Source organism: Dyadobacter sp. 3J3, assembly GCF_009801115.1.
Classification (GTDB): domain Bacteria; phylum Bacteroidota; class Bacteroidia; order Cytophagales; family Spirosomataceae; genus Dyadobacter.
Genome location: NZ_VTOL01000003.1, coordinates 115,344 through 346,029, shown reverse-complemented (window position 1 = coordinate 346,029; position 230,686 = coordinate 115,344). Strand labels below are relative to the sequence as shown.

General features: G+C 39.4%; 213 protein-coding genes, 1 other RNA gene and 1 pseudogene (2 of these 215 only partly in view). 118 read left to right on the top strand and 97 right to left on the bottom strand.

From position 1 onward, the window contains the following. The 4 genes from FZF08_RS08450 to FZF08_RS08435 all read left to right on the top strand — a co-directional run. Window positions 1–322, top strand: partial view of a hypothetical protein gene (locus FZF08_RS08450; RefSeq protein ID WP_159468198.1) — the 3' end only. It extends 428 nt beyond the left edge of the window; 322 of the gene's 750 nt are visible here — the last part of the coding sequence; the start codon falls outside the window, past its left edge; its stop codon occupies window positions 320–322. 5 nt (window positions 323–327) lie between these two features. Beyond that, window positions 328–750 (top strand): hypothetical protein, encoded by a 423-nt coding sequence (locus FZF08_RS08445; RefSeq protein ID WP_159468197.1) that lies wholly within the window; start codon window positions 328–330, stop codon window positions 748–750. Window positions 751–1,290: 540 nt separating this feature from the next. Then, on the top strand, window positions 1,291–2,181 hold the full coding sequence (locus FZF08_RS08440; protein WP_159468196.1) for a glycosyltransferase: 891 nt from the start codon (window positions 1,291–1,293) through the stop codon (window positions 2,179–2,181). Between the two features lie 68 nt (window positions 2,182–2,249). Further along, window positions 2,250–3,065 carry a M23 family metallopeptidase gene (locus FZF08_RS08435; protein WP_159468195.1) on the top strand — a complete coding sequence of 272 codons (816 nt, stop codon included), beginning with the start codon at window positions 2,250–2,252 and terminating at the stop codon, window positions 3,063–3,065. 54 nt (window positions 3,066–3,119) lie between these two features. Here FZF08_RS08435 and FZF08_RS08430 read toward each other — a convergent pair whose 3' ends face one another. Then, window positions 3,120–4,478, bottom strand: coding sequence for a vanadium-dependent haloperoxidase (locus FZF08_RS08430; RefSeq protein WP_159468194.1), 1,359 nt, complete (start codon window positions 4,476–4,478; stop codon window positions 3,120–3,122). A 620-nt stretch (window positions 4,479–5,098) separates the two neighbouring features. On the opposite strand from FZF08_RS08430, the gene FZF08_RS08425 reads away from it, so the two are divergent. From FZF08_RS08425 to FZF08_RS08410, 4 genes are all read left to right on the top strand, one after another. Next, the gene (locus tag FZF08_RS08425) at window positions 5,099–8,350 is read left to right on the top strand and encodes a TonB-dependent receptor (RefSeq protein ID WP_159468193.1); all 3,252 of its coding nucleotides are present in this window, start codon (window positions 5,099–5,101) and stop codon (window positions 8,348–8,350) included. A gap of 13 nt (window positions 8,351–8,363) precedes the next feature. Continuing rightward, window positions 8,364–10,250 (top strand): RagB/SusD family nutrient uptake outer membrane protein, encoded by a 1,887-nt coding sequence (locus FZF08_RS08420; protein WP_159468192.1) that lies wholly within the window; start codon window positions 8,364–8,366, stop codon window positions 10,248–10,250. A 136-nt stretch (window positions 10,251–10,386) separates the two neighbouring features. Then, a complete protein-coding gene (locus FZF08_RS08415) occupies window positions 10,387–13,779 on the top strand; it encodes a VCBS repeat-containing protein (RefSeq protein WP_159468191.1) in 3,393 nt (1,130 codons plus the stop codon). Further along, complete coding sequence (locus tag FZF08_RS08410) at window positions 13,776–15,113, top strand: vanadium-dependent haloperoxidase (RefSeq protein ID WP_159468190.1); 1,338 nt, start codon at window positions 13,776–13,778, stop codon at window positions 15,111–15,113. The genes FZF08_RS08415 and FZF08_RS08410 overlap by 4 nt, the downstream gene beginning before the upstream one ends. A gap of 26 nt (window positions 15,114–15,139) precedes the next feature. Here the strand turns inward: FZF08_RS08410 and FZF08_RS08405 are convergent, their stop codons facing one another. Both FZF08_RS08405 and FZF08_RS08400 read right to left on the bottom strand, forming a co-directional pair. Then, window positions 15,140–16,303: an ATP-binding protein gene (locus FZF08_RS08405; protein ID WP_159468189.1), complete on the bottom strand. Its 1,164-nt coding sequence runs from the start codon at window positions 16,301–16,303 to the stop codon at window positions 15,140–15,142. An 80-nt stretch (window positions 16,304–16,383) separates the two neighbouring features. Next, window positions 16,384–17,142 (bottom strand): patatin-like phospholipase family protein, encoded by a 759-nt coding sequence (locus FZF08_RS08400; protein ID WP_159468188.1) that lies wholly within the window; start codon window positions 17,140–17,142, stop codon window positions 16,384–16,386. Between the two features lie 272 nt (window positions 17,143–17,414). Here FZF08_RS08400 and FZF08_RS08390 point away from each other — a divergent pair, with 272 nt between their 5' ends. Continuing rightward, on the top strand, window positions 17,415–17,627 hold the full coding sequence (locus tag FZF08_RS08390) for a type II toxin-antitoxin system HicB family antitoxin (protein WP_159468187.1): 213 nt from the start codon (window positions 17,415–17,417) through the stop codon (window positions 17,625–17,627). 3 nt (window positions 17,628–17,630) lie between these two features. Here FZF08_RS08390 and FZF08_RS08385 read toward each other — a convergent pair whose 3' ends face one another. Further along, window positions 17,631–18,473 (bottom strand): MBL fold metallo-hydrolase, encoded by an 843-nt coding sequence (locus FZF08_RS08385; RefSeq protein WP_159468186.1) that lies wholly within the window; start codon window positions 18,471–18,473, stop codon window positions 17,631–17,633. A gap of 136 nt (window positions 18,474–18,609) precedes the next feature. Between FZF08_RS08385 and FZF08_RS08380 the strand changes: the two genes are divergently transcribed. After that, window positions 18,610–20,934 carry a GH92 family glycosyl hydrolase gene (locus FZF08_RS08380; RefSeq protein WP_159468185.1) on the top strand — a complete coding sequence of 775 codons (2,325 nt, stop codon included), beginning with the start codon at window positions 18,610–18,612 and terminating at the stop codon, window positions 20,932–20,934. 166 nt (window positions 20,935–21,100) lie between these two features. After that, entirely contained in the window at window positions 21,101–22,249 is a 1,149-nt protein-coding gene (locus FZF08_RS08375) for an FAD-dependent oxidoreductase (protein WP_159468184.1), read from the top strand. A 62-nt stretch (window positions 22,250–22,311) separates the two neighbouring features. Here FZF08_RS08375 and FZF08_RS08370 read toward each other — a convergent pair whose 3' ends face one another. From FZF08_RS08370 to FZF08_RS08360, 3 genes are all read right to left on the bottom strand, one after another. Continuing rightward, entirely contained in the window at window positions 22,312–23,655 is a 1,344-nt protein-coding gene (locus FZF08_RS08370) for a hypothetical protein (RefSeq protein ID WP_159468183.1), read from the bottom strand. A 179-nt stretch (window positions 23,656–23,834) separates the two neighbouring features. Beyond that, window positions 23,835–24,287, bottom strand: a complete 453-nt coding sequence (locus tag FZF08_RS08365; RefSeq protein WP_159468182.1) for a YMGG-like glycine zipper-containing protein — start codon at window positions 24,285–24,287, stop codon at window positions 23,835–23,837. Between the two features lie 120 nt (window positions 24,288–24,407). After that, window positions 24,408–25,148 (bottom strand): class I SAM-dependent methyltransferase, encoded by a 741-nt coding sequence (locus FZF08_RS08360; RefSeq protein WP_159468181.1) that lies wholly within the window; start codon window positions 25,146–25,148, stop codon window positions 24,408–24,410. A 415-nt stretch (window positions 25,149–25,563) separates the two neighbouring features. Here FZF08_RS08360 and FZF08_RS08355 point away from each other — a divergent pair, with 415 nt between their 5' ends. Further along, window positions 25,564–26,376, top strand: a complete 813-nt coding sequence (locus tag FZF08_RS08355) for a polysaccharide deacetylase family protein (RefSeq protein WP_159468180.1) — start codon at window positions 25,564–25,566, stop codon at window positions 26,374–26,376. A gap of 197 nt (window positions 26,377–26,573) precedes the next feature. Beyond that, entirely contained in the window at window positions 26,574–27,587 is a 1,014-nt protein-coding gene (locus FZF08_RS08350; protein ID WP_159468179.1) for a low specificity L-threonine aldolase, read from the top strand. Window positions 27,588–27,741: 154 nt separating this feature from the next. Here FZF08_RS08350 and FZF08_RS08345 read toward each other — a convergent pair whose 3' ends face one another. After that, window positions 27,742–28,173, bottom strand: coding sequence for a DUF2809 domain-containing protein (locus tag FZF08_RS08345; RefSeq protein WP_200837052.1), 432 nt, complete (start codon window positions 28,171–28,173; stop codon window positions 27,742–27,744). 42 nt (window positions 28,174–28,215) lie between these two features. Between FZF08_RS08345 and FZF08_RS08340 the strand changes: the two genes are divergently transcribed. Then, on the top strand, window positions 28,216–28,797 hold the full coding sequence (locus tag FZF08_RS08340; RefSeq protein WP_159468178.1) for a hypothetical protein: 582 nt from the start codon (window positions 28,216–28,218) through the stop codon (window positions 28,795–28,797). Between the two features lie 79 nt (window positions 28,798–28,876). Here the strand turns inward: FZF08_RS08340 and FZF08_RS08335 are convergent, their stop codons facing one another. The 9 genes from FZF08_RS08335 to FZF08_RS08295 form a co-directional block, all read right to left on the bottom strand. Then, window positions 28,877–29,629: a hypothetical protein gene (locus FZF08_RS08335; RefSeq protein ID WP_159468177.1), complete on the bottom strand. Its 753-nt coding sequence runs from the start codon at window positions 29,627–29,629 to the stop codon at window positions 28,877–28,879. A gap of 488 nt (window positions 29,630–30,117) precedes the next feature. Further along, entirely contained in the window at window positions 30,118–30,678 is a 561-nt protein-coding gene (locus tag FZF08_RS08330) for a TetR/AcrR family transcriptional regulator (protein WP_159468176.1), read from the bottom strand. Window positions 30,679–30,767: 89 nt separating this feature from the next. Beyond that, on the bottom strand, window positions 30,768–31,724 hold the full coding sequence (locus tag FZF08_RS08325; protein ID WP_159468175.1) for a DUF4249 domain-containing protein: 957 nt from the start codon (window positions 31,722–31,724) through the stop codon (window positions 30,768–30,770). Window positions 31,725–31,730: 6 nt separating this feature from the next. Then, entirely contained in the window at window positions 31,731–34,130 is a 2,400-nt protein-coding gene (locus tag FZF08_RS08320; RefSeq protein WP_159468174.1) for a TonB-dependent receptor, read from the bottom strand. Window positions 34,131–34,302: 172 nt separating this feature from the next. Further along, window positions 34,303–36,381: a M3 family metallopeptidase gene (locus FZF08_RS08315; RefSeq protein ID WP_159468173.1), complete on the bottom strand. Its 2,079-nt coding sequence runs from the start codon at window positions 36,379–36,381 to the stop codon at window positions 34,303–34,305. 43 nt (window positions 36,382–36,424) lie between these two features. Then, window positions 36,425–37,345 (bottom strand): SMP-30/gluconolactonase/LRE family protein, encoded by a 921-nt coding sequence (locus tag FZF08_RS08310; protein WP_229216459.1) that lies wholly within the window; start codon window positions 37,343–37,345, stop codon window positions 36,425–36,427. A 413-nt stretch (window positions 37,346–37,758) separates the two neighbouring features. After that, window positions 37,759–38,727 (bottom strand): 23S rRNA (adenine(1618)-N(6))-methyltransferase RlmF, encoded by a 969-nt coding sequence (gene rlmF / locus FZF08_RS08305; RefSeq protein WP_200837051.1) that lies wholly within the window; start codon window positions 38,725–38,727, stop codon window positions 37,759–37,761. Window positions 38,728–38,744: 17 nt separating this feature from the next. Then, entirely contained in the window at window positions 38,745–39,533 is a 789-nt protein-coding gene (locus tag FZF08_RS08300) for a DUF3050 domain-containing protein (RefSeq protein WP_159468172.1), read from the bottom strand. Between the two features lie 165 nt (window positions 39,534–39,698). Further along, complete coding sequence (locus FZF08_RS08295) at window positions 39,699–40,817, bottom strand: Gfo/Idh/MocA family protein (RefSeq protein WP_159468171.1); 1,119 nt, start codon at window positions 40,815–40,817, stop codon at window positions 39,699–39,701. Between the two features lie 278 nt (window positions 40,818–41,095). Here FZF08_RS08295 and FZF08_RS08290 point away from each other — a divergent pair, with 278 nt between their 5' ends. Next, the gene (locus FZF08_RS08290) at window positions 41,096–42,040 is read left to right on the top strand and encodes a ring-cleaving dioxygenase (protein ID WP_159468170.1); all 945 of its coding nucleotides are present in this window, start codon (window positions 41,096–41,098) and stop codon (window positions 42,038–42,040) included. A 110-nt stretch (window positions 42,041–42,150) separates the two neighbouring features. Here FZF08_RS08290 and FZF08_RS08285 read toward each other — a convergent pair whose 3' ends face one another. From FZF08_RS08285 to FZF08_RS08230, 12 genes are all read right to left on the bottom strand, one after another. Then, window positions 42,151–42,534, bottom strand: a complete 384-nt coding sequence (locus tag FZF08_RS08285; protein WP_159468169.1) for a hypothetical protein — start codon at window positions 42,532–42,534, stop codon at window positions 42,151–42,153. Window positions 42,535–42,773: 239 nt separating this feature from the next. Continuing rightward, window positions 42,774–43,157, bottom strand: coding sequence for a hypothetical protein (locus tag FZF08_RS08280; RefSeq protein WP_159468168.1), 384 nt, complete (start codon window positions 43,155–43,157; stop codon window positions 42,774–42,776). Between the two features lie 67 nt (window positions 43,158–43,224). Beyond that, entirely contained in the window at window positions 43,225–43,608 is a 384-nt protein-coding gene (locus FZF08_RS08275) for a DUF3244 domain-containing protein (RefSeq protein WP_159468167.1), read from the bottom strand. Between the two features lie 871 nt (window positions 43,609–44,479). Then, on the bottom strand, window positions 44,480–44,863 hold the full coding sequence (locus FZF08_RS08270; RefSeq protein ID WP_159468166.1) for a DUF3244 domain-containing protein: 384 nt from the start codon (window positions 44,861–44,863) through the stop codon (window positions 44,480–44,482). Between the two features lie 67 nt (window positions 44,864–44,930). Next, complete coding sequence (locus tag FZF08_RS08265) at window positions 44,931–45,314, bottom strand: DUF3244 domain-containing protein (protein WP_159468165.1); 384 nt, start codon at window positions 45,312–45,314, stop codon at window positions 44,931–44,933. A gap of 507 nt (window positions 45,315–45,821) precedes the next feature. Further along, complete coding sequence (locus FZF08_RS08260) at window positions 45,822–47,063, bottom strand: MFS transporter (protein WP_159468164.1); 1,242 nt, start codon at window positions 47,061–47,063, stop codon at window positions 45,822–45,824. Window positions 47,064–47,204: 141 nt separating this feature from the next. Beyond that, window positions 47,205–47,975 (bottom strand): 3-ketoacyl-ACP reductase, encoded by a 771-nt coding sequence (locus FZF08_RS08255; protein WP_159468163.1) that lies wholly within the window; start codon window positions 47,973–47,975, stop codon window positions 47,205–47,207. Window positions 47,976–48,005: 30 nt separating this feature from the next. After that, on the bottom strand, window positions 48,006–49,151 hold the full coding sequence (locus FZF08_RS08250) for a Gfo/Idh/MocA family protein (protein ID WP_200837050.1): 1,146 nt from the start codon (window positions 49,149–49,151) through the stop codon (window positions 48,006–48,008). Window positions 49,152–49,223: 72 nt separating this feature from the next. Beyond that, complete coding sequence (locus tag FZF08_RS08245) at window positions 49,224–50,042, bottom strand: sugar phosphate isomerase/epimerase (protein WP_159468162.1); 819 nt, start codon at window positions 50,040–50,042, stop codon at window positions 49,224–49,226. Window positions 50,043–50,220: 178 nt separating this feature from the next. Next, entirely contained in the window at window positions 50,221–51,603 is a 1,383-nt protein-coding gene (locus FZF08_RS08240; protein WP_159468161.1) for a glycosyl hydrolase, read from the bottom strand. Between the two features lie 93 nt (window positions 51,604–51,696). After that, complete coding sequence (locus FZF08_RS08235; RefSeq protein WP_229216458.1) at window positions 51,697–52,611, bottom strand: AraC family transcriptional regulator; 915 nt, start codon at window positions 52,609–52,611, stop codon at window positions 51,697–51,699. 5 nt (window positions 52,612–52,616) lie between these two features. After that, a complete protein-coding gene (locus tag FZF08_RS08230; RefSeq protein WP_159468160.1) occupies window positions 52,617–53,174 on the bottom strand; it encodes a DUF4126 domain-containing protein in 558 nt (185 codons plus the stop codon). 161 nt (window positions 53,175–53,335) lie between these two features. Between FZF08_RS08230 and FZF08_RS08225 the strand changes: the two genes are divergently transcribed. The 12 genes from FZF08_RS08225 to FZF08_RS08170 all read left to right on the top strand — a co-directional run bounded on the left by FZF08_RS08225 (window position 53,336) and on the right by FZF08_RS08170 (window position 63,238). Further along, window positions 53,336–55,105, top strand: coding sequence for an ABC transporter ATP-binding protein (locus FZF08_RS08225; RefSeq protein WP_159468159.1), 1,770 nt, complete (start codon window positions 53,336–53,338; stop codon window positions 55,103–55,105). Between the two features lie 198 nt (window positions 55,106–55,303). After that, entirely contained in the window at window positions 55,304–55,666 is a 363-nt protein-coding gene (locus FZF08_RS08220; protein ID WP_159468158.1) for a helix-turn-helix transcriptional regulator, read from the top strand. A 67-nt stretch (window positions 55,667–55,733) separates the two neighbouring features. Continuing rightward, complete coding sequence (locus FZF08_RS08215; protein ID WP_159468157.1) at window positions 55,734–55,919, top strand: hypothetical protein; 186 nt, start codon at window positions 55,734–55,736, stop codon at window positions 55,917–55,919. A gap of 60 nt (window positions 55,920–55,979) precedes the next feature. Next, entirely contained in the window at window positions 55,980–56,282 is a 303-nt protein-coding gene (locus tag FZF08_RS08210; protein WP_159468156.1) for a hypothetical protein, read from the top strand. Window positions 56,283–56,418: 136 nt separating this feature from the next. Further along, window positions 56,419–57,900: a DUF5687 family protein gene (locus FZF08_RS08205; RefSeq protein WP_159468155.1), complete on the top strand. Its 1,482-nt coding sequence runs from the start codon at window positions 56,419–56,421 to the stop codon at window positions 57,898–57,900. Between the two features lie 15 nt (window positions 57,901–57,915). Further along, the gene (locus FZF08_RS08200; protein WP_159468154.1) at window positions 57,916–58,650 is read left to right on the top strand and encodes an ABC transporter ATP-binding protein; all 735 of its coding nucleotides are present in this window, start codon (window positions 57,916–57,918) and stop codon (window positions 58,648–58,650) included. A 28-nt stretch (window positions 58,651–58,678) separates the two neighbouring features. Further along, window positions 58,679–59,305 carry a hypothetical protein gene (locus FZF08_RS08195; RefSeq protein ID WP_159468153.1) on the top strand — a complete coding sequence of 209 codons (627 nt, stop codon included), beginning with the start codon at window positions 58,679–58,681 and terminating at the stop codon, window positions 59,303–59,305. Between the two features lie 18 nt (window positions 59,306–59,323). Next, complete coding sequence (locus tag FZF08_RS08190) at window positions 59,324–59,845, top strand: peroxiredoxin (protein WP_159468152.1); 522 nt, start codon at window positions 59,324–59,326, stop codon at window positions 59,843–59,845. A 44-nt stretch (window positions 59,846–59,889) separates the two neighbouring features. Continuing rightward, on the top strand, window positions 59,890–62,115 hold the full coding sequence (locus FZF08_RS08185; RefSeq protein ID WP_159468151.1) for a peptidase domain-containing ABC transporter: 2,226 nt from the start codon (window positions 59,890–59,892) through the stop codon (window positions 62,113–62,115). Window positions 62,116–62,304: 189 nt separating this feature from the next. Further along, complete coding sequence (locus FZF08_RS08180; protein WP_159468150.1) at window positions 62,305–62,529, top strand: hypothetical protein; 225 nt, start codon at window positions 62,305–62,307, stop codon at window positions 62,527–62,529. Between the two features lie 133 nt (window positions 62,530–62,662). Continuing rightward, window positions 62,663–62,884, top strand: a complete 222-nt coding sequence (locus FZF08_RS08175) for a hypothetical protein (RefSeq protein WP_159468149.1) — start codon at window positions 62,663–62,665, stop codon at window positions 62,882–62,884. A 123-nt stretch (window positions 62,885–63,007) separates the two neighbouring features. Next, complete coding sequence (locus FZF08_RS08170) at window positions 63,008–63,238, top strand: hypothetical protein (RefSeq protein WP_159468148.1); 231 nt, start codon at window positions 63,008–63,010, stop codon at window positions 63,236–63,238. A gap of 71 nt (window positions 63,239–63,309) precedes the next feature. Here the strand turns inward: FZF08_RS08170 and FZF08_RS08165 are convergent, their stop codons facing one another. The 3 genes from FZF08_RS08165 to FZF08_RS08155 all read right to left on the bottom strand — a co-directional run bounded on the left by FZF08_RS08165 (window position 63,310) and on the right by FZF08_RS08155 (window position 67,979). Continuing rightward, window positions 63,310–65,832, bottom strand: coding sequence for a penicillin-binding protein 1A (locus FZF08_RS08165; protein WP_229216457.1), 2,523 nt, complete (start codon window positions 65,830–65,832; stop codon window positions 63,310–63,312). 121 nt (window positions 65,833–65,953) lie between these two features. Then, window positions 65,954–66,349 (bottom strand): peptide-methionine (R)-S-oxide reductase MsrB, encoded by a 396-nt coding sequence (gene msrB / locus FZF08_RS08160; protein ID WP_159468146.1) that lies wholly within the window; start codon window positions 66,347–66,349, stop codon window positions 65,954–65,956. A gap of 82 nt (window positions 66,350–66,431) precedes the next feature. Further along, complete coding sequence (locus FZF08_RS08155) at window positions 66,432–67,979, bottom strand: DUF5723 family protein (RefSeq protein WP_159468145.1); 1,548 nt, start codon at window positions 67,977–67,979, stop codon at window positions 66,432–66,434. A 354-nt stretch (window positions 67,980–68,333) separates the two neighbouring features. Here FZF08_RS08155 and FZF08_RS08150 point away from each other — a divergent pair, with 354 nt between their 5' ends. Both FZF08_RS08150 and FZF08_RS08145 read left to right on the top strand, forming a co-directional pair. Continuing rightward, window positions 68,334–69,764: a circularly permuted type 2 ATP-grasp protein gene (locus tag FZF08_RS08150; RefSeq protein WP_159468144.1), complete on the top strand. Its 1,431-nt coding sequence runs from the start codon at window positions 68,334–68,336 to the stop codon at window positions 69,762–69,764. A 148-nt stretch (window positions 69,765–69,912) separates the two neighbouring features. Then, a complete protein-coding gene (locus tag FZF08_RS08145; RefSeq protein WP_159468143.1) occupies window positions 69,913–70,644 on the top strand; it encodes an esterase family protein in 732 nt (243 codons plus the stop codon). Between the two features lie 99 nt (window positions 70,645–70,743). On the opposite strand, the gene pheS is transcribed toward FZF08_RS08145, so the two are convergent. Next, the gene (pheS, locus tag FZF08_RS08140) at window positions 70,744–71,784 is read right to left on the bottom strand and encodes a phenylalanine--tRNA ligase subunit alpha (RefSeq protein ID WP_159468142.1); all 1,041 of its coding nucleotides are present in this window, start codon (window positions 71,782–71,784) and stop codon (window positions 70,744–70,746) included. Between the two features lie 396 nt (window positions 71,785–72,180). Here pheS and FZF08_RS08135 point away from each other — a divergent pair, with 396 nt between their 5' ends. After that, entirely contained in the window at window positions 72,181–72,579 is a 399-nt protein-coding gene (locus FZF08_RS08135) for a LytTR family DNA-binding domain-containing protein (protein WP_229216456.1), read from the top strand. Between the two features lie 198 nt (window positions 72,580–72,777). On the opposite strand, the gene FZF08_RS08130 is transcribed toward FZF08_RS08135, so the two are convergent. Beyond that, window positions 72,778–73,491, bottom strand: a complete 714-nt coding sequence (locus FZF08_RS08130) for a porin family protein (RefSeq protein WP_159468141.1) — start codon at window positions 73,489–73,491, stop codon at window positions 72,778–72,780. A gap of 167 nt (window positions 73,492–73,658) precedes the next feature. Here FZF08_RS08130 and radA point away from each other — a divergent pair, with 167 nt between their 5' ends. After that, window positions 73,659–75,032 carry a DNA repair protein RadA gene (gene radA / locus FZF08_RS08125; RefSeq protein WP_159468140.1) on the top strand — a complete coding sequence of 458 codons (1,374 nt, stop codon included), beginning with the start codon at window positions 73,659–73,661 and terminating at the stop codon, window positions 75,030–75,032. Between the two features lie 747 nt (window positions 75,033–75,779). Here the strand turns inward: radA and FZF08_RS08120 are convergent. Genes FZF08_RS08120 through FZF08_RS08110 form a run of 3 tightly spaced genes read right to left on the bottom strand, consistent with a single transcriptional unit; the run spans window position 75,780 to window position 78,348 of the window. Continuing rightward, window positions 75,780–76,925, bottom strand: a complete 1,146-nt coding sequence (locus FZF08_RS08120) for a hypothetical protein (protein WP_159468139.1) — start codon at window positions 76,923–76,925, stop codon at window positions 75,780–75,782. A gap of 41 nt (window positions 76,926–76,966) precedes the next feature. After that, the gene (locus FZF08_RS08115) at window positions 76,967–77,881 is read right to left on the bottom strand and encodes a DUF58 domain-containing protein (protein WP_159468138.1); all 915 of its coding nucleotides are present in this window, start codon (window positions 77,879–77,881) and stop codon (window positions 76,967–76,969) included. Window positions 77,882–77,898: 17 nt separating this feature from the next. Next, window positions 77,899–78,348: a septal ring lytic transglycosylase RlpA family protein gene (locus FZF08_RS08110; RefSeq protein WP_159468137.1), complete on the bottom strand. Its 450-nt coding sequence runs from the start codon at window positions 78,346–78,348 to the stop codon at window positions 77,899–77,901. Window positions 78,349–78,617: 269 nt separating this feature from the next. Here FZF08_RS08110 and FZF08_RS08105 point away from each other — a divergent pair, with 269 nt between their 5' ends. Together FZF08_RS08105 and ychF are read left to right on the top strand one after the other, a co-directional pair. After that, window positions 78,618–78,938: a DUF3276 family protein gene (locus tag FZF08_RS08105; protein WP_159468136.1), complete on the top strand. Its 321-nt coding sequence runs from the start codon at window positions 78,618–78,620 to the stop codon at window positions 78,936–78,938. Between the two features lie 186 nt (window positions 78,939–79,124). Then, window positions 79,125–80,228, top strand: coding sequence for a redox-regulated ATPase YchF (ychF, locus tag FZF08_RS08100; protein ID WP_159468135.1), 1,104 nt, complete (start codon window positions 79,125–79,127; stop codon window positions 80,226–80,228). Window positions 80,229–80,324: 96 nt separating this feature from the next. On the opposite strand, the gene FZF08_RS08095 is transcribed toward ychF, so the two are convergent. Both FZF08_RS08095 and FZF08_RS08090 read right to left on the bottom strand, forming a co-directional pair. After that, window positions 80,325–80,720 (bottom strand): hypothetical protein, encoded by a 396-nt coding sequence (locus FZF08_RS08095; RefSeq protein ID WP_159468134.1) that lies wholly within the window; start codon window positions 80,718–80,720, stop codon window positions 80,325–80,327. An 85-nt stretch (window positions 80,721–80,805) separates the two neighbouring features. Further along, the gene (locus FZF08_RS08090; RefSeq protein ID WP_159468133.1) at window positions 80,806–82,086 is read right to left on the bottom strand and encodes a DUF5103 domain-containing protein; all 1,281 of its coding nucleotides are present in this window, start codon (window positions 82,084–82,086) and stop codon (window positions 80,806–80,808) included. 104 nt (window positions 82,087–82,190) lie between these two features. Between FZF08_RS08090 and FZF08_RS08085 the strand changes: the two genes are divergently transcribed. Further along, window positions 82,191–82,778, top strand: a complete 588-nt coding sequence (locus tag FZF08_RS08085) for a Uma2 family endonuclease (protein ID WP_159468132.1) — start codon at window positions 82,191–82,193, stop codon at window positions 82,776–82,778. Between the two features lie 64 nt (window positions 82,779–82,842). Here FZF08_RS08085 and FZF08_RS08080 read toward each other — a convergent pair whose 3' ends face one another. After that, window positions 82,843–84,792 carry an ABC-F family ATP-binding cassette domain-containing protein gene (locus tag FZF08_RS08080; RefSeq protein ID WP_159468131.1) on the bottom strand — a complete coding sequence of 650 codons (1,950 nt, stop codon included), beginning with the start codon at window positions 84,790–84,792 and terminating at the stop codon, window positions 82,843–82,845. Window positions 84,793–85,039: 247 nt separating this feature from the next. On the opposite strand from FZF08_RS08080, the gene FZF08_RS08075 reads away from it, so the two are divergent. After that, window positions 85,040–85,627 (top strand): bifunctional precorrin-2 dehydrogenase/sirohydrochlorin ferrochelatase, encoded by a 588-nt coding sequence (locus FZF08_RS08075; protein ID WP_159468130.1) that lies wholly within the window; start codon window positions 85,040–85,042, stop codon window positions 85,625–85,627. A gap of 89 nt (window positions 85,628–85,716) precedes the next feature. Here FZF08_RS08075 and FZF08_RS08070 read toward each other — a convergent pair whose 3' ends face one another. From FZF08_RS08070 to cobA, 6 genes are all read right to left on the bottom strand, one after another. Continuing rightward, window positions 85,717–86,190: a nitrate reductase associated protein gene (locus FZF08_RS08070; protein ID WP_159468129.1), complete on the bottom strand. Its 474-nt coding sequence runs from the start codon at window positions 86,188–86,190 to the stop codon at window positions 85,717–85,719. 11 nt (window positions 86,191–86,201) lie between these two features. After that, entirely contained in the window at window positions 86,202–87,662 is a 1,461-nt protein-coding gene (locus tag FZF08_RS08065) for a rubredoxin (protein ID WP_159468128.1), read from the bottom strand. 266 nt (window positions 87,663–87,928) lie between these two features. Further along, window positions 87,929–91,471, bottom strand: a complete 3,543-nt coding sequence (locus FZF08_RS08060) for a nitrate reductase (protein WP_159468127.1) — start codon at window positions 91,469–91,471, stop codon at window positions 87,929–87,931. Between the two features lie 23 nt (window positions 91,472–91,494). Then, window positions 91,495–92,808: an MFS transporter gene (locus FZF08_RS08055; protein ID WP_159468126.1), complete on the bottom strand. Its 1,314-nt coding sequence runs from the start codon at window positions 92,806–92,808 to the stop codon at window positions 91,495–91,497. A gap of 65 nt (window positions 92,809–92,873) precedes the next feature. Further along, complete coding sequence (locus FZF08_RS08050; protein ID WP_159468125.1) at window positions 92,874–94,232, bottom strand: alginate export family protein; 1,359 nt, start codon at window positions 94,230–94,232, stop codon at window positions 92,874–92,876. Window positions 94,233–94,464: 232 nt separating this feature from the next. Next, window positions 94,465–95,223, bottom strand: coding sequence for a uroporphyrinogen-III C-methyltransferase (gene cobA / locus FZF08_RS08045; protein ID WP_159468124.1), 759 nt, complete (start codon window positions 95,221–95,223; stop codon window positions 94,465–94,467). A 279-nt stretch (window positions 95,224–95,502) separates the two neighbouring features. Between cobA and nirB the strand changes: the two genes are divergently transcribed. From nirB to FZF08_RS07990, 11 genes are all read left to right on the top strand, one after another. Further along, entirely contained in the window at window positions 95,503–98,019 is a 2,517-nt protein-coding gene (gene nirB, locus FZF08_RS08040; RefSeq protein WP_159468123.1) for a nitrite reductase large subunit NirB, read from the top strand. A 196-nt stretch (window positions 98,020–98,215) separates the two neighbouring features. Then, window positions 98,216–98,569, top strand: a complete 354-nt coding sequence (gene nirD, locus FZF08_RS08035; protein ID WP_159468122.1) for a nitrite reductase small subunit NirD — start codon at window positions 98,216–98,218, stop codon at window positions 98,567–98,569. Window positions 98,570–98,574: 5 nt separating this feature from the next. Beyond that, window positions 98,575–100,002 (top strand): histidine kinase, encoded by a 1,428-nt coding sequence (locus tag FZF08_RS08030; protein ID WP_159468121.1) that lies wholly within the window; start codon window positions 98,575–98,577, stop codon window positions 100,000–100,002. 17 nt (window positions 100,003–100,019) lie between these two features. Beyond that, a complete protein-coding gene (locus FZF08_RS08025) occupies window positions 100,020–100,691 on the top strand; it encodes a response regulator transcription factor (protein WP_159468120.1) in 672 nt (223 codons plus the stop codon). Between the two features lie 322 nt (window positions 100,692–101,013). Next, the gene (locus tag FZF08_RS08020; RefSeq protein ID WP_229216475.1) at window positions 101,014–104,343 is read left to right on the top strand and encodes a SusC/RagA family TonB-linked outer membrane protein; all 3,330 of its coding nucleotides are present in this window, start codon (window positions 101,014–101,016) and stop codon (window positions 104,341–104,343) included. Between the two features lie 14 nt (window positions 104,344–104,357). After that, entirely contained in the window at window positions 104,358–105,839 is a 1,482-nt protein-coding gene (locus FZF08_RS08015) for a RagB/SusD family nutrient uptake outer membrane protein (RefSeq protein ID WP_159468393.1), read from the top strand. Between the two features lie 48 nt (window positions 105,840–105,887). After that, complete coding sequence (locus tag FZF08_RS08010) at window positions 105,888–106,811, top strand: substrate import-associated zinc metallohydrolase lipoprotein (RefSeq protein ID WP_159468118.1); 924 nt, start codon at window positions 105,888–105,890, stop codon at window positions 106,809–106,811. A gap of 27 nt (window positions 106,812–106,838) precedes the next feature. Then, window positions 106,839–108,155 (top strand): DUF4302 domain-containing protein, encoded by a 1,317-nt coding sequence (locus FZF08_RS08005; RefSeq protein WP_159468117.1) that lies wholly within the window; start codon window positions 106,839–106,841, stop codon window positions 108,153–108,155. Between the two features lie 118 nt (window positions 108,156–108,273). Then, a complete protein-coding gene (locus FZF08_RS08000) occupies window positions 108,274–108,531 on the top strand; it encodes a hypothetical protein (protein WP_159468116.1) in 258 nt (85 codons plus the stop codon). A 12-nt stretch (window positions 108,532–108,543) separates the two neighbouring features. Continuing rightward, window positions 108,544–108,729: a hypothetical protein gene (locus FZF08_RS07995; protein WP_159468115.1), complete on the top strand. Its 186-nt coding sequence runs from the start codon at window positions 108,544–108,546 to the stop codon at window positions 108,727–108,729. Window positions 108,730–108,749: 20 nt separating this feature from the next. Beyond that, complete coding sequence (locus tag FZF08_RS07990) at window positions 108,750–109,145, top strand: hypothetical protein (RefSeq protein ID WP_159468114.1); 396 nt, start codon at window positions 108,750–108,752, stop codon at window positions 109,143–109,145. 95 nt (window positions 109,146–109,240) lie between these two features. Here the strand turns inward: FZF08_RS07990 and FZF08_RS07985 are convergent, their stop codons facing one another. The 3 genes from FZF08_RS07985 to FZF08_RS07975 all read right to left on the bottom strand — a co-directional run bounded on the left by FZF08_RS07985 (window position 109,241) and on the right by FZF08_RS07975 (window position 113,450). Then, window positions 109,241–110,704, bottom strand: a complete 1,464-nt coding sequence (locus tag FZF08_RS07985; protein ID WP_159468113.1) for an alpha-L-fucosidase — start codon at window positions 110,702–110,704, stop codon at window positions 109,241–109,243. Window positions 110,705–110,884: 180 nt separating this feature from the next. Then, window positions 110,885–112,303, bottom strand: a complete 1,419-nt coding sequence (locus FZF08_RS07980; RefSeq protein ID WP_159468112.1) for an alpha-L-fucosidase — start codon at window positions 112,301–112,303, stop codon at window positions 110,885–110,887. A gap of 112 nt (window positions 112,304–112,415) precedes the next feature. Continuing rightward, window positions 112,416–113,450: an isoaspartyl peptidase/L-asparaginase family protein gene (locus tag FZF08_RS07975; protein ID WP_159468111.1), complete on the bottom strand. Its 1,035-nt coding sequence runs from the start codon at window positions 113,448–113,450 to the stop codon at window positions 112,416–112,418. 260 nt (window positions 113,451–113,710) lie between these two features. Here FZF08_RS07975 and FZF08_RS07970 point away from each other — a divergent pair, with 260 nt between their 5' ends. Further along, window positions 113,711–114,349, top strand: a complete 639-nt coding sequence (locus FZF08_RS07970) for an ATP-binding cassette domain-containing protein (protein ID WP_159468392.1) — start codon at window positions 113,711–113,713, stop codon at window positions 114,347–114,349. Beyond that, window positions 114,346–115,428 (top strand): hypothetical protein, encoded by a 1,083-nt coding sequence (locus FZF08_RS07965; protein WP_159468110.1) that lies wholly within the window; start codon window positions 114,346–114,348, stop codon window positions 115,426–115,428. Before FZF08_RS07970 ends, FZF08_RS07965 begins: the two co-directional genes overlap by 4 nt. A 46-nt stretch (window positions 115,429–115,474) precedes the next feature. On the opposite strand, the gene FZF08_RS07960 is transcribed toward FZF08_RS07965, so the two are convergent. Both FZF08_RS07960 and FZF08_RS07955 read right to left on the bottom strand, forming a co-directional pair. Continuing rightward, window positions 115,475–116,188: an SDR family oxidoreductase gene (locus FZF08_RS07960; RefSeq protein WP_159468109.1), complete on the bottom strand. Its 714-nt coding sequence runs from the start codon at window positions 116,186–116,188 to the stop codon at window positions 115,475–115,477. A gap of 101 nt (window positions 116,189–116,289) precedes the next feature. Then, entirely contained in the window at window positions 116,290–116,547 is a 258-nt protein-coding gene (locus FZF08_RS07955) for a hypothetical protein (RefSeq protein WP_159468108.1), read from the bottom strand. Window positions 116,548–116,780: 233 nt separating this feature from the next. Between FZF08_RS07955 and fabG the strand changes: the two genes are divergently transcribed. The 10 genes from fabG to trmD all read left to right on the top strand — a co-directional run bounded on the left by fabG (window position 116,781) and on the right by trmD (window position 127,609). Then, the gene (gene fabG / locus FZF08_RS07950) at window positions 116,781–117,527 is read left to right on the top strand and encodes a 3-oxoacyl-[acyl-carrier-protein] reductase (protein WP_159468107.1); all 747 of its coding nucleotides are present in this window, start codon (window positions 116,781–116,783) and stop codon (window positions 117,525–117,527) included. A gap of 333 nt (window positions 117,528–117,860) precedes the next feature. Next, window positions 117,861–119,942 (top strand): VWA domain-containing protein, encoded by a 2,082-nt coding sequence (locus tag FZF08_RS07945; protein WP_159468106.1) that lies wholly within the window; start codon window positions 117,861–117,863, stop codon window positions 119,940–119,942. 171 nt (window positions 119,943–120,113) lie between these two features. Next, window positions 120,114–120,962 (top strand): DUF2279 domain-containing protein, encoded by an 849-nt coding sequence (locus FZF08_RS07940; RefSeq protein WP_229216455.1) that lies wholly within the window; start codon window positions 120,114–120,116, stop codon window positions 120,960–120,962. 92 nt (window positions 120,963–121,054) lie between these two features. Further along, window positions 121,055–122,038, top strand: coding sequence for a DUF2027 domain-containing protein (locus FZF08_RS07935; protein WP_159468104.1), 984 nt, complete (start codon window positions 121,055–121,057; stop codon window positions 122,036–122,038). Window positions 122,039–122,132: 94 nt separating this feature from the next. Beyond that, the gene (locus tag FZF08_RS07930; RefSeq protein WP_159468103.1) at window positions 122,133–123,476 is read left to right on the top strand and encodes a DUF4403 family protein; all 1,344 of its coding nucleotides are present in this window, start codon (window positions 122,133–122,135) and stop codon (window positions 123,474–123,476) included. A 103-nt stretch (window positions 123,477–123,579) separates the two neighbouring features. Further along, window positions 123,580–123,975, top strand: an RNA gene (gene rnpB, locus FZF08_RS07925) — RNase P RNA component class A. Between the two features lie 55 nt (window positions 123,976–124,030). Beyond that, complete coding sequence (locus tag FZF08_RS07920) at window positions 124,031–125,569, top strand: OmpA family protein (RefSeq protein WP_159468102.1); 1,539 nt, start codon at window positions 124,031–124,033, stop codon at window positions 125,567–125,569. A gap of 143 nt (window positions 125,570–125,712) precedes the next feature. After that, window positions 125,713–126,288, top strand: coding sequence for a 30S ribosomal protein S16 (locus FZF08_RS07915; protein WP_159468101.1), 576 nt, complete (start codon window positions 125,713–125,715; stop codon window positions 126,286–126,288). Window positions 126,289–126,378: 90 nt separating this feature from the next. Continuing rightward, a complete protein-coding gene (rimM, locus tag FZF08_RS07910; protein ID WP_159468100.1) occupies window positions 126,379–126,945 on the top strand; it encodes a ribosome maturation factor RimM in 567 nt (188 codons plus the stop codon). Beyond that, a complete protein-coding gene (gene trmD / locus FZF08_RS07905) occupies window positions 126,935–127,609 on the top strand; it encodes a tRNA (guanosine(37)-N1)-methyltransferase TrmD (RefSeq protein WP_159468391.1) in 675 nt (224 codons plus the stop codon). The genes rimM and trmD overlap by 11 nt, the downstream gene beginning before the upstream one ends. A 44-nt stretch (window positions 127,610–127,653) precedes the next feature. On the opposite strand, the gene FZF08_RS07900 is transcribed toward trmD, so the two are convergent. Further along, window positions 127,654–128,097: a GNAT family N-acetyltransferase gene (locus FZF08_RS07900; RefSeq protein WP_159468099.1), complete on the bottom strand. Its 444-nt coding sequence runs from the start codon at window positions 128,095–128,097 to the stop codon at window positions 127,654–127,656. 52 nt (window positions 128,098–128,149) lie between these two features. After that, window positions 128,150–129,181, bottom strand: coding sequence for an RluA family pseudouridine synthase (locus tag FZF08_RS07895; RefSeq protein WP_159468098.1), 1,032 nt, complete (start codon window positions 129,179–129,181; stop codon window positions 128,150–128,152). Between the two features lie 112 nt (window positions 129,182–129,293). Here FZF08_RS07895 and FZF08_RS07890 point away from each other — a divergent pair, with 112 nt between their 5' ends. Further along, window positions 129,294–130,196 (top strand): 1-aminocyclopropane-1-carboxylate deaminase/D-cysteine desulfhydrase, encoded by a 903-nt coding sequence (locus FZF08_RS07890; RefSeq protein ID WP_159468097.1) that lies wholly within the window; start codon window positions 129,294–129,296, stop codon window positions 130,194–130,196. Window positions 130,197–130,210: 14 nt separating this feature from the next. On the opposite strand, the gene FZF08_RS32280 is transcribed toward FZF08_RS07890, so the two are convergent. The 5 genes from FZF08_RS32280 to rfaD all read right to left on the bottom strand — a co-directional run bounded on the left by FZF08_RS32280 (window position 130,211) and on the right by rfaD (window position 135,821). After that, window positions 130,211–130,387 carry a PIN domain-containing protein gene (locus FZF08_RS32280; protein WP_200837049.1) on the bottom strand — a complete coding sequence of 59 codons (177 nt, stop codon included), beginning with the start codon at window positions 130,385–130,387 and terminating at the stop codon, window positions 130,211–130,213. A 184-nt stretch (window positions 130,388–130,571) separates the two neighbouring features. Further along, a complete protein-coding gene (locus FZF08_RS07880) occupies window positions 130,572–130,787 on the bottom strand; it encodes a hypothetical protein (RefSeq protein ID WP_159468096.1) in 216 nt (71 codons plus the stop codon). A 105-nt stretch (window positions 130,788–130,892) separates the two neighbouring features. Next, window positions 130,893–133,139, bottom strand: a complete 2,247-nt coding sequence (locus FZF08_RS07875; RefSeq protein ID WP_159468095.1) for a cation:proton antiporter — start codon at window positions 133,137–133,139, stop codon at window positions 130,893–130,895. A 108-nt stretch (window positions 133,140–133,247) separates the two neighbouring features. After that, window positions 133,248–134,699 (bottom strand): Fe-S cluster assembly protein SufB, encoded by a 1,452-nt coding sequence (gene sufB / locus FZF08_RS07870; RefSeq protein WP_159468094.1) that lies wholly within the window; start codon window positions 134,697–134,699, stop codon window positions 133,248–133,250. 156 nt (window positions 134,700–134,855) lie between these two features. Further along, window positions 134,856–135,821 (bottom strand): ADP-glyceromanno-heptose 6-epimerase, encoded by a 966-nt coding sequence (gene rfaD / locus FZF08_RS07865; protein ID WP_159468093.1) that lies wholly within the window; start codon window positions 135,819–135,821, stop codon window positions 134,856–134,858. 188 nt (window positions 135,822–136,009) lie between these two features. On the opposite strand from rfaD, the gene FZF08_RS07860 reads away from it, so the two are divergent. From FZF08_RS07860 to FZF08_RS07850, 3 genes are all read left to right on the top strand, one after another. Further along, window positions 136,010–136,429 (top strand): 6-carboxytetrahydropterin synthase, encoded by a 420-nt coding sequence (locus FZF08_RS07860; protein WP_159468092.1) that lies wholly within the window; start codon window positions 136,010–136,012, stop codon window positions 136,427–136,429. Between the two features lie 2 nt (window positions 136,430–136,431). Then, window positions 136,432–137,544, top strand: a complete 1,113-nt coding sequence (lpxB, locus tag FZF08_RS07855; protein WP_159468091.1) for a lipid-A-disaccharide synthase — start codon at window positions 136,432–136,434, stop codon at window positions 137,542–137,544. Window positions 137,545–137,695: 151 nt separating this feature from the next. Then, on the top strand, window positions 137,696–138,337 hold the full coding sequence (locus FZF08_RS07850; RefSeq protein ID WP_159468090.1) for a response regulator transcription factor: 642 nt from the start codon (window positions 137,696–137,698) through the stop codon (window positions 138,335–138,337). Here the strand turns inward: FZF08_RS07850 and FZF08_RS07845 are convergent. The 10 genes from FZF08_RS07845 to FZF08_RS07800 all read right to left on the bottom strand — a co-directional run bounded on the left by FZF08_RS07845 (window position 138,334) and on the right by FZF08_RS07800 (window position 151,069). Then, window positions 138,334–139,398 carry a response regulator gene (locus FZF08_RS07845; protein ID WP_159468089.1) on the bottom strand — a complete coding sequence of 355 codons (1,065 nt, stop codon included), beginning with the start codon at window positions 139,396–139,398 and terminating at the stop codon, window positions 138,334–138,336. The genes FZF08_RS07850 and FZF08_RS07845 overlap by 4 nt on opposite strands. Before the next feature lie 15 nt (window positions 139,399–139,413). Continuing rightward, complete coding sequence (locus tag FZF08_RS07840; RefSeq protein WP_229216454.1) at window positions 139,414–140,634, bottom strand: PAS domain-containing sensor histidine kinase; 1,221 nt, start codon at window positions 140,632–140,634, stop codon at window positions 139,414–139,416. A gap of 138 nt (window positions 140,635–140,772) precedes the next feature. Then, window positions 140,773–142,137: an oxygen-independent coproporphyrinogen III oxidase gene (hemN, locus tag FZF08_RS07835; protein ID WP_159468087.1), complete on the bottom strand. Its 1,365-nt coding sequence runs from the start codon at window positions 142,135–142,137 to the stop codon at window positions 140,773–140,775. A gap of 130 nt (window positions 142,138–142,267) precedes the next feature. Continuing rightward, window positions 142,268–142,975 (bottom strand): sulfite exporter TauE/SafE family protein, encoded by a 708-nt coding sequence (locus FZF08_RS07830; protein ID WP_229216453.1) that lies wholly within the window; start codon window positions 142,973–142,975, stop codon window positions 142,268–142,270. After that, window positions 142,975–143,427: a FixH family protein gene (locus FZF08_RS07825; protein ID WP_159468086.1), complete on the bottom strand. Its 453-nt coding sequence runs from the start codon at window positions 143,425–143,427 to the stop codon at window positions 142,975–142,977. The genes FZF08_RS07830 and FZF08_RS07825 overlap by 1 nt, the downstream gene beginning before the upstream one ends. Before the next feature lie 52 nt (window positions 143,428–143,479). Further along, entirely contained in the window at window positions 143,480–144,901 is a 1,422-nt protein-coding gene (ccoG, locus tag FZF08_RS07820; protein WP_159468085.1) for a cytochrome c oxidase accessory protein CcoG, read from the bottom strand. Window positions 144,902–145,009: 108 nt separating this feature from the next. Then, entirely contained in the window at window positions 145,010–146,041 is a 1,032-nt protein-coding gene (locus FZF08_RS07815) for a c-type cytochrome (RefSeq protein ID WP_159468084.1), read from the bottom strand. Between the two features lie 48 nt (window positions 146,042–146,089). Beyond that, complete coding sequence (ccoN, locus tag FZF08_RS07810) at window positions 146,090–148,240, bottom strand: cytochrome-c oxidase, cbb3-type subunit I (RefSeq protein WP_159468083.1); 2,151 nt, start codon at window positions 148,238–148,240, stop codon at window positions 146,090–146,092. A 71-nt stretch (window positions 148,241–148,311) separates the two neighbouring features. After that, window positions 148,312–148,485 carry a cbb3-type cytochrome oxidase assembly protein CcoS gene (gene ccoS / locus FZF08_RS07805; protein WP_159468082.1) on the bottom strand — a complete coding sequence of 58 codons (174 nt, stop codon included), beginning with the start codon at window positions 148,483–148,485 and terminating at the stop codon, window positions 148,312–148,314. Window positions 148,486–148,618: 133 nt separating this feature from the next. Beyond that, the gene (locus tag FZF08_RS07800) at window positions 148,619–151,069 is read right to left on the bottom strand and encodes a heavy metal translocating P-type ATPase metal-binding domain-containing protein (RefSeq protein ID WP_159468081.1); all 2,451 of its coding nucleotides are present in this window, start codon (window positions 151,067–151,069) and stop codon (window positions 148,619–148,621) included. A gap of 192 nt (window positions 151,070–151,261) precedes the next feature. Here FZF08_RS07800 and FZF08_RS07795 point away from each other — a divergent pair, with 192 nt between their 5' ends. Beyond that, window positions 151,262–152,185, top strand: a complete 924-nt coding sequence (locus FZF08_RS07795) for a hypothetical protein (RefSeq protein ID WP_159468080.1) — start codon at window positions 151,262–151,264, stop codon at window positions 152,183–152,185. 104 nt (window positions 152,186–152,289) lie between these two features. Here the strand turns inward: FZF08_RS07795 and FZF08_RS07790 are convergent, their stop codons facing one another. From FZF08_RS07790 to FZF08_RS07775, 4 genes are all read right to left on the bottom strand, one after another. Continuing rightward, complete coding sequence (locus FZF08_RS07790; RefSeq protein ID WP_159468079.1) at window positions 152,290–152,940, bottom strand: class I SAM-dependent methyltransferase; 651 nt, start codon at window positions 152,938–152,940, stop codon at window positions 152,290–152,292. Between the two features lie 11 nt (window positions 152,941–152,951). Next, on the bottom strand, window positions 152,952–153,863 hold the full coding sequence (locus tag FZF08_RS07785) for a hypothetical protein (protein ID WP_159468078.1): 912 nt from the start codon (window positions 153,861–153,863) through the stop codon (window positions 152,952–152,954). 110 nt (window positions 153,864–153,973) lie between these two features. Next, on the bottom strand, window positions 153,974–155,230 hold the full coding sequence (locus FZF08_RS07780; RefSeq protein ID WP_159468077.1) for an asparagine synthetase B: 1,257 nt from the start codon (window positions 155,228–155,230) through the stop codon (window positions 153,974–153,976). Between the two features lie 156 nt (window positions 155,231–155,386). Next, window positions 155,387–155,896, bottom strand: coding sequence for a lipocalin family protein (locus FZF08_RS07775; protein ID WP_159468076.1), 510 nt, complete (start codon window positions 155,894–155,896; stop codon window positions 155,387–155,389). Between the two features lie 156 nt (window positions 155,897–156,052). Here FZF08_RS07775 and FZF08_RS07770 point away from each other — a divergent pair, with 156 nt between their 5' ends. Then, on the top strand, window positions 156,053–157,537 hold the full coding sequence (locus FZF08_RS07770; RefSeq protein WP_159468075.1) for a PLP-dependent aminotransferase family protein: 1,485 nt from the start codon (window positions 156,053–156,055) through the stop codon (window positions 157,535–157,537). Window positions 157,538–157,696: 159 nt separating this feature from the next. Here FZF08_RS07770 and FZF08_RS07765 read toward each other — a convergent pair whose 3' ends face one another. After that, complete coding sequence (locus tag FZF08_RS07765) at window positions 157,697–157,876, bottom strand: hypothetical protein (RefSeq protein ID WP_159468074.1); 180 nt, start codon at window positions 157,874–157,876, stop codon at window positions 157,697–157,699. A gap of 409 nt (window positions 157,877–158,285) precedes the next feature. Here FZF08_RS07765 and FZF08_RS07760 point away from each other — a divergent pair, with 409 nt between their 5' ends. Together FZF08_RS07760 and FZF08_RS07755 are read left to right on the top strand one after the other, a co-directional pair. Beyond that, entirely contained in the window at window positions 158,286–158,789 is a 504-nt protein-coding gene (locus tag FZF08_RS07760) for a hypothetical protein (RefSeq protein WP_159468073.1), read from the top strand. 864 nt (window positions 158,790–159,653) lie between these two features. Then, a complete protein-coding gene (locus FZF08_RS07755; protein ID WP_159468072.1) occupies window positions 159,654–161,144 on the top strand; it encodes an IMP dehydrogenase in 1,491 nt (496 codons plus the stop codon). A 139-nt stretch (window positions 161,145–161,283) separates the two neighbouring features. On the opposite strand, the gene FZF08_RS07750 is transcribed toward FZF08_RS07755, so the two are convergent. Then, complete coding sequence (locus FZF08_RS07750; protein ID WP_159468071.1) at window positions 161,284–161,658, bottom strand: hypothetical protein; 375 nt, start codon at window positions 161,656–161,658, stop codon at window positions 161,284–161,286. A 493-nt stretch (window positions 161,659–162,151) separates the two neighbouring features. Between FZF08_RS07750 and FZF08_RS07745 the strand changes: the two genes are divergently transcribed. Continuing rightward, window positions 162,152–162,649, top strand: coding sequence for a hypothetical protein (locus FZF08_RS07745; RefSeq protein WP_159468070.1), 498 nt, complete (start codon window positions 162,152–162,154; stop codon window positions 162,647–162,649). A gap of 261 nt (window positions 162,650–162,910) precedes the next feature. Here FZF08_RS07745 and FZF08_RS07740 read toward each other — a convergent pair whose 3' ends face one another. Continuing rightward, a complete protein-coding gene (locus tag FZF08_RS07740; RefSeq protein ID WP_159468069.1) occupies window positions 162,911–163,726 on the bottom strand; it encodes an alpha/beta fold hydrolase in 816 nt (271 codons plus the stop codon). Window positions 163,727–163,968: 242 nt separating this feature from the next. On the opposite strand from FZF08_RS07740, the gene FZF08_RS07735 reads away from it, so the two are divergent. The 6 genes from FZF08_RS07735 (at window position 163,969) to FZF08_RS07710 (ending at window position 168,888) form a co-directional block, all read left to right on the top strand. Beyond that, on the top strand, window positions 163,969–164,562 hold the full coding sequence (locus FZF08_RS07735; RefSeq protein WP_159468068.1) for a Crp/Fnr family transcriptional regulator: 594 nt from the start codon (window positions 163,969–163,971) through the stop codon (window positions 164,560–164,562). A gap of 137 nt (window positions 164,563–164,699) precedes the next feature. Next, window positions 164,700–165,071, top strand: coding sequence for a DUF983 domain-containing protein (locus FZF08_RS07730; protein WP_159468067.1), 372 nt, complete (start codon window positions 164,700–164,702; stop codon window positions 165,069–165,071). Window positions 165,072–165,297: 226 nt separating this feature from the next. After that, entirely contained in the window at window positions 165,298–166,401 is a 1,104-nt protein-coding gene (locus tag FZF08_RS07725; protein WP_159468066.1) for a Fic family protein, read from the top strand. A 187-nt stretch (window positions 166,402–166,588) separates the two neighbouring features. Continuing rightward, window positions 166,589–167,698: a Fic family protein gene (locus tag FZF08_RS07720; protein WP_159468065.1), complete on the top strand. Its 1,110-nt coding sequence runs from the start codon at window positions 166,589–166,591 to the stop codon at window positions 167,696–167,698. 14 nt (window positions 167,699–167,712) lie between these two features. After that, a complete protein-coding gene (locus FZF08_RS07715) occupies window positions 167,713–167,889 on the top strand; it encodes a hypothetical protein (protein ID WP_159468064.1) in 177 nt (58 codons plus the stop codon). A gap of 57 nt (window positions 167,890–167,946) precedes the next feature. Further along, on the top strand, window positions 167,947–168,888 hold the full coding sequence (locus FZF08_RS07710; protein WP_159468063.1) for a hypothetical protein: 942 nt from the start codon (window positions 167,947–167,949) through the stop codon (window positions 168,886–168,888). A gap of 82 nt (window positions 168,889–168,970) precedes the next feature. Here FZF08_RS07710 and FZF08_RS07705 read toward each other — a convergent pair whose 3' ends face one another. From FZF08_RS07705 to FZF08_RS07695, 3 genes are all read right to left on the bottom strand, one after another. Beyond that, window positions 168,971–169,717 carry a GDSL-type esterase/lipase family protein gene (locus FZF08_RS07705; RefSeq protein ID WP_159468062.1) on the bottom strand — a complete coding sequence of 249 codons (747 nt, stop codon included), beginning with the start codon at window positions 169,715–169,717 and terminating at the stop codon, window positions 168,971–168,973. Between the two features lie 101 nt (window positions 169,718–169,818). Further along, window positions 169,819–172,113: a DUF2357 domain-containing protein gene (locus tag FZF08_RS07700; RefSeq protein WP_159468061.1), complete on the bottom strand. Its 2,295-nt coding sequence runs from the start codon at window positions 172,111–172,113 to the stop codon at window positions 169,819–169,821. Continuing rightward, window positions 172,113–173,702 (bottom strand): MrcB family domain-containing protein, encoded by a 1,590-nt coding sequence (locus FZF08_RS07695; protein WP_159468060.1) that lies wholly within the window; start codon window positions 173,700–173,702, stop codon window positions 172,113–172,115. The genes FZF08_RS07700 and FZF08_RS07695 overlap by 1 nt, the downstream gene beginning before the upstream one ends. Before the next feature lie 126 nt (window positions 173,703–173,828). Between FZF08_RS07695 and FZF08_RS07690 the strand changes: the two genes are divergently transcribed. After that, a complete protein-coding gene (locus FZF08_RS07690; protein WP_159468059.1) occupies window positions 173,829–174,122 on the top strand; it encodes a YciI family protein in 294 nt (97 codons plus the stop codon). Between the two features lie 92 nt (window positions 174,123–174,214). On the opposite strand, the gene FZF08_RS07685 is transcribed toward FZF08_RS07690, so the two are convergent. Next, a complete protein-coding gene (locus FZF08_RS07685) occupies window positions 174,215–174,739 on the bottom strand; it encodes a DinB family protein (protein WP_159468058.1) in 525 nt (174 codons plus the stop codon). A gap of 297 nt (window positions 174,740–175,036) precedes the next feature. Between FZF08_RS07685 and FZF08_RS07680 the strand changes: the two genes are divergently transcribed. The 6 genes from FZF08_RS07680 to FZF08_RS07655 all read left to right on the top strand — a co-directional run bounded on the left by FZF08_RS07680 (window position 175,037) and on the right by FZF08_RS07655 (window position 178,009). Next, complete coding sequence (locus FZF08_RS07680; RefSeq protein ID WP_159468057.1) at window positions 175,037–175,453, top strand: VOC family protein; 417 nt, start codon at window positions 175,037–175,039, stop codon at window positions 175,451–175,453. 106 nt (window positions 175,454–175,559) lie between these two features. Next, window positions 175,560–176,090, top strand: a complete 531-nt coding sequence (locus FZF08_RS07675) for an SRPBCC family protein (RefSeq protein ID WP_159468056.1) — start codon at window positions 175,560–175,562, stop codon at window positions 176,088–176,090. A 66-nt stretch (window positions 176,091–176,156) separates the two neighbouring features. After that, the gene (locus FZF08_RS07670) at window positions 176,157–176,561 is read left to right on the top strand and encodes a VOC family protein (RefSeq protein ID WP_159468055.1); all 405 of its coding nucleotides are present in this window, start codon (window positions 176,157–176,159) and stop codon (window positions 176,559–176,561) included. A gap of 87 nt (window positions 176,562–176,648) precedes the next feature. Then, window positions 176,649–177,026, top strand: coding sequence for a DoxX family membrane protein (locus FZF08_RS07665; protein WP_159468054.1), 378 nt, complete (start codon window positions 176,649–176,651; stop codon window positions 177,024–177,026). Window positions 177,027–177,142: 116 nt separating this feature from the next. Next, a complete protein-coding gene (locus tag FZF08_RS07660; protein ID WP_159468053.1) occupies window positions 177,143–177,736 on the top strand; it encodes a 2'-5' RNA ligase family protein in 594 nt (197 codons plus the stop codon). 18 nt (window positions 177,737–177,754) lie between these two features. Further along, a complete protein-coding gene (locus tag FZF08_RS07655; protein WP_159468052.1) occupies window positions 177,755–178,009 on the top strand; it encodes a hypothetical protein in 255 nt (84 codons plus the stop codon). A 9-nt stretch (window positions 178,010–178,018) separates the two neighbouring features. Here the strand turns inward: FZF08_RS07655 and FZF08_RS07650 are convergent, their stop codons facing one another. Then, entirely contained in the window at window positions 178,019–179,002 is a 984-nt protein-coding gene (locus tag FZF08_RS07650) for a GlxA family transcriptional regulator (protein ID WP_159468051.1), read from the bottom strand. A gap of 212 nt (window positions 179,003–179,214) precedes the next feature. On the opposite strand from FZF08_RS07650, the gene FZF08_RS07645 reads away from it, so the two are divergent. Beyond that, window positions 179,215–179,673 carry an SRPBCC domain-containing protein gene (locus FZF08_RS07645; protein WP_159468050.1) on the top strand — a complete coding sequence of 153 codons (459 nt, stop codon included), beginning with the start codon at window positions 179,215–179,217 and terminating at the stop codon, window positions 179,671–179,673. An 86-nt stretch (window positions 179,674–179,759) separates the two neighbouring features. Here the strand turns inward: FZF08_RS07645 and FZF08_RS07640 are convergent, their stop codons facing one another. The 5 genes from FZF08_RS07640 to FZF08_RS07620 all read right to left on the bottom strand — a co-directional run bounded on the left by FZF08_RS07640 (window position 179,760) and on the right by FZF08_RS07620 (window position 188,357). After that, window positions 179,760–181,109: a sugar porter family MFS transporter gene (locus FZF08_RS07640; RefSeq protein ID WP_159468049.1), complete on the bottom strand. Its 1,350-nt coding sequence runs from the start codon at window positions 181,107–181,109 to the stop codon at window positions 179,760–179,762. 2 nt (window positions 181,110–181,111) lie between these two features. After that, window positions 181,112–182,893 carry a class I mannose-6-phosphate isomerase gene (locus tag FZF08_RS07635; protein ID WP_229216452.1) on the bottom strand — a complete coding sequence of 594 codons (1,782 nt, stop codon included), beginning with the start codon at window positions 182,891–182,893 and terminating at the stop codon, window positions 181,112–181,114. 17 nt (window positions 182,894–182,910) lie between these two features. Beyond that, entirely contained in the window at window positions 182,911–183,849 is a 939-nt protein-coding gene (locus FZF08_RS07630; RefSeq protein ID WP_159468048.1) for an ROK family protein, read from the bottom strand. A 1-nt stretch (window position 183,850) separates the two neighbouring features. Beyond that, window positions 183,851–185,146, bottom strand: coding sequence for an amylo-alpha-1,6-glucosidase (locus FZF08_RS07625; protein ID WP_159468047.1), 1,296 nt, complete (start codon window positions 185,144–185,146; stop codon window positions 183,851–183,853). Between the two features lie 67 nt (window positions 185,147–185,213). Next, window positions 185,214–188,357 carry a GH92 family glycosyl hydrolase gene (locus FZF08_RS07620; protein ID WP_200837048.1) on the bottom strand — a complete coding sequence of 1,048 codons (3,144 nt, stop codon included), beginning with the start codon at window positions 188,355–188,357 and terminating at the stop codon, window positions 185,214–185,216. A 542-nt stretch (window positions 188,358–188,899) separates the two neighbouring features. Here FZF08_RS07620 and FZF08_RS07615 point away from each other — a divergent pair. The 3 genes from FZF08_RS07615 to FZF08_RS07605 all read left to right on the top strand — a co-directional run bounded on the left by FZF08_RS07615 (window position 188,900) and on the right by FZF08_RS07605 (window position 194,601). Continuing rightward, window positions 188,900–189,700 carry a GntR family transcriptional regulator gene (locus FZF08_RS07615; RefSeq protein WP_159468046.1) on the top strand — a complete coding sequence of 267 codons (801 nt, stop codon included), beginning with the start codon at window positions 188,900–188,902 and terminating at the stop codon, window positions 189,698–189,700. 246 nt (window positions 189,701–189,946) lie between these two features. After that, complete coding sequence (locus FZF08_RS07610) at window positions 189,947–193,075, top strand: TonB-dependent receptor (protein ID WP_159468045.1); 3,129 nt, start codon at window positions 189,947–189,949, stop codon at window positions 193,073–193,075. A gap of 17 nt (window positions 193,076–193,092) precedes the next feature. Beyond that, entirely contained in the window at window positions 193,093–194,601 is a 1,509-nt protein-coding gene (locus FZF08_RS07605) for a RagB/SusD family nutrient uptake outer membrane protein (RefSeq protein ID WP_159468044.1), read from the top strand. Window positions 194,602–194,696: 95 nt separating this feature from the next. On the opposite strand, the gene FZF08_RS07600 is transcribed toward FZF08_RS07605, so the two are convergent. Then, window positions 194,697–194,921 carry a hypothetical protein gene (locus FZF08_RS07600; RefSeq protein ID WP_159468043.1) on the bottom strand — a complete coding sequence of 75 codons (225 nt, stop codon included), beginning with the start codon at window positions 194,919–194,921 and terminating at the stop codon, window positions 194,697–194,699. 11 nt (window positions 194,922–194,932) lie between these two features. Then, on the bottom strand, window positions 194,933–195,850 hold the full coding sequence (locus FZF08_RS07595; protein ID WP_159468042.1) for a hypothetical protein: 918 nt from the start codon (window positions 195,848–195,850) through the stop codon (window positions 194,933–194,935). 162 nt (window positions 195,851–196,012) lie between these two features. Between FZF08_RS07595 and FZF08_RS07590 the strand changes: the two genes are divergently transcribed. Together FZF08_RS07590 and FZF08_RS07585 are read left to right on the top strand one after the other, a co-directional pair. After that, window positions 196,013–196,906: an AraC family transcriptional regulator gene (locus FZF08_RS07590; RefSeq protein ID WP_159468041.1), complete on the top strand. Its 894-nt coding sequence runs from the start codon at window positions 196,013–196,015 to the stop codon at window positions 196,904–196,906. A gap of 213 nt (window positions 196,907–197,119) precedes the next feature. Continuing rightward, on the top strand, window positions 197,120–198,121 hold the full coding sequence (locus FZF08_RS07585) for an aldo/keto reductase (RefSeq protein WP_310590586.1): 1,002 nt from the start codon (window positions 197,120–197,122) through the stop codon (window positions 198,119–198,121). Window positions 198,122–198,226: 105 nt separating this feature from the next. Here FZF08_RS07585 and FZF08_RS07580 read toward each other — a convergent pair whose 3' ends face one another. Both FZF08_RS07580 and FZF08_RS07575 read right to left on the bottom strand, forming a co-directional pair. Further along, window positions 198,227–198,640, bottom strand: coding sequence for a ribonuclease inhibitor (locus FZF08_RS07580; protein WP_159468039.1), 414 nt, complete (start codon window positions 198,638–198,640; stop codon window positions 198,227–198,229). Further along, a complete protein-coding gene (locus FZF08_RS07575; protein WP_159468038.1) occupies window positions 198,637–199,089 on the bottom strand; it encodes a helix-hairpin-helix domain-containing protein in 453 nt (150 codons plus the stop codon). Before FZF08_RS07575 ends, FZF08_RS07580 begins: the two co-directional genes overlap by 4 nt. A 295-nt stretch (window positions 199,090–199,384) precedes the next feature. Between FZF08_RS07575 and FZF08_RS07570 the strand changes: the two genes are divergently transcribed. Further along, window positions 199,385–200,407, top strand: coding sequence for an SGNH/GDSL hydrolase family protein (locus FZF08_RS07570; RefSeq protein WP_229216451.1), 1,023 nt, complete (start codon window positions 199,385–199,387; stop codon window positions 200,405–200,407). Between the two features lie 174 nt (window positions 200,408–200,581). Here FZF08_RS07570 and FZF08_RS07565 read toward each other — a convergent pair whose 3' ends face one another. From FZF08_RS07565 to FZF08_RS07555, 3 genes are all read right to left on the bottom strand, one after another. After that, window positions 200,582–200,764 (bottom strand): hypothetical protein, encoded by a 183-nt coding sequence (locus FZF08_RS07565; RefSeq protein ID WP_159468037.1) that lies wholly within the window; start codon window positions 200,762–200,764, stop codon window positions 200,582–200,584. A 138-nt stretch (window positions 200,765–200,902) separates the two neighbouring features. After that, window positions 200,903–202,510: a MutS-related protein gene (locus tag FZF08_RS07560; protein WP_159468036.1), complete on the bottom strand. Its 1,608-nt coding sequence runs from the start codon at window positions 202,508–202,510 to the stop codon at window positions 200,903–200,905. A 77-nt stretch (window positions 202,511–202,587) separates the two neighbouring features. Continuing rightward, window positions 202,588–202,782 carry a hypothetical protein gene (locus FZF08_RS07555; protein ID WP_159468035.1) on the bottom strand — a complete coding sequence of 65 codons (195 nt, stop codon included), beginning with the start codon at window positions 202,780–202,782 and terminating at the stop codon, window positions 202,588–202,590. A gap of 231 nt (window positions 202,783–203,013) precedes the next feature. On the opposite strand from FZF08_RS07555, the gene FZF08_RS07550 reads away from it, so the two are divergent. The 10 genes from FZF08_RS07550 (at window position 203,014) to FZF08_RS07505 (ending at window position 213,936) form a co-directional block, all read left to right on the top strand. After that, window positions 203,014–203,646: a hydrolase gene (locus tag FZF08_RS07550; RefSeq protein WP_159468034.1), complete on the top strand. Its 633-nt coding sequence runs from the start codon at window positions 203,014–203,016 to the stop codon at window positions 203,644–203,646. A 45-nt stretch (window positions 203,647–203,691) separates the two neighbouring features. After that, window positions 203,692–205,086, top strand: coding sequence for an alginate export family protein (locus FZF08_RS07545; RefSeq protein WP_229216450.1), 1,395 nt, complete (start codon window positions 203,692–203,694; stop codon window positions 205,084–205,086). 46 nt (window positions 205,087–205,132) lie between these two features. Then, on the top strand, window positions 205,133–205,858 hold the full coding sequence (locus FZF08_RS07540; RefSeq protein WP_159468033.1) for a M17 family peptidase N-terminal domain-containing protein: 726 nt from the start codon (window positions 205,133–205,135) through the stop codon (window positions 205,856–205,858). Window positions 205,859–205,868: 10 nt separating this feature from the next. Further along, window positions 205,869–207,764 carry an amidohydrolase gene (locus tag FZF08_RS07535; protein WP_159468032.1) on the top strand — a complete coding sequence of 632 codons (1,896 nt, stop codon included), beginning with the start codon at window positions 205,869–205,871 and terminating at the stop codon, window positions 207,762–207,764. A 7-nt stretch (window positions 207,765–207,771) separates the two neighbouring features. Further along, window positions 207,772–208,203 (top strand): DoxX family protein, encoded by a 432-nt coding sequence (locus FZF08_RS07530; protein ID WP_159468031.1) that lies wholly within the window; start codon window positions 207,772–207,774, stop codon window positions 208,201–208,203. Window positions 208,204–208,216: 13 nt separating this feature from the next. Beyond that, the gene (locus tag FZF08_RS07525; protein WP_159468030.1) at window positions 208,217–208,690 is read left to right on the top strand and encodes a Dps family protein; all 474 of its coding nucleotides are present in this window, start codon (window positions 208,217–208,219) and stop codon (window positions 208,688–208,690) included. A 134-nt stretch (window positions 208,691–208,824) separates the two neighbouring features. Then, a complete protein-coding gene (locus tag FZF08_RS07520) occupies window positions 208,825–209,502 on the top strand; it encodes a YoaK family protein (protein ID WP_159468029.1) in 678 nt (225 codons plus the stop codon). Window positions 209,503–209,504: 2 nt separating this feature from the next. Further along, entirely contained in the window at window positions 209,505–211,763 is a 2,259-nt protein-coding gene (locus FZF08_RS07515; RefSeq protein WP_159468028.1) for a tetratricopeptide repeat protein, read from the top strand. Between the two features lie 38 nt (window positions 211,764–211,801). Further along, window positions 211,802–213,175, top strand: a complete 1,374-nt coding sequence (locus tag FZF08_RS07510) for a sigma-54 dependent transcriptional regulator (protein WP_159468027.1) — start codon at window positions 211,802–211,804, stop codon at window positions 213,173–213,175. Window positions 213,176–213,294: 119 nt separating this feature from the next. Next, window positions 213,295–213,936 (top strand): TMEM175 family protein, encoded by a 642-nt coding sequence (locus FZF08_RS07505; protein WP_159468026.1) that lies wholly within the window; start codon window positions 213,295–213,297, stop codon window positions 213,934–213,936. A 25-nt stretch (window positions 213,937–213,961) separates the two neighbouring features. On the opposite strand, the gene FZF08_RS31725 is transcribed toward FZF08_RS07505, so the two are convergent. Beyond that, window positions 213,962–216,118: a sigma 54-interacting transcriptional regulator gene (locus FZF08_RS31725; protein WP_229216449.1), complete on the bottom strand. Its 2,157-nt coding sequence runs from the start codon at window positions 216,116–216,118 to the stop codon at window positions 213,962–213,964. Between the two features lie 298 nt (window positions 216,119–216,416). Here FZF08_RS31725 and FZF08_RS07495 point away from each other — a divergent pair, with 298 nt between their 5' ends. The 7 genes and pseudogenes from FZF08_RS07495 to FZF08_RS07470 all read left to right on the top strand — a co-directional run bounded on the left by FZF08_RS07495 (window position 216,417) and on the right by FZF08_RS07470 (window position 222,671). Next, on the top strand, window positions 216,417–217,412 hold the full coding sequence (locus tag FZF08_RS07495) for an alpha/beta hydrolase (protein WP_159468025.1): 996 nt from the start codon (window positions 216,417–216,419) through the stop codon (window positions 217,410–217,412). A gap of 39 nt (window positions 217,413–217,451) precedes the next feature. Beyond that, window positions 217,452–218,138: an alpha/beta hydrolase gene (locus FZF08_RS07490; protein ID WP_159468024.1), complete on the top strand. Its 687-nt coding sequence runs from the start codon at window positions 217,452–217,454 to the stop codon at window positions 218,136–218,138. 98 nt (window positions 218,139–218,236) lie between these two features. After that, complete coding sequence (locus FZF08_RS07485) at window positions 218,237–219,187, top strand: alpha/beta fold hydrolase (protein ID WP_159468023.1); 951 nt, start codon at window positions 218,237–218,239, stop codon at window positions 219,185–219,187. Between the two features lie 198 nt (window positions 219,188–219,385). Then, window positions 219,386–219,904: an alpha/beta hydrolase gene (locus tag FZF08_RS07480; protein WP_200837047.1), complete on the top strand. Its 519-nt coding sequence runs from the start codon at window positions 219,386–219,388 to the stop codon at window positions 219,902–219,904. Between the two features lie 33 nt (window positions 219,905–219,937). Next, window positions 219,938–220,063, top strand: a complete 126-nt coding sequence (locus FZF08_RS32040) for a hypothetical protein (RefSeq protein WP_255463440.1) — start codon at window positions 219,938–219,940, stop codon at window positions 220,061–220,063. A gap of 536 nt (window positions 220,064–220,599) precedes the next feature. Beyond that, a pseudogene (locus tag FZF08_RS07475) lies at window positions 220,600–221,091 on the top strand (aldo/keto reductase). A gap of 314 nt (window positions 221,092–221,405) precedes the next feature. Beyond that, window positions 221,406–222,671 carry a site-specific integrase gene (locus tag FZF08_RS07470; RefSeq protein WP_159468022.1) on the top strand — a complete coding sequence of 422 codons (1,266 nt, stop codon included), beginning with the start codon at window positions 221,406–221,408 and terminating at the stop codon, window positions 222,669–222,671. 51 nt (window positions 222,672–222,722) lie between these two features. On the opposite strand, the gene FZF08_RS07465 is transcribed toward FZF08_RS07470, so the two are convergent. After that, on the bottom strand, window positions 222,723–223,124 hold the full coding sequence (locus tag FZF08_RS07465; RefSeq protein WP_159468021.1) for a hypothetical protein: 402 nt from the start codon (window positions 223,122–223,124) through the stop codon (window positions 222,723–222,725). A gap of 57 nt (window positions 223,125–223,181) precedes the next feature. Between FZF08_RS07465 and FZF08_RS07460 the strand changes: the two genes are divergently transcribed. Continuing rightward, a complete protein-coding gene (locus tag FZF08_RS07460) occupies window positions 223,182–223,496 on the top strand; it encodes a hypothetical protein (RefSeq protein ID WP_159468020.1) in 315 nt (104 codons plus the stop codon). A gap of 212 nt (window positions 223,497–223,708) precedes the next feature. Here FZF08_RS07460 and FZF08_RS07455 read toward each other — a convergent pair whose 3' ends face one another. The 3 genes from FZF08_RS07455 to FZF08_RS07445 all read right to left on the bottom strand — a co-directional run bounded on the left by FZF08_RS07455 (window position 223,709) and on the right by FZF08_RS07445 (window position 225,823). Continuing rightward, entirely contained in the window at window positions 223,709–224,128 is a 420-nt protein-coding gene (locus FZF08_RS07455) for a hypothetical protein (RefSeq protein ID WP_159468019.1), read from the bottom strand. A 235-nt stretch (window positions 224,129–224,363) separates the two neighbouring features. Continuing rightward, entirely contained in the window at window positions 224,364–225,116 is a 753-nt protein-coding gene (locus tag FZF08_RS07450; RefSeq protein ID WP_159468018.1) for an Ig-like domain-containing protein, read from the bottom strand. Window positions 225,117–225,151: 35 nt separating this feature from the next. Continuing rightward, a complete protein-coding gene (locus FZF08_RS07445) occupies window positions 225,152–225,823 on the bottom strand; it encodes a S24 family peptidase (protein ID WP_159468017.1) in 672 nt (223 codons plus the stop codon). A 97-nt stretch (window positions 225,824–225,920) separates the two neighbouring features. On the opposite strand from FZF08_RS07445, the gene FZF08_RS07440 reads away from it, so the two are divergent. The 13 genes in view from FZF08_RS07440 to FZF08_RS07380 are tightly spaced (at most 49 nt apart) and all read left to right on the top strand, a layout consistent with a single transcriptional unit that may run on beyond the window. Further along, entirely contained in the window at window positions 225,921–226,139 is a 219-nt protein-coding gene (locus tag FZF08_RS07440; protein ID WP_159468016.1) for a hypothetical protein, read from the top strand. A gap of 49 nt (window positions 226,140–226,188) precedes the next feature. Next, window positions 226,189–226,371 (top strand): hypothetical protein, encoded by a 183-nt coding sequence (locus FZF08_RS07435; protein WP_159468015.1) that lies wholly within the window; start codon window positions 226,189–226,191, stop codon window positions 226,369–226,371. 18 nt (window positions 226,372–226,389) lie between these two features. After that, entirely contained in the window at window positions 226,390–227,259 is an 870-nt protein-coding gene (locus FZF08_RS07430) for a Rha family transcriptional regulator (protein WP_159468014.1), read from the top strand. Continuing rightward, a complete protein-coding gene (locus FZF08_RS07425) occupies window positions 227,256–227,702 on the top strand; it encodes a hypothetical protein (protein ID WP_159468013.1) in 447 nt (148 codons plus the stop codon). Before FZF08_RS07430 ends, FZF08_RS07425 begins: the two co-directional genes overlap by 4 nt. 37 nt (window positions 227,703–227,739) lie before the next feature. Continuing rightward, on the top strand, window positions 227,740–228,090 hold the full coding sequence (locus FZF08_RS07420) for a helix-turn-helix domain-containing protein (protein WP_159468012.1): 351 nt from the start codon (window positions 227,740–227,742) through the stop codon (window positions 228,088–228,090). Between the two features lie 5 nt (window positions 228,091–228,095). Beyond that, entirely contained in the window at window positions 228,096–228,323 is a 228-nt protein-coding gene (locus FZF08_RS07415) for a hypothetical protein (protein ID WP_159468011.1), read from the top strand. Between the two features lie 4 nt (window positions 228,324–228,327). Continuing rightward, entirely contained in the window at window positions 228,328–228,609 is a 282-nt protein-coding gene (locus FZF08_RS07410; protein ID WP_159468010.1) for an AlpA family transcriptional regulator, read from the top strand. After that, window positions 228,606–228,767 carry a hypothetical protein gene (locus tag FZF08_RS07405; protein WP_159468009.1) on the top strand — a complete coding sequence of 54 codons (162 nt, stop codon included), beginning with the start codon at window positions 228,606–228,608 and terminating at the stop codon, window positions 228,765–228,767. The genes FZF08_RS07410 and FZF08_RS07405 overlap by 4 nt, the downstream gene beginning before the upstream one ends. Beyond that, window positions 228,752–228,940, top strand: coding sequence for a hypothetical protein (locus FZF08_RS07400; RefSeq protein ID WP_159468008.1), 189 nt, complete (start codon window positions 228,752–228,754; stop codon window positions 228,938–228,940). Before FZF08_RS07405 ends, FZF08_RS07400 begins: the two co-directional genes overlap by 16 nt. Beyond that, the gene (locus FZF08_RS07395; protein WP_159468007.1) at window positions 228,937–229,098 is read left to right on the top strand and encodes a hypothetical protein; all 162 of its coding nucleotides are present in this window, start codon (window positions 228,937–228,939) and stop codon (window positions 229,096–229,098) included. Before FZF08_RS07400 ends, FZF08_RS07395 begins: the two co-directional genes overlap by 4 nt. A 28-nt stretch (window positions 229,099–229,126) precedes the next feature. Continuing rightward, on the top strand, window positions 229,127–229,411 hold the full coding sequence (locus tag FZF08_RS07390; protein ID WP_159468006.1) for a hypothetical protein: 285 nt from the start codon (window positions 229,127–229,129) through the stop codon (window positions 229,409–229,411). A gap of 47 nt (window positions 229,412–229,458) precedes the next feature. Continuing rightward, a complete protein-coding gene (locus FZF08_RS07385) occupies window positions 229,459–230,376 on the top strand; it encodes an ATP-binding protein (RefSeq protein ID WP_159468005.1) in 918 nt (305 codons plus the stop codon). After that, a protein-coding gene (locus tag FZF08_RS07380; protein WP_159468004.1) for a hypothetical protein crosses the window boundary here: on the top strand, window positions 230,351–230,686 show its 5' portion. It continues 294 nt past the right edge of the window; 336 of the gene's 630 nt are visible here — the first part of the coding sequence; its start codon is at window positions 230,351–230,353; its stop codon lies beyond the right edge, outside the window. Before FZF08_RS07385 ends, FZF08_RS07380 begins: the two co-directional genes overlap by 26 nt.

The window sequence follows — 230,686 nt, the reverse complement described above, 5'->3', positions numbered from 1 at the left end:
AATTAAACCAAATCAATATACTGCTAATGATGTTGTGGGTCTGGTTCTTCAGTCATTTGGTATGGCTTCTGATCATGCAGCCACAGCAGCAGCAGTTTTAAAGTTAGAGGCAAAAGGTTTTGAGCTAGCAAGTAGATCATTTGGGCTTGTAAGCGTACTAAGTAATCTAAATGACGCTATTCAAGAAAGAAGTTTGGAAGATTTGGGCCAAGCAACTCTCGGAGCCGCCCTTTTTATACCGGGATTAAATGGCGGGGTAGTAGTCATAGGCGGTACAGTTCTTTTTGCCTGGGAAATGTATGAATTTATCCAGGAACATTAATCCAAATGTTAAAATTTCTTTATATCTATTATTACACTTTCTTTACAATGCACCATAAATACAATATGGATGGCACAGTAAAAAGCCCTGCGTGGTATACTGCTCTTCTTCAGGTAAGTATGGGGATTGGGGGGATATTCTATATACTGGTGATAGTTTTAGAAGAAATAGCAAATAGACGATCAGGCTTAGGAAATTCTAATAAATACATAGTGAGTTTGACCTTAGCAGTGACTTTGTGTTCAGTCGTTTATTACCTGCTTTTTAAAGTTTACAAAGTATCCAAAGAAACAGGTCTAACAGAAAATTATCATTTTGTTGTAACGCAAAAAATAAAAATATTTTTCTGGATATTCTGGATCCTTTCTATTTTCGGAACTTTTATTTTTGGATATGTAGTCAGAGATTTAGGGCTTTTTAACAGGTGAATGTAATAGAAGTGCTAACTGGTTCACTAAGAGTAGATTATGCTTGGTAAATTATATTACGTTATTCTAAATCATTACTCTCTTAAAACCGAACATAAAATAGACACCCCTGTGATAACGGTTTTTTTTATCTTTTCATTGGTTTTATGCTGTTTTACCTTGCTTGTCATAACTGTTTTGACTGTCTTAAAAAATCCGGAGAGTAGGAATCTTGGTATTTCAAAAACAGATGGGTACCTGATGCTTTCTATATCTTGTTGTATATTTTATTTCTTTTTCATTCGAAATAAAAGGTATTTAAAAATATACTCGAGGTATAGAAGTGATATGTTCTTAAATAGTGAAAACGGACGTTTGCTTTATTGGTGTATATTGATTTTCCTAATTTTGTCTCCTTTTATTTTTATGGTACTTAGAAATCGATTGGTTTTTGGTCACTGGATCTAATGAGGTATAAAGTTTATCAATGTTAATCGGTAATTGTAATTATTTAAGAGTCCCGATGGCAGCACCGGGACTTTTTTGTCTCTTTAATTAAATATGCCAGAAACGACCGTTTTAATTCCCTCATACAACGGAGCGAAATATATCCAATCAGCCCTGTTAAGTGTGCTCTCCCAAAAATATTCAGATTATGAAGTTCTTATTATTGACGACGGAAGTACCGATAATACAGAAGAGCTGATCAAGAAACTGAGCGATAAACGTATACGGTATTATAAAAATGAAAGTAATATGGGTATTGTTGCCAGTTTGAACCGTGGTTTGGATCTGGCAGAGGGAAAGTACATTGCGCGTATGGATGCAGACGATCTTATGCTGGCTGACAGATTACAAACCCAGATTGATTTTTTGGAGAAGAATAAGAATTACGGAATGGTCGGTTGCTGGTATCATACGATTGATGAAAAAGGTAAGATAATCCATACCCGTAAAACATTGACCGATAGTGACACTTTGCGGATGAGTTTGATATTTCGTAATCAATTTGCGCATTCTTCGGTTACGATGCGTACGGAAATTGCCCGGAAATTACGATATGACCCGGAATTTCAATATTGCGAAGATCATGATTTATGGATTCGCTTTTCAGAAATAAGTAAGGTTACAAATCTGCCTTTATTGGGACTTTCATACCGCTGGTATTCTGATAATAGTTGTAACAGGCACCAAAAGGATTTGAAAGTACGAGTACTTTCTTTATTGTCCAGAGAACTTGATAAACTGGAAATAAGTCATTCCGTTGAAGAGTTAAAATTACATGCAGCAATTTGTTTCGGTTTGGCGGGTCCTTTTTTATCAGAAACTAGTAAAAAGCAAGAATTGGATCAATGGATTCGTAAAATTTTGAATTCCACGGTTCTCAACAAAAGATATGATAGGAAATGGTTAAATGATTTCCACCAAAAAATCAATGATTTATTCTTTTAAAAGTATTGGAGTTAGCCAATTGAATTGCTCTGGTACAACTACTTCTTTTCAGTACTGACACATACTTTATGAAATTATTTTTTATCCTCATTTGTAATCTGTTATATTTTTCCGCTTGTGCCCAGCAAGAGCTTCGCGTCTTTGTTGAAAGGAAGAAAAATGGCTACATACTTTATGCAGACAATAACGCCTTTTGTCCTGTTTCAATGGCGCTGGATTTGAATTTGGTAAATTTACGCTTCTCAAAAGGAAGAAAGAAAATATTTGTAATACCGGAAAAAACCGAAAAATTTATGTTGGGAGAATTAGATGCTATATATCCGTCAATGCCTGATAAATTTTCCTACAATTTTTATTCCAGTTTGGGGAATATCAATAATATCAGATACGATGAGGAATACGAATATGGTCTGCCTTTTCTAAAAAACAAGGAATATTATCTTGTTCAGGGATACCAAGGGAGCTTCTCGCACCAAAATGATAATGCGCTGGATTTTATAATGGCAGAGGGAACAGAAATTACGGCTGTCAGGGAAGGGGTTGTAATAAAAGTTGTACAGAGCAATACCGGGTCATGCCTGAGAGAGGAGTGTAAGAAAATGCATAATTATATACTCATTTACCATTCAGATGGCACAATCGCCAACTATTCACATCTGATTCAAAATGGATCAAAAGTGTCAGCCGGCGACATCGTCAAAAAAGGTGAGGTAATAGGACTAAGCGGAAACACGGGTTTCAGCAGCGGCCCCCATCTTCATTTTTCCTGCTCGGTTATACTTGGTGTCGAAAAATATCAGACTATCAGAACAAAATTCAGGATTGATGGTGGTAATAAATCTGAATACTTGCAGGAAAAAAATAGGTATATAAAGACATACTAGCAGCAATATTTGCCAGTATGCAGTAATAGTTACTTTCCTGATAAAATTCTTTTTCTATTTGACCATTGCTGATTCCTTTCCTGATTTCCTTGTTATCACCCGATTCAACACATGCTGGCCAATTTTCTCACCCAGATGCGTTCCTTCCTCCACGCCGTCACGGTAGTGAATTCCGCCATAAACGCGGCTGATGGAAGCATCCCAATAGGCATCTTTAAATGATTTGAAAGATTTTACACCATGTCCGTATTTTTTCTCGGTAGTATCAGTAAAAGCGACATTTTCTCCAACTAATTTTGTTAAAACTACGCCGCAGGCGGCTGAAATTGTACTATGCCCGCTTACATATTCCGGGAAAGCCGGTGTTTCCAGAAATGGCCGCCAGTTCGGATCCCAGTTGTTGTTAATTACAGTTTCGGGACGGATTCGCACACTCTTGTATTTTTCGTCCCAGCAAGAAACAAAACCATCAAAAAGCGCTAACGCACCTAAGGTATACGCCTCATTAACTTCCATGAGATTCAGCTTTTTCTCAGTTGTAACATTTTTAATGATTGCCAGCCAGTGTCCCGCGGGTGTCATTTTTTTGTTGGCAAACATGGCATGGCCGACCACATTGGTAACAAAAGCATTATCGTCCCAGAAGTATGCTGTGGCTTTTTGCTCCTCAGTTAAATTTTTTGCGATATTATAAACCTCCATAGTCAGTTTCATAAACGGACTATTTTTGTTCAAATCATATTTCGCTGGTGGCGGGCAGCGGAATTGTGTTACAGAATCCAGCGAGAAAGTCCTCACGGTATTCCACATAGGTTCGCATGCATCCGCATAAGCGGGGGGCGTAGGCACCCATGTGCCTGGCTCATTGGTTACGGTGTAACGGAAGCCGCGTATTTCTTTGTAATGATCTTTTGAAGCATAAGCCAAAACGTGCTTTGCAACGGTGTCACCATAAGCAATGGACCGTTCATATACATCTTCCGGAATGCCCATGTCTTCATACTTCTTAAAAAGATTTTTTTCATAATCATCCCACAGGTTACCTGAAAAGGTAAGTGTCCGGCCAACAACCGTAAATGCTTTTATACTTGCCAGCGGAAAGCAGTATGCTGCACCAGATTCTGGTTTTGGCGGTGCTGCGAATTTATTGATCTGTCCTGCCAAGGACTGGTAATCAGAATAGCCGGGAAGAAGTGCTTCGTAAGCCGCTAGAAATGAATAGCTGTAAATACGGCTGGCAACAGGCGGTTTGAATATATCGTGGATAATTACATCCGTAAGTTGGGTAGTCGTTTCGTGGAAAAGTTTAGGGTCAGATGCTTTTGCGTTGTATTCTTCAGGTGTAGAAGATTTTTTGCATGAGTAGGTGAAAAAAGTAACTAAAACCAGTAGGCTAATGCTTGTAAATTTCATTGTATAAGTAAAAAAATTACGAATGGTCGGGTAACAAATATACCGAAGCAACCTGCGAAGATAATCAAGAAAGATCAATAGGCGGATAATTATTTTTAAGAGGAAAATTAATATAAAAAAATGAAATTATCTAGTTGGTAAATGACTTCTTACATCGATTTTTTAATTGGTGTGAAATTTAATCAAAAAAATGAAGTGGTATTTTTTTTGCAGTTATCCCTTGTATTTTGATCAGGAGCTAAACTGTTTAGTTAATTATTGTTGTTATTTTCTTATAAAACATATTCATAAACAAAGAGTGCTTTTATTTGTAATAAATTTAATATCTTTTTGTACATCCGAATGAGTAAAATATACATTTGAGTACTTAATTAAGATAATAGTGTAGGATAATTATTTGTGATTAGAATAGCATTAGAAGTAGATTGTATGAGCGTTAATGAATTATTTTTTTTGTCACATTTTAACTCTATTGAATGATAAAAATTTACTTTTTTTTTACTACTAATTGTGTGATTTCGACACTAGGTTTCGTGGCTGATTGTTCGCATTGACAGGCCCGTTTAAGGATATAGGTCTAAAAATTTTACCAACTATTTTATTATTTTATCAATTAATCTATGGGAATTAATACTCAAAGTAGATATCGTTTCAAGGGACGATATATTCTTTCTCTCTTTCTTGCCTTTGGTGTGGCACTTGGAGCTTTTGCTCAGTCCACTGTAAAAGGTAGAGTGAAAGATGATCAGGGCCAAGGACTGCCGGGTGTAAGCGTTGTTGTGAAAGGAACCACAGCAGGATCCGTTTCGGATATTGAAGGTAATTATACTGTTAGTACTACCAATGGAAATGCCGTATTGGTATTTTCTTTTATCGGCTACCTGACACAAGAAATTCCCCTTAACAACAAATCTGTTTTAGATGTTACGCTCGCAACCGACATAAAATCTCTGAATGAAGTGATTGTTGTTGGTTATGGTACCGCTAAAAAAGCAACGTTGACAGGGTCGGTAGTTGCAGTTAAGGGTTCTGAGCTTGAAAAAGCACCCGCTGCTAACCTTTCCAATACATTGAGCGGCCGCCTTCCGGGCGTCTCTGCTGTTCAGTCAAGTGGAGAGCCAGGTTTTGATGGATCGGCAATCCGTATCCGTGGTACCAACTCATTGGGTAACAGTGATGCCCTCATCGTTGTGGATGGTGTTCCTAACCGTAGTGGTGGTTTGGATCGTATCAACCCTGCTGATATTGAAAGTGTTTCTGTTTTGAAGGATGCTGCTGCCGCAATTTACGGATCACGTGCGGGTAACGGGGTTATACTGATCACGACAAAACGTGGTAAATCTGGTAAGCCTCAGTTGTCATATGATTATAACTTCGGTTTGGCTCGTCCAACACGTACTCCAAAAATGTCGGATGCTGGTGAATATGCCACGATCCGTAACGAACTGCAAATTTATGACAACATTCCAACAGGAGAGTGGAATGGTGCATTGACTGGTTTCAACACAAACGGAACATACAAAACAACAAAAGGTGATGTAGTGAATGCTGTATTTACTCCCACAGATATTCAGAAATTTAAAGATGGTTCGGATCCTTTGATTCATCCAAATACTGACTGGTACAAAGAGGTTATCAAACCATGGTCACCGCAACAACGCCACAATCTTCAATTGATGGGTGGTAGTGAAAATGTTAAATATCTTACTTCGTTAGGATATTTAAACCAGGATGGTATTTACAAAAATTCTGCAACAGGTTACAAGCAGTATAGTCTTCGTCTAAATCTTGATGCAAAAATAAACAAATATGTAACTGCAAAACTGGGTATTGCTGCACGTGAAGAATACCGTTTCTCTCCAAATGGTGGTGATGCAGGCGCTATCTTCCGTATGTTGATGCGTGGAAAACCAACTGAAATCGCTATCTGGCCAAACGGATTACCAGGACCGGATATTGAAAACGGACAAAATCCAGCGTTAATTACTACCAATTCAACAGGTTACATCCGTGATAAAAGAGATTACGTTCAAACCAACGGTTCGGTTGAAGTACTTATTCCTGGTATTACAGGTTTGAAAGTAACAGGATCGGCAGCAATTGATAAAAAATTCGGCCGCAATAAGAACTTTGCCCAGCCATGGAAACTTTACTATTGGGATAAAAAATCCTATGAAGCGGACGGAGTTTCTCCTTTGCTGACGGGTTCGGTTCGTTCAACTTTCAATGATGCACGTCTAACTGAAACTTCTTCTCAGGAATTGTCAGTTTTGTTAACAGGCCAGGTGAACTACGACAAAACTTTTGGAGCGCATGCATTTAACGTAATGGCTGGTGTTCAGCATGAGAAAGTAGATGCAGATGGTTTCTTTGCTTACCGTCGTTATTTCATCTCACCGGTTGCTGATCAACTTTATGCAGGTGGTAACCTGGAACAGAATATCGGTAACTCTGGATCTGTAAATGTAAATGGTACTACTTATAACAACACTGATCTTTACCAACGCGCACGTTTGAGCTATTTCGGACGTTTGGGTTACAATTACAAAGAGAAATATCTTGCTGAATTTTTGTGGAGAGCGGATGCTTCTTATATTTTTCCAAAACAAGGTCGTTGGGGTTTCTTTCCGGGTGTATCTGCTGGATGGAGAATGTCAGAAGAGGGTTTCTGGAAAGAAAACATCAAGTTTCTTGATAACGTGAAATTGAGAGCATCATGGGGACAAATGGGAGCTGAAGCTTATTTGCCAAACAGTTCTACATTGGCTGAATACCAGTATTTGTCTACAATGTCATTCAACTCGTACATTCTGGACAACCAGGTTGTTAAGTCATTATACGAAGCACGCGTTGCTAATAAAAACTTTACGTGGGAAGTTGCAAACAACTCAAACGTAGGTTTTGAAGGTTCGTTGCTTAAAGGAAAAATCAACTTCGAATTTGATTATTTCTATAATGTTCGTTCTAAAATTCTTATTCAGCAGACAGGTTCTACACCTTCCTCAGCAGGTATCGATGGAAAACTTCCTCCTGTGAATTTGGGTAAAATGAAAAATAAAGGATATGAATTCAAAGTTAGCTACGATGGAAACGCGGGTGATTTTAATTACTCGTTCGGTGTAAATGGTGGTTATGCTAAAAACAAAATCACTTTCTGGGATGAAACTCCTGGTATACCTTCTTACCAGACCACTACCGGAAGACAATATCAGGCATTTCTTGCTTATCAGTATGATGGTGTTTTCAAAGATCAGGCTGCGGTGGATGGAAACAAACTTGATTATAGTCCAATTACAGGAACAATTCGTCCCGGTGATATGAAGTTCAAGGATGTGAATGGTGATGGCAAAATCAATGCGGATGATAGAGTTCGTTCGGATAAAACACAACGTCCTACTTTCACAGGTGGTGCTACAATCAATGCCAGCTACAAAGCTTTTGATATCGCTATTTTGTTCCAGGGAGCAACAGGTGGTTTACAATATATTGGACAAACAGAGTCAGGTGATATTGGTAACTATTTGAAATATGCTTACGACCACCGTTGGACGATTGATCACCCAAGTGAAGTTGATCCTCGTTTGGCAAACCGTAACAATACGTATTACACAAATACTGGTAACGCCGGTGCAAATACTTATTACCTAAAAAGTAATAACTATCTGCGTTTGAAAAATATAGAAATTGGCTGGAACCTGCCATCTGATCTTGGTAAGAAAATTGGTGTAGGAAGTTTCCGTGTTTATGCAAATGCACTAAACATCCTGACATGGGATAAAATTAAAATCTGGGATCCTGAATCCACCAACACGAGCGGACAATACTATCCTCAGTCGAAAATTATTAACATGGGTGTTCGCGTATCATTCTAACGAATATTAAATTATGAAATTCAATTACAAGAATATAATACTTTTTGGATTACTCGGTACCGTAGGTTTGGTATCCTGTGATACTGATTTCCTCGACACGACCCCGCAAACTGAAATCAGTTCGGATCTTGTCTGGAAAGATGGTGCATTGTCTGAAGCTTTTGTTACTGAAATTTACAACGGTTTACAGCAAGGCGGATTCGCTGAGCAAATGCTTGCTTCCCTTACGGACGAGGCAGTGTTTACGCATACAGGAAGAAACATCAATACAATCAATGAAGGAAGTTTAAGCCCTTCCAACCTTGGCTGGGAAGATGATACTTACAGATGGAGCCCTATGTACACCCGTATCCGTGCCTGTAATATTGCTCTTCAAAATCTATATTCTACAACGTCCTTCGAGGATAAAGTTTTGAAAGACCGCTTAAAAGGTGAAACCCACTTTTTGCGTGCTTATTACTATCAGCAATTGGTACGTTACTACGGTTCGGTTCCACTGGTTTCAAAAGTTTACGGTCTTGGCGAAGACTATACTGTGGCTAGAAATACGTATGATGAATGTATCAAATTCATTGTTAAGGATGCCGATAGTGCAGCGGTTTATCTTGATGGTAAAACTTTACAATCAGGACGCGCAACTAAATTGGCGGCTCTTGCTTTGAAATCACGTGTTTTGCTTTATGCAGCAAGTGATTTGCATGATATCCCAACAGCAAAAACGAAATCGACTACAATCTCTGGTTATGCAAATCCGGAATTCCTGGGTTATGTAAGTGGTGACCGTAAAGCGCGTTGGACGGCTGCGCTTGCAGCTGCAAAGGCGGTTGTTGATGCTACATCAGGTTATAAATTAAATCTTACAGCTCCGGCTTCGGCGGAAGAAGGAAGATTGAACTACATTTCTTTGGCAATGGGAGGCGGAAGCGCAGATAAAACACTGGATGCTTCGGCAGCAGTTGATTTGATCCTTGCCCGTCAGTTTACGCCTGGTAAATCAGAAGGTGCACGTCAGACAGGTTTGAACAACGGACCTAACGGATACCATAACTGGGCAGGTAATACACCAATCGGCTTAATTGTTGATGATTATCAAATGATGGATGGTACAACCTTTCATTGGACTAACCCTGTACATGCAGCAGCTCCTTACGTAAATCGTGATCCACGTTTTTATGCAAGTATCATGTACGATGGTGCGCCTTGGAAACCTCGTGATAAAATCTCAGGAAACGTGGATCCGGCGAACCAGATCCAGACTGGTACTTATGACCTGGCTGATAGCAAAGGGGCAATAACTAACAGAAAAGGATTAGATACGCGCAGCAGCTCTATTGAAGATTGGAATGGTAGCCGTACAGGTTATTACATGCGTAAGTTTATCGATCCAAACCCTAATCTGGTTGATAATACAGACCGTCAGAATATCCCGTGGCCTTTCTTCCGTTATACAGAAGCTGTTTTCAACTTTATTGAAGCTTCCATTGAAACAGGTAATGAGGCAGACGCTTTATTATGGTTAAATAAAATTCGTTTTCGTGCAGGTATGCCTGCAATCAAAGCAAGCGGAGCTGATCTTACAGCAGCTTACCGTCAGGAAAAAAGAATTGAAATGGCTTACGAAGAGCAACGTTACCATGATACAAGACGTTGGATGATCGCGCCCACAACCTTAGGTAGAAAACTTACATTTATCAGTGTAACCGGTAAATTTAAAGCTGGTAAAACGATGACCGAGCCTTACAAATTTGATACATCGGTTTATAATTATACTTATACACCAGTTGAAGATGTACAGCACGAAAACCGTCAGTGGCTGGATAAAATGTACTTCCGTCCGTTTGGTCGTGATGAAAGCAACCGTAATAAATTATTACTTCAAAATCCTGGCTACGATAAATAATTCAGTGATCTTGATTTTAAATAATGAAACAGTATAATTTAATTTATCATACTGTTTAAATTTACCGGAAACTATGTCTGCCTTGTGCAGGCATAGTTTCTTTTTTCTATAACATCATCTATTTTCTGTTTCGATCATGAAACTAAAAAATGGCTTTTCAAGAGCCGCCTTCCTGTTCGTTATAATTGCTATTGCTGGTTGCAACAAATCAGAAAAATCAGGAGAAAATAAATCCGAAGTTTCCGGAACTCCCCTTTTTACTTTACTGCATGCTGAAAAAACAAAAGTGGATTTTGTCAATACATTAACCGAAGGCTTAAACACCAACGTGCTGATGTATGAATATTTTTATAACGGTGGTGGAGTAGCTGTTGGCGATGTAAATGGTGACGGGCTGGATGATATTTATTTTACCGGAAATATGGTTTCAAATAAACTATATCTCAATAAAGGTAATATGCAGTTTGAAGACATTACTGCTGCGTCAAACGTTGCTGGCCGTGAAAGTCCGTGGAAAACCGGGGTAACAATGGCCGATGTAAATGGGGATGGCTTACTTGATATTTATGTCTGTTATTCAGGAACGGTTTCTCCGGATAAATTAAAAAACCAGTTATTTATAAACAAAGGCCCAAATACTGCCGGTATTCCGCAGTTTGAAGAAAAAGCGGAAAAATATGGCTTGGCCAATACAAGCACTAGCACACAAGCAGCATTTTTTGATTATGACCGGGACGGTGATCTGGATATGTTTTTGTTGAACCATAATCCAAAAGCGCTCCCAATTTTAGATGAATCATCAACAGCTGAAATTCTCAAAAAAGAAGACCCTTCGGCCGGAGCAAGGTTGTTTCGTAATACTATGAAAAATGGTTCAGAACCGTTTTTTGAAGATGTAACCAAAAAAGCAGGGATACAAAGTTCTGAGCTAAGTTATGGATTAGGGATAGGCATTGCAGATGTCAACATGGACGGTTGGCCGGATATGTACATTTCCAATGATTATTCTGTACCCGATTTCTTATATATTAATAACAAAAACGGCACTTTTACCGATGTTATCGATTCGGGAATAGGACATACTTCCCATTCGTCTATGGGAAATGAAATTGCAGATTTTAACAATGACGGTTTGCCGGATGTTTTCACGCTGGATATGTTGCCTGAAGACAATCGCCGACAAAAGCTTCTGGTTGGGCTCGACAATTATGAATTGTTTGATTTCAACGTAAAAATGGGTTTTCATCATCAGTACATGCGCAATATGCTGCAACTGAATGAAGGTGTGGTAGGGAAACAAGGTAAAATTGCAACACCTTTGTTTTCAGAAATCGGGCAATTATCTGGTGTTTCCAATACCGACTGGAGCTGGGCTCCACTGTTTGCGGATTATGACAATGATGGCTGGAAAGATCTTTTTATAACGAATGGTTATTTGAGAGACTACACCAATATGGATTTCCTGAAATACATGGGCGATCATTTAAAAAGAAAAGAGGGGCAGGTTAGAAGGGAGGATATATTGGAATTGGTTGGTCAAATACCATCTTCGAACATTAAAAATTATTTATTCCAGAATAATAAGGATTTAACGTTCAAAAATGTAGCGGCCGATTGGGGCTTGGGGCAGGTTTCAAATAGTGGCGGAGCGGCATATGCGGATCTTGACAATGACGGAGATCTGGACCTGGTCGTTAATAATATCAATATCCCTGCTTTTATTTATCAAAATGAAGGTAGCAAACAATTGAAAAATCACTACCTGAAATTGAAACTGGAAGGTGAACAAAAAAATACACTGGGTACAGGAGCGAAAGTTTCAATTTATCAAAATGGCCAGCAGCAATATCTGGAACAAATGCCAACACGTGGATATCAGTCGAGCGTATCACCGGTTTTACATTTTGGACTTGGAAATTCAGCTACCATTGATTCTCTGAAAATAACGTGGCTAAGCGGCAAACAGGAAAAACTGGTAAATCCGAAAGCAGATCAATTACTTACTTTATCTGAAAAAAATGCGAAAGCAGAAACGATAATTCAAGCTACTGAAACCCCGCTTTTTAGTCCGGTTCCTTCCCCGATAGCATATAAAAATCCGGCAAACAAAATCAATGATTTCAAGCGCCAACCTCTTATGGTGAATGCGATTTCCTTTTCAAATCCTAATTTAACAAAAGGTGATGTAAATGGTGATAAGCTGGAAGATGTATATGTAGGAGGAGGATATGGTGAAGCAGGCAAATTATTTCTACAACAAAAAAACGGATCTTTTGTAAGCAAACCGGTTTCCGCTTTTGAAGCGGATAAACAAAGCGAAGATACGGATGCAGCGTTTTTTGATGCAAACGGTGACGGATTTGTTGATTTGTATGTAACCAGCGGTGGTTATGCCAATTTTATGCCTGAAGATGTTTTGCTGCAAGACCGGCTTTATATCAATGACGGTAAAGGAAATTTTACAAAGAAAACAGATGCTTTGCCACAAATGCTTTTTAGCAAAAGCTGTGTCAGGGTTACTGATTTTAATGGAGATGGAAAACAGGATTTGTTTGTTGGCGGAAGAGTAATTCCTGGCAGATATCCTGAAGCGCCAAGAAGTTATATTTTGATCAACAATGGCAAGGGCCAGTTTATAGATCAAACGGCCCAAATTGCTCCGGAACTGGAAAGAATTGGTATGGTGACGGATGCTGTCTGGACGGATATGAACGGAGATAAAAAGCCGGATCTGGTTTTGGTAGGAGAGTGGATGCCGATCACGGTACTGGTGAATGCGGGAGGGAAATTGACCAATAAAACGCTGGATTATTTTGAAAAAGCTTACAGCGGCTGGTGGAATAAAATCCTGGTTGACGATATAAATGGTGACGGGAAACCTGATTTTGTTGCCGGAAATATTGGATTGAATACGCAGTGCAAAGCAAGTGATGCCGAGCCTGTGGAAATGGTTTACAAGGATTTTGATGACAATGGGTCTGTTGATCCCATTATGTCATTTTACATCCAGGGGAAAAGTTACCCTTATGTAACGCGGGATGAAATGCTGGATCAGATGAGCATTATGAGAACGCGTTTCCAGGATTATAAAAGCTACGCAGATGCATCCGTAACCGATATTTTCACGCCGGAAGAATTAAAAGATGCTTCTCATTTAACATCAAATTTTTTAAAAACGGCGTATTTTGAAAGTAATGCGTCGGGGAAATTAAAAGAAAAATCATTGCCGCTGGAAGTTCAGTCTTCACCAATTTATACGATTACTTCCCTTGATTTTGATCAGGATGGTAAAAAGGATTTGCTCTTCTGTGGCAACAGCAGCAGAGCCCGTTTGCGTTTTGGGAAATACGACGCCAATTACGGGATTTTAGTAAAAGGAGACGGCAAAGGGAATTTTAAATACATACCTCAGGATAAATCAGGTTTTGCGCTGAAAGGTGATGTGCGCAGTGTACTTCCAATTGGAAATACACTTTTGTTCGGGATTAATCAGCAGGAAATAAAAGCATACAAAATTGTTAAAAAATGAAAATTCAGTTCCTCCTGCCACTTTTGTTCATCGTTTTTTTGACAAGGTGTAATACAAAAGATAGAAAATTACCAGCACTTGACGGTGCTATCATTGGCCAGGTTACCAGCCAAATGACGGACGTGATGGTTCATGATGTTACCAATCCGCCACTTGGCGCCCGCTTTTATTCTTATGCCTGTCTGGCCGGTTACGAAGTGGTAGCTCAAAATGATTCAGCATATAAAACAATGCATGGCGTTTTGAATGATTTTCCTGAAATTAAAAAACCGGAGGGATTAACGGAATACTCTTATCAGCTTAGTGCAGTTTTGGCTATGTTGGAAACCGCAAAAAAAATGCAGCCTTCCGGCGGCTTGATGCTGCAAAAATATCAGGATCATTTGCTTGATTCCTGCAAAACAATTGGTTTCAGTGAAGAGATTATTGCCGGATCTAAGGAATACGCAGTGGAAATCAGCAAGCAGATATTGAAGTACGCCAAGGCTGACAAATATAATCGGATAAGTAATTTTCCGCGTTATGCACCGATTGAAACAAAAGGAAGCTGGTATCCGACACCTCCTGGTTATTTCCCTCCAGTTGAGCCCTATTTCAAAACGGTTCGTCCTTTTACCTTGGATTCTTCTTCGCAATTCAAACCAGCTCCCCCAGTTCTATTTTCAGAAAGCAAAAATTCTGATTTTTTTAAAATAATGATCGCCGTTTACGAGGTGAAAGCAGAAGGTGATGCAAAAATTACCGCTGCGTTTTGGGATTGTAATCCTTTTGCTTTGGAAAATAAAGGGCATTTGTTGGTTGGGATGAAGAAAATTTCTCCCGGCGCGCATTGGATTGGTATAACAGATATTGCCTGTAAACAAGCTAAAACGGATTTTTCAAAAACACTGTTGGTTACTACTTCTGTGGCAATCGGCTTGATGGATGGATTTATGGCTTGTTGGGATGAAAAATACAGAAGTAATAGAATCCGCCCGGAAACTGTGATCCGTAAATATATTGATCCAAACTGGAAACCATTTCTACAAACTCCTCCATTTCCTGAATATCTGAGCGGGCATTCGGTAGTATCTTCGGCCGCCGCGGTTATTTTGACACATTATTTTGGAGATGATTTTGCTTATACCGATACCGTGGAAGAGCGTTTTGGGTTGAAAGCAAGAAAATTCAAATCATTCAATGATGCAGCAAAAGAATCCGGTTTATCAAGATTTTATGGCGGAATTCATTTTATGGATGCAGTTGAAAATGGCTGGATACAGGGGGATAAGGTTGGGAATTGGGTGATTCAAAAACTTGGAAAGGGTAACGAGCCAATTGCGAAACTGAATTAGTTTTATTCGTAAAAAATGGGATTTAATTACAATTTTGCCAAATATTTTTCCAAAAAGTATTTAAGATTAGTAATAGTTACACCATGACTTGTCGTGTAATCATCGCTTTCAGGCGTTATGATATATTTAAATTTTGGATTTAAGTCTTCTGAGGAATTGATAAAACCTTTTGAAACAACAGGAGAGTTGCTAAGTTTTATTTCGATGCAAGCAATTACTTCTATTCCCCGGACGAGAACAAGATCACATTCTGCGCCAGCCTGGGTTCTGTAAAAGAACAGATCCAAATTATTTCTTACCATTTGGGAAACCTGTTCAATAACGTAACCTTCCCAGGAGGCACCAACAGCTGGATGTCCAAAAAGATCGTCCGGACGCGTAATATTTAATAAACTATGAAGAATTCCTGTATCCCTGACATATATTTTGGGAGACTTGACTATGCGTTTTTTTGCATTTACAAACCACGGTTGAAGGCGTTTAATCATGTAACCGCCTTCTAAAAAACCAAGATATCGTAAAACTGTGGGTGCTGTTACACCGAGAGAACGAGCAAAAACTTCGGCGTTCCATATATTACCGTTGGAATGGGCCAGCATAATCCAGAAATTCCTAAGCAAAGTCGGAGCTAATTCTACGCCAAACAAATGCGCGAGATCCCGCTCAATGTAACTTCTTGTGAAATCTTGAACCCATTCCCGTGATGTCGCCAATTCTTGTGCTAATAGCGCATTTGGAAAACCACCCAAAAACCAATGTTGATAAAAATTAAAGTTTTCCGGCAGTTCTGTAAATCCAATAGGCGTAAGTTCTAAATATGAAATACGGCCAGCCAGCGATTCTGATACACCTTTTACCAGTCTTGGTGAAGCTGATCCAAGTAAAATAAATCGTCCTGGTCTTCGGTTATTATCAATAAGAGGTCTGAGCAAAGAAAATAGCTCAGGCATCAGCTGTACTTCATCAAGTACAATACACAAATCCTGACGATTATTTAGATAGGTGTAGGCATCACTTAGTTTTACCAAGTCACGGGGATTTTCAATATCAAGATATAAATAGCTGTTTTCATCCCTTACAATGAGCTTGGCCAGAGTTGTTTTGCCAACTTGTCTTGGTCCAAGAATACAAACCGCAGGAGAACTTTTTAATCTATTTTCAAGGTCTCTTTGTAAATTTCTCTTTATCATTCTCAAATATAAATAATTTATCCTGGTAAATCCAAAGTTTAACTTTGGATTTACCAGGATAAATTATAATAGCAATGATCCTAAAAAGCAATTTTCTTTTCAACAAGTAGCTCCTTCGTATACTTATACCCAATATCAAACAACTTCTGCGCTTTCGTGAAATCGAAGGTATTAAAAGTACTTAGTTCAGGCGCTTCAATAAGAAGATCACACCGATCCAGGCTGGCTTTGGCTTTATGCCGCATCGCCATTCGAATACTGCGCACGGTAATTTGATGCATGTGTGCAAAAGGTTTGTCAAAAAGAAGCGGGTTGCAGTGAATTCCAATAATGTAATCCGCTTCTTTTTCTATGGGCGCAACCGGCAGATTATTGAAAATGGCTCCATCAATCAAATCGCGGCCTTCCAGATTGTAAGGTTTGAAAACTCCCGGAAGACAACAAGATGCTAAAATAACTTTTCCCAAATTCCCGCTTCTAAATGTGACCTCCTGTCCGGCATTAAGGTCAGTAGCGGTGACGACAAGAGGGATTTTTAAAGCTTCAAAAGTATTTTCGGGGATGTATTTTTTGATTATTTCTTCAACACGATCAATTTTTAAAAGTCCTCCGAAACTAAATCCAAGTCTCAAAAAAGAACTAAAACGGGTTTTAAGGATTATCTCAAAAATCTCGTCGGCTGTATATCCGTAGGCGATAAGTGCGCCTACGAAAGAACCTGCACTGGTTCCGCTGATGATATGTGGTTTCAATCCATGTTCTTCAAGCGCTTTGATCGCACCAATATGGGATATTCCACGAGCTCCCCCTCCTGATAAAACTAATCCGATTTTTTTCATATTTTGTTTAAACAAGAAGACTCCGGCAATAAAGCAATTTAATCTAACCAGGCAGTAAGTTTTATTTTTCTATTCAATATTATCCACATAAAGGGCAACATTTGCTAAATTGTAATCCTCAATGGAATAAAAATGACGGCTGTAAGTCATCGGATTTTTCACAAAGAAGGCATATATGAAATTATAAATATTCAGCCAATTGGGAATAAAGCAAAGCCATATCAGATTAAACAAGTAAGAAATTTAATTTTGAAACATAAACTTGTAAAGCTATGAATACCAAATACGAATTAATTATGTACTGGAGTGAAGAAGATAGTACTTTCATAGTAGAAGTTCCGGAATTAGCAGGATGTATGGCTGATGGACAGACACAAAATGAGGCTTTGGCCAATATTCAAATTTTGATAGATCAATGGATTGAAACAGCAAAAGAATTAGGACGAGATATTCCTGAGGCCAAAGGCAAACTCATATACGCTTAATCATTAAAGAAATATCTCCAAATCCCCTCTTTCCAAAATCTTGATTCCCTTTTCTGTTTGTTCTACAATAGCTGCTTCATAAATCGGATCATGCTCAAACATTAAAATACATTTTTCATCCACAGCTTTTTTTAGAACTGTTTCTTTTTCAACCATAGTCATTAATGGCCTTACATCGTAACTCATTACCCAGGGAAGCGGCAAATGGTAGGAAGACGGAATTAAGTCGGCGGCATAAATGATCTTCTGGTTTTTGTAAGAAATAACGGGCAGCATCATTTGTTCTGTGTGTCCGTCTACATGGATAAAATTTATATTAGAAAATGGAGATATACCTTTTTCAATAAATTTAAGCTGTCCCGATTCTTTAATTGGTAAAATATTTTCCTTCAAAAATGAAGCTTTTTCCCTTGGATTCGGATTGGTTGCCCACTGCCAGTGCGCTTCGTTTGACCAGTAAGTTGCTTTTGGAAACGTGGGCAGCAAAAGCGATTTATCCGTATTGTACTTTACAGCTCCTCCTACATGGTCAAAATGTAAATGAGTTAACACAACATCGGTAACATCTTCTGCTGAAAAACCTGCTTTTTTTATTGAATCCAGTAAAGAAGCATCTCCGCTTAAATCATAAAACCCAAAGAACTTTTCATCCTGTTTATCGCCAAGCCCCGTATCAATAAGGATTAATTTATCACCGTCTTCAATCAACAGACAACGCATAGCCCAGTTGCAGAGGTTTTTTTCATCGGCCGGATTATGCCGGTTCCACAGGGTTTTAGGTACCACGCCAAACATTGCACCGCCATCCAGCTTGAAATAACCTGTATCTATACTATGTAAATTCATAAGGGCAGAAATATATTTAATCGTCTTAGCAGTAGCTTTGCGTGTAAAGTTAGTTATTAATAGAGAAGATAATAAGTCAAGCTTCCAACTTGATAGCGCTAAGCCGTCTTTTAATTTTCAATTTTTACCGTTTTATATGTTTTTTTATTCTCGTTTGCGCAGATTTTCAGGGTTTTTTAGTTTTGGATTATTACTAATCTGTCAGATTTCCTATGCGCAAAAATTACCAATTCAATATGTTGAAACACGCATTGGTACGGCACCGGCTGCCACGGAAAGTTCAAAAAAACATAGTGAGGCCGGAAGCGAATTAAAAGGGCAAACGATGCCTGCGGTAGGAACTCCCTACGGAATGACGCAATGGACGCCGCAGACAAAATCAACTGAAACAAAATGTATTGCACCTTATTATTATGCTGATACAAAGTTCCAGGGATTTCGGGGAACACACTGGCTGAATGGTTCCTGTGTTCAGGATTATGGAACGCTTACGGTTATGCCAATATCAGGAGAACTGGCCGTAAATCCTGAACAACGTGCTTCCGGATTTCGCCATGAAACGGAAATCGCAACGCCTGCTTATTATAGTGTCAAGCTTGACGATTATAACATTACGGCTGAGGCAACTTCGCTGGCGCGTTCGGCAATGCTTCGTTTTACTTATGCAGAAGGAAAAGAAAATTTCATTGTAATTGAGCCCAATAGTGACGAAGGCGAAGGTTTTGTTGAAGTTTTTCCTGAAAGAGGAGAGGTAGTTGGGTACAATCCCGTTCACAGAATTTATCAGGGGTCCGGCCAGTCAGCCGGATTTAGTGGTTATTTTATATTGAAATTTGACACGCCTTTCACTCAATATGGTGTTTGGGAGGATGATATGATTGTTCCGAGGGGGAGGACAAAAATGGGGAAGGGGAAGCGTGAAAAGTTAGGCGCTTATGTGGGTTTTGGTTCAAAACAAAAATCAGTTATCGTTCAAATAGGGACATCTTTTACAAGTATAGAAGGTGCCCGGAATAATTTGAAAAAAGAACAATCGGGCAAAAGTTTTGATGCCGTACGCAAAGCAACTGAAAATGAATGGAATGAAGCGCTTGGTAAAATGAAAGTAAAAGGAAGTGAAAATGATAAAACACTTTTTTACAGCGCACTTTACAGATCAAAACTTTCTCCACGTTTGTACTCTGATGCTGATGGCCAGTATCCGTCTTTTGCCGGTGGAACACCTTTGCAAAAAGCGGATGGTTTCGATTATTATTGTGATTACAGTATGTGGGATACTTTCCGTGCGGCTATGCCTTTACATGCACTTCTGGAACCAAAAAAATCAGGAGATATGATGCAATCATTGGTGAAAAAAGGAGAACAGGGAGGCTGGATGCCTATTTTTCCCATCTGGAATAGTTACACCGCAGCCATGATTGGTGACCATGTCATGTCGGTGATGGCTGATGCTTATGTGAAAAATGTCAGGAATTTCGATGTAGAATCGGGTTATAAATTGTTGCGAAAAAATGCTTTTGATACCAATGCTGATCCTAAAAGTTATGAAGCGGGAAAGGGCCGGAGGGCGCTGACTTCCTATTTGAAATATAATTACGTACCGTTGGAAGATAGTGTCTGGCAGGCTTTTCACAAACGAGAACAGGTTTCCCGGACCCTGGAATATGCTTACGATGATTTTTGCCTGTTTGTTTTAGCAGAAGAATTGGGACACGCTGAAGACGCAGTTTTACTCCGAAAAAGAGCTTTGAACTATCAGAATGTGATCGATCCGGCAACGGGTTATGCGCGGGGAAGATATGCCGATGGAAGCTGGGTGAAAAATTTCGATCCTTTTTCTAAAAGGTCAAGTTTTATTACGGAAGGTTCTCCTGCTCAATATACCTGGTTTGCCCCACAGGACATTGCGGGACTGAAAAAAGCGGTTGGTGGTGAAAAGTCATTTATCAATAAACTGGATACCTTATTTGATCAGGGTTATTATTGGCACGGAAATGAACCGAATCATCAGATTCCATATCTGTATGCTTATGTTGGACAATCCTGGAAAACTCAAAAACGTGTTAAAACGATTATCAGGGAAGAATATGATATAACACCTGGCGGATTGAGCGGTAACGAGGATGGCGGACAAATGTCGGCGTGGCTCGTATTTAGTATGGCCGGATTATATCCCGTAACTCCCGGAACACCTTTTTACGTTTTGGGAACACCTGTTTTTGAAGAAACATCTTTTGAACTGTCTCATGGTAAGAAATTTAAAATCAAAGCAAATGGCGTCTCGGACAATGCCATTTATATTCAATCTGCTAAATTAAACGGTAAGCCTTATACCAAAACTTATTTGTCACACGATGACCTGACAAATGGCGGCAGTCTGGTTTTGGAAATGGGTGTTAAACCGAATGAAAACTGGGGCAATTCAGCTTTGGATGCTCCGCCTTCTTTATCCAAGGAATAAGTATGAAGGGTATTTTTTTAATTGGCATTATGCATATTTAAAATTGTATCAATTTATTTATTTGTAAAATATAGTTTTGAATAATTTAATTGTTGCCATATTAAATTTGTAATAGAGTGATGTGTTGACTAATTTTCGTTTGAATACGTCCATTACTCCCTTTCAAATGAATCGTAGAAATTTTTTTCAAAAAGCAGTTCCTGCAAGTTTTGCATTAGGCGCAGTTGCCGCTTCCTGCGCGCCTAAAACACAAATTCAGTATCCCGACAAACATTATCATATCAGCAAAGGTTATCACCAGATTCCCAAGCTGCGTTTATCAATGGACCGGATTGTGAAAGAAACCGTTGGTTTGCGGCCTTTCCGGGCATCGGGTCCTCGTATTGAAACGGAGCAACTGGGCAACAAAACCATTGTTCACAATTATGGACATGGTGGAAGTGGCTGGTCGCTTTCGTGGGGCACAGGGAATATTGCTAGAAAGCTGGTTTTGGCTACAAATGAGAAGAAAATTGCCTTATTGGGATGTGGAGCAGTAGGAATTGCTACGGCGCGTTTGTTACAGGAAAGTGGCTGTGAGGTAACGATTTATACGAAAGATGTACCACCGAATATTACGAGTAATCTGGCCACCGGGACATGGTCGCCCGCTTCAAGAGTTTGTGATGTAAATGTGGCTAAACCGGAATTTAAAGCTGTTTGGGAAGATGCAACCCGTTTTTCATTCCGTCGTTTTCAGTTTCTTTTAGGAATGGATGATATTGCCTGCTGGGCCGAGGAATATAGTGTTTTCGACAAAGAGCCGGTGTATGCGCCGGGTGCGGGCGGAGAAGAATTTGAAATTCATGGACTTTTGCCCGAACGCGTAAGATTAACCTCAAAAGAGCATCCGTTCAAGGCAGATTTTGTATCAAGGAGATCAAATTTAATGTTTAATATTCCGTCGTATTTAAGACATCATCTCAATGATTTTCTGATGTTTGGCGGAAAAGTTAAAATCCTGGAAATTAAAAAACTGGAAGATATTGATGCGTTACCAGAACGCGTAGTGGTCAACTGCATGGGATTAGGTGCAAAACCAGTTTTTAATGATCAGGAATTAACCCCAATTTCCGGACAGCTTTCCTGCCTTATTCCGCAAAGCGACGTCAATTATAAACTCTATACCCAAGGTGCAAGTTTCATTTCCAGAAAAGACGGAATTTACATTGGGGGCAACGGAATCGTAGGAAACTGGGATACAACCCCTAGCCGGGAACAAACCGAAAAAACCGTAGGAATCCTCCAAAAACTAATGGAAGAAATGCGCGGCTAAAAGCCCTGAAAGGGCGCCAAACATCAGCCCGGGGCATTGCCCTGGGACGCTGATTTTATAATTCAATTTCCCACCGTAATAATTTGCCCAAATTTTTCCGATGAAATAATAGCATTTCCATCAATTTTATGTCCTACAGTCGAGGTAACTGAATAAGTCCCGTCCGGCATCGCATCAGGAATTTTAAACCGGGTTACAAATTGAAAGCTGCACATAACCGTGGAGCTTGGCTCCAAATTATCAAGATCAAATGATATACCTGTTTTTGTATTTGTAAGCCGCAAAATAATTGTAGAATTTCCCCATTCCTTTGGATAGACAACATTTACAACAAGCTCTTCGCTTCTTTTTATCAGTAAAACAGGGGTGTAATAGTTACATACGCCAGAATGAAAACTTGATGGCTGCGAAATGAAACCAATCACCGGTTGTTCGATAGATCGTTTATAAAAGAAATTTGTATAGGGAGGTGTAACAATTGGTTGTAAACTTTCATATGCCTTTCCATTCACCAAAATTGTTGATTTGTAATTTCCAAAATCAAGATCAGAAGGAATTTCGGCCTGAAGCGCGTTGTAGTTTTTTCTTAAAAGTTTTATTTTACGGGGCTCAGTGAAATCATTTTCGATCAGCATTTCATAGGAATTTTCAGGATATATATTGATACCTTTAATAATAAATCCCGGATCATTTTTCGTGGCATACCAGCCAAAAGTATCAAGTGCTAATTTTCCATATTTTACGGTGAGCGGGGCGTTAATAACAGTTTTGCGACTTCTCCAGGATACGGTAGCCTCGTAATTTCCAGCTTCCAGCGTCACTGGAAAGTTAATTTTAACCCGGTTTTTACCAAGAGAATCAGAGATTATATAGCCAGTAGAGGAAGTATTTATTTTACCCGTTGATTTTTCTTTCAGAGTAATAATTGGTTGTTCGGCTACAAGTCCACTATCACTAAGTGTATTGATCGTCCCTAGTTTACGCACAGGAATGGCAATTGAGGCATATTCCTGAATTGTAATATTATAAAAAGGAGATTCTGGTTCCAGAATGAGCGGCTCGGAAGGAACTACATAAATGTTACATGTAAAAATGCCAAATACTTTACTTTCTGCTGTAATACTGATATTTGTTCCTTCAAAAGTAAGACCATTATCTAAATTCGTTAAAAGTTGAAATCCATCGTTTAATTTGATGTTCGGCTTTATCAAATCACCATTCTGGTAGTTGGCGGGCAGTTTGATAATGACACTTCGGTCAGAGATTTCAATATTGTCATTACTTACTCCTGGTATAGAGAATTCCTTAATTATAAATGAAGCAGAACCGATAATAGAAGCGGGAGTGAATTTTTCCTGGCAGCCAAAACACAAAAAAATAAGAGAGAAAAGTAGTAATCTTTTCATAGCTATGTAACCGTTTGAGTAAACATAAATCTAAGTAGTATTTTGCATAAATCAAAGTTTAAATAAAACATAACCAGTTCAATACCAAACAGCCTCCAGACTTTATAGTCAGGAGGCTGTTTGGTATTGAAATAATATATTTTCTTTAAGCTGATCAAATTACTTAAAATTCCAAAGAATTAATTCCCTCTATTTTTCTTCTTTTTAACACCATCGGCCACAAGTCCTGTTCCAACTCCAACGCCACCACCAACAATACTTCCAACCAAAGCACCTTTGGCCCGGTCATGTTTACCGATAAGAGCACCTGCAATGGCACCACTTCCTGCACCAATCACAGCTCCTTTTGCTGCATTATTCCATTTTTTCTTTCTTGGCGCCGCTTGTGGAGATTCTTGAACAACATTGCTGTTTGCAACAGCCTGTTTGTTGTTGTCTTCTTCGATTTTATTTTTCTCTTCTTTCTCAGCAGCTACGTTACGCATGGAATCAATTACCGCCTGTTTTGTAATGATCGCCTGCATGGAGTCCACTGTTCTCTGTTTTTCTTTTAATGCGGCATCATTATTTGAACTGCTATTACAAGAAGACAATATAAAGACACCAAATAATACCGAAAGGATCGTTTTCATAACTTAGATTTTAGGTTTAACACTTATACGTATAGCTATGTCTAAAACCATGCCAACCCGGAAAAGTATAAAAAATAGTTTTAAATATTGAGATCAGAGGAGATTTGTGTTACTTTTCTTCTATTTCAATTTGCCTATTCTTAAAAGTGTTGGAAATATCACCTCTTTTTGTTTCTCTTTACCCCAGATATTCTCAAATTCCTTTTTAACTTCATCTACCGGATTTATTCCGTTTGCTTTAATAAAATGTTGTACAGCCGACCAGGTATTTAAATAACCGATCAGCTCCTCTAAATTCCATTTTACCTTTTGTGAAAATGAAGGAGTCTGAAGTTCCTGAAATGGGAAAGGAATGGTCTTGTATTGCTCATCCAGATATTTTCGTTCCTTGTCCCAATACTTATCGCCTAAAATGGTGGAATATAAATGACGAATAATTTTGTCAGACTCTTCGTCGATCTTCATCAGATTATATCCTATAATGGCAATGATTCCGTTGGGCTTTAATGTGAGGTAAACTTTTTCATAAAACTTCTCAAAATCAAACCAGTGAATTGCCTGGGCAACTGTAATAAGGTCGAAGAAATTTTGTTCAAAAATTACATTTTCGGCAGCCACTACCTTGTAAGAGATGTTATCTTTTTTCACAGCATTAGTAATCTGATTTTCACTGATATCGGTGGCATAAATGTGCTGAAAAAAGGGAGAAAGTTTAGCTGCCAGTTGTCCGTTGCCAGTCCCGCAGTCCCAAACATTGGTTTTATTATTGACCAGATTTAAAATAAATTCAATGGCTTCGTCTGGATAAGTAGGACGGAAAACAGAATATTGTTTTGAATGGTTTGAAAAGTTGTCTTTCATAAAAATCGATTTTTGTTTTGTTGCGCTTACTTTTTGTCTTTATAATGACGCCTCTTTGCGGCTATGCGTGTAAGATCATTATCAAACCAGGAATTAATATTTATCAATTAATTTTTTAAAAGCTAACTATTAAAACGTCGTCCTGTAATTTTCAAAATTTCCAGTTTCATGATTACTAACCGTTCGAATATTTTTTGCCACACATACAGTCAATTATTATTAAGTAGAAATCTTCCACCGGATGTTTTACAAACAAAAACAAATACTTTTGTCCCTTTCGAAAAGGGCTATCCAAATAATCAAAAATAAGGAGTTCTTTCCGCTAAATTTAGATCTGGTTTTTTAGTAAATACAGCATGGAAATTTTGTCAATAAAAACTGATAACGTGTTCAGGTTTTTAACGATCGGTAAGTTATGAGCAAGAGTTTTGTTATGCTGACTTTTGATCTTGAAGAGTTTGATATCGCTGAGGAATACGGTCAAAAAGTATCGCATTCGGATCAGATGACTGTTACCAAAACCGGAACGGAACGATTGATCTCTTTGCTCGATAAACAGGGTATCTGCGCTACTTTTTTCACAACCGGAAATTATGCGCAGCTCAATCCTGAATTAATTAAATCAATTTCATTAAAACATGAAATTGCTTCACACGCTTTGTACCACTCGCCATTCCATGAATTCAGGGAAACAGATATTCTGGAATCCAAAAATATTCTTGAAAGCATTACGGGCGAAAAAGTTACAGGATTTAGAATGCCTCGTTTGAAACCATTCGACCACAAAGTTTTGGCCGGTTGGGGTTTTGTATATGATTCATCGATAAATCCGACTTATCTTCCGGGACGATATAATTTATTGCATAAAAGTCCGCTTCCTTACCGTGAAAACGGGTTGCTGGAATTACCTTGTTCCACAACACCTACATTTCGTTTTCCACTATTTTGGCTTGCATTCAAAAATTTGCCGATTAGTTTGTATGCAGCTTTATGCCAGCGCACTTTACGAAAGAGAAAAAATCTGATGCTCTATTTTCATCCCTGGGAATTTGCAGAGATTGGAGATTATAAAATGCCAGGTTATGTAAAAAGTCCTGACGGGCAAGAATTGGTTGATAAACTTGATAAATTAATTCAAAATCTGAAAAAGCAAAACGCAGCATTTGTCACCTGCCAGGAATTTTGTGAGATTTTGGAAAAAGCTGATGAACCTATAAAGTCAGTATGATACGCTTGATAATAGGCTGAATTTTAGAATTAATATTCCAAAGGAAAGAATAAAATTTCCGGTTGAAAATTTGCTCTAAATCTCGCTAAAACTGAAATTATTTACGGAATTGATTTCCTATATTCAGCAAATTCATTTAAATCAGATCCTTATCAAAGGATCGATTTTTTTTACTTTCTAGTTTTTCGAAATATAAAATGACCATAGATCTTCGCAGCGATACCGTTACCCGTCCTACCAAAGAAATGCAGGAAGCCATGTGGTCGGCTCCGGTTGGAGATGATGTAATGGGCGATGACCCCACTGTTAATGCATTACAGGATAAAGCTGCGACTCTTTTTGGTATGGAAGCGGCATTGTTTTGTGCGTCGGGAACGATGACAAATCAATTGGCAATCCGGGTACATACGCAGCCGGGAAGCGATGTGATCTGTGACAAACTTTCCCATATTTATCTGTATGAAGGTGGCGGAATTATGCTGAATTCTTTTTCTTCCGTAAAGTTGCTTGACGGTGAGAGAGGAAGAATAAACGCATCGCAGGTTACCGACGCAATAAGTCCTGAAGGAGATATTCATGCAACGGTAAGCCGGATGGTTTCTCTGGAAAACACGATGAATAAAGGCGGAGGGAGTTACTATGATTTTAAAGAAATCGAAGCTATTCGCAAGGTTTGTAACAAACATAGACTGGCTTTTCACCTGGATGGTGCCAGACTTTTTAATGCTTTAATTGAAACTGGTGAAAGTCCGAAACAGTATGGACAAGTTTTTGACAGTATCAGTATTTGTCTTTCCAAAGGTCTTGGTTGTCCTGTGGGATCACTGTTGCTGGGATCAAAAGAGGTTATTACAAAAGCCAAACGTTTTCGCAAGGTAATGGGTGGCGGCTGGCGGCAGGCTGGATTTTTGGCTGCGGCTGGTATTTATGCGCTCGACAATAACGTAGATCGCTTGAATGAAGACCATATCCGCGCACGATCTATCCGTGATATTTTCGTTCATAAATCCGAAGTGGAAGAAATTTATCCGGTTGACACCAATATTGTTATTATCCGTTTGGCAGCCAATATTTCAGCGCCTGATTATGTACGTGAACTCGCGAAATCAGGAATTTTGGCAGTGACGTTTGGTAAAAACCTGGTTCGTTTTGTTACACATCTTGATTTTACAGATGCTCATCTGGAAGAAATGAGGAAACGTTTGTTATAGTGCCTTCGGCACGACCGATATGATAGCCGCGGAATTTATTCCGTGGAATGATCGGCACGACCGATATAATAGCCGCGGAATTTATTCCGTGGAATGATCGGCACGACCGATATAATAGCCGTGGAATTTGTTCCGTGGATTAATTTTCCATCAGCTAACGCTTCAAAATCATTTTTTCAAATATTGCCCCAAAGCCTACACCAATAGTGTAGGCCAGAATATCGCTCCATAAAAAACCATAACCAATAACAAGTCCGCCGAGTGTTGTATGCCTGATGTTATTAATCCAGTCTGCATGGTATAACTGGCTTAATTCAATAAGATAACAAAAAGAAATGGCGATCACCGCTGCGTGAAACGTTGAGATTTTGTTGAAAAGAAAGCCCGTCATCAGGAAAACCATCAACGCCCAAAGCGAGTCGCCTAGATATAAATTTATCTGCTCAGGCAGTTGGTACGCTATTTTTCTTGAAAGAAGTCCAAAAGAAATCACTAGCATTGTCAGAAGAAAATAATGGATCCGGTTTCTTGGATTGACTTTCAAATCTGGATCCATTTTATTTTTGGTATCGCGTGTCTTTTTCAATTTTATTACGTCACAAGTTCATCACGTAAATAAACACAAGTTATGAAGAATTACATTTTATCATTAGTTACTTTATTTTTAGCAGTTACCGCATCTTTTGCGCAAACATTATCAGCCGAAGCACAGTTGGATAGTGCTGTCGCACTTTCGGCAAAAGGAGATACAGCAGCAACTGTAAAGGCTTTAACAGCCGGAACAACAGCTTTGGAAACAGAAGCGAAAAGTTCGACCGGAGATTTAAAAGGCAAACTTTTGAGCAAAGTAGGAGATTTGAAATCGCTGATCCCTTTGGCTTCGGGCGGAAAATTACAGAGCGGCATATTAGGAAAGGCCGTTAGCGCAGTGAAAATGCTTCTTGGTGCCAACAGAATAAGCAGTTTGCTAGGAAAGGGGGAATCCGGTTTATTGGGAAATGCATCCAGTCTTACCAGCAGCCTTGGCCTGGTGAAAGCGGGATCTTCTGTATTAGGTTCCGGAACACAAAGTCAGTTGAGCGGTGTCTTGGGAGAAGCAACAAAAGCAGTTAGCGGTTTGGATAAAAAAGGAATAGCAGGAAAATTGGCGGCGAAAGCTTCCAGTAATTCTTTGGGAAGCATCGTAAAACTTGTAGGTTCTTCTTTTTAAGTATAAGGTTCGAATAAAAAAACAGAAAAAGCCACTTCATAACGAGGTGGCTTTTCTGTTTTAGATTCATTTCGGCTTTTTATTTTCTCAAATCAAAAGCCAGTTCTTTAATAGCTCTTTCTCCCTTGATGTCTTTTACGGGGCCTTCAATCTGGTAAATACTTAGCTTTTTTCTGGTTTTATCCGTTTTGAAAGCATAAGTAAATACTTCCTTTTTATCGTTACTAAAAGTAATACTGTTAGAAATCGGATAGATTTCGCCTACACAATCTCCGCTGTAACACAAATTATAACGTTTAAAATTTTCCAATCCGGTTACAGAACCATCTACGTTTAAATCTACTTTTTGTTCAGATTGTTTCTCGCCTTTAAACAGAAAATATTCTCCCGCAATCATCTGTTGATTTAGGTGATTTTCGAAATCCCATTTCTGTTGTGTTACAAGGGTTGACTCTTTAAAAGTAGAATTATGTGTCACTCCATTCCAGGCGCTGTCAACCAGCGTGATCGTTTTATCTGCGTTTACAGTAAAAGACATATCCTTTTCCTGAAGTGCGTGAACGAGTAAATATTTCTTGCCATCCTTTTTATATGCAAGCCTGGATTGCTCAAAACCATATAAAATATCGACGCTGTCTTTACTGGAGAAATTAAGTTCGTAACAATAGACTGGAATCAGGCCTGGGATAGAATCGGCTGCTTGTTTGAGGAAAGTTTCGTTTACAAATTTGCCGCTTAAACCGGTGTAACTGCTTTCATTTTCCTTGGTACACGAAGTAAAAAATACGAAGGACAGAAGAATTCCAGAGATTGTAAATTGTGTAGATTTCATGAGGGGTTAAATTTTTTTGTTTCATAACATTGCGAATGATCGCTGATAACTTAAAGCACAGAGCATGTGAAAACTATGCATTTTTGCCTAACTTATATACTTTGTTACCAATATTTTACAAAAAAAGGATGTTGTTAACCATTTCTGGTATAACAACATCCACGTTTATTTGATGATGAAGTGTAGTCCTGTAGTGATTTGTATTTTTAAGAATTATTATTCCTTTTGTAATTAAAAGAGTCAAAAAACTATGCCGTGAAATTTATAACGGATTGTAGACTTTAAAATCTACCATCTTTCAGCAGGTGAATTATGGCAAAAAAACATATTTGATTTATCAAGGGATTGATATACAGATTTTTCGAAGATTAAAATATTCATAATAGTTTAATCTTGGGAATGAAGCAGTTGGTTTAATAAAAAAAACAAAATGAGGTACTTTGACCTCAAAAAGGAAGATTTTGTAGAACGCAAAAGAGATAAAATCATCACTTAAAATATTTAAGCTTATATAAATCAGAAACAATTTTCTTAGCTCTTTCAACAGGCCACTGGCTTTTGAATAATTGACTTTCCTGCATAGCACCTTCAAACAGAAGATAAACGGTATCACTTAAATCATCCTTTGGATTTTCCATGATCTCAGCAAAAAATATCCTGAGCTGCTGCTTATATTCCTGAATAACAGCAAGTAATACTGATTCATCCGACTGGATTTCTGATAACATATTCAGGAAACTGCACCCGCGAAAATTTTCTTTTTCGTTGATATGAATCAGGAAATCGAAAGAGGCCAGGACTTTCTTTTTTTCTTTTTTTGATTCGTCGGTAAATGCTAAAAGCTGTTCAAACCAGATTTGTTGACGGGCTTTTAAATATTCCACTCCTAAATCTTCCTTGGATTTGTAATGAAGATACAAACTGGCTTTTGCTACGCCTGCTTCGCTGATAATCTGATTGATGCCGGTGGTGTTATATCCCTGCTCATGAAACAGCCTCAGTGCTGTATCCAAAATACGTTCCTTCGGTAAGACCGGATGATGTTTCATAATCGGTTTTTTGGTTATAAATAAACAGACTGGTCTATTTGATCATTAAATCTAATCAAAATTAAAAAGCTTACTAATTATCTATTACTTTATTTGGGCCGGTAAATAATCTGTTTATTATTGTAAGCAGCAAAACAACCCAATCCACCATTGATATTATTATAAACCAGGGAAGGCTCAGAAAAAGGATTATCTGACTGATCTGCAAGTTTTAGCGATTTGTGATAATCGTAATATGATTTTTCTGTGTTGTTCACTTCTATCACCACGGATACTAATCTGGGTTTTTGTTTTGCATAATATTTTGTGCCGTCAGCGGAGGTGTATAAAAGAGTGGTGGGCAGAAAACTTCTTCCGAGCGGTGAAGTAAAGGAAGTCCCATCCAGGTTTACATCACTTTGAAAGTCGCTGCGGCCGCTGTCATCATTCCAGTTGAAACTGAATCGGTTTCTGACGCGTTTTTCCTGGAAATTGTCCGGACTGGTTCCTTCAAGGATCGAATACTCCACATCCATATTGGCACGAACTCTATAAAAATTAGCCTCTCCGGCAATATCCTGCCATACAGTATTAACCGTCAATGCGGTGTCAGGACGTCCATTTCTTCTGGTAATATAAGCTGTATCGATAACGTATGATTTTATCGTAACCTGATTTGCCGGCACCGTACAGGTTGCATCCACAAAACGGGTAGGATCTGAAACAGACAGCTTGTATGTTTGGGACGCTACAATTGGAAAACTGGCTTTTTCGATACTGTATAGCTGACTGGTAGAATCATATGGTAAAATAATTTCCTTTCCGCCACCTGAAAGTTTAACGATTGCATTTTTAATAACAGAATTTTCGGAGTTAGATTCCCCGAATAGCGGAATGGATTCTGTAACCACAACATAGATCCTGGCCGCTTGCGGAGAAATAAAAGATTGCACGACGAGCTTGGAACCAATACCCGGAACATCATCAGGAGAAACGTCAGTAACCAGTGTATCACAGGAAAAAAGTGCTGTGATGGCAATCAGTATGATAAAAAAGTTGATCTTCATGTTGACTTAAAACTTAAAGTTATAACTGATCGAAGGCAGTACTGGGAATAACGAATACCGCTTTAAGGACGTTTTCTTATTACCATTGGCCAGCGTTTCTTCGGAAATATCATAGAAAAAAGGATTTCTTCTGTTGTAAGCGTTATACAGTCCAAACTCCCAGGTACGCTCATGCGTTTTCTTTTTCTTATGGAACTGTATAGCCAGATCGAGCCTGTGGAAAGCTTCCGCACGGAAACCGTTTTTTGCTCCATATTCATTTACCTGATCGCCGCTCCAGGTAACAGCTGGCTTACCGGTAGTTACATTGCGGCTAAAAATATTATCTGTCACACCGGTATAGCTGGCAAGCGGCAACGTCAGCGCATTTCCTGTGCCATATACCCAGGTTGCAGACATGGTGATACGTTTGTTCAATTCATAAATCCCGACTACCGATAAGTCGTGACGACGGTCGTAACGGGGGTAAAATGTTTTTCCGAAATTCAATTCAGGGAACTGCCATTTGGTCCAGGAAAGTGTGTAACCAACCCAGCCTGAAAATCTACCGGCCTTTTTATGGACCAAAAACTCAGCTCCGTAAGACCATCCTTTTCCAGCCGTTACATTATCTTCCCAGCTTAATTCATTCGCATTTTCACCGCTTACACTAAGGAAAGATGCACCTTCTTTGTAATTAAGAATGTGATTCATTTTTTTGTAATACCCTTCCAGTGTTAAAGTCAAAGCGGGTTTTTCCAAATCTTTTGCCAAACCAATAGCTACCTGTTTTGATTGCTGCGGTGCAACACGATCAGTCGTTGGAACCCATAAATCGGTTGGTAATCCCAAACCGGTATTGGAAAGTAAATGAACATACTGGTTCATTTGTGCATAAGATGCTTTCAATGAAAAATCCTGTGCTAACCTTAATGCGCCAGAAAAACGAGGTTCGGGCCTGATGTAGGTTTTAGATTCTGTCTGAAATGAACTCATTCGAAAACCTGCATTCATCTTCAAAGCGTCCGTTGCCTGCCAGGTATCTTCAACATAAATTCCCGCTTCCAGTGTGTTGACCGGCGTTACAGAACGTTCCAGAGATGCATCAATAAGTGAGCCCGAAATAGCCAGTGCAGAAGGAACAAACCGGTGGAACGTTGCCTGAGCTCCAAATTTTACTGAATGTTTTGGAGAAGGATAAAAGTCAAGATCGGTTTTAACACCCAAGTCCCGAATTTGCGACGTGTATTTCAAACTATATTCATCGCGAACACTTCCGTCGGTATTAATATTTTTATCGTAATTGGTAACACCGAATTCGAAATTGCTGTAAATGAATGAAGTATTGACAAACAGTTTTTGATTCAAAAGATGATTCCAGCGTAAAGTTGCCGTTCTGTTTCCCCAATCAAGCCCGGCCCTGGATTCGTTATTAGGGTCAGTTTGATTGGCGTAAAACTTGTCGTGACCAAAATATCCACTCAGATAAACTTTGTCTTTTGCCCCCAGATCATAATTGATTTTGGCATTAAGATCATAAAAATAGTAACCCGGTTTTACTTGCTCGCTTTCTCCTCGCTGGCTGCGGGCAATGAGTGGTTTTGCCAGAAAATCAATGTATGTCCTTCTTCCGGAAATCAAAAAGGAGGATTTCCCTTTTGAAATAGGCCCTTCCAGCGTAAGGCGCGAGGAAATAACGCCAATTCCTCCTTCTCCATGTAAGGCTTCTTTATTCCCTTCCTTCATATTCATTTCCAATACAGAAGAAAGTCTTCCACCATAACGGGCAGGAAAACCGCCTTTTGTAAGTTCTACGCTTTTTAACGCATCACTATTGAAAATGGAAAAAAAGCCGAAAAGGTGATTGGCATTATAAACAACCGCATCATCCAGAATGATCAGGTTTTGATCCGGACCACCGCCCCGGACATACAAGCCCGTTTGTCCTTCCGTCCCTTTTTGAACACCCGGCATCAGCTGTAAAACTTTTAAAACATCCTTTTCACCAAAAAAAGCAGGTATTTTTTTTATCTGGGAAATCGGTATTTCTATCTGGCTCATTTGAGCAGAATGGCTGATATAGTCTTCTTCCCGCCGCGCTGAAACAACAACTTCTTCAAGCTGATTTACTGTTTCAAGTAAAATATTAATCTCAATATTTTTATTCAGAAAGACCTTTTTCTCAACATTTTCATATCCGACAAACGAATAAATAATCCGGGCGGAATCCATCGTGGGGATGGTAAGAGAATAAAAACCATATGTGTTTGTAACAGCACCAAAAGGAGTATCCGGAATATAAACATTAACACCCGGCAACGATTCCTGACTTCCTTTTTCTTTCACAAAACCACTAATGGTTATACGTTCCTGTGCGTTAACGATGAAAGAAATCAGCAAAAATAATAAAGTATAAGTTATACGCATAGGTTGAGTTATGATTCCTTTGGTAACGTCCTATTGATGAATATAGTATAATTTAAAAAATGGCGGAAATGATATTTTGAAAGTCGAACGGATCTACGATTGAATAAAAAAACCAATAAAAAAGGTGCAGAATTTCAAGTCTGCACCCTGATCATTATTTTATTATTATAATTTATGAAGGCTTGTTCAGTCCCCGGTTTTCCAGTAAATATTTCACTTCCGGCTCTCTTCCCCGGAATGCTTTGTACAAAGTCATAGGTTCTTGTGTGTCACCTTTTGACAGAATATTTTTCCGGAATGAAGTTGCCGTTTCCTGGTCAAATATATCTCCCTTTTCTTTGAAAGCGGCAAAAGCATCACTATCCAAAACCTCAGACCAGATATAACTGTAATAACCTGCCGAATATCCTCCCGAGAAAATATGCTGGAAATAGGTACTACGGTATCTTGGAGCAATTTGTTTAATCAAACCCAGGTCATTCATTTTTTCTTTTTCAAAAGAAGCAACATCCACTTTTTCTCCTGACGAAAGTGTATGGTAGCTCAGATCCAGAAATGACGCAGCCAGATATTCAACCGTTCCAAAACCCTGATTAAATTTCGAAGCTTTTTCCATTCTTTCAATCAGTTCGGTCGGAATGACTTCCCCGGTTTGGTAATGTTTAGCATAGAAGTTCAATACCTCCGGCTCAAAAGCCCAATGCTCCATGATTTGAGAAGGCAATTCAACAAAATCACGTGGAACGGATGTGCCTGACAACGTTTCATATTTAACCTGAGATAACAAACCGTGCAGCGCATGGCCAAATTCATGAAAAAATGTTTCCACTTCATCAGGAGTTAGAAGTACGGGCTCACTTCCTGTTGGTTTTGGAAAATTACAAACGTTGGCTACAATCGGAGAAACAGGAACCGTCAGCGCTGATTGTTTGCGATAGGAAGTCATCCAGGCACCGCCTCTTTTTGAATTTCTGGAATAAAAATCCATGTAAAATATACCAACATGTGTTCCATCAGCTTCTTTTACTTCGTAAACAATGACGTCCGGATGATATTTTGGAATGTCCTGAATCTCAGTGAAAGTGAGTCCGTAAAGTTTTTGACAAACTGTAAAAATACCATCCCGAACATTTTCCAGCTGAAAATAAGGGCGAAGTTCTTCGGCGTTGTAATTGTATTTTTCCTTGCGCACCTTATCCGCATAATAGGCCCAGTCCCAGGCTTCCAGTTCACCGCCATTTCCTTCGTTATTCATGACTTTCTGCATTTCGAGAACCTCATTTTTGGCAACAGGCAAAGCAGATTTCCAAAGTCCGTCCAGTAATTCATAAACCTGATCCGGAGTTTTTGCCATACTTTCTTCCAATACAAAATCGGCGTGTGTTTTGTAGCCAAGCAATTGTGCACGTTCTGCCCGCAATGATGAAATGTTGGCAACAATTTCCTTATTATCCAGCTCGTCGTCATGATTACAGCGATTGACGTACGCATTGTACATTATTTCGCGAAGCTGACGGTTTTCGGCATATTGTAAAAATGGCATAACACTCGGATTATGAAGCGTAAATTTCCACTTGCCTTCATGGCCGGACTCCAAAGCAGCATGTGCAGCTGACGCGATAAGCGAAGCCGGTAACCCTGCAAGATCGATTTCATTATCAACCAGCAGTTCAAATTTATTAGTTTCGGTTAACAGGTTTTGTCCAAACTGCACGGTTGAAATCGAAAGTTGTTTATTGATCTCCCGCATTCTGATTTGTTGTTTTGCATCCAGATTTGCCCCGCTTCTGACAAATGCTTTATATGTTTTTTCCAATAAACGCTTTTGCTCCTGAGTCAGGTTGAGGCTGCCTTGCTGATCATATAAGGTTTTTACCCTTTTGAATAAATCCGCATTCAGGAAAATGTCATCGCTGTGCTGAGATAATCTTGGTGCAATAACCTGAGATATTGTCTCTATTTCAGGAGAAGTATTTGCGGAAGCCAGATTGAAAAATACACTACCGATTTTCGATAACCGTTCATCGCTTGTTTCCAGTTTTTCAATTGTATTTTCAAAAGTTGGAGCATCTTCCTGTGTTGTTATTTCAAAAATGCTTTTTTCATTTTCTTTCATTCCCTCTTCAAAAGCCGGCATAAAATGCTCCGGTTTTACCTTATCGAATGGCGGGACTTCGAAAGGGGTGTTATATGCTGTTAATAATGGATTTGTTTCGGTCACAATATCAATGTTGTTATTGTCAATAGTCATTTCTGTTGTGTGGGTTATGGTCAATTTTTCGTTTTCCGGTATCTTATTTTACTCCTTTTACGCTCATTTTTATTCCGTAAACGGCTGTTTCAGCAGTTATAAATAGTAAATCGCGATTTTTTCCACCAAAACATAAGTTGGCTGTCCAGCCTTTGTGAACAGGAAAATGAGCGATTTCTTCTCCTTTCTTATTGAAAACTGTTACGCCATTTCCGGTAATGTATAAATTTCCTTCGTTGTCAAGAATCATCCCGTCAGATCCCTTTGATATAAACAAGGTTTTGTTTGATAACGATCCATCTTTATTGATGTCGTATAAATAGGTTTTGCTGGCGCCAATATCTGCAACATATAATTTCTTTCCATCGGCAGTTCCAATAATTCCGTTTGGTTTTTTGAGCTGATCATCCACACGAACCAATTTTTTGCCATCTGGACTTAGGTAATAAACGTGTTCTCCGTCCTGCTGCATTTTTGGATCACGTTTCCAGTAATCTCTCGGATAAAGCGGATCGGTAAGATACATGCCTCCTTTTGGATCGATCCAAAGATCATTTGGGCCGTTCAAAAGTTTTCCGTCATAATCCTTGACAAGCACCGTTGCTTTTCCTTTTTTATCAAAAGACCAAACCTGGTTATCTTCATCAGAGCATGCTACGAGATTTCCTTTTTTGTCAAAATACATACCGTTTGCACGACCAGAATTTTCTGAAAAGGTACTAAATGTGCCAGTTTCGGCATCCCAACGAATGATTTTATTATTAGGCTGATCAGTAAAGAAAACATTTCCCTGCGCATCCGCAACGGGACCTTCAGTGAATTTGTAACCGTCGCCTAATTTTTCAACCTGGGCCCCGGGGGCGATAATCGATTTTTTATCCATGATTTGGGCAGAAAGTGAATGCGGTGTGAAAAAAGATAATGCCAAAGTTAGTGCTGAGGCGAAAATGCTGAATTTTTTCATGGGGACGGATTAAATGAATATTTTAATACCAAAATGATGGCAGTAAAGACATAAGGAAAATTTTCAGGAAATTTAATGTTGATAACGTGCAGGGAAGGAAATATTTATGTCGCCCTTTCAGGGTTTTGGTAAATTGATGGTATCGAATTTCTATAATAATGTCATCCCTTCGGGATTTTATGTTAAGCAAAACCAGGAATGTAAATCAGTTTACTGAATTTAAAATAAGATCAAATCAATTATTGATTTTTAGACAAAACGTAATTTGTAATAATTGAATTTTCAAACCTTAACTAATCCCGAAGGGATGACATTATTATAGCAAGGGTATGATTTATGCTGGAAAAACCCTGAAAGGGTGGCATATCCTATTTCGTGACGATGTTTATTTTAAAAATATACTAACCGAAATACTACTTTTTAAATCGCTCTTTTGCCCATTTCTTCTGCATATCGTTATCCAGAAATGTCCATGCCACAAACCTGCTTACTTTTTGCCCTTGTGCCATTTCAACCGTTTTTACATTTAATGCATTTACTTTTTTCAGTTCAGAATAAACTCCTGGTAAAGTTGTCCTTTTTGAAATTAGCGACGTAAACCACAAACATTGTGAAGGAATTTCGGCGCTTTCCCGAATCATTTGTTTTACAAAGACTTCTTCACCGCCTTCAACCCATAACTCAGCATTTTGCCCGCCAAAATTGAGAACAGCTTTCGGGCCTTTTGCCAATCCTAGATTAATTAGTTTTCGCTTTGTACCCGCCTGTGCTTCTGCCATGGATGCATGGAATGGCGGATTGCAAATCGTAACGTCAAAAAATTCTTCGGGGTGAATAATACCTTTGAAAATATTTTTGGGAGAGGTTTGTAAACGAATATCTATCGCACCTTCGAGCGAAGGTTTTTTGTCAATAATTTGTCTTGCAGAATCGACAGAAACAGGATCAATATCAGAGCCGGTAAAACTCCATCCATATTCCCGGTGGCCTACAATAGGGTATACACAATTAGCACCTACGCCAATATCAAGAACTTTAACATTTTTCCCGACAGGGAATTTGCCACCATTTACAGAAGCAAGTAAATCAGCAATGTAATGAATATAATCTGCCCGCCCCGGAATGGGCGGGCAGAGATAACCGTCGGGGATATCCCAGTACGATATCCCGTAGAAATATTTCAACAAGGCTTTGTTAAGTGCTTTTACAGCATCTGGATTAGCGAAATCTATGGATTTATCCCCAAAAGGATTGACAAAAACGAACTTTGATAATTCCTGGTAACTGTTAATTAATTCTATAAAATCATACCTTTCCCTATGCAGGTTTCGCTCATGCAGACTGGTCTTTTCGGTATGTATTTTTTTTAATTTTTGAGCCAATGAAAACGGAGATCAGATTAATTAAATATGGTTTTTTTACTCTCAATCTGCTCGTAAACGGCATCCCAAAGATCGATTCTTTTTTGAAGAGACAGAATTGTTGCCTGTTCAGCTTCTTTCCAAAAAGTCTCATTATCGCCGCAAAGATTTGAAGTCATTTGTAACGCCAGATTACTATGATGATCGCCATCCACTTCGATATGTCTTTCCAGGTAATATTTGAAAATTGAAACTTCTTCCGGGAAAGTTTTGCTGATATCGCTTACGATGGAATGGAACATATTCGGGATCAGATCTTCCCTGCCAAAAGTGAAGGTCGCAGCTTGCAAATAATCCTTTTTGCTATTAATAATCTTAAAAGTGAAATTGACAAAATCCTGTGCAGCCTGCGGCGCGTCTGATACTTCAAAAGACGAACTTAAATTATTGCTGATCTTTAATTCGGAAATGAATTTTTCAATTTGAGAAGTGTCTGCGCCACTTTGCTGCATCGCTTCAAGATACAGTTCATAATGACTTTTCAACTCACCATTTTGATCAATATCTGATTCTTCACCTGCAACAATTTCATTGATTAAATGCCTTGTTACGGCCGAACCAACCGGAAACCAGGGCACAGAAGTGCAAGTAAGGTTATTTTGAAGTGCCTTTAAAAGTGACATGAAATCCCAAACCGCGAAAACGTGGTACTGCATGAATATTCTTAAATCGTCAAGCTCGGTAATTGCCGGGTAAACTTTATGATTAATAATTTGCTGCCTGAGCGGCTCAATAGCGATTTGTAATTTTTTAATATGGTCTGACATAACAATTGGAATGAAATACGAACTCGAATGTTGAATGAATCCGCAAAGGTAACGCATCTCATTTCCTGATCCTTATTATTCAGGCCTTTTTCCGGTTAAGAAAAAATTAAATTCCGGGTTATATAAAAGTAAAAATGCCCGGCTTGATTGGCCGGGCATTTGAAATTATGCTTTATTGATTAATATTTTTTGTCCTCCTTTTCGGATTGATTCGTAAACGGCGTCCACAACAATCATGTCTTTCAATCCCTCTTGCCCCGTAATATGTGGATCCGGTTTGTTGTTAAGAATAATATCGGCCAGTCCATCCATTTGTAAAGTCTGGTGTGGAATGTGAGCGGGCATATCCATTGGACCTGCATTTGTTCGCCCTTTTATCGGACCATAACCAAACGCGGGAGACAGCTCAACAAATCCTTTTTCACCTATTACATAAAGTCTTTCGAAATTATTGAAGTTGTACGTTGTCCCGCAATTTGCGATTACACCACTTGGGAATCCTAACTGAAAAGTGATGGTTTCATCAACTTCTTTAAATTTTATAGGGTCCGTTTTGGTTTCTTGAGCCGTTACCCAGATCGGCTCCTCGCCTGTACAATAACGTGCTCCATTTAATGCATACACGCCTACATCCATCATCGCGCCGCCGCCTGCTAATGCTTTTTTCAAACGCCACTGTGTAGGATCCCCACTTTTGAAACCCATGTAATTGTTGACATGCATGATTTTTCCTAGTTCCCCCGATTCGCGCATACGGATAAGTTCGCGCGTGTGGGGCTCAAAATGAAGGCGATATCCGATGTAAAATTTAACACCGGCTTTTTCACAGGCTGCGATCATTTCGCGGGTTTGTTTGGCGTTGTCTGCCACCGGTTTTTCACAAAGAACATGTTTTCCGGTCGCTGCAATTTGCAGTACATGTTTATGATGAAGGGAATTCGGCGTTGTTACATAAACAATATCAATATCCGGATTGTTTTTTAATTCGCTGACAGTCTCATAGTTGTAGATGTTTTTGTCAGGAATGTTATATTTCTTTTTCCATGTTTCAACTTTGGAAGGAGTTCCGGAAACTACGCCCACCAACGTGGCCATGGTGCATTTCTGCATAGCCTCGGCCACTATATTGGCATAACCACCCAGCCCCATGATGGCAACCCGGAGCTGCTTTTCAGCACGAACTAAGGGGACCGACGGGGTCGCGGCTGATACCGGCAAACCCGCAAGTGCCGTTACACCAATACCAAGAGAAACCTTTTGAAGGAAATCACGACGAGAATTCATGTGCGAACCAGATTTTAGAAATAGTTTGAATGCCAGATGTTACCGACATTTTTAAAAGAAAAAGATTTCTCCTATCTCCTTATTATCAGTCAGGAATATGGCGTTTGCTCGATTATTATTTTTCAGTATTTAATTCTAAATCGATAATCCGTACAACAGGTTCTAGCTTCTGTCAATCGATCAAAATAGCTTTTCACCATTATTTTGGCAGATTATTGAACTAAGTTTTGATAATACATGTATATACATTAAATGTAACAACATATAAATTTTAAAACATGGAAAATCTTATCAATGGCTTGCATCATATCACTGCATTGGCAAGTGACGCACAGAGAAATGTTGACTTTTATGTAGGAATTCTTGGTTTGAAGATGGTGAAAAAAACGGTCAATTTTGATGCACCAGATGTCTACCATTTATATTACGGAGATGAAACAGGCTCACCGGGCTCCATTGTTACATTTTTTCCATATGCGGGTTTGGTTCGTGGCCGGAAGGGTGGCGGACAATTAACTTTTTCAGCTTTTTCAATTCCAACAGCTTCATTAAGTTTCTGGATGGACAGGCTGGTGCATTTCGGCATTCCTTATGCAGGACCTTACAGGCGATTTAATGAAACTTATCTCCGTTTCGAAGATTACGATGGAATGGGTGTGGAGCTTGTTGCCAATGATGTTGACAAACGTCCGGGATGGGACAACGGGAAAATTCCAGCCGAATATTCGATCCGTGGTGCGTACACAGTTTCGCTAAATGAATATAAAATTGATAAAACAGTTTCTTTGCTGACCGATGTGATGCAGCATCGCCTGGTTGGAGAAGAAAATGGGGTTTATAGATTTGAAGCGGGTGCTGGCGGCCCTGGTTCTTATGTAGATGTACTGGAATCGCCAAAAGATATTCGTGCTTTGCAGGGTGCAGGCTCAGTTCATCACGTAGCTTTTGCAACGGATAGTGACGAAACACAGCTGGAAATTCGGGAGAAATTGTTGTCGGGAAGTTATAATCCAACCGAAGTTTTAGACCGTAATTATTTCCATAGTATTTATTACCGCGAACCGGGTGGGATCCTATTTGAAATTGCCACAAATCCTCCGGGATTTTCGGTAGATGAAAGTGTTGCGGAATTAGGTACTGCCTTAAAATTACCGGAATGGTACGAGCCAAGAAGAGAGAAAATCGAGGCGGAACTGCCGGTGATTGTGGCCGAAAGTAGATAATATTAAGAATAGCATAAATAAAAAAACGGCTTCCGGTAATCTGGAAGCCGTTTTACGTGAACATGGCTAATAAAGAGCTTGGGGAAGTGGATGCGTAATGGCAGAAAATGTTATTCAATTTTTAGAGAACGTTGTATTTTTTGTTCGGTCAAAAAGACAGATTTTGAAAGAATTTCATTGCCAATCATTATTTTGAGCGTATAATGCCCGTCTTCAAGCTGATCAACGTTTAGTGCGCGACCGAACTTCGCATAGTTATTTCGGATAATTTCCCGGTATAAAACTTGTCCTCCATCGTCACTCAACAAAATAATGGCCGGCGCAGATTTATTAACACGGTCAACATAGATATTGATTTTTCCATCAATAGAACGGTAAATCCCTGTTCTGAAACCGGTTGGTTTTTTGGCTTCCTTTTCATCTGCAAAAGCAGAAATGCAGGTAATTACAACAAGTACGATGGTACCGATGATTGTTTTGGTTGTCTTTTTCATAGCTAATGTGATTATGATGGATTAAATGTTTGTGCTTGAATTTTCCCAGGCTCATTGGACATTTTCATCATCTTAGTCGCAGCAAATGCATTGGCAGACAACAAAGGATATGGACTTAAATCCACTAATGATTGAACGGCGGTTTTTGGAGAATATAAAAAAGAAAAAGCGGTTTCCGTTGTTTGGAGACCGCTTTTATTAACGCTGGCTAATAGATTTGACTGCTTGATTAATCCGAGTTAATTGATTGTCAAAACACGTTCAGTTTTTTGTTCTGTCAATTGAAGCGATTTTGATTGAGTTTCTCCATTGCTGGTCACCTGGATTTCATATTTTCCTGCTTCCAGTTCATTTAAATTTAAAGAGCGTCCGAATTTTTGGCTTCCTTTTTCAATTACTTCACGATAAACAATGTCTCCCAAGTTATTTTTTAACACTAAAATGGTTGGTGAATCCTGATTCACTTTGTCAACCAGAACATTGATTTTCCCACCTTTGGTAGTATAAATTCCGGTACCGAAACCTGTTGATTTTTTGGTTGCTTTATCATCTGCATGTGCAGAGAAAGCGAATGAGGCAACAAATGCGAAGGCAACAGCGATATTTTTGATGTAAGTTTTCATGGCTTTGATTTTTTAAGTATGGCTAATATTTTCTTTATGAATGGCTAATAATTATTTCAGAAACTGCTTATTTGATAGTCAAAACACGTTCTGTTTTTTGATCTGATAATTGGAATGCTTTGGTTTGGGTTTCGTTTTTGCTTGTTACATCGATTTCATATTTTCCGGCTTCAAGATCCGTAACGTTCAACTGGCGACCGAATTTTTGATTTCCTTTTGCAATAATTTCGCGGTAAACCACGTCTCCGTTTTCATTTTTAACAAGAATGGTTGTTGAAGCATTGTCATCTGCTTTATCAACTAATACGTTGATTTTTCCACCTTTATTGATGTAAACCCCAGTTCCAAAAGCGGAAGCTTTTTTAGTTTCTTTGTTTTCGGCGTTAGCAGCGAAAGCGAAAGAAGTAACAAATGCGAAAGCAACAGCGATATTTTTGATTGAATTGTTCATGGCTAATTTATATTTTAATGTTTATGATTTGTTTCCCTTATTGATGAATCAAAGATAGGGTGATGGCAGGTACTATGTATAACAAAGTACATGAATGGATGGTTTTTGGTGATAAGTGGTTTTGGGAATAAATGAGTAATTAAGCGGTGGAAATGTGTTGTTGCATTTTTGTAAATGCAATGATCTGGATGATGTGTAATCGTAAAAATTAATTTTGGACAAAGCTGGTCATGTGAATTAAAATAGGCCATGCCTACGGCATTTTTTGAACGCTAGGATCACCACGGATCCAGGGATTAAAATCCCTGGCTACAATGTCGTTCGTGCCTACGGCATTTTTTGTACGCTAGGATCGCCACGGATCCAGGGATTAAAATTCCTGGCTACAATGTCGGCCATGCCTACGGCATTTTGTGAACGCTAGGATCACCACGGATCCAGGGATTAAAATCCCTGGCTACAATGTCGTTCGTGCCTACGGCATTTTTTGAACGCTAGGATCGCCACGGATCCAGGGATTAAAATCCCTGGCTACAATGTCGTTCATGCCTACGGCATTTTTTGAACGCTAGGATCGCCACGGATCCAGGGATTAAAATCCCTGGCTACAATGTCGTTCATGCCTACGGCATTTAGTAATGGCACAAATTGTTACTTATCAAAGATGGAAATCTATAAATATCATTATGGCTCATGTCTATGGCATTTTTTTCAATGCTGTAAGCACGGCTACGCACCCCGGACCGATATTGTTAACCAGGGGATTTATCCCTGGGGAATGAATTTGGCTATATTTTATATTAGCACAGACAAAAAATGGCTCCCGTTTTTCACGAAAGCCATTTTCAAAAAGTAAAATATCAGAATGTTTTTATTTAATAGTCACAACACGCTCAACAACCGGTTCTGACAATTGAAATGATTTAGTTTGTGAATCATTTTTACTGCTTACTTTAATTTCATATTTACCGGCGGTAAGCTCGTCAACATTTAAAATACGTCCGAATTTTTGAAGATCTTTTTCAACTACTTCCCGGTAAACAACATCTCCGGCTGAATTTTTAACAACGATTGTCGTGTTGGAATTGCTGTTAAGTTTATCGACAAAAACGTTAATTTTTCCATTTTTGTTGATGTAAACGCCAGTGTTAAGGACAGAGGCTTTTTTAGTGGCTTTATCATCTGCATGAGCAGAGAAAGCGAATGAGGCAACAAATGCGAAAGCAACAGCGATATTTTTGATGTAAGTTTTCATGGCTTTGATTTTTTAAGTATGGCTAATATTTTCTTTATGAATGGCTAATAATTATTTCAAAAACTGCTTATTTGATTGTCAAAACACGTTCTGTTTTTTGATCTGATAATTGGAATGCTTTGGTTTGGGTTTCGTTTTTGCTTGTTACATCGATTTCATATTTTCCGGCTTCAAGATCCGTAACGTTTAACTGGCGACCGAATTTTTGATTTCCTTTTGCAACAATTTCGCGGTAAACCACGTCTCCGTTTTCATTTTTCACAAGAATAGTTGTTGAAGCATTGTCATCTGCTTTATCAACTAATACGTTGATTTTTCCACCTTTATTGATGTAAACCCCAGTTCCAAAAGCGGAAGCTTTTTTAGTTTCTTTGTTTTCAGCGTTAGCAGCGAAAGCGAAAGAAGTAACAAATGCGAAAGCAACAGCGATATTTTTGATTGAATTGTTCATGGCTAATTATATTTAATGTTTTGTTATAATTGTTTCCCTTATTGATGAATCAAAGATAGGGTGATGGCAGGTACTATGTATAACAAAGTACACGAGTGGATGCTTTTCGGTGATAAGTGGTTTGGGGAATAAATGAGTAATTGAGCGGTGGAAATGTGTTGTTGCATTTTTGTAAAAGCAATGATCTGGATGATGTGTAATCGTAAAAATTAATTTTGGACAAAGCTGGTCATGTGAATTAAAATCGGTCATGCCTACGGCATTTTGTGAACGCTAGGATCACCACGGATCCAGGGATTAAAATCCCTGGCTACAATGTCGGTCATGCCTACGGCATTTTGTAATAATAAATTTTAGGTAGCTTATTTTGTAAATTAAATCTCTGAATATTATACCATTAGTTCAAAGCCATGATCCAGTGCCGTAGGCACGGCCGACATTGTAGCCAGGGAATTTATTCCCTGGAAATGGAAAATATTTTTTTTAGTTTCCGTAAAGGATCCGTTTTCAATCCTTTTCCACAAAATTCATATCCTTCGTAAATGTCTCTTCCAGGAAATACAATGCGATCAAAGCAATGATGCTGGTTATAATGCCCAGAGTAAGTCCGCTGTTGATTACACCAAGATTAGGTTTGAACTGTACAAACAATGCAGCTAACGGAATGGTAGCACCGCGGACAAAATTAGGAACTGTTGTAGCTACCGTTGCACGTAAATTTGTTCCGAAAAGTTCGGCAGCGATGGTAATGAATAATGTCCAATAGCCATTGCAAAATCCTAAGAATGCACACACAACATAGAAGGAAAAAGCATCCTCTAAAGGAATCAGGAGATAAGTTATCATCATACAGAGTGAAAGTGTGATGAATAAGCCGATTACCTTCTTCCGGCTTTGTAAGTATTGACTTAGTAATCCGCTGGCGATATCACCAAAAACCTGTCCTGAAAAAGCCAGCATAACTGCTTTACCCGCGTTCACACCAACAATTCCTTTGGCATGACCAAATTCCGGTGAAAAGGTGATCAGGATACCAACAACAAACCAGATGGGAAGTCCAACCAGAATGGCCATCAAATATTTACTGAACCGTTTACGATTTCCGATGATCATCAGAATGTTTCCCTGGTCAACACTTTTCTCTTTTATTTTTTGAAACATACTTGACTCAAAAACATTGAATCTTAGTATCAAAAGTATCAATCCCATTCCGCCACCGACGAAATATGAGATTCTCCACGCGAATAAATCGGCCACAAAATAGGCCAGAATGGCTCCCATAACACCGAGCGTTGCAACCAGCGTTGTTCCGTATCCCCGGACTTCTTTCGGTAAAACTTCGGTAACCAGTGTAATTCCGGCACCAAGTTCTCCTGCCAAACCGACACCGGCAACAAATCTTAAAATCGCATACTGATCAACTGACGTTACAAATCCATTACTGATGTTGGCTAAAGAATACATGATGATGGATCCGAAAAGTACGGAAAGTCGTCCTTTCTTGTCAGCAAGAATTCCCCATAAAACACCACCAATTAACATACCGGCCATTTGGTAATTCAGCAATTTTATTCCTTCCGTCAAAAGCTGATCATCTGCGACATTAAGTGCTTTTAAACTGGGAACACGGACGACACTAAACAAGAATAAATCATACATATCCACCAGATAACCAAGCGCAGCAACGATAACCGGCACCTGCATAAGCTGCGATAACAAAGACGGACGGGATTGTGGAATGGCTGACATGGGTTTTAGGCGTTAGCTTTTAGCGTTTAGGCGTTATTTGGGATCATTAGAATATGTTGTCTTAAACAATACTTTGAAGAGCAAATGATGTATCGACGAGCTAAAAAAGCTAATAGCTTACTGCTAAAAGCCAGCAGCTACTCAAAGTCTGTCGATCAGCATTCCACCATCAACACCAATTACCTGACCTGTGGAATAGGGGAAATCGCCTCGGGTGAGTGATGCAACTGCTTTTCCAACATCTTCCGGTGTGCCCCAACGTGGTTGCAGTGCCATACCGTTTTCAAAAAGTCCATTGTATTTTTCCTGAACTTTGGCAGTCATATCGGTAGCAATAACGCCGGGCCTAATTTCAAAAACCGGGATATTATACTCTGCCATTCGCACCGCAAAAAGGGCGCTTGTCATCGCTAATCCGGCTTTTGAAACACAATATTCTCCACGGTTTGTAGAAACCACCGTTGCTGAAATTGAAGTGACAAAAATGATCGTTGCTTCAAAAGCATGATTATTTTGCTTAGTATGAGCCATTTTTTTTGCTACACTTTGGGTGAAAAAAAATGGCCCTTCCAGATTGGTCATTAACACTTCCTGATAATTTTCAGGTGTCGTTTCGAGTAAATCCATTCTTACCCGTGGCGCAATGCCTGCATTGTTGACCAGCAAATTAATTTGTCCAAAAAAATCGTAAGCTTTGGTCATAATCTTCTCACGATCTTCCGCAATAGCAATGCTTCCCTGGCAATAAAGTACATCAGCTCCAAGCTTCCGAAGTTCTTGCAATGCTTCCAGGGCATTTTCTTCATCCCGAACGCCATTAATTGCCAGATTAAATCCTTCTTTTGCCAGTGCTTTTGCAATTCCAAAACCAATTCCCCGGCTTCCTCCGGTTATGAGTGCAGTCTTTTTCATAAAATAGTAAGTTGATTTATGGAAAGACTTTTATAATTCGTCGATCGTTACCCATTGCCGTTTTTCCCAGCTTTCTATTCCTTTTTCTGCCAGTTGAACACCACGCGCTCCGGCTTTCAGATCCCATGGAAATGGCGTGTCTTTTACCACATGTTTTAGAAATAATTCCCACTGCGCTTTAAATGCATTGTCAAAATTTTCCTGCTCCGGTACTTTTGCCCAGCCATCGAAAAATGGTATAGGCTGAGCAATATCCGGGTTCCATACCGGTTTTGGCGTATTTCCATAATGTTGGGTATAACATTCCCGCAAACCGGCCACGGCCGAACCTTTTGTTCCATCCACCTGCAAAGTCAGTAAATCATCCCGACGAACGCGGACCGTCCAGGATGAATTGAACTGGGCAATGACATCACCTTCCAGTTCAAAAGTCGCGTAACATGCGTCATCCGCTGTGCAGTGATAGGGCTTCCCATTTTCATCGATTCTTTCCGGAATATGTGTGGCACCAAGACAGGAAACTGCCTTGACTTTTCCAAAAAGATTATCCAGCACATAACGCCAGTGACAAAGCATGTCAACGATAATTCCACCATCGTCTTCTTTTCTGTAATTCCAGGATGGACGTTGTGCGGGAATGGAATGGCCTTCAAAAACCCAGTAACCGAATTCTCCGCGAACAGAAAGTATCTTTCCGAAGAAACCGCTTTCCATCAAACGTTTCAGTTTCAACATACCCGGAAGCCAGAGTTTGTCCTGAACCACACCGTTTTTAAGTCCGACTGCCGTGGCTAGTTCGTATAGTTCCAGTGCTTCTTCGGTGGTAGTTCCGGTTGGTTTTTCACAATAAATATGTTTTCCGGCCAAAATCGCTTTTTTTACAGCCGGTGCTCTGCGGCCGGTAACCTGTGCATCAAAATAAATCTGAAAATGCGGATCACCTAAAACAGAATCCAGGTCGGTTGTGAATTTTGAAATACCGGATTGTTTTCCCAAAGCTTCCAGTTTTGCTTTATTTCTTCCAACTAGAATTGGGTCAGGCATAATGATCTCGTCTGCCGAAATTTTAACGCCTCCTTGTTCGATTATAGCAACGATAGAGCGTAATAAATGCTGGTTGGTTCCCATGCGGCCCGTAACGCCGTTCATGATAATGCCAATAGTATGAGTAATCATCTTTTTAGGTTTTAGCGTTTAGTTATTGGCTGTTAGCTTTAGATACTTGAAGATTTAAGCTTGTAATAATTTTTAAACATGTTGAATAAAAGCTTCTGTAACCTCTTTCAGGAAAATATCCTGATCCTTTGCCCAGTGTGTATTTGAAAATATTTCCACCTCACAGAATCCTTTAAAACCTGCGGCTTCGACCCAACTGCGTATTTTTTTTAGGTCAATACAGCCTTCACCCATTAAACCACGGTCGTTCAGAAGATCAATGGTATTTACTTTCCAATCGCAGACGTGGTATGCGAAAAGATTTCCATTGGCTCCGCAGCGGGCGATTTCTTTTTCCAGTTCAGAATCCCACCATAAGTGATACACATCGACAGCAACACCAACATAATCAGACTTGAAAAATTCAGCCATATCATTGGCCTGAGCCAGTGTATTAATAGCAGAGCGATCAGCGGCGTACATTGGGTGAAGTGGTTCGATAGCCAGTTTTACATTGAGCTTTTCTGCCAGGGGCAATATTGCTTGGATACCTTCACGGATCTGATTTCTGGAAATATCAAGTGACTGATCTGGCGATGCGCCGCAAACCAAAACGATCATAGGAGCGCCCAACGCTGCGGCCTCTTCTAGTAATTTTTTATTATGATCAATCGCCTGAGCACGTCCTGCGCTGCTTGTGTGAGGGAAAAATCCACCCCGGACATATGAAACAATTTCAAGTCCGGCCGCTCGAATTAGTTCCCCGGAACGTCTTGGCCCAATACCTTCGGTAGCATTTTGCCAGACACTAATTCCTTTAACACCCGCCGCCGCATATTTTTCAACAGCCTCCGGAAGTGCCCAGGGCTTGGTAGTAATGGTATGAATGCAACAGCGATCGAGAGAAGCCATATTAATGGTTAATGGTTAAGGGTTAAGGGTTAATGTTTTAGTTGGTTGAATTTTGACTATTTATTAGTGTTGGAGTTAGTGTAGAGCAATATTCAATAGTGTTGTTTTTAGTCCGAGAACTTCAAACGCCACCATTAACCATTAATCGCACCGGCGACCCGGCCTTAACAATTAACCATTATTTCACCGCGCCCAGATATGAGTAGTATGGTAAGTTTTTGTTGATGCGATGTAAGTATAATGCTACCTCTCTCGCATGGTAATCGCCCCACATGCTGGATTCGCCGTTTGGTACTTTTTGACCATCCGGAATATTGTCCCAGCCATTTGGTCGATGATAAACGGAATGAAGGATCAATCCCTGATGTTTCGGGTCTGTTGATAAATAAGGTTCATCGAAAAACGTGTTTAAGGTTGTCAGGCCAGCTTGCCAGTATTTATTTCCTTCTTCTGATTGATTTTTGTCATTCAAATATTTTCCTAACCTTAACAATCCTTGTGCTCCAATGGCCGCAGCGGAGCTGTCGATTGGTTCAAAATCATTGTACGGATCAGATTTTCTGCTGCTGTAATCTCCTAATTTGTAAAGCTGAGGAGCTCCCGTATCCCAGTATGGAATTCCGTCGGAAGCGGTATGTTTTATGTAGAAATCGCAGGTAGCTTTTGCTGCTTTTAGGTAGATGGTTTCAATATTTTCCCGTCCTCCGATTTGTACTAATTCATCATCTGAGAAATAAGAAAGTGATTCTAGTTGCTCCGCAAAACCTGTCATAGCCCAGGCTAATCCCCGTGTCCAGGTTGTGAAGCCGGAAAATCCTTGCTGGGAATTCGGGCAGCGGAAATTGCCGTCATTGGTATTGAACACGCTCTCATGCGCCGTTCTGCCCCACAGATCGTAGCTGTCACGGCCTTCACCGTAGTAGACAGAATATTTTGCAGTAGCCAGAGAATGGAAAGTACCCCTTTCCAATAAACTCGTTTTTACATCATTTTCACCCATCAGACTATGCCCTAATAAATGAGAAACCATAAGGGCTCTTACTGAGCGAATGGTGTCAACAAATAGCGAATGCGGACCGTTGAAAGAATGAATATATCCCTGGCCATCCTTTGTATTTGTCCAGCGTTTTGCCTGAACGGCCCCGGAAATTTTCAACGCAAGTTCATAAAAATCACGTTCCCACTTATTTTCTTCGATCCGGCCTTCATTCATCAGCCGAAGTAAATTTCCATACGTACTTACATTGTTAAATCCATGATCGTGCACACCAAAATGCCCGACATGCGACGCCATATGGTCAACCGTATTTTTTCTGGCTTTTTCTAGAAATGATTCGTCGCCTGTAACATCAAATTGTAAAACTTCGGCACCGTATTGAAAACCTTGCGTCCATTCGGTCCAGCCACGGGTTGTGTATTTTCCGTTTACTGTAAAAACCGGTGAACCTTTGGAAGTATCGTATTCTTTTGAAATAAGATTAATTTTTTCTGCTGAAAGTTGCCACAACCGGTCAATTTTTGGTTGAAGCGAAGCTGCGGACAGGTCGTTACGAATCTCCATGTGTTAATATCAAAAGTATTATTTAGCCTTTTTATTTTAGGATAATACAAAGATATATTTTCAACGAAGTGTTGGCAAGGTACATTTTTGCTATTAAATGGTACTTTTCCGAACTGAATCCCGGTATTCGTTTGGTGTCAACCCAGATTTACGTTTAAAGATCCTCCCAAAATAGGAGGGGTCCTCAATGTGAATGTGATAGGCAATCTCTTTGCTGCTAAGGTTTGTGAAAACCAGCAATCTTTTGGCTTCAAGAAGCAGCTTGTTCAGGATATATTCCTGTGTTTGAATGCCCAGGAATCGTTTTACGGTTTTGCTTAAATAATCAGGAGAAACTTCCAGGATTGTGGCATACTGCTGGACTTCATGCATTTCCCTGAAATTCTTTTCAACCAGTTCCTGAAAACGGCCGACGATTTCCGGAACCGAAGAAGCCGAAGTCTGATACGACGTTACTTCTTTTTGGCTGATGATGGCACATTTTTGAAGAAAGAGTCCCAAATACTGACCCAGCATATTTTGGTCAGTCTCATTCCCAAGATGATCTTCCACCATATTTTCAAGAATGTTATGAAAATAATGCCTTTCAATATCGGATAATCGTAAAATGGGCTGTCTTTTGGAAGTCTGAAAAAATGGGAATTTAGAAAGTGAAGTAGCAGATGGATTATAAAAAGTGTAAAAGTCTTCTGAAAAAGCAACGATAAATCCCTGGCAAGGTGCCGAAAAAGTCAAAAGATGGACCTGGCCCGGTGTCAGGAAATGAATTCCTGTTCCTTGTACTGAATAAGAATGGAAATCTATTTCATGAAATCCCTGTCCTTCTTCAATAAAGAGTATTTCGTAGTAGCTGTGCCGGTGCGGCGTGTCAGTTGGTAAAGGCGTAATTGGTAAATTTTCCGGCGTTTCTGTCGATTTTCCTTGGCTGTTCTTAAACCTGTAAATTCTCAGTGCGGGCACAGCACTAAGCGATTTTGGTAACGAATGAACAGGTATGGTGTCAAACATAAGTATTATTTAGATTTTCTTAGCTTTCCTATTCTCCTGAAAAGCCAAAGTACCAGCAGAACTACCAGTACCAACGCTACAATTGGCAGAAAAACTGCTAATCCTGACAAACTGAATGAAGCAATATTTTCGGCCGTCGATACAACCGGGTTACCAAAGCCTGCTGTTGTTTTGGACGATAATAAACGCAAAAGACCCGTACCGGCCTGCACCAACCCGGCAGTTCCTCCACCTACAATTAATCCCAGTCCCCAATGCAAAACCGGATTATCGATCTGAATAAATGATGTTGAAAGCAGAGTCCCCGCTACGACGGCGGCCGGCGTGGCAATAGTATCCAGTAAATTATCGATGAAAGGAATATAATACCCACTGATTTCGGCGATGGTTGCCGTTAGCAAAACAAAAAATGCCGTCCAGGTAGCCATCCATGCAAAACCTTCACCGGGTGTGATCCATCCGCTTAATGTAGCGATATTGGCCACCAGCATAGGGAGAAAAACCCGGAATCCACTGCTGGCACTCAGGCCAAGTCCAAGACAAATACTTAGAAAAATTTCCATGACCTGATTGTTTGGATTGACGAGTTTGAAAAAACGGCAGGTAAGAAAGTTAGACAAAAAAATGAAATCTTCGTTTCTTTGGTGACGAATTTTACTTTTTCATTGTTGAGCATAAGATATAGGATAGTGAACAAGAAATAAAAACCAACAACCACCAGTCTGTGAATCAGGAAACCAAAAGCGGCCAGATATTTGATCTGCCAACTCTTAAACGTTTATACACATTCGTTAGGCCATACCAAAAGCAGTTTTATTTGCTGATCGCGATCATTATGGTCAACGCGGTATTAGCTCCTTTGACGCCTCTTTTGATAAAATATACGATTGACAAACCGATTGCGGAAGGAAATTATAATCAGCTGGCGCTTATGCTGGGGATAATGGTCCTTGTGTTAATCGTACAGGGATTTGTTCAATTCTGGAACACGTACATGTCGGGATGGTTGGGACAATACATTATTCGTGATATCCGTGTGCAGCTGTATGAAAAAATCATTGGACTTCGATTGAAGTTTTTTGACAATACACCGATTGGTCGATTAGTAACGCGTACAATCTCTGACGTAGAAACGCTTTCTAACGTATTCAGTGACGGTATGGCAGCAATAGCAGGAGATATTTTACAACTGACGTTGATTATTGCTGTGATGTTCTATACCGACTGGAAATTGTCGGTCATCAGTCTTTCCATGATTCCGTTAATGCTTTTTTGCACCTATGTTTTCAAGGAAAAAATAAAAGATGCTTTTAACGAGGTACGTGCTGCGGTTTCTAATTTGAATTCTTTTGTTCAGGAACATATTACGGGTATGAGCATCGTCCAGATTTTCAGCAGTGAAGATATTGAATATGAAAAATTTCAGGAAATAAATAAGGTTCACCGGGATGCTAATATCAAGTCAATCCTCTATTATTCAATCTATTATCCCGTTGCGGATGTGATTTCTGCTGCTGGTACCGGGCTTGTAGTCTGGTATGGATCGAAGCAGATTTTGAATGCAGAAGTTACTTTTGGTACCGTGACAGCATTTGTCATGTTCATCAACCTGTTTTTCCGTCCGATCCGCCAATTGGCCGATCGTTTCAATACTTTGCAAATGGGAATTGTAAGCACGGACAGGATTTTAAAATTGCTTGATAGTGATGAATATACCTCAAATGAAGGCACCTATGTTCCTGAAGTTATCAAAGGTGAAGTTGAGTTTAAAGATGTCTGGTTTGCTTATAATGACGAAGATTACGTGCTGAAAAATATCAATTTCAAAGTACATGAAGGAGAAACGATTGCTTTTGTGGGAGCTACTGGCGCGGGTAAATCGTCCATAATCAACTTGTTAAGCCGTTTTTATGATATTAACAAAGGACAGATTTTTGTTGATGGCGTGGAAGTACATGAATATGAGCTGAATGCTTTACGGAAAAATATCGGTGTTGTTTTGCAGGATGTTTTTCTTTTCTCTGATACCATAGAAAACAATATCCGTTTAGGAGATTCTACAATTACGCACGAAAAGATCGTAGAGGCTGCGAAACTTGTCGGCGTTCACGATTTTATTGAAAGACTTCCGGGGGGTTATACCTATAACGTAATGGAACGCGGGGCAACTTTATCCGTTGGTCAGCGCCAGTTGATTTCTTTTGTACGTGCGATGGTTCATAATCCTAAAATAATTGTCCTGGATGAAGCCACGTCTTCCGTAGATAGTGAAACCGAGGAGCTAATCCAGAAAGCGATCGAGAAACTGATGGTTGGCCGCACAGCCATTGTTATTGCCCACAGACTGTCGACAATTCAGGAAGCGGACAAAATTATCGTGGTGGATAAAGGTGAAATCATGGAAGAAGGTACACACGAGCAATTGCTTGAAAAAGAGGCATTTTACGCGAATTTGTATCGGATGCAGTATAAAGAGGTTTTGAAGATTGGATAGAAATTCTTTTTTGATATGTATATATCAGCAGACCAACTTATTCTCCTTGTAGAATAAGTTGGTTTTTTGTTTCCAAACTATTTTAATCAAAGTTTGAATAAAGTTTGCACGATCGGATTTTGTGTGTAAAATTGCTTCTAAATATCAACGTTGTGAAGTGCTATGGATAATTTGTGTATCTAAAACTTTACATCAACCATGGAAAAAGTATTACCCCGATCCCTGTCGGTTAACCCGACTATCCATTTTCTTTCAAAAAAAGAGCGGGAAGTGCTCGTGTTTGTCGCCATGGGAATGACATCGAAAGAGATTTCCATTAAACTGGACGTACTTCCCAAAAGTATTGACAATTACAAAAACCGGATTACTAAAAAACTCGGTGTAAACGGATATGGCGCACTAGGCCATTTTGCTTCCCAGAACAAGGCTCAACTTCTTGAATTGAGTATTTTTCTCTTTCCACAGCCAGAAACCGATATTTTAAAAATCAGGAACCTGCCGTTGACAGAAATGGAAAACATTTCGGGCGTCAGTAAATGTGTCGTGAAATACCGTTTCTGATAGCGGATATCATATTGCAATTCTGTTTTTGTACATCAAACAAATCTTCAATCTCTTTGTGATAACCATGAAAAAGTTGCCAAAAGACAAAATGACTAAAATAAAAGGTGGTGCCTGCAAAGGTGCTTTCATGCAATTGGGAAGGGCCTTTATATTAACCGGAATGTTTCCTGGATGGATTGCACAGGTCTTTTTTGTGCCTTTTAATTTCTGTCATTTCAGGTCTGAAAAAGAAATTTCACCTCAATTTTAGAGGTGAAATTTCTTTTGTTTTTCAAGAAAAATTTGTAATATATTTGTTTCGTCATGACAGATGTTACGTAGCACAGGCGGAAACCCAAACCGCGTGGGAAGTGATTTGGGGCGAGTTTCTATCATTAACATTATTGAAATGAAAAAGCTAGATATTTCTCAAATGGAAAGTGTATTTGGAAGCAAAGATCCAACTGTTGGTTGCGCCTTGATGGGTGTAGCAGCTATGTGGGCCTCTATTGGACTGGGTCCGGGTGCGCTTGGCGTTGGTACTCTAACTTATGCCGGGTGCCTAATTCTGGAAAGTGGATATACAGTTGTAAATGGCGTCCGCGTTCAAAAATTACAGAGGGGCGATTTTTAGTCTTATAATTTAGATAGCCTTAACACTTGAAATATAGTGTTAAGGCTTCTTGAAAGAAAATTATGAAAACTGCATTTCTTGTTGTTATCATCATTATTGTTGCCGGGATATCTAAGAATTACAAACGAGATAGATTGTGACTAATTACGTAGTAAAATTTTGTTTGATCATTTTTCTTGAAACAATTGGTTTCTGGCGGCAAAGATATTCGCTCCTCGGGAAGATTTTCTTTATCCTAGAAGTTATTTATAAACTTTATTTCTGCATCTTAATCGTTTTTTTTGGTCAATCGCTGGATGCAATTTTTGATTTTGTTTTTCCCAAAGCCAATTCCCTTGATTTAATAAATAGGTACTTTTTTGATTATTTATTTCTAGACTTTACCGTCAGAGTGTTTTTTCAAGGGACGAATTTTCAGAATGTCTCCGGATATTTGATTCTTCCTATTCAAAAAGGTGTTATTTTAACCTATGTATTGATAAATCAAATCGTAAGTTTATTAAACTTCTTCTCATTAGTTTTATTTACCTCAATATCAATTTACTTCATCATACCCAGGGATGGTGTGTTTACTGGAATTTTATGGATATTAGGAAGCTGGGCATTGATTCTGACTAATGACTTAGTTTTGAGACAAATTAAAGAAGACTTGTCTCTCAAATTGATAAAGACTGTTCTGGTTTTTATTGGGATTTTGTTAATCATTAAAAATATCACGTCTTGGATTCCCTATGAGCCGCAATTTGTATTCTACCCATATTTCAGTGCACTTTGTTTTTTAACTTACTGTCTTTTATTTTACTACTATATTCCGTTTATAAGGCAGCGATTGTACGGGGAATATTCTCCGAGTTCTGCTAAAGAAGGTTTTATTGCATCAGATTCTTTGAATATACTAAGTCGGTTTGGCTTAGTAGGAGAGTTGTTAATTCTAGAATGGAGGTTAACTACTCGTAACAGACGTCCCAAAGACCTGATGGCAATATCAGTCGTATTGATCATATATTTAATGTTTATTGCGTTCAAAGTTTCTATTAAAGCATCCTCGGAATCTTATTTATTATACATGTTTAGTATATCTATTTTTTCCTGTTTATCAATTATGGTAAATTATGGTCAATTTATATACGGTTGGGAGGGGAGCTATTTTGATTCCATACTCACTAACAAAATACCTTTCAAGGAATATATTAGAGCAAAAAGAATATGGCTTTCTGCATGTTGTTTAATAGGTTTTTTGATTACACTCCCTTTTGCTTTTTTTAGTCCGGAATTATTAAAATATCTTATTCCAAGCTTTTTTATTGGTCTTGGGATTACTTTACCACTTATGATATTTTTTGCTAATTATAATAGAAAGTCAATTGATGTAAGCAAGGGAATAATGTTCAATTATGAAGGAATAAATACTTTTCAATACCTTAACATGGCAGTTAACTTCGTTTTGCTAGGTATTGTATTGTTGCCTTTTTGGCATTATGACTCTACGATTTTTGGGATTTGGATTTTAGGCGGAATTGGTATGATAAGCTCATTCTTTGGGGCCAGGTGGGATAGGTTTCAGGAAAGATTGTTTTATAAATACAAATATGAGCTTACACAGAGTTTAAGAAAATGAATTTATCGCGTTGCTATGAAAGTTATAGAAATAAGCAATCTTTTAAAATTCTATTCTGGGAAAAAGGTTCTTGATCTTCCAAACCTTAGTTTGAATCAAGGCAGTTTTGTCGCCCTAACCGGAAATAATGGGGCGGGGAAGACAACCCTTTTTCGTTCAATTTTGGATTTGATTTTACCAGATGAGGGACAGGTAAAAATCAATGGACAAAATGTACGTGATGATGATACATGGAAAGAAAATGTTGCTGCATACCTGGATGAAAGTTTCCTTATAGGTTATTTAAGAGTGGAGGAATATTTTCATTTTATTGGCGGATTGAAAATGCTTTCAAGGATGGAAATTGATGAAAGAATAAACGGTTTTTCCATTTTTTTTAACAACGAAATTTTGGGTCAGAAAAAGTATATTCGAGACTTTTCAAAGGGGAATAAAATGAAAATAGGAATTGTGTCATGCTTATTACAAGAACCAAGTATTTTAATTTTGGATGAACCCTATTCACATTTGGATCCAAGTTCAAGAATTATGCTTAACGCAATTCTCAAATACTACAATAAAAATTTTAACACAACAATATTTTTATCCAGTCACGATATAACCCATGTAATGGAAATTTCACAAAGAATATTACTTATGGAGAGTGGGGGCATAATCAGGGAGATGGAAAATTCTGAGGAGAGCTTATTGCTATTAAGGTCTTATTTTAATGGTGAAGGGTCTATCAATGATACCTACAATCAGTTTTAATCAACAATAAAAAAAGGAATGATAAGTTATGGGATATAAATTTTCGGTCCTTCTGGTCTTTGTTGTATTAATTTCAATGATGACAAGTAAAATGCTTATTTCTGATCAGCTTTATTTTAATACCTTGGCTGGTACTTTGGGACGGTCACAAATTGAAGCGATATTGTCCCAAAATCGAAAATGGGAATGGACGTGGTATGCATTCATTCCTATAATTTACTTTGCAAAGTGTTCACTAATTGCACTCTGTCTTAGTTTAAGTATATTTTACGCTACTGAGAATGAATTTGAATTTAAAAAAATGTTTCAAACCGCAGTAAAAGCAGAATTTGTTTTTTTAATTCCACCTGTGGTTAAGCTAGTGTGGTTTAGGTTCTTTCAACATACCTACACTTTACAAGATCTTCAATATTTTTATCCCTTGTCGGCTTTGAACATGTTTGATCCCAAGTCTCTCGAACCCTGGCTAATATACCCACTACAAGTCCTCAATATTTTTGAAGTCATCTATTGGATTGTGCTGGCTTATTTACTTACAAAGGAGTTGCCTGAGCTGGATATGAATCGCTCCATGACGGTCGTAATGGCCAGCTATGGTACCGGCCTTGTGATCTGGGTGGCGTTTGTCATGTTCCTGACTTTAACATACACTTAATTTTGACTGGTATTCGAAATGAAAATTTTACTACGGACGTTTGGTATCGTTATCATCATTTCCCTTTTAGGTTTTCTGAGTTACGGAATTTATAAAAAGAAAGAGGAGAAATTGGATGTAAAGAAAAGGATGGAGTCTCTGCCTGCTTTTTCATTTAATTCATTGAAAGGTGAAAATGTAACCCGCAATGATATTACGGGTTCGCCGCTTTGGCTTATTTTCTTTCATTCCGATTGTGAATACTGCCAGATGCAAGCTGAAAATATTGGTAAAACCATAAATGCAAATGCCTTGCAGGTCTGGATGGTATCACCCGAGCCTGTCGATTCCTTATTTGCTTTTTCAAAAAAATACAAGTTGAACGGCTTATCACATGTCAAACTTTTAAACGATAAACATGATGCAGGTTATCACACTTTTGGTGTTACTTCTTCTCCGTCTTCTTTTCTATATAGTTCCGGTGGGACTTTAATCAAAAGTTATAAAGGCGTTGTAAAAATGGAGACAGTTTTGAAAGATCTTAAAACAGCTTCCTTTTAACTATTCCGACTTATTTTTCTGAATTTATTTAATCACTTTTTGCTATGCTTAATCAACAGGCTGTCAGGAAAACTTGTGTCCGCCAACAGGATTCTTCGGATTGCGGAGTCGCTTGTCTGCGGTCTGTTTTGCATTATTACGGAGGTGATATTTCACTTGAAAGATTGCGTGAGATAAGTGGTACGAGTATTCAGGGGACAACGTTATTGGGACTCTATGAAGCAGCCAATCAGGTTGGTTTTGATGCAGAAGGCTGTGAAGCAGATCTCCCGGCACTTGTTGAACATGGCGAACCTACCATTTTGCATGTTATTATGGAAGGTGATCTGGAACATTATGTACTTTGGTATGGTGTGATGAATGCGGGTTCGAAAAGTGAGCATCCAGTGAACCAGGATGGTTTTCGAAAACATATTATCGGAGATCCGGCAAGGGGGATAGTAGAATTAACGGATCAGGAACTGTTGGGAATCTGGCAATCGGGAAAATGTCTAACGTTAAAACCGAATAACCAGTTTATCAAATCAAATGACCAGTCCGGAAAAAAGCGGGCATGGTTTATAAATCTTATCCGGGAAGACATCAGTTTGTTAATGACGGCTTCCGGTTTGGGTTTGTTGATGGCAATTCTCGGCATGGTGATGGCAGTTTTTTCTCAGAAACTAATCGATGATATCCTGCCATCTAAAAATATGACAAAACTAATTACCGGCATATCCCTGGTTGCGTTTTTGCTTTTCGTGAGAATTGGACTGGAAATGCTGCGCACCTATATACTACTACGTCAGTCAAAGGATTTTAGTAATCGCATCATTTCTAAGTTTTATGAGAACCTGCTTAATTTGCCAAAAGCCTTTTTTGACAAGCGGAAAACAGGGGATATCGTCGCACGGATGAACGATACCTCCCGCATTCAGCGTGTGGTCAGTGAACTGGCCGGTCAGGTATTGATCGATATTTTGGTTGTTACGGTTTCCATCGGCTTTCTTTTCTTTTATTCTTGGCAGATAAGTCTGGCATTAATCGTTTGTTTGCCTGCTTATTTCCTCTTGATTTTTAGATTTCACAAGCCAATTAGTGCCAATCAAAGGCAGGTAATGCAGCGGTACGCATTGAGCGAAAGTAATTTTATCAGCAGTATTTCCGGAATAAGGCCAATCAAGGCGTTCAATCGCCAGACTGTTTTTGGAGAATTGAACAGGTCAATTTATGGTACTTATCAGGATGGGATCTGGGGGTTGGGAATTATTCAGCTTCGTTTAAATCTTTATGCTTCCATATCCGGTGTGATAATTCTTATGGGGATCCTTGCCGCGTCGTGTTATATGGTTTTGCATGGCCAGCTTAAAACGGGAGAATTGATGGCCATTATTGGTATGAGCTCCTCCCTTTTGCCTTCGGTAGCAGGACTGGCGCTCCTTGCGATTCCGTTGAATGAGGCCAAAATTGCTTTCGAGAGGATGTATGAATTTGCAGGTTTACCATCTGAAAATTCATCAAATGGAGAAAAAACTGATTCTTTTTCTTTTCAAAATTTACAGCTGAAAAATATCACATTCAGATTTCCAGGAAGAAGGGCCATATTAAATGAATTTTCTCTTGAATTGAAAAAGGGAGAAATCCTGGGGCTTATTGGTGAAAGCGGATGCGGGAAAAGTACGCTTTTACAACTGATTGAGCGATTTTATAAGCCGGAGTCTGGCCAGATTCTAATCAATGATGATACTAATCTAGAATCCATATCTCTGGAGGGCTGGCGAAAGAATGTAGCGTGTGTGCCTCAGGATGTTCATATTTTCAATGGAACGGTGTTAGACAATGTAATTCTAGGGCTAAAACCGGATCGCGAAAACCTGGAAACATTTTTCAGTCATGAACCTTATCTGACTTTCCTGAATACTTTACCGCAAGGATTGATGACATTGGTTGGAGAAGAAGGATTGAATTTATCTGGAGGGCAAAAGCAATGGATTGGCATTATGCGTGCCTTATTTCAAAAGCCAGGACTGTTGCTTTTGGACGAAGCTACGTCTGCGATGGATGCACAAAGCGAACAAAAGGTCTTGAATTTATTAAGTTGTCTCAATACTAATATGGCCATTCTTCACGTATCACATCGTTTGCATACACTGGCTAATTTTTGTGATCGTATTTATATTTTGGATGAGGGTAAGTTAGTGAATTCCGGTTCGCATGAAATATTACTTGAAACAGATAACATGTATAGCCGGTTTTGGAAACATTTGGAACCGGAGTTCTTAGTTAAGTAATCCATTTATTTGCTTTCAAATATTACGGAATTTAAGGTTTATCTTATTTGAAATCAGTAGTTTAATCGAATATTGCATAAATGATATTATTTGTATTCTTTTTATTACTATTGTTAGGCAGTCGATGATATCATGGTCAATCGCCCTGAAATATATTTCCATAACATACGTATTAAAATTGAACAGCATATGGAACTCAAAGATCCCCACGCCAGAGTATTCGTGTTCTCTGCTTTTTTGATTTTAGAAATTGTAATACTTGTCCTCATCTTGCGAAAGAATATTGACTATACCTCTTTCGATGCCTGGATTTCAAGTTTACTGCTCCCGACCGTGCTGTTTACAATCAGCTTTTCAAAGGAATTATGGAAAGCATATCGGGAGATCAAAAAGACAGGAGATGAAAATAGCTGATTCATAAGGAACTGTTTGTTATGAACACACGCCAAAATGAAAAACTTTATTTTTTTAGATTTGGTTAAGAATCGGTTGCGTATTTCTCCAAAATATCAACTCCTTAACGTTACGCATTAAAATTGAATAGCATATGGAAATTAAAGATCCTCACACTCGACTTTTTGTTTTTTCTGCTCTCGTGATTGCGGAAATAGTGCTCCTTTACTTTATTCTCCAACGGAATATTGACTTCACATCATTTGATAATTGGTTGTCAAGCTTACTTTTACCCACTATTCTATTCTTAATAAATTTTGCCAAGCAATGGTGGGTCGCTTATAAAGAGGTTAAAAGAGCAGGAGCTAAAAAATGACTAATAAACAACGATTCCTACAAAATATGGCCTTTTTATGAAATCATATCTATTCAATGTATGTCCATAACTCGGCCATTATTTCAAAAATTATATCTCAGTCTTACTCAAAAAAATCATCAAATGACGGAGCTCAAAAACCCTCAATCCAGAATGTTACTTTACTCAGTTTTATCAATTGTATCTATCATTATTGTGATAAATGCATTGAGAAAGAACATCGATTTTTCCTCCTTCGGTGATTGGCTGGATAGTCAATTATTATTCGGTATCTTAACGATTATTGGTTTTCCTATTCAAGCGTGGAGAGCCTATAAAGAAACCAAAAAGATAAAGAAAGAAGAAGCAGAGTGAAAATTGACTGGAATTTCAACCAAAAAGCGAGGCGCAAAAATCAATTTGCGCCTCGCTTTTTGGTTGAAATATTAATTTTTCCTCCCCGTATCAACCGTACTCGGTATCGGCGGTGGTCCAATTAAAAAGTCGTCATCTGGGGTTCCCGTTCCGGTACTATCTCCACCGACATTCAACGTATCACTTCGGCTGGATTGGAAATAGTTTGGACAATTATATTCCTTATCAATTTTGAAACTCGGTTTTGGGAATGGTCCGGGTTCGATTCCTATGGATTTATCTTTATAAATTTTTTCAAGGAAACTTCCGACAATTGGCAAGGCGGTTTTCGCACCTTCTCCCAGATTCGTTGTCCGGAAGTGGATACTGCGATCGTCGCCTCCAACCCATGCACCGATCACAAGATCACGTGTGATACACATAAACCAGCCATCGGAATTATTGGAAGTTGTCCCGGTTTTTCCACCGATTTCATTGTTATTTTTTGTCACATCAAATTTCCAGCGAATACTGCCGGACGTTCCGCCTGCTTCTTCAACCCCGCCGCGCAACATATTGACCATCAAAAACGCAGATTCAGGACTGATGGCCTGGCGCGGTTCAGGAGCAAATTCCTGAACAATTTTCCCGTTTTGATCTTCAATTTTGGTTACCAGAATTGGCTCCGTGTATTGCCCGTTGTTGACAAAAACGCTGTAAGCCGCAACCATGTCATATAAAGTCACGTCAAATGGCCCAAGTCCGATGGAAGGTACCGCTTTCAATGGGGTAGTGATTCCCATCTTTTTGGCATAACGCACAACATTGTCCGCTCCCACATCATCCGTTAACTGAGCCGTAACCGAATTAATTGATTGGGCAAGTGCACGGCGTAAGGTCATGTTGGAATAAGTAAAATAACCGTTAGCATTTTTCGGCTTCCATTCTTTTTCCTCGCCATCTTCCATGTATGTTTTTACAAAGGGCTTATCCTCAATCTCATCACAAGGCGACATATTATAAGTCGAATCGTCGATAGCCGTTGTGTATACAAAAGGCTTGAAAGTAGATCCTGGCTGGCGTCTTCCCTGTTTTACGTGGTCATATTTGAAATAATTATAATCCAGACCACCAACCCAGGCTTTGATATTTCCATTATGCGGATCCATCGCCATCATCCCTGCGCGCAGGATATGTTTGTAATAATCCAGAGAGTCCATCGAACTCCAGTATTTTTTTATTTCCCCGCTGGTTTTCCAGTCGTACACCATCATGCTGTCTTTTTTATTAAGATACCATGAAACACTATCTGGCTGGTTTGGGAATTTTGACGCCAGTGATTTATAACGGCTTGTACGTTTTACAACAGAATTTAGAAAATCAGGAATTTCTTTGCCATCTTCATCGATCCACGGATTTTGTTTTCCCCAGTGATCTTCAAAAACGCGTTGCAACTGTTTCATTTTCTGGGTCATTGCCTCCTCCGCTTTTTCCTGCATACGGGAATCAATGGTCGTGTAGATTTTTAATCCGTCTGTATAAAGATCGTAGCCATTTTCGTCACCCCATTTTTTTACAAAATCAACAACTGCATTTTTGAAATAATTTGCATTTCCGTCGTAAGGAGTTTCAAATTTCGTTTTCAGTTCAATGGGTAAGGCACTGATAGAGTCTGCTTGTTTAGCTGTTAAATAGCCATATTTCTGCATCTGACCGATTACGACATTACGTCGTTCCATCGATCTTTTGATATTCCGAACCGGATTATAAGTCGTAGTTGCTTTTTGTAGACCCACCAGAACTGCTGCTTCCTGGACATTCAGACTGTCAGGAGATTTGCTGAAATAGGATTTTGCTGCGGTATTGATACCATATGCATTATTTCCAAAATCGACCGTATTGAAATACATCGTCAATATTTCCTGTTTCGTAAAATTTCTTTCCAGCTTAATAGCCGTAATCCATTCTTTGGTTTTATATATCAGCGTGCTCACTCCCGGAACATAACCCAAAAGTCCGCGTGCATCTCTCTTTCTGGTTTTGAAAAGTTTTTTTGCAAGCTGCTGCGTAACAGTACTCCCGCCACCACGATCTGTTTCTCCTTTTGCTATACCAAAAGCAACACCAGCCATAGCACGGTAATCAATGCCGGAATGTTCGTAAAAACGAATATCCTCCGTAGCAATTAATGCCTTAACAAGATTTGGAGAAATTTGATCGTAGGAAACCGGCGTTCTGTTTTCAGTATAAAACTTACCGATCATGACGCCGTCAGAAGTATAGATCTCGGAGGATTGGGAAACTTTCGGATTTTGAAGATCTTCTACACTTGGCATGCTTCCCATTAAGTACAGGAAGTTGGTTTCAATACAAAAAATGTAGAAGAAAAATCCTATAAATCCATATAGAAATAATTTCCATGTAAAAACGATCGGCCGGTAAAAAGCAGAGTTTTTATCAAGATTTTTTGCCCACCACGCATGATAAGCTTCCCGTTTTTGATGTGCGGAAAGGAAGAATGCTTCTGCCTTTGCTTTACCGACAAAGAATGCAGAAATGCGGAATACTATACTTTTAATTATTGTTCGAAGCTGTGTTCCAATGAATTGAAACATTGCTTTCATATTCTTGTAGAAGGTCTTGATAACTCCCATCAAACGTTAAGTTTCATAAAGGTGTCAAAGATAACAAAAGCCGGACACATCTCTGTATGTCCGGCTTTACGAGTGGCTAGCACTATGATTTTTTAACGAATTTAAGCGCCACACCATTCATGCAATAGCGCAATCCTGTTGGTTTTGGCCCATCATTGAAAACGTGTCCCAAATGGCCGCCGCAAGTTCTGCAAACTACTTCTGTTCGCGTCATTCCGTGGCTGCGGTCCACGATTTCTTCAACACTTTGTTCGCCAATTGGTGTAAAGAAACTTGGCCATCCTGAACCTGATTCATATTTGGTTTCGGAACTGAAAAGCGGCGTATCACAAGCTGCACAAATATAAGTTCCCTCTTCTTTATTATCGTTCAGTGGACTGGTGAAAGGTCTTTCTGTACCTTTTTCACGCAAAACAAAACATTGCTGTCCTGTAAGTTCTTTTGACCATTCCTCTTCTGATTTTATTACCTCTCTCATCGATTTTTTCGGTTTAAGTTTTAAGCATTTGTCATTTCAAACGGAAAGACTGTGCAATGACCCTTTACTACTATAAGAACAATCAGCGCTTATGGAAAATTCGCCTGATCCAGGAATCTTCGGCTGGCCAGCATTTATTTGCTGATTCAGGAGGTCTTCTGAATAATCCGGCAGAAACTCCGAAATATAGATTAAAAGCTTTTGGATTTCCAACATTTAATAATCCAAGTACATGATCCGTCCCAATCCATACAGGACCTGCCCGACCGGCCAATCCAATAGTTGGAGAGCTATATCGGTTCATGATTGATATGGGAACAGAAACTTCATACCACTTATGTTCATATCTTGGTGTAACAGAAAGCATCGATTCACTTTTCATTCCAAATGCACTTTGTGGTATCAAATTCTGTACCCAAAGTGCATTGACGTACACATTTGGTTTAACATTATAATCCCCGCTCACCTGAAATGCCATGGGAAGTATCGTTGAAAAGTGTGCGGCTTGCGACCCTGATACTCCGAAAGCACTATTTACTGCGTCAAAAGCACCTTCGGAACCTTTCAATTTTTGGAAATCATCATAGCGCAGAATTTTATTAGAGGTAGAAACTTCCTGCTGCAACAAATATGTAGGATTTCGCCAGCGTACTCTGCCGATATCCGTTATGGAAGCAGAAATACGATACAGGTATTTATTTTTACTGTTATCTTTTTTTCGTTCGCCTTTCTCGGTATAAGAATATTTATGGATGTCAGGCCGGTATTCATAAACAGCACCAAGATCAAAGCCCCAACCACTTCCTGCCGGCGCATTTCCTAAAAGCCAGGAAAGACTTGGTTTGAAATTTTGAAAAGCTTCATCACGTGTTATACCATATTTAATATTAACCTGATCAGCAACAATTAACTGTCTTCTGTTTTGCCAGGCCGGATCCGGCTGTATTGAGTATGATGAATTTTTAATTTCGACGTTTGCGTTGTATAATCCTATAATCCGTTTTATAGTTACACCAACTTTAAGATAATCGGTTTCATTATCGATCACGGCACCGCCAACTGTCATGGCTAATTCACCTAATCCATTAACGTTTAACCGCCCTGATTGATTTTCAAAATGCTCATTTTGCAGATCTATTTCCCGTGTAGTCTTACTAAGTAAGCGCGCTAATGGTTCGGTAATATTAGAGCCGTTGATATATACCCGTGCACGCGCGGCAAGTCCCACACCAATTCTATTTTTGAAAAGGCCAAACATGATCGATGGAAGGCGCATATCCACGCCGGCATTTATCCATTTGTCACGGCCATTTAATCTTTCTTTGAGATATGCCCGGGGAAATAAAACTGCGCCTTTTTCATTCCGGTATTTGTCGCCAACGCTATTTGTGATCAGACTGAGAAAAGAATACGGAGCGTTGTAACGAACCCCGCTGTTTGCAGTATACAAACCGGCTCCTACAAAATTGACATAAACACTGTAACGGCTATCGGCAACAAAAGCTGGATTGTGATACAAGGCCTGGGTTCCGGAATAATTTCCCATGGCTATGCCCTGCATAAACTGAGACCAGCCCGTAGTAGATAATCCCAATAAAATTCCTGCAACAAGTAGACTTTTCTTAAACATGTGTGTAAAACGGTAAACCTTCGGATTCATTATTCCCGCTACAAATAAAACAGGAACCTGACTGACATGCAAAGTTTGTTTAGTTAAGGGAATAATAATTGATCAGATCAGGAGAAGGACGCCGTTTTTTATGAATATATTGCAAATTACCAGATTTTACGCAGATTTTAAATTCCGCAATTATTTCTTTAAGCCATTAACAGCGAAAGTTTTGGTTGTGTTTAAAATTTGTTTTTAGCTTTCCGGGAATAATTTTTAGCTATCTTGTAATGAGTATATGTTTTGCAAATTGAAACATATACCATATATTGTTCTGTTAATAATAGAAGTATACTTATTCAAATTTTGTATTGTATGAATTTTTCATTCTCTGATTATCAATGCGAGGAGTTCTTTGACGAGATGTTTACGCCTGATGGCCAGATTCGTCCGGGCTATGAGCATCTTAAAAATAAATTTGAAAATTTGACCAATGAAGATCTCACAAACAGACAGTTAGCCACTGAACGTGCGTTGCTATCAATGGGTATTACTTTCAATGTTTATTCCGAAGGCGAGGGAACAGAACGGATTATGCCGATTGATATCATTCCAAGGGTGTTGCCAAATGCGGAATGGGAATGGCTTGAAAAAGGTCTGAAACAACGCATTAAAGCGTTAAATATGTTCATACATGACGTTTATAATGAACAGAATATTTTAAACGACGGTGTTGTCCCGCGTGATCTGATTGAATCCAGTAAATGTTTTTTAAAACCTTGTTTAGGCCTTAATCCTCCGAAGGGAATATGGTGCCACATTACCGGAACCGATTTAATTAAAGGTGACGACGGTACTTTTATGGTTTTGGAGGATAATTTACGCTGTCCTTCCGGCGTTTCTTACATGATTGAAAACAGGGAATTGTCAAAACAGATTTTCCCTGATGTGCTGGCCCGTACTGGTGTTCGACCGGTTTCGGATTACCCGACAAGATTGTTGCAAATGCTTCAGCATCTTGCCGACCGTCCTAATCCGACAGTTGCAGTTCTTACACCTGGAATTTATAATTCTGCTTATTTTGAACATTCTTATCTTGCCCAGCAAATGGGTGTGGAGTTGGTTGATGCGCGTGACCTTGTCGTTTCAGATGGCTATGTGAAAATGCGTACGACAAGCGGTCTTCAGATTGTTGATGTTATTTATCGTCGTATCGATGATACTTTCCTGGATCCGGAAGCATTCAATCTGGATTCTCTGATTGGTATTCCAGGTATTTTTGAAGTTTATAAAAAGGGCCGCGTGGCTTTGGCAAATGCGCCGGGAACGGGTGTGGCTGATGATAAAGTGGTGTACGCGTACGTACCGCGTATCATTGAATATTATTTGAAGGAAGAAGCGATTATTCCAAATGTAAAAACATACATCTGCCGTGAACCGGAAGATTTTGAATATGTACTTGCCAATATACATGAGCTGGTAGTTAAAGAAGCAAATGAAGCAGGTGGTTACGGGATGATGATCGGGCCGAAGGCTACGGAAGAAGAACACGAAATATTTAGACAAAAAATACGTGATAACCCGCGTAATTATGTCGCGCAGCCTACCATTTCTCTTTCGCGGGTTCCGTGTATGGTCGATGGACATGCTGAAGGCCGTCATGTTGATCTTCGTCCTTATATCTTATATGGTGATGAAATCAGTGTAATTCCAGGTGGACTTACACGTGTTGCTTTAAGAAAAGGATCTCTGGTTGTAAATTCATCTCAAGGTGGTGGAGGAAAAGATACCTGGGTACTTTATTAAGTTGTAATTGATCAGGTTTTTAGTAAACAGTTTAAAAAAACGTATACAAATTGCAGATTTCAGGCACTGGCATTAAATTTTTAGTGTTAGCGATATACGTGAACTGTTTACTAAAAACAACATCAACTACTCTTAAATTGAAAAAGAAATGCAACGTGAAGTAACTGGATGGTATAGTCCGTCGCTTAATAAACAAATGGATATTGCCGTTTACGGTCACTATGGTATCGCTTTGTTACTAATCCCGACGGCGGCGTCTGATTACCTTGAATATGAACAAAATGGCTTGATAGAAAGCATAGCTCCCTATATCAACTCAGGAAAAGTAAAGGTTTACTGCATTAGCAGCATTAATGGTGAAAGCTGGCTTAATCCATACATGCATGGATATGACAAAGCGGTTCGTCATCAACACTTCAATGATTATGTAATAAAGGAAGTTGTACCTTTTATTAAAGAAAATTCCAGTCCCAAAAATGAGATTATAACCGTAGGCGCATCACTTGGTGCATTTCATGCTGCCAACTTGTTTTTCAGATATCCTGATTTTATCAACGGAGTTATCGGGATGAGCGGATGTTATGATTTGAGTGTTTATACGGATGGTTATTATGATGATAACGTATATTTCAATTCACCCATTCAATATCTTTCTCAGTTAAAGGCAGAATGGCAGTTATCACTTTACCGTGAAAGTCGTCATATTCATTTTATTACGGGTTCAGGAGCTTTTGAAGTACCGGAATATTCCAGGCAGATTTCCTCGATTTTGACTTCAAAGAATGTTCCTCATGAACTTGATATCTGGGGAGAAGATATTCCACACGAATGGTGGGCCTGGAAAAGAATGCTTCCTTATTATTTAGAAACAAGATTTTGAAATTTTCGAGTTGAAAACGTTAGTAATTAACGTTCAAACTCGAAAATTTCATTGTTTTTGAAAAAGTAATCTAAATTACTTTTTCAAAATGTATATCGATCAGGCTCCTTCAAACTGCCTTAAAAATCTCACATCATTTTCAGTGAAAAGCCTTAAATCACTGATTCCGTAACGCAACATAGTAATACGTTCAATCCCCATTCCAAATGCAAAACCGGTAAATTCTTCACTATCGATTCCAGCATTTGTCAATACATTAGGATCAACCATTCCTGATCCGGCGATTTCTACCCAGCCTGTATGTTTGCAAATATTACAGCCTTTTCCTTTACAGATAAAACAGGAAACATCTATTTCCGCGCTTGGTTCGGTGAACGGAAAATAAGATGGACGTAATCGGATTCTTGAATCTTTATCAAACATTTCTTTGGCAAAATGATAAAGCGTATCCTTCAAATCCCTGAAACTTACATTTCTGTCAACATACAAACCTTCAACCTGATGAAATACACAATGTGCACGCGCAGAAATTGCTTCGTTACGAAAAACACGTCCGGGCATAATAGAGCGGATCGGCGGTTTTTGTCTTTCCATCAAACGGATCTGAACGTTCGAAGTATGGGTTCTTAACAAAACGTCATCCTTTACCGCTTCTTCACTTTTTGAGATAAAAAAAGTATCCTGCATTTCACGGGCCGGATGATTATCTGCGAAATTTAATGCTCCGAAATTATACCAATCACTTTCAATTTCCGGACCGTAAGAGACATTAAATCCCATACGTTCAAAAATTTCAATGATCCGGCGACGAACAATTGTCAGCGGATGAATACTACCCTGCAAATTGGGCGCTACCGGTAAAGTTAAATCAATCTGATTTCCTTCATTAACATCAGCCGAATTTTCAAGAATAGTACTAAATTCCTGAAACCGTGACTGTGCCAGGTTTTTCAGGGTATTTAACTCTTGTCCAACAGCACGGCGGTCTTCCTGAGGAATATTTTTAAGGCCGTCAAACAATTCTGTTACAGCACCTTTTTTACTTATGTATTTTAGACGAAATGCTTCCAGTTGTTCTTTGTTTTCAACCAGACTGCCTTCTATTTCTTGAAGTAATTCTTTTACTCGGTCAGTAATCATACATTTTATTGGTTGGAAGGAATCTTGGTGATCCGATAAAATCTGCATTAGTCAACGGCCACATTCCTGTATTTTTTTTATTTACGCCTGTATTTTGTATATCAATGTCTGGCTTAAAACTCTTGCAAAGATAGATAAAGTTAGATGCCTTGAAATGACATTTTTAACTACTTCATCATTTAGCAAAAAAAGAGCCCGTTTTTGACGATTTGGGCACTAGGTAAAATTACGTGTTTTACTAAGGGCAGTTACGTCATTTTACTTTTCAAAAATTTTTAAAAATCTGAATATCAGTTTATTAGGTTGAAATACCTATTTCCGGGTACTTTTCTTAGAGCATAGGAACAGCTAAATTTGATCTGTCAAACAACGTAACCGCAGCCAACCCCAAGCACTATGAAAAATTTAGGAGACTTTACCCATCAAACACTGTCAGACAATCCCTTTACTGACCGCGCCGTTCACATTTCTGTTCAATCCATGGGCAGAACTATATTTCTTACGCCAGATGTAATCACCTTTCTGGAAGGAGAAGGAAATTATACTTTCATATATACAAATGCAGGCAAAAGGTATTTAGTTTCAAAAACTTTGAAATCGCTTGCGGAGTTACTGGACAGCAATTTTATACGGGTACACAAATCGTATCTGGTTAATGCAAATTACGTTGTGGAACGCATGGAAGATGATCGTATGCTTCGTATGTCTTGCGGCAAAGAAGTGATCGTATCACGTAGAAAAATCAAAGAAATTACAGGCATTCTGGATCATAACAACATGCGGATCAGCGCTTAAAATCTGTTTGCCTATAAAAAATATTTACTTTTAAAATTAGTGGGTTATTCATATAGACAGCAGCTATCGCCAGATCGATGGCTGCATGTTTTTTTACAGGCCGCCAGCATTCAGCTTTCAAAAGTAAAAAGAAAGAAATTCCTGAAAATTTTGATTGTCTGAGTTTGGGCTAATCGCCAAACGCTAATAACTAACAGCTTAAAATAGCTTAATTCCCAAAGTTACCTGCCAGGAGGTAATCTTTTGACGTACCGTAGCACTATTGCCGTCAATTGGTTTATTATTTAATTTGAAAGTTGCAAGATCAGTGAAAGTGCCTTCCTTACGAACATCCAGGCTGAAACTTCCTAAATCAAGGCCTGCACCAAACTGGTAGCCAACAACAGCATTGGACAATGCACCATCCCGGTTTGAAGAGTATTGCTTGAAAGCATCACTAAGTTTTTGATTATCACCAACACGAAAAGAAAACAGCGGTCCAGCCAGAACACGGATCGGGCCACCTTTTAATCCGATAAGTATGGGAACGTCAATGTTGCTGTATTTGATTTTTACAGTTTGCGCAGTCGTCGAGCCATCAGGTATTATTTGAAAAGATCCGCCTTTTGTAGAAACCAAAACTTCGGGTTGTACAAAAATGGTTTTACCAAATCTCATCCATACACCACCTACCATACCCGTTTTGGTATCCAGACTTTCTTTTAAATTATCCCGGACATCGGAGCCGTCAAATTTTTTGTATGCATTCCCATTGTCATCATAGCGGGTTGAAAAAACATTGCCCATTGTTAATTTGGACAAGTTAACACCACCTTTAATACCAAATGCGAAACCTTTTGTCTGAGCCTGCGCAGAAATTAGCGTTGTCAGGAATAAAAGCGTCACATAAATTGTTGTCTTAAATACGTTCATACGGAAAATTGTTGATGACTAAAACCGATTGATAACGTCAGGAAATAAAAAACGATACGCAGACTTGCTGTTTTTTGATTTAACGGAAAAAAGGTTTGCATATTTGGGTAAATTTTCATGCCAGTATTTTAACACTTTATACAACATCAATTTAAGGAAAATATAATATGGCCAAAGCCAGAACAGCATATTTTTGTCAGGAGTGCGGATATAATTCACCCAAGTGGGTAGGTCGGTGTCCTTCGTGCGGAGAATGGAATACGATGGTGCAGGAAGTGATCGAAAAGGAAGATAAAAAGACAGCAGTTACCTGGAAATCGGTAAATCTGGCCAGTAAACCAAAAGCAATAGCCGAAATTGAATATGCCAATGAGCCAAGAATTGTAACTAGTGATGGGGAATTAAACCGCGTTTTGGGTGGAGGAATTGTACAAGGTTCACTGGTATTGATAGGCGGGGAGCCGGGAATTGGAAAGTCGACGCTGATGTTGCAAATTGCCCTGACACTTTCAAATAAAAAAGTTCTTTACGTTTCGGGAGAGGAATCTGACCAGCAGATAAAAATGCGCGCTGAGAGAATGGCTTCCAAAAGTGATAATTGTTTTATCCTGACAGAGACACAAACGGCTAATATTTTTCGTCAAATTGAAGAATTTCAGCCTCAAATTCTGATTATTGACTCCATTCAAACCATGCATTCTGCCTATATCGAATCGGGTGCAGGAAGTGTTTCGCAGGTTCGGGAATGTACGGCTGAGTTTATGAAATATGCCAAAGAAACAGGTGTGCCCGTGTTTTTGATCGGGCATATTACAAAAGACGGATCACTCGCAGGACCAAAAGTTTTGGAGCATATGGTGGATACCGTTTTGCAATTTGAAGGTGACCGCCACACGACATACAGGATTTTGAGAACTCAGAAAAACCGTTTTGGGAGCACATCAGAACTAGGTATTTATGAAATGCATAGTGCCGGATTAAGACAGGTCAGTAATCCATCGGAAATATTAATTTCTCAGAGAGATGAACCGATCAGCGGGATTTCTATTGGTTCTATGATGGAAGGAAATCGTCCTCTTTTGATTGAAATTCAGTCGCTTGTAAGTGTTGCAACCTACGGAACTCCGCAACGAAGCGGGACAGGTTTTGACGCGAAACGTTTGCAAATGCTTCTGGCTGTTCTGGAAAAACGCGGAGGATTCAGGCTTGGTGTACAGGATGTATTTTTAAATGTTGCCGGCGGTTTGCGTGTAGAAGACCCCGCGATAGATCTTTCTGTGGTGGCTTCAATTGTTTCTTCATACGAAGATGCGTTCATTCCACCTTCAGTTTGTTTCGCCGCAGAAGTTGGGTTGGGAGGAGAAGTTAGAGCCGTAAATCGTATTGAAAGCAGAATTTCTGAGGCTGAAAAGTTAGGTTTTAAAAAGATTTACATTTCAAAATACAATGGAAAAGGGCTTGATTTCAAGGATGCGAAAATTGAAGTGGTGACGGTGGCGCATCTTGATCAGCTTTTTATGGAGTTGTTTTTGAATAAATAAATTGAATTTTATCAATTTTATTCCAGCCTTCATCGCTCCTTCGTAGCATCCTGTTTATAGAAATGGCGATTATAGCTTCGCCTCACAACTCCATCGGAGTTTCCTGGAAATTTCAGGAGGCTCTGATGGAGCCGGGAATTATGGCAGTTGGATACTATTCTATAAACAGGAGGCTCCGCAGGAGCCAGGAATTATGGCGTATATCATTTCTGTAAACAGGAATCTCCTTTGGAGATGTTTTTGCCAAATAGTATTACCTGGCCCAGTTCTAATCGCTCCTTTGGAGCATCCTGTTTATAGGAATGCCGTTTATAGCTGCGGGTCACAACTCCATCGGAGTTTCCTGGAAATTTCAGGAGGCTCTGATGGAGCCAGGAATTATGGCAGTTGGATACTATTCTATAAACAGGAGGCTCCGCAGGAGCCAGGAATTATGGCGTATATCATTTCTGTAAACAGGAATCTCCTTTGGAGATGTTTTTGCCAAATAGTATTACCTGGCCCAGTTCTAATCGCTCCTTTGGAGCATCCTGTTTATAGGAATGCCGTTTATAGCTGCGGGTCACAACTCCATCGGAGTTCCCTGGGAATTTCAGGAGACTCCGATGGAGCCGGGAATTTTGGGAGTTGGATACTATTCTATAAACAGGAGGCTCAGCTGGAGCCAGGAATTATGGAGTATATTATTTCTGTAAAGAAGAATCTCCTTTGGATATATAATTCGGACGTTTTAATCGCTTATCAAATTCAATACTTCGCATAATAACGCCGCAGCCGATCTGTCAACCGATCATAAATAGGCTTGCTGAATTCTACAAAAAGCTGCTGAGGATCGGGCGGTAACAATTCCTGACTTTTGCACATTTTCAACTGTGCGTTGGTTAAGGCACGTTCGTCACCATTATAACTGGCCCATTCGCAAACCCAGTTATATTCTCCGCCAAATTTCTCCTGATTGGCAAGTTTCCTGGTGTCGAATTCCATGATCCGCATATCCAGAACTCCGCTGGAATGCACTGTTTTTCTATTTTTAGTAAGACTGGCTTTTACTTTATCATAAAACTCAATCTTTTTCCGATTAACCGTTTTCTCTCCGATTTTGACACTATCCTTACTGAAAACGGTTTCCGTATTTTTTTCAATTAGCGTTTGACCAACCACAAAATCATCGAATTGAAGTGTAATTACGTGATCTGGTTTTAATTTTCCATTAGTTGCTTCTTCCGGTGTATAAAACTGGACATATTTATTAAGGCGTCGGTTTGTCTTCAGAAACTGGTTGATCTGATCTTGAAAATACGCGTTGCTTAATTGATATGCTTTTGAAGTGACAAGAACCTGTTCAACAACAACCTTAAAAGAAGCAATGTTGTAGGCCTGATCAAGTTTTTGCTGAACATTATTATAGTTTGGTAAAAGCTCATAAACACGCTCAAATTGCTCATACGCCAAACGCGCATTTTCACGACTTCCGAGTGATAGTAATTTTAGACCTTCTGAGTAATGCGTCTCAAGTGTTTTCTGTCTTGAATTTCTTTCTTCCTCATAATAACTTTTAGCAGAAACGGCCTGCATACACGTATTACATGGTTTTACAGCTTCGTATAATTTATTTAAAATTTGATAAGAAGACAGTAATTGTTCCCATCGCTGGATGTCGGGTAAGGTTTCAGCAGAAGAAATATCATCAAGATGCTGTTTTACGGCGCTTGGAAAAGCCTGTTTGAGAATTTCCAGAGAAGAACTGTGCGTTGGGGTATTTTTTAATTTATCAGCTGCGCGAAAAACGGAGTCATCATAATCTCCTCTTTTCAGGGATTTTTTGGCTGAATGACAACCACCTGCGAAAATGTAAAAAACAAGGAGAATTAAGATTGTAGATAATTTTTTCATAGAATGTTTGCTGATAGGGGTTCAGCAAATTTCTGCAAAAATTATCTCATTTTCGAATGCTTTGCTAAATAGGCCATTAAAACGGGATCAAAACCCTGGGCTATATCGGCTTCAATGAAATCAATTTTATACTGACCGCATTTTAATTTCAGCTTTTGATAAAAATCACCTACAAATTTTTGATAAGATTCCCGGACCTGGTCTGGCTGCACTTTTATTTTTTCGCCGGATTCAAGGTCTATAAATTCGTAAGGACGGTTTTCAAAGGCGAAGGACTCTTCTGTTTTTTTATCCGTTACATGAAAAAGCAGCACTTCATGTAAATTGTGTCTCAAATGCTGCAAAGCAGAAAATATCAGATCGGCATCTTCAATATTTTCGAACATATCACTGAAAATGACGACTAAGGATCGTTTGTGGATTTTTTCTGCCAGAAGATGAATAATACTGGCAACTGAAGTTTTTTGTAAGGGACGTGATTTTTGTAAAAGTCCGTTCAATTCCTGCATGATCTTATGCACATGCGAAGGAGTGGATTTTACGGCAGTCTGAATTTCAATGGCATCTGAAAAAGTACAAAGACTTACCGCATCTTTTTGTCTTTGAAGTAAATAAGTCAGGCTCGCGGCGGCCATAAGGCTAAACGTCATTTTGCCATAATTTTCTTCCGGATAATACATGGAAGAAGAAGTGTCTAGTAAAATGTGGCAGCGAAGGTTAGTTTCTTCTTCATAACGTTTTACATAAAGCCGGTCTGTTTTGGCAAAAACTTTCCAATCGATATTTCGGGTAGATTCTCCGGTATTATATAATTGATGTTCAGCAAATTCAACAGAAAAACCATGGAAGGGAGATTTATGCAGGCCGGTAATAAAACCTTCAACCAGCTGTTTAGCCAGAAATTCCAGGTTACCAAATTCTCTTACTTTTGCTAAATCCAGCTGCCTGATGTTCATAAACCTGAAAAACGTTTTTAATCTTTCGTCCGCATGGAAATAATTTTGCCTGCTTTATGGTCGATATCTTCATGAGAATCCAACATGATCATACCTTCCATACCTACGATGCGCATGGAAACTTTGGCCACTCCACTGGAAACGATTCCGATCAGGCGGGCTGCTTCTTTACTAATGTCTACGATTCTGTTGTGGGAAAATGGGCCCCTGTCATTTACGCGTACTATAACTTTCTGGTTGTTGGACAGATTTGTTATTTCCAGCATGGTGTTAAGGGGCAATGAACGATGAGCTGCGGAAAGCTCGGTACTTTGATGTATTTCTCCAAAAGATGTTTTCCGGCCCTGAAAGCGGGAAGAATAGAAAGAAGCGCTGCCAACTTCTGTTTTGCCAAGGCTTATTTGTGCATCTGCATTGAAACCAGCCAAGGTAAGAAGCAATAGAATCAGAATCCGAGGATAAGTCATATCTGAGAGTTTAGGTGGAACATAATAAAGCTAAAAAAGCCTTAAATCTTTACCAAAATTGCCGATTTGTGATAATCACAATAACGACTGTTACCCAAATGTAACGGATTAAACCCGAAAAATTGTGCATCGTACTTATAAAGTACAATAGAAATGCAGAAAAATTAATTTTTCGGGCATTAAGGATTTGCTAATATCTGCCGGTTTTTTTGTTCGCAGCAATAAACTTTCTATTTTAGCGTTTGCAAACCTATTAAAAACTAAACATAGTGGAAGACAGAGAGCAAATCTACTCCAAAAGGGTCAGGGCGGGAAAACGGACTTACTTCTTCGATGTTCGCTCAACGAGATCCAACGATTATTACTTAACCATTACCGAAAGTCGCCGTCATCCGCAGGGAGAAGGCTTTACGTATGAAAAACACAAGATGTTTTTGTACAAAGAGGATTTCGATAAGTTTGTAGAAGCTTTGAAAGATGCGGTAGATCACGTGAAAACGGAATTAATGCCAGAAGTTGATTTTTCTCAATACGAGGCCAAAGTGGATGAAGTAGATGCCATTGGTGAGTCAGATTTGAAGTGGGAGTAAAAAAACTTTACGTTTTTAAGAAGGCCTTCGCAAATCATTGACGAAGGCTTTTAGTTTTTCTGTCCGGTAATTGGTAATTTTGCAAGAAATTAACAGGGCTTGCTATTTCGGTATGGCCATTTACCATTTTAATATGATGAGTTTATTGGCTTTTAAGGTCTTCTCATCTCATTTGTCTTAGTTTTTATGAGCCTTCAATGTGGAATTGTTGGATTACCGAACGTTGGGAAATCCACTTTATTTAATGCTATCTCTACCGGTAAAGCCGAAGCAGCTAACTATCCTTTTTGTACAATTGAACCCAATGTTGGGGTTGTAACTGTTCCTGATGAACGTATTGACGTATTGATCGGATTGGTAAAACCGCAAAAGGTTATTCCAACGATCATGGAGTTCGTTGATATTGCAGGATTGGTAAAAGGTGCAAGCCAGGGTGCCGGTTTGGGAAATAAATTTCTTGCCAATATCCGTGAAGTGGATGCGATCGTTCACGTGGTGCGTTGTTTTCAGGATGAAAACGTTGTACACGTAGAAGGTAAGGTTGATCCTGTTTTTGATAAAGAAATTATTGATATCGAATTACAGCTAAAAGATCTTGAATCGATTGAGAAAAAAATTCAAAAAACTGAAAAAGGAGCAAGAGCCGGCGATGCCAAAGCAAAAGCGGAACTTGAACTTTTGAAAAAATATAAAGAAACATTGGAAGCAGGCAAAAATGCCCGTAGTCTTGTTGTTTCTGATGCAGATTTAAAAGAAGCCGCAGTTGGTGATCTGAAATTGCTTACAGACAAGCCAGTATTATATGTAGCAAATGTGGATGAGAATTCGATGCTTTCGGGTAATGAATACTCTGAAAAATTGAGAGAAGCTGTTGCTCATGAAGGTGCGGACGTGATTATTCTTTGTGCTGCGATAGAATCCCAGATTTCTGAGATTGAAGACGAAGAAGAACATGAAATGTTCCTTGGAGAATATGGTTTGAAAGAATCAGGGCTTAGTAAATTGATCAAGGCCTCTTATTCACTTTTGAATCTTATTACTTATTTTACAGCAGGTGTGAAGGAAGTACGTGCCTGGACGATCGTGAAAGGCTGGAAAGCTCCACAAGCTGCCGGTGTAATTCACAGTGATTTTGAAAAAGGCTTTATTCGTGCTGAGGTTATTAAACTGGCTGATTACGAGTTGTATAAATCAGAAGCTGGCGTAAAAGAAGTTGGTAAAATGGCTGTTGAAGGAAAAGAATACGTTGTTGCGGACGGTGATATTATGCATTTCCGTTTTAACGTTTAAGTGATAAATTATTAAATCCGACCAGGGTTTTGAAAAAAAGAAGTCAACCAGAAAAGTTGACTTCTTTTTTTGTGCTTTTTAGGTGAAATAATACTGTTAATCTTCAACCTGATTCGCTAAGTCTTTATGGATCATGGCCCGAAAAGTATCCGCCATATAAATAATATTATCAATCTGGAACTGCGCTTTTTGTAATACTCCAACGCTAAGTCCATCTATAATTAATCTGTCAAAAAGCTGGTGAAGCAGAATCATGTCATCCACGTGAACCGAAAAATCCCTCACTACATACATTTGAAATCCCCGGTCTTCTTTTTTTGAAAAATAGAGCACAAGAAACAGATCTGTCGCATTAAAGAATGATATTACCTGGTCCTCTTCAAATTTTACAGGCATTTCATGATGGTCGACCAGGCAATCAATAATTTCAGTTTCGTCACTTGTCAGATATAAGTTCGGTGTTAAATCCCAAGCCGGGGCGTTTGCTTTCATAAGGGGTGATTTATGGATAGGTGTCCTTTATATCATAATATACTAATCTATTAAAAAATTAGATCATTTTAAGAAAAATAAATTATTATCGTCTTCTGTTCCACTCAATCGTTTTATAACCAACCAACAAATCCGAACGTCCGGCTGGCGGGCGGTGGTAAATAAGAATGTCATAATCATTTTCTGTTACAGCATAATTTCCTTCAATATTTCCCTCATCCGGTTTTTGGCCAACTCTCACCGTTGTATAGTCGTAATTGATAACACCTTGTTTGATCACCATCTGGCACTGATAGGCTTTTGCATCGGTATTGTATTCCATTTTATTGTGGTCATTGAGCTGCCATAGATTGTACGCACCATTCACATAGAAGGTTGCGTCAGGATCTTCGGTAACTTTTAAAGTGAAAAGGACAGGTGTATAGTCAGCTTCAACACTTCCGCGGCCGGATTCTTTTTGATCAATAATATATTGACCGTTCAAGTCTTCGATCTGTAAATAACCATTATCTGAGCGGGATTTGTCCGGCGTAAGTACCAGACTTGTCTGGTCGGATGCACGATCAATTTCATACACACCATAACCACGACCGGATAAAGTGCGGCTGTCAAAATAGCGGAATTCATTCCCGCCCGGAAATGTATTTTCCAGATTGAAAAAAGTGTATTCCAAAAGCTGGTCAAAAGGCTGGACGTTCGTTGGCTTAAAATTGGTTTTGGCCTGATCCCAACGGAAATTTTTTCGGATAAATACTTTGAGATCCTGCTGAGGAGAAATCAGGTTATATCCTTTGTAACTGATACTGAAATCAATCTGCTGATCCGTAAATTGTTGCTGAATTCCCTGCGAAAATTTTGCTTGCGCTGTAATGCCAACCTTCGTATCATATATCATAAATTTCCTGGTCAGAAGCGTTTTTTTTCCTCTGTCGGTATATACCATTAAAACATAATTTCCAGACAATTTCAATTTTGGTACTTCAAATCTGTAATGGGTATATGGCACCTTTGTGCTAAATGATTGCTCGTAGGTTGTGATAGGGTAATCGTTATATTCATAAGTGAATTCAATATCATTCAGATTCGACTTTGTCCAGTCTGCATTACAGGAAAAGATTTTCGCCCGTAGTCCCGTCATATTAGTCGTCATGTCGTCAAATTCCAGAACAAGCGGAAAAGTGCTTTGAATGGGAATGATTGGAGGCGCAACCAGCCTGGTTGGATTTTCTTTATCTGCGATGCCTGGATATAACAACACCGTTTTGATATCATCATTATAGATAAAATCTTCCAGGCGCATATCAGGAAATTGTGCATTTGCAGAAAAAAAACTTAAACTGAGAAGGGTAAAAAGAATATAGCGCATAAATTATTTTGGACAAAAATGTAACGATCAGACAAAGACAACGTATGAATGACGACGATGTTTTTTAACATAATTAACTATTTTTGTTGTAGAACCGAAACAATATGACTGCACAACCTCAAAAATATTATTCAGAAGCGGAATATCTGGATATAGAACGTGGCGCCGATTATAAAAGTGAATACTATAAGGGCGAGATTTTTGCGATGGCCGGCGCTGGTCATAACCATAACCGGATTGTTGAGAATCTTTCAATTGAAATCGGAGGATTTTTTAAAGGTAAGTCGTGCAGGACATTTTCCAGCGACCAACGCATTCATATTCCCGAAACAGGACTTTACACTTATCCGGATTTACTGATCGTTTGTGAAAAGAATCAATACCTGGATGATAAAAAGGACACGATACTAAATCCCACGGTGATTATTGAAGTGCTTTCAGAAAGTACCGAAGCTTATGATCGCGGACAGAAATTTCATTTTTATCGGAGCATAACTTCTTTGCGAGAATATGTTTTAATAAATTCCCGCTCTCTTGCGGCCGAAGTTTTTCGTAAAAATGAAGAAGGACTTTGGGTGTTGGCTTCCGAAGCATATCAATTGTCGGATCAGTTGGAGTTGGCTAGCGTTAACCTTACAATTGCTATGGAAGATATTTATGCCCAGACAGAAGATTTGTTGAAGTCAGTCTAAAATAAAAAAGGTCATTTTCGCGGTAAGCTAAAATGACCTTTTTTATTTATCCAACCAAAATCTACTACCCTAACTCTTCAACTTCCATCATAGCATTTTCCCATAATTCAGTTGCTTCATCAAGTTTTTTCTTGACGTCAGCGTAAAATTTGTTCAATTCTGCCAGCTTAGCTGAATCATTATAAATCGAAGGCTGAGCCAATTTTGTTTCAGTTTCAGACTTTTTAGTTTCAAGGTTGCTAATCGTAGCTTCCAGCTCTTCAACCTGTTTCTTCGCCTTTTTTAACTTTTGCAAATCTTCAGGAGAAGTTGATTTATTGTTATTCGGTTTCTGCGTATTTCCATTAACCGCCTGATTGCTTTTTACTTGTGGCGGCGCACTGCTAACTGTCGCTTTTTCACTCACAGCTGATTGCAATCCACGCTCTTCGATCCATCTTTCATATTCTACATATGTTCCTGGATATTCCTTAATCTGATGATCTTCGATATACCAGATTTTATTTGCAATCGATTCAACGAAATACCTGTCGTGAGAAACTACGATGTAACTTCCCTCGTATTGCTGCAAAGCCTGGATCAGAATGTTCACTGATTGCATGTCCAAATGGTTTGTAGGCTCATCGAGTAACAGGAAATTGGCTTGTGAAAGCAAAACTTTGGCTAACGCTACACGGGATTTTTCACCTCCGGAAAGTACCTTGATCTTTTTGAATACATCGTCTCCCGAGAAAAGGAAACATCCCAAAACCGTACGTAATTCCGTTTCTGTTTTGGTGGAATTCGCGTATTTAAGTTCTTCCAAAAGATTGTGGTTAACATTCAAAGATTCTAGCTGATGCTGTGCATAGAACGTAAACATCACATTATGGCCTAATCTTCTTTTTCCTTCAATCGGTTCAGTGCCCGCCACAACCCGTAGAGCCGTAGATTTACCACGTCCGTTGGCACCAATCAAAGCAATTTTATCACCACGTTCCATGGTAATATTGGTATGACTCAGAATCACTTTATCTCCATAAGCCTTCGACGCATCTTCTAATTGGAAAACGTGACGTCCAGGCTGTGTTGTAAACTGGAAACGGAAATGAACTTTTGCGTTTTCGTCAATTACCTGATCTACAACTTCCATTTTGTCAAGCGCTTTAACACGACTTTGGACCTGTTTGGATTTGGTTGCTTTGGCTTTAAAACGTTCGATAAAACGTTCTGTTTGTTTGATTTTTGCCTGCTGGTTTTCAAAAGCTCCGCGTTGGATATCATTACGCAGTGCTTTTTCTTCCATATAATAGGAATAATTCCCGGAGTAAAGATTTAATTTTCCTCCTGAAACTTCCACAATCGTATCAACCGTATTATCAAGAAATGCTCTATCGTGAGAAACCACGATCACAGCACCTTCATAACTCTGAACATATTTTTCCACCCACTGAATAGACGGTAAGTCCAAATGGTTGGTAGGTTCATCGAGCATCAAAAGAGACGGTTTTTGCAAAAGCAATTTTGCCAGCATCACCCGCATTCTCCATCCCCCGGAGAACAATCTTAACGGTCTGTGCAAATCATCAGTCACAAAACCAAGTCCTTCAAGAATTGCTTCTGCTTTGGATTGAATTGTATAACCGTCCAATGCATCAAATTCGTCCTGAACTTTTGCAAGTTTGTCCACGAGTTCGTCACGATAGTTATGCTCCATTTCATGCAGGATTTTATCAATCTGCACCTGAAGTTGATTTTGGCGTTCAAATGCCTGCATGGCAACAGCCAAAATAGATTCATCGCTTTGGTATGAAAGCAAATCCTGGTTCAGGAAGCCAATCGTGCAATCTCCTGATTTAGAGATACGTCCTTCGTCCGGCTGATATTCCCCATCGATCATCCGAAGCAGGGTAGACTTCCCCGTTCCGTTTAAACCGATAAGGCCAATTTTCATTTTTGGCTTGATATGAAGCGACGCGCTATCGTAAAGTGCGCGGTCGCCAAGATAATAACTAAGGTTCGTAATCGCGATCATGCCGCAAAGGTACGGATAAGATAGAGATTGTAAAAATGCACTTTGTTGGAATAGTTATAAAATCAAATAGTTAATCCGAAATATGACATTAATCTTGTAAATTTGTGTTGTTGGTTACATAGAGTTTCACAGAGGTTTTAAGAGGGACACAGAGTTTACTTTCAACAAATAAAAATCTCTGTGTCCCTCTTTTTTAACTCTGTGATACTCTGTGTAACCTTTTTAGTACAAATCAAATACCTTTACTTTGAATAACTTATTTCCCATATTCCTGAAACTTGAAAATCTCCACACACTTATTGTTGGTGGAGGTTATGTTGGTTTGGAAAAAATTACTGCGGTTTTGGATAATTCTCCCGAAGCAACAGTTACATTGGTTTCTCCCGAAATAAGACAGGAAATTCGTGAGATTGCTACCAATAATCATCGAATTAATTTAATCGAAAGAATATTCGAAGATGGGGATTTAACGGAAAAAGATCTGGTCATTGTCGCAACGAACGATAAAGAAGAAAATAAACGGATCAAATCTGTTGCTCGTGCAAGACATATGCTTTGCAACGTCGCTGATACGCCTCCACTTTGCGATTTTTATCTTTCATCCGTGGTTAGAAAGGGTAATTTAAAAGTTGCGATTTCAACCAATGGGATGTCGCCAACGTTGGCGAAACGGCTTAAAGAAGTTTTAACTGAGGCCTTGCCGGATAATCTCGAAACGGCCATGGAGCAATTGAAAGCAGTTAGGGATATGCTGAAAGGCGATTTTGCTTATAAAGTTGATGAATTGAACCGTATCACTTCTGTTTTGATGGAGAAAAAGGAAGTTGAGGAGTGAGGTGATTGGTGCTTATCAATTTTTTGCAAACGCGTTACAAACGCTATACCATTCAACCCCGATTGCAAATCGGGCGGCCCGCGTAGGGGTTAGCGCATTAGTCCAAATTCCTGCATTGCACTCGGGAAATTTTTTCCTTCATGTCCGGATCTGCTTAATTTTACCAGAGCGAAACGTTGAAGAATTTCAAGTTCGATCCATTGTTTTTGTTTCAAAGCGGGACAATTCCATTCCACTGCTTTTGCCTGAACTTCTTCCGGTACTTCATGAAGATTATTCCAGCAGTCTTCGACCGAAGCCAAAAGGCTTGCTTCATGACTGGCATATTTCCATACCAGTTTTTTTACAAATTCTGCATAGCAATCGATTTCTGAATCCAGGTAACAAGGTAAATAAGCCAGCTGTGTTTTTTCCTCTCCGCTGATCTTCACCCATTCCGGCAACTTCAATTTAATTCCGCAGCTATCCAGTTTGTAGCGCACGATCATCGGAATGCAGCGAAGTGATTCAACAAAATCATTTTCAAAATCAAAGAAAATAGGCGCGATGGTTTCAATTTTCATTTTCGAAAAATTTAAAATAAAACAGGAGCAGATAATTGAATTTCAATAAGTTCAGCTTTTTCGGTACCACAGGTAGCGCAGCAATATTGTGTTGGTAAGGAGTCAAAAGTTGTCCCTGGAGAAACATTATTTAGCGTGTCGCCGTATTCGGGATGATAAATCGTCAGGCAGTTTGGACATTGATGTACGGTTGATAACGGAGCAATCATTTCCTTGGGCTCTTCCTCGATGTGAAAGGTCTCAGCGTTTTCGAGAGAGCGGCGATTGTTAAATTTACGGCATAATTTCTCAACTTGCCAAGGCAGATGAATTTTAAATAATGCTCTCTCAAACAGGATATGTTTACGATTGTTAGGATTGAAATTTTCGGTGTAATACAAATCGTAAACACTGAAAAGTGAAAGGTGTGCGATTTGAATAAATGGCCTTTTTCTGATTAAAATAGATCCAAAAACTTCTGATTTTGCGCGAGTTTGTATCCCGAACGAAAGCCCGAAAGTGCGGGTGTCGTTCTTTTCGATATAACGTACGAGAAAATCTTTTAACCGTGTTCCGTCCTCTGTGTGGTCTTCTGTTTGCCACGCTAATTCATTGGCGGCATGGCGAACATTGATATTGTGTTTGCCAAGAATGTTACTCCATGAAGTACGGTGATTGTCTTCAATACCTTTGATAATCAACGATCTCCATGGTGTGACACATATTTCGCCAACGCGGGTTTTAAGACATAATAAACATAAGTCGATCAAAAATTCAACGGAAAATAATTCATCGCGACGATACAAACCAAGCCAGGTTCTTGATTCGTAGCGGTTGAACCCTTCGTAGTAAGGAAGCGAAAATGATGGTAATTCAAGTTCTTGTGTGGCCGGAATTGAAATATAGGTTGTTTCCTTTTTTACCGCTTCGTATAGATTTTCAGCGTTCTCGCAGGTTTGATGAAGCATGTAGTTTTCCAGATTTTTTGATAATCGTCCAATTTCATTGCTATAGATCAATTCCGGCCAGCGAAAAAGGGTATTACTTTGTTTTAACCTGATATACAGATACCAATAATGTGGTTCTGGTGAGGAAATGAAATTTAGATTTCCTGTAAAAAATGGTGTGAAGCTCTGGTTTGAATCGGAAATATTGATTTTTAACTCAGGCTGATAATCAAAACTATCTAATACTGAATGATATTCGTTGTTGCCCAGCCATTGTCCCGTTCTGAAAACTTCTTCGCCACAATAGGAGCTGATGATATTCGGGAATTTCTCTGTATTTAGTTCGTACTTTATGTTAAGTTTTTGGAGATCTTTCTCAATAAAACGTACGACTTCATAATGAACGATCATTAACAATTGCTGACGCGCTCCGAACCGGACTTTACGAATGCCGGATGACCATGCCGCCGTTAGGATATCTTTGAGATATCCCGGCGATACAATGCCTCCGGCGAGGTTGATTTTTATGGTGTAATAATCGCGCATGGTCGTTTTGATGATTTATTTATAATTGTATGGGCTCTATTCCGGATTTTCTACGGTTTGATAGGGCGGTGCCCCATCCTAAGATATAGCGCCCTTTCAGGGCTGTGGAGTGTCTGCCATCCTAGCCCTGAAAGGGCGTTATATTTTAGCGTTGGGCAACGCCCATCGTATTTGGTGGCAACGCCCATCGTATTTGGTGGTTGTTCCCATCGTATTTGGTTGGTTGCATCCATCGTATTTAGGTGTTGATCATCGGATTTATTTCATCACACCGTCACCATCTCTATCCGTTCCAAAATCGCCCGAACCTCCGGTCTGCATGATCCACAACCCGTCCCGGCACCCGTTTTCTGACAAAGCTTTTCAAAATGATTACATCCATCAAGGATTGCTTTTTCAAGATTTCCCTGACCGACACTGTTACAAGAACAAACCAATTTTCCCTCCATAGGATCCACACGCTGGCTGGTTCTAAGTAATTGGATCCGTTTTTCGGAGAGTTCGGTCCCCTTCGCAATCAAATCCCGGAATTCCAGAAATTCATTTTTGTCCCCAATCAATATCGCTCCAACAAGTCTGTCCTGATGAACGATACATTTTTTATAATACCTTTTTGATTTATCTATAAAAACAATTTCCTCATAAGCAGGATCATTTGCCGGAGTTTCTGTCATGCCAATACTGCTCATATGCAAGCCTTCCATTTTTAGAATATTCATCGAAACGCTACCCTGGTAAGGCTGAGAAATATCTCCAGCTATAAAATGCGCCGCTGCTTCGGCCTGTTGTTCGGCTGCCAGCGTAATTCCCCACATTTTCCCCCGCCATTCAGCTATTTCTCCGGCCGTGAAAATGGATTCATCCGAAGTTTGCATGTAGTCATTTACGATGATTCCGCGTTTGTAGTCAATTCCGGAATTTCTTGCAAGGTCAATTGTTGGAACCGTTCCAATAGCTAACACGACAACCTGACAATCGATTTTCTTTCCGGATTTCAATAAAATCCCTTCCACTTTTTTACTTCCGTAATAAGTAGAAACTTCTGCATTGAAAAATATTTCAATTCCCCTGTCGACCAAATCCTGGTAAAGTAATTCGCTGGCCAAAGGATCAAGTTGTCTTTCCATCAATCTGCCGCTGCGTTGAATAACGGTAACTTTTACACCCATTTTTCGAAAAGAAGCAGCAAGTTCTAGTCCAAGAATTCCACCACCCACAATGAGAGCGTGAGAATCAGGATTATCTACAAAAGGTAATAATCTGTCAGCATCCAAACGCGAACGCATGTTGAAAATTCCGGGAAGTTCAGGTACACCTTTTGGCATAAATGCCTTACTTCCCATGCCCAATATCAGTTTGTCGTACTGATGTTCATTTCCGGAATTATCAGTAATGACCTTGTTTTTTCTGTCAATATGAACAATACTGATTCCTTTGTGAACGGTAATATTTGAATCGGCGAACTGATCTTCGCGAAGTTTAACCAGTTGTTCCCAGGTTTGCTCGCCGCTTATATAATCTGGTAAAAGGACACGGTTATAAAAAGGGTATATTTCTTTTGAAAAAACATGGATTTCATCGTCCTGATTTAACGCACGATAGCTGTTGATAAAACCCAATCCTGCCGAACCGGCACCTATAACAATGATTTTTTCAAAAGGTTTTTTGTATAAAGACACTTCAACTGCTGAAAATTTAAAGTCCGGCTCTTTTGAACGGGGATCCACCAGCGCGTTTGTGAGATTATTAGCTCTTCCTAAATTACTACCCAGGATTTTGCCCCAGTGCATCGGCAAAAAACATAGTCCCTGACGGACGTCTTCACTCAATTGTGCCTTCACCCGAACTTCACCGCGACGCCCTTTAACGACGACCAATTTTTCTTCGGTTATGTTTCTGGCTTCCGCGTCTTTCGGATGAATTTGTAAAAATGGTTGTGGTATATGTTGTTTAAGTTTCGTCACCCGACCAGTTTTTGTCATCGTGTGCCATTGATCACGGATACGGCCAGTAGTCAGAATTAAAGGAAAATCTTCATTGGTGGGCTCAGAAGTATTTTCGTCAGCTATACCAAAAATCCGGGCACGTTTATTGGCCGTGTAAAAAATATGATCTTCAAACAAACGTTTTGTTCCGATTTGAGAATTAGGGTTTATTTCATCAGTTTGAGATAAACTTTCAGTACTTAAAGGCCATTGAACGCTGCGTTCCTTTTTCAGTAAATCATAATTGACGCCCGTTACATCAACATTTGTATTAGCTGTAATTTTTACATATTCATCATAAACCTGAGAAGTATTTTCATATTGAAAGGCCTCTTCAAAACCCATTTTTTGAGCGAATTTCCAGATAATTTCCGCATCAGGCAAAGCTTCGCCCGGAGCTTCAAGTGCTTTGGGTAAATAGGTTATTCGTCTTTCGGCATTCGTCATGGTGCCTTCTTTTTCCAGCCATGCAGCCGCAGGTAAAACCACATCTGCAAAATGGACCGTATCTGCCAGATTTGAAATATCCTGAACAACGACAAACCGGGCATTTTTCAACGCTTTTTCTGCCATATTAATATCTGGCATACTCACCAGTGGATTTGTATTGATAATCCAGATCGCTTTCAAACGGTCATCGGCCAGGGCCTCAAACATTTCTGTGGCTGTGAAACCAGGCTTGTGCGCAATTTTTACCGGACTGTTCCAGAACGATTCCATTTCTTCCCGGTGAGCTGAATTTGTCACATCCCGGTGTGCCGGAAGGATATTGGCCAGTCCACCCGTTTCCCGGCCACCCATAGCATTGGGTTGTCCGGTTAATGAAAAAGGGCCGTTACCAGGAGAGCCGATTTGCCCCGTTATCAAATGCAGATTAATTAGCGAGAGATTTTTATTGACCCCAATCACGGATTGGTTTAATCCCATGGTCCATAATGAAAGAAACCCTTTCGACTCACCAATCCATTCGGCCGCCTGATAAATATCCTTTGCATCAACCCCACAAATTTCCGCCGCTTCGTCAATCGTTCTTTCAAAAACTTTTTGTTGAAATTCTGAAAAACCGTCGGTGTGGTTTTCTATGAAATCGTTATTGATATAATTTTTTTCAATCAGTATTCGTCCAATCGCATTATTTAAAACGATATCGGTGCCAGGTACTATTCCTAAATGCAAATCCGATGAACGCGCTGTATCGGTCCGGCGAGGATCCACACAAATGATTTTCACATGCGGATTTGCTGCTTTATGTGCCTCAATACGTCTCCATAAAATCGGGTGACACCAGGCTGGATTTGCTCCGGTTACATAAAAAACATCCGCCTCTTCGATATCATCATAACAAACAGGTACGCAGTCTTCACCCAAAGAAAGTTTGTAGCCAACCACAGCGGAACTCATGCAAAGCCGGGAGTTGGTATCAATATTATTGGAGCCGATAAATCCTTTGATCAGCTTGTTTACCAGATAATATTCCTCAGTAAGACATTGTCCTGAAACATAAAAAGCAACCGAATCAGGGCCAAATTTTTTAATTAATGTTTTAAAAACGGCCGCGGTTCTGTCAAGAGCTTCATCCCAGCTAACACGCTGCAAAGGCATGGAACGGTTCATCCGCATTTGTGGGTATAACAGCCGGTCCGACTGATCCATCACCGTGTAATGCAGATTCATTCCTTTTGAACAAAGCATACCTTTGCTGGAGGGATGTTCCTTATCTCCCTCCAGGCTCAGCCGGCCATTTGCTTCCTTCGTTACAACTACGCCGCAACCCACGCCGCAATAGCAGCAGGTAGATTTATAGGTATCAGAGGAAGTTTTCATAGTGATTTATGTATGGGTGAAGATTAAGAATTGGCAGTTTCAAGCGTGTTTGCTTCTGCTACTGTTGTTCTTATTTTTTCAAAATTGACAAGTGCTACAATCGCTGCAACGCAGGCAATGGCAACGCCGATGTAGACAAATGCCTGTGTGTAAGAAATGGAGCTTGATTTAAATAAAAATCCTGCAAGAACGGCTCCAACATTTCCGCCTGCTCCAACAATTCCGCTCACTGAGCCAATGGCTTTTTGATTGACAAATGGGACAATTGCATACGTTACACCATTTGCCATTTTCAGGAACATGGCGAAACATAACATCGAGATCACAGCAATTGTCAAAGTGGAACTTTGAGCGAATAGTGCGATACCAATTCCTTCCATTGCCAGCAAAAGTGCCAGCAATCGTCCTTTACCAAGCATTCCATATTTCAAACCCACTTTGTCAGCGACAATTCCACCCAAAGCACGGGCGAATAAATTCATGAACCCAAATGTTCCGGCAAGGATTCCGGCTACTGCCAATGTAGCGTGGAAATTTTCGAAAAAGTATAAAGCGGCGATATTATCAAAGGTGATTTCAATACCAAAGCAAGCTCCGTATGCAAGAAACAATGCCCATGTACGAGGATCTTTCATCGCCATGGTCATCGTGCCCTTTACTTTTGCCGTTGAATTCTGACTGAATTCAGGAAGCTCATCAAAATTTCCTGCTGGTGTATCTTTTGTATAGAAGTAATAAACGAAAGCGAAAATCAGTAAAGCAACACCCGGTACAATCATTGCCAAACGCCACGCTGATTCAGGCAAATAGCCTGCGCCGATAAAACCGGCAAAAATCAAAGGCATGACCATGTTGGTGACACCGCCACCCAAATTCCCCCAACCACCGGCAACGGCATTTGCGGTACCAACGATTTTCTTGTTAAACATGACAGACGTGTGGTATTGGGTAACGACAAATGATGCGCCGATAACGCCAATGGCCAATCTGAAAAGTAAAAAACCCTCATAGGAATGTACCAGTCCAACGGTCATAACCGGTATCGAACAAATTCCTAAAAGTGCCGTGTATGTTTTTCTTGGGCCCCAGGTATCACAAAGTTTTCCAACAGCGATTCTCGCAATTACAGTTGCAGCTACTGAAGCAATGATAATATTGCCAATTTGTCCTTTTGTCAGTCCAAGGTCAGTTTTGATAATTGTCATTAAAGGAGCTAATCCGAACCAGCCGAAAAAGCAAAGGAAAAATGCCATCCAGGTCAGGTGAAAAGTTCTCATCTGAACGCCTTTCGCGCTGAAAATATTTAATTTCTGTAATGGTTTATTTGTCGTTTCCATCGTTTAATTCGTTTTAAACTTATGATAATAAGAGTGATGTAGAATTCAGATCAATATTATTGGTGTTATTTCAGGAAATCGGGTTTGATGCTGATCATCAGGTAAGCCCAGTGAGCCATTTTCTGTGGGTCTGTCACCGCCTTGGTCTGCGCCAAAGAACTGGTCGGTAAAAAGGTGCAGTATCCGCCCTGAAAACTTATCGTTTTAGTCAGATTATACGTTGCAATGATGTCGAGTTCTTCTCCGAAATTGCTGCTAAGTTTTTCATCTTTTGAATTCGTAATTTGTGCTGCACTCGAAAATTGGTGCAGATCAGCCTGGATCGAAAGCCTGGATGATGCTTTGATCGTGCTGCTCAGAAATAAGTCAGACAGTCCGCCTTTTCCAAATCCGTTAGCAGTATAGAAATAATCCATCTGTCCCCAAAACTTGTGCGGCGTGCCATATAACGGATCAAAACTTCTGTTTTTTGTACTTCCTGAACCACTTCCAGAGGTATAATCAAAACCAGATCCGATCGAAATAATTCTATTTACTTCATAAATCCCTTTGATCGAATACATATAAGCAGACAAATCGGCGCCATCTTTATCTTTTCCTGTTTGCAAATAGGCGCTCGCTGTTAAATTAATACGTTTGCCGAGTTTTGTCTGAATATAAGGCCCTAAAGTAACCCGACTATTTACTCCTTTTTCTAGCGTTCTCGTATTTGTTGCAGTCAGACTATATTTTTGAAAATCGTCTTTTAGGATTAAAAATGAAATAATTCCCTGATTCAGCTTCTTACTAACATAGCCAAATTGCATCGACTTGTACATTGCACCAATTCCGTTCGTTCCAGCAGCGTATCCATTAGGAACTCCGTTGTATAAAGTCCCTGTTTTGGCCTCACTGTTCTGGTTATACGCAAAGCCCAAATGTGTGGTAAAACCTTTGTTGCTATACTTGATTAAAGCAGCATCATGGCGTCTTGCCTGTTGCAGCCAGTCCAGGTTTCCAAGTAAGCGGCTGTCGTCATAAAGCAATTCCTGCCGACCTATCTTAATCGAAAATTCTTTTCCGAGTTTGGTATAATTGGTATCGAGTAAACTTATTTCACCCCAGGCTTCGTGTAACATAAAACCGTTTAAACTGGCATTTGTTACCCTGTTATTGGTTGAAGCGTCCTGTCCCCAAACCCGGACATCCTGTGCTGAAATATAAAACTGTGTGCGATATCCCTTGTATCCCACATTCAATCTTGTGCGTTGTGATGTAAAAAATGCCGGTTTGCTTCCTTTGGAAAGGGGTGAACCTTGTCCATCCAAAAGCTCGGAACGTGTGCGTAGCTGGCCGGAAATGCTTAACTGAGCGCTGGATTCAGCGGGTACAAGTATAAAGATTCCCAGTGCTGCCGCGATGAAGAGGTAGCGAATTGTTTTCATTTGGATCATTGATAAAATGAAAAAGATGACAATGCCATTTTAATACGGCAGAATTCAAACCTGGCAGGCAACTCTGTGCGGTCAGGTCATTCAAGAATTTGCTTTACGTTCTTTTTTCCATTTTATTTGATCTGTTTGTGTGAAACATAAACAACATCCCTAGGTTTGAATAGCCCTGTTGGGATAATACCTGAGCCGATTTTGGTGTCCCCACACCGGATCGGCTTTTTTATTAAAATGCGATATTCGCACTTTGCAAATATTCCATCGCATACGATGGATGCAATCCTACAACCTCGCCAAGCACAATGATTGCGGGTGTGCCAAGCTTCTTTTCCTTTACTAATTGCGGTATTTCCCAAACTTGCCCGATTACACTTTTTTCATCCGGGCGTGTGCCGTTTTGAATCACCGCCATAGGTAAATGTCCGCGGCCAAAATATTTATATAAGTCACAGATTTCGTTCAGTTTGTTCATTCCCATCAAAACCACAACAGTTGCTTTGGATTGAGCCGCCAACCGCATATCATCCGATAATTCTCCATTTCTTGTTGTTCCGGTGATTACCCAGAAACTTTCGCTTACACCCCGACGGGTAACTGGAATTTCCAAAGAAGCCGGAACTGCAATACAGCTCGAGACGCCGGGTATCACTTCACAGATTACGTCATGATCGCGGGCATATTCCATTTCTTCATGACCACGTCCGAAAACGAAAGAATCACCACCTTTCAAACGAACAACATGGCCGCGTTTCCGGGCAAGCTTCACGATAAGTCCGTTGATTTCGTCCTGAGAAAAAGAGGCTTCACCCACTTTTTTTCCAACATATATTTTCATTGCTGCTTCCGGTGCAAAATCAAGAATTTCGGTACTGACGAGTTCGTCGTATAAAACGACATCAGCTGTTTTTAAAACTTTAATCCCTTTTAAAGTAATCAGTTCTCCGTTCCCCGGACCTGCTCCCACGAGTGTAAGTTTCGCCTCCATCTCTTTAATGTATGTTCTGGTAAATATTAGAAATGTACTATGTATAGTGAATAATAACTATTTCTGTTTAATGCTTCAAAATTAGTATCAATATTTTATAAAACAACACTTTTACCAAAAAATAAGTATGAATTTTAACTTAAAATAGAATTAAACGTTAGGATTTATGAAAAACGCGCTTTAATTTTGACATGTTCTATTAGGTAATAAGAGTTAGGTATTATTTGAAAAGTGCAATAAAACAACAGGGTTATTCAAAATTAATAGTTACTTATAACTATGAAAACAAACGCAAACACACATATCGTCGTCATCGGGAACGGTATGGTAGGCTACAAATTCTGCGAGAAATTGCTGGCCAGGAAAAAAAATGATCAGGAATTCATGCTGACGGTTTTTGGGGAAGAACCTCGTGTGGCTTATGATCGCGTGCATTTAAGTGAATATTTCGCTGGTAAAACAGCAGATGATCTAACAATGGCTGGCCAAGAATGGTACATTGAAAATGGTATCCGACTATTCCTTTCTGATCCTGTTGTGGATATAGACAGAGAGGAAAAACTGGTGAGATCGCATCATGGACACGTAGTACATTACGACTATCTGGTGATGGCGACAGGATCCGGTGCGTTTGTTCCGTCCATTCCTGGTGTGGAAAAAGACGGTGTTTTTGTTTACAGAACAATTGAAGATTTGGAGTTGATCCAGGCTTATGCCCGCAAAGCGAAAAAAGGTGCTGTTTTAGGCGGTGGTTTGCTTGGACTTGAAGCAGCAAAAGCGTTACTGGATCTGGGTTTGGAAGAAGCTCATGTGGTTGAATTTGCCTCACGTCTGATGCCAAGACAAATTGATGATGCAGGTTCAAAAATTCTGCAAAGTCAGCTGGAATCTCTGGGTTTGAATATTCATCTTGCCAAAAGCACACAGGAAATTGTTGGGAATGATTGTATTAAAGGAATGCAGTTTGTTGATAATTCTTTTCTGGATGTGGATATGTTGGTGATTTCTGCAGGTATTCGTCCCCGTGATGAACTCGCAAAAATTGCCGGACTGGAAACGCATCCGCGCGGAGGAATTGTGGTTGATAATGGCTTGAAAACTTCGGATCCATATATTTTTGCAATAGGGGAATGTGCTCTGGCGCATCATATGATCTATGGATTAATCGCTCCCGGTTATGAAATGGCCGATGTAGTTGCTAATGCTTTGACAGGTGTAGAAAAGGAGTTTCTTCCTTACGATATGTCAACGAAGCTGAAACTGATTGGAACGGATGTGGCCAGTTTCGGTGATCCGTTTATCGAAGAACCAGCGTGTAAAACAATTCGCTACGAGAATAAAGCAAAAGGAATATATAAAAGGATTAACGTTTCGCCGGACGGAAAAGAATTATTAGGAGGAATTCTGGTAGGAGATGCGGAGCAATATAATATGCTTTTGCAAACCTGTAAGAATAAAACGATTCTTCCTCCTGATTCAGAAGATCTGATTCTAGGTTCGAGGGGCGGAGAGGAAGCTGGACTTGGTGTAATGAGTTTGCCTGATGACGCTTTGATCTGTTCCTGCGAGGCAATTACAAAAGGTATGTTATGTCAGGAAGTAGGTGAAAAGGGAAATAATTCAATTGATCTGCTGAAAAAATCTTGCAAAGCCGGGACCGGTTGCGGTGGTTGTGTTCCTCTGGTAAAGGATATTATTCAGGGTGTGATGAAGCAAAATGGCCAGTATATCAAAACGGTTATCTGCGAACATTTTGACCATTCCCGCCAGGAATTGCTTGATCTGGTAAAAATGAACATACTGAAAACATACGGTGAAGTATTGAATGAGTATGGACATGGAGATGGCTGCGAAGTTTGTAAACCTGTTGTAGCATCGTTATTAGCCAGCCTTTGGAATGAAAATGTTTTGACAAAAGACCGCGCGCCAATCCAGGATTCCAATGATCGGTATCTGGCCAACATACAAAAAGGCGGTACCTATTCAGTTGTTCCAAGAATTCCGGGTGGAGAAATTACACCGGATAAACTGATCGTGATCGGGCAGGTTGCGAAGAAATATGGTCTGTATACCAAAATTACGGGAGGACAGCGGATCGATCTGTTCGGGGCACATCTTAATGATCTGCCGATAATCTGGGAAGAATTAATTGATGCAGGTTTTGAAAGCGGTCATGCCTATGGTAAAGCGTTGAGAACCGTAAAAAGTTGTGTAGGGTCTACCTGGTGCCGTTTTGGGGTTCAGGATTCTGTTTCTTTTGCGATAGAAATTGAAGACAGATATAAAGGAATTCGTGCTCCGCATAAATTTAAGTCAGCGGTTTCGGGCTGTGTTCGTGAATGTGCAGAAGCGCAAAGTAAGGATTTTGGTATCATCGCTACCGAAAAAGGATGGAATTTATATGTCTGCGGAAATGGTGGTTCCAAACCTCAACATGCACAGTTATTGGCCTCGGATGTAGACAAGGAAACCTGCGTAAAACTGATCGACAGATTCCTGATGTTCTATATCAAAACAGCAGACCCGTTGACAAGAACTGCGACATGGCTGAATAAAATGGAAGGTGGATTGTCCTATCTGAAAGCCGTAATTGTCGATGATCTTCTGGGATTGGCGTCCGCATTTGAAGAAGAAATGCAAACTCTGATCAACAATTACAAATGTGAATGGAAAGAAGTAGTTGACAGCCCGGAATTAAGAAAACGCTATAATCATTTTGTAAACGTCCCGGAAAAAGATCCGACCATAACATTCGAAGAAATGCGCACCCAAAAGCGAGCCAAAGAATGGGTATGACAAGGCCTGAAAGGTCGACATATCTCTGCATCGGGCACCGCCCGATGAATTCGAAGATCTCCGCACCAAAAAAAAAGCGACAAAGAGTGGGGTTAACCAACAAGGCCTGAAAGGCCGACATATCTCTGCATCGGGCACCGCCCGATGGCGCCGGGATGTGTATGTTATCGATAAATCATTCCTATAAAAATCCATCATGGAACCAACACAAAATACAAAAGACAGAATAACCTGGCATCTTGCCTGCAACGTAAACGATATCCCGGAAGACGGCGGAGGTACTGCATTAATAGAAGGCAAACAAATTGCTATCTTTAACTTTACCCGCCGGGGTGAGTGGTATGCAACAGATAACGAATGTCCGCATCGCCAGCAAATGGCGATCGGACGGGGGATGATCGGCAGCCAGGGAGAAGAACCCAAGGTAGCTTGTCCTTTTCACAAAAAAACGTTTTCATTAAAAAGCGGCGACTGCCTGAATGACGAAGGTTACAAGATCAATACATTTCCCATTATCATAAAAGAAAATCAGGTTTACATCGGATTGTAAAAAGCATGGAAAAACTCGAAAGTCAGGTCGCTGATCGCCTTACCCGTTATTATATTGTCGCGCTGACTTTGGTAGCCGTGCTCACGGTCAGCGGACTTTTTTTAATCCGAAGGACGATCAACAACCTCAATCACGACAGTCGGGTTGTCAATGTTGCCGGGCGGCAGCGTATGCTAAGCCAGCGGCTGACGAAACTTGCGATATTACAAACCGAGAAAATTCCTACCAGCGATTCAGTTAAAATTGACTCCTTACTCAATATCTGGAAAGTCAGCCACGAACAATTGCTTCGCGGGCGAATCAAGATGGAAAGTGAATTTGTGGTTTTGAAAAGTGATTCAATAAAAAGCATGTACCGAAATCTGGAACCGGTTTTTCAGACGATGTATAAAAACTTCCTAATTATTGACAGCCCGGCAGTCTCGGAAGCGGAAAAGAAAAAGGCCCTCCAAACTATTCTTTCGACAGAGCCTGTATTTCTCAGTCAAATGGAAGCCATCGTTTTTCAATTTGATAGAGAAAGTTTTGGAAGGATCAGGATTTTGGAGCAAATTGAATGGATTCTTGACATTCTAACCTTATTGGTTCTTCTGGCAGAAGGAATTTTAATTTTCCGGCCTGTTGTGAATACTACGCGACGGGTTGTTCGTTTGCTGGCAGCATCTGAGGATGCCGTGCGCGTAGCAAATAAAAAATTGAAAATATCAAACGCTCAGTTGATTCGCGCGCAGGATGATCTGATTAAGAGCGAGGAAGAAAAATATCAGTTGCAATTAGCCGAAAACCGGGTCAGGGCTGCTGCATTAATTGAGGGGCAGGAAGAGGAAAGAAAACGATTTGCTCTGGAGCTGCACGACGGAATTGGGCAAATGTTGACCGGATTGAAACTTCAGGCCGAAAAACTGAAACAAATGCAGTTTGATGATGAAAAACAACGGCTTCGTTTTGACAAACTCGTTGCGCTTATTCAGGATACCATTCAAACGACACGACAGGTTTCTTTTAATTTGATGCCTTCCGTTTTGAGTGATTTTGGATTAAGTGCCGCGCTTAACCTGCTTTGTCAGCAAATACAGGAAACTTCAGGCATTTCTGTACAATATATTGGTATTTCCCATCGCCTGGATCTTAGCAAAACCATGGAAATTGGCCTGTACAGAATTGCCCAGGAAGCGTTAAATAATGCTGTTAAACATTCGGAATCGGATAATATTAAGATAAAATTAGAACAAAACACGAATCAGATTTTTTTGGAGATTGAGGATGATGGGAAAGGATTTTTAATTAGTAATTTGAAAATTAAAAACGGATCCTTTTTGACACAGAACGGTATTGAAAACATCCGGACGCGTACGCAGTTACTCAACGGTGAAATGAAAATTATATCGAAAGTGGATACTGGCACGAGGCTGGTTATTAATATCCCTGTGTAATCATAAATCTGAACGAGATGCCAATACGTATACTAGTCGTTGATGATCATTCGGTGGTGAGGCAAGGTATTATAACCTTGATTGAAGATGAGGAAGATATTCTCATCGTGGGAGAGGCTTCGGATGGCGATGAAGTGCTGGATAGTGTTTCAAAGTTAAGACCCGACGTGGTTTTGCTTGATCTGACGATGCCGCGAATGTCAGGCCTTGAAGCTATTAAATTATTGGTGCCGGTTTTTCCGGATGTCAAAGTGCTGGTTTTCAGTATGCACAACAATCCGGATTATATTCTGGCGGCAGTAAAGAACGGAGCTGCGGGATATCTTCAGAAAGATACGGGCCGGGATGAAATCCTGAAAGCCGTGCGTAGTGTAGCGGCTGGTGAATTGTACTATCCTCCGAATGCATCCTCCATTATTATACGAAATCTTGTTCTTCCCAAAAAAGAAGAAGAAGTTACGGAAGTCAAAAATGTTAATCCCGCTTCTGTTTGGAACAAAATGACACCGCGTGAACAGCAGATACTGCAATGTCTTACGGAAGGAATGAGCAGCAAAGATATTGCTGAGCATTTCACAATCAGCTCAAATACAGTTGCCAACCAGCGCGCCAGCATTATGCGAAAGGCAAATGTTAAAAATACAGCTGAACTTATCGGATTAGCGCTCCGGGATCGGGAAAAAGTGTAAAATTTGCACCAAGAAATGTAACCGATAATGGGAAAAGAAATTTTTTTCTTACATTTATTAGCAAGCGCCCCTCTCCATACATATCTTGTACTATTAAAGTCACTTGGTGTCACAAATTTGGCATTTGGGCTTATCTTTAAAATATTATTTTATAAAAAAGTATTTAAGGTTAGAACATATCTAACCCGGAAAATAATCGTTTATTAGATTGTTTATCCGTATCATTGAGTTCATTAAAATTTGAGACCTATTTAATATAGAAATTTACTACAATTCAAGTATGAAGATTTTTTATCGGACCAGTGGTTTTCGACCATACTTTGTGTTCTTGTTAGGTATATTTTTGTGTGCCGTTTTGACAATAAATCCAAAGCAGGTAGCAGCTGCAAATATTGAAGTCCGTGGCGTTGTGAAAAGTAAATCCGGAGAATTGCTGATCGGTGCCACGATACGGGTAAAAGGCGTTCAAAAAGGAACGGTTTCAAATGAAAAGGGAGAATTTGTACTGCCCGATATTAACGAAGGAGCTACGCTGGTTGTGACCATGATCGGCTTTTTACCTTCTGAATTCCCCGCTGCAAAATTTGTTACAATAGAATTGAATGAAGATGCCGTTGGTCTTCAGGATGTGGTTGTGACTGGTTTTCAGCAGATTGATAAAAGTAAATTCACCGGTTCCGCTGTTACTTTAAAAACGGACGATATCAGGATTGATGGACTTCCGGATGTTAGCCGTATGCTTGAAGGCCGTGCTGCCGGGGTTTCAATTCAAAACGTTTCCGGTACTTTTGGTGCTGCGCCCAAGATCCGTATTCGTGGTGCGACTTCTTTAAATGGGGATAATAAGCCCCTTTGGGTAGTGGATGGGGTTGTTTTGGAAGATATAGTCAATATCTCTAACGACCAGCTTTCCAGCGGTGATCCCACCACGCTGCTAGGTTCCGCCGTTGCCGGCCTTAACCCAAATGATATTGAAACTTTTGACATCCTGAAAGATGCGGCCGCGGCTGCTTTGTATGGTGCGCGTGCGATGAACGGTGTTATCGTAATTACTACCAAAAAAGGGAAAGCGGGGAAACCGGTAATCAGTTATTCAGGCAATTTTAGTACACAATTAAAACCTTCTTACAAGAATTTCAACATCATGAATTCTGCCGAACAAATGTCTGTTCTGGGAGAGTTGGAAAGAAAAGGATATCTGAATACAAGTGTTCTGGATAATCCGGATTATGGTGTTTATGGCAAATATTACAGTTTACTGAATGGAAATTCTGATGGTACTTTTGGTATTCCCAACACGCCGGAAGCAAAAAAGGCATTTCTTCTTCGTTACGCCGGAGCCAATACGGACTGGTTTGATGTATTATTCAAAAACAATTTTTTACAGGAACATTCTCTAAGCGTTTCCTTTGGAACGGATAAATCGCAATCCTACTTTTCTACCAGTTTTTTAAGTGATAACGGCTGGACTGTGGTGGATAAGGTAAAACGTTACACACTCAATTTCAGGAACACCTACAAATTGTCTGATAAACTTACGCTCGGATTTTCAACACTTTCTTCGGTTCGTCAGCAAAGAGCGCCGGGTTCTTTAACGCGCCAGAGCAATCCTGTGGATGGTACTTACGGACGTGATTTTGATATCAATCCGTTTAGTTATGCGCTTAACACAAGTCGCACGCTGACTGCTTTTGATGAAAATGGTAACCGCGATTTTTTCAGAAGAAACTACGCTCCGTTTAATATTCTGACGGAACTTGAAAATAATTACATCGATCTGAATCTGATCGATATAAGGTTGCAGGGAGATTTGGCTTACAAAATCACGCCGCATATCCAGTACGATTTTGTAGGCGCGCTTCGGTATATTCACACAGGTCAGGAGCATCAGATTACTGAAAATTCCAACATGGCCAATGCTTACCGGGCAGCTGGAAATTCTACCATCGCTTTAAAAAATAAATTCCTGTATAAAGATCCTGATAATCCTGATGCATATCCGGTCGTGGTTTTGCCGCGTGGTGGTTTTTACAACCGAAACGAAGATGAAATGACTTTTTATAACGTTCGGAATAACCTTCGTTATAATAAAGTTTTTGGAGAAAGACACGCGGTTAATGCGCTGGTTGGACAGGAACTTAAATTTACAAACAGACAAAATTCTAATAATACAGGGTACGGCTATCAATATGATCAGGGAGGAGTTCCTTTTGTTGATTACCGGATATTGAAACAGACAATTGAAAGCAATTTCCAGTATTTCGGAATGACCAAAAGTTTTGACCGTTTCGCTGCATTTTATGCAAGTTTGGGTTACACTTTGGACGACAAATATAACTTTACCGCCTATGCCCGTTACGACGGATCAAACCGTTTTGGGAAATCGGCAATCGGCCGCTGGCTTCCTACCTGGACTGTCGCGGGATCATGGAATCTTGATCATGAAGAATTTATCAAAAACCTTTCCTGGATCAGTTATGCCAAATTGCGCGGAAGCTATGGATTAACGGCAAGTACGGGGCCGGCAACAAACTCGGCTGTTTTGCTGAAAAGTATTATTACAAATCGTCCGTTTACAGATGAAAAAGAATCGGCGATAGATCTTGCTTCGCTTGCTAACCTTGAACTTACCTGGGAAAAACTTTATAGCGGTAATATTGGTCTGGATCTTGGACTTTTGGGTAACCGTTTCAATATCACAGCAGACGTATATCTGAGAAACAGTTTTGACCTTATTGATAAAATAAAAACGTCCGGTATTGGTGGCCAAACCTACAAAATTGCCAACTACGCGGATATGCAGTCAAAGGGAATTGACTTATCTCTGGAAGCTGTAATTCTCAAAACAAAGGATTTCTCCTGGCGTTCACGTTTTACTGCTGGTTATGCACATACGCAGATTACAAGCGTGGATAACCTGCCTACGATTTTTGATATGGTGAAGGCGGAAGGAGCCAATATTCAGGGCCATCCGGTAAGAAGTTTGTTTTCTGTTGATTACCGTGGACTGGATCCAAAAACGGGTGTGCCTACTTTCCTGAATGAAAAAGGAGAGGTGAGTAAAGACGTTTATCTCCAGGATTTGAATACTTCTTACCTTAAATACGAAGGCCCGGTAGATCCGCCGCTTACAGGTGGTTTGAACAATACGTTCATTTACCGCAATATCACCATGAACGTGTTTTTTACAGGACAGGCAGGAAACAAAATTCGCTTGAATCCGCTATATAAGGGAACGGCAGGTTCAAGACCTGGTTTTAGCGATCTTGATGCAACGCCAAGAGAATTCAAAGATCGATGGGAAAAACCGGGCGATGAAAAAATTACGAACATTCCTGCAATACCGGATATTTTGGAAAACCAATATCTGGCCGGGATATATCCGTACACGACTTACAATTATTCCAGTCAGCGTGTGGCCAGCGGAAATTTCGTTCGGCTGAAATCGGTATCGCTTGCTTATCGACTTCCTTTGACCATGATTAAAAGACTTGGTATGACGGCTGCTTCCATTCAGGTATCAACAATCAACCCATGGCTGGTTTATTCCGACAAAAAACTGAAAGGGCAGGATCCCGAATTCTTTAATACCGGTGGTGTGGCACAGCCGATTCAAAAGCAGTTTACGGTAGCCATCAAGTTTACTTTATAATGAAGAAATTGAAAATGGAAAACAGATATATAAACAGACTTTTTGTTTTACTGCCGTTATTGATACTGATGGGTTGTAATGACTTTTTGTCAAAAGAACCAGATAGTACACGTGCCACACTGGAAACGCCGGAACAGGTATCGCAATTACTAACTACCGCTTATCCGCAGGGTGGATATGTATCTTTCGGTGAGGCCATGAGCGATAATGCAGCAGACAAAGGCGTTGGACAGGATGACCGTGTCAACCGTGGTTCTTATCTTTTTGAAGTGGTGGACGCACCTGTAAACATTGAAGATTCACCGGATATGTATTGGGCAAAGGCATATAAGGCAATCGCTGCCACCAATCTGGCTCTTCAGGTGATTAGTCAGGCGAAAGATCCTTCAATTTTTTCCGCACAAAGAGGAGAGGCTTTGGTTGCACGCGCCTATGCGCACTTTATGCTCGTCAGTTTTTTCTCTAAATTCTACAATCCGACAACAGCAGCGACAGATCCCGGAATACCTTACGTTACCGAACCGGAAGATGTTGTGATTAAACAGTATGAAAGAAAAACAGTGGCTTATGTTTATGAAATGATTGAAAAAGATCTGCTTGAAGGACTTCCTTTGATTAAAGATGTGTCGTATACAGTTCCAAAATATCATTTCAATACCGCCGCTGCCAACGCTTTTGCCAGTCGTTTTTATCTCGTAAAAAGGGATTATGCCAAAACGCTTTCTTATGCAAATGCCGTTTTTCCCTCAGGTGATCTGGCTAGTAATCTTCGTCCCTGGAACACGGACTATCTACCTCTGACACCCGACGCCTTATTCAAAAGATATGCGAGAGCGAGTGAACCAGCAAACTTATTGCTCGTAGAAACTACTTCTGTGTATGGTCGTTATGTAGCTCAATATCGCTATGGCCTTACTAATGCAAAATGGTCAGAAATAAATCAGATCAGCGGATTGACAGGTGCCTCCGCAAGCTGGGCATTTCCTGTTTATACACAGGGTGACGGAAACCTTCTTATCCCCAAGCTATCTGAATATTTTGTTAAGCAATCTGTTAATGCAGAAATCGGTGATCCCTATGTTATGGTTCCTTTATTTACAGCAGAGGAAGTTTTATTCAACCGTGCAGAAGCAAATCTGTTTTTGGGAAATACAACCGCTACGCTTTCAGATATTAATGTGTTTATGAGTAAAAGATTAAGAAGTTATAATCCAACCACTTTTTCAGTAACACTTCCTAAAATCCGGACTTATTATGGACTGAGCAATTCTGCATCTAACAACTCGCAAGGACTTTTATTATCTATTGCGGATCTGCGCAGAATTGAATTTACACAGGAAGGTATGCGTTGGTTTGATATGCTTCGTTATGGAATTGCAGTTGATCATACAACCAGAGAAGGTGCGACGATTTCCATCGGCGTTGACGATCCAAAAAGAGTGTTGCAATTGCCACAGTCTGTCGTTCAGTCGGGTATTCAGTTAAATCCGAGATGAGTAATTGAATTTTAGCTTTTGAAAAAATATATTAATGATCTTTATAAGATGAATATTAAAATTACTTATAACTACCTCCTTTCTCTTCTTGCCCTTGGCCTTTTGCTGATCTCCTGTAAGGAAGATTCGATCGGTGACGTCGCAGAAATTGCAGACCTTGGTGGTATTACTATACCGCCAACAGTTATTGATAACTATATTAAAGACAGCCTGACAACTCCTTACAATATTCAGATGAAATATCGTTGGGACCAGTTTGAGTTTGGGGATGTTACTAAAACGCTGGTACCGCCGAAAGAGGAGAAAATTATTCCTTTGTCAAAGGTTGTTAAAAGTGCATGGATCGTGCCTTATGTTCAGCAAAAAAGCCTGACGTTTTTCAATATGTACTCTCCCAAAACTTTCATTCTTTCTGGAAGTGTGCAATACTTGTCGAATGGTGGCGTAGTACTTGGACAAGCCGAGGGCGGTAGGAAAATCGTACTTTTTGATGTAAATAATTTTAAAACCCGCGGAACGGCAGACTACGTAGCAGCGACGGATTCTAACAAAGTGAAAGAATTTGTACACACCTTGCAGCACGAATTCGGGCATATTTTACATCAGAACATTCTTTATCCTGTTGAATTTAAAACCGTTTGCAAAGGATTGTTTCAGGGAGAAAACTGGATCAATATTAGTGATGCAGAAGCGCGGCAGGATGGATTTGTTACAGCGTATTCTAGTTCAGGTTTTGATGATGATTTTGTTGAAACCATTTCGATCCTACTGATTGAAGGAAAAGGCGGCTGGGAAAAAATTATAAATTCAATCCCTGCAGGTTTTAGTGTAAACGGTACAAGTCAGGCCGATGCACAAGCGAAATTAAGAAGAAAAGAAGCACTCGTGGTTGGTTATTACAAGACTGCCTGGGGTATTGATTTTTATGAATTACAAAAGAAAACCCGCGCCGCGCTGGTTCCGTTGTTATAAGAAATTGTTCGTTCAAAAAGATTTCCAATGAAAAATAAGTATCTGTCCTATCTGTTATTATTTCTTCTTGCCGGACTTTGGTCATGCAGTGATGACAATGACGTTTTTGAACAAACAGCGGATGAACGTATCAATGCAGCGCTGGCCGATTACCAGAAACAATTATCCGGTTCGCCATATGGATGGAAGGGCATCATATATCCGGGCGGCGGAGGTGTGTATAGCTTTTATTTCAAATTCAATGATCAGAATCGTGTTGTTATGTATTCTGATTTTGCTGCGGAATCTGCTGCTACGCCAAAAGAAAGCAGTTACCGGTTGAAAGCGATGCAAACGCCGTCATTAATTTTTGACACCTATTCTTACCTGCACGTATTGGCGGATCCGGACGGAGGGGTCAATGGAGGGAGTTATGGTGATGGTTTGAAATCAGATTATGAATTTTCTTTTAATGGTGATTCCCTCAATACCGGAAATATTACTTTAACGGGTACCAAAAACCAAAGCAAGCTTATTTTAATCAAGGCAACGCAGGAAGAAGCCACGGCTTATGGAAATGGAGGAATGGCTAAAAGTTTGCTTTTTAGCAATATTTCCAAATACCTTACTTATTTTAAACGTTTTGTTGCAGGTGGCGTTACCTACGAAATAGCCGTAAACCAAAATGTACGTACGATCACATTAAACTGGCTAACCGGCACAACAGTTAATTCGTTTACTACTGATTATTATTACAGCTCAACCGGCGTTTCATTTTTAACTCCGTTTGTTAATGGCTCGACAACCCTGAACGGTTTTACAAATATCACCTGGGACGCTGCGAATATGGTTTTGGGCGTTACAGCTTCCGGAACAAAAACAACAATTGTTGACGCCGCAAAACCTATAAAGGTGGATGTGGCCGCCGCGAAGAGGTGGTATCAGGCAGCGTTGTCGCAGGATAGCTATTGGTTTGCTCCTGATGGCTTTCATGTAAATGGTGTTGACGATGCATTTGGAGTAAATACGTTGCAAGAGGGGACATCTAAATACTACTACTACATTTATTATCCTCAATTCGGCTCTAATTATGATTTATTCGGTCCACTCTTTTACACGCCTGATCAGAATTTGGAAATACAATACTTTGATGCAGTTACTTCACCGCCTACTTTCTCTACAGACGGAAGGATAATTTTTAAGGCCTTGGGAACTTCACAAACTTATCCGTCATCGGGACCTGTTGTGCTTTCAAAGAATCTTTTTTATGATACAAACGGATTCTACATCATTCAGCTTTCAGATAATGCCTACGATATGGTAAGCGCGAAGGATGGTAAGGGGTGGATTAGCTGGCAGCGGTAAAGAATAGAAATATACTAAATTAAAACCCTGATTTGATCATGTATTTTCCAGAAAATATGTGACCAAATCAGGGTTTTTCCGTATTACCAGAGCACAAATGTTAACCAAGCTCTTCATTATGAAAACAAAGAATATCCTGGTCTATTACGGATTGATTTTTATACCTCTCGGTGTATTAGCTTTTTGCACAAAAAACCATTTAATCAGCCCGATTGTATTCGTTATCGGCTTACAGATTTACGCTTTCTTATATCATCCTTACGTGAGCGGCCTGCGACTATTAGCTTTAAACAAACTGGAAAGGAAGGATTTCTGGCGTATGTTTATTCCGTTTTGGGATACGAAATTCTTCAAGACTTTATTTCTGGATTTTTAAACCGATTACGGTATGAAAAGGATTATATCAATTTTTTTAATCGGAATGCTGATCGTATTGATCGGTTGTTTTCTTTTTATAAATTTTGATGGCAAAATGACCGGAAGAATGGCCATGTACCTCGGTTGGTTTACGGAAATCTTGGCTATATTTCTTTTGGTAAGATATTTCAGGAAAAAAGGTAAGCAAAGAATTTAGTTACTTCAATGCTAACTGATATGAAAGTTTCTAAAAAAGTGCTGTTTTATCTGTTCCTGGCGGTTATGGTTTTCGGAGCCATCATCAATATAATCTACCCCTTGAATGAAGACCTTTACAGCAATTTGCATAGCTATCAGAAATGGTTTTTAATTGGTATTGCAATTCTAACTATTGTCAATGAAATTAGAAACTGGAATAAACCAAATGTAAATTTTGAAAATCAGCAGGAAAATGCTTCCGCCAACTCCATAACACTTGGCCGCAAAAAGATAATCGCTATGGTAGGAATGGGGATTGCCTTAATTGGCCTTGTGCTTCTGTTAGCGTTGGATTCACCGCTTCCTGGCAGCATTACTACCAGTGGCGGACTACTCATCTTATACTATTCAATGTATTTATTCTGGAAAAAATAGCTTCTGGAATTGTCATTATTACCAAAATAAGGTCAAACAAAAAGCCCTTTGACGACTGGCGTCAAAGGGCTTTTTTCTGAAAAAATATCAGTCAGTTACATTGAATCCTTATACAATCCAAATTCACTAATAGCCACACTAACTGGTGATTTGGTAATTCTCAATCTGAATTTTTGTCCTGTTACCGGAGCCGATAATTTGATTAAACGTTTTGCACCAACACTTGTTCCTGTTGCTACTTCTTTCCAGTCAGTGCCTTCCCAAACATCTACTGCAAAACCTTCAATTCTTTGTCCCAGTTTAATGTATTCCTGTAAACTGATGATATCAAACGTTACAGGATTGCTAAGATCGATTGTCACTTCCGGCGTTTTGAAATCTTCATCCGTTGCCCAGTAAGATTCAGGTTTTCCGTCTAAAATATTTTTCGCGCTGTAAATGGAGTTATAGCCTCTTACGTTAACAGCTTTTGAACTCGCACGTGCAATTAGATTTGTTGCAAAAGTATTTTTCACACGGTCTCCAAATGTTTTTAACGCTGCTACGTCATCTTCATGAAGCTGGCCTCTGGTATCGGGAGCAAGTCCTAAATCCAGGCCTGCGCCGCGTCCAACGCTTTTTAAGTATAATTCAAAAAGTTTTTCAGGTGTTTTTGGTTTTTGATCCGGATGGTAGAACCAGCCTTTGCGTAACGGAACATCACATTCGGCAGGAATCCAGAATTTTCCATTTCTCGTTCCGCCCGGATTTTCATCAGCATTAGCCTGACCGGGAACGGCAACATTTTGTCCTTTGGAAGGAACCGGTGTTAAGGTCGCCCAGGAAGTTTCAGCGGCTTCTCCGTTTTCATTTCCAACCCAGCGAACATCCCAGCCAACATCACTGAAAATATTAGCCGTCGGCTGCAATTTACGGGTCAGGTTAGTCCAGGTGGAATCCCATTGGTAATACGTTGTATTGTCTATCGAGCGTTTTTCTTTCGCACCGCCATAATATCCGTCACCGCCATTGGCGCCATCATGCCAGGACATGAACAACGGACCGTAATTTGTGTAAAGCTCTTTGAGCTGTTCGCGGTAAATAGCCAGATATTCGTCTGTCCCGTATTTGGGATTATTCCGGTCCCAGGGCGAGCAATAAACACCAAATTTCAAGCCATGTTTACGGGCTGCGTCTGCAACCTCTTTAACCATATCGCCTTTTCCGTCACGGAACGGGCTTTTAGATATATTATATTCAGTGGTTTTCGTTGGCCAAAGTGCGAAACCATCATGATGTTTTGCAACAAAAACGATACCTCTCAAACCACCTGCTTTTGCAGCAAGTACGATTTGTTCAGCATTAAAATCTTTTGGATTGAATGATTTAGGATCCGCATCGCCAAAACCCCATTCCTTGTTTTCAAAGGTTGTCGGAGTGAAATGCATAATACCATAAACTTCTGTTTCATGCCATGCGAGCTGCCTTGGAGCAGGTAGGGCACCGTAAGGTTTGGGAGGAGTTTGTGCGAAGGTATTAATGGCCGTCAACAAAAGTAACGCGGCTATTGATTTTATCATTTTTGTTTAGATGTTTTCCCTGTTGTATGTATACTTATTTTGGAATCCTGCTACTATTAACAAATATAAGATTACTTATCAAATTTTAACCGCAATAGACGCAATAGAATTCGCAATGGACGCGAGCGTTTACAATTGCGTCCATTGCGAAACCCATTGCGTCCATTGCGGTTAAAATTACTAGTTAATCACAAACAAATAAGCCGGTTGAGCCCCAACTTCTGCAATTGTTTTTGCCGGAACTTCAATCATACCATTTTTCATACGCAAGGCTTTTTTATTACCAGCAATAGTAATTTTCGCTGTGGCAGGAATTGTCAAACCATCCGGTTTTAAACTTGCAGGAACTGCTTCCCCTTTTTCAGCAAGATAAAATGCATAGGTAGTATTTCCTTTTTTAGTGTAGGCCCATTTTCCCTGACGATATGGTGCAGCAGGTTTGGTTTCATAAATGCCGACGCTGTTTACGTTCATCCATTTTCCAATCTCATCCAGGCGCTGATATGCTTCTTCGTGCCATTCTCCATCAGGTCCCGGAGCGATATTGAGCAACAGGTTACCTCCTTTGGCAACGATATCAATCAAAGTATGAACCAGTTTTTCAGTCGATTTGAAATTTTCTTTTGGAATGTAAGACCAGGAATCACCCATTGTCAAACAGGATTCCCATGGAATAGACATGTAGTGATCGGGAATTGACTGTTCAGGGGTAACGTAGTTTTCAAATTCACCCGTAACAGTACGGTCTACAACCAATAATCCTGGCTGATGTGAACGCGCCATTTTTGCGATTTTGGCCATATCAATATCCTGATCATACGGAATACTTTTCTGCCAGCTGATGTTTGGATCAATGGTACTTTTAGGACGAATCCAGCCTCCATCCAGCCAAAGAATGTCAACAGAACCATAATCTGACATCAATTCTTCAATCTGATTGTAGGTAAAATCCTTGAATTTATTCCACTGGTCAGGGTATTTTTTAGGATCATAAGAAACGTTACGGTCTTTTGGTGGGAAATATTTCCACCAGTAAGACGGTGTATTCCAGTCAGGTTTTGAGAAGTAAGTCCCCGTCATAAATCCCTGATTACGGAAAGCAGAAAGTACTTCCTTCGTAACATTTGCTTTTGGATTGGTTTTGAAAGGCGTGTTCGTGATTTTATAGTCGGTATACTTGGAGTCAAACATCGCAAATCCATCATGGTGTTTAGTTGTAAAAACAACATATTTCATCCCTGCATTTTTTGCCGCCAGCGCCCATCTTTCCGGATTGAATTTTACCGGATTAAAAGTTTTTCCAATTTCTTCATAAGCTTTTTTGTATTCAAACCAGTCATGGGAATGTGGTCCGCGGCGTTCACACCAGCCTTCATCTTCCGGGCAAAGCGACCAGGATTCTACAATCCCCCATTGGCTGTAAGTACCCCAGTGCATCAAAAGGCCGAATTTGACATCCTGCCATTTGCTTAATTTTTGTTGCACCAAAGGATCGGTTGGTGCGATATAATTGGAGTGATTTTGCTCAGAATGCTGCTGCGCAAAACTGACTGTTGTTAATAATAGGAGTATGGAAGGAAGTATACTGTTTAATTTCATTTTCTTAATAATATGGTTCAATTGTAGTAAATTGTCTGAATCCTGGTACCGGCAACAAGCTTGTTTCTACCAAGAATCTGATTGCCGACTGCTGAAAGCCGATTGCCAGATATCAGGCGAAGTGGCTTTTCGCATTGATCACTTTTCCTTTGCCACCTTTTTCAGTGACGGTATAGTTAAATCCTTTCTGAACAGAATATGCGCCAACTTCACCTTGCTTATTAATTGCAATTAAGCCAACCTGAAAAGTTTTGGCACGTTCCGGATTTGGTTTTACAATTCTTTCCACGGCTTTTTTACATGCCTCATAAGGAGAAAGTCCGTTACGCATAAATTCAACAACAAGGTGTGTTCCGCAAACGCGAATTACCTCTTCACCTTGTCCGGATGACGTCGCCGCGCCTACTTCATTGTCTACAAACAAACCTGCGCCGATGATGGGTGTGTCACCCACACGTCCACGCATTTTGAAACCCATACCGCTGGTCGTGCACATGCCCGAAACATCGCCATTGGCATCCAGCGCAATGGTTCCCATGGTGTCATGATTGAAAGAACCATCGTCAAAACGGTTGGGAGCGAAAGGTCCGTGTCCTCCTTTTGGATGTGCCTGCTGATGTTCGATATTGATGACCGGTTTATATTCTGCTTTTACCAGCCATTCTTTATAGGCTTTTGCCGCATCCGGAGACAGCTCGCCAGATTCAAGCGGAAACCCGTTTGCGATTGCAAATTGTTGTGCACCAACTCCCGCCAGAAAAACGTGCGGAGTAGTTTCCATTAATTTTCTGGCAACTGAAATCGGGTGTTTAATTCTTTCCAAAAACGCTACCGAGCCACAGTTTGCCTTTTCATCCATGATACTCGCATCAAGCGTAACGTATCCGTCGCGGTCAGGATTTCCACCCAGACCAACGCAGCAATTGATATCGTTTTCAATGGCAATCGCGGCTTGTTCAACAGCGTCGAGCGCTTTTCCACCTTTTTCCAAAACAGGCCAGGCTGCCGAATTGGCAATTTGCCCGCTATCCCAGGTCGAAACGACAATTGGTTTATTAACCGCCGTTGAGGCAAATAGTTTATTAATTTGAGTAAACGGAATTGCCAGGGCTGACAAGCGTAAAAAGGAACGGCGGGTTGGTTTCATGTTCAGGAGTTGTTCTTATTTATGGATAGATTTAGTAAGGAATGAATTTGGAATTTTTTCAAAGAAGGTTATGACAATCTATGAATGATAAATGTGATGCAATTTATTAAAAATTTTTAAAAAGTCGGATAGTTAATTTATTTTGTCTTGTTGCAGGTTGATCTTTATCTTCTTTTATTTTTATGAAAAACCGCCGATTATTAGATTGCATATTAACGTTTTTGTTACCTTTAATATAAAATAAAATTATATATAGATTGATGGTTCTGGAAATTCAAAATCTATCACAGCGATACGGATCATATGAAGTCCTGGCAATTCCTTCATGGACAGTGGATTATGGAATTTACTGGATTCAGGGAGAAAACGGTGCGGGAAAATCAACATTATTCAGAACTCTGGCAGGCATGTTGCCAAGTTCGGGTGATATTATTTTGGATCAAAAATACAATCTTAAAAATCAGCCGGTTGACTATCGTTTGAGATTAAATCTGGGAGAAGCTGAGCCGTTATATCCTTCTTTTCTGACGCCGGGTGATTTGATAGCTTTTGTGGCCGAAGCAAAACAAAGTCCCGCAGGACAAGCCGAAATGCTAATCGACGCTTTGGGAATTAACTATTTGAAAAATTCTTTTGGAAGTTGTTCAAGTGGAATGGTTAAAAAAGTATCTCTTGCCGTCGCTTTTCTGGGAAATCCGTCCGTGATTATTTTAGATGAGCCACTTATTACCATTGATAAGGAAGCAAGAATGTCGCTTTTCAATCTGATCGAAAACTACCACGCAAGGGGCGTTACTTTTCTAATTTCTTCTCACCAGCTTTTTCAACAAGAAGGGTTGAGCGTAACGGCAAGTTTTGCTCTGAAAAATAAAAATTTAATAAAGCTTGAAGCTGTATGAAAGTGTTGATGATTTCTACGGTTCAGGCATTTTTCCGGCAGCGTTCGGGAATGTTTTTTGTTTTGATGGGTTTGCTTTTCGGATTTCTGAGTGGGAGAGAGCATTATGCTTTTGCAGTTTTCTTTCTTACAGATCGATTTGGGATGCTGTATTTGGGCGGGATCTGGCTTTTGTACACGCTTTTATGTCTGCATTTTATCAAAACATTATGGATACAGCCGGAATATAATTTTATCTATAATACTCGTCTCTGGCCATCTTCGAAACGCTTTTTGCGATTTGGAATGATGGCACTCGGTTTCTTGCAACCCATTTTGTATTATGGCATTTATATCATTTCCATAGCCAAACAGGATAGATTACTAGGAAATATCTGGCCAATTTTCGTCTGGTATATTTTATTCAGTTTATCACTTATTTTATTATCAGAATGGCGAATCCGCAATCCGGTTTTGTATCATGCCAAAAATAAAACAATTTTTAACTGGCCGTTTCCAAGACCGGTTTCCTGGATATACTGGTCGGTAGAATGGCTTTTCCGGGAGAGAGGACTTACTTTGCTGGCCTGTAAAGCAGGAGCGATTGGTGTTTCGATGTGTACCTTAATTTATTATAATACAGATAATTACGATCTTAGATTACCGGCAGTCGGATTGTCTTTAGGTTATCTTCTAAATGTCGGGATTTCGTTTGAACTCTTTCATTGGGAAAACGAAGTTTGGCTTTGGAACAGATCTTTGCCCATCTCGATAACCACCCGCTTCAAAAGAATTCTATTGACTCATGCTTTGATTATCATTCCCGAAACTTTAATTGCTGCAAAATATCAGTTGCTTTCTTTATTTGAAATTATACAATTGTACGGATTGGGTCTTGCAATTCTTATGCTTTTTCATGCTTATTTGTACAAACAAGGGGGAATACTGGAAGATCTGCTAAAACCAGTATTAATTGGTTTCGTGATTTTGACTTTGTTCATTTTGTATAAAATTCCGGTCTGGGGACTTGCCGGTGCAGGATTGCTTTCTTCTTTTTACTTGTATTCGAAATGGTATGGAAGAAATGAAATTAGTTTGTAGCAAACAGCTTTTTCAAAAATAAAACTGCTTGCTACAAAACCTAAAATTATTTTCCTGGAACCGAAGGTCTTACTTCAATTTTACTTGGTAAAGTCCGGGCTGGCATTTTGATTAAATCGGAAACGATCTGTCCTATATCTTCCGGCTGGATTTTCCACGCATCCTTTTCTGACGGTGTATGATCTGCAAATTCAGTAGCAACAGAACCCGGCATGATCGTCGAAACTTTGATACCGTCTTTTCTTACATCCATCATCATCGCTTGGGAAAATCCTACCAAACCGAATTTACTGGCATTGTAGGCCGTTCCGTCCGGGAAAAAGTTGGTTCCGGCAAGACTGGAAATATTGATAAAATATCCTTTTGTTTCTTTCAACGCGGCAAGTGTAGCTTTTGCACTGAAAAATACGCCTGTAAGATTGATATCAATCGTTTCCTGCCATTGTTCAACAGTCAGATGGTAAATTGGGGCAAAATGGCCCACGCCGGCATTAGCAATCACATAATCAAGTTGTCCCCATTTTTCAAGAATTATTTTTACTGCATTTTGCTGAGATTCCAGACTGCGTACATCAGACTCAATTCCAATTGCAGAGCCTTCACGGGTTGCATTCAGTTTAGCGGCCGCTTCATCAGCGCTTTTTTGTGAGCGACTGGTAATTGCGACCTGAATTCCATCTTTAACAAGTGCTTCGGCTACGCCATATCCAATTCCTTTTGAGCCTCCGGTGATCAGGGCTGTTTTTGTTGATTCTGCCATTTTTGTTGAAAATATTTTATGACCGGAACGGTCAATTAGTAATTTAGTTTTATAAACAGGGCAACAAAGACAGTGCCAGGAAGGTTTGGGTGGAGGGTGATTTATGAATTATTATATTGAAAAACGACGTCTGTTTTATTTTTTTCAGCATTTAGTCTTTTTTTACGAACCTCTGCAATTTCATTTAGAATCTCCTCTTCGGAAATTTCAGAAGATTGTGGAAGTGAGGCAGATAATGTTTTCCAACGCTCTGACCATGTAGGTCGATTGGGTAATAATGTGATCAATCCCCAATCGGCAAGGCTGTCGATAAGTTTTCTAACCTTCGCACGTTTTATTTGTATTATTAAATTTTCCATTTAAGGACTTTGAAGATTCATTTACTAAGGTAATTGAACTTCATCTAAATACAGGTTGTGAATTCAATTACTTTATTCCTCATTTGATTAGATCTTTTAATATCAAAATAAGCAAACAAAGATCTTCTTTTTCCAACACGGCCCACAACTTTCACCCTCCCAATTTTTGTTCGTGCAAGACAATACCCTATTTTTGCGACTCGAAACAATTCTATCCGATTTTTATCCTGTTTATGAGATTAGTAGAAAATAAAGTGGCTTTGGTAACCGGAGCTTCCCGTGGTATTGGACGTTCCATTGCTTTGCGCCTGGCTCAGGAAGGAGCGAACGTGGCTTTCACTTATCTTTCCAGCGTGGAAAAAGGTGAAGCTTTGGTAAAAGAACTGGAGGCATTTGGTATCAAGGCAAAAGGATACCGTTCCGATGCAGCGGATTTTCAGCAAGCCGACCAACTGGTTACTGACGTTATCGCAGATTTTGGAAAACTGGATATTCTGATCAACAACGCTGGCGTAACCCGTGATGGTTTGCTGATGCGTATGAGTGAAGAAAACTGGGATACTGTTATCAATATCAATTTGAAATCGGTATTCAACCTTACAAAAGCAGCTACTAAAAGCATGGTTCGTGCGAAAAGCGGATCCATAATCAATATCACTTCGGTTGTCGGTATTAGTGGAAATGCCGGGCAGTCTAACTATGCAGCTTCAAAAGCAGGTATTATCGGTTTTACAAAATCGATTGCCTTGGAGCTTGGATCAAGAAATATTCGCTCCAATGCAGTAGCACCAGGTTTTATCGAAACTGAAATGACGGATGCAGTAGATTCAAAAGCGGTGGAAGAATGGAAACAATCTATCCCAATGAAACGCGGAGGACAGCCTGAAGATGTTGCGGATGCCTGTGTGTTTTTAGCTTCTGATATGTCACGTTATATTACGGGGCAGGTTTTGCAGGTTGATGGTGGGATGCTTACGTAGAGTTGAAAGTGGAAAGCGACCGCCGCTCGGTTGAAAGTGTGGAGAATGGGATTTTGTGGATCAACTTGAAGTTATATAATCAGGAAAAGAGCTTCGGCTCTTTTTTTGATTTAGGGTAAATGTACTTTACGATTTGTTTTTTCTATTGTTTTGAAAGAGTGAAAAATGCCATTCCGTGTGGCTATGAATTGTAATTTTAGCTGATTTGATGATTATTCCATTTTTTGTTCCTTATATTTTATTGTAATAATATTTACTACAATAATGCTTTCTGGAAAACTGTTTACTATATTTCTGTAATACTGTTTACTGCGAAACTGCTTTCTCACAATTATGCGTTCAGAGCTTATATTTCAAACTCCATATTGGTTCATTATTATTTGTCTTCTCGCGGGTGGTGCTTATGCGTTGCTCTTGTATCAGCCGGAAGCTTCATGGAGTAGGAAATTAAATTATGCACTGGCCGCTTTGAGGGGTATCGTAGTGGCGTTTATCTGTTTTTTGTTACTGAATCCTTTAATTCGCAGAACCGAAAGTTCAGTTGATAAAGCCAAAATCGTATTTGCAATTGATAATTCAGAATCGCTCAATGGAGTAGGGCAGCCGGTATTAAAACAAATTGAAGCTGCCGAAAAAGAATTAAATGATGCAGGTTATGAGGTAAGTGTTCAAACTTTTGACAAAACAAGTACGGGTTTAGCCACAGATTCTATCCAGTTCAATAAAAACAAAACCGATCTTTCCGGATTACTTCAAACGGTTAAAAGTAATTTTGAAGGAAGAAACCTGACGGACGTTATTTTGCTTTCGGATGGAATTTCTAATCAGGGTCTCTCCCCAACTTTTAATCAGTTTCCTTTCAAGGTTAATACAATTGCAGTTGGTGATACTGTGCCTGATCTTGATATAAGAATAAAAGATGTTGTGAACAACCGGGTAGCGTATCTGGGAAATGATTTTCCAATCCGGGTTGATATTGCGGCGAATGGATTGGCCGGAAAATCTACAACGGTTTCTTTAAAACAAAACGGACGCATTATCTCGACTCAGACGGTAACTATTGATCGTTTATCTTATTTCAAATCTTTTGATTTTACTACATCATCCAAACAAAAAGGTGTTCAGCATTACACCATAGAACTTGGAAATATTCAGGGTGAATCTTCGGCCCGGAATAATAAAAGAGATGTTTATATTGATATTATCGACGGTCGACAGAAAATACTTTTGCTTGCCCTGACTCCGCATCCGGACGTAAAAGCGCTGAGAAGTCTGATTGAAAGTAATGACAATTACGAGCTTGATGTTACTATTCTTACAGCATCTCAGGGAGCTGCGGAATCCATAGGAAATAAACCCTACGATCTGGTCATTTTGCATCAGATTCCTAATGTTTTGGGATTGGGCAATGCGCTGGTTCGAAAGATCCTGGATGCTAAAAGACCTGTTTTTTATATTCTGGGCAATCAATCCGCAGTTCCGTTGTTGAATACGCTGAATCGCTCGCTGACGGTTAATATCAATCAGGGGCAGTTTGATAAGGTTACAGCGCGATACAATCCGTCATTTCAGCAGATTAATTTTAACGACGAAAGTATGAAGTTGCTCGAACGCCTTCCGCCGCTTTCAGTTCCTTTTGGGGAATACACAATTTCGCAGGGAACAGAGACGATTTTGTTTCAAAAAGTCGGTTCTCTGAATACGACAAAACCACTTTTGGTATTAAATACAGCAACGGAGCAAAAAACCGCAGTTCTGGCGGGTGAAGGAATCTGGCAATGGCGGCAGGAAGAATTTGCTTTAACAGGAAAACATGAATTGGTGGATAATCTTTTTCAAAAAGTGATTCAGATACTTTCGGTTCGGGATGATAAACGAAAATTCAGGATTTATCCGGTTCGTCCGGAATTTGACGCGGGCGAAGAAGTTGTTTTTCAAACTGAAATCTACAACGATATTTATGAACCGATTTATGGACAGGAAGTAAAACTCGATATAACGGATGAAAAGGGAAAAACAAAACAATACACTTATACGCATTCTGCTGAAAATCCACGTTTCAATATCAGTGGGTTAACGGACGGCGTTTATCGTTTTCAGGCAAGTACTGCTGTGCGTGGTATGCAGGAAAAAATTAACGGACAGTTTGTTATCAGAAATGTGGATATTGAAATGGCCAATACTACCGCCGATTTTGGTATGCTCCGCGAACTGGCTGCAAAAACCGGTGGAGAATTTGTTCAACCTGCCACTTTAACACAACTAATTCAAAAACTAAAAACAAACCGATCGCCTGATCGACTGGAAAGTAGCGAGGATATGGTTGAGCTGATTCATTTAAAGTGGTTATTTTTCTTAATTCTCTTACTTTTGGGAACAGAATGGGGATTGAGGAAATATCATGGCGGATATTAAATCGATTTTTTTCTTAAAACCTTAAAATCAATAAAGTTATAAATCAACAACTTTCTGATCGGGCAAAAGCTAATATCTTAAAGCTCCTTTCGGTACTTTTTAATGAAATATTTTAAACTTATACGCTTTCTTTTTTTTACCAATTTACTGCTCTTTGGCCAACACTTTGTGATGGCGCAGGGGGCGGAAATTACAACAGATTCTACCGCAAAAGTTATCCCTAATTATAAGCTTTTACATGGCATTTTTGCAGCGCAGTCGGTACTCTATCTTGGGACAATTTACGGACTTAGCAAATCATGGTACAAAAACCCACTGACCAACTTCCGGGTACAGGATGACACTTATGAGTGGCTGCAAATGGACAAAATGGGGCACGTTTACACATCCTACCAAATAGCCCGCCACACTGCTGAAATTTATAAAAAAACAGGTATTTCAAAAAAACAGATGATGATCTATGGCGCCATTTCCGGTGTCATTTTTCAAACGCCTATCGAAATTCTGGACGGATTTTCTCCTGACTATGGATTTTCTCCGGGCGATATGGTTGCGAATCTGACCGGTTCCGTGATTTATTTAGGGCAAATTGCGCTTTGGGATGAGATACGGATTCAGCCTAAATTCTCTTTCCATTTTACCTCACTCGCTGCACAACGTCCTAATCTGCTGGGAAGTAAACCGACGGAACGCTGGCTGAAAGATTACAATGGACAAACGTATTGGTTTTCAGGAAGTCCGCGCTCATTTTTCAAGCATAGCAACTGGCCGCCCTGGTTATGTTTTTCAGTTGGTTATGGTATTCAAAATATGATTTCCGCAGATCCGAAACAGAGTACGGAACTGGGATATCGTCCGTACCGGCAGTATTATTTTTCTCTTGATATTGATCTTACAAAAATTAAAACCCGGAGCAAGTTCGTCAGAACGATTGCTTTTTTGGCCAACTCACTAAAAATTCCTGCACCTGCGCTTCAGATAAGTAAAAAAGGAGTGGATTTCCGGCCATTATATTTTTGATAGTAAGAAGGCGGGAACATGATGGAAAGAAAGAAGTAACTTTGTGATGACGGAAGTTTTAATAAATCGTCATTGAATTAAATCGAATAATTATGAATATTGGAGATAAGGTAAGATTGGTTCACGGCCGTGAGGAAGGAATTGTTTACGCATTTTTACCTGGCAATGTAATAGAAGTTGAGATTGAAGATGGTTTTCGTATTCCTGTGTTGCGTAGCGAGTTAGTAACGATATCACCTGTTGAGTCACAACGTTTGAACAGAACTCCTGCCGGACAATCGATTGCGCCGCAACGTGAAAGAATTGCACCGCGTCAGGCTGCATTTTCGGAAAAAGGAATTTATATCGCTTTTGTTTCCATTAATGATAAAGCTGTAACACTGCATATTATCAACAATTCCGACTGGACATTACCATTCAGTGCAACTACGCAAGTGGAAAATGTACATGTGGGATTGGCTGCCGGAGTATTGCAGCCAAGAACATCGCAAAAACTTACGGAATTACAGATGAAGGATTTTGAAAACTGGCCGGTTTTCTCTTTCAACCTGCTTTATTTCAGGGAAGGTGCTTTTGATGCCTTGCTTCCTTTTCAGAAGAAAATAAAATGCCGCGCGCAGTCTTTCTACAAAAGTAAAGGACCGGCTCCGGTAATTGGCAAAGATGCTTTTGTGTTTCAGCTGGATGAAGAAAATGTTAAAAAGGAAGAAGTTGTTGTAAAATCCGATATCCAGGAACAACTTCGTACAAGTTTAATGGGTGGCTCGGTAACGCCTAAAATTGAAATTGAAAAACCGGAAGGTATTGTTGATCTGCATGTTGAGAAAATCGTTGAAGATTCTTCAAGATTGTCGAAAGACGAGATTTTGAAAAAACAACTTGCAATTTTTGAGACGAAACTGGAACAGGCCATAGGAAATGGCATGGAAGAAATCACTTTTATTCATGGTGCGGGAAGTGGCGTGTTGCGCGATGAACTGCATCGCCGACTGAGCAAAAATCAACATGTTCAGTATTTTAAAGATGCTCAAAAAGAAAAATTCGGATACGGTGCAACGCTCGTTAAAATTAAATAAGCGCTTTAGGCGTGTAATCTGGTTCATTTTATTGACAGGGATCGGACTGAGTCAATGGCAATGTCGTCCTAAAACCACTACGCCGAAAAAACCTATGGAGGAATATTTGTATTCAGACACAGAACTTCAGAATGAAAAACATCTGTCGGTAATAAATTTACCCATAGAAATGCCCATTTCTGAGCTGGAATCGCAGATCAATAGCCAAATTAAGGGTTTGATTTACGAAGACAACAGCTATGAAGATAACGGCGATGATAACCTGAAAGCAAAAGTCTGGAAGTTAAGTCCGATTCGAGTTGTAGCCAAGGATTCAACTTTTTTATTTGAAGTTCCGCTCAAAATCTGGGTCAGCGCGGGTTATAAAGTTAGTCCTTTGGGATTGACTTTATCTGGGTATAAGGACACGGAGTTTTCAATCAGTATCCGTTTAATTTCAAAAATAGGTATTTCACCAGATTGGAAGCTGAAATCAGATACTTACGTGGACAGCTACGACTGGATCACGGAACCAAATGTGAAAGTAGCCGGTATCAATATTCCTATTAAAAGCATGGTGAGCCGGATGCTGAACAAAAATTTTGAAAAGATAACATCAGCTATTGATCAGCAGGTAACGGGTAGTATTGAAATAAAAAAATATGTTGAAGCAGCCTGGGCGCTGGCTCGTCAGCCGGTTTTGCTGTCAAAAGAATTTGACACCTGGCTTGTAGTAACGCCTACTTCCATTGTTATGTCACCATTAATGGCCAGTAATAACATCTTGCGGGCATCTATCGGTATCAAAGGCTATACTCAAACGGTGACATCGGCGATCAAGCCGCTTATAAAGCCAATTCCGAAATTACCTGATTTACAGATTGCCGAGAAGGTTTCTTCCGATTTTCGGGTAGGGCTGATCAGTCTGGTTTCCTATGAAGATGCTGCACGCCTTGCAACAACCCAGTTCGCTGGACAGAAATTTTCATTTTTGGGAGGAAAATATAATGTTGAAGTTACTTCTATTGAAATGTATGGTCAAAATGAACGGCTGATAATAAAGGCCGGGCTGAAAGGCAGTATGAATGGAAGTATATTTCTGAAGGGAACTCCCTACTATGATCCGGTTTCTCAGAAATTGTCTTTGAAAAATTTAGATTATGATCTGGATACGAAAAGTACAATTATTAAGACGGCAAATTGGCTCTTGCAAGGGAAATTTACCAAAATGATGGAGAAAGAAATGGTTTTTGGTATAGGAACGCAGATGGCAGAGGCTAAAAAAAGTATCCAACAGACACTTTCAAATTATAAAGTTACAGACGGTGTACAATTAAAGGGAACGCTTACCGAGATTACCCCAGATAAGGTTTATTTGACCCCAAAACACATTTATTCCGTAGTTTTTGCTCAGGGTAATGTCAATTTACGCGTAGAAGGATTGCGAAGTTTTGAGTGACAAATACATTTGCTAAGTAAACAAATGCCATATTTTTTACTTTTTATGGTATATTGACTGCTGATCAAAGGAAAGTATTTCTTAGCTTTGTGGTCAAGTGAAAGGAATAAGCCGTCCTACCGCTGCGGTGAAAGCCGGAGAGGAAAGTCCGGACAGCACAGAGTGCCGTACTTCCTAACGGGAAGGCAGTCGATTGGCGACGATCAGCTGACAGCTAGTGCAACAGAGAATATACCGCCTGGCACATTTTTTTATGTCAGGTAAGGGTGAAAAGGTGGAGTAAGAGACCACCGCTTCAAAGGTGACTTTGAAGGCACGGTAAACCTTACGGGCTGAAAGATCAAATAGGTGTTAATTTGTGGGGCTGCTCGCCTCCGTTTTTCGGAACATTAGCACGGGTAGATCGTTAGAGGTTTTGAGTGATCAAAATCCTGGATAAATGGTAGGAATTCTGGTGCAAACCAGGATACAGAATCCGGCTTACAGGCTTTTTCCTTTTTCTGTTTTTGAGTAAATAATTAATGAATAATTGAATCACATAACTAGTGTTTCCCATGAAGAAAAAGAATCTTTACATTGCTTTAGTTTGTTTGTCACTAATGAGCCTGGATGCGTTGGCTCAAAAAAACCGAACGTATGATGGACCAAACAAGATGAATACTTGGTCTGTTACAGGATATGGTGGCATCACAAAATTCTTTGGTGATTTGAAAGAATACGATTTCAAAAGAGGCGATCATGAAAATCTGACCGGTGCGTGGGGACTCTCCATTAACAAACAATTATCTCCAATCTTTGGTGTTCAGCTGACTGGTTATAACGGATGGCTTCAAGGATCTAAGAAAAATGTAACCGTTCCTAACCCTTACAATCCTGAACTCACAAATACGTATGATGCTTATTTCAAAAGCCCGTCATTCGTTCAGGTATCTTTGGATGGAACTGTCAATCTTAATCGTTTGCTTTTCGGATACAAGAAATTACGCAGATGGAAAGTGGATGCTCATTTAGGAGCTGGTATCATGTATTATCATACTGATGTTACAGCAACAAATGTTACTCCAGGCAGTCCTAATTTCGGAAAAATAACAACACTTTCTTCTAACACAGACGGAAGTTCTAAAACTGCCGGAACATGGGATCGTAACGGTTCTACTTATACCCGTGAATGGGTTATGCCGGCTGGTTTAGCTGTTCATTATGAACTCTCTCCACGCTTCGATCTTGGTCTTGACTATACTTACACGTATGTTAACACTGAAAAACTTGATTTGACTGTTGGTAACAGAACAGATTACGAAACACAAACTGGCTTGTGGACATTCCAGAAAGGTGATTCAAAAAATGACAGATGGGGAGTTTTGCAAGTTGCATTGACTTACAAACTGGGTAAAAATGCTGTAATGGCTAAAAAAGGTAAATACGATGCAGGTAGCGGACGTTACCATTTGCGTTGGGCTAATCCACAGGCTTTGATTCCTGTTCCTTACAATCCGACAATGAACGATGCTGATTCAATTGCAAAAGCTAACATGCCGAAACCAGTTGATCCTCGTCTTTACACTGATACAGATGGTGATGGTGTTGCTGACTTATTTGACAAAGAACCAAATACTCCTGCGGGAAGCGTAGTTTCAGGTGGTGGTGTTGCAATGGATCTTGATAAAATTATCAGAGACGCTATCAAAAACAACTTGCCAAAAGACGAATGCGAAGCGCTATTCAGTAACATAGAATTTGATACTGACAAAGCAATTATTCGTGACGCTTCGAAAGAAACACTGGCCAAGGTAATTGAATTGTTGAACCTGCGTACAAACTGCCGTATCGTTCTTGTAGGACATACTGATGCTCGTGCGTCTGACAATTATAACATGGGCCTTGCTCGTCGTCGTGTGGATGCTGCGAAACGCTTCCTGGTTCGTCAGGGTCTTAAAGATACAAGCAGAATTTTGATCGAGTATTTTGGTGAATATCGCCCGATTGCTGAAAACACAACCGTTGAAGGACTTCAGTCTAACCGTCGTGTTGAAATCAAGATCTTGCCAAACAACACATTGCGTTCAACATATCCTGCTGGTTTCCAGAAATAACAGGTTTTTGACATAAGAAAAAAGGGAGGTGATCATTCACTTCCCTTTTTTTTATATTATCATGATTATTGAACCAATATTTTTGCGTAAATTTGCACCCTGTTTAATTCAGGGACGAGTTCCCTTTCATAACAAATTCAATAATGGCAGTTAAAATTAGATTAGCGCGTCGTGGACGCAAACAAAAAGCGATTTATGATATCGTAATCGCAGATGCCAGAGCACCACGTGATGGTCGCTTCATCGAAAAGATTGGTAGCTACAATCCGGGTACTAATCCTTCATCCGTTGTTTTAGATACAGCTAAGGCTGTTGACTGGTTGCTTAAAGGTGCTCAGCCAACGGACACAGCTCGTTCAATCCTGCACCATGAAGGCGTAATGCTTCGCAAGCATTTACAAGTTGGTGTAATTAAAGGAGCAATTGGTCAGGACGTTGCTGATGCACGTTTTGAAGAATGGAAATCGTCTAAAACTGATCGTAATGTTTCTGCTGCAGATACATTAACTCAAAAATTAGATACTGCAAAACAAACTAAATTGGATGCAGAACGTAAAGTAAATGAGTCACGTGCAGAAGCAATCGCTAAAAAGAATGCTCCTGTAGTAGTTGAAGAAGAAGTTGCTCCGGAAGAAGTTTCTGACGAAGTTGCTACTGACGAAGCTGCGGCAGATGCGCCTGTGGCGGAAGATACTAATGAAGCACCAGCTGCTGAATAATTTAGTAGAACATACTTTCTTTATGGGTCTGTCGGTTTACCGTGCAGACTCATATTTGTTTAAGGACTATCATAATAAATCAATACAACTTTGACACACGATAGCAGTTTTTTGCTGGGTTATATCGTTCGTACGCATGGTACGTCCGGCGATGTCGTTATTTTTCTGGATGTAGATTATCCGGAAGAATATGAAGATCTTGATTCTGTTTATTTCGACATAAAAGGGGATCTTGTTCCGTATTTTATTGAGCGTTTTAATTTGCAGAAACAGGCTAAGGCCATTGTAACGTTCGAAGACGTTAACACAATTGAAAAAGCACAGGCTTTGGTGGGTACATCACTATACCTTCCATTGGATTCTCTTGCTGAACTGGAAGAGGAAGAATTTTACTATCATGAGATCAAGGGTTATACCGTGATTGATGAAGTAAAAGGAGAATTGGGCATAGTGCGGGAAGTTTATTCTTTGAATGGTCAGGATTTGATTGCCATGGATTATCAGGGCGTAGAAGTCCTTATTCCAACAGCCGAAGATATTGTATTGAAGGCTGACAAGGAAAATAAGAAATTATTGGTGAATTTGCCTGAGGGTTTACTGGAAGTTTATCTGGAAAACGGTTCTGACGGCGACAATACTCCTGATGATGCGGATTGATATCATTTCATGTGTCCCCAACCTTCTGGATAGCTTTTTTGCCCACTCAATCTTAAAGCGTGCGCAGGAAGGAAAGTATGTAGAAGTTGTAGTGCACGATTTACGGGATTATTCCGGCAACAAGCACCGTTCCATTGACGATTACGCTTTTGGAGGTGGAGCTGGTATGGTTTTGCAAATTGAGCCTATCGCCAATTGTATCCGTTCTTTGCAGGCTGAAAGAGCATATGATGAAGTGATTTATCTAACTCCGGATGGTGAATTGATGGAACAGAAGATGGTCAACACACTTTCTTTGAAAGGAAATCTGATCATGTTATGCGGTCATTACAAGGGTGTTGATCAGCGTGTCCGTGATATTTTTATCACAAAAGAAATCAGTATTGGCGATTATGTATTATCAGGTGGAGAACTTGCCGCAGCGGTTCTTGCAGATTCGATCATTCGATTGCTACCAGGTGTTTTAAATGATGAAACGTCGGCGCTGACAGATTCTTTTCAGGATAATTTACTGGCACCTCCTGTGTATTCACGTCCATCTGATTTTGAAGGACATGGAATTCCGGAAATATTAGTATCTGGTCATGAAGCCAAAATTGAAGAATGGCGGTATGAGCAGTCTATAAAACGTACAAAAGAAAGAAGACCGGATTTACTTAAATAAAGTAATCCGGTCTTCGGCTTTTTACGCGTATCTGAAAAATATGGTTAAAAATCCAGATTGCAATTGATCCATTCATCGTCGAAGTTAGTGCCGTATTTGCGGTAAAAACCTACTGCGGAAGTATTCCAATCGAGCACCTGCCACATCATTCCAGTACATCCTGTTTTTTTTGCAGCGACAACGGTTGCGTCAAAAAGTATCTTTCCAATCCCGTTTCCACGCATATCTTCCGTCACGATGATATCTTCCATGTACAATCTTTTGCCTTTCCAGGTTGAGTAGCGGTAATAGTACAGACATAGGCCAATAATCTTCGAATCATCCTCTGCAACAAAAAAATCGAAAAGATTTTCCTTGTAATCGCGGGACATTTTATCAATATTATTGCTAACCTGATCCAGCGCCTTTTCGTAAATAGCAAGCTCTTTTACGAGTTCGAAAACGGCGGGTATATCTTCAACTGTACCTTGGCGGGTGGAAATATTCATGAGTCAGGTTATTATTTGAACGATTGAATAAGTGCTTTTTGATTAAATTATACTATTGATATTTGACAAAATTCTCCCATTTATCAACGATGGCCTGGAAATTTTCAGGAAGCTCTGTATCAAATTGCATCCATTCTTTTGTTGTAGGATGTATGAAACCCAGAGATTTTGCGTGAAGAGCTTGTCCGGGCATTAATTTAAAATTATTTTCTACAAAAACCTTAAAACTACCCGTTGTTCCACCACGCAAAACTTTATCACCTCCATAAACAGAATCGTTGAAAATAGGGTGGCCAATGTGCTGCATATGCGCACGAATCTGGTGCGTTCTTCCTGTTTCCAGATTACATTTGATCAGGGAAACATAACGCATTGGTTTTAAAGTCTCATAATGTGTTACTGCATGTTTGCCCTGAGAACCGTCTTCATAGATATCCATCACGCGCCTGTCCTTTACGCTGCGCCCGATATGACCCGTTATTGTTCCTTTATAATCTTTGGGTTCACCCCACACCAAGGCATTATAAGTTCTTTCAATGGTATGATCAGAAAATTGCTTTGCCAGAAAAGTCATCGCAAATTCTGTTTTCGCAATTACTAACAATCCGGAAGTGTCTTTATCAATCCGGTGAACCAAACCTGGTCGCCCTTCGCCGCTTCTGCCGGTTGGAAGATTCTGAAAGTGATATACCAAAGCATTAATCAAAGTCCCGGTCCAGTTTCCAAAAGCAGGATGAACGACCATACCCGTTGGTTTATTAACCAAAAGCAAAACGTCATCTTCATAAATAATATCCAGTGGAATATTTTCGGGAATAATTTCAGTGTCACGGGGTTCATTTGGAAGAAGCAGCGTAATGACATCGAATGGCTTTACTTTATAACTTGATTTGACAGACAAACCATTTACTTTTATAGCTTCCGCTTCAATGCCATTTTGTATTTTTGTCCGGGAAGCATTGGCGACATGAACATTTAAAAACTTGTCAAGCCGCATAGCCGTTTGCCCTTTATCGGCAACAATACGGTAATGTTCAAATAAATCGTCTTCGTCGGCACCGTTATCTATTTCGTCTGCGAGCATTTTTTCTGGTGTAATATGAAAATGTAAACTGAGGAATTAGCTGGTGTCAAATCAGTAATCATAAAAGTTTGCATCAGGAATTTTTAATCTAAAAACAAAATTACCAAAATTCGTGGACTTACTGGTTCCTTCTTTACCAACACCGCTTCAGGAAATAACAGATTCCGTTATCATAAAGGCTGGTGTCAGGCTTTATATCAAACGTGACGACTTAATTCATCCAACAGTTTCGGGAAATAAATGGCGGAAACTGAAATATAATCTTGAACAGGCAAGATCCGAAGGAGCAAAGACTTTGCTAACTTTTGGCGGTGCTTTTTCTAATCACTTATATGCAACAGCGGCTGCCGGGAAATATTCAGGTTTTGCCACGATTGGTATTGTAAGAGGAGAAGATCCGGGTGAAAGAAAATCATCAACGTTGAAATTCTGTGAGGAGCAGGGCATGCAGTTACACTATGTTTCGCGTGAGGAGTATAAGCTTAGAAATTCTGATTTTTATATTGATAAAATCAGAGAACAATTTGAAAATCCATTCATAATTCCGGAAGGTGGAACATCCGAAAGGGCTTTACAAGGTGTGCAGGAGCTGGTGACAGAGACGGAAGAGCAACTTGGCAGATCACCTGATTATTATGCTGTGGCTGTCGGTACAGGCGGAACTGCTGCTGGTATTCTATCAACTGGCGCTCATGTATTGGCTTTTTCTGCGTTAAAAGGCGGAGCTTTTTTAGAAGGTGATATTTTAAATTTGGTTGGTGAAAACGATAAAGAAGGGCAATTGGAATTATTTACTGATTATCATTTCAAAGGTTACGCAAAATATACGGATCAGCTTCTGGATTTTATTTTGAAATTCAAAAAGAAACATGGAATCCAGTTGGAGCAAGTTTACACCGGTAAGATGCTTTTTGGATTATATGACTTGATTGAAAAAGGATATTTCAAAACCGGGGATTGTATAGTGGCGGTTCATACGGGTGGTTTGCAGGGACTTTTGGCGGAGTTGAAGTAGGATTGATCTTACGATTACAAATCGTAAAGATTGATTAGTGTCAACCCTTTTATATTCTTAAAATCTGAAATGTTTCTGGTAATAAGAGTATAATTATAAATTATCGCGGTTGCTGCAACAATTGCATCTGGAAGCTTTATCCTGCTTTTTTTTCGTAAATCAATAGTTTTATCTACAATTTCATTACTCAAATCATAAACGTAAGAATCATTTATAAAATTAGTAAGTACGTCGTAATGCTCTTCTAAAGTATTAAAACTTAGATTTTACTAATTATTGACAAATTGGGAATTTAATCAATAACTCCTCCAAGAAAATTAAAACCAGATATTGGAAGTTTATTATTCAAAAAATCTATAACGGCATTAGTATCAATCAGATATTGCGATTTTTCCATTCTTCTCTGCTTTGAGTAACATACTTTTGGAATTCATTAGCAATATCCGAAGGTAATTTGCCTGCGTATTTTTCGGAAAGTTTTTGTTTTGGTTGACCGTCGGTTTTCAAAAGTTTTATAATATGCAAATCTTCAAGATCTGCAAGAAGCTTATAAGCTTTGATGTTTGTTATTTGAACAAGTACCGTTTCCATTGCTAATCGGATCAATTTGAATAGATTATTTGAAGTTACTACTATTTTAGTGCCTGACCAAATTTATGAAAATAACGAGTAACTGAATTCAATTACTTGCTATCCCTACCAAATACTATCCTTCCTCTGAATATAATCCTTGATCAAATCCCTTTCTCCCGCTACCCACAAAACATCTTCTTTTTCAATGATCATGGACGAATCCGGGTTCAGAATCCGCTCACCGTTTCTTTCAAGTCCAACCACCATGCCGTGTGTTAATTCACGTATCTGACTGTTTCTAATCGATTTTCCTATGATATTAAATTCACTTTTTACTTCAATTCTCTGGAGCGTGATTTTGTCTTCCTGGGCCAGGTAAGCTTCGCCGTTTCTACTGATTTCTACATGGCCGCGAAAATTGTCTAGCTGATCATCCGTGCCAATTACTTCAATACGGTCATACGGATATAATACTTCGGTTGGGCGGGGGAGTTGGATTGTTTTGGTACCGCGTTCAATAAGCACAACATTAATTCCAAAACTTTCACGTATTCCCAATTGCTGCAAGCTTTTTCCTATCAAAGAAGAATCTGGACTTACTTCCAAAAAAGCAAAATGCGCATCCCAAGGCAAAAGTATTTTTTTGGATTTTCCACTTCCTTCCAGTTGTCGTGCATTGAGATTTTGCAGGAAGCGGTCTTCGATTTTACTGTAAAATAATTTAAGTCGCTGGTAAAATATTCCTACGGCCAGCACCATAATTCCACTGGCAATCATGAGCGCAGTCGGGGTTTCAAAAAACGAGTTCAGGAGAAAACCCATCAAAATAATACCGATTAAAACTCTGGACAATTCCAGAAGCAATAATGGGCCGCGACTAAATTTCCTACTCAGCCAAAGTGCAGAGTAGGCTTTTCGGTTGGATCTTTTAAATATTAAAGCCCAAATGAAAGGAGAAATAAACAAAAAAGTTAGTCCGAAAAATGTAGATAATGTTACATAGGTTTTGGGAACTCGTTGAAAAACCTGTGGAGCAATCTGCCGTGACATAATAGTTATTATACCAATAATTACAACAGAATTCAGAATAACAGTTTGCGCGTAGGATTGAAGAATTAAATTCCAATGTGTGGTTTTGGCAATTGTAGCCGTACTTGTGCTATACCGGTTTAAACGATTTCTCCAGGATTCCGGTAAATGTTTATCAAACCATACATAAAAAGGCTCGGATGCCTTCATCATGTAAGGCGTGGTAAAAGTGGTGATCACAGAAACTCCAACCGCTATGGGATAAAGAAACTCGCTGGTAACTTTCAATGACAATCCAAGGTTGGCGATGATAAAAGAAAATTCACCAATTTGAGATAAGCTCATCCCGGCCTGAATTGATTTTTTCAAAGGCTGACCGGAAATAACCGCACCCATAGTAACGTAGGTTGTCTTTCCTAAAATAACAACGAAAACCAGGATCGCAGTGGGAACGGCATATTCTACTAATAATTTCGGATTGATAAGCATACCAACCGAAATAAAGAAAACTGCTCCGAAAAGATCTTTAACAGGTTTTAACAAATGTTCAATTTTCTCGGCATGTGTTGTTTCTGCTAATATTGAACCCATAATAAACGCTCCCAAAGCGGCGGAAAATCCAGCTTTTGTAACCAGGAAAACCATCCCGAAACAAAGCGCAATGGAAGTGATCAATACACTTTCATCATTCATTAAATTCCGGAAACGCCGGAGTAACGTAGGGAAAATAAATATTCCTCCTAGAAACCATAAAATCAGGAAAAAGAAAAGTTTTGCTATCGATTGCAGCATTTCCATTCCTGCAAATTGCTGGCTGATCGAAAGGGTTGATAAAAGAACCATTAACAAAACCGCTGTCAAATCTTCAATCACCAATATTCCAAACACAACGCTGGTAAATTGCTGTGTTTTTAAACCGAGCTCTTCAAAGGCACGAAAAATAATGGTCGTTGAAGATATGGCAATAATTCCTCCCAGAAATAAACTGTCAATTTTACTCCATCCTAACAATTGTCCAGTTACAAATCCGGTAACGAGCATTAAGGTTACTTCAAAAAGTCCGGTTATCGCGGCAGTGCTGCCGACTTTAACCAGTTTTTTGAAACTAAATTCTAAACCCAGATTAAAAAGAAGAAAAATCACTCCGATTTCTGCCCAAATTTCAATCGTTTTAATATCAGTAATGGTAGGGAAAATCGTAAAATTAGGTCCAACCAAAAGGCCGGCAAGAATATATCCCAGAACAATGGGTTGCTTCAATTTTTTGAAAATGATGGTAATAATACCAGCCATTGTCAGGATTAGCGAGAGGTCTACAATTAGCTGTGGAACATGGGTCATTGGGTACTGGTATTTCGCGGAAAATATGATAATACCAATAAAATACAAAAAGCCTTTGATGATTCAAAGGCTTTTTGGCAATACTTGAAAAAATGAAACGCAATCAGCTTATCCTACACTACCTTCCAAACTGATTTCCAGAAGCTTTTGTGCTTCAACTGCAAATTCCATTGGAAGCTGATTTAAAACTTCTTTTGCATATCCATTTACGATTAGAGCAACTGCCTGTTCCGTAGGAATTCCGCGTTGGTTGCAATAAAACAATATATCTTCTCCGATTTTTGAAGTAGTCGCTTCGTGCTCCACCGTTGCCGAAGGATTGCTAACTTCTATGTAAGGGAAAGTATGGGCGCCGCATTTATCTCCCAGCAGCAATGAGTCGCATTGAGAGAAATTACGTGCTTTATCTGCCTTTTTAAATACCTGAACTAAACCACGGTATGAGTTATGGCTTTTTCCTGCGGAGATACCTTTTGAAACAATACGGCTTTTCGTATTTTTCCCGATATGGATCATTTTGGTTCCTGTATCAGCCTGCTGCATGTTATTGGTCACGGCAACAGAATAAAATTCACCAATCGAATTATCTCCTTTTAAAATCACAGAAGGATATTTCCATGTTATTGCAGAACCTGTTTCAACCTGAGTCCAGGAGATTTTAGAGAAAGCACCATCACACAAACCACGTTTGGTAACGAAGTTGTAGATACCGCCTTTTCCTTCTTTATCACCAGGATACCAGTTTTGAACCGTAGAATATTTCACGTTTGCATTTTCATGCGCGAAAATTTCCACAACAGCTGCATGCAGCTGGTTTTCATCACGCATTGGTGCAGTACAACCTTCCAGATAACTTACATGGCTATCAGCATCCGCAATAATTAATGTACGCTCAAACTGACCTGTTCCTGCTGCATTAATACGGAAATACGTAGAAAGCTCCATCGGGCATTTCACACCTTTTGGAATATATACGAATGATCCGTCAGAGAAAACGGCTGAATTAAGTGCCGAGTAATAATTGTCTTTTGGCGGAACAACAGATCCAAGATATTTCTTTACCAGATCCGGATGCTCACGAATAGCCTCGCTGATCGAGCAAAAAATAATTCCTTTTTCTCTCAATGAATCTTTAAACGTTGTAAAAACGGACTCCGAGTCCATTACCGCATCCACAGCAATCGGCACACCTGAAAGTCTTTTTTGCTCAGTCAGTGATATTCCCAAACGCTGGAAAGTATCACGCAATTCAGGATCTATATCGTCAAGGCTTTCAACAACTTTCTTCTTCTTCGGTGCAGAATAATATTTGATTGCCTGAAAATCAATTTTAGGATAATGCACATTCGGCCATTTCGGTTCTGGCATTTTCAGCCACATCGTAAAAGCCTTCAAACGCCACTCCAGCATCCATTCAGGTTCATTCTTTTTTGCGGAAATAAACCGTATAGTGCTCTCATCCAAGCCCATAGGAGCTTCGTCTGCTTCAATATCAGTTACAAATCCGTATTTGTATTCCGAACTGGTGATTTCCTCCAACAATTCATCTTCTTTGCTCATAGTCTTAATTATATCACTCTATGGTTGTTATACTGGTAACACACAGAAATGACATTGAGTTTATATATAGACTCAAAAATACGTAAAATTCTGGACAAAGTTATGACCGGGATCATAACTTGTATCCAGAATTCGATTATTTAGACGGATAAAATATTAAAGATAACTTCCAGAAGAAAGATAATCTTTCACATATTCACTGACGCCTTCTTCTAATGTATGAAACGGTTTTGTATAGCCAATTGCGTGCAATTTACTCATATTTGCCTGCGTAAAATACTGATATTTATCACGAATATCGGCCGGTGTATCCACGTAGGAAATATCCGGCGTTTTGTCCATAGCAAGGAAGGTATTTGATACCAGGTCCTTGAACGTACGCGCTTTTCCGCTGCCAAGATTGTATATGCCGGAATCTTTACGGTGGTGCATGAAAAATACACAAACATCGATCAAATCCTTTACATATATAAAGTCGCGCATTTGTTCACCATCTTTAAAATCGGGATTGTGTGAACGGAAAAGTTTCATTTTATCAGTCGCCTTGATCTGGTTGAATGCATGGAAAATAACCGAAGCCATGCGTCCTTTATGATATTCGTTTGGTCCGTATACGTTAAAAAACTTCAGTCCAACCCAGAAGAAAGGTTTTTTCTCCTGCTTCAATGCCCAGATATCAAAATCGTTTTTCGAATCTCCGTAAGGGTTTAACGGTTTTAGCTGAGGGATCAAAGATTCATTGTCGTCATAGCCAAGTTCTCCCAATCCGTAAGTTGCTGCCGAAGAAGCATAAACCAGTGGAATTTGATACGCCACGCACTTTTCCCAGATTTGTTTGGAATAGTCAAGATTGAGCTCGTTAAAGATATTTACATCAAACTCCGTAGTATCAGTTCTGGCACCGATGTGGAAAATGAACTCAACATCTTTGTTGTTTTTATCCAGCCATTCAAATAAAGAACTTCGTTCAACACGCTCCTTAATTGTCTTTCCTTCCAGATTCTCTGCCTTTTCAATTTTTGAGAAATCGTCAACAGCAATAATGTTACTAAAGCCTTCCTGGTTAAGCCTGCTGATCAGACCGCTCCCGATAAATCCGGCTGCACCTGTTACTATAATCATAATAGATTATTTGTTTAATGAGGTTAAACTGTAAAAAGAATGCCAGATAAGAGTAATTCTTTTGTTCAATCTACTCATGAAATTTTCTTTTTAAATTGTATTTTTTTGAGTTAACTGCTAATATTTTTACAAAACTACCGATACAAGATGTAATTTTGTAACATTATTAGAAAGGGAAGGGAAAATTTATGATTTACGTAACGAGAAAAGAGCATTTTAACGCCGCTCACCGGCTTTTTAACCCGGCTTGGTCAGAAGAGAAAAATCAGGAGGTGTTTGGGCCTTGCGCCAATAATAACTGGCATGGACATAATTTTGAATTAATAGTAACCGTAAAAGGCAAGCCGGATCCGGACACAGGATTTGTGATTGATCTGAAAGTATTAGGAGATTTGATAAAAGATAAGGTGGTTGACAAAGTCGATCATAAAAATCTGAATCTTGATGTGGATTTTATGAAAGGCAAAATGGCTTCCTGCGAAATTTTTGTGACAGAAATCTGGAAGATCCTCGCACCTGCTATTCAGGAGTTGGCACCAACGTCACAATTGCATTATATCAAACTAGTAGAGACACCGAAAAATTTCGTAGAATACTACGGCGAATAAGCATGAAATACTATCTCGTTGCCGGCGAACGTTCGGGTGATTTACATGGTGCCAATCTGATGAAAGGCATAAAATCTAATGATCCGGACGCGCAGTTTCGCGGCTGGGGCGGTGATATGATGGAGGCGGAGGGCATGGATCTTGTGACGCACTATAAGGATACTGCTTTCATGGGTTTTCTGGAAGTGGCAAAGAATATTTTGAAAATTACCGGTTTCCTGAAAAAATGTAAGAAAGATATTCTTGCATACCAGCCGGATGTGATTGTGCTGATAGACTATCCGGGATTTAATTTACGGATGGCTGCATTTGGTAAGAAAAACGGATTTAAGATATTCTATTATATCTCTCCAAAAGTCTGGGCATGGAATCAGAAACGTGCCTGGAAGATAAAGGCCAATGTTGATCACATGTTCGTGATTTTTCCGTTTGAAATTGATTTCTACAAAAAATTTGACTTCAAAGTTGATTATGTTGGCAATCCTCTAATGGATGCTATTGAAGCTTTTAAACCAGATCCTGATTTTTTAAAAAAGAATAAACTTGATAATAATCAGCCTGTTATCGCATTGCTCCCGGGTAGCCGGCGACAGGAAATTATCAATATGCTGGATCTGATGTTGACAGTTCAGCCGCATTTCCCGGATTATCAGTTTATTGTAGCCGGTGTAAAAAATCTTCCCGCTTCTCTTTATGAAAAATATGAAGCGTTGGGCAATGTTACTGTTGTGTACGAATCAACCTATGATTTGTTGTCAATATCCGAAGCTGCGCTTGTAACCTCTGGTACGGCAACATTAGAAACGGCGTTATTAAATATTCCGGAAGTAGTCTGCTACAAAACCAGCGGCATTTCTTACGCAGTGGCAAAAAAATTAATCCGTGTACCATTTATTTCTCTTGTCAATCTGATCATGGAAAAAGAGGTGGTGCGGGAGCTTATTCAGGACGAATTAAATGAAAAGCAGTTGACTGATGAATTACGGTCAATTCTTAAAAACGGAGAAAAGAGAACTGCTCAGCTGGAAAATTATGCTACCCTTCATAAACGGGTAGGAGGTGCGGGAGCTTCGCTGAAAGCTGGAAAGCTTATATTTAAATATTTGCAAGTTTAGTAGCATATATTTGTAGTTACCTTGCTACATAAATTGAGAAATATATCTACTTTTTTCTAGCTACTAGTAAATTATCTTTGCGCTCCATGCAAGGAATTTTCACCTAAAGCCCAGGTATTGCTATTATCATATCTCTTTATTCAAATTGATTATGCATCAGGTACTTTTAGTTAATCAGGATTCAGGTACGCATTCAGATTTAAGTCTGCTTTTTCAGGAAAATGATTACAAAAGTGTTTTATTGGACGAAGTTGAAACAGGAAATGAAGCATTAAGAAAAGTCGTGAACGATTCTTATGATATGATGATCCTTAATCTTGATCTGCCAAAAACAAATATGCTTGGTCTTATCAATAAATTAAAGCTGCTAAATCCTGATTTGCCCATCTTGCTATATTCTGCTGTGGTTGAACCTGTTTTTATCAAACGCTATCTCAAAAGTGGGGTCAATGGATATTGTTTTTTCAAAAACGGGGACGTCAACGAGATCTTAAAGGCAATCCCTAAAATTAACAGCGGCAAGTGGTACATCAGCCAGGAAATGGTTGAGTTTATCGTAGAACAGGCGTTGTATAGTAAAAAAGTCGATCGTTTTGATAATCTGGATGAACAGGAATTTGAAATATTCACACATTTGATAAAAGGCGGTACTGTTGCAAATATCGCCAAAATCATGGGTGTCAATTTACCCACAGTTTCTATTTGCAAAACGAGAATTCTTGATAAACTCAGAATTACCAATCTGTTTGACCTGAAAAATGTGATCAATATGTCCTTATTGTTGGAAAGCTAGTTTCTCATGCGGGCCAGTTTTTCGTATTCCAGAACCGTTATCATGCTGCCCTTCATGTCAACCAGTTTTTCTTCCTTAAAATCGGACAATGTCCTGATCACAGTTTCGGTTGCCGTGCCAACCATCGATGCAATATCTTCGCGGGTAATTGCCATTGAAAAAGGTTTGGAACGATCTTCCTGATATCGCTGCACGAGCATTACCAAAGCCTGGGCAACACGTTTTCTCACCGAATTATAAGCTAGTTGAAGCAATCTTTCTTCACGATCTTTTATTTCATTGGAAAGCATTTTGATAAACTTGGTAGCAACTTCCCGGTTTCCCTGTAAAAGATTGAAAAAATCATCTTTTGGTATCATGGCTACTTCTGATTTTTCAAGGGAAATTGTCGTCTCCTGATAGGGTTCGCCCTGAAGTAAATCCAGATAACCGAAGAAATCGCCTTCCTTATACAATTCAGTGATATACTCTTTTCCGTTATCGTTCGACTTATATGCTTTTACTTTTCCTTTTTGAAGGAAGAAAACATTGGACGGAAAACTGCCTTCTGTGTAAATAGTTTCCTTCTTTTTCAGCGTTTTCGTCTTTTTATCATCCGCCAGTTTCGTAATCAGGTCAAAAGATTTTGCCTCATGAATAAATTCATCAAGACCTTCGGCCGTGCGGGTAAACTGTCCCTTTAACCGTTCGCTTTTTTTTAGTCTTATTTCAACTGCGTTCAATAATTCAACATCATCATAAGGCTTGGTCAGATAATCATCCGCACCCATCGTCATCCCTTTGCGGTAATCATTTTTTTCAGCTTTCGCAGTCAGGAAAACAAATGGAATATTGGCTGTGTGATCATCCTTGCTAAGCAAAAGCAGAACTCCGTAGCCGTCCAGTTCGGGCATCATGATATCGCAGATAATTAAATCCGGTTTTTCATGATGAGCCAGCTGAACGCCCTCTTTTCCGTTATGCGCAGTCAAAACGTGATAATTGGCCAGTTCAAGGATTTCGGCCGTATTTTCACGCATTTCGGGATTATCTTCAATCAATAATATTCTCTTGTTTTCCATTATGGCGTTTATGTGTTAATTAGCGGGTAAATGATCCGGTAATTTGATTTTAAAAGTAGTTCCTTTGTTAACCTCACTTGAAAATGAAACTTCACCTCCCATTAGGCTGACATAATTTTGCACAATGTTTAGCCCCAAACCTGTTCCTTGCGCGTTTCCCGCATTATTTGCCCTGAAAAAGCGATCGAAAATATGCATTTGATCACTTTCAGGTATTCCAATGCCCTGATCAATAATGTCAATAAAAATGATTTTTCCGTCAGCCTTGATATCAAACTGGATCAGTTTTCCCGGTTCCGAATATTTAATGGCATTGGAGATCAGATTAAAGATTACGTTACGAAGCAACTGTTTGTCTACCCACACTGACTTACTTCCGGAATGAGAAAATGAAATGGTCTGGCCTTCTTTGCATAACCCTTTGATTTCTTCAATAAGCCCCTGGCAAAAATCGGGCAACTCCGTATAAACGGGTACGCTGTGAATTCGTCCTTCTTCAAGTTTTCCGATTGACATAAAATCATTCAGGATTTCTGTCAAATTGGTAACGGCCGACTTTATCCGCTGTACATGTTTCTGTCTTTTGTCCTCTTCTTCCGTCTTGGCGTACCTGCCAATAAGCGAGGCAGAGGAAAGAATGGTGGCCAATGGCGTACGGAATTCATGCGAAGCAATGGTCACAAACTGGCTTTTCATATTATTCAGCTCACGTTCTTTTTTCAAAGCACGCATCACTTCTTCCTGCGATTGTTCAACTTTATAAATTGCCTTTGCCAATTCTTCGGTTCGTTGATTTACACGTTCTTCCAGTTCAGCATTCAGTTTCTGGATTTCCTGATTGGCTTCCTGGATAATATTTTCCTGCTTTTTTCTTTCAGTAATATCAATGACAAAACTTACAACAAACTGGCCCTCACTTGTTTTGAAAGGGCTTAAACTTACTTCCACCGGAAATTCGCTTCCATCTTTTCTTCTTGCATAGAGGTCAAGCGAGCTCCCCATTCCACGCGCATGTGGAGATTCCAGATAATTATCCCGATGATTAACATGAGCTTTTGTCAGTCTTCTCGGAATGAGACTTTCAATTTTTTGATCAACAAGTTCTTTGTCTTCGTAGCCAAAAAGTTCGAGTGCTTTGGGATTTAGCATCACAATAACTCCTTCTTTGTTAACAACTACGATCCCTTCGGTGGCATGTTTAAAAAGTGCGTCGAGCATTTCAATGTGCCGTGTCATGGCTTCGTTATGTTTTTCTAAATAATTATTACTAAACATACCAAGTTACAGGACATAGTTGAAGGTAACAAACGAACCGAAAATAATGAATGAATGAGTGAATGATAGAATGAGTGAAATAATGGCTCAAATTTCAACTTAAACGGTTTGACTGAAAAGTGTTGTTGCCGGTATTTCTTCCCAAAGTTTTGCATCAAAAGCCATACATACATTTCGCACAAAGGCTTTTCCGGTATTGGTTACACGTAATCGGAAAGGCTCAATTTCAACCAGCTCATCAAATTGCAATTCGGATAAACGTTCCAGTGCTTTATACAAATCGTCACAAACTTCATCATCGTTTTTCCAGGTTGTTTCGAATTGTGTCATAATCCGGAGAATATGTTTTCTCAAAATAAGATCCTCTTTTGTCAGCTCATGACCTTTGATAACAGGCAAATGACCAGCATCGATTTTCTCATAATACGCCTCGACATTTTTTTCATTCTGAACATAACCTGTCCAGCAATCGCTGATCGAAGAAACGCCCAGGCCAACGAGCAATTGCGTATGCGTGTCGGTATATCCCATGAAATTTCTATGCAAACGGCCATCCTGTTGCGCTTTGTAAAGCTCATCGGTTTCAAGTGAGAAATGGTCCATACCAATATCATGATAACCGGAAAGTTCCAGGGCGTTTCTACCGGTTTCATAAATCGCCATTTTTTTATCAGGATCCGGTAAATCACTTTCTGAATATTTTCTTTGTCCGGGTTTAATCCATGGAATGTGTGCATAACTGTAAAAGGCAATACGGTCGGGACGAAGCTGAACGACGCGCATAATCGTTTCCATCATTGTACAAACTTTCTGCATCGGCAGACCATAAACAATGTCATAATTCACAGAAGTGTACCCAATTTCTCTCGCTTTTTTTGTCAAATGGCTAACCTGTTCATAGGTTTGCTGACGGTTAATTACAGCCAGTACTAAAGGATTAAAATCTTGTACGCCAATACTTATTCTGCGGAATCCAACATTGAAAAGTGCCTGCAAATGTTCGTCTGTTGTATTTCCCGGATGCGCTTCAAAACTGAATTGAGCTTTTGGATGAACGTCTGCATTTTTCAATAAACCTTCAATCAATTTTGTAAGGTTTTCAGGACTGAAAAAAGTAGGGGTTCCTCCGCCAAGATGAATCTCCCTTATAATTGGTTTTGTTTCTTCAAAAATGGAAAAATACAATTCCCATTCTTTCAAAACTGCGTTGATGTATGTTTCTTCTACTTTATGATTAATTGTAATACGTGTGTTGCAGCCACAGTAAGTACATAGGCTCTCACAAAAGGGCAAGTGTATGTATAGGCTTATTCCTTCTTTCTCGTTGGAAATTGTGAAAGCTTCTTTGGCAAGTTTTTCCCAGTTTTGTTCCGTCGGAGGCGTTTTTTGCCAGTAGGGAACAGTTGGGTAGCTTGTATATCTTGGCCCGGGAGTATTGTATTTAAAAAGCAAATCCTTATCCATGGGAGTCGTGTTTTGAATTAATTTCTATATATCAAAACTAGTCAGGTACCATGGCTAAAAACATGACAGAAATCAGTTTGAAAACTTACTTTTGAAAGGATTTTGAAAGTGAGTTGGCAAAACAAAATTATTATTTGCCGTGACAAATCGGAATGGAATTACTATTGGCAGAATTATCAATTGGATATTGTATTAATATTCCCCTCATAACCAATAAAATACCAGCAATCGCTAACATAACTGGTGTTAATTTTCGCACACGTGAGCGAAGTGAAATTGAAAACCATTGCTTAAAGAAACCAACGGCCATCATCGCAGGCAAGGTACCAACGCCAAACATCAGCATATATAAACCACCGCTGAAAGCATTTCCGGTAGCAATTGAGCTGATAAGCGCAAGATAAACCAGGCCGCATGGAAGCAGTCCATTTAAAATTCCTAACAAAAACCAGCTTTGCATTTTCCGGCTCCGCAGCATTTCTCCCATTTGTTTTTTCAAATGCTGAATAAATCTCTGCCAGATTTTTGGTGGATGAAAATAGGTGTCCAGGCGTGCAGGCCAAAGTACATAAAGCAGCATCAGTATTCCTGAAAAGATCGAAAGATAACGTAGATATCCTATGAAAGCGAACGAGGATCCAAGAGAGCCCAAAGCAATTCCCAGTGCTGCATAGGTAAAAGTCCGTCCGCTGTTGTAAACGGCCAAACCGGTAAATTGCTGAAATTTATTTCCTTTTTGAACTGGCAGTGCCAAAGCAATCGGGCCGCACATGGCTATGCAATGAAAACTGCTCAATAATCCCATAGAAAATGCGAGATAGGGCAGAGCGTTATACATTACAATCCTGGTTTTGTGATAACCACCACACCTTCATTCCAGTAAGCCTTTGTTCCGTTTTTCCAGTCAATTTGCAAATAGTAGCGGCCTGGTTTGATATCGGATCCGGCTATTAACTGATCACTATTTTCAGCCTTTACTGGAAAAGTACGATCCTTTGTATTATCGGATGGACAGTACAATTTCACATTTCCTGTTAAAGTATCTTCTGCAAATTCCTCTGGAAAATGAATCATTATTCCCTGCTCTTCCACTCGCCAGGTTAGCGGATTGCTTAATGCTTTTGTCAGATTTACTTTGTTTATTTTATCCTGAAATTGGAGTTCTTCTTCATAGTAATGATCTGTTACAAGATCAATTTTCTGGCTGGCGCTCATGCCTACCAACAAAAGTATCATGACTACAAATCCTCCATAGAGTATTGCAATGCCTGCGCCCCAGTTTAGTTTCATGATATTGTTCGTTTAAATATTAAAATATGATTTCTGAGTAAAACACTTAAAATCATTCTTCCGGAGCCATAAAAGTGGTCTCAAAAGTTTCCAGTTTTTCTTTTCCCTGAAAAACAGAAAGTTTCAGTTTTGTCTTTCGGTTCTTTAATTCTGTTTTTGGAATAATGATAAAAACTGTCCCTTCCGACATACCGGCTCCATCCAATGTCAGATCAGGCTTTCCTGCGAAGAGCAATGTCCCTTTTGGTGAATCAAGATGAATGACCGGTTTTACGATCTGGTTTGTTTTGTTAAAAATTTTGAAAGTATACAAGTTACTGATCGTACCATCCTTATTTTCAATATATTGACTCCCTGGTGCGCGGAATAACGTGGTTTGCGTATCATTTCTGGAAACAACCAGATATCCCAGTGCCGACCATAGTAAAACAAGTACGACAATATATCCCCGTGTTCGATTGGTTATCAGTTTATTGACTCCACTAACGATCGCATTTTCGGATGTGTATTTTATCAATCCTTTGTCAAAACCCACTTTATCCATGATGGAATCGCAGGCATCAATACAGGCTGTGCAGTTTACACATTCCATTTGGGTGCCGTTTCGAATGTCAATTCCTGTCGGGCAAACGGCTACACATTGAAAGCAGCTGATGCAGTCACCAGCAGTACGATCGTGGCCTTTATGTAATTTTTCGCGAGGTTCTCCACGCTTGTAATCATAGGCAACAACAATAGAATTTCTGTCCATCAAAACCCCTTGCAAGCGACCATATGGACAAACAACCGTGCACGCCTGATCACGCAGCCATGCAAAATTGAAATAGAAAACCGCGGTAAAAATGATAATTCCGGAAAAAAGCGGTACGTGGTCGGCTATAGGTTCGCTAACGATTTTAGATACTTCATCGACACCAATAACATAGGATAAAAGGAGGTTGGCAATTAGAAAAGAGACTAGTAAAAATAAGAAATATTTAATTCCCTTTTTTAAAACTTTGTCACTTGTCCACGGGGCTTTGTTTAATAATTTTTGTTTGCCGCTATCACCTTCAATAAGGTATTCGATTTTCCGAAAAACCATTTCCATAAAAACAGTTTGCGGACAGGCCCAGCCACACCACAAACGTCCGAATATGGTTGTGAATAAAACGATGAAAACCATAAAGGATAACATCGTAAGTCCAAAAAGCCAATAATCCTGCGGCCCAATGAATAATCCGAAAATGATGAATTTTCTTTCCAGAACATTGAAAAGTAGAAGCGGCTGGTTGTTATATTTCAAAAAAGGCGTAACAAATAATAAAGTAAGAATAACAACCGTAAACCAGACACGCCTGTCATGCCATTTTCCTGTTGGTTTTTGCGGATAAAACCAATTCCGTTTTCCGTCTTCATTAACGCCATTGAAATGATCACGGAAAGAATCGTCGGCGGGCGGCGTGGAAACAGGAATAGAATTTGGTATACTCATTTTAATAGTCCAGGAGGACGTTAATGCTTAAAAGAAAATCTAAAAATAAATCAGATATGCCCCAAAGCGCATTTTTTTAACTTTCAACCGCGACGCGGCCGCTTTCAACTATCTTACCGCAACCGTACTATCTGCGGGCATTTTTCCTTCTTCAAATATTTCCCCTTGCGGTTCTTTCGGGTTTGCCGGTTTACTTCCTTTTAGTGACAATACGAAACTGGCTACTTTTTGCATGTCTGTCGGAGAAAGCTGTTTTTCCCATGAGATCATACCTTTTTCAGGAACACCGTATTTAATTACTTTGAAAAGATTTTTGATATTTCCTCCATGCAGCCAGAATTTATCGGTAAGATTTGGCCCAACTCCTCCTCCGCCTTCTGTGCCATGGCAGGCCGTGCATTTTTCCTGGAAAATGGCTTTCCCAGCGTCAATTCCAACTATTTCAGTTAGCTGGGTGACTGTGTTTTCGTCCATAGTTGAACCCACTTTTTCCAGATAAGCTTTTTTCTCAATATCCGCCAGGGCTATTTCCTTATCAAGTTCTGCAATTTGTAAATCTCCCATTCCGCTGAAATAATAGGCCGAATATCCAATTGCTATCAAAACAGTTGCAAGAAATAGGGATTGCAGCCATGGCGGCATGCGGTTATCCAGTTCCTGGATTCCGTCATAATCGTGACCTTCGATCAGGATTGTTTTTTCATCATTTAATGAAACACCAAGACCAGCGAATTTTTTGAACCAGCTTGTTTTAGGAGCTGTTTCAGTATTTTTATTGGTGACCTGCCTTAAAACGGAAAGTGCATTTACTAATAAAATGACGATTAGAACCATTATAAAAACTAATAATCCTAACAACATTATTAATAAAATGTCGGTGCCGGAAAGTGCACGAAGTTCTTCTTTTGGCTCCTGAGCATAAGCTGATAAAGAACATATCAGGAAAAGTATTATTGATAAAATTCCTTTTTTGACACTTCCATCATTTAAAGGGATGTTTTTCATTTGATTAAGGGACGTTTTATCCAGTTTGAAAACATAAAACAGAAGCACGACAAAGAAGACAAAGAATATGATGAGGGAGATAAGTGGGAAAATACCCACACCCGCAATGGTTTCGAGATAGTTTCGGAATTTCATGATTTTGTTATGGTTGGGGCGACCCTCGTGGTCGCCCTGTTTCGACAATTATTTACCCGTTTTGATATCCGTACCCAATCGTTGCAGATAAGCAATCAACGCAATGATTTCCTTGTTTTCATTGGCTTTAATCCCGCTTTGTTTCAATCTGGACTGGATTCCAAGTGCTTGTTTATGCAATTCAGCATTGGCAATTTTATCATAACCTTTTTCATAAGGAACACCGAGAGTCTGCATTGCACGAATTTTTACGGGTGTGGAAGCTGTATCCAGATCGTCTTCCAAAAGCCAGCCATAACGTGGCATAATAGATCCTGGGGACATAGAAGTAGGATCTTCCATGTGGTTGTAATGCCATGAGTCAGGATATTTTCCACCAATTCTGTGCAGATCCGGACCTGTGCGTTTTGATCCCCACTGGTGCGGGTGGTCATAAACAAATTCCCCGGATTTTGAATATTCCCCATAACGTTCAATTTCAGAACGGAAAGGACGAATCATTTGCGTGTGACAAACATAACAGCCTTCACGAACATAAATATCACGGCCCTGAAGTTCAAGAGGGGTATATGGTTTCACACTTGCAATGGTAGGAACGTTGGATTCGATCATAAAAGTTGGAATCATTTCTATCATACCACCAATCGAAACGACTAGCAAGGCAACAATTGTGATTGTTAAAGGTTTACGTTCCAACAATCTCTGATGCCAGAATTCCTTTTTATCAGCATGCCAAACAGCGGCCAACGGCATTGCTTTTGCAGTTTCGTATGGAACAAGTGTACCTTTAAGTGCTGTCATCCACAAGTTGTAGATCATCACTATAAAACCAATAATATATAAGGTACCGCCGATACTTCTTAGGAAGTAAAGCGGTGCAAGCTGTGTTACAGTTTCAAGGAAATTAGGATACTTTAACAAACCTTCTGCTGTAAATTCTTTCCACATAGAACTTTGCACCCACCCGGCCCAATACATTGGTACAGTATAAAACAGAATCCCTAAGGTACCGATCCAGAAATGGAAACTGGCCAGTTTGGTAGAAAACAATGGACGATTGTATAATCGAGGGAAAAGCCAGTATAACATACCAAATGTCAGGAAGCCGTTCCATCCTAACGCTCCTACGTGTACGTGCGCAACGATCCAGTCGGTATAATGGGCAATGGCATTAACATTTTTGAAAGCCAGCATAGGTCCTTCAAATGTTGCCATACCGTAGGCCGTAATGGCTACGACGAAAAATTTCAAAACTACATCTTCGCGAACTTTATCCCAGGCACCGCGCAAAGTCAAAAGGCCGTTCATCATTCCACCCCATGAAGGAGCGATCAGCATCACAGAAAAAACAGTTCCGAGCGTTTGCGCCCAATCCGGCAATGCGGTATAAAGCAAATGGTGAGGTCCAGCCCAGATGTAAAGGAAAATCAATGACCAGAAATGGACAATGGAAAGTCGGTATGAATAAATAGGACGGTTCGCTGCTTTTGGTAAAAAGTAATACATCAAGCCTAAATAAGGCGTAGTCAGAAAAAACGCCACCGCATTATGTCCATACCACCATTGCACCAAAGCATCCTGAACACCTGCGTAAAGCGAGTAACTTTTAAAAAGTGAAACCGGAAGTTCCAGATTATTAACCACATGCAACATGGCAACAGTAACAAATGAAGCAATGTAAAACCAGATAGCAGCGTAAATATGTTCAACGCGACGATGAATTGTTGTCATCACCAAGTTGGTTAAACCTGAAAGCCAAACGATTGCAATCGCAATATCAAGCGGCCATTCAAGTTCCGCATATTCTTTGGCGCTGGACAATCCCATCGGCAAGGTAATAGCAGCACCGATGATAATAAACTGCCAGGCCCAAAAGTGGAACCGACTTAAAACAGGGCTCCACATCGGTGTCCGCAATACCCTTGGTGCTGAGTAATACAGGCCGGTAAAAAAACCGTTTCCTACAAACGCAAAAATAACGGCATTGGTATGCAATGGCCTGATACGGCTGAAAGTGGTATACGGTAAATCCATATTTAAATTTGGAAATACAAGCTGGAAAGCGGCCAAGAGACCGACAAGCATGCCTATAAGTCCGAACAGGATCGTCGCGATAGCAAAATTTCGTACGATTTTATTATCATACTGAAATTCGTCCAGCTCAATGGATGCGATACCTGGATTGGGAAGGTTTGACATAATTTTGAGAGCAGATTGGTGAATAAATAGTGGTAATAATTTGGGTCGGGTGAGATAATCCGGAATCTAATTCAGGAATTTTTTTTAACCGGTTTGTTGGTGATAATGCCGTCATCCAGAAGTATGCGCATCGCCGGTGTGCAGTCATCATCAAAATGACCTTTCCAGACCGACCAAATAAAGGTGCTTAGGAAGCCTAAGGCCACAAACAAGCTGACGAGAATCAAAACGTAAAGAGCGCCCATGGGTTTCTATTTAATTAAATTAATTGATTATCAGTGTTTTGTGAAAAATATTTTCCTCGCTTTTGATATGCCAAAACTACCTGACTTGGTTAAGGCAAACGATGACATTAGGATGCTATTAAACTGATGTTCGTCACCTTTTCATCCACTTTTGGGCTGAGATGTTAGTCGCAATAGTGGTAAAAAGTACAATAGTAATAGAGCTGACAGGCATAAGAATGGCTGCGAATACTGGAGATAATTTACCAGTAACTGCCAACGACAATCCTAAAACATTATAAATAAGCGATATAGTAAAACTGATTTTGATAATGCTTTGACCAGATTTGGCAAGGTTTATAAAAGCTGGGAGTTTTTCCAGTTGAATTCCTTCCACAAGAGCATCGCAGGCAGGGGAGAAATTGTTTATGTCATCTGAAACGGCTAAGCCGACATCACTCTGGCGAAGAGCACCTGCGTCATTGAGTCCGTCTCCGATCATTAAAACATTTCGTCCTTCATTTTTTTGTAAATTTTCTATGAAACGAAGTTTTTCTTCGGGACTTTGTTCAAATAATAAATTAGTATCTTTCCCAAATATAGGCGACAAAATAGGCCTGTCTGTCTGTTTGTCCCCGGATAAAAGATAGGTGTGAAAACCTTCTTTTTTAAGCATGTCTACGGTTCTGGCAAGCTCAGGACGATATTTGCTTTTTAATGTAAAATAACCTCGTATTTTTTTATCAAACGAAACATATATATAAGAGGCATTACTCGTTTTTTCTGACGGATTTGCATTTTCTACCCATTTTGAAGATCCTAATTTTACCTCAGTTTTTCCCCAGAATGCCTTTATTCCGGCACCTCCGGTTTCTTCAAAATGCATCAACATACGGCCGCTTCCAATAATATTTTCAAGTTTTTTAACAAGCATTCTACTCAAAGGGTGAGATGATTGCCTAGCCAAAGTTTTTACTATAACCAGTTCATCTTCTGATAGTTTATTGCCGATAAACTCAATTTCTGCTTCGTTCGTCTGTGTGATGGTTCCTGTTTTATCAAAAACGATGGTATCAATATGTGAAAGTCGTTCAATGGCATCTGCGTTTTTGGGATAAAACCGGTGCTTACCAAAGAGGCTTAATAAATTGCCATTAGTAAAAGTGGAGGAAAGTAACAATGCACACGGACAGGCGACGAGCAGGGAAGTGGTAAAAGCTCTGAAAGCTGTTTCATGTTGATTTAAGATAAAAAACCAAAATAGGAAAGTAAGGCTGGCAATAATGAGTATGACCGAGGAAAAGTATCGGTTAATCCGCGCAGCAAGTGTCTGGTTTTGATTCTCTTTTTCTTTGGTAAAAGTATCGTTGTTCCAAAGTTGTGTAAGGTAGCTTTGAGAAACCTGGCGAAGAACTTCCAGTTCAACAGACAATCCTGTCTGTTTTCCTCCTGCGTAAATAGTGTCGCCTTTTTGTCGTTCCACCGGCTCTGATTCTCCGGATACGAAACTGTAATCGATTAATGCCCTGCTGCTTAAAAGGACGGCATCTGCCGGAATTAACTCCTGATTTCTGACTAACATCTTATCGCCGGATTTTAGCTCAGTGATAGGGACCCGGGTTTCTTTTTCGTCTTTTATTGTAGTTACTGCGACAGGGAAATAAGATTTGTAATCCCTGTCAAAGGAAATGCCGGCATATGTTTTGTCCTGAAAATATCTTCCGATCAACATAAAAAATACCGCACCGGTAAGCGAATCAAAATATCCTGGGCCGGTTTTGGAGACAATTTGATATATGCTGGTAAGAAAAACGCAAAGCAAAGCCAAGGCGATAGGTGCATCAATATTTAGATATTTTCCTTTTAGCGCCGACCAGGCAGATTTGAAAAAATCAGCGGCGCAATAAAAAAATACGGGAAGGCTTAATATGAAATTAATGATGCTAAAAAGTGTCCGCAGGTTTTGATCAGATGAACTTTCTCCCAGATGAAAGTATTCAGGGAAACTCAAAAGCATAATATTGCCGAATGCAAAACCGGCTATACCAATCTTATACAACCGGGTTCTATTCCATTTTTGGCTTTGAGTACCTTCAACATCGTTCAGGCTTAGGTACGGTTCGTAACCAATTTTAGTAATAAGTACGGCCAATTCGCTGAGTTTAATTTGCTGGGAATCAAAAGTTATTCTAACTTTTTTTTCCGGGAAATTGACAACTGAACTTCGGATAGCAGGGTTGAATCTGTGCAATTGTTCCAGCAGCCATATGCAGGAGCTACAATGTATTTTAGGTATCAGCCAATTGATACTGGAAAGTTTTCCATCGGTAAATTCGAGCAATTTGGAAGCTACTTCCGGCAGGTCCAGATAATCAAATTTTCCCTGGAAATAGGATTTATCCGGAGATATTCCTTGTGGCCCGTCAATGGAATAATAACTGCAAAGATCATTCTCTTTCAAAATATCATAAACCATCGAACAGCCTTCACAACAGAACGCGTGTTCATCCGAGTGGATGATGTCATCTTTACATTCTTCACCACAATGATAACAGGGAGGCCTGGTAAGTATTGGTTTTTCAATAATATGTTCGTGGGGTCTCATAAATCGGGCCAGCGGGTTGAAAACCAGAGTTTAAAATAAACGAAGGTCTAATGTGACACTTGTTTAAAATGTCAGTCAAAATTGGCGGATTTAGGTCGGGGATAAGATGACCTGTGTCTGTAAGCTAAGTGACTTTGATCAGTATTCGTAATCGCGTTTACAAAATGAGTGGCTCTTGATATCTTTTGATGTATGCGTAAAAAGAATGATATACTGTTGAAAAGTGCTTTTGAGGAAGCTTTTCCGGATTTGCTGCGTTTCTTTTTTGATGATGCGGATATTCTTTTCAATATAGAAAGGGGTTTTGAGTTTATGGATAAGGAGTTAAGTGAATTATTCCCTGAACTCGATAAGCAAGGCGGAAGCCGTTTTGTGGATATGCTGGTAAAAACTTTTTTGAGAAGTGGCGAGGAGGAATGGATATTAATTCATATCGAAATCGAGGCGATTGCAGGTAAGAATTTTGGAAAGAGAATGTTTCAATACTATTACAGAATTCTGGATCGATTTGAAGTTGAAATCGTTGCGCTTGCAGTTTTTACAGGACAAAATAATCAGAACCAGACTGCTTTATATCAAAAAAGCTTTTTAGGAACCAGAATTACATATGAATACAATGCTTATGGGATTTTGCAGCATAACGAAGAGCAGTTGTTAGGTATGAATAATCCATTTACACTGATTGTTCTGGCGGCACAAAAATCATTGCTTCAAGGAAAAATTCCTGAGGAAGAATTAGGAGAACAAAGGCTAACCATTGCCAGGGCTCTTATACAAAGCAAGCGCTACGAAAACGAACAAATAAGGCGTTTTCTTTATTTTTTAAAGACTTTTGTTCACATAGAAAATTCTGAAATAAATAGTAAATTTGATATGGAAATCAATTTGTTAACCGGTAAAGAAACTTCTATGGGAATTATTGAGACAATTAAAATGCTGGCTAAGGAAGAGGGGATGGAAGAAGGTTTGGAGAAAGGCTTAGAAAATGGAAAAGTAATATTTGTCCGAAATCTTCTTTCAAATTATGACTTTGATGTGAATAAAATAGCCATGCTGGCAGATGTATCGGCGGATTTCGTTGAGAAAGTACAAGCTGAATTAACTAATAACCGGTAAAGAAACTGCCATGGAATTATTGAGACGATTAATATGCTGGCTAAGAAAGAAGGACGAGAAAAAAGCAAAATAATGTTTTTCCAAAATTTCCTCACAAATTATGATTACAACGATAGTGAAATTGCAATTTGGTTTTTTTTGTAAGCTATCGACCTCACAAATTTTCCATAAAACCACTCCTCTGAAATTTTATTATATTTTTCAGAAAAATACAAATCCATGTCCACAAGTTCGGAAGCTTCGACTTTGCTTAGTATTCCAAAAAATAAATACATCGTTTTTAAAAGTACTTTTTGCCAGATTTTTGTCTGGTATTCAGTTGGAATGAAATCGGTATAGAGCCATAATCCGTCTTCCTTTAATTTTTTGTCCAGACCAGAAAATAGCATGTCTATTTTATCTTTTTTGAAAAGATCGAAAAAGAAAGGCGTGATGATGATGTCAAAAAGCAGTTCAGTATAATAACCTTCAACTGGCGTATTCATAAAGGAAACACTATTGTTTTTGCAGCTTCTCTTTTGGGATAGTTCAATCATTTTCAAAGAAGATTCTACATAAATAATCTCTAATCCTGTTGGATGTATTTTAGCAATTTCTTCAAGTATCCATCCTGTTCCTCCACCAACAATCAAAATTCTGCTGTTTGGCAAAATTTGTGAGAGCAAACTGACCTGGGCCTTCACCAACGCGTCTCCAAAAAACAGCCGGCTAATGAAATCATATGGGCGGGCAACTGTATCGAAATCAGTATCCATTAGGTTTAAGTCTAGTTAATAAATTGAGATCCGACTATGCCGCAAACTGCTTTAACGAGTAAAAGCCCATCGATGACGATGAGATAGTACAGGATATTTTTGTGTTTTAACATAGACCATGCAACAATGAGCATCAGCATAAAAGGTACCAGATTGAACAACAGAACTATTGTTTTGAAATGCCGGAAATGCGCAAAAAGTAAAAGAGAGACAATGCCGATTGTTAATAAAGGAATCAATACGAAAAATATCGTTGTTTGTAATCCATAACGGACAACAAATGTTTTGAGCTGCTGATTGGAGTCATCTGCGTAGTCTTTCAAATCGAACATTATAGCATTTACGGTACAAAACATCCAGTTTTTCATGAAAAGCCAAAGTGCAAAAACCGGATCGATGTAGTATGTTCCTCTTTCAATTTGCAGGACAACCAGCGGTAACAGATTTACACAACAGGCCCATACAAATCCGATAATGAATGCTTTGAGCCAGCCTGTGTTTCGCAGATTTAATTTTATGAAAGATTGGGGTATCAAACCATAATAAAGAATCGCTGCCAGGCCAATTACAGAGACAAGTATCCAGTAAGCAATTGGTAAACGCAAAATATTTTCATAATACCGGCAAAGTAAAATCAACGATAAGGTGCCACAAATAGCAAGTAATGCGGGTTGGCTCCACTTGATGAAATTATGATGTTTAGCATACCAGATCGTTCTTGGGTTGATGGAATTATCCGCGCTGGTAATACCGGAGTAGGCATAGGTGTAGTACATTACCGTTCCAAAAAACAACAATGAATAATACAAAATGGAATTAAAATGAATTTGAAGCTGAAATAAGGTTTCCAGTGAAAGCGCAACTGCCAGCGTACCGACAAAATAATTTCCGAAAAAGACAAATTCAACAAATTTTCTTCCCACTTGTAATGCTATTTCCGGTTGCTGATCTTTGTTTCGGCTCTGCTAAAATATCAGACCCGAAATATTTTTTTGCATGAAATATATCAATTTAAAGTGGCTGTAACCAATTTTCAGGTCTTTCTCTTTTTTTTTCGGGCGGATGGGAAAAGAACATTGTTGAGGATAAGCCGGTAACCCGGAGAATTGGGATAAAGATTGAGGTCTGTGGCCATTCTGCGGTTACCACCTCGGCGTCCTTCCGGATCATGTCCGCCATAAAATGTCCACTGCCCGCGGCCAAGTTCGCCATAAATGTATCTGTCTGACTGGCTGCTAGTTCCCATGACCAAAACATTTGGCTTAACTGTATTCTTTGTAAAAGCGTTCGTCTGACCGAAAAATTCCCGTATCAGATTTTCATGATTCTGAACTAGCATGGCGGGTATTACATCCCATTTTGCAGAAAAATCAAACAAAGAAAAATAATCTTCATTTTCGCTGTACCATGACCTGCCACCAGTAGCATTAATATCCGAAAAGGCACTTCCATCATCATCGTCCAGATGTAATTTGAAGTTTTGAAAAGCAAATGTTTTGGAATAATCCAGTTTTGACTGCGCGTTAGGATCAACGCCGTCTCCATCAATCCCATCCACAATATCAATTCCTTCGGCCGCGAGTGCAATATCAAAAGTTTCAGCACCCGAGCACATGGCAAACAAAAATCCGCCACCGGCACAGAATTCTTTGATGGATTTTGCAACAGCCAGTTTCATCTGGGATACCTTGGCATAGCCAAAACGACTTGCAATGGCTTCCTGGGCTTTGATGTCATTTGGAGACAAGCGTCTTAAATTTCTTCCAAATTGTCCTGTGAAATCCTCATGGTGCAAATGAATCCAGTCGTATTTCGGTAGATCGCCTTTTAAAATTTCTTCGTCATAAATAACTTCAAACGGAATTTCCGCATACTTCAAAACCAGCAATACAGCATCAGTGTTTTCAAATTCCGAAGGGCTGATTTTTATGGGAGAGTAAACAGCAATTTTCGCGGCTGTATGGAGTTTGATAACCTCCATGTTAACATTCGGATTGCTGATCTGGCTGACGATTTGTGCCTGTGAAGCATCAGATAAGATATCAAAGGAAATAGCCCGCAGCTTACATTCTCTTTCAATGGCTTTAGAATATTGCACCATGAAACTACCTCCCCGATAATTTAAAAGCCAATCCAGTTCAACATCATCTTTAAGAATCGCATACGCCAGGCCATAAGCTTTGAGATGATTCGTCTGTGTTTTGTCCATGGGTATCAACAGGAAATTCGCTATGCAAACCGACGAAATCAACAGCAGCAGTATTGGGAGAAATATTCTGATCATAGCCATCACCGTTAGAATTGCTAAATTTGAAGCTGAACACAACCAAATTTAGTAAAAAAAAACTGATTTAGTTAGCTGTAATTCAGGTCGGTATGTTGCCTGACTCTGAAAGCCGACAGGGAATTGCAGATAACATAAAGTAGTCATTCGTGACAATGCCAATTATTCTTTATGATTTTGGCAGGTAAGTTTGGATACATCATAGCCTCTCGCCTCGCAGCGGGTAACAATGTCGGAATAAAGCTTTTTATCTATCGATTTTTTTCGACTCATGATAAATAGGAATTTATGTTCGGGATGGCCAACTACAACGTAAGAATAGTCCTCAGCCAGTTCAATAACCCAATAATCAATTTTGAATGGCCAGAGAAATTGCGCTTTCATTTGCGCATTATTGGTCCCTGGAACCTGATAAACTTTCGAAGACACGGAATGAATTTCATCACTTCCTGCTTTTTTATAAGACGTAACCACATCATAATATTCACCCTTTCGGTTCCAGGTATATTTTCCAGTTGTTTCCTTGCTGCCTTTGTCATATGTAGACGGAATGGAATAAAGTGAATACCATGTTCCGGCATAATGGTTGATATCGACCCTTTCAACAGTAGCGTTTGGAAGCTTGAAAGCGCTCAGGACACAGATAAAAAGTATGGATGCCAGAAGTTTCATAAGTAAGTGCGTTTTTCAGAACATACGGTCTCAAGCTTTATTTAGATGATTTGAATTTTGAAATCTTTTGATTTTTTTGATTTTTCGGAAAAGGCTTTCACAGGTAATTTGATATAAATTCATGGCCGGACTCTTAATATTTACTAATTTTGACGTATGAGTAGTCCGGTTCAAATTCCTTTCAAGAGTATGGTCGTAATTGACCGCATTTTGGATACGCCAGTATATTTGCAGATTGTCCATCAGATGATCAATGCAATTCAGCGCGGCGTATTAACGCCTGGTATCCAACTGCCGGGATCCCGCACACTATCTCAGGAACTTGACGTTCATCGTAAGACCATAATTGCCGTTTATGATGAATTGAACGCCCAGGGCTGGACAGAAATCCAACCTAATAAAGGGACTTTTGTAAGCAATAAATCACCCGCCAGAAGATCAGATTCATTAAAATATAATACCGAATTTCTGACAAGTTATCCTGCAAAAACGGGTTTTAGTTTCAAACAAAATATATTGCTGGATAAGCCCTTTGTACGTAACGATTCTGCACTCGAATTTACAGATGGGCTTCCGGATATACGCCTCGCTCCGTTGGATCGATTATCGAAAGTTTATGGTGGAATTCTTAAAAGAAAAAGCAGTCACAAACATTTTGGTTATTCTCATGTTGAAGGCAATGAATTTTATCGTGAAACATTGGCGCATTACCTCAATAATACCCGGGGACTGCACATTACGAAAAATAATATCCTGACAACCAGGGGGATACATATGAGTATTTACCTGGCTTCAAATATGTTAATCGGAAAAGGGGACCTGGTCATTGTAGGTGATCTTAGTTATTACGTGGCCAATATGATATTTCAGGAGGCGGGTGCCACTATTATTCCTGTTGCTGTGGATGAGGACGGAATTTCGGTGGAAGTTATAAAAAAGCTTTGTGAAACAAGGGAAATCAGAATGTTGTATCTGACACCGCATCATCATTATCCGACTACGGTGACATTGAGTGCGGAAAGGCGCCTGGAATTGTTAAGTCTTTCGGCTCAATATGGTTTTATAATTCTTGAAGATGATTATGACTATGATTTTCATTACAACAGCAGTCCGGTATTACCACTGACGAGCGCGGACAGGCATGGAATGGTGGTTTATATCGGTTCTTTTTGTAACTCCCTTGCACCGGGTTTTCGGTCAGGGTATTTGGTGGCTCCCGAAAATCTTATCCAGGAATTAGGCAAGTTTCGCCGCATTGTTGACAGGCAGGGAGATATGCTAATGGAGCAGGCTCTGGGAGAATTGCTGGAAGAAAGAGAAATTCAGCGCCACCTTAAAAAAGCATTGAAAATTTATCAGGAAAGGAGAGATTTTTTATGTAGATTATTAACCGCTGAATTAGGTGATTATGTCTCATTTTCGGCACCGCCAGGAGGTTTGTCTATCTGGACGAAATGGAACCCGGAATTGAATCTGATGCGTATCAGCAAAAATTGTTTGGCGCAAAATCTTCATCTGCCACAAAAACTTTTGTATCAGACTGAAAGTGTGACAGCAATGCGTTTAGGTTTTGGGAATCTATCGCTTGATGAGATGCAGCAGGCTGTTGGTATTTTGAAAAATGCAGTCAAAAAAGGATAATGGAAGAGTTTTGAAGATCTTATCCCCAATGATTTGTCGGGAGATGGGCCTTCTGTTGCAGAGCTAAGCCAACAGTTAGCAAACAGCTATTCAATGGCTGACTGCTTAAAAAATAGGCAATATATGTTTTATTTTATTTCTAGATATTGTTTTTAATAGTCAATTGTCTTGATCCTCTGACGATGCTTTTTCATCGTTGTCCCTTTCCTTTTTATTCAAAAAACTTGAAATCCACGAAAACAGCATAAATGGGGAAAGAAGCACAGTAGTAACAACTGTGGCGACAAACCAGATCAAACCTACAATTCCTTTTATAAAAATAATAAAAAATTTGCTCATCAAGAGGGCGATAGAATAGTCTTTTTTGATTATATATTATGTGTTTAATCTTTCGGTGCCCGACAATTTATAGTATGCCAGACAGATCAAAAAATACTTTAATCCGTTGAGTCGAGGTTTTAAAATAGGCGCAAGGTAAATGTACTAACTATTTGATTATAAGTTAGATATTTTGATTTACCGGTTGAAGGATTGAGAAGTTAAGTCGTTTTTCTTACTACAAGCATTGTAGACAATCGAAATGTTGTGATTATCGCTTATGAGTAATTGTTTGAATAGTTTTATTTAAAATGCTTAAAATTACAATATTATCATTTAGGTTTGTAGTATCTTCGTATCATCAAATTTTTTCGTAGAAAAAATTCTATCAATATATTTACGTTATGTAGAACCTCTATCCGTAATAAAAGTGAAAAACTATTTATTGATTCTCGTCGTTTGCTGTATTGCAACACGATTTGCCTCCGCCCAGGATGTTATAGTCAAACATGATGGTGAAAAGCTGCATGTTAGGGTGAATTACGTAACAGAAAGTACTATTGTCTTTACAAATCCGGTAGATTCCCATTCAGATAAATTAGGGAAAGCAGAAGTTGAAAAAATTGTTTACCAATCCGGACGTGTAGAACCAATTTCCAAAAAAGTAGAAGTGCATGGGAAAAAGGACTGGGAGAAAATTATAGTAACCAGTAATCCTTTGTCTGTGGTGGGTTTGATAAAAAAAGGAGAAATTCATGTAAAGTCAGCGCATCATATTGACGGTATTGCAAATATGGAATCCAGGGAGGTTGAAAAAATGAAAAAACAAGCAGCTGAAATGGGAGCGCACGTGATTGTGCTAAGCGGATACGACGCCCGTCATGAATCTCTGAAAACGAATGACCAGATTGTTGTCGCTTATGGCTATGAATAACCTTGGAAATCAAATTTGATATGTAAAAATTGAATTAAGATTGCTTCTTTCCGTCTCTCAGAATTTTTTACGTATAAGGCGTCAGGTTAAATCTTAGACAACTATAACGTTTGTTTAAATAAATCTAAACAAAATTATTTACTGTCTGGCAAGTGTTTTTGTGGATTTTACTATCTCAATTTATCAATAAGCTTTTATTTGATTTTGCGTTAAGTATACTATTTTAGGTCAGGATAAAAGAAGTTCTGACATTTTCTAGTCCTTAGATCGAGGAAATTGTTTTAAAATTAACTACTTTTGCGTCCATTATATGAAGAACGCTTCACAATGAGTCGCTTTAACAACGAATGTTGTACGATTTACGCTATGTAAAGCTTCCGTGGAAAAATCATAATTGACGTAAGTGAATTATTTCCTGGAAAAGATGTTCTCTATAAATATATTTTATGGAAACAGGGTTCAATTTTGTCGAAGTGCCCGGTTCAAAAAGCCGGAAAGTTGCAGGAAAAAAGCAACAGTGGTACAGAACGGCAGTTTTAAAAATATTTTTAGAATATTATAATATCCTTCATTTCAGTACTTTCCACAATAATGTTCCAGTAAATTTTGATGTTTGGGATCCGAAATTGTTTCCAGCTTCATTACTTCAAACCGGCAAAGTAAATAATCTAATTTTCTTAACAGATTTAAAAAGAAATCTGTATTCAGTTTTAAACTTCAAAAAACAGCTCGTTTTTTCTTTTTCGGTAAAACAGTCTTATCGGTTAAATCTTATTTTTCTTCAATACATATTGTTAGGAAAACGGTTTTTCTCATCGGCAGTATTCCCGGACATGATTGCGATTAATTTTAAAAACAGATAAAATGGCTCAGTATTTAAACGAAACATCAAGAACTTTTAGCGAATACCTGTTAATTCCTGGTTTGACAACCAAGGATTGTGTTCCTAATAAGGTGTCATTGAAAACGCCTTTAACTAAATTTAATAAGGGAGAAGCATCCGATATTGAACTAAATGTTCCTTTTGTATCAGCCATTATGCAGTCGGTTTCTGATGATAATATGGCTATTGCGCTGGCGAAAAATGGAGGGCTCTCTTTCATTTTTGGTTCTCAATCCATTGAAGAACAGTCAGAAATGATTAGAAAAGTGAAAAATCACAAGTCTGGTTTTGTGATTAGCACCGCTAATCTTACCGAAGAACATACATTAAAAGATGTCATACTTTTAAAAGGAAAAACCGGGCACTCCACGATCGCGATTACAGACAATGGAAATGCAGAAGGCAAATTGCTAGGTATCGTAACAAGCAGAGATTACCGTGTTACGAATGACAGCCTGGATAAAAAGGTGAAAGATTTTATGACACCTTTTTCAAGTCTTGTAACGGCCGAACTTGGAATTTCCCTGAAAGAAGCAAATGATATTATTTGGGAGCACAAGCTTAATAGTCTTCCGGTAATTGATGAAAATAATAATTTCAAGTTTTTTGTGTTCAGAAAGGATTATGATAACCATAAGGATAATCCTCTGGAATTGTCTGATTCTCAAAAGAAACTGATCGTTGGGGCTGGTATCAACACAAGAGATTACAAGGAAAGAGTGCCTGCGTTGGTTGAAGCGGGTGCGGATGTGTTGTGCATCGATTCGTCAGACGGATTTTCAGAATGGCAAAAGGAAACACTTGAATACATCAAAAGCGAATTTGGTGGAAAAGTAAAAGTGGGTGCTGGTAATGTAGTGGATAAAGAAGGCTTTTTATATCTGGTTGAAGCAGGTGCGGACTTTATTAAAGTGGGCGTTGGCGGTGGATCTATTTGCATCACAAGAGAAACAAAAGGTATTGGCCGTGGGCAGGCAACAGCTCTGATTGAAGTAGCAGATGCCCGTGATGAATATTTCAAAGAAACCGGAGTTTATGTTCCTATTTGTTCTGATGGTGGAATTGCCCAGGATTATCACATGGTACTTGCGCTGGCAATGGGTGCTGATTTTTTGATGATGGGAAGATATTTTGCCCGTTTTGACGAAAGTCCGACACGTAAACTTATGGTTGGCGGAAATTACGTTAAAGAGTATTGGGGAGAAGGTTCCAACCGCGCGCGTAACTGGCAGCGTTACGACATGGGCGATACAGCAGATGGCCTGAAATTTGAAGAAGGTGTAGACAGTTACGTTCCTTATGCTGGTACTTTGAAAGATAATCTGGCTGTTACGGTTGGTAAAATTAAATCAACAATGTGCAGCTGTGGAACTATTTCAATCCCGTTGTTAAAAGAAAAAGCAAAAATTACATTGGTATCTTCTGTTAGTATTGTTGAAGGTGGAGCGCATGATGTGATTGTGAAGGAATAAATTTTAGAATATTTTGATTAAGCTGGCCAGGTATGTTTATATCCATATCTGGCCAGCTTTTTATATTTCCGGGATAATTTCCAACCAGAAATTAATTCCATAACCGTTGGATTTTTACCTACCAAAAATCATTATACCTTCAGATATCTTTGAAATGAGGATCATAAAATGCTTTCCATACTTTTATAGTCTCTTCGATGGATTCAGGCGGACTAGATAAATAATCCTTTATTTTTGTCAGATTAACAGAAGTGGAATGGCTGGATGACGCTTTTACCAGACTTGTCAAAAGTTTATCTATCGCAGATGAATCCGTCTGCCAGTTTTGACTATATTTCTCGTACCAGTTTTCGTTCAAAAATGCAAAACCATCATAACTGTACGCATTTACAATTCCGTCAGGATCAATAATGACCGCTTCGGTAGGGTTTTCTCTTTCAAGTTCAGCATATTTTTCGTTAAAATTGTTAATGCCTTCGCCCAGGATTGCAATGTTTCTTAGTACCTTAATCATGATTCAGGATTTCTTTAAGAGGTGATTATTCATTTGAGGTGTTAAGTTACCAGACATAATTATCATGCCGGTAAGATTAATTTCGATTTTTTTGAATTTATTATTGAACGGTCTCATACTCAATTTACTAAAAAATTAAGGGAATCAGGATTTTATTCCGGATTCCCTTTTTGGTGTTAATAGAGCGAGGTTTTACATAAAACCTTTATGAGTCGGACTAAAAAAATATGCCAGCGGTTACTTTTTCCAATGACGAAATTTATTTTTTATCAGTATTTATGCCGTAAAGATACCATCGTAAAGGGTTATTTCAAACAGGTAATTTGTAAAAGTATGATCGATTTTTATATAGAACCACGTAGTTGAAATTCCGAGTTAGATTTTGATAAAAACAAATACTTAGATCAAAATCTGTATTGCGGATTGTTTACTTTTGAATGTTATTATTTCCTGAACTGTTTTTACAAACAGTATCCATTTTTACAATTTTAAAATGATTAGAATTTCGCAGCTTCCTTTAATTACTACCGCTGATCAGTTTCATGCAGCCAAACAAATTCTGCTTGTGGATGTGCTATTTGTTGGTGACGCGCCGAGAGCGATGCGGGAATATATCAAGACAAGTCACGGCGGATTTGTTTATGAAAAGAAAACTTACATGCCCATTACTTTGACAGGAAACCCGGAAAATCTGATTATAAATGCAGAAAAAGGGATTCATTTCAAATTTGATAAAGGGTTTGAAAATGTTTATGTCCTGAACGGAAATCTGGATGTAGCGATCTGGCACCGGAAATTATATGACATGACAGCTTACGCTGATCAGCCTTCTCTCGGATTTGAGCGTGAAGTGGATTTCATTATTGAAAGATATTTGTCTGGTTATGTAGAATATCCAAAACCAGAATCTACACTATTGAAGTTACCTGCAAAAATGCCTGCAATTGGTACAAAAGCCATGCGCGGATTAAGGCCGGTTATAAGAAAATAGTTGGTTTTGATATTATTGTGTAAAGGGTAGTGGTAGATTTTAACAGGGTTTTTTACCCGTCCAACGTCGAAAAAGCCGTCGGACGGGAGCCCAGAACAACATTATTTCTCAGGAAAACGTGTTCGGGCCACCCGTCGGACGGTTTTTTCTACCGTCCGACGGTTAAGCAAAACTAATTAAAGCCCCAAAAAACAGAACTATAAACAAGAAAAACCCTCCCAAAACCAAAGTTCTGAGAGGGTGTTAATTAAGAAATGACGATTATTTAATCGCAGCAACCTCTTCAATAATCGCTGAAACTTCATTAGGCTGAGAAAGATGAGCAGTATGTCCCGCCATCAAACTGTACACTTTTGTAATCGTAGTCGTTTTAATCATCTGATCCTGCAAATTAATACCAATCGCGTGGTCGTTGATCGTATGAATGTAATATTTGGCGACACTTCCAAAATTTACATCCGTCAAAGTCACTTTATTTGTAAAAGGCAAAAGCGGCTCAGTTCTGTTTTTTGACAACAAAAGCTTTTTAATTTCAGCACTTCCATCCTGACAGAAAATATTGATCAGGCTATCTGACTTTACTGCAATTGTTGACTGATCAGCACTCACTTCCAAAGCAGTCCCTAAAAGTGATTGTTTATCAGCGCTGGAAAGCTCGAATAATGACTGCTGGTTTTGAGGGAGGAATGCGGCCAAATAGACAAGTTTGGCTATTTTGGTTGGAATCTTTTCAGCAACTGCGGAAATCACCATACCACCCAAACTATGACCAACCAGAATTACTTTGGAAGATTGTGCTTCAATCACTGAAATTACTTTCGCGCTGTAACTATCCAGCGTTAAACCGGCAACAGGCGTAGTGTCATCTCCGTGAGCAGGCAACTCTACCGCAATCACCGTAAACCCTTTTTTCTCTAAATTACTTTTAACGGTAACCCAGGTAAAGGTTCCCTGCCATGCACCATGGACTAAAACAACAGTTTCTCCTTTCTTTTCCGGTGTTGGACTGGATTCTGAATTACATGAGGATATTGCTATGGTAAGCAAAATTACCAAAGATGTGATAATCGTTTTCATTGTATTTAAGGATTATGTTTTTGAAAAATTATTTGTTTGTTTTTTGATAGGTCAAAGGTAGAGGCGGCCTCTACCAATAATTTTCACATAGGTTAAAAAGCGACGATGACGTATAAAATATAATTTTGATGGAAACGAGTGCGGGAAATAAGTGGTAACTTAGTTCTATGAAACACGGAGGAAAACCAGTCGTTTTAAATTTGAAAATCCACAGTTTAATTTCTTAAAATCGGAATGTTGCAATGCTTTTAAATCACAAGGAAATCCTACACAATAGCCTTAGTCAGTTTGCAAAGGTGGGAGAAGAAGATATCCGGTTGGCGGATCATATGTGGACACACCGCACGATTAAGAAAAACGAATTTTTTAATTTCAGGAATTCAGTTTGCAGGCAAATTGGATTTATCAACAAAGGATTGTTCCGCGTTTATTACACTGATTTAAAAACGGAAGTTGAGCATAACATTTATTTCGTCCCTGAAAATACATTTCTGGTTTCCCTGAAAAGTTTCCTTACACAAACGGCTTGTCCATATAGTATAGAAGCACTCGAAGATTCTGAATTGATGGTGATCAGTCATGAAAATTTATTATCGCTTTATCCGCAATCACATGCCTGGGAACGTTTTGGGCGAGTGCTGGCCGAGCAATATTATGTTTACAGCCAAACCAAAGCCGAAGGATTATTAAGCCAGTCGGCCGAAGATCGTTATGTTTCTTTATTAACTGAATTTCCGGAAGTCGCCAACCGCGTTTCATTGGGACATGTGGCTTCTTATCTTGGAATTAAAGGCCCATCATTAAGCAGAATCCGGGCCCAAATGGCTGGAAAGTAGTTGGTCAAATATTTAAATAAGCAAAATACGTTCTACGTGCCACCCGTCCGACGGCTTTTTCCGCCGTCGGACGGGTAGACAAATCCGGCACCAGGCCAAAAGATTCAAATACCACCAACGATCAATATAAAAGTAAAATGTCCAAAATAGTAAACGTCGTCAGGATGAAATGTCCGCGTTGCCATCAGGGAAACCTGTTCATGAAGCGGAATCCATACAGCCTGAAAGACGGATTAAAAATGCCGGACAATTGTCCCGTTTGCGAACAGGATTTTAAAATCGAACCCGGTTTTTACATCGGTGCCTTGTGGACAAGTTTTCCAATAGTCATTTTCCTGATGACGCTATTATCTGTTCTGTTACTTGTCTTTGTAAAAATGCAGCTAGAATGGTTTTTTGTCGCGATCACCATCATTTTATTCTCCTTACAGCCAATAATCATTCGTCTGGGAAGAGCAATCTGGATTAATATTTTTGTTGATTACAATGAACATGCGGAGAATAAGTAAATTAATCTCCGCAAATTTGCGGAGATTAAAATTATCAGATTTAACTAAAAACTATTGTTATAATCAATTAATTTATGTTTAATGCATTGAATATTAATACATTATAAATTTATATGTAATATAATAAGTCAATAAATTAAATTCTAAAAAATTAACGATGCGGAGAATAAATTTGTTAATCTCCGCAAATTTGCGGAGATTGTTTGTGTAATAATCGCATGATGTTATGAGCTTATACATCCACCAAAGAAAAAACTGGCCTCAATTTAGTTGGGACGAAGCTGAGCTTTCGACAGTTTTGGGAGAGGTGCGCTATTTTCAGGGGAAAATCACCGGGCGAATGGAAGCTTTTGGTTTATCGTCAAAATCTGAAACGATACTCAAAACGCTAACCGAAGATGTATTAAAATCGTCTGAAATTGAAGGCGAAGTACTGGGCCGTGAAGAAGTACGTTCCTCCATCGCAAGACGGCTGGGCATAGAAATCGCCGGGCTCGTCCCTTCCGACCGAAATGTGGATGGCGTGGTGGAAATGACGCTTGATGCTACCCAAAATTATAAAAGTGAACTGACAAAAGACCGGTTACTGGGTTGGCAATCATCTTTGTTCCCGTCCGGACGAAGTGGTATGTACCCGATATTAACCGGAAAATGGCGGGACAATGAGAAAGGGCCGATGCAGGTAGTTTCCGGACCGTTGGGAAAAGAAACGGTACATTTTGAAGCACCGGATGCGACACGGATTGAAGATGAAATGGAGCAATTTTTGACATGGTTTAACAGTTCTGTCAACATAGATCCGGTGATAAAATCCGGAATCGCTCATGTATGGTTTGTAACCATCCACCCGTTTGATGATGGAAACGGCCGGATCGCGCGGGCGATAGCGGATATGCAGCTTGCCCGGACGGAAGGCAGCGGCGAGCGGTATTACAGCATGTCCGCGCAAATCAGAAAACGGAGAAATGAATATTATGCAATTCTTGAAAAAACGCAAAAGGATAATCTGGATATAACACTTTGGCTTCAATGGTTTTTATCCTGCATGCGTGATGCGTTGCAATTGACCGAAGAAACGCTGAATGTAGTTTTGCAAAGAGTTACCTTTTGGGACAAATATGCAGAGGTACCACTGAACGAGCGGCAGCGTGTGATGATCAACAAAATGCAGGAAGATTTTTTTGGGAAACTTACATCGTCAAAGTGGGCCAAAATCACAAAATGTTCACAGGATACCGCCGGACGTGATATCCAGAATTTACTCATCAAAAATGTGCTTTTTAAAGAAAATGGTGGTGGCAGAAGTACGGGTTATGGGCTGGTCTTGTGAGGACAAGTTACTGCGCAAGCGAAGACAACGATTTTAACTGAGTGTTTATTAAATCCAATACATTTTGTTCAAATTTACGTGTTCATTTTTTTATAATATTGAACATGATTCATTTTTATGTTCAGAAAATGGACATATATTTGTAACGTGTTCAAGTATCGAAAAAAACTGGACATGTGATTTGACTATGTATGATCGCAACAAACCTTTTAATGACCTTTTGCCATTGCCTCCATCCGAGGAAATTGTCAATGATCTTGAAATTTTAAAAAAACTGGTTCTTTCTTCAAGGGCATTAGCTACCGTAAATAGCAACGTAATGAGATTGCCAAACCCATTGATGTTGGTGAATACCATTGCATTACAGGAGGCGCGGACTTCCACAGAAATCGAGAATATTTTCACAACCGGGGATGAACTTTATAGGGCGATTACCGACACTTTAAAAGGAGAGCAAACAGACACCGCCACCAAAGAAGTGCTGCGTTACCGGGAGGCAATGTGGGCAGGTTATCAACAACTGGAAGTGAAAAATGTGATTGATGTGGATCTGATCACGCATATTTTTCAACAAATTAAGAATACCGCCTCTACCTGGCGTTCACCACATGCACAGGTGGTTATTAAACGTGGACAGAGTGAATTTCGGGCAGGAGAAATCATTTATACGCCGCCACGGGGAGAAGGGATTATCGAAGCTTTAATGGATAACCTGATTGACTTCCTGAACGATGACGAAAAGTATGCAGTTGATGCCCTGGTAAAAATGTGCATTGCACATTACCAATTTGAAGCCATACACCCGTTTCATGATGGCAATGGCCGTACCGGACGGATTTTAAACCTGCTTTATCTGGTTCAAAAGAAATTGCTGATCCAACCTGTTCTCTATCTTTCCAAATATATTATTATCAACAAGGAAGACTACTACTATCATTTAGGGGCTGTTACACAACGTGGAGCATGGAAGAACTGGATACTTTTTATGTTGGATGCCGTTGAAAATACTGCACTTTTGACCAGCTCTCTTATTGACGATATTATCAGACAAATGGCAGAAACACTTGCCTATGGAAAAGCGCATATCAAATGGTATAATAAAGAGATTAACGAAGTGATATTTTCTCAGCCTTATTGCAAGCCGCAAAATCTTGCTCCTGTTTTGCAAAAAACATCCCGTACTACACTTACAAAGTACATGGACGAACTGGTCACTGCGAAAATATTGATCCCGCGAAGGCAGGGAAAAGAGGTATATTATTTGAATGAGGATTTGATCCGGATTTTGCAGGGATAGAGTCCTTGCGGCTCATGATCAACAAAATGCAGGAAGGTTTTTTTGGGAAACTTACATCTTCAAAGTGGGCCAAAATCACGAAATGTTCACAGGATACGGCTGGCAGGGATATCTCAGATTTAATCGCCAAAGGAATGCTCATGAAAGAGGGCGGAGGAGGTAGGAGCAGTGCTTATTCGCTGGTTTGGTAATTCGTTAAAGAATAAAAATTTAAAATGCGGTGATGCCGCTTTATAAAACGGGACTATATGGAAATCACTTATTTTTTAAATACAGCAGAGGAAGAAAATTTGTATTGCCGCATTACGGAAGACTCGGATAGCGTTTCTTTTCCTTTACACTATGGTGTCGATGAAGATGAATGGGACTTGGAAAATGACGAAGTGTCGCCGGACGATCCTTATTTTTATTCGCTCATGAGTTTTAAAGCCTTTTTGGAAGAACGTTACGAAGCGTTAAAAATGGAAAGAGCGACTGATATTTTGAACAAATTAAAAAGTGAAGTGGAGGCCATTACAGAAGAATCCGGCATTCAGGGCATAGCGCGCAAGATGTTTGATGATGAAAATGCTTCCGAAGGAATACCGTCCTATGACCAGTTTATTGCAGCTTTTGAGAAATTTTCGGGATTAGGGAATGAAGAGTATGAAGCCCTTGTCATTGACAATACGCTGGAATTTGGTACGGAAGATGGTGACGATTTTCAAATGGATACCGTTGCAGGGCTTAAAACCCGTCTGAGGTCTTTCATTGAAAAGAAATCCTACGCCGAAATAGGTATGATGACCAGCAAATTTATCTGGAGTAAAATTTACAACGACGCCGGCGGGATAGAAAAACATATTTTCCTGCCTGAAATGCTTCTGGAATGGGAAATATTCTGGGATATCGAATACGAAGAAATCAAAAATGCTGGCGGTGAAACGGCTTATCTCGACAAAACAAAGGAAAAATCATGGCGACAATTCCAGGTTTTTATGGCCTGTTACAGCGATTCTGTCGATATTATCCAGCTCGCATTTGAAATCGACGACATGGAATTATATCCTATGATCGTGACAGTTATGCTGAGAATTTTTGATGCAGAAGTTTGTTATGAAGAATATTGTGAGGCCGAGTTTGGCGGGGATGACTGGGAAGTGATTGAAAGTAACGGGATGCCGTTTTTTATTAAGGAAGGAGATTTTTGAGGCACTGAATTGAAAGTTACTTCAAAAATCATTCAATAGTTGAAAGCGAAAGGGCAGATTGGAAAAAGAGAAATGCACTACATCAGAGCATTCTTTTTTCAATAGCCTTCGCCCAATATTTGCCCAAAACCATAACACCTTCTTCATTCGGATGCAGATAAAATGTGCCCTGCTGACCTTTTTCCGGTTTTAGCAATTTGAGATAATGTTTTTTGAAGTATTTAAAAGCCTTGGTATCACCCTTAAAAACACGTCCAGGATCCGAAGTTTTGTATTCGGAAATCATATCGTCAATTTCAGGAATATAGGTTTGCAGCCTGTCCAGACCTTCTCTCAGATATTTTGAGCTATTGTAAGTATTGGTACTGTACCATATCGGATGATGTACGATTACCTTGCTGCCGGGATATTTTTTTAGCAGCTCCGAAATAATGGTCTGCATATTTTTCTTGTAATTTTCTTTGGAAACCGGCGAACCATTCGGCCCCTGGATGGCACTGTCATTCGTCCCCAGTTTCATGGAAAAAATCAGCTGATGATCCTTTTTAAGAAATAAACTGTCAGCCGCCTCAATCACTTTTACAAAATACTTCCCGCTCCCCGGCAGCCAATCCAAAGTAGTAGACCCACTTCTTCCCAAATTAGCAAAAGTCACATCCTGAACCCCTTTCTGTTCCTTCAAAAAGTTAACCGTATGCGTCGGTGGTGGAAATCCATTCGGGCCTCCTTTGCCTATGGTAATGCTATTGCCGATGAAGACGATGGCGAGGTTTTGGACTTGGGTGGTGAGGGTGATTAGGAGGAGGAAGAGGGTGGGGGATAGGTTCATGAGAGAGAATTTATTAATAAGCTATTTACTTTGATAAGACTGTTTGAAAAATCAAGCATATCTAATATATCAAAAGGCAACAAGCAAGATTTCTAATTAAATTACTTTGCAACAACTTTCATTAATTCAGTCAAGGTAACAACAAATGGGATTCCAGAAGATCTACCACCCTTATATTTTGATAGTTTTGAAATATCCCATTTTTGATTCTTAAAAATTAAATCTATTTCGTCATCAAATTGATAAACTAAATATAGATCTCCACTTGGATTAGGATATCTTTTTCGTTCTAAATCCTGCTTCGAAAATATCTTTGGTCCGCCATTTTTCAAATTATAAATCAATCTCGTTACTATTTTGCCAGGGCCGTGCAAAACTAAAAAACGAGCATTAATTTCTTGAATGCCAAGAGAGAGGGAGCCACTATCTGTTCCGGTCCGGAAATTGTACAGCTTGTTTTTAAGTATCCAATTTAGGTGCTCTTCATTTTTATAAAAGCCAATTAAAACAGATGTGTCGTCAGGAATTAGACTTCTATTTTTTCCAAACGTTTCTGGTAAGGGCTCTCTTAGTTCATCTTTATTATTAGAATTGTAAACATCAAAATTCTTAAATGCTATTTTTTCTCTTTGTGACGCTCTGTTAAGAAAATGTTGAACGACGTCATTTAAAAAAACTTTCAATTCTCCAATTCCATTATTCAATTTTGAAGGTTTAATTGCAAATGCACCTAGTCCAGGAATGACTTCATGAAAACCTTGTCTTTGATAAGATTTTTCTGAATTACCTGGATAGAGTATATAAGCACCAGCTGTTCTTCGGATAGCATCTTTGTAAGAGTGCATTTTTAGCAGATCAATTCGCTTAAAATTGCCTTTATCGTTTTCCTTCTCCTCAGTGTTAAGGGTCTCTTCTAAATCTTCGTCTTGGATTTCATTATCAAAAATTGTTGATATGCCTTCAACTTTGTATTTAGCATCGAAATGGATATGGATGATTAATTCTTCGATTTCTGCTTGCTGTTGATCTATACCAAATGGCCAAATTGAAAGGGTGAAATCTGGTCTCATACCTTTTGTCCAACTTCCAGCATTGGGATAATTCTTTTTCCCTGAAAAAGGACGATTAAAGCTAAATTCTACATTTAATTTGCGAGAAGAATTTTCATGAATTCCGTTAATTGCAATATGTTTTCCTTGTTTTAATTGTAAGCCTAATCCGTCTTTTGTAGGTTTTATTAATTGCTCAATACTTTTTGGTTCAATTTGAAATGTATCTTTTATGAGATCAAGAAGTTGGAAGAATAACCAATATTCATATAGAACTGCAACGTCTCTTTTTCCAGCTTCATATACTTCATCTCCTCCTTGCCATATAAGTTTTGCTGCTAAGTCGAACATTAACCAAGCTTTTAACACCTCCTTGTATCCTTCCTTTCGTTGTAAGGTCGGACTATTAAGTGGAATAATTGTAGGACTTCCAATTTTCTTGAAAAGAGAATTATTAAGAAGGTTATCTAAGTAATTTTCTAATTGAGAAGCTTCCTCGTTAAGTCGGGTTCCTATTTTTGACTTCTCTCGAAAATCTCCAATAAAGGCGGCAAAAGTAATGAGTGCATGTTTTATAAATCGGTTCTCTGGAGTATCTGTCGATTCTTGTATTGCTATGACATTTATTTTTGAAGGTAAGGAACTGAAATTTCTTCTTAATGAATGGTTATCTGGAAGAATAATTCGATTTCCCGATCCAGTCATTTGTCTTATTTCCTTATTTCCAACTTTTCGAAGGCGCGTTACATCAGTCACCTTTTCAGTATCCTCCCATCTAGTTACAGGAATGGCTATGATTTTATGAATCGAATCATTGAATTCCTCGGAGGTAAGGACAGATTTTATAAAAGAGAATCGTTGATATAAAGTCTTTGAATCGCTTTCAAAATTGGGTGTAAAATTTTGCGCAGTTGGTGAATTCTGTTGTAATAAAAGATCAATACATTTTTCAGTAATCTCTTCAAGCATTAAGCGATAGTCGCTCCTATAACTAATTTTCTTTGATCGAATTTCAATTTTTACTTCTGCACATTTTTTATCTCTAGGATCTAGGATATCAATTGTCAAAGTGCCAACATAGATATTAGGAACAATACGCCCTGATGACGAATTTATTCTCGAAGGATTAATAATCTCCGAGGCTTTTAAGCGATAATTACCAGAAATAAAGTACTCATAGAAATGTCCTTCTATTAATTGAAAAGATGCCTCACCATTAATTATTGCTTCTGCATTATCTATTTTAAATATGGTTTTAACTGAACTATTTTCTCCAAATATTTTCAGTTTAATAGGTTCCTTGTTTACGATAAAGTCGATTTGTACTTCATTGTTGTCCTTGATCATCACGCTTCTGCATAACTAGTAAAACCATTTTCCATAAGACTTTTATACATCCTGGAGATCTTTTCAAAAGTTAGTGGATAATGTGAAATAGCAGAATAATCAAAATTGTCTTGACTTATGTATTCATCTACTTTATCCATTTCCATTAGGCAAATTTTCCCTAACGCCTTCAATACTGGCTCCAATTTTCGCCTCGAACCATGAACTTTTGGCAATAGCTTTTGAACAACTGCACAATCAATAATTTCATTTGTAGTCCACTCTGGCTCAATTTTATTTATTATGGTTGCTAAACGAAGTATTTCTGAGGCGCTTCGATATCCAAATTCTGCTCCAACCAATTTAAGCTCTTTGAAAAATTTTAGAAGTGCTTCATTAACAAGATCTTTATTTGAAATTAATAAACTCTTGTCTCTTGCTATGGATAAGAAGCTTTCTGCCATATTTGAACCGACAGAAGAAATGATTTCTAAATCTAAGTTGCTACCAACATTTAAAAAAAATTCCATTTCTTCCAAATTTACTCGAAACTCAATTACACTGGCTCTGTCAAGTACTTTTGGACTAAACATATAAGTAGTTTCATCAATATTTACAGTCCCGATGATAAATAAGTTTTTTGGCAATCTGATTTTTGATGGTACTCTTTCTGTCTTGTTGGAGTGCTCAGGACGTAGTAAAATGCTTTCATCCGATTCCATGACGCTTAAAAAATCAGCAAAGTATCTTTCTACATGACTTAAATTCATTTCGTCTAATATGAGGAAATAAGGTTTATTTGGATCATCGATTGCACTAATAATCAAATCCAGAACTCCATTATCAGGCAGAACATAGGTATTGCTTTCTAATGCATTTGGGTAACCTAATAAAGAATCTCTGTTAGTCCAATCCGAACCGACAGCTACAATACAAATTTGATCCTCACTTTCACAAATCCATTTTGAAAATGCTTGTGCTAATTTAGTTTTACCTGAACCAGAAAGGCCAGTAAGAATTACAAATGGCTTTGTTAAAAGTGAAGCAATAAAACGTAAGACGAAGCGAGGTTCTATTGTCAAATTAGCACTTTGTATACTTTCGTGAAATGACTTGTAATCAAAGTTAAAATTTAATTTATCGTTCTTAGGTGTGATATCATTAATCAAAGCACTTTTATAAATGTTAACAATGTTTTCTAAATCTTCGTCAATGATATTCTCGCTTAAATTTTCCGAGTGGGGATATATTTTGTAGACGAACGAATCTCCATATCTATCAGGTTTACCTAAATTATTTTCCTTGAAGTAAGAAGATATAGTTTTTGGATTTGAAAGTTCCCAATTGATAGATGGAATATGAGTTTCGCTAATTCCATAGGCAAGAATTAGTAAATCTTGCTTCTTATAATACAAATAAACTGGATAAATTCCATTGCTTGTTGTTTGTCCATCTTGCAAGAAAGATATCCAAGAAACCCTTGCAAGCCCTCCTTGTCCGAAACTAACTTTTACATTGAGATTTGCATAACTAGTCTCGAAGTGTTTATACTTTAAGTTATCAGTCTTGGATTGTTCTAGAAATTTGATTAGTTCGTTGAAGTATCCCATTTGGTTGTGAGGGTATTGTTGTTAAATAGTAAAGTTGAGTGTATAAATAATGCTAATCTGGCACAATTTTACCATAATAAAAAACATATCGAATTGCGAACCATATCTCCTAGCTATCCCAAAAAAATGTTCATCATCTCCCTAACCTACACCGTCCCTCTTGAAGAACTCGACCAGCACATGGTTGCTCATGTCAAATACCTCAAAAAGTATTATAAGAAAAATATATTCGTGGCGTCTGGTAGAAAAGTACCTCGTTCGGGTGGGATTATTTTGGCTTTGGCGGAATCGGAGGAGGAGGTGAGGGAAATAATCAGTGAGGATCCGTTTTATAAATTGGAACTGGCTGAGTTTGATATTACACACTTTTTGACATCACAATTCCACCCGGATCTTACGGATTTGCTGAAAGGGAAATAGAGTGTAAGTGGCTGGAAATAATTATTTCAGATAAAAGAACCGTTTATTAGTCAACGGAACTTTCATCTTCAATCTGAATAAATTTTTAAATATCAGGCTTTGCCCAAAGCCCATTGCAAATGTCCTAAATGGTGGTGGATATGCCAGTTGGAGATTGCCAGTGCATCTTTTTGGTTAAACCAAATTTGCCGGACCGGGTGGTAATAGCTGATCGATAGCCGTTCTTCGGATAATGTTCTGGCCAGGAAAACATAACGTTTTGTTACGCCTTCAAAAGCCAGCAAGGAATCCGAAACTGGCGCGGAAAGTGAATCCGGCGTGGCAGCCCAGGCGTTCATATCAATCAACAGCGTTTCTTTATTTTCCGGCTCAGTAAGTGCTTTTTTGAGGCGCAGGTAATGGAGATACTGTATGTCGCTCACATGATGGACAAGCTGGCGCACATTCCAGCTGTCGTCACGATACGTTTTGGCAAGTTCTTCTTCGGATAGATTTTCAACCAGCTGACGGTATTTTTCCGGCGCTGCTTCTATATTTTGAATGAAATTTTCAAGTTCTTCTTTGGAGTAATTGTCCTGTTTTAAAAAAGGGCCGATAGGAAATTTGCGGTCTGACATAAGAATCGATCAGGGGTTTTTGAAACCAAAAGTTATACAAATGCCGGAGAAATCCGGTTTTCAAAGTTAGCAAGAAAAGATTTTAACTATTAGTACTATACGTTTTGTATTTGAAAAGCGGATTTGAGAAATCAATTTGTGAACAAAAAGCATAAAGGGAGCCATCCGCTAATCAAACTTTGATTATATCCTTTATTTTGTCGTGTTCTGCCACGAAGTTAGTCGTTTATACACCCCTTTATTTTAAATTACTGCTGTTAAATTTGTTGTAATAAAACCAGAAAAATATAGATCATTATGGCACAAATTAACGCGTATCTTTCTTTCGCTGGCCAATGCCGCGAAGCAATGACATTTTATCAGGAATGTCTGGGTGGGGAACTTGAATTTATTGTGATCGAGGATTCTCCCATGGCTGAAAATTTTCCGGCAGCATTGCAAAAGAATATTTTACATGCAAGCCTGGCAAAAGGTGACATGGTATTCATGGCCACAGACATGGTTGGCCCGGATGGGATGGTGAAAGGAAATAATGTTTCGCTGACCATCACGTGCAGCAGTGAAGATGAAATGAACGAATTTTTTTCAGCACTATCTGCGAACGGAACAGTGACCCATCCGCTGGAAGATTTTTTTGCCGGACGAATGGGGTCGCTGGTTGATCAATTCGGTATGTATTGGTCGGTATTTTTTGACAAAAATAGCGGAAAATAATCTTTGGCGGAATCCACCCCCAAGTTTGCCGGATTTGCCCCCTTTTTTATCAAAACGGTGACATTACATTTGTGGCATAACTCATTAATACCTAAACATAAGGAAGATGAACGTTCTCAAAATTATTCTGATTGTTATCGTGGCTTTTGTTTCGCTTGTTTTAATTGCCGCGCTTTTTATTAAAAATGAATATACAGTGGCTCGTGAAGTGACGGTAAATAAGCCAAGTCAGCAGGTTTTCGATTATATCAAATATTTGAAAAACCAGGACCAGTTTAACAAATGGACCATGACGGACCCAAATATGAAAAGGGATTACAAGGGCACGGACGGAACCGTTGGGTTTGTATATGCCTGGAATGGAAACGATAAGGCCGGCCAGGGAGAACAGGAAATCAGGCAGATTAAAGAAGGTAGCGAATTCGATACCGAAATCCGTTTTGAAAGACCCATGAAAAGTGTGGCGCATATAAAAATGACAACAGAACCTGTCTCGGGAAACCAGACGAAAGTAACCTGGACTATGGCGGGTGCAAGCAAATATCCGTTAAATATCATGACACTTTTTATGAGCGGTATGCTGGGTAAGGACATGGACGAAAGTCTTGCCGGTTTAAAAAGGATTATGGAGAAATAATATATCGTCAATAACACGCCTGATGAAATTGAATTTATTAAGCATTTATTAAACAAACTTAAAATCATGACAAATCGCATTTTCGTCAACATGCCTGTTAAAGACCCGGCCAAATCCGAGGCGTTTTTCTCAAAACTGGGGTACTCTTTTAATGCACAGTTTTCCAGTGAAAACGCTGCTACGATGATCATCGCCGACAATATTTCCGTGATGTTTATAAAAGATTCTTTTTTCAAAGAATTAAGCCAAATGGAAATCCCTGACCTAAAAAAGTATTGCCATGCCGGCGTCGTATTGTCGGCAGAAAGCAGAGAGGAAGTGGATAAGGTCGTGAATCTGGCGGTGGAAGCCGGTGGCATTGCGCGGGATGATATTCAGGATCAGGGATTTATGTATGGACACAGTTTTGCTGATCTGGACGGACATTTATGGGAAGTATCATGGATGGATCCGGCTGCTTTTCAGAATTAAGACTGAAAATTTTTTATATTAGAGTGACAAAAAGCGTTTGAATGACGCTTACAAGACGAATCCCTATCTAAACTTTTCAACGAAAACATGAAAATTGCGGTCATTATTGTACGTGTACTAATGGGTCTTATGTTCCTTTTTGCATCCATTGCCTATTTTTTCAAACTGATTCCACCACAGGAACTAAGTGGTCCCATGAAACTTTTTAACGAAGGTCTGGTCGCATCAGGTTATTTTATGCAATTCCTGAAAGCGGTGGAACTGATCGCAGGGTTACTTCTGGTTGCCGGATTATTTCTCCCGCTGACTGCCATTATCATCTTTCCAATTACGATAAATATATTTATGGTGCATGTATTTTTGGCTCCTCAGGGTATACCGATCGCCATTTTTATGTTAGCAGGAAATTTATTTTTAGCCTGGTATTATCGCAAAAGTTACGCGACGTTGTTTATCATGAAGTAATTTGATAATCTTCGTATAAAGAGGATAGTTTAGTGTTTTTTATAAAAATTGGTACCTTGCCGAAAGATTATAAAAGATACTAAACTATCCCTGATCCAGGATTTGAAACTGAAAAAATGGAAAACGATAACACACAAATCGACTTATTTGAAATGCCCGTTATTGAAAAACCTGTAACGTACGAATACGAAGTCTTTCTTTCCATATCAAAAAATATAGAAGAGGATGCGGTGATGTTAAAAAGTAAAACGGAAGTTATTGTAGGGCCTGACAAGCAGAAATATTTCCGTCCGCATGTTTCTTTTCTTTCTTTTAAACAAAAAGCGGGAAAAGATTTGGTGATGAGCGCATTGCAAAATGCTTTGTTGAATTTCGGTCCTGTTGATGTGGAAATCAGCGGATTTGAAATTTTCAGCAAAGGGCCAAGAGGGCAAGCCATTATCCTGAATGTGGTAGAATCAGAAGCCTTAAAGAATTTGTACGCATTAATTCAATCTACTTTTCGCTGCGGGAAAATGAAAGGTTTGCATCTGACGATTATGCGGACTGTTTATTTATATGATCAGCAAACCGTTCTCGCTCAGTTGAATGCATGGAATTATTCGGGAACTTTCCAGTGTGTTCAACTTACATTACTCAGGAGACCGAAAGACAGCAAAGAGAAATACGAGGAAGTTGGGATACTGAATTTGGGAAATCAGGCTAAATAAAAGTTAAAAATCACCGGTATGATAGAAGTTTTCAAAACCAACGTTACTGATCCCGAAGTAGCCAATATGTTGCTGGATCAGATTCATTTAACTTTTATTGATTATCAGGCCAATTTTGATCTGGACGATTGTGACAAAATTTTACGTGTACGTTTTGACTCCGGCGTTGTACAATCTTCCCTGATCATCAGTATTCTTAAATATTTCCAATATGAGTCAGAAGTTTTGCAGGAAAATAGTTATGCATCGCCAGAAGAAATTCTATTAGCTTAATAAAACGGTTTACAGCCTTACCATATCCTTGTTGTACCTGTTTTTATAACCAACGGGTGAAAGTCCGGTTATTTTTTTGAAAGTTGTCCTGAACGCTTTGGTATCAGAATAACCGACATCGTTCATCACTTCGCTGATATTTTTCCGGCTTCCTTCAAAACTCTTTTTGGCTGCTTCAATTTTTACACGCTGAATATATTCCGAAACGGTATTGCAGGTGGCTTTTTTGAACCGGCGTTCCAGACTTCTGCGGCCAATGGCAAACATGGATGAAAGTTGATCTACCGTGATTTTGTCCTGAAAATTAAGCTCAATAAATTCCTGCGCTTTTTTGATTGATTCGTCCTGATGTTCGCTCTGGCCGTTGAACATAATAAACGGCGACTGGCTTTTGCGGTCCATTTCGATCTCAAAATATTTCGAAGCGAGAATAGCCATATTTCTATCTGTGTATTTTTCCAATAAATACAAAAGCAGGTTCCAGTAAGAATTTGCGCCACCGCTGGAATAAATACCGTTTTCATCGGTGATGATTTTGTCGGCCACCAGATCAACATCCGGGAACATTCTTCTGAAATCGTTTTCAGCTACCCAATGTGTTGCACATTTTTTTCCTTTCAACAAGCCGGTAGAAGCCAGTAAAAATGCGCCGACACAAAGACTGGCTATTTCTGAGCTTTCTTCATGTTGCTGTACAATCCAGGGGAAAAAATCTTTGTTAGCTTCAATCACGGCTTCTTTGTCCCCGTTCACAGCCGGAATAATGATCAGATCCGTTTTTGTAATTTCATCAATAGTAGCATCCGGATATACCCGAAATAATTTGTCATAAATTTCCGGTTCTTTGGAAAGTCCCACAAGTTTTACATCAAACAAGGCAGGTTTTCCTTTGCTTTCCAGAAATTCATTGATTTTGGTAAACATGTTGAACGGGCCCTCAATACAGCTCAACGCCACGGCACCTTTGGGAACGAGAATAGCTATGTGTTTCATATTTCAAAAATAGAACGAAAATCTGTCGCAATCAACCCTTAACATAGTCTTAATCACACCACATGGGTTTGTAAATGGGATGCTAAATTTGCATTATAAATAGTTGGCAAACGATAAACTTTGGCTTTCCACGTTTAATTAAAATCTGGACTAACGATTTTGGAAAGCTGATGAATTTACTAAATCAATTTCACTTATTAAATTCTAAACGTATGGAAACCACAAAATCAGTAATCAAAAAATCAATTTTGATAAAAGCGTCCAAGGAAAAAGCCTGGGATGTATTGTTTACAGATCCCTACATCAGGATTTGGTATAATGAATTCAGTGCAGGTTGCTATGCTGTAACTGATTGGAAATTAGGCAGTAAAGCGGTTTTTAAAGATGATAACGATAATGGATTGGTTGGAGAAATAGTTGCAAATCAGCCCAATCAATTACTTTCTATTGAATATGTGGGAGTACTGGAAGGCGGGATAGAGGATTATGAAAGTGAAATGGCAAATCTAATGAAAGGTGGCCGTGAAACGTATAAAATATCGGAAACCGATGGGGGGACGTATCTCGAAATTGAGCTCGATATAGCTCAGGAATATTTTGAAATGATGTCTTCGATGTGGGATAAAGCTTTGGAGAAGATTAAAGAATTGGCCGAAAATCAGGTACTTTGATCCCTTATGCCCTTTGTGAAAAATCTTGGTGTACTTTATGTTTAATTTAAGCAGAAAGTACACCAAGAAAAAACCACACAGAGATTTTAAAGCCAGAGTTTTTCCATTTCTTCCAGCGTTTTCTCTTTTGTTTCAGGAATAAATTTCCAGACAAAAAGAAAAGCACCAAGTGACATCAGCATGAAAATCCAGAAGGTATAAGCGTTTCCGATTGATTGAAGCAGAATTGGAAAACATTGGGAAACAATAAATACGAAAATCCATAAAGCAAAAACGCAGATCGACATCGCTTGACCGCGCGTACGGTTTGGGAATATTTCGGCGATAACGACAAAAGTTAAGGGTCCGAGTGAAAGGGCAAAAAAGGCGATATAGGCCAGAATTGAAATTAGTACCAGATATCCTTTTGCCAGATCAAGATAAAATGCGCCTCCGATAAGAGCCAGGCAAATTGTCATTCCGGCAGATCCGGCTAATAGCAAACCTTTTCTGCCGACTTTGTCAACATATTTTATGGCAACAATCGTAAAAAGGAAATTAACCACACCGACTAAAATGGTTTGAAGCAAAGCAGAATCCGATCCGTCGCCGGTAGATTTGAAAATCTCCGGCGCATAATACATGATGGCGTTAATGCCGGTAATTTGAGAAAACATAGCCAGAATAATACCGATAACGAGTGCTTTCCGAATTCCTGGTTTGAAAATTTCGGAAAAGGAAACCGATTCTGTATTCAAATTCTGATTGATTTCTACCAATTCCAAACCCGCTTTTTCCGGTCCGTTTATTTTTGTCAGGATAAAAAGCGCTTCTTCATTTCTGCCTTGTTTGGCAAGCCAGCGAGGACTTTCTGGTACAAAAAATAGTAAAACAAGAAATATCACAGAAGGGAAAATACCTGAACCAAACATCCACCGCCAACCGGTTTCAACATTCCAGCTTTGATCGTACATCCCGGCGATTTCGGCGTTTACAAAATAGATCAGCAAAATTCCGGTTACGATCCCAAGCTGGTTTATGGACACAAGTCTGCCGCGTTTTTCTGCCGGAGCAATTTCAGTAATGTACATAGGAGCCAGCATGGAAGCGATTCCAATGCCTAAGCCGCCGATAATCCTAAAAAAAACAAACCAGTTTAGATCAGAAGGAACTGCAATTCCGAGGGAAGATATGCCAAATAAAATAGCGGAAAGGATGAGTATTTTTTTTCTTCCCAGCCAGTCGCTGAACGTACCGGCGAACAAAGCACCAAAGACACAGCCGATCAAAGCGCATGATGCAACCCAGCCAACCATGGACGGTGACAAGTCGAATTTGACTTGTAAAAATCCAATCGCACCGGCAATCACGGCCGTATCATAGCCAAACAACAAACCGCCCACGGCTGCTACCAGGGTAATTTTATATAGAAAAAATACGCTCCCCTGATTTCCCATGACTAATTGATTTTATAATCTTCTTTGAGATTGTTTGTCCTGATGCTTGCCTTGATCGTCGCACATTCGTGTCCGGCACTTTCGCCGTGCGGTGTGATAGTATAGGCTCCTACGCTGGCAGGGACGATAAATGTTTCGGCATAATGAATTATAAAAGGCTCAAACGCATCCGTTGGGCTTTCCACAATCGCTTCCTGGCCAGAAATCAGGTTGAGCACATTTACAATGCCGTCTGTATTATGCTCCACTTTTTTCGTGAACCAATGCCTTCTCGTTTCAATAAAAGATTCGGAATCAAGCCCCGTTCTTTCTTCACGCCAGCCATCGCCGGAAGCTATATTTTCAATCTGGTTGACAAGATTTTTTTTAGCCCATGCCGTTGTTCTTTCCCACTGAATATTATTTTTTCCATGTTCGAGCGAAATCGGTCGAGGTTCCCCATTCAGTCCCATGCGCCCCCAATCCCACAATTTGAAAGTAAAAATAAAAGGGGTAGCACTGATTTCAAGTACAACGGTATCCGCGCCAGAACAGTGAACAGTTCCGGCCGGAATCAGAATATGGTCATGTTTTTTAACCGGCCATTTCTGTATAAATTTATCGGCATCGAAATCTTCTTTACCTTCCTGCGCAGTTTCTAATGCTGTCAGCATTAATTCAGGATTGATATTTTCCTTTAATCCCAGATATACGAAACCATCGTCCCTGGTATCCAGAAAATAGTAACTTTCGTTCTGCGTATAGCCCATACCGAACTTATCCTTTATATACTGATGCATCGGGTGAACCTGCAAACTCAGATTGCCGCCTTCCATTGTATCCAGAAAATCAAAACGTATCGGAAATTCTGCGCCAAAAGCGTCGTAAACTTCTTCGCCAAGCAAACTTTCCGGATGTGTGAAAACGAGATTGATCGAAGGTATTTCAAAATTTACACCGTTAAAATCAAAAACCAGGCTGTTTTCTTCCGGGACACAATCAAATCCCCATGCGTAGTTTTGCGCAGTCCGGTCCAGATCAATAACTTCCTTCAACCATTGTCCGCCCCATGGACCCGGATCAAAAAACGGGACAACGCGAAAGGGCTGTTTAATGGTTTTATCGAGCGCTTCACTTATCGCTTTTCCGGTTACCATCTTTGGATTGTTTTCAATAGTCGTGTCCAAAACAAAATCCCACTGATTCATCAGCGTTTTTTTGTGATTATCGCAAACTTTCCAGTCTACAAAAAAGCTTCTTTTGTATTGATATGAAAAGGGATCGTTGGCATTATCCGTACCAAGATTACTGATTTTATTTTTTCGGAAACGAAGCTGGATTTCCCACCGTGGCATGTCTGCATAAATCAAAATGTCAGCGTCAGGAGCGATCAACGATGCACCAATTCCTGCCACCAGGATTATTTCATCTTTACTATGCTGAATATCATTTTGAATTGCGGCCACTTTTTCGAGATCAAAAAAGTCGGACAGTTCCAGTGTTGTTACAAAACCAAAAACGGGATCATCCGTAACAAACGGATATACCAATGCTTCCAGTTTTTCAGAATCCAGTAATGCTTTTGAAACATCAAAAATACTGGTTTTTGTTTGTCCGATGGTTAATCCGGAAATTATTTCATCAAAATAAACACCGTGGTAAGTATCCAAAACCACGATTTTTTTTTGTGACGAAGCAGATTTTATTTTTTCCTGGATGACTTTCGATATATCTTCCCAGCCGGTTACGGCCTGGTGTCCGGCAATTTTTACCTGAGGGAATTTGTTAAAGTTTGACTTTTTCAAAACAATGATTTTAGGGGTTAAATAATTAAGCTGCCAACTCCCAGGAGTGCGGCCGTATTGATTAATGATGCTTCGGTAACTTTTACTTTTCCCCAGACAGCCCAGGCATTCTGGTTCACTTTTTCCTGGATGTAGGGGAGGATGACTTCCTTGCTGCCCATAATTCCACCGCCCATAATCAGGATTTCCGGATCATAGGCATGGATAAGATTCAGCGCGCAGGCACTCCATATTTCCAGACATTCATTGCAAACCAGCATCGCGAGCGGATCTTCATCGGCGGCAAACTGGAAAATGGTTTTAAAATCAAGTTTGGGTTGTTGGAAAAGAAGACTGTCTGAGAACTCGGGATGGCTATTTATGATTTTTTTAAGATTCCAGGTCGAAGCTTCGGCTTCGGCGCAACCGTAATTTCCGCAGTTACATTGGTCTCCTTTAATATTGACCATAAAATGGCCGCCCAGAATTCCTGCCTGAAAATGTTTTCCTCTCAGAATTTTTCCTTCCATAACTGCGGAGGTTCCTATTCCTGTTCCCAGATTCATCAGCACGACATTGTTATAACCTTTTCCTTTACCAAACTTCCATTCGCCCAGTAATGCTGACCGGGTATCGTTTTCAAGAAAAAGCGGGACGTTCCAGGTTTGTCTTGCCCATTCGGTCAAATTGATTGTTGGCGCATCATTGTATTTATCATTGATGGTCAGGATTTTTTTATCAACCGAATCGATAATTCCGGGTATGGCCATGCCAAGACCGGCGATATCGTTTGAGGAAAGTGAAGCTTTTTCAAGAAGTCCGTTTAACGACTTTTCGATTTCAGGCAACCGTTCGCGCAAACCGTTTCCGGCCTGTGAATCGATCTGAGTTGAGAAAAGTATTTCAGCACCTTTTACAAGTCCCATTTTTATCTGCGTGCCTCCAAGGTCGATGGCCAGTACCGTTTTTTCTTCCATTTTATTCCTCTTTCGAATCTTCCTTTTCAAATAAAACGATCGCGTCGTATAAAACGCCCGCCTCGCCGCGGAATGTTCCGGAGCCTTTTGGTTTGTTGTCGACCGTGTACCATTCGTAAAAACCTTTGTTGTCAATGACTCTTTTGAGCATCGGTTTCAATTGCTCGTAAGCTTCTTTTTTGAATCCGTTTTGATACAATGCACTTACCATTCGCGCTCCAAACCAGGTCCAGTCGCCACCATTTTGATAACCATATGGATACATTCCCTTATTTTTGAAACTGCCTTCCGGATAAGTGGGGTATAGGGTAAGTCCGATGGAGCCCGCGCCGGAGCGTTTAACATTATCGATCATTTTATCAAGCGAAACCTTGATCTGCGCTTTTGATAAGAGATTAGCTTCAATTGCTACGGCCGTTCCGCCATGATAATAAATTTCGTTTTCGTTCAGACTTGCAGGAAAAGGCGAGCCGTTCAGGTATATATGCGGAATGAATTTTTGATTTTTTTCATCCCAAAGATACGCCATCGTATTTTTAGCAACCGCGTCACGAATGGGCTGCCATTTGGTTTTCTTTTCAGGAATCAATTCCATCAGTTTATCCAGCGCGATCAGGAACATGGCATTATCATAAATATCAATGGCCAAATGGGTATCTTTTGTAAGATAAACGCCCCAGTCATGCTCCGGCTGCACATCGCCCCAATCGGCAGTAGTAGCTCCCCAGATCAGGCCGTGTTTTTTATCATACCGATGGTTCATCAGAAAGTCCATAGCCCAGTCAAGTCTGTATTTCACAGTTTTTGTACCGATTTTTTCATTCAAAAAAGCAGTGTCGCCACTCACTTTTACATATTTGTAAACAGCCTGAACCAGGGAAGATTCCTGATCTGTTTCTACCGTATTTTTATGTCCGGCATATTTCGGTTCCAGGTTATTTAAAATGTATTCATAGCCACCTTTTGATTCTTTTACTTTTTGAATAGGAATAAATCCGTCGACAATATTTCCATCCTCACCTTGTAATTTGAAAAATACACTCAGGTTTTCTTTCAGAACTTCGGGTTTGTGGACTTTGGCGGATAGCGTAATAAAGGTGTTATAATCCCTGATCCAGACTTCGCCATAGCCGTCTCCGGCGTTGAAACCGGTTTTGACAACGTCCATTGCTTTTGCTTTTACAATGGATAAGGTGCTGTCAGTTTGGTAAATACTTTGTTCTTTTTCGGTTTTTTCTTTTGTTCCACAGCTAAAAAGTAGGGAAGAAAGGGTAAGGGTTAGGATGGTATTTTTCATGATTCTGGGTTTTGTTTCACGCAAAGCAAATAAAGCGAGGGCAAAGGCGCTAAGTTTTGATCTAGGATTATTCTGTTGGTGGGAGTGTTTTTAATCCCCAGTGTGTGTTTGGTTTTGGGCCCATTTCCAGGATTAGCGATCCACCTTTTAACAAGTCTGCGGCGTTGAACCAGAAGTTTTCCAGCGATTTTCCGTTTAATGAGGCTTTTTGTATGTAAATGTTTTTTCTTGAAGTATTTTTGGCTTCAATTGTAAATGTTTTTCCACGGCCAAATTTTTCTCCTAAATCAATAATCGCTTTTTCAAATAATGGACTTCCGATTTCATAGATAGGATTTACGCTCGTGCCGCCGTCGGTCTGGAAAAGTCCGAGTGCATTCATAACGAACCAGGCGCTCATTTGTCCCTGATCTTCATCGCCCAGATAGGCGTTGGAAACTTCGTGGCCATAGTAACGGTCCACAATGGATCGGCTCCACTTCTGTGTTAACCATGGTTTTTTGACCCAGTTGAAAAGAAACGCGAAATGCATGGATTGCTGGTTTCCCTGGACAACCGGATAATCCCAGTACTGATCGTTCGGGCCGTTGTATCTCCATTTTACACTTTCGTTAAAGCCCCAATCCAGTCTTTTTACAAACTCGGCTTCTCCGATCGTTTGCGCTAGTCCGGTTACATCTTGTGGAACGAAAAATGTTAATTGCCAGGCATTTCCTTCTACATAATGATGATTTGCCCCCGATTTGAACGGATCAAAATCAGCCAGCCAGTTTCCTTTTGCATCTTTCATCCGGGCAAAACCGGTTTTTGGATCTATCACATTTTTCCACCAGTTTCCCCGGTCTTTAAAAATCTGGTAATCTTCCTTTTTACCTAATGCTTTTGCAAATTGGGAAACCGTATAATCGTCAAAACTATATTCCAGGGAATTGGAAAAGCGGCCTTCGTCGTAAGGTACGTATTTGTGTTTCAGGTAAGTAACCAGATCTTCGTTTCCTGCGCGTCCGCCTCCAACATTTGCTGCCGGTGTTGTCTGCATTTTGTGAACAGCTTCGTAGGCTTTGTTTACATCATATCCACGGATACCCATTTGATATGCACCAACGATCAGCGGAATTTCATGCTCTGCCACCATCACCGGAATATATTCCATGCCTGCCGGACCTTTGGCCAGCCATCCACCGCTGTCATACATGGCAAGTTGTGATTTTACCCAACGGTTCGACCATTCCGGCGTCACCAGATTCCAGAACTGGTTCAGATTCCAGAATGTGTTCCAGAACGCATCACAGCCCAGAGCAATATCATCCTTATTCTGAAATTTATTTACCTTTTCATCCGCGTCACGCCAGCTTCCGTCCACATCGCTGAACGTATTCCTGCTTGCCAGCGAGCGGTACATGTTGGTATAAAATCGCTCTTTTTCGCGCTGATCGTTGCTTGTGATTGCAACACGTCCCAGTAAATCATTCCATACTTTTTCCTGATTATTTCTGACAAGATCAAAATTCCAGTTGAAGGGATCGGAGATTTCCGTTTTTAAATTGAGTGCAGCATTTTCAATACTGACGTAAGAAATCCCTGATCTCAGCTGAACAACTTTGTTGTTTTTGGTATCAAATTCAAGATAAATTCCTGCGTTTTTCGCGCTGTCGGCTAGCAGATTTGTGTTTTGCTTTATCTCATCATTCAGCCAAACACCGTAGTTTTTTATGGGTTGATCAAATTCGATAACAAAATGAACTTTGTATTGCTGATCAACACTGCCCGACCACACATTACGTGAAAGCTGTTCGCTGTAACCTTCAATTCTGTGCTCATTTATTTTATCAATTTTGATATTTTTGATCTTGTAACCGTACTCTGTAGGAATTTGGAAATCGACCATAATTCGTCCGATATCGCTCTGATGATACGTATAACGCTGAAACGAGGCGCGGGTAGTGGATGTTAGTTCGGCAGTAATATTATTGTCGGTCAGGTTTACTTTATAAGAACCAAGCGGCGCCAACTCTGAACTTTTTTCGATCCGGGACCGGTAACCATCATCGGGATGACTTTGATCACCCATTTTTATTTGCAAAGGTCCGCTGGTCGGGAATGTTCCCAGGCCTGTCATGGTCCATTCATGAATATGACTAAATGTTCCGATTGATTCAAAAGTAGGATCGTAACCAGCCTGCCAGCCACTGTTTTGATTATCCGGACTGAGCTTCACCATACCAAATGGCATCCAGGGCCCGGGCGCAATCATCCATCGCGAATGTCCGGCACCCATCATGGTATTCACATAACCAGCCGGGGTTTTTAATTTCATCTTTGCCCGCTCAACCGTTCCTTGTTTTACAAGAATGTTATTCACGAACACCTGATATTGGCTGGATTTTTTGTCATTCACCGCAGGCATCGGAGCTTCCAATGTGTAGCGGTCCTGTTCAATAACCTGATTCAAAATAACCTGTCCATCCAGTTTCACCTGAATCTTTGGAGTACCTTTGCTATGCGACAAATCAACCAGAAGGGGCTGAAATAGTTTACCATTTTTATTTATTTCGTAATCGGCCGTTTTGATATTGCGAATAAGAATATCTCCCGGAGCTGCCAGTTTTGTATTTTCCGGTCCATCCAGTTTTATTTGGTCAAAAGCCAGCCAACCGCCTTCCAGGGAAGTCATCACAATTTCATTGGCACCTGTTTTGATCAAATCCGATGGAATATCGATTTTAATTAATTGCTCATTTGGACTTGCTGCGAAATGATCAGGATCTTTGAAGCTTGATCCTTTATTCAATTGAAATTCCCAGGATTTGCCATTCACCAGTACTTTGAAAAAAGGTGCGTTAAGAGAATCCGTATCCAGGACATCAATTGTTAACTGCCATTTTCCAGAAGTGGGTTTCTCTTTTATCTCAAAGAAAACAGTCAAAAAATGGGAACGGATTCCTGCGGTATTTCCTGTGCCTCCCCAACCATTAACCGGCCCGGGTAATATATAGGGCCAATCTTTTTTTGTATCTGAATGTCCAATCAAAAAGAAACGATCCTCATAACCAAAATCATGTTCCACAAAGCGTTTGAACTGGTCGGGAGCCAGTGCCATTCCTTTGGCAGCATTGTCATTTTCTCCTATTTTCCAGATTGTCTTTTGTTGTGCAAAAGCAGGAAGAGACAATAAAGTGATCAGCAGAAATAAGTAGTTATGTTTTTTCAATGGGATGAGATCCTTAACAGGTTAAAATGAATTCTGTTTTATACTGCAAGGCAAATTGCCTTTTTTATATCTTAAAATCAGATTTGTAATGTCGTTGCTCTTGTTCAATGTGAACATAGTTAGCAAGTATGTTGGTATGTATGGACATATTAAATACAAATGTAATAATTTCCACATTTAATTTTATTAAAATTTGAAAAACTTTTTTAATCTCGTTTTAATCCCTATTTTCATCCGCCAAAATTTGAAGCATGCAATATGGCTCCTAACTGATTGTAAAATTCGGGAGCCACTTTATTGATATTCATACTTAAAGAAATCGTAAGTCTCTATTCAGGAAATCTTTACGTTCTTGATTTATTGTATATTTCTAAGTGAAATAAGTATCTTTTGAAGATTATATGTTTGGAAATTAAACAAATTCCAAATCTTTGTAGATTAAATTTTACATAAAATCTCAAAATAGTAGTAATAAAATTTTTCTGTTAAAATAATTATTTTAAAATTTGAATGTTCATATGTATAAACATAGCAAGAGGGAAATGGAAATATTCAGTATAGACCATGACAGCGCTCTTCCCCTACATGTACAGGTAGAGGAAATTTTGAGAGGGTTGATTGGTGATCCTGAATATCAAAACGGAAAGCTTTTCCCTAACGAAGTAGATATTGCCAAGCGATTGGGAATATCCAGGAATACGGTCAGGCAGGCACTCAACAAACTGGTTTATGAGCAGCTTTTGATACGAAAAAAAGGTGTGGGCACGAAGGTTTCTAAAAGTAATATTACAACCAAATTAAACAAATGGTCGAGTTTTACACTTGAAATGCATGAAAAGGGAGTAGCCTTTAAAACGTATGACCTGAAAGTGGACTGGGTGGATGCTGATGAGTCGGTTTCAGAATTATTCGGCATCAGTAGGGATACCAAAGTTCTGAAACTTGAAAGACTGAGAGGGCTGGATATAGGGCCAATAGTAAATTTTATTTCCTATTTCCATCCAAGAGTTGGTCTTACCGGGGATGAGGATTTTTCAAAACCTTTGTATGAAATGCTTGAAAAGGATCATCATACTGTGGTGGCTATTTCAAAAGAAGAGATAAGTGCTACACTGGCGGATGAAAGTCTCGCCAATATTTTGCATATGAAAACGGGTGATCCGGTTTTATTACGCAAAAGAGTTGTTTGTGATCCGGGCGACAGGCTTATTGAGTATAACCTGGGCTATTATCGGGCAGATAGGTTTACTTATGCCATCGATATTGCACGTTTTGTAACCTTGGTAATAGGATGGACCTATACACTGGGAGAACGATTAAATTACGCTATAGACATCGTCTAAAAATAATTAACGTCTTACGTTTGAGACAAAATTTACACTGCTAAAACGGTTTAATATTAAAACCCTACTTAATATAATTATTTGTTTTTTATATGTATAAACATTTGTACATATAAAAATTATCTTTCTGTTTTACTCTTTACTTACACAACTACATGAAAATACATATCCGCTCCCCGGCTTTATCTCAGCGTTTTCTTTAAATACATTTTGAAATAAATTCAACCGTCAACCTGTCTAAAAAATATGAAAAGTTGTGTACCGAGAACCGTCGTTCAGTCGGGAAAGATTATCAAAATAGTCTTACTGAACTTATTATTAGCAAGCAGTTTAGCAGCTTATGCCAGTAACGTTGTTCCGCCATTGGCAGAGAAAATTGTCAAAGGAAAAGTAATCGATGCAGCAAATAATTCTACCCTTCCGGGTGTGAATGTTGTTGTAAAAGGAACGAGCACAGGAACCTCAACCGATGCAGATGGTAATTTTACGATTTCTGTTCCTAATGAATCGTCAATCCTTGTTTTCAGTTTTGTAGGTTTTGTAAGCCAGGAAGTTCCGGTTGGTAATAAGACAACCTTGTCTGTTTCACTGACGTCTGATTCCAAAGCACTTAGTGAGGTGGTCGTCATTGGTTACGGAACGGTGAGGAAATCGGATTTGACCGGATCGGTTGCTACTATTAAAGGGGAGCAATTAATGGACAAGCCTGTTCCGAACGTTTCTCAGGCTTTGCAGGGAAAAATAGCGGGGGTTGAGGTAAGTGTAAACAGTAATGCACCGGGTGCTGCTGCAAAAGTTCGTGTGCGTGGTTTGGGATCTATTAACTCCAACATTGATCCGCTGTATGTAGTGGATGGAGTAATTGGTGTGGACGGAAACTCGATTAACCCGAATGATATCGCATCACTGGAAGTTTTGAAAGATGCCTCATCCACAGCGATTTACGGTGCTCGTGGCGCGAATGGTGTAATCATGATCACAACAAAACGCGGAAGAGTAGGCGGAACGAAAGTTTCTTACGACGGAAACGTGAATGTAAGTGATTTATACCGTCACGTGAAAACGCTGAACTCGGAGCAATTTGTTCAAACATACAATACAGCTTTTGCCAACGGGCAGAAATTTGATCCTGCGGGCGGTACCTGGGCACCAGCTGCTGCGTTGAATCATGCAAATTACCCAAAATTATTTGATGCCAACGACAAACCTTTATACAATACCAACTGGGAAAAAGAAGTATACAAACCTGCTACATCACACAATCATCAGTTGAATTTTCAGGGTGGGAATGAAAAGACTTTGTTCAGTGTATCGCTTGGTTATTTGAATCAAAAAGGTTTGATGGCGACCTCAGGTTTTGATCGTTTTTCTGCACGAATTACCATGGATAGCGATATCAACAAATGGCTTAAAGTGGGTGGAAGCCTTTCAGGTATCAAAAGCAAACAGCGGTTGGTTTCTGATAATAATGGCGGTTTGAACGTTCCACGTATGGTTTCAGAAGAAGTTCCTATAGTCCCGGTTAAATATCCGGACGGAACCTGGGGCGGTAATAACGACATCGCCGGACTCGAAGGTGGACCAAACCCTGTGAATATTGCTAATAACCGCTACACAATCAATAATACATTCCAGCTTCTTGGAAATAATTATCTGCTTTTCCACATTACGAAGGACCTGGATTTCAAGACGGATTTTGGGTATAATGTAAGCTCTCAGAAAAATAATTTCTTCTCTTCTCAAAACCTGCCTCACTTATCGGCGGATCAGGGCGGTGTAGCAAGTATCAGAAATTATAATAATACATACTGGCAGTCGGAAAACTACCTTACTTACAATAAAACAATCAATGCACGTCAGAGATTTACGGCTTTATTGGGAGCGTCCTGGCAGCAATACAATCAGGAAACAAACTATGTAGAAACTCAGAATTTCATTGATGATGTTTTCTCATGGCATACACTTGGTTCCGGATCTGTTAAAGCTTCTTCAACATCAGGTGATTACAAATGGGCGATGAACTCGTATTTCGCCCGTGTAACTTACAATCTTGACGAAAAGTATTTGTTCACAGCGACAGGCCGTTATGATGGTTCTTCCAAATTTGGTGCTAATAATAAATTTGCGTTTTTCCCATCTGTGGGTGGAGCATGGCGTGTATCCGAAGAGGGTTTTCTTAAAGGCAATAAGACTATTACCAACTTGAAAGTGCGTGCCAGTTACGGTATGTCGGGTAATCAGGAGATTGGACAGTACCAGTCGATTGCACAAATCCAGCCGGGAACTACGGTTTTAGGCGGCGCTCAACAATCTACATTGTTACCAAGTTACCTTGGAAATCCTAATTTGAAATGGGAGAAATCCTTACAATTTGATGCGGGTTTAGAATTGGGAATTCGTGAAAATATCAACCTTGTTGTAGATTATTACAACCGGACAACAAAGGATCTTTTACTTCAGGCTCCAATTCCGTGGTCGGCTGGTGAAACGAATGCGAACGTCTACCAAAACGTAGGATCGGTAAGAAACTCAGGTTTTGAAGTTGCTTTGAATACTACAAACATCCAGACGGATCATTTTACCTGGACAACGAACTTCATTTTTGCAGCTAATAAAAATAAAATTTTACAGCTCAACCATGGAAATGCTGACATTTTTCCTGGCCCAAATTTCCTGGGACAAACCAACATTTTACGTGTAGGTCAGCCAATAGGCTCATTATATGGTATGACGCGTTTGGGAACTTATGGTACAGATGAAGCGGATCTTGCTGCTGCGCACAATCTGAAACCGGGTGACAGAAAGTATATTTACAATGCGGATGGAAGTAATTATTACAGTATCATCGGTCGTACTACGCCAAAATGGACAGGTACTTTCAGTAGTACCGTAAAATACAAGGCGTGGGATTTCTCATTTGATATCCGTTTTGTTGAAGGATTAAACACAGCTGCAACCTTTAAACATTCTACGGAAGACAGACAGACGCTTGCAAACAGCCTTGCTACGGTTCTGGATGCATGGACTCCTACCCATCAGAACACGATGGTATCGCAGGTGCGTAACTACAAATTTGCGCAGGATTCACATTTTGATACCTGGTGGGTTGAAAACGGATCTTTTATCCGCGGACAAAATTTTACGCTGGGGTATTCCTTGCAGGATCCATTGTTGCAAAAGCTGAAACTGAGCCGTTTGCGTGTTTATGCCAGCGTGCAAAACCTTTTCGTAATTACTAAATACACAGGTTATGATCCTGAGGTAGATACGTTTAACTCTGGCTACGGAGCAAATAGTTCGTTTTCTCAAAACCTGGACTTTTTTGCAAATCCTCGCCCGCGTGTCTGGAACCTGGGTGCAACACTTACTTTTTAACCTGAAAATCAATAGACATGAAAGTGCTCAAACATATCCTATTAGCGGCCTCAATGTTATCATTAGGTTCGTGTAAAGATTTTTTAGAAGAAAAACCAACGGGATTTTTAACGCCTGACTCTGATGTGTCCAGTGTTAAAGTGGCCCGGGCTTATGCCAACGCTGGTTATGCCAATTTACAAGGATTCCTTGCAGGCCAGCCGTCTTCCTATGGCGGGAATACCTGGAATTTAATGGAATTTGTAACGGGAAAGGCTAACAGTGATTTAGGTCAAACCGGCTTCGTCAATTTTCAAAACCTGAGTTATAACAATACAGCGTTTTATATTGATACCTGGTGGCAACAAATGTATCAGGGAATTGGAGCATGTAACCTTGCTATACAAAGTATTCCGACAATTAATGCGGCCGGGCTTACCGCAGAACAAAAAACAAACATGCTGGCAGAAGCTCATACGCTGCGCGCGTTGTATTATTTTTATCTGGTAAGAATGTACGGTGCGGTACCAAGTGTGACAGAAGTGCCAAAGAATCTTGATCTGAACCTGCCCCGTACGGCTGCCAAGGATATTTACGACAAGATCATTATTCCTGATCTCCTTTTGGCAGAAAAATCGACTTTGCCATGGTCTGATAATACCGGAAAAGTTTCTATGGGTGCCGTGGAGTCAATATTGGCGGATGTTTACCTGACTTATGCAGGTGCAGCCATTAACGGCGGAGCGCCAAATTATGCTGAATCAGCGAAACGTTCATTGGCTGTTATCACCAATGGAGGTTACACTTTGTTCCCAAATTATACGGATATGATTTTGCCTGCTAATAAAAATATGGGTGAATTTATTTTCCAGGTGCAGTATGCTGCGAGTGTGCCGTCAACAAATCCTTTGACATCGCTTACGATTCCAAATTATTCTGGTATTTCTTTGTATGCGGATGAATATGGATCGGTTTATCCTACGCCTCAATTTATCAAATCGTTCCCTGCTGGGGATAAGCGTGTGGAGGAAAAACAATTTTTCTTTACTACTTATCCAAGTGCAAAAACGGGGCAGCCGGTGGTTTTCAGAAACACCTACATCTACAAATGGTTTGATGTTACTGCTGCAACGAGTACAATTAAGTCCGATCTTAACTACTCTTTGTACCGTTTGGCTGATGTTTATTTAATGTACGCCGAAGCTTCAAACCGTGCAGAAGGCGGGCCAAATAGCAAAGCGATTGATTTAGTAAATGCAATTCGCAAACGTGCTAACCTTGCCAATATCGGTACTCTAAGCCAGACAGATTTTGAGCATGAAGTATGGGCGCAGCGTTATTTCGAATTGTGTTTTGAAAACAAAATGTGGTTCGACATGATCCGCACCCGTAAAGTGCACAATGATATAACCGGGAACTGGGATGATTTCATTGGTCATAAAACAGTTTTCAATGCTACATTCCAGGAAAAGAATTTATTGTTTCCAATTCCAAAACAGGAATCAGATGTGAATCCAAACCTGTTACCGAATAATACAGGGTATTGATAAAAGATTATTTCTGATTTTATTATAATTCATTTATATAAAAAGCGGTCACACATTTTGTGCGACCGCTTTTTATATTGTAAGGACATTTATAATTAGATGTTAAAATCTTGCCGCAGTTGTTTAACCAGAGATACATCTACTTTGCAAAGACTAGCAATTTTTTGATTGTCAAAAGATGAATCTAATAATAGAGATTTTATTATTTCTGTTTTTATTTCTTTTCTTCCTTCTTTTCTACCTTCCTTTCTTCCCTCTTCTATTCCTTCCTCTCTTCCCTCTTCCCGACTAATCATCTTAATCGTTTCAATAATTCCCATAGCATGTTTGTTTAGAGATCAAGGTCTTGCCGCAATTGTTTAACCAGAGATACATCTACTTTGCAAAGACTAGCAATTTTTTGATTGTCAAAAGATGGATCCAATAATAGAGATTTTACCATTTCTGTTTTTATTTCCTCTCTTCCTTCCTCTCTTCCTTCTTCTCTGCCTTCCTCCCGAGTGATCATCTTAATCGTTTCAATAATTCCCATAGCATGTTTGTTTTTTGTCAATATATCGATTTCCTTATCAAATTTAATATTTATTTCCTGATTGTCAATGTGAAGGAACATTTTCAGAAAGTATAGAAAACGTCTGATCTGTTCGTTGTTATATTTCTTACTTTTTATTAATGCCTTAGCTATTGTAAGTCTTTGTTCACCAAGCTCTTGTTCCGGTATTTTATCTGCTGATAATGCTTTTTGTGCTGCCAGAATAATCAGGGCAAATGGATTTTCCATGCTTAAAAGCTGCTGTTCTGTATGATCCAGAATATAGTAAGCGTTGTATTTATATTGAATTTCTGTTCCTAAAAAGCTTTTGTAAAAATGGGTTGGCCGTTTTTGATTTTTACCTCCCGTAAAGACAGCAAGCGCAATAATGTCCGTTTCAAAACGATCATAAATCCGATACCAATATTGAAACATCCGAAAGGCAAAATTATCCGTGCCCTCACCCTGAATTTCAAGATGAATAAGAATCCATTCTTCCATACCGTTTTTGAGATACGCTTTCACCAGCATATCAACAAAACGGCTGCCGCCTTTTCTTTCCAATTCCGGAAAAAGTTCGTTTAATTCCTTATCCATGAATTCAAAGCCGCGGTCCAGATCAAAAAGAGAATCGGTCTCTTCAAAAAAGAAACGCAGTAAATCCGGGAAGGCTTCTTCAAAAGCACTTTTTAAAAGAATGTCATTTTTTCTTCTCATCGTATTGATACCTGTTTCGGGTTTCTGATACTAATACGGGTTTCGGAATTTTAGTCACTTAAAATGATTTTCTATTAGAGAACTTATATTGGCTAGGAAGATTGAGATGTAATTATATTTTTTTTCAGGTGTTATTTTTCTTTGATATGTTTAACTTCGTTGATGGAAGATCAGGATTTAATAGAAAAGTCGATACATAGTTTTCAACGTATTCAGGCAGAGCCAGCACAATTTCGGGTTGCTGCTATTGGAGAAAATAAGTGTAAGCTTACTTCTTACAACCGGCGGGATTTCTATAAAATCACACTTGTATTAAAAGGGAATAGTCAACTTCTATATGCTGACCGCGGTATTGAAATAAATAAACCAGCTCTGGTTTTTACAAATCCGTTGGTGCCTTATTCGTGGGAAAGTTCTGGCCAGGAAGCGTATGAAGAAGCTGGTTATTTCTGTGTGTTTTCAGATGATTTTTTACAAGCGGCGGGACGCATGGAAAGTCTCCAGGAATCTTCTTTATTCAAGGCCGGTGGAAATCCGGTTTACTTACTGGATCATGAACAGGTAAAATACATCAGCAGTTTATTTGTTCGGATGCGGTCAGAAATTGATAGTGAATATCATTTCAAATATGAACTGATTCGGAGCCAATTAACTCTGTTGATACATGAAGCGATAAAAATGCAGCCGGCCGTAGCTTATCCAGCACCTCAGAATGCAGCTTCGCGTATTACAAAGTTATTTCTTGGTTTACTCGAAAAACAATTTCCTGTTGATTCTCCACAACATCCTTTACAACTAAAAAAAGCAAGTGATTATGCTGATAAATTGACGGTACACGTAAATCACTTGAATGCTGCTGTGCATGAAATAACCGGAAAATCAACAACAACACATATCAATGAAAAGATTGTTGCCGAAGCCAAATCTTTATTAAAACATACCGACTGGAGTGTTGCAGAGATTGCTTTCAGCCTGGGTTTTGGGTATGCTTCCTATTTCAATAATTTCTTCAAAAAACATACGGGTGTTACACCTTCCGGAGTTCGAAATAATTAATTTACCATTTAACTAGGTTTCTCTGCTGATAAGTTTTGCTTAGAAATTCAATTCGTTGATTTTTATAATAAACACTTTGATTTCTTTAATCAGGTTAGAATTTGCAATTCTACCTTTGTTATGTTCTTCTGACATTCGGATCCACGGATCTTGTAATGGGAGCAGTTTTAAATGAATCACTTTGTAACATTAACTGAAAATCAAATGAGTACCATGAAGAGAATAAAGCTTGGCAGCCAGGGATTGGAAGTGTCTGCTGAGGGACTTGGTTGCATGGGCATGACGACCATAGCAGGTGGAGATATTTACGGTAAAGCGGATGAAAAGGAATCGATTGCCACCATTCACCGTGCGCTGGAACTTGGAATAAATTTCCTTGATACGGCAGATTTGTACGGTCCGTTGTTAAACGAACGTCTGGTTGCGAAAGCAATAAAAGGAAACAGGGATCAATATACTATTGCTACAAAATTTGGTTATGAAATAGATGATAGCGAGCAGTTGACCTGGGGATTCAACGGCTCTCCGGATTATGTAAAAAAAGCGGTTGACCGCTCATTGAAAAATTTGGGGACGGATTATATCGATCTGTATTACTTGCATCGTCTGGATCCAAATACGCCAATCGAAGAAACCGTAGGGGCGATGGCGGAACTGGTGAAATCGGGGAAAGTAAAATACATCGGGCTTTCCGAAGTTTCTGCTGAAACGATTAAAAAAGCGCATCAGATTCACCCGTTAACGGCCGTACAAACGGAGTATTCGTTATTTGAAAGAGAACCTGAGGCTAGTGGCGTTCTGGATACTTTGAAAGAACTTGGAATAGGATTTGTGGCTTATTCACCACTTGGAAGAGGATTTATTACAGGGGAAATTAAAAGTCCGGACGATTTTGCCGACAATGATTTCCGTAAAGGCATCCCAAGATATCAGGGAGAGAATTTCTATAAAAACCTTGATCTTCTAAAACAGATACAGGTTATAGCACAAAAAAAGGGAATCACTCCTTCTCAACTTGCATTGGCCTGGGTTATTTCAAACGGTATAGTTGCCATTCCCGGAACCAAGCGTATTAAATACATTGAAGAAAATGCGGCAGCAGCAAATGTATTATTAACAGAAGAAGAAAAAGCGCAATTGGAAGCGATCATTCCGGTTGGTGTGGCCGCAGGTACGCGGTATGACGCACAGCAAATGCAGTATGTAGGAGTTTAAATTTGCTGAATAAATAGTTAGGTTGGTAGAAAGTAATCATCAAAAGTAATACCATTTTGATGATTACTTTTTTTTCGAAATAAAGATAAATAGGTGTGATGCTAGCTAACCGTTTAATTTCAGTTCAATGTTTTTATGATCTCTGAAAATCTCGATGATAATATCACAAAGCGTCGGTCCGTTTCCATTTTTAATTTCTGCCAGCTTTTCCTGAAAGAGCATAACATTGTATGGATAACCCTTGTTTACCTTCATTTGGTAATTTTTTATCGTTTCTTCAAGCCCCAGATCTTTTTTACTTTTAGAGAAATTGTTCCATAAAACAATCACCTGCTCGCCTGGATCATATACGCCAAATCCTCCGTAAAGAATATCATTCAGAGCATCCAGGCTTTGTCCCAATTTCCAGTCGATATCTTTCATGAAAAGTTTATTCATTTCTTCATAAAAACTGGTCAGGTCTGAGAAATTATCGGCATTTATGATAATGATTTTCTTTTCATCTATCATTGGTGTCATGCTTTTTTAGGTCTGTTTTTTGGATAGCCATTTTCGAGCCTGGACTTTTTTCTTTCGTCAGTAAAATTCCACCACGTTTTTGTTAAGTCCTTTGTATTGGCATAATACACTGCCAGTCGAAATTGGTCTTCCACGCAAGGATCCGTCCGGAAACCTTTCTTTTGTTCATACTCGTCGGTAAGCGTTGCGCCATTTTTTTCTTTCAATTCGTCCAAAGAATAGTAACCCATAAAAACCAGGTCTTCCGCAAACTTTATCCCGATTGATGGAACAGTTTGAAATTCCACCAAAGCAAATATTTCTCTCGCACGGTCAAAGGATGCATTTAGTATTACTTCCAGTTCATCTACCGAATAGTTGATGATTTCGATGATTTTTACTTTGCTTTTTTTTAAGTTTTGCTTTTCAAAATCAGTGAGAGGAAGTTTTATGGGGGTCTTTGTTTTCATGATCTGCGAGGATTAGTTAAAATCCGGTTTTGCAATCGGTTTTATTTCAAATATACCAGTTTAGAGTTCGTAAGATTGGTATCAAGCTGTTCTTTATCTACAAATATTCGAGAAGTGTGTAATTGAAAGTTACGAATAACTTAGGCTGCCTTCTAATCTTCGGGACATATCAAAATGCAATCGTAGAAAAATACAACAATTTCAATAATTTACAGCTAAAAATAGCCTTAATTTCTATCTGGAACAATTATTGTAAAAGTAGAGTCTCAGCATAATCCAATATTTCTGCTACACAATGATCGAAAACCATTTTATTGAATCAGACTTTACAAATAAAGAAATTCTACTATCACGCAGACGGTTTTTTCGCAATTCCGGGACGGCTTTTTTGGCAACAGCACTTTTATCGTCATGCAACGTAATAGATGATATTTTCCCTAAAAGTGGTAAGGCTGAGGACCGTGACAAAACCCTGGCATTTTTTGGAGATAGCCTCACGATTGGTGCCGGTGGTACGGCGCCATATGGAAACATTGTTGGAGCGGCTCTGGACTTACGGCCTGTTTTTAGTGAGGGAATTGTCGGGCAGAATGCCTCACGCATTGCGGTTCGGCAGGGTGGTGTTCCACTAAAATTATCTGTCGAAGGTAATAAATTGAATGGTATACAGCCGGTTAAGATAACTAAACTGAGTAATTTATTTTTGTCAACACCCTCAAATGGTGATGAATATGGTAGAACAGGCACTGTTAACGGGGTGCGGTGCACGATAAGAAGGAAAGCTGTGACAGGTCAGGACGACGTGTATACGATTACTCCTACGACGGTCAGTGTGATCGATGTTCCGGCGGATTCAGAATTTTTGCTGGAAGATGCGGCTCGGCTTAAAACGGCAACACAGATTTTATGGTATGGGCGGAATAATATTGGTGAAACAGACGCCGAGAAAGAAATTCTCTCCGCACTGGTTAGCTCAATCGCTTATATGACAGCGCCTGCAAGATATATTATTCTGGGAGTGCTAATAGCTGCAAGTGAAAATAAGGGAACTGAAAATTTTAATCAAACAGCTGCTATTAATGCTGCACTTGCAGCAAAATATGGAGATTTATTTGTAGAAATGACGCCACCGACCGACGCTGAAATGTCTGCGATTGGCTACACTCCGACAGCAGATGATCTGGTTGATCTTGAAAAAATGAATTTCCCAAGAGGGATGAGAATGGATATTATCAACGACGATATTCACCTGAATGACAAAGGATATCTCATTGTTGCCAACCGTGTTATTGACAAATTAAAGGCTCTTAAATATTGATTTGTAGTGATTTTGAACTTACCATAAACTGATAAACCTTTTTTAAAAGAGAGCAGTTTGGATAGTTGGTTTTAGCTAGGGAATGCAGCATCATTTCCAGCCAAGACCGATTCCTCCCCATAATTTGAATTTTCTGTTTGAGAAAAATGTAAGGTGAAATTTTAAAATATAAATTCATTTATATTTAACAACATGCAATCTTACACCGGAAGCACCGGCTGGGACAAAATTGGATTTTTCATAAAGTCGTCTTGAAAAGTTACCCGAATAGGCATTAAGTATTGAAGTAGCAATCCCAGTTTCAAGGTAACCTGCCAGATACGGAAGCAGGTTTGCAAATATTCTATAATTTCTCATGCCATTCTCTGAAAGATAATATTACAGGGAGGCATTTAAATATTTTAAAATACAAAACCCGGCCCAGGATTCCCTCTAAATCTAGTTGAGTTTACGAGTGATTTTGTTGTATGGAATAAAAATTAAATTACTTATGATCTATTGACCGTCGCCAAATTTATACTTAAAAATCTTACCTGCCAGTTGCTTAGCCTCTCTTATTACTTCGCCGGGATAAGCATTTAATTCTAAAATCCTTATGGCATTCGTATTAGTTAAATTTCCTGGTTTGATTTTATAATCAAATACAATGGTACCGTTCCAAACGACCTCGGTGAAATGAAACATGGCGTAGCCATCTTTTAATAATTCAGTCAGTTCCAGGTCGTGTGTGGCTATAATAGCTATGTTGTTTCCCTTGTTTAAGTAGGTTAAAACCGCTTTGCCGGATGCGATTCGTTCAACGGTATTTGTTCCTTTAAACAATTCATCGAGTAAGAATAAATTTGCAAAACCCGAGTCACTTTCTTCCAGCAATGCTTTCACAGTGAGCACTTCCTCAAAATAATAACTTTTGTCGTTTAACAGGTCATCCGAAATTCGGATTGCGGAGTGAATTTTAAGTATCGGTGTTGCAAATTCCTTTGAAAAACAGGTATTTACAGTTTGGGCAGTAATTGTATTAATACCGATCGTGCGAATGAATGTCGTTTTGCCGGACATATTGGATCCGGTTAACAAGGCTGATATACCGTTTAAATCTATCGAATTGGATACGGATTCGTAGATTAGCGGATGATAAATTTCTTCTGCCGTTACTTGTTTTTTATCCGCTGTAATTGTTGGAAAACAAAAATAAGGTAAGTCTTCACGAAGGAAACGGATTGACATAGCTGCGTCTATTTCTCCCACATATTCATAAACCTGTTGTATCTGCACCCTTTTTAAGTCAAGTTCTTTCAATACATTATAAAGCACCAGGGGTTCCACCAGAAATAATGCTTTTACTAATTCTACCAAATATTCCACCGCCTGTCCAATCTCACTTTGTAGTTTTACTTCCAGTTTGAAAATTGACATTTGAAACCCCAGACTATCAATTGCCTTGATAGAATCAGATATGCCGGGATATTGATCTTTCAATTCTTTGCAGGTGATAATTTTTTTTGCTGCCTGGTTCAATTTCAATAATTGAGGAATTGAACTGCTGTACTGATATAGATTAATTTTATTCCAATAATGAAATCCGAAATTGACTGCCAGCAGTAGCATCAGCAGTATAAGAATCTTTGGAACAACAATCGATACTAAAACAGAAGACAGACTTAAAAAAGAAAGGACTGGAATGATCCAAAACCATTTTGGTTTTTGAATATGGTTTTCCAGAAAAAGGGATGCAATGTAATACGCATTCCTATTGTTTAGAGATGAAATTTCAAGCAAAACAGTGTCACAAATATCCGGATTTTCTTTTAAAATCTGAATAATCTTTTCAAACTTATCGGTTCTGTTTTTATTGCGTGGAATAGTTCTTAATACTTGATAAAGAAACTGTTGTCCTACTTTTGAAGTCGTTCGATCCATAAACATGAATACTTCATTCATGTCCAGATCTTGAAAAGTACGGTCTGAAATAATCTGGTGAAAATCCTTTTTGTCACTCGAAAGAAAAAAGCGCTCAATTTTATTAAAGTCAAAATTTTCTTGTTTTATCTTACCGGAACTGGCTTTTAAATGAGCAAGCAGTTTCTTTTTTGAAATGAACATTTAGATGATTTATGTGCTTTCACAGTGAAGAAGTATCCCGATAACAATGTCCGATTTCTTATTGTAGTCAAACCAGTTTATTCATAACCCTTTATTTTTGCTAAACTTCGTACGGACATCCAGTACAAAACAACAGAAAGTGGCACTAAAAGCAATAAACTGGTTGTAACGAACTTCGCCATTAAACAGGTCAATATGGCAACGATCCAGATACTGAATAAATATTTTGACCAGGGAAGTTTTGACATGGCTAATGTTTGAACTATTGACATGAATGATATAAAAATAGTAGAATTATTGTAGAATTTCAAGTCAGATTTAAACTTTAATTTGTTGAATGCAGATTGGAGTATCGTCTCCATATCTCGTAATGGAATCATAAAATTACGACATTTCGTAATTTTATTTTGTCTACTATTCAATATAGTCATCAGATTATCAATGATTTATGGTGATGGCATTTAAATTGTTATTCTGGTATATAAATATTTAAAAATGAATATATGAAACCATCTCCAAATTTACTCTCTCCGGAAAATCACGCGTTGATCCTTATTGATTTTGAAGGGCAGATGGCGTTTGCGACACACAGTATTGGCATGAGTGAGCTAAGAACCAATGTTGCTATCGTGGCAGGTGCGTCTAAAATTTTTAACGTTCCTACCATTGTTACTACGGTTGCGGAAGAAAGTTTTTCGGGCCCGGTTTTCCCGGAAGTTGAAGAATTTTATCCAATGGCAACTTCCGGTTATATTGACAGGACGAGCATGAACACCTGGGAAGATGAAGCGGCTTATAATGCCATTGTTGGTACTGGAAAACAGAAACTGGTTCTGGCGGGTTTATGGACAGGAGTGTGTATAGTTGGTCCTGCATTATCTGCTTTGACAGAAGGATATGAAGTTTTTGTGATAACCGACGCTTGCGGTGACGTTTCCGTTGAGGCCCACGAGCGTGCTGTTCAACGTATGGTGCATGCAGGCGTAAAACCAGTTACTTCGGTTCAATATCTTCTGGAGTTGCAGCGCGACTGGGCAAGGCAAGAAACCTATGTCGCTGTAACTGACCTGATGAAAAAATATGGTGGTTCCTATGGCTTGGGCATTCATTATGCCCACAATATGCTGAAACATTAACATTGTACTATTGGCGGAGAAGCCCGCAGCTTTATCAGATATACCTTGAATGCTAAACGGATTTTATTTTCGGGACCAGGTTATACTGCTTTGCTTTTGCTTTGGAGCTTAATCCGTGAGCCCTTACATGCGCAGACGTTTAAGCTTATGCGTTACGATGAAAATTATAAATCGTGGCGTGATTCAACGACCAATTTTTATAATCGTATCAAATACATTCCGATTTCATCGGACAAAAATGTATATGTTTCCTTTGGGGGAGAAGCGCGGTTGGAGGCAGTAAATTTCAACAATGAAGATTGGGGCAGACTGGGTATTGGTCATAATGATTTTTTATTGCAGCGTTACGACTTTCATGCAGATATGCACCTGAGCGAAAGAATCAGAATTTTTGGCCAGTTGAGAAGTGCTTTACAAGGCGGGCGAAAAAATGGTCCGCGACCTATTGATGAAGATCAGCTCAACATCCAGAACCTGTTTTTAGATTTTAAAATATGGAATGATCAAAAACAAACTTTGACATTACGGGCAGGTCGCCAGGAAATTGATTATGGTTCCGGGCGGCTGATCTCGGTACGCGAAGGTCCGAATGCGCGGTTGTACTTTACAGGAGCCAAACTGATGTATAGTTCTGAAAGACTGTTTTTAGATGGATTTGTTATGATGGCTGATACCACATACACCGGTGTTTTTGATAACAAAACAGTAAAACAGGCCAACTTATGGGGCGCTTATTCTAAAATAATCATCCCGAAAGCGGGAAATGCAGATCTTTATTATCTCGGAATCGGAAGAGACCAATCCGTTTTTGAAGAAGGCCATGAAAAGGAATTACGGCATACTGTGGGCGGACGGCTTTGGAAATACGGTGGTGGATTTATTTATAATCTGGAAGCGGCCTATCAATTTGGCAAATTCGGAAGTGGAAATATCCGGGCATGGACAGGCTCCCTGGATATCGGATATTTATTCGAAAATATTAAATTCAAGCCCAGTATCAATCTTCGCAACGACTATATTTCCGGTGATAGAAACGCGGGTGACGGGAAATTAGAAACCTTCAATCCATTGTATCCTAAGGGCGGCTATTTTGGATTTAGCCCGCAGATCGGGCCGGTGAACCTGATTGATATACACCCGTACGGAACCTTGGCGCTGCTAGCGAACCTGAACCTGCAGCTTGATGTGGTTTTTAACTGGCGTTACTCGCTCAATGATGGTATTTACAGGCCAAGTGCTTCTTTGAATCTGGCGGGTTCGGGTTCTGAAAAAAGATATATCGGAACAGCTTATCTGGCCAGTCTGGTTTACGGTTTCAACAAGTTTATTTCAATGAATACAGGTATCCAGTATTTCAAAACGGGTGGTTTTATTGATGATATCATTTCAGAATCCAAAGATGGTCTATTTATCAATACCCGTGCCGTTTTTAAATTTTAATGTAGGCTTTCAGCAAACTTTAATCTTTTTCTAAATCTATTTCAAGATGAAACGACAATTTGTTTTAATCTGTTTCCTGGCGGTCATGTTATTTTCGCCCGTTTTCGCACAGGAAAGGACTTCCGAAAAACAAGCCACAACGCCGGTTGGAACTTCCATGATCTGGGGAACTGTGGATGGTGTTCAGGTTGAAGGCATGGTACAAGGGCCTTCAACGGAAGTAACACCATTACAAATCGCATGCGTTTTTGAATATACCGAAGGTGATATTTTTAACTCACCTCCTGCTTTACCCGCCGCAGTAAACGGCTTGGTTCATCTGGATCATGACCTGAAAGGGATTATTACGGATCTGCGTAAAAACGGATATTTTACAGGCCACGCTTTTGAAACACTACTCATAACGCCACCTGCGGGCTCTGTTTCAGCCAAACAAGTTTTGTTGATCGGCCTTGGTGACAGGAATAAATTCAGTGCGGATCTGATGACTTCGGTCGGTGCCGTTGCCATGCGCGAAGCTTTAAAATTGGGTGTAAAAAGCTATGCATTTGCCAGTGATCTGAAAGACGCAGGAGTTGATTCGCCCACAGCACTGGTTGCGGCCAATGTGGTGAAAGGATCGTTTGAGGCTTACCGTACACAGACATATCTGAAAAGCAAAAAAATGGCAAACTATAAACCGCTTACAAAAATTACATTGCTGGCGGGACCCGCCTTTTACACCATTGCCGGTGATGGGATCAAGGAAGCTATTGCCTCATTCAAAAATTAAATACTGCACTATGAAAGCTGACCTTGTACTGTACAACGGTAAAATACATACGATTGAAAATAATATGCCCGGCATAACCGCCGTTGCGATTCAAGACGGGAAATTTATTGCTGTCGGAAGCGACAGCGAAATTATGCTTTATATTTCAGAAGGTACCAAAAGTATTGACTTGAAAAAGAAACGCGTAATTCCCGGTATCAATGATTCACACATTCACCTGATCCGTGGCGGACTGAATTACAATCTGGAACTTCGGTGGGACGGCGTTCCTTCGCTGGCTGATGCGTTGAGAATGCTTAAAGAGCAGGTTTACAGGACGCCTTCGCCGCAATGGGTACGTGTGGTTGGAGGCTGGTACGAATTCCAGTTTGCCGAAAGACGCCTGCCAACGTTGGATGAAATCAATGCGATTGCACCGGAAACACCAGTGTTTATTCTCCATTTGTACGACAGGGCTTTGCTCAACCGGGCGGCATTGAAAGCGGTAGGATTTACCAGGGATACGCCTGCACCCGCTGGCGGACAGATTCAAAGGGATGCAAGCGGTGAGCCGACCGGACTGATCATTGCTACACCCAATGCCATGATTTTGTATTCAACACTGGCAAAGGGGCCCCGGCTTTCTCTGGAACACCAGATCAATTCAACACGTCATTTTATGACTGAATTGAATCGATTTGGTATCACAAGCGTGATTGATGCAGGTGGTGGTTTTCAGACTTTTCCGGAGGATTATCAGGTTGTAAGTGAACTAAATGAGAATAAGCAACTTACAGTTCGCATTGCCTATAATTTGTTTACACAGCGTCCGAAACATGAACTGGAAGATTTCGATAACTGGACAAATACCGTAAAGCCTCACCAGGGCGATGACATGTACCGGCACAATGGGGCAGGGGAGATGCTGGTTTTTTCGGCTGCCGATTTTGAGAATTTTTTGGAGCCCCGTCCCCATCTGCATGAAAACATGGAAAATGAACTTGAAAAGGTTGTCAGGCATTTGGTTGAAAAGCGCTGGCCGTTTCGTATGCATGCCACTTATAATGAAAGTATTACCCGGTTTTTAAATGTTTTTGAAAGAGTAAACCGAGAAATTCCATTCAATGGCTTGCACTGGATATTCGATCATGCCGAAACGATTGACGAACGTAATATCGATCGGGTAAAAGCATTAGGTGGCGGCATTGCGATACAAAGCAGAATGGCCTACCAGGGAGAATATTTCGCGGATCGTTATGGTGAGGCGGCAGCACAACATACCCCGCCGGTCAAGCGAATGCTCGAAATGGGAGTACCTGTTGGAGGTGGTTCTGACGCTACCCGCGTTAGCAGTTACAATCCATGGGTTTCCATGTATTGGCTTTCGGCCGGACGGACCGTTGGCGGGTTGCAATTGTATAATGAACAAACACGTCTGAGCCGTGAAACGGCACTGGAACTTTACACTAAAGGTGGTGCATGGTTTTCAAGCGAGCAGGGTAAAAAGGGCGATATCAAAGTGGGGATGCTGGCGGATCTCGCTGTATTGGATCAGGATTATTTTATGGTTGATGAAGAAAGTATAAAAAGCCTTGAATCTGTCCTGACGATTGTTGGTGGCAGAATTGTTTATGCAAAAGATGATTTTTCTTCTTTCTCACCAGAACCAATTCCCATCCTTCCCGACTGGTCTCCTACAAAAATTTACAATGGATTTTACGCAGAAAAAAGTCATGGAAAGAAAAATTCGGGTAATATTTTAAAAGCAAATTCAGGGGATTTCGAAATATCAAGCGCTATTCATTGCTGCACCGGAAGTTGTGATATGCATGGACATAATCATGACAAAGCGAGGCTTAGCAATGTACCGGTGAATAATTATACGGCTTTCTGGGGTGCATTAGGCTGTTCCTGTTTTGCATTTTAAAATGAACATGGAAATAATAAACCATATCCTTTACTCCAATGCAGGAAGTACCGTGAACAACCTGGCATTAATGGTTTTTAGGATTCTCTTATCCATTGAGCTTTTCAGGGTGCATGGAATGAAAAAGTTCAAAGTAGAAAACGGACAAAAAGAGCGCGTTCCTAATCCACTGCATTTGACCGAAAGGCTGAACGGATTGGTGGCAACTTTTTCCGATACGGCCGTACCTTTTCTTGTCATTTTTGGATTGGGGACCAGGTTGGCCGTTCTGCCTACAATTGGCGTTACGGCGATTGGCTATTTCGTGGTGCATCGAAACGATTCGGTGGAAGTCAGGGATGTTCCTTACCTGTATACTTTGTGTTTTTTATTTTTACTGGCCATAGGGCCAGGTACTTATTCTATTGATCATTACCTTTTTACTATTTTATTTAACTAAATTATACCCAAATATGGAAGCTAAAATTGGCATTAAACCGGATCAATTGTCGGCAGTTGCGCATTCGCTCAACAACATACTCGCCGACGAATTTGTATTGTATACCAAAACAAGAAAAGCGCACTGGAATGTTGAAGGACCTGATTTTTACAACAAGCATAAATTCTTTGAAGAGCAGTATATCCAATTAGAAAAAATTACCGACGATGTTGCCGAACGTATCCGCACACTCGGACATTATGCACCGGCCACTTTAAAGGAATTTTTAGAGCTTACGCATTTGTCGGAGCATTCCAGAGAGCCAAACAATAGTATGGGTTTCATTAAAGATTTGCTTGCCGATCATGAAAGTATACTGATACATTTGCGTGAAAATATCAATGGGTACGGCGTTGCATTGCACGATATGGGCAGCAGCGATTTTATAACCGGCCTTATGGAAACGCATGAAAAAATGGCCTGGATGTTAAGGGCACATTTAGCCTGAAATTTAATAGTATATAATGGTGGAAAAATTAGCATCTACTATTTATCTATTAAACTTATTTGCAATTAGATAGTTATTAAGCAAATCACTTAAAGCGGTCCGCCGCGCAGCTTATTGCCAACTGCTACTTAATTATGGAACAGCAAAAGAATATCTGGTATGTGACCCTGCTTCTTTCATCAGTTGCCGGATTTTGTGATACTGCCACTTTCGTCGCTGCGGATTCGATTTTTTCAGCCCATGTCACAGGTAACTTTATTGTTTTTGCCTATCAGATGGTGAAAGGATCCGATGCCCAGGCGTGGGTGAAATTACTTACATTTCCGGTATTTGTCATCTCAGTCATGGTGGGCGGCTGGATGGCAACAAGGGTGAAAAATCGATATACATTACTTTTTACCGAAGGACTGATATTGATCACCGCAGGCATTTTATTTGTGGTCTTAACACGTTTGGGATTCATGGTATTATATTCCTGGCTGCTTTATTTATTGGCTATGGTTGTCGTTTTTGCCATGGGAATTCAAAATGCGTTTGGTAAATTGTATGCAAAAGAAACCCACGGCCCAACCACCATGATGACCGGGAATGTAACACAAGCTTCTCTGGATCTGGGTACTTTGCTAACGAGTGGATTTAAAAATGAAATTATTTCGCTGAGCTTTAAAAAGCAGCTTGATACCATTTCAGGGTTTTTGATCGGCTGCCTTTTGGGCGCTTTAATGGGTAAAGAATTTGGGCTGGCGTGTATTATTTTACCGGGCTTAGGCATGGTGATATGTTATATTTTTACCAAAAGTTCAAATGAATAAATATGTTCAGCCTTAAATCCTCTCTGATTTTATTATTGAAGCCAGTGCTTTTTACGGCACTGGCTTTGATGCAGACGGTGTTTGTGTTTGCACAGACTCAAAACGATGGCGAGTTGATTAAATCAAAACTGGCTAATAGTGAAGCTGATATCAATCGGGCAGACTTGTTGATAGATCTTGGTACGTACTATCTCATTAAATTAGGTGAACTTAAAACAGATATGGACAGTGCCATGCTTCTGAAACAGCAGGCTTTGGTACTGAGTAAGAAACTAAATTATACCAGAGGAATTGCCAAAAGTATGCTGTTGGAGGGTAAGATATATCATGAAAAGGGTGATGAAAAGAGATCGCTGGTGATACTGCGGAAGACTATTAATTATTGTAATTTTTACCATTTGTATGAACAGATTGGAGAAGTCTACAGGGAAATGGGCTTTCACCTCAGCAATGATGATTTTAATATCGAAAAAAAGATTTCTTATCATAAAAAAGCCGCTGAATATTTTGAAAAGGCCTCCTCAAAAATGCTTTTGGCAAGATCGCTTGAAATGCTGGGGGATTTATATCAGTATAAGGATGATTACGACACAGCTATTCCATTTTTAAAACGATCAATAGCCATTTCTGATTCCATAGGAGACAAAGATACACAGGGCGTTTATAACCTGCTGGGCTATATTTATTATTACAAACAGAACAATTTCAATGCTTTAAAAAACCTTCAGATTGCTGTGAAAATAGCGCAGCGGCAGAAGGACCACTCTTTAATGCTGGCTGTTATTTACATACGGCTGGCATCTGTTTATGTGCAAATGCAACAATATGATAACGCTATTATTGCTTACGGAAAGGGACTGGAAGTTGCTGAAATGAACCATGACGCAAATGCAGTCAATGAAATTCGACTTGGGACTATCACGACATTGCGAAATATGAAAAAATATAAGCAGGCTCTGGCCATGCTTAAAAGTGTGGTTATTCAGTATCCGGACAGGAACTTAAGAAGAATAATGGCATATGAATTTTGTAACATTTATCTGGATCTTGAAAGGTATAAGGATGTCAGGAAGTATGTTGATACGTTGCATTTATTGACCAAAGAGTTTCCAGATGACAAGATCATATGGCTATCATTTAATATTGTATCTTTAAAATATCATTTTTTTACCCGACAGTTTAAATCGGCAGACCTTCCGCTTTACAGTAGAGATGCTGCTGAAAAAATGAAAATAAATATATCAGTTTTGATTCAATATGAGCTGTACTGGTCAAAAATTGACTCTGCCCTGGGAAATGACCCTTCGTCCCTTAAACACTACAAAATTTATAAAACGCTGAATGATTCCATTGTTAACCAAAGGAATTCCAAACAAATGTCCGAACTTCAGTTGCAATATGACACAGAGAACAAGGATCAGAATATCCGCCTTCTGACACAGCAAAGTCAGCTGCAAAAAACAGAAATTCATAACCAGGAAATTATCCGGAATGTATTTATAGGGGGGGTGCTGGTATTGCTCGTTTTCTCAGGATTGATGTATAGCCGTTACCTTTTAAAGCAACGCGCCAATGAAAAGCTGGCGATCAAACAGGAAGAGATTAACGGGCAAAATGTTATCCTGCAAAAGCTGCTGGATGAAAAAGAATGGCTTCTGAAAGAAATCCATCATCGTGTGAAAAATAATTTACAGATTGTGATCAGCCTTCTGAATTCGCAATCTGCTTTTCTTGAAAATGAAGATGCACTAGCAGCGATTCAAAATAGCCAGCACCGTATGCATGCGATGTCTCTCATTCATCAAAAATTATATCAGTCCGAAAACATGGGAAATATTGATATGCATTGGTATATCCATGAACTGGTAAATTATATGCGGGAGAGTTTTAATACCGATAGGAAGATCAGCTTTACGCTCGATGTAAATCCGGTTGATCTGGATGTGGCACAGGCCGTTCCGCTAGGGCTGATACTGAATGAGGCAATTACCAATTCGATCAAATATGCCTTTCCGGAAAATAGTAAAGGCAAAGTATCTATTTCCTTAAAACAGACAAATGAGGCTGTTTGTGTTTTGGATATTGCGGACAATGGCATTGGCCTTCCCGCGGGTTTTGATTTGAATACAATTGAGTCATTGGGTATGAGCCTGATGCAGGGATTGAGTGAGCAGCTTGACGGCAGTCTGTTGGTTAATAGTGATGCAGGTTTGATTTTAACAATTACTTTCAAAAAGAACAGGCAGCTTGTTACCGACTGATTATTAATAAAATCAGAAAGCTGATTGATGAAAAATATATGGCAAAAATAAAAATTTTGATTGTTGAAGATGAGTTTATTGTTGCCAATGATCTCAGGTTAATGCTTACCAGAGCCGGGTATCTTGTGTGTGGAATTGCTTCTTCTGTGATTCAGGCAAGGCAACTTATAACGTTAAAAAATCCCGATTGGGTTTTGCTTGACATTATCCTTAAAGGTGACAAAACCGGTATAGACCTTGCTTTTGAACTTCGTGAAACAGGGGTTCCGTTTCTATTTATTTCAGCTAATACCAACCAAAGTACGCTTGAATCCGTAAAAGAAACGCAGCCTTACGGCTTCATGGTCAAGCCATTCAGAGAGCGTGATCTGTTGATCATGCTGGATATTGCCCGTTACAAATACGATCTGGAACAGGGGAATATAATACCTCCTGGGCCTGAGCCTGCCGTTACGGCCATTCCTGTGATTGAAGGTGTAATTGGTGAAAGTCCTGCACTAATAGCTGTTTTGAAAAAGATTGCTATTGTAGCATCCACCCCTAGTTCTGTAATCATAATCGGTGAGAGCGGAACAGGAAAAGAAGCTTTGGCACACGCCGTGCACACACTTTCACATAGAAAGAACAAACCTTTTGTCACGCTGAATTGCGCCGCCCTTCCCGAGTCTTTGATTGAATCGGAATTATTTGGCCATGAGCGTGGAGCTTTTGCCGGAGCTAATAACAGACGGATCGGAAAATTTGAACAGGCGGAAGGCGGGACTGTTTTTCTGGATGAAATAGGGGAGCTGCCACTGGATTCACAGGTTAAGTTGTTAAGGGTTTTACAGGAAAAAGAGATCGAACGGCTTGGTGGAGACGATACCATTAAAGTGGATGTCCGGATTGTTGCGGCCACAAACCGCAATCTTGAAAAAGAAGTTGCTGAGGGCCGTTTCAGGCTGGATCTATATTACCGGCTCAATGTTTTTCCAATTTCTGTCCCACCACTTAGGGAGAGAAAAGAAGACCTTGAATTGCTTGTCAATTATTTTATTAAAAAATATACGCAGCAATTAAAACGCGGTAAACTAACGCTGTCTGATTTTGCTTTCGATCAGCTCAAAAAGTACAACTGGCCCGGAAATATCCGGCAACTTGAACATTTGATTGAGAGAAGTATTCTGTTAACTCAAAGCAGTCAGATAGAAAGCGTCGAACTGCCGGAAGCTCAGATAGAAATTCGTGAAAAAATACCTGGCGGCAGGATTAAAACCATGGAAGAAATGGAAAGGGATCATATTATGAGCGCGCTGAAAGAATGTCGTGGAAGGGTTTCCGGCCAGGGCGGAGCTGCGGAGCTCTTGGATATGCCAGCCACTACTTTGTATTCAAAAATGAAGAAACTGGGGATTAAGCAAGATTATTATTGACGGGCTGTCGGCTGTCGGGCGCCAGCCTGGATACGACTGCTCTGAAAATTGTCTAAAATTTTATTTTTTTCATAAGTCTTATTGCCGAAGTTAAATTAGAATTACACTCAAATAACATTATGGAAAAGGAAACCACTCGTATTGAGGCTTTTAGCGACGGGGTCTTTGCAATTGCTATTACGTTGCTGGTATTGGATCTTCACGTGCCCCAGTTCGAAGAGGTAAAAAATACCCCGCTGTTACTGAGTCGTTTGCAGCAGGCCTGGCCGTCCTATCTGGCGTTTACGATTTCTTTTTCCAGTATTTTTATCATGTGGGTCAACCACCATAAAATTTTCAAGCAGATTTATAAACGAAATTCGGCTGTCATGTTTTCCAACGGGCTGATCCTCTTTTTGGTGACTTGCGTTTCGTATCCTACGGCCCTGTTATCGAAATTTTATAATACTGCCTCTGTCGAACTTGTCGTAGCGATTTATACAGGTATGTTTGTGCTTATCAATTTATCCTATAACTTATTATGGTTTTGTGCGAGCCGTCATAAAGAACTTTTAAGACCGGGAATGACTGATAGCGCAATCCGAAAAATCACCAGAAACTATCTGTATGGGTTACCAACATATCTGGCCGCATTTGCCACGTCTTTTTATAATCCTATGGCGGCATTGATCATTTGTGTTTCACTCTTTATTTTCTGGGCATTGTCGTCAGGGAAAATAAATCTTACCGACAATGAATCTTTACAAAAAGCGCATTTTTGAAACAGACATTTTTCCAAAGAAGAGTTTATTTTTTCTCAATAAAATGGTCTTTTTTAATACCGAGCCGCTGCATCCTGGAAATTAAGGTAGTTGACGGAAGTCCAAGTTTGGCTGCTGCGCCATGCTGACCGGAGATCCTGCCACCGCAGCTTTTTACCACTTTTAAAATATATTCTTTTTCAACCTGTTCCAGTGGTTTGATGACAAAATCATACTCCTGAACCGAAGTACTGATAGGCGGATTTTTTGGAAGATGTATTTCTTTAATCGTTGGCCCGTCTGCCAATAACACGCTTCTTTCCACTAAATGTTGTAATTCACGCACATTTCCAGGCCACGAATAGGCCATCATTTCCCGGATCACATTTTGTGACATACCTGTGATTTTTTTACCGGCATTTTTCGCATAAATTGTAATGAAATGTGACGTCAGCGTGGTGATGTCTTCCTTCCTGTCACGAAGGGGAGGAAGCGTAATTGGAAAAACATTTAGCCGGTAAAAGAGATCGCTGCGGAATCTTCCGGCTTCCACTTCAATGAAAAGGTTTCTGTTGGTAGCTGCAATGATCCGAACGTCGACTTTGATAGTCGATCTGCCGCCCACACGTTCTATTTCCCTTTCCTGCAATACCCGCAAAAGTTTTACCTGAAGTTCAAGAGAAAGTTCTCCTATTTCATCCAGAAACAGCGTGCTCTTGTTGGCGAGTTCAAACTTGCCAATCCGCCTGTCGACAGAGCCCGTAAAACTTCCCTTTTCGTGCCCGAACAATTCACTTTCAATCAGATTCGGAGGCAGCGCGGCACAGTTTACTTTGATCATCAGTTTATCCTTACGTGGCGATTCCTTGTGAATTGCCCTGGCTATGAGCTCTTTACCTGTACCTGTTTCCCCCAACAGCAATACGGTCGAATCTGAGAAGGCAACCTGCGAGATCAGGTGAAATATTTTTTGAATTTCCGGGCCTGACCCTATGATTTCCGAGAAGCTGTTAGCCGATTTATTTTCTTGCTGCAAGTAATGGTTTTCTGCCAGAAGCTGCTGTTTGAATTTATTTATTTCAACAAGCTGCTGTTCGATTTTTTCGTTTGCGAGTACGTTGAAAATACCTGTACCAAGCTGGGCAGCAATTCCCTGGAGAAGGCTGAATTTGTCTTTAAAAAACGAACCGGCTTTTTCTGCATATAAGTACAAAACTCCTTTGGGTTCATTGGCATTTAGTATTTTTATTACCATGAGCTCTCTGATGCCCGCTTTTGCCCAGTGATTAACGTAACGAGGAATTTCTTTTAGATGGAGTAATTCTTTTATAGGAAATATCAATGGACTTTCAGCTTGCATGGCCAAATCAAAAATGCCGTCATTAACTTTATGCAGATCCTGAATAACCGGATTTACTCCGTGACCTGCCTGGGGAATCTCGCCATCATGGCTATGCAAAAAAGGGGTATGTGTATTGCCATCTTCATTAAGCAGGCAAAACGTGTAGAAATTCGCTGAAAATAAATCGAGCACTTGCTTGCTGACAATATGTTGTAAATCACTGCGACTTCTGGCGGAAGCGATGTTATTTCCAACGCTGAGCAGTATTGATTTCTCATTTTCACGTTCCTCAATTTCTTCATTAGCAACAATGTTTGCAATCGTTATCGCCAGCTGATAAGACAGCCCTTCGAGTATTCGTAACGATTCGTCGTTCACCGTATGCGGATTTTTAAATAATAGAAAAAAAACACCAATTCTTCCCCGCTGGTTAACGAGCGGAAGTGCTATCATTTCCTTTATTCCTTTTTGATGAATTTCGCTAAGATAAGCCGGTGAAGCCGTATTTTCCTGCAAAGTTTTTTGGATATCAAACCGGGTTATCCCTTTGCTGCTGTGTGCTATTTCAAAGAAACCATCTTGTATAGGTAAATTTTCACCTGATAAAAAAAAAGCTTTTAAACCATCTTTTGTCAGATCTGTATTGTGAAAAAAAGTCCTGTGAAATTCCTGAGGTTCCTGGACGGTGCATATCAGGAAATCATCAAAAATAAAGGTCTCTTTAAATTTGCTGTTGATAATTCCGATCAGATCTTTTTTATCCCGCACGGACGCCAGATCACGGCTAATGGATAATAACAATGCTAATTCTTTCTGACTTTCAACAGGTTCATTTCCTGTAATATCCAAATTGAGATTCATTTTATGTAGGTGCTTACATTGACTGGTTTCTGTCTTTAAGTAAGGACTTCTCACTAATTAAAGATAGTAAAATTTACGATAACTGGTAAGGGTTCAGTTTCTATTAAGAAAGGCTTTCTTTAGGTCGTTTGTGCTCCACCGTAATCAATTCATAAATTTACGGTATTACGTAAATTTTTTGGTTAAATATTTAATTTAAATTATTGAAAATCAAATACTTAAATGGATGGCACATTCTTTTAAGTTTGTATTGTAAATATTTAGTTTTAGGCAAATACTTACTCTAAAAGCAGTAGTTATGAATGACATTCAAACAGGCTCACAAACAATCACAGATTTTTCCGTTGACCCTGCCATTTCAGTAGAGGTTAAAAAATTCCTGACTGCCCTTAATTCAGGTGGAGGTGATCCGCTTGAAACCATGTCGCCGGAAAATGCAAGATTGGTTCTTGTAGGTGCCCAGGCATCCGTAGACGTAGATTACTCCGGTGTAGATTTCGCAGAAAAAGTTATTGAAGCAGATGGGTACACGATTAAACTGGATATTGTGAAGCCGACAGGAATCACGAAAACGCTACCGGTTTTTATTTTTATTCATGGCGGTGGCTGGGTACTTGGTGATTTTCCAACCCACAAAAGGATGGTGCGTGATCTGGTAGTGCTTTCAGGAGCGGCATGTGTTTTTGTCAACTACACGCCATCTCCGGAGGCTCAGTATCCGCAAGCGGTTAACGAAATTTTTGCGGCTACAAAATGGGTTGCAGAAAACGGTGCAGAGATTAATGTAGATGGAAGTAATCTTGCGATTGTTGGTAACAGCGTAGGAGGGAACATGTCTACCGTAACGGCAATAAAAGCAAAAGAAAATAATGGTCCTAAGATCAAACTTCAAGTCCTGATGTGGCCGATCGTCGCTGCTGATTTTGACAATGAAACCTATCAGTTGTATGGCAAAGACCGTTTTCTTACAACGCCATTGATGAAGTGGATGTATGACAACTATACGACTGACCCGGCTGAAAGAGCACAAATTTATGCCTCTCCCTTGAATGCGACGCTTGAACAGTTGAAAGGTTTGCCTCCTACATTGATACAGGTAGCCGATGCGGATGTTTTGCGGGAAGAAGGTGAAGCTTACGGCCGTAAACTGGATGAAGCCGGGGTTAAAGTGACCACAATCCGTTACAACGGAACGATACACGATTTCGGTTTGCTTAATCCAATTGCTCATATTCCTCAAACCAAATCTCTTTTTCTTCATGCTGCGGCTGAGTTGAAAAAGTATTTGTTTTAAGACCTTTCATCATTTACCAAATTCCCTTTTTTAATCAACATGGAAAAGAACAAAATTAAAAATGTCGTTATAGTCCACGGAGCCTTTGCGGATGCTTCTGGCTGGGAAGCCGCCTATAATATTTTGAAATCAAAAGGTTACAAGGTAACATTGGTTCAGAATCCGACTTCCACTTTGCAGGAAGATGTGAACGCTACGCTTACAGCGTTGGATCACCAGGATGGGCCAACCGTTTTGGTAGGGCATTCGTGGGGTGGAACAGTCATTACCGAAGCGGGGGATCACCCAAACGTAGCAAGCCTGGTATATGTAGCCGCTTTTATCCCGGACGAAGGAGAATCTACACTGGCGCTGGTTCAGTCGGAAGCTATTCTGGAAGTAAACGGCATTCTTGCTCCTGACGACAAAGGATTGGTATATCTTGACAAAGCTTTATTCCAGGCTACTTTCGCCACGGGTCAATCCAAAGAAAAATCGGACTTTATGTACGACTCGCAAATTCCGTTAACCGTTGCGTCTTTCATAGCGCCGGTTACCAAAGCTGCCTGGAAAACAAAACCATCGTTCGCCATTCTTCCAACAGACGATGGTACGATCAATCCGGTTTTGGAGCGTAAGATGTATAAACGTGCAGGGTGTACCGTTACAGAAATGACAGGAGGACATACATTGTTCATGACCAATCCGGAAGGTGTGGTTGAGGTAATTGTTCAGGCTGCAGGGTAATTGCATAAGAATTAAAAATATATAAAATTTTGAACCGGCAGGCTTTTCGCTGAGAACCGCCTGCTGGTTTTCTGTTCAACCTTTTAAATTTTACTACAATGAAAAATATAAAAATCTCCGTGATCGTGGCAGCCTTGTCTTTATGTACACTGGCAATGTCTTGTGACAATAAAACAAAAGAGGATAAGGCAAAGGAAAATGAAGGTATTGATCAAAATAATACTTCCAGTGCCAGACAGGAGTATATTGAGGTAGAGCCCAACGTTCGTCTTCATGTGACCGACCTGGGTGAAGGGAAACCGGTTGTATTGATCCACGGGTATCCTTTAAGTGATGCCATGTGGGAATATCAGTATCACGCTTTAGTTAAAGCCGGCTTTCGCGTCATTGGTATTACATTGAGAGGATTTGGGCAATCCGACAAACCTTACAGCAAATATAATTACGACGAATTTGCAAAAGATATCAAAACTGTGCTTGACAAACTGGATGTAAAAGATGCAACGATTGGCGGTCATTCGATGGGGGGAGCTATTGCCCTGCATTATGTAGCCAAATATGACGGTGCGCATATCAGTAAACTGGCGCTGTTCTCAGCCGCGGCTCCCTGCCATACAAAAAAACCGGATTATGCTTATCCACTTTTTACAAAGGAAGAAATTTCCCAGTGGGTCGCGCTTAATAATTCAGATCGACCGGCATTACTGGCTGCGGTTGGACAAAAATTTACATTGTCTGCAACTTCGTTATCACCTGGCATTGGCGGATGGTTGGGAGGGCTCGAACTGCAATCTTCACCTTATGCTATGGAGCAGGCTCTGATCGCACTTCGTGATGAGGATCTTCGTGGTGACCTTCCTAAAATAAAAGTTCCAACACTGATTTTCAATGCAAAGGAAGACAAAATTGTAGCATTCGCATTGGCTGAACAAATGAATAAAGCCATTGCTGGGTCAAAACTCGTGCCTTTTGATAAAAGCGGACATGCTTCTTTCATAGAAGAAAAAGACAAATTCAATGAAGAATTTATCAGGTTTTTGAAAGAGTAAAATCAGTCGGGAAATTAAATATTTTGTCATCCGGAACGCTCTTTCGCGGCGTTTTCTTAAATCATAAATCCAGAGACAAGATGAAAAATTTGATATTATTGAAAAAAGTGACTAGCGTTAAAATAAGCTTGCTTGTTCATTTTGATGTTTATAATGAGGCTAAATTTTGCCGCAAAAACTTAGTCAGTTAAAAATGTAGTGATCGTTCATGGCGCTTTTGCTGATGGTTCAGGGTGGAAAAGCGTTTATAATATTTTGGTTACGAATGGATATCATGTTTCGGTTGTCCAAAATCTGCTAACTTCATTAAGGGATGATGTTGATGCAGCCAATCGCATCATTAACATGCAGGACGGTCCAGTTTTACTGGTAGGTCATTCCTGGGGTGGTACTGTAATTACAGAAGCGGGTTTAAATCCAAAAGTTGTGGCGTTGGTGTACGTTGCAGCGTATCAGCCTGAAAAAGATGAAAATACAATGAAATGGTCTATATCCCTTCCAACCGCTCTGGAAAGCGGCATTGGCGCTCCGGACGCAAACGGCATTATTTATTACGATAAGGTAAAATTCATAGCTGGTTTTGCGGCAGATGTAAGTAAAGAAGAAACTGATTTTATGTATGATTCGCAGCAGCCTGTGTTTGCGGAAAACTTCGCAACCGCTGTAAAAGATGCTGCATGGAGAACAAAGCCGAGTTATAGCATCGTTGCGACCTAAGACAAAAGCATCAATCCTGACATTGAACGAAATATGTACAAAAGTTCGAATACTAAAATCACGGAAGTAAAAGGAAGTTATGTCATTTTTATGTCGCAGCCAAAAGCGGTTGCTGATGTAATTGTGCAGGCTGTTATGAAAGCCAACGCCAAAAAGTAGGGTGTGATATTGAATAATAATTAATGGATCCGTTTGCCTGACCGGCATTCGGATTTTTTTATGAAGTAATTTTAAGTTTTTGCTAGGGAATCTGGTTTAAAAATATCCTAAAAAGAAAGACACTTATTAAAGCATTTGGTCGAGCTATTTTATTTAGCACCATCAATAAATTCGATAATAAGCTGGTTTACGTAAATAGTCTTTATTAAAAGGCAATGGATAAAAATAGCTCTTGACAGCAAAATGGCAGATTCTGGTGACTGGTAAACAACTTCCACAAAGCCAAATCATCAGCATATCATAAACCCGATGCAAAGTTACAAAGCCGAACACTTCAAACGTTTTGGAGGGAAGTATAATATCACGGGATGGCAAGATTTTCGCTTTGATCTTACAAGGGTATTTGATCCCGGATTTGATAAGCACATTGAAAAAATGATACGGGAAATCGCGAAATACAGCAATGATAAATTTTTACTAGGTTACTATTACAGACATTGAACTTCCCTGGAAAACAAACACCTGGATAAGGATCAATGGGTTTTGCCGATTTGGGATGGGACATTAGACCAAAGTGTTCTATGTTGGATCGTTGGGTTGAAAAGGAACTGTTGGATGTTTTAGAAGAAAATGGCGTGGGCTGTATTCCGTTTTCACTTTTGGCACAAGGCTTATTAACGAAGAAATATCTGAAAGGTATTCCAGTCAGTTCGAGAGCCGCGAGCCATAGAGGGAACTAAGCTGTTGATTAGGACGAGATCAAGGACGAAAAAATAAACAAGGTTCGTCTGCTTAATTAAATGGCAGAAGAACGTGGACAAAACTTAGCACAAATGGCACTTGCCTGGATATTAAAGGACCCCCGGATAAGCTCCGTATTGATTGGTGCAAGTAAACCAGAGCAGGTAACAGACTCCATTAAATGCTTTCAGAATTATGCATTCTCGTCAAAAGAACTGCTAAGAATAAATTTAATTTTAAATAGTAATCAGGTAAATCAATTCGCCATGCTATGCCCTATTTACTAATCATTTAAGAAGCTAACTGGTCATAGAATGGAATGGAGGAATTATTTCGAACAATAGTCGATAGATAAAAAAACGGGATAAATCAGCCATTTTCTGATTTATCCCGTTGGGTGACCCCGCTGAGGTTCGAACTCAGGACCCACAGATTAAGAGTCTGTTTTTGATCTATATCGTTCATTTTTAGGCTTTTTGCGACTTTTGATTTATTGGCTAAATAACTCCAAATAAGGCAATTTTGTTGAATTTTATTTTAATATTTTTTAATGCATTTTGTATATTTGTGTGCAAATCGTGTGTGCACCAAATTTAATTAAATGTATAGCTATTCCCAGGACGGTATTACCATTTCTTCAATTCAAGATATTCGAAAACCAAATAAGGACAAAAAATTCCCAGTAAAAATCAGGGTAACTTATAAACGTGATAGGAAATATTATTCCACTGGAAAGAATATGTCTGTTCAAGAGTGGGAATCTTTGCCGGGGACAAAAAGTAAAGCTGCCAGCGAATTGAAATTTGCCATTCAGACTTCATTTAACTTAGTGTCAAAAGTAGCGCAAGGTCTTATAAATGATGGGGGATTTTCATTTGAGCTTCTCAATATCAGGCTGGGAAAGGGAGTAGACAGCAATTTAAATTCTGCATTTGCGTCTAAAATTCAGATTCTTAAAAAGGAAGAACGTGCCGGATCTCAACTGTTTTATGGATATACATTAAGTAGTATAGAAAAGTTTGCAGGTGATAATATTTCATTCAATTCAGTCACATTAGACTGGCTTAAGAAATATGAAAAGTGGATGCTTGACCGAAATATGTCGTATTCCACTATTGGTATTTATATGAGGACACTGCGAGCTATTATTAATGAAGCTAAAAAGGCAGGAATAATTAGAGCAATGGACTATCCTTTTGGTAAAGATAAATATCAAATACCATCTGGTGAGAGTCGTAAAATGGCTCTTACTCGCGATGACATAATGAAAGTTATTCAGTATGATGATCAATGGGAAGCAACTGCCAGGTATCGGGATTTGTGGATCCTTAGTTATTTAATAAATGGAATTAACATCGGAGACCTTGTTCGACTTAAGGACAATAATATAAAGGACGGTGAAATTAGGTTTTTCCGGGCCAAGACCATTAGAACTACGAAAAAGAAGAAAGAAATAATAGCGACTTTAACACCGATGGTTGGCGAAATGATTGAAAGATGGGGCGTAAAAGGTCGTAAGCCTAGTGATTATATTTTCCCATATCTTACCGGAAAAGAGGATGCAATGCAGGAAAGATTGATAATAATGGATCTTACCAAGCGCATAAATAAAAAGCTAAAAACAATTGCTGATTCTATAGGCATTGCAAAATTTACCACCTATTCTGCCCGGCACAGCCACGCAACTGTGCTTAAAAGATTAGGTGTAAATATTGCCTCCATTGCCGAAAATTTGGGGCATCCAGATGTAAGAGTTACTGAGGCATATTTAGATTCATTTGAAAAATTGGAACGTCAAAACAACGCAGCTTTACTTACAAACTATCCAGATGACAATATTGCAGAAGAGAGCGCAAAGCAAGTGTAATGGATTGTAAATTTTACATTATATTGAAATAGTTTGAAAAATACCGAAATCTCAATTGTGTTCTTCGAACATTTCTCCATTGCCGGTTAATATCCATTGAGCAGATATCGAATAATCATTAACCAGGTAATAGATAAATATCACAGGCAAAGCATATCTTTCAGGCATTTCTCTTAATCTGGTGAAATTGCCATGATTGATTGCATACTTTTTAACAAACTCATAAGTACTTTTTATTTTAGGGAATTCGAGACTTTTTTCGTGTCTTTCGAGTAGAGTGTCATATGCCTGGAAAAATCGGGAATGTATTGCGATTGTCTCTGGAATCTGTTTGGTTGGATTCCTTTGTCTCATAGCTTTTGCTGATTCTGCTTTCTTTTCATCAGAAATTTTCGGTCGTCCGCGGCCTCTTTTTGGATTGTCAGATGAATTGCTTTCGGAGATGTTTGTCATGGCTGATTGTTTTTGTAATTTTATATTATTAATCACACACTATTATTAATTGTTTCTATGAGTACTACTAATGAAAAGCTTTTCATTAATCTGTCATTACAGGAATCGCTAGTTAAAAATGATGAAGGAAAAGTAATCGGCACTATTCGTAGGCTATTTTCTAAAGACGAAAAGATCTGTGAGATTTTTACAGCCAGAAATTCACAATTCCGAAATATCGACACCGCTGAACTTTTAAACTCCAACTTAAATCTACTTCGCGACGTTGGCCTGGATCAGCGCAAGAAGACTGCTGATGTTTGCCATAACAGATATTATTTTTTCAGTTTGTTCGGGTATAAGTGGCTTTATAGTTTCAAGTTTTGGAAGTAATTTTTCTTCATTTTATTAAATACACACTATAAAATATGAATGCAGACCAAGAACTTCGATTTAAGTGCATTGAGTTTGTTACAAGGCAGGAAACATATATCTCCCGTTCTCCTATTCTACACATGGTTCATGCACAAATGCTTTTCAATTTTATTGATTCTGGAAAGCTGCCAATGGTGTCATATCCTGATGCTGATAAATTTGCCGACGATTTACTTCAAAAATCTTTGGATTTGATGATAGAGGAACGTAAGCAAAGTGATAAGTCCCCCGATTCCGCCGATGAGAATCCCAAGACTCTCAATTTTCTTGAATCGTTGGCTCTCAATTTTGGAAAGAAGCTCCGACTCAAATAGGCTAGTTAGTGATAGCTCGCCGCTAACAGTTGTTATATATTTGCCATTGTCGAAAGGTTCTTGTTCAATGTAATTTCCATCTTCATTTTGTAATAAATCTTTTCCGGTATACCTAAGAAATCCAACACCTGACAGTTCCTGATAAAGTTTAGATTCATAAATATCATTATCTGGGTAAGCAGACATTAATTTATTGTATTCACTTTCTTCTTCCTTTGATATAACCATTTTATGTCTCAGTAAAATAATTCTCTTTCTATCATTCCCAAAATTCATAATTCAGACAAATATGGAAGTTTACATAAATTATTTTCTTCAACTTAATACTGTTGTTCAATGCGTTTTTCTGGTTTGCGCAACGGCACTTATTTATAAACTACTGGAATTATTCATAGGAGGAGGGGCGTTCAAATGGATGAAGTAATCACTTTTTAAATTTCCGGATACAAAACATTTGTCGACAACTTTTCCCGCTGCACTCATAAAGTCAAATTGGGAATTGAAAATGTTTTCAGTTCTGTTTTATTATATTTTTAAATGATTCTATTGCGGAATTGTATTGATCACTCACCATTCGTCCATTTGTTGAATTTGGAAGATAAACTCCCATATATCCATATGATGGATCTACGGTCAATACCACACCCCATGTTCTTTCATCGTTAAGCATATAAACCTTTCCATCAATTGTCGCTCTATCAGGATATCTTTCTTTTAGAAAAGTTGAAGAGAGAGCTACTGTTGAAGTTGCATTTTCAAACAAAATCCCGGCACTTGCCAATCTTTGATTTGTAAAAACATATAATACGGCGCGAGTTTGAGTGATAGATGAACCTTCATATAATAATCCCGTTGCAGTCTCAGTTAAAAGTTTTCTTTTTTCCTTAGATTTTATAGTTTCCTTTAAAGCTCCAAATTCAATGTAAGGTTCAGTAAATAATGTAACATAAGGAGTAATCGTAACTTTACTTTCTACATTTTTCCCGTATGCAGTTCCTGTTATTGTCGTTTCTCCAATCTTTCTTGCTTTAAACAGGCCATTTGCATCAACTTTACCTACTTTTTCATTCGATGAAATCCAGTTGAAAGTAGACGGAAATACATCTGCTGAACCTTTTTTTAGAGCATACTGATGCTGAGAGTCATATTTCAATTCAATTGTTGGAGAGTCAATAATTGTTTCCGGCTCCGGTGTTTTATCTTCACTTTTTGAGCAACCTGTAAAAAGTAAAGCGCAAACTGATAGTAGTAATAAATGTTTCATTTCTTTTTGTTTAGAGGTGATATTATTTAAAATGTTTAAATACGTTTGCTTAAATGACCATGTATTAACCAAATGGAACGTATCGCTCTTTTTGGCATTTCAAATTCATCGTAAGATTTGTTTTCGCTTTCCAGAAGGAAATATTCAAGTGGATTTTCTCTAAATCGCTTGATGTACTTTAGGTACTTACGCCCATCATCACATACTATACCATAAACTTGACCATATTCCAGATGTTCATTCCATCTTTCAATTTTGGTGCCGAATAAAACAGAGCCACTTTTGATCAGGCCCTCCATACTATCTGAATATGCACGAAATGCGGTGCATCCCCGAAAGTCGGGAATATCCATATAATATGTTGGTTCAGTGCTTTGGTTATCTACTGCGTCAAAATTAGTTCCCGCTATAAAATCTATTTCCCAATAAGGTATCAAATCCGAGTTAGGTTTGAAATCTGTGAGTTTTTGAGAATTTTCTGAAACAAAGTCGCTACCAAGAACAACATCACCCAAAGCTCGCTCAATAATTTTATAGCTTTCCGGTGAATGTCCCCTTATTTTGTCTAAGATTTTTGCTGAAATATCGCTATCCCTAGATAATGTATTATTGAGATATCCATTGGATATTCCAGCATACCTTTCAAATTCAGTGATTGAAAGTCCCTCTAATTCAAGTTGTTGAAATATTTTTTCAATTTTTTTCAAAATATCTTAGATAAAATTTGTTTCATAGATAAAAATCTATGATATTTGTCTATGTCAATTACAAAACAAGTGCAACACTAAAACAAAAGTAACCAAAATGGATAAATCAATTCATAAAAAATTAACTGAACGGCATAATGAGTTGATAAAGCTGGGAAAAGTTATGGTGGCCGTCAAGGAAAGCACATATACGTATAAGACTTACGAGAGAGCAATAAAGGGAGGTGATGAAGTAAGGGCTGATACATTGGAGCATATTTTAACTGCACAATCTAAGGTTATCGAAACTACAAAAAGCAAATTGCTTGCATTGTAATCTATATTTCAGTTGTCTTTAATCTGTATTTATTTAAACTCTTATTATTATGCAAAACCTTGACCTTGAAATTCCTACGGAATCCGAATTGATTCAAAACGGTAAGCCGAACGAGTTTCTGTTTATCACTGACGGCACTCACTTTGGATTGTATTTTAATACCGGATTCGAAATAATCAGAGTGAAAGATCAAAAACCAAATTTTCAGTGGACTCCTGAGTTTCAGTTTTAACATTAAATCAACATTCATATGGAATTAGTAACTAACAATGGAGGAAGAGTTGAAACCGATAGTCTTCGAGTCGCTCTGAAATTTGGGAAACAACACAAAGATGTCCTTGAATCAATTCGCGAATTGACGACAGCGGAAAATTCCGCCGTCCTCCGAATGTTCACAGAAACGACATATTTGAATGAGCAAAATAAAAAGCAACCCATGTTCACCATGAACCGCGACGGATTCTCATTATTAGTTATGGGATTCACAGGAAAAAAAGCTTTGCAGTTTAAACTGGATTTTATTTCGGCATTTGGTCAAATGGAAGAGCAGTTAAAGCAACTTCAATTTAATCCAGGTGTAAATTTCAATCTTCCAACAACGCTTCCAGCTGCGCTTCGCCAGCTTGCTGAAAAATACGAGAGCGAAGAAAAATTGATTTCTCAGAACAACACGTTGCTAATTCAGCAGGAAGGGTTGAAGATACAAAACCAGGCTCAGGCGAAAGCTTTGATCGAGTCAGCCTCCAAAGTCGAATTTCACGACAAAGTGCTTGATACTCCTGATCTTTTTACAATATCGACTATTGCCGCGGAACTTGGGTTCAGATCACCATCTGCCCTAAATACTTACCTGAATACAAAAGGGGTTTTAAAAAGAGTTGGTGGTGTTTGGCTGTTGACGGCAAATTTTGTAGGAATGGGATACACGGGTCCTAAAACGCACACCCATACTGATAAGAGCGGTGTGCAGCATTCAACAATTCTTACATGTTGGACGCAAAAGGGACGAGAGTTTATTCATAGATTTTACAGCGCTAATCCTCCGGGAGGATCGGTAAGAGTTTTGAAACCATTTATCAATACTCCTCCAAAGGGCGGAAAAAGCGCAGTATTGCAATGAATCAGCCAAAAATTATCCCGATCAGATCAATTGGCAGGTATAAAGAAAAAAAGGAAACCGAGGAGAATTCGAGACCAAGAGGTAGGCCAAGAAAGGAATTGAGCGAGCTAAAAAACAAGCCCACGCCAAAGGCTAAGGATAAATTTGTTCAGGTAAAACAAATTCAGGTGGCAAAGGAGCGATTCCGTTGGGCGATGGATATTTTGATTAAAAACGGAACAATCGAAAGCGTATATCGTTTTTGCAAGGATTATGGGCTAAATCAAGGAAATTTTTGGAGTACTTGCCATCTGAAAGACAATCCACTACCATCCATCTATAATGATTTCTTGATCCATGATTATGGTGTAAGTGCGCATTGGTTGTCTACCGGCGAGGGGAGGATGTTCATGGTGGAGTATAACAATGATGTAGAGGCCTTAACAGGATTTATTGGAGCCTAAAATAATCAATGATTTTCTCACTAATAAGCATTCAATAATGGAATTAATCATAACAACTAAGGAGGAATTGGCTTCCGTTATTCAGGATGCCATAAAGGAATTACTAGCTAACTATAATGTTGGAAATTCTCCACCTAAACAGAAATGGCTGAATATTGCCGATGCACTTAAACATATCAATAATCGAGGGATAAAAATATCTAAAGGAACTCTTTACTCAATGACCCATAAAAAGGAAATTCCATTCTTAAAGTCCGGCATCCATGTTGTGTTTGACCAAGAAGAGCTTGATGAATGGATAAAGAACCGAGTAGCAAGAAAAAGCACCCAGCAAGATCCGGTGGCCGCGAGTGCCAGAAGAAAAGCATTATGCCCACATAAATCATAGGACAAATGAGAAATAAAGAGAAAAAAGATTTGAAAGAAATGATTCAAGTATTTTTTGGAGAGTTTGAATCAGAAGCTAATTCCACGCCAGAGGATGCAGTTCACTGCATGTTTGTTGATAGTCTGTTGGATCAAGTTGATGATGTGAATTCATTTGAATTATCAAATAGAGTTCGCGCCTTTGATCATCTAAAGAAGTTATTCAGGGATTTAAGAGAATATGTAAAAGAATAATAACATGAGCGAAATCGAAATACCATATTATTCAAAAAAGGTGTTAACGCTGGATGAATTAGTTAAATACACCGGATTTTCAAAAAATCATGTATATCGTTTGACTTCGCAATCAAAAATACCGCATTCAAAACCCACCGGAAAATCCATATTTTTTGAACGTGAAAAAATAGAAGAGTGGTTACTTCGGGGATATGTGAAAACAAATGAAGAAGTCGATAATGCCGTTGATAATTTTTTATTAAACCATTCAAGTAAAAGAAAAACCAAACCAAAACCTATATGAAAAATACTCCTATTGAAGTTAAGGCTGCTCGTTATTTTATTGCTCTGATCTGGATCATTGCGTCAATTATCGCTACGATCATCATTAGCCCGATTCTGCTTTCTGAAATTTTTATCCACATACTTGATTCCAGACCATCGATATGGCGAAGTTACTAATATTGGTCACCTTCATTTGTGCAGCTGCCATCACACAAAAGTTAATTCCCGCGCTAATCTGGATTTGCAGCAATCCGACGATGTATACAGAGTCCTTTGGTTACCTGCCGCTTTTGATTATCACTGTAATGGTGCTTCTGGCACCCAAAATTGCAAAACAAATCAAACAATGATTCCAATAGACATTTATGGTTTGGTGTCAGATATCAAATATCTGATATACAAATTCGTCGGTGAGCAACCCGAAACAAAAGTTGCCTTGGGCCTGGCAGTGTTGGCTTTTATCATCCTTCTTGCCTTTTTGATTCCCGTTAAGAAGGAAAAAGTTTAACAGCGTATAAGTATAACCGTAATATCAAATGAAAGAATTTATTGTATCCATTATTTCCCTTGCAGAGCAATTCTCAGCATTAACAACGTCAGGTGAAGCGACAGCCGAAATGAATGGAATGGGAATTTCGATAGACCGTTTGTTTCCTGAGGCTTATGCAGTTAGAATGAATGAAGTTCAAGTAATAATCGGTTTCCGTTTGAAACCATACGTGACGTTTTTTGAAACTGATCAGATTGATACTGAACAACTTTCACTGTTTGTTAGTGAATTTGAGCAAAAACTGGAAACACTTACTTTGCAGGCAGCGTAAGTTTAATATCCAATAAAAAAATCAACCAACCTTTATAACTTAACAAAATGGTAATCAAACAACCAACAGACCCAATCGCAGTTGAATGGCTTATTATGCTTATTTATGGGCAGCCAGGTGTGCGCAAAACTTCATTTTCTTTTTCGTCTAAAAATCCGTTGCTTTTAGACTTTGATAACGGAGTAAAACGCGTAGGACCAAAATACCGAGGTGCTTATGTTCCAATTAAAACTTGGGATGATACTGATGGTTTATTTGAAACAAAGACCGATTTGTCATCGTATGATACTATCATAATCGATACTGCCGGGAAAGCATTGGAAGTTCTATCGCTTAGCATTATGAAAGGAGATTCCAGGATGAAACGTAAGGACGGAGCCCTGACACAGCAAGGGTTTGGCGCTTTGGCTCAACGGTTCAAAGAATTTATGACAAGGCTCCGGGATCTTGGGAAACATATTGTTCTAATTGCTCATGACAAGGAAACTAAGTCCGGTGACGAAACGATGATACGGCCTGACGTTACAGGATCCACCGCATCAAACATTATGCGTGAGGTTGACCTTTGTGGATATATGCGTTCTCATAATGGGAAATCAACTATTACTTTCAATCCTTCCGATAATTTTTACGGAAAGAACACTTGCGGACTCCCTGAATTCATGGAAGTTGACGGTGTTAAACTCTCTGATGTTATTGAGTTGGCATTGAAAAATATGAACGACGACACCGAAATCTACAAGCAATATCTGGATCAGATTCACAAAGTTCAAACAGCTTTATCGGTTTGCGAAAATGCTGATGATTTGAATGAGGCGAAAGAGGTGATTATGCAAATTGACTTCATCTCGGATGTAAAAATGCAAGCTGCTAATTTAATGAAAGAGAAAGCGGCTGCCCTTAAATGTGTAATTGATAAAGTTACCAAACGATATCAAGATGCTACAAGTTCGGTACCGGCTTAGCCCGGATATGATCGATACTTTCGATCTATATTTAAAGGGAGGTTCAATAGGGTATTCGTTCGAAGCATTTGATTTGATTAATTACCTGAATACTGGATATATATTTAACGGTGAGGAAAATCCGACAGACAGCCAAGTTGCTAATTTTTTCAAGGAGGTAGTTTTTAAAAAGGATGTCTCATCGGATAATATTGAGCTTGTCAGAAAGATGCTTCCCGGATTTGGGCAAACGGATATTTTTTGTTCAACTATCCTTGGTGATATCGAAGTGGGCGGGATGATTGATTATGTGGGGTTCGGGAAAGGGTTT

What these genes read in the sequence shown, in the direction of transcription:
- FZF08_RS08445 (WP_159468197.1), top strand. Translation starts at nt 328, where the DNA reads ATGTTAAAATTTCTTTATATCTATTATTACACTTTCTTTACAATGCAC.
- FZF08_RS08440 (WP_159468196.1), top strand. Translation starts at nt 1,291, where the DNA reads ATGCCAGAAACGACCGTTTTAATTCCCTCATACAACGGAGCGAAATAT.
- FZF08_RS08435 (WP_159468195.1), top strand. Translation starts at nt 2,250, where the DNA reads ATGAAATTATTTTTTATCCTCATTTGTAATCTGTTATATTTTTCCGCT.
- FZF08_RS08430 (WP_159468194.1), bottom strand. Translation starts at nt 4,478, where the DNA reads ATGAAATTTACAAGCATTAGCCTACTGGTTTTAGTTACTTTTTTCACC.
- FZF08_RS08425 (WP_159468193.1), top strand. Translation starts at nt 5,099, where the DNA reads ATGGGAATTAATACTCAAAGTAGATATCGTTTCAAGGGACGATATATT.
- FZF08_RS08420 (WP_159468192.1), top strand. Translation starts at nt 8,364, where the DNA reads ATGAAATTCAATTACAAGAATATAATACTTTTTGGATTACTCGGTACC.
- FZF08_RS08415 (WP_159468191.1), top strand. Translation starts at nt 10,387, where the DNA reads ATGAAACTAAAAAATGGCTTTTCAAGAGCCGCCTTCCTGTTCGTTATA.
- FZF08_RS08410 (WP_159468190.1), top strand. Translation starts at nt 13,776, where the DNA reads ATGAAAATTCAGTTCCTCCTGCCACTTTTGTTCATCGTTTTTTTGACA.
- FZF08_RS08405 (WP_159468189.1), bottom strand. Translation starts at nt 16,303, where the DNA reads ATGATAAAGAGAAATTTACAAAGAGACCTTGAAAATAGATTAAAAAGT.
- FZF08_RS08400 (WP_159468188.1), bottom strand. Translation starts at nt 17,142, where the DNA reads ATGAAAAAAATCGGATTAGTTTTATCAGGAGGGGGAGCTCGTGGAATA.
- FZF08_RS08390 (WP_159468187.1), top strand. Translation starts at nt 17,415, where the DNA reads ATGAATACCAAATACGAATTAATTATGTACTGGAGTGAAGAAGATAGT.
- FZF08_RS08385 (WP_159468186.1), bottom strand. Translation starts at nt 18,473, where the DNA reads ATGAATTTACATAGTATAGATACAGGTTATTTCAAGCTGGATGGCGGT.
- FZF08_RS08380 (WP_159468185.1), top strand. Translation starts at nt 18,610, where the DNA reads ATGTTTTTTTATTCTCGTTTGCGCAGATTTTCAGGGTTTTTTAGTTTT.
- FZF08_RS08375 (WP_159468184.1), top strand. Translation starts at nt 21,101, where the DNA reads ATGAATCGTAGAAATTTTTTTCAAAAAGCAGTTCCTGCAAGTTTTGCA.
- FZF08_RS08370 (WP_159468183.1), bottom strand. Translation starts at nt 23,655, where the DNA reads ATGAAAAGATTACTACTTTTCTCTCTTATTTTTTTGTGTTTTGGCTGC.
- FZF08_RS08365 (WP_159468182.1), bottom strand. Translation starts at nt 24,287, where the DNA reads ATGAAAACGATCCTTTCGGTATTATTTGGTGTCTTTATATTGTCTTCT.
- FZF08_RS08360 (WP_159468181.1), bottom strand. Translation starts at nt 25,148, where the DNA reads ATGAAAGACAACTTTTCAAACCATTCAAAACAATATTCTGTTTTCCGT.
- FZF08_RS08355 (WP_159468180.1), top strand. Translation starts at nt 25,564, where the DNA reads ATGAGCAAGAGTTTTGTTATGCTGACTTTTGATCTTGAAGAGTTTGAT.
- FZF08_RS08350 (WP_159468179.1), top strand. Translation starts at nt 26,574, where the DNA reads ATGACCATAGATCTTCGCAGCGATACCGTTACCCGTCCTACCAAAGAA.
- FZF08_RS08340 (WP_159468178.1), top strand. Translation starts at nt 28,216, where the DNA reads ATGAAGAATTACATTTTATCATTAGTTACTTTATTTTTAGCAGTTACC.
- FZF08_RS08335 (WP_159468177.1), bottom strand. Translation starts at nt 29,629, where the DNA reads ATGAAATCTACACAATTTACAATCTCTGGAATTCTTCTGTCCTTCGTA.
- FZF08_RS08330 (WP_159468176.1), bottom strand. Translation starts at nt 30,678, where the DNA reads ATGAAACATCATCCGGTCTTACCGAAGGAACGTATTTTGGATACAGCA.
- FZF08_RS08325 (WP_159468175.1), bottom strand. Translation starts at nt 31,724, where the DNA reads ATGAAGATCAACTTTTTTATCATACTGATTGCCATCACAGCACTTTTT.
- FZF08_RS08320 (WP_159468174.1), bottom strand. Translation starts at nt 34,130, where the DNA reads ATGCGTATAACTTATACTTTATTATTTTTGCTGATTTCTTTCATCGTT.
- FZF08_RS08315 (WP_159468173.1), bottom strand. Translation starts at nt 36,381, where the DNA reads ATGACTATTGACAATAACAACATTGATATTGTGACCGAAACAAATCCA.
- FZF08_RS08310 (WP_229216459.1), bottom strand. Translation starts at nt 37,345, where the DNA reads ATGAAAAAATTCAGCATTTTCGCCTCAGCACTAACTTTGGCATTATCT.
- FZF08_RS08300 (WP_159468172.1), bottom strand. Translation starts at nt 39,533, where the DNA reads ATGTCAGACCATATTAAAAAATTACAAATCGCTATTGAGCCGCTCAGG.
- FZF08_RS08295 (WP_159468171.1), bottom strand. Translation starts at nt 40,817, where the DNA reads ATGAATTCTCGTCGTGATTTCCTTCAAAAGGTTTCTCTTGGTATTGGT.
- FZF08_RS08290 (WP_159468170.1), top strand. Translation starts at nt 41,096, where the DNA reads ATGGAAAATCTTATCAATGGCTTGCATCATATCACTGCATTGGCAAGT.
- FZF08_RS08285 (WP_159468169.1), bottom strand. Translation starts at nt 42,534, where the DNA reads ATGAAAAAGACAACCAAAACAATCATCGGTACCATCGTACTTGTTGTA.
- FZF08_RS08280 (WP_159468168.1), bottom strand. Translation starts at nt 43,157, where the DNA reads ATGAAAACTTACATCAAAAATATCGCTGTTGCCTTCGCATTTGTTGCC.
- FZF08_RS08275 (WP_159468167.1), bottom strand. Translation starts at nt 43,608, where the DNA reads ATGAACAATTCAATCAAAAATATCGCTGTTGCTTTCGCATTTGTTACT.
- FZF08_RS08270 (WP_159468166.1), bottom strand. Translation starts at nt 44,863, where the DNA reads ATGAAAACTTACATCAAAAATATCGCTGTTGCTTTCGCATTTGTTGCC.
- FZF08_RS08265 (WP_159468165.1), bottom strand. Translation starts at nt 45,314, where the DNA reads ATGAACAATTCAATCAAAAATATCGCTGTTGCTTTCGCATTTGTTACT.
- FZF08_RS08260 (WP_159468164.1), bottom strand. Translation starts at nt 47,063, where the DNA reads ATGTCAGCCATTCCACAATCCCGTCCGTCTTTGTTATCGCAGCTTATG.
- FZF08_RS08255 (WP_159468163.1), bottom strand. Translation starts at nt 47,975, where the DNA reads ATGAAAAAGACTGCACTCATAACCGGAGGAAGCCGGGGAATTGGTTTT.
- FZF08_RS08250 (WP_200837050.1), bottom strand. Translation starts at nt 49,151, where the DNA reads ATGATTACTCATACTATTGGCATTATCATGAACGGCGTTACGGGCCGC.
- FZF08_RS08245 (WP_159468162.1), bottom strand. Translation starts at nt 50,042, where the DNA reads ATGGCTTCTCTCGATCGCTGTTGCATTCATACCATTACTACCAAGCCC.
- FZF08_RS08240 (WP_159468161.1), bottom strand. Translation starts at nt 51,603, where the DNA reads ATGGAGATTCGTAACGACCTGTCCGCAGCTTCGCTTCAACCAAAAATT.
- FZF08_RS08235 (WP_229216458.1), bottom strand. Translation starts at nt 52,611, where the DNA reads ATGTTTGACACCATACCTGTTCATTCGTTACCAAAATCGCTTAGTGCT.
- FZF08_RS08230 (WP_159468160.1), bottom strand. Translation starts at nt 53,174, where the DNA reads ATGGAAATTTTTCTAAGTATTTGTCTTGGACTTGGCCTGAGTGCCAGC.
- FZF08_RS08220 (WP_159468158.1), top strand. Translation starts at nt 55,304, where the DNA reads ATGGAAAAAGTATTACCCCGATCCCTGTCGGTTAACCCGACTATCCAT.
- FZF08_RS08215 (WP_159468157.1), top strand. Translation starts at nt 55,734, where the DNA reads ATGAAAAAGTTGCCAAAAGACAAAATGACTAAAATAAAAGGTGGTGCC.
- FZF08_RS08210 (WP_159468156.1), top strand. Translation starts at nt 55,980, where the DNA reads ATGTTACGTAGCACAGGCGGAAACCCAAACCGCGTGGGAAGTGATTTG.
- FZF08_RS08200 (WP_159468154.1), top strand. Translation starts at nt 57,916, where the DNA reads ATGAAAGTTATAGAAATAAGCAATCTTTTAAAATTCTATTCTGGGAAA.
- FZF08_RS08195 (WP_159468153.1), top strand. Translation starts at nt 58,679, where the DNA reads ATGGGATATAAATTTTCGGTCCTTCTGGTCTTTGTTGTATTAATTTCA.
- FZF08_RS08190 (WP_159468152.1), top strand. Translation starts at nt 59,324, where the DNA reads ATGAAAATTTTACTACGGACGTTTGGTATCGTTATCATCATTTCCCTT.
- FZF08_RS08185 (WP_159468151.1), top strand. Translation starts at nt 59,890, where the DNA reads ATGCTTAATCAACAGGCTGTCAGGAAAACTTGTGTCCGCCAACAGGAT.
- FZF08_RS08180 (WP_159468150.1), top strand. Translation starts at nt 62,305, where the DNA reads ATGGAACTCAAAGATCCCCACGCCAGAGTATTCGTGTTCTCTGCTTTT.
- FZF08_RS08175 (WP_159468149.1), top strand. Translation starts at nt 62,663, where the DNA reads ATGGAAATTAAAGATCCTCACACTCGACTTTTTGTTTTTTCTGCTCTC.
- FZF08_RS08170 (WP_159468148.1), top strand. Translation starts at nt 63,008, where the DNA reads ATGACGGAGCTCAAAAACCCTCAATCCAGAATGTTACTTTACTCAGTT.
- FZF08_RS08165 (WP_229216457.1), bottom strand. Translation starts at nt 65,832, where the DNA reads ATGTTTCAATTCATTGGAACACAGCTTCGAACAATAATTAAAAGTATA.
- msrB (WP_159468146.1), bottom strand. Translation starts at nt 66,349, where the DNA reads ATGAGAGAGGTAATAAAATCAGAAGAGGAATGGTCAAAAGAACTTACA.
- FZF08_RS08155 (WP_159468145.1), bottom strand. Translation starts at nt 67,979, where the DNA reads ATGTTTAAGAAAAGTCTACTTGTTGCAGGAATTTTATTGGGATTATCT.
- FZF08_RS08150 (WP_159468144.1), top strand. Translation starts at nt 68,334, where the DNA reads ATGAATTTTTCATTCTCTGATTATCAATGCGAGGAGTTCTTTGACGAG.
- FZF08_RS08145 (WP_159468143.1), top strand. Translation starts at nt 69,913, where the DNA reads ATGCAACGTGAAGTAACTGGATGGTATAGTCCGTCGCTTAATAAACAA.
- pheS (WP_159468142.1), bottom strand. Translation starts at nt 71,784, where the DNA reads ATGATTACTGACCGAGTAAAAGAATTACTTCAAGAAATAGAAGGCAGT.
- FZF08_RS08135 (WP_229216456.1), top strand. Translation starts at nt 72,181, where the DNA reads ATGAAAAATTTAGGAGACTTTACCCATCAAACACTGTCAGACAATCCC.
- FZF08_RS08130 (WP_159468141.1), bottom strand. Translation starts at nt 73,491, where the DNA reads ATGAACGTATTTAAGACAACAATTTATGTGACGCTTTTATTCCTGACA.
- radA (WP_159468140.1), top strand. Translation starts at nt 73,659, where the DNA reads ATGGCCAAAGCCAGAACAGCATATTTTTGTCAGGAGTGCGGATATAAT.
- FZF08_RS08120 (WP_159468139.1), bottom strand. Translation starts at nt 76,925, where the DNA reads ATGAAAAAATTATCTACAATCTTAATTCTCCTTGTTTTTTACATTTTC.
- FZF08_RS08115 (WP_159468138.1), bottom strand. Translation starts at nt 77,881, where the DNA reads ATGAACATCAGGCAGCTGGATTTAGCAAAAGTAAGAGAATTTGGTAAC.
- FZF08_RS08110 (WP_159468137.1), bottom strand. Translation starts at nt 78,348, where the DNA reads ATGACTTATCCTCGGATTCTGATTCTATTGCTTCTTACCTTGGCTGGT.
- ychF (WP_159468135.1), top strand. Translation starts at nt 79,125, where the DNA reads ATGAGCCTTCAATGTGGAATTGTTGGATTACCGAACGTTGGGAAATCC.
- FZF08_RS08095 (WP_159468134.1), bottom strand. Translation starts at nt 80,720, where the DNA reads ATGAAAGCAAACGCCCCGGCTTGGGATTTAACACCGAACTTATATCTG.
- FZF08_RS08090 (WP_159468133.1), bottom strand. Translation starts at nt 82,086, where the DNA reads ATGCGCTATATTCTTTTTACCCTTCTCAGTTTAAGTTTTTTTTCTGCA.
- FZF08_RS08085 (WP_159468132.1), top strand. Translation starts at nt 82,191, where the DNA reads ATGACTGCACAACCTCAAAAATATTATTCAGAAGCGGAATATCTGGAT.
- FZF08_RS08080 (WP_159468131.1), bottom strand. Translation starts at nt 84,792, where the DNA reads ATGATCGCGATTACGAACCTTAGTTATTATCTTGGCGACCGCGCACTT.
- FZF08_RS08070 (WP_159468129.1), bottom strand. Translation starts at nt 86,190, where the DNA reads ATGAAAATTGAAACCATCGCGCCTATTTTCTTTGATTTTGAAAATGAT.
- FZF08_RS08065 (WP_159468128.1), bottom strand. Translation starts at nt 87,662, where the DNA reads ATGCGCGATTATTACACCATAAAAATCAACCTCGCCGGAGGCATTGTA.
- FZF08_RS08060 (WP_159468127.1), bottom strand. Translation starts at nt 91,471, where the DNA reads ATGAAAACTTCCTCTGATACCTATAAATCTACCTGCTGCTATTGCGGC.
- FZF08_RS08055 (WP_159468126.1), bottom strand. Translation starts at nt 92,808, where the DNA reads ATGGAAACGACAAATAAACCATTACAGAAATTAAATATTTTCAGCGCG.
- FZF08_RS08050 (WP_159468125.1), bottom strand. Translation starts at nt 94,232, where the DNA reads ATGAAAACAATTCGCTACCTCTTCATCGCGGCAGCACTGGGAATCTTT.
- cobA (WP_159468124.1), bottom strand. Translation starts at nt 95,223, where the DNA reads ATGGAGGCGAAACTTACACTCGTGGGAGCAGGTCCGGGGAACGGAGAA.
- nirB (WP_159468123.1), top strand. Translation starts at nt 95,503, where the DNA reads ATGAAAACAAACGCAAACACACATATCGTCGTCATCGGGAACGGTATG.
- nirD (WP_159468122.1), top strand. Translation starts at nt 98,216, where the DNA reads ATGGAACCAACACAAAATACAAAAGACAGAATAACCTGGCATCTTGCC.
- FZF08_RS08030 (WP_159468121.1), top strand. Translation starts at nt 98,575, where the DNA reads ATGGAAAAACTCGAAAGTCAGGTCGCTGATCGCCTTACCCGTTATTAT.
- FZF08_RS08025 (WP_159468120.1), top strand. Translation starts at nt 100,020, where the DNA reads ATGCCAATACGTATACTAGTCGTTGATGATCATTCGGTGGTGAGGCAA.
- FZF08_RS08015 (WP_159468393.1), top strand. Translation starts at nt 104,358, where the DNA reads ATGGAAAACAGATATATAAACAGACTTTTTGTTTTACTGCCGTTATTG.
- FZF08_RS08010 (WP_159468118.1), top strand. Translation starts at nt 105,888, where the DNA reads ATGAATATTAAAATTACTTATAACTACCTCCTTTCTCTTCTTGCCCTT.
- FZF08_RS08005 (WP_159468117.1), top strand. Translation starts at nt 106,839, where the DNA reads ATGAAAAATAAGTATCTGTCCTATCTGTTATTATTTCTTCTTGCCGGA.
- FZF08_RS08000 (WP_159468116.1), top strand. Translation starts at nt 108,274, where the DNA reads ATGAAAACAAAGAATATCCTGGTCTATTACGGATTGATTTTTATACCT.
- FZF08_RS07995 (WP_159468115.1), top strand. Translation starts at nt 108,544, where the DNA reads ATGAAAAGGATTATATCAATTTTTTTAATCGGAATGCTGATCGTATTG.
- FZF08_RS07990 (WP_159468114.1), top strand. Translation starts at nt 108,750, where the DNA reads ATGAAAGTTTCTAAAAAAGTGCTGTTTTATCTGTTCCTGGCGGTTATG.
- FZF08_RS07985 (WP_159468113.1), bottom strand. Translation starts at nt 110,704, where the DNA reads ATGATAAAATCAATAGCCGCGTTACTTTTGTTGACGGCCATTAATACC.
- FZF08_RS07980 (WP_159468112.1), bottom strand. Translation starts at nt 112,303, where the DNA reads ATGAAATTAAACAGTATACTTCCTTCCATACTCCTATTATTAACAACA.
- FZF08_RS07975 (WP_159468111.1), bottom strand. Translation starts at nt 113,450, where the DNA reads ATGAAACCAACCCGCCGTTCCTTTTTACGCTTGTCAGCCCTGGCAATT.
- FZF08_RS07970 (WP_159468392.1), top strand. Translation starts at nt 113,711, where the DNA reads ATGGTTCTGGAAATTCAAAATCTATCACAGCGATACGGATCATATGAA.
- FZF08_RS07965 (WP_159468110.1), top strand. Translation starts at nt 114,346, where the DNA reads ATGAAAGTGTTGATGATTTCTACGGTTCAGGCATTTTTCCGGCAGCGT.
- FZF08_RS07960 (WP_159468109.1), bottom strand. Translation starts at nt 116,188, where the DNA reads ATGGCAGAATCAACAAAAACAGCCCTGATCACCGGAGGCTCAAAAGGA.
- FZF08_RS07955 (WP_159468108.1), bottom strand. Translation starts at nt 116,547, where the DNA reads ATGGAAAATTTAATAATACAAATAAAACGTGCGAAGGTTAGAAAACTT.
- fabG (WP_159468107.1), top strand. Translation starts at nt 116,781, where the DNA reads ATGAGATTAGTAGAAAATAAAGTGGCTTTGGTAACCGGAGCTTCCCGT.
- FZF08_RS07945 (WP_159468106.1), top strand. Translation starts at nt 117,861, where the DNA reads ATGCGTTCAGAGCTTATATTTCAAACTCCATATTGGTTCATTATTATT.
- FZF08_RS07940 (WP_229216455.1), top strand. Translation starts at nt 120,114, where the DNA reads ATGGCGCAGGGGGCGGAAATTACAACAGATTCTACCGCAAAAGTTATC.
- FZF08_RS07935 (WP_159468104.1), top strand. Translation starts at nt 121,055, where the DNA reads ATGAATATTGGAGATAAGGTAAGATTGGTTCACGGCCGTGAGGAAGGA.
- FZF08_RS07930 (WP_159468103.1), top strand. Translation starts at nt 122,133, where the DNA reads ATGGAGGAATATTTGTATTCAGACACAGAACTTCAGAATGAAAAACAT.
- FZF08_RS07920 (WP_159468102.1), top strand. Translation starts at nt 124,031, where the DNA reads ATGAAGAAAAAGAATCTTTACATTGCTTTAGTTTGTTTGTCACTAATG.
- FZF08_RS07915 (WP_159468101.1), top strand. Translation starts at nt 125,713, where the DNA reads ATGGCAGTTAAAATTAGATTAGCGCGTCGTGGACGCAAACAAAAAGCG.
- trmD (WP_159468391.1), top strand. Translation starts at nt 126,935, where the DNA reads ATGCGGATTGATATCATTTCATGTGTCCCCAACCTTCTGGATAGCTTT.
- FZF08_RS07900 (WP_159468099.1), bottom strand. Translation starts at nt 128,097, where the DNA reads ATGAATATTTCCACCCGCCAAGGTACAGTTGAAGATATACCCGCCGTT.
- FZF08_RS07895 (WP_159468098.1), bottom strand. Translation starts at nt 129,181, where the DNA reads ATGCTCGCAGACGAAATAGATAACGGTGCCGACGAAGACGATTTATTT.
- FZF08_RS07880 (WP_159468096.1), bottom strand. Translation starts at nt 130,787, where the DNA reads ATGGAAACGGTACTTGTTCAAATAACAAACATCAAAGCTTATAAGCTT.
- FZF08_RS07875 (WP_159468095.1), bottom strand. Translation starts at nt 133,139, where the DNA reads ATGACCCATGTTCCACAGCTAATTGTAGACCTCTCGCTAATCCTGACA.
- sufB (WP_159468094.1), bottom strand. Translation starts at nt 134,699, where the DNA reads ATGAGCAAAGAAGATGAATTGTTGGAGGAAATCACCAGTTCGGAATAC.
- rfaD (WP_159468093.1), bottom strand. Translation starts at nt 135,821, where the DNA reads ATGATTATAGTAACAGGTGCAGCCGGATTTATCGGGAGCGGTCTGATC.
- FZF08_RS07860 (WP_159468092.1), top strand. Translation starts at nt 136,010, where the DNA reads ATGATTTACGTAACGAGAAAAGAGCATTTTAACGCCGCTCACCGGCTT.
- lpxB (WP_159468091.1), top strand. Translation starts at nt 136,432, where the DNA reads ATGAAATACTATCTCGTTGCCGGCGAACGTTCGGGTGATTTACATGGT.
- FZF08_RS07850 (WP_159468090.1), top strand. Translation starts at nt 137,696, where the DNA reads ATGCATCAGGTACTTTTAGTTAATCAGGATTCAGGTACGCATTCAGAT.
- FZF08_RS07845 (WP_159468089.1), bottom strand. Translation starts at nt 139,398, where the DNA reads ATGGAAAACAAGAGAATATTATTGATTGAAGATAATCCCGAAATGCGT.
- FZF08_RS07840 (WP_229216454.1), bottom strand. Translation starts at nt 140,634, where the DNA reads ATGACACGGCACATTGAAATGCTCGACGCACTTTTTAAACATGCCACC.
- hemN (WP_159468087.1), bottom strand. Translation starts at nt 142,137, where the DNA reads ATGGATAAGGATTTGCTTTTTAAATACAATACTCCCGGGCCAAGATAT.
- FZF08_RS07830 (WP_229216453.1), bottom strand. Translation starts at nt 142,975, where the DNA reads ATGTATAACGCTCTGCCCTATCTCGCATTTTCTATGGGATTATTGAGC.
- FZF08_RS07825 (WP_159468086.1), bottom strand. Translation starts at nt 143,427, where the DNA reads ATGAAACTAAACTGGGGCGCAGGCATTGCAATACTCTATGGAGGATTT.
- ccoG (WP_159468085.1), bottom strand. Translation starts at nt 144,901, where the DNA reads ATGAGTATACCAAATTCTATTCCTGTTTCCACGCCGCCCGCCGACGAT.
- FZF08_RS07815 (WP_159468084.1), bottom strand. Translation starts at nt 146,041, where the DNA reads ATGAAATTCCGAAACTATCTCGAAACCATTGCGGGTGTGGGTATTTTC.
- ccoN (WP_159468083.1), bottom strand. Translation starts at nt 148,240, where the DNA reads ATGTCAAACCTTCCCAATCCAGGTATCGCATCCATTGAGCTGGACGAA.
- ccoS (WP_159468082.1), bottom strand. Translation starts at nt 148,485, where the DNA reads ATGGGCGCTCTTTACGTTTTGATTCTCGTCAGCTTGTTTGTGGCCTTA.
- FZF08_RS07800 (WP_159468081.1), bottom strand. Translation starts at nt 151,069, where the DNA reads ATGAGACCCCACGAACATATTATTGAAAAACCAATACTTACCAGGCCT.
- FZF08_RS07795 (WP_159468080.1), top strand. Translation starts at nt 151,262, where the DNA reads ATGCGTAAAAAGAATGATATACTGTTGAAAAGTGCTTTTGAGGAAGCT.
- FZF08_RS07790 (WP_159468079.1), bottom strand. Translation starts at nt 152,940, where the DNA reads ATGGATACTGATTTCGATACAGTTGCCCGCCCATATGATTTCATTAGC.
- FZF08_RS07780 (WP_159468077.1), bottom strand. Translation starts at nt 155,230, where the DNA reads ATGGCTATGATCAGAATATTTCTCCCAATACTGCTGCTGTTGATTTCG.
- FZF08_RS07775 (WP_159468076.1), bottom strand. Translation starts at nt 155,896, where the DNA reads ATGAAACTTCTGGCATCCATACTTTTTATCTGTGTCCTGAGCGCTTTC.
- FZF08_RS07770 (WP_159468075.1), top strand. Translation starts at nt 156,053, where the DNA reads ATGAGTAGTCCGGTTCAAATTCCTTTCAAGAGTATGGTCGTAATTGAC.
- FZF08_RS07765 (WP_159468074.1), bottom strand. Translation starts at nt 157,876, where the DNA reads ATGAGCAAATTTTTTATTATTTTTATAAAAGGAATTGTAGGTTTGATC.
- FZF08_RS07755 (WP_159468072.1), top strand. Translation starts at nt 159,654, where the DNA reads ATGGCTCAGTATTTAAACGAAACATCAAGAACTTTTAGCGAATACCTG.
- FZF08_RS07750 (WP_159468071.1), bottom strand. Translation starts at nt 161,658, where the DNA reads ATGATTAAGGTACTAAGAAACATTGCAATCCTGGGCGAAGGCATTAAC.
- FZF08_RS07745 (WP_159468070.1), top strand. Translation starts at nt 162,152, where the DNA reads ATGATTAGAATTTCGCAGCTTCCTTTAATTACTACCGCTGATCAGTTT.
- FZF08_RS07740 (WP_159468069.1), bottom strand. Translation starts at nt 163,726, where the DNA reads ATGAAAACGATTATCACATCTTTGGTAATTTTGCTTACCATAGCAATA.
- FZF08_RS07735 (WP_159468068.1), top strand. Translation starts at nt 163,969, where the DNA reads ATGCTTTTAAATCACAAGGAAATCCTACACAATAGCCTTAGTCAGTTT.
- FZF08_RS07730 (WP_159468067.1), top strand. Translation starts at nt 164,700, where the DNA reads ATGTCCAAAATAGTAAACGTCGTCAGGATGAAATGTCCGCGTTGCCAT.
- FZF08_RS07725 (WP_159468066.1), top strand. Translation starts at nt 165,298, where the DNA reads ATGAGCTTATACATCCACCAAAGAAAAAACTGGCCTCAATTTAGTTGG.
- FZF08_RS07720 (WP_159468065.1), top strand. Translation starts at nt 166,589, where the DNA reads ATGTATGATCGCAACAAACCTTTTAATGACCTTTTGCCATTGCCTCCA.
- FZF08_RS07715 (WP_159468064.1), top strand. Translation starts at nt 167,713, where the DNA reads ATGATCAACAAAATGCAGGAAGGTTTTTTTGGGAAACTTACATCTTCA.
- FZF08_RS07710 (WP_159468063.1), top strand. Translation starts at nt 167,947, where the DNA reads ATGGAAATCACTTATTTTTTAAATACAGCAGAGGAAGAAAATTTGTAT.
- FZF08_RS07705 (WP_159468062.1), bottom strand. Translation starts at nt 169,717, where the DNA reads ATGAACCTATCCCCCACCCTCTTCCTCCTCCTAATCACCCTCACCACC.
- FZF08_RS07700 (WP_159468061.1), bottom strand. Translation starts at nt 172,113, where the DNA reads ATGATCAAGGACAACAATGAAGTACAAATCGACTTTATCGTAAACAAG.
- FZF08_RS07695 (WP_159468060.1), bottom strand. Translation starts at nt 173,702, where the DNA reads ATGGGATACTTCAACGAACTAATCAAATTTCTAGAACAATCCAAGACT.
- FZF08_RS07690 (WP_159468059.1), top strand. Translation starts at nt 173,829, where the DNA reads ATGTTCATCATCTCCCTAACCTACACCGTCCCTCTTGAAGAACTCGAC.
- FZF08_RS07685 (WP_159468058.1), bottom strand. Translation starts at nt 174,739, where the DNA reads ATGTCAGACCGCAAATTTCCTATCGGCCCTTTTTTAAAACAGGACAAT.
- FZF08_RS07680 (WP_159468057.1), top strand. Translation starts at nt 175,037, where the DNA reads ATGGCACAAATTAACGCGTATCTTTCTTTCGCTGGCCAATGCCGCGAA.
- FZF08_RS07675 (WP_159468056.1), top strand. Translation starts at nt 175,560, where the DNA reads ATGAACGTTCTCAAAATTATTCTGATTGTTATCGTGGCTTTTGTTTCG.
- FZF08_RS07670 (WP_159468055.1), top strand. Translation starts at nt 176,157, where the DNA reads ATGACAAATCGCATTTTCGTCAACATGCCTGTTAAAGACCCGGCCAAA.
- FZF08_RS07665 (WP_159468054.1), top strand. Translation starts at nt 176,649, where the DNA reads ATGAAAATTGCGGTCATTATTGTACGTGTACTAATGGGTCTTATGTTC.
- FZF08_RS07660 (WP_159468053.1), top strand. Translation starts at nt 177,143, where the DNA reads ATGGAAAACGATAACACACAAATCGACTTATTTGAAATGCCCGTTATT.
- FZF08_RS07655 (WP_159468052.1), top strand. Translation starts at nt 177,755, where the DNA reads ATGATAGAAGTTTTCAAAACCAACGTTACTGATCCCGAAGTAGCCAAT.
- FZF08_RS07650 (WP_159468051.1), bottom strand. Translation starts at nt 179,002, where the DNA reads ATGAAACACATAGCTATTCTCGTTCCCAAAGGTGCCGTGGCGTTGAGC.
- FZF08_RS07645 (WP_159468050.1), top strand. Translation starts at nt 179,215, where the DNA reads ATGGAAACCACAAAATCAGTAATCAAAAAATCAATTTTGATAAAAGCG.
- FZF08_RS07640 (WP_159468049.1), bottom strand. Translation starts at nt 181,109, where the DNA reads ATGGGAAATCAGGGGAGCGTATTTTTTCTATATAAAATTACCCTGGTA.
- FZF08_RS07630 (WP_159468048.1), bottom strand. Translation starts at nt 183,849, where the DNA reads ATGGAAGAAAAAACGGTACTGGCCATCGACCTTGGAGGCACGCAGATA.
- FZF08_RS07625 (WP_159468047.1), bottom strand. Translation starts at nt 185,146, where the DNA reads ATGAAAAATACCATCCTAACCCTTACCCTTTCTTCCCTACTTTTTAGC.
- FZF08_RS07615 (WP_159468046.1), top strand. Translation starts at nt 188,900, where the DNA reads ATGGAAATATTCAGTATAGACCATGACAGCGCTCTTCCCCTACATGTA.
- FZF08_RS07610 (WP_159468045.1), top strand. Translation starts at nt 189,947, where the DNA reads ATGAAAAGTTGTGTACCGAGAACCGTCGTTCAGTCGGGAAAGATTATC.
- FZF08_RS07605 (WP_159468044.1), top strand. Translation starts at nt 193,093, where the DNA reads ATGAAAGTGCTCAAACATATCCTATTAGCGGCCTCAATGTTATCATTA.
- FZF08_RS07600 (WP_159468043.1), bottom strand. Translation starts at nt 194,921, where the DNA reads ATGGGAATTATTGAAACGATTAAGATGATTAGTCGGGAAGAGGGAAGA.
- FZF08_RS07595 (WP_159468042.1), bottom strand. Translation starts at nt 195,850, where the DNA reads ATGAGAAGAAAAAATGACATTCTTTTAAAAAGTGCTTTTGAAGAAGCC.
- FZF08_RS07590 (WP_159468041.1), top strand. Translation starts at nt 196,013, where the DNA reads ATGGAAGATCAGGATTTAATAGAAAAGTCGATACATAGTTTTCAACGT.
- FZF08_RS07585 (WP_310590586.1), top strand. Translation starts at nt 197,120, where the DNA reads ATGAAGAGAATAAAGCTTGGCAGCCAGGGATTGGAAGTGTCTGCTGAG.
- FZF08_RS07580 (WP_159468039.1), bottom strand. Translation starts at nt 198,640, where the DNA reads ATGACACCAATGATAGATGAAAAGAAAATCATTATCATAAATGCCGAT.
- FZF08_RS07575 (WP_159468038.1), bottom strand. Translation starts at nt 199,089, where the DNA reads ATGAAAACAAAGACCCCCATAAAACTTCCTCTCACTGATTTTGAAAAG.
- FZF08_RS07570 (WP_229216451.1), top strand. Translation starts at nt 199,385, where the DNA reads ATGATCGAAAACCATTTTATTGAATCAGACTTTACAAATAAAGAAATT.
- FZF08_RS07565 (WP_159468037.1), bottom strand. Translation starts at nt 200,764, where the DNA reads ATGAGAAATTATAGAATATTTGCAAACCTGCTTCCGTATCTGGCAGGT.
- FZF08_RS07560 (WP_159468036.1), bottom strand. Translation starts at nt 202,510, where the DNA reads ATGTTCATTTCAAAAAAGAAACTGCTTGCTCATTTAAAAGCCAGTTCC.
- FZF08_RS07555 (WP_159468035.1), bottom strand. Translation starts at nt 202,782, where the DNA reads ATGTCAATAGTTCAAACATTAGCCATGTCAAAACTTCCCTGGTCAAAA.
- FZF08_RS07550 (WP_159468034.1), top strand. Translation starts at nt 203,014, where the DNA reads ATGAAACCATCTCCAAATTTACTCTCTCCGGAAAATCACGCGTTGATC.
- FZF08_RS07540 (WP_159468033.1), top strand. Translation starts at nt 205,133, where the DNA reads ATGAAACGACAATTTGTTTTAATCTGTTTCCTGGCGGTCATGTTATTT.
- FZF08_RS07535 (WP_159468032.1), top strand. Translation starts at nt 205,869, where the DNA reads ATGAAAGCTGACCTTGTACTGTACAACGGTAAAATACATACGATTGAA.
- FZF08_RS07530 (WP_159468031.1), top strand. Translation starts at nt 207,772, where the DNA reads ATGGAAATAATAAACCATATCCTTTACTCCAATGCAGGAAGTACCGTG.
- FZF08_RS07525 (WP_159468030.1), top strand. Translation starts at nt 208,217, where the DNA reads ATGGAAGCTAAAATTGGCATTAAACCGGATCAATTGTCGGCAGTTGCG.
- FZF08_RS07520 (WP_159468029.1), top strand. Translation starts at nt 208,825, where the DNA reads ATGGAACAGCAAAAGAATATCTGGTATGTGACCCTGCTTCTTTCATCA.
- FZF08_RS07515 (WP_159468028.1), top strand. Translation starts at nt 209,505, where the DNA reads ATGTTCAGCCTTAAATCCTCTCTGATTTTATTATTGAAGCCAGTGCTT.
- FZF08_RS07510 (WP_159468027.1), top strand. Translation starts at nt 211,802, where the DNA reads ATGGCAAAAATAAAAATTTTGATTGTTGAAGATGAGTTTATTGTTGCC.
- FZF08_RS07505 (WP_159468026.1), top strand. Translation starts at nt 213,295, where the DNA reads ATGGAAAAGGAAACCACTCGTATTGAGGCTTTTAGCGACGGGGTCTTT.
- FZF08_RS31725 (WP_229216449.1), bottom strand. Translation starts at nt 216,118, where the DNA reads ATGAATCTCAATTTGGATATTACAGGAAATGAACCTGTTGAAAGTCAG.
- FZF08_RS07495 (WP_159468025.1), top strand. Translation starts at nt 216,417, where the DNA reads ATGAATGACATTCAAACAGGCTCACAAACAATCACAGATTTTTCCGTT.
- FZF08_RS07490 (WP_159468024.1), top strand. Translation starts at nt 217,452, where the DNA reads ATGGAAAAGAACAAAATTAAAAATGTCGTTATAGTCCACGGAGCCTTT.
- FZF08_RS07485 (WP_159468023.1), top strand. Translation starts at nt 218,237, where the DNA reads ATGAAAAATATAAAAATCTCCGTGATCGTGGCAGCCTTGTCTTTATGT.
- FZF08_RS32040 (WP_255463440.1), top strand. Translation starts at nt 219,938, where the DNA reads ATGTACAAAAGTTCGAATACTAAAATCACGGAAGTAAAAGGAAGTTAT.
- FZF08_RS07470 (WP_159468022.1), top strand. Translation starts at nt 221,406, where the DNA reads ATGTATAGCTATTCCCAGGACGGTATTACCATTTCTTCAATTCAAGAT.
- FZF08_RS07465 (WP_159468021.1), bottom strand. Translation starts at nt 223,124, where the DNA reads ATGACAAACATCTCCGAAAGCAATTCATCTGACAATCCAAAAAGAGGC.
- FZF08_RS07460 (WP_159468020.1), top strand. Translation starts at nt 223,182, where the DNA reads ATGAGTACTACTAATGAAAAGCTTTTCATTAATCTGTCATTACAGGAA.
- FZF08_RS07455 (WP_159468019.1), bottom strand. Translation starts at nt 224,128, where the DNA reads ATGAATTTTGGGAATGATAGAAAGAGAATTATTTTACTGAGACATAAA.
- FZF08_RS07450 (WP_159468018.1), bottom strand. Translation starts at nt 225,116, where the DNA reads ATGAAACATTTATTACTACTATCAGTTTGCGCTTTACTTTTTACAGGT.
- FZF08_RS07440 (WP_159468016.1), top strand. Translation starts at nt 225,921, where the DNA reads ATGGATAAATCAATTCATAAAAAATTAACTGAACGGCATAATGAGTTG.
- FZF08_RS07435 (WP_159468015.1), top strand. Translation starts at nt 226,189, where the DNA reads ATGCAAAACCTTGACCTTGAAATTCCTACGGAATCCGAATTGATTCAA.
- FZF08_RS07430 (WP_159468014.1), top strand. Translation starts at nt 226,390, where the DNA reads ATGGAATTAGTAACTAACAATGGAGGAAGAGTTGAAACCGATAGTCTT.
- FZF08_RS07425 (WP_159468013.1), top strand. Translation starts at nt 227,256, where the DNA reads ATGAATCAGCCAAAAATTATCCCGATCAGATCAATTGGCAGGTATAAA.
- FZF08_RS07420 (WP_159468012.1), top strand. Translation starts at nt 227,740, where the DNA reads ATGGAATTAATCATAACAACTAAGGAGGAATTGGCTTCCGTTATTCAG.
- FZF08_RS07415 (WP_159468011.1), top strand. Translation starts at nt 228,096, where the DNA reads ATGAGAAATAAAGAGAAAAAAGATTTGAAAGAAATGATTCAAGTATTT.
- FZF08_RS07410 (WP_159468010.1), top strand. Translation starts at nt 228,328, where the DNA reads ATGAGCGAAATCGAAATACCATATTATTCAAAAAAGGTGTTAACGCTG.
- FZF08_RS07405 (WP_159468009.1), top strand. Translation starts at nt 228,606, where the DNA reads ATGAAAAATACTCCTATTGAAGTTAAGGCTGCTCGTTATTTTATTGCT.
- FZF08_RS07400 (WP_159468008.1), top strand. Translation starts at nt 228,752, where the DNA reads ATGGCGAAGTTACTAATATTGGTCACCTTCATTTGTGCAGCTGCCATC.
- FZF08_RS07395 (WP_159468007.1), top strand. Translation starts at nt 228,937, where the DNA reads ATGATTCCAATAGACATTTATGGTTTGGTGTCAGATATCAAATATCTG.
- FZF08_RS07390 (WP_159468006.1), top strand. Translation starts at nt 229,127, where the DNA reads ATGAAAGAATTTATTGTATCCATTATTTCCCTTGCAGAGCAATTCTCA.
- FZF08_RS07385 (WP_159468005.1), top strand. Translation starts at nt 229,459, where the DNA reads ATGGTAATCAAACAACCAACAGACCCAATCGCAGTTGAATGGCTTATT.